This is a genomic window from Streptomyces sp. NPDC088746, assembly GCF_044751065.1.
Classification (GTDB): Bacteria; Actinomycetota; Actinomycetes; order Streptomycetales; family Streptomycetaceae; genus Streptomyces.
The window spans coordinates 114535-342108 of sequence record NZ_JBIVLA010000003.1 but is presented as its reverse complement, the minus strand read 5'-3'; the positions used below and the strand labels follow the sequence as shown (position 1 = coordinate 342108).

Below are 227574 nucleotides of genomic sequence, written 5' to 3'. Positions count from 1 at the left end.
TCGGCGGGCACGGTGGCCTCCCTCTGCGACGGGTACGCCGTCCCCCACCGCCCGTCCTCCCGCGCAGCCCGCACCTCGGCGAGCCCGGGCTCCCGCATCCGGCCTGCCGCCGTCAGCGCCTCCACCTTCCGTACGTTGACGAGGGACCAGGTGCTGCGCGGCCGGCGGGGCGAGATCCTCTGCAGGTAGTACACCTCGTCCAGGGATCTCCGCTGCCCGTCGATCCATCCGGAGCAGAGCGCGGCGTCCACCACCTCGGACGCAGTGACGGACGTGATGCCGGAGCTCTTCTTCGCGATCTTCAGCCAGAGCTCCGTCCGCTCCCCGTGGTGCTCCTCCAGCCAGGCCTCCAGGAGCTCGACCCGTTCGAAGAAGAGCGCTTCCGCGCCCGCTTCCCAGGTGGCATCCGCCTTCCCGTCCTCGGCCACGGCGTTCTCCGTCCCTTCCCGCGATCGCGATGAGGTCATGGGAACGACGTTAGAGCCCCTACAGGACAGTTCCCGTCCTGTAGGGGCGCGCCGGAAACTCCTGTCATCCGTGAGGCGGCGGGCCCGTGCTCCCCCGGACCACCAGATGGGTCGGGACCAGGGTGGTGCCCCGCTCCGTCGTCTCGTTGCGGATCTGCCGCAGGACGCCGTCCACGCACCGCCGGCCGATCTCGGCGAAGTCCTGGTGGACGGTGGTCAGCGGCGGGAGGAAGGAGGCGGAGTCGGCGATGTCGTCGAAGCCGACGACGCTGACGTCCTCGGGCACGCGTCTGCCCCGTTCCTGGAGGGCCCGCAGGACGCCCAGCGCCATCTGGTCGTTGGCGGCGAAGACCGCGGTGCAGGACGGGTCCGCCGCGAGCGCGAGGCCCGCCTCGTACCCCGAGGCCGCCGACCAGTCGCCGTCCACCGGAGGCGGCACGGGGCGTCCCGCCTCCTCCAGGGTCTGCCGCCAGGCCTGGGCGCGTCGCTGCGCGGCGAACGACTCGGGCGGGCCGGCGACATGCGCCACGCTGTGGTGCCCGAGGTCGAGGAGGTGTCGCACGGCTGCCCTGGCGCCCCCGGACTGATCGGTGTCCACGACGCTGTAGCGGTCGCCCGCATCGGAGTCGGCCACCACCACATGGGTGTGCGGCGGCAGCGATATGGCGGCGTCCAGGAGGCGGACTTCCATGATCACGATGATGCCGTCCACGACCTGCTCGCCGAGCATGGTCACGGCGCCCCTGACTCCCGTGCTGGTGGGCGTCGCGACGGGCAGCAGCGTGATCGCGTAGCCCTCGTCCGCGGCGGAGGCCGAGATGGCCTCCAGCGTGCGGACGTTGCCCGTCGTGGCCAGGGTGAACAGGATGACGCCCAGAGTGCGGAACTTCCCGCTCTTCAGGGCGCGCGCGGCGCTGTTGGGGCGGTAGTTCAGCTCCTTCATGGCGTTCAGCACGCGTTCGCGGGTCTCCTCGGACACCACCGTGTGCCCGTTGGAGACGCGGGAGACCGTCTGGGAGGAGACTCCGGCCAGGCGCGCGACGTCGGCCATCGAGGCCTCCTTGCGGGGCGCCCTGTCCATGGCCTGTTCCTTTCCCTGCACTACGTCCGCCTCCGTCGTGGTCGTGTGAGCCTTTCGCCGTGTGGGCGCGCCGTTCAGGCCGCGGGGCCGTCCTCGGCCGCGCGTTGTGGGGGGTGTTCCGATCGGGGCCGGCCCTGTCTCTGCTGCGCGTGTGGCTCGTTGTCGCGTGCGGACCGAGGGCTCGGACCAACGGCATTTCTACCACTCCGGACGCCCGGCGCCGACACACGGGCACACGCGAGACAGCGGCTCGGGCCGCCGGACGGTCCCTCGGGCCCCAACTCGTGGGCGTAGCAGGGAAACCGAGTCTTGACCATGGGGTGAGAGACGTGTAGACATCACTTCACCGATAAATGTTTACGTAAACATCAGTACAGGCGTTCGCGTGGACATCGGCCTCCTCAAGCACAGCGCCTCCACGATGTCCGGTGTCTCCATCCGGCCGGGGCCATGCAACAACGCCGGACCAACAGGAGTACCCATGACGGCCGTTACGCCGATCACGACCGGACGCCGCCCACCGGCCGGAAGCTCCCGCAGCCGCCGTGGACGGGTCGGCTGGATCTTCGTAGGGCCCTTCATGGCCGTGTTCGCCCTGGTGTTCCTCGCCCCGATCGCCTACTCGCTGTATCTGAGCTTCTTCCGGGACCAGCTGGTGGGCGGCACGTCGTTCGTCGGCCTGGACAATTTCCGACGGGCCTTCGAGGACGAACAGTTCTGGGCAGCCGTGGGCCGGGTGACCCTCTTCCTCGCGGTGCAGGTGCCCGTCATGCTCGGCCTCGCCCTGCTCATAGCCCTGGCCCTCGACAGCGGCAGGATCTACGGCAAGAGCTTCTTCCGGATCGCGGTCTTCCTGCCGTACGCCGTACCCGCCGTCGTCGCCACGCTGATGTGGGGCTTCATCTACGGCACCCGCTTCGGGCTGGTGGGGAACATCAACGACGCCTTCGGCGTGGCGCTGCCCGACCCGCTCTCCCCCTCCCTGGTGCTGGCGAGCATCGGCAACATCGTCACCTGGGAGTTCATCGGCTACAACATGCTGATCTTCTACTCCGCGCTGCGCGTCGTCCCCAAGTCCCTCTACGAGGCCGCCGAGATCGACGGAGCGGGACAGTGGCGGATCATCACCGCGGTCAAGATCCCCGCGATCCGCGGTGCGCTGGTGATCGCGACGATCTTCTCGGTGATCGGCAGTTTCCAGCTGTTCAACGAGCCCAGCATCCTGCAGAACCTGGCGCCCAACGCGATCACCACCTACTTCACGCCCAACTTCTACACCTTCACGCTGTCCTTCTCCGGACGGCAGCAGAACTACGCGGCCACCGTCTCCCTCGTCATGGGAGTCGTCACGATGATCATCGCCTACGCGGTCCAGCTGCGCGGCATGCGAAAGGAGGCGTGAACGATGAGCGCCCCTTCCTTCACCGCCGAACAGACGCCCCGGCGGTCCACCCACCGTGCCCAGCCGCCGAACCGGGCCGCGCGCAGACGCCGTTCCGCCGGCCGGCCGCGCCGGAGCGTGCTGCTCACGGTGCTCATGGGCGTGACCGCGCTCTACGCCCTCATGCCGCTGGCCTGGCTCGTCGTCAACGCGACCAAGACGCAGAAGGGCCTCTTCGGCTCCTTCGGGCTCTGGTTCAGCGGCGACTTCGCCCTCTGGGACAACATCTCGCAGACCCTCACCTATGACGACGGCATCTTCGTCCGCTGGTTCCTCAACACCCTGCTGTACGTGGTGGTGGGCGCGGGCGGAGCCACCTTCCTCGCGGTCCTCGGCGGCTACGGCCTGGCCAAGTTCGACTTCGCGGGCAAGCGCGCCGTCTTCGCCACCGTCATCGGCGCGGTCGCCGTGCCCGCCACCGCGCTGGCCGTACCGACCTTCCTGATGTTCAGCAAGATGGGGCTCACCAACACACCGTGGGCCGTCATCATCCCGTCCCTGATCTCACCGTTCGGGCTCTACCTCATGTGGGTGTTCGCCGCCGAGGCCGTCCCCACCGAGCTCCTGGAAGCGGCCAGGATGGACGGTTCCGGCGAGCTGCGGACTTTCTTCCGCATCGCGCTCCCGCTGCTGGCCCCGGGCATCGTGACGGTCTTGCTGTTCACCATGGTGCAGACCTGGAACAACTACTTCCTGCCCCTGATCATGATCAAGAATCCGGACTGGTACCCGCTGACCCTGGGCCTGAACGCCTGGAACGAGCAGGCGTCCACCGCCGGCGGCCAGCCGGTCTTCAACCTGGTCATCACGGGTTCGCTGCTGACCATCGTGCCGCTGGTCATCGCCTTCCTGCTGCTCCAGCGCTACTGGCAGTCCGGCCTGGCCGCGGGCAGCGTCAAGGGGTGAACGGCACCCGGGCCCCGTCGGCCACCGAATCTCCGCGCTCCGGGACCGGTTCCCCCCGGCCCTCGACCGGCGCGGCGTCCCACCCCTCTCCAGCCCCGCACCCCCGTGCGGACGTTCCACGGTTCCTGCACCACCCTCACCACAACGGAGTGAAGCAATTATGAGAACCATGACCAGACGCGCGATGCGTGGCGTCGGCCTGCTGTGCGCGGCCGCGCTGAGTCTCACCGCGTGCGGGTCCTCCGACGGCGACTCCGCCTCGTCGGACAAGACCGTATCGGGAGGTGATCTCCGGGCTGCCCTCAAGAAGGGCGGTTCCCTCACGGTGTGGGCGTGGGAGCCGACGCTGAAGCAGGTGGTCAGCGACTTCCAGAAGGAGTACCCGAAGGTCAAGGTCAAGCTGGTCAACGCCGGTACGGGCAACGACCAGTACACCGCCCTGCAGAACGCCGTACAGGCAGGCTCCGGAGTGCCGGACATCGCGCAGGTCGAGTACTACGCGGTCGGACAGTTCGCCCTCTCGGAGTCCCTCGAGGACCTGAGCCGCTACGGCGCCGCGGACTTCAAGGACGACTACTCGCCGGGACCGTGGAACTCCGTCGCCGTCGACGAGGCCGTGTACGCCCTGCCCATGGACTCCGGCCCGATGGCGCTCTTCTACAACAAGAAGGTGCTGGACAAGCACCAGATCGCCGTCCCCACCACCTGGGACGAGTACCTCGAGGCGGCCCGCGCCCTGCACGCCGCGGACCCGAAGGCGTACATAACCAACGACACCGGCGACGCCGGGTTCACGACCAGCATGATCTGGCAGGCCGGCGGTACGCCGTTCAAGAACCGCGACACCGACGTGACGGTCGACCTCACCGCCGACAAGGGTGTCGTCGCCTACACCGAGGTCTGGCAGAAGCTCATCGACGAGAAGCTCCTGGCGCCCGTCACCAACTGGAGCGACGAGTGGTACAAGGGTCTGGCGGACGGCACCATCGCCACCCTCTCCACCGGCGCCTGGATGCCCGCCAACTTCGTCTCGGGCGTCGAGTCGGCCTCGGGTGACTGGCGCGCGGCCGCGCTCCCGCAGTGGAAGAAGGGCGAGGAGGTCAGCTCCGAGAACGGCGGCAGCGCCCTCGCGGTGATGAAGGCCGGCAAGAACAAGGACCTGGCGTACGCGTTCAACGAGTACGCCAACCACTCCGAGGGCGTCCAGGTCCGCCTCAAGGGCGGCGCCTTCCCCGCCACCACGGCAGACCTGTCCTCGCCGTCGTTCCTCGACACCTCCTTCCCCTACTTCGGCGGCCAGAAGGCGAACGAGATCTTCGCCCGGTCCGCCAGCCAGGTGCCCGAGGACTGGTCCTACCTGCCTTTCCAGGTGTACGCGAACTCCGTCTTCAACGACTCCGTCGGCAAGGCGTACGTCTCCGACACCACCCTGGCCGACGGTCTGAAGCAGTGGCAGAAGGCCGCCGTCACCTACGGCAACGATCAGGGCTTCAGCGTCAACAAGTGACCTCCGGCCGCTGAACCGGCACGGGGCGGTCGTCCTTCGACGGGCGGCCGCCCCGTGCCGTACCCGCACCTCGCATCCGAAAGGATCTTCATGACCCCCGCCTCCGAGCGCCACTGGCTGCGCCCGCCCTCCGACGACCGCCCCGCGCGCTTCGCCTACGGGGCCGACTACAACCCGGAGCAGTGGCCGCGCGAGGTGTGGAAGGAAGACGTCCGGCTGATGCGCGAGGCCGGGGTCACCGTCGTCTCCGTCGCCATCTTCTCCTGGGCCCGTCTCCAGCCGGCCGAGGACCGCTGGGACTTCGACTGGCTGGACGAGGTGCTCGACCTGCTGCACAGCAACGGCATCGACGTGGACCTCGCCACCGCCACCGCCTCGCCGCCGCCCTGGCTCACCACCCTGCACCCGGAGATCCTGCCGGTCACCCGCACGGGGGAGACCCTCTCCCAGGGCGCGCGGCAGCACTGGCGGCCCACCTCGCCCGTCTTCCGCGGATACGCCCTGCGGCTGGTGGAGGCCATGGCCACCCGTTACGCGGACCACCCCGCCGTGGTCGCCTGGCACATGTCCAACGAGCTCGGCTGCCACAACATCTACGACTACTCCGACGACGCCGCCCAGGCCTTCCGCGACTGGCTGCGCGCCCGGTACGTCACACTGGAGGAGCTCAACAGGGCCTGGGCCACCTCCTTCTGGTCGCAGCACTACGGGGACTGGGCACAGATCCAGCCGCCGCGACTGGCCGCCAGCCACGCCAACCCGACCCAGCAGCTCGACTTCAAGCGCTTCTCGTCGGACGCGCTGAAGGACTACCTCCGGGCCGAACGCGAGATCCTGCGCCGTATCACCCCCGGGATCCCCGCCACCACCAACTTCATGGTGATGAGCGGGACCCAGGGCATGAACTACCCCGACTGGGCGGCGGAGATCGACTTCGTCTCCAACGACCACTACGCCCACCCCGGTCCGCAGCGCCTGGACGAGCTCTCCTTCTCCGCAGCCCTCACACACTCCATCGCCGGGGGCAGGCCCTGGTTCCTGATGGAGCACTCGACGAGCGCGGTCAACTGGCAGCCCGTCAACGTCGCCAAGCGCCAGGGGGAACTCGCCCGCGACTCCCTCGTCCACGTCGCCCACGGGGCCGACGCCGTCTGCTTCTTCCAATGGCGCCAGTCCGCCGCCGGCGCCGAGAAGCACCACTCCGCGATGGTGCCCCACGCCGGCCCGGACAGTGAGCTGTTCCGCTCGGTGACCGCCCTCGGCCGGACGCTGGAGTCCCTCACACCGGTCACCGGCTCCGTGCGGGAACCGGCTCGCGCGGCCCTGGTCTACGACTGGGAATCCTGGTGGGCCGTCGAACGCGACTCCCAGCCGTCCTCCCTGGTGCGCTACCGGCAGGAGGCCCTCGACTGGTACTCGGCCTTCCTGGCCCTGGGCGTCCGCGTGGACGTGGTCACGACCGCGGCCGACCTCACCGGCTACGACTTCGTCGCGGCCCCCCTCCTGCACGTCGTCCCCCTGGAGCTCGCCGGGCGCCTGGACTCCTACGTGCGCGGCGGCGGCCACCTCGCCACCACCTACTACTCGGGTGTCGTCGACGAGAACGACCACGTCCACCTCGGCGGATACCCGGGCGCGCTGCGCGATCTGCTGGGCATCCGCATCGAGGAGTTCGGCCCGCTGCGGGAGGGCGAGGAGGTGCGGCTCGACAACGGCCTGACCGGCACGCTGTGGACCGACCGGATCGACCTGACCGACCCCGAGGTCACGGTGCGGGCGCGCTACGTGACCGGGGACCAGGCAGGACGCCCCGCCGTCACCCGGCGCGCCCTGGCGGACGGCGGTTCCGCCGCCTACGTCTCCACCCGGCTGGGCCCCCACGGGCTGCCCGCCGTGCTGGGACCCCTGCTCTCCGGCGCCGGAGTGCTCAGCGAGCTTCCCGCCGGCGTGCGGGGGCTGGTGGAGCCGACCGTGCGGACCGACGGCACCCACGCGTACTGGTTCCTCGTCAACCGTACGGACGAGCCCGTCGCGTTCGCCCCGGTGACGGGAGAGATCCTTGCCGGGCCCCCGCCGGCCGCCGGCGGACGCCTGGTCCTTCCGTCACGGGGGGTCGCGGTGGTCCGGGTGGCCGCCGGGACCACGCCGTTCACCGGGACCGCCGTCTGACGGAGAGTGCTCCGCGTGCCCCGGGGGACGGGTCCCCCAGGGCACGCGGGTACTCAGCCGGAGGCCGTGAACCGGTGGGTGCCCGACCCCACGGCGAAGACCGCACACCCGTCGTCCAGCCGCAGGAAGTCCGCCGGGCCCCGGCCCGCACTCCGTTCGTCACCGCCCGGCACCCACACCTCGGCCGTCGTGTTCGCCGGCAGTGCGACGCCGAGGACGAAGCCGTCCGCGTCCTTCTTCCAGCGTGTGGCGACCGGCCCGTACCGTGAGTCGAACCGCCCCTCTGCCCGTGTCACCCCGCCGCCCGGCCGCGGCCGCACGAGGACCTTCCGGAAGCCGGGGGCGCCCGGGGCGATGCCCGCGATGTTCGCGTACATCCACTCACCGACCGAGCCGTACGCGTAGTGGTTGAAGGAGTTCATCCCGGCGTCCTGGAAGGAACCGTCCGGCCGGATCGAGTCCCAGCGCTCCCACATCGTGGTGGCGCCCCGGTCGATCTGGTAGCCCCAGCTCGGGAACGTTCGCTGGAGCAGCAGCCGGTAGGCGACGTCCGTGTGGCCGGTGTCCGTGAGCACCGGGAGAAGCCGAGGGGTGCCGAGGAACCCTGTCGACAGATGCCAGCCCTTCGCCTCGATGAGCGCCACGAGACGGTCCGCCGCCGGCCCCCGGTCGTCCTCCGTCAGCAGGTCCATGGACAGCGCCAGCACATACGCCGTCTGCGTGTCACCCTTCACCCGGCCGCCGGCGGAGACGTACGCCGCGCGGAACGCGTCGCGCACCCGGCCGAAGAGCGTCCGGTACGGGCCGGGGTCCTTGCCCAGCGCCTCGGCCGTCCGCGCCACGAGATCGGCGCTGTGGGCGAAGTAGGCCGTGGCGATGACGTCCTTGGGCGTCTCGTCCTCGATGTTGAGCCAGTCGCCGAACCCGTCCGCAGGGCGCAGCAGCCCGGTGCTGTGCGCCTCCAGATACCCCAGCCAGTCGGTCATCGAGGACCAGGCCTGCTCCAGCACCCGTACGTCGCCGTACGCCTGGTACAGGGCCCACGGCACGGTCACCCCGGCGTCGCCCCAGCCCGCCGCGCCGTTGCCGACCCCCGGGAGGTCCGGGGCGACATGGGTGAAGGCCCCGTCGGAGGTCTGGGCGTCGCGCAGGTCGTGGAGCCACTTCGTGAGGAAGCGCGCCGACTCCATCGTGTACGCGGCGGTGGGCGCGAACACGTTGATGTCGCCGGTCCAGCCGAGCCGTTCGTCGCGGGCCGGGGTGTCCGTCGGGATGGACACGAAGTTCCCGCGCTGCCCCCAGGTGATGTTGCGGTGGAGCTGGTCGAGCATGGGGACGTCGGTGGTGAAGTCCATGGTGAACGGCGCCGAGGTGTGGATGACACGGCCCACGATCGCGTCGCGGCCCGGCGTGCCGGGATATCCCGTCACCTCGACGTAGCGGAATCCGTGGAAGGTGAAGCGGGGCTCGTAGGTCTCCCGGCCGCCTCCCTTGAGCGTGTACGTGTCCGTGGCGCGGGCGGTGCGCAGGTTGGCCGTGTAGATCGTGCCGTCCGGGTTCAGCACCTCGGCGTGCCGCAGCCGCACCGTGGTGCCGGCCGGTCCGGAGACCGTGAGGCGCGCGGTCCCCACCATGTTCTGGCCGAGGTCGAACACGAAGACACCGGGCGCCGGTTCGGTCACCTCACGGGTGGTCAGCTCACGCTCCACACGGCAGGGGCCGTCCACCTCGGCCACGAGCGCCGCGGTCACCCCGTCGACGGTGTCGGCGGCGAGCCAGCCGGCCGCGTCGAAGCCGGCGCGTGTCCATCCGGCGGTCTCCAGCCGGGCGTCGTAGTCCTCGCCCGCCATGAGGTCCGCCCCGGTGACCGGCCCCGCCGCGGTGAGCCAGTCACTCCCCGACACCACGCGCTCGGTCGACCCGTCGGTGTAGGTGACCTCCAGCTGGGCGAGCGCGGCGGGCCGTTCACCGTACTGATGCGGCCCGAACCAGGCGATGTTCCCCGCGTACCATCCGGCCGCGAGCGTGATCCCGAGCGCGTTGCCGCCCCGCGCCAGCAGACCGGTCACGTCGTACGTCTGGTACTGGACGCGCTTGTCGTAGTCCGTCCAGCCCGGGGCGAGCCGGTCCTCACCGACGCGCTCGCCGTTGAGGAACACCTCGTAGAGGCCGAGGGCGGTCGAGTACAGCCTGGCCCGCGCGACCCGCTTGCGGCCGAGCCTGAACTCCCTGCGCAGCTGGGTGGCGGGGGAGTACGCCACCTTCACCTCGCCCCAGGGGCCGGCGCCCCAGCGGGCGAGGGCCTTGGCGGCGGGCCAGACGGTGTCGTCGTAGCCGGGGGAGTGCCAGTCTCCCGACGGTTCCTCGTCGGTGGCCCGCCACGCCGCGTCGGTGACGGACGTGACCACACCGTCGGCCGTGGTCAGTTCCAGCACTCCGAGCAGCCCGGCAGGGCCGCTGACCGCGTTCGTCGCCGACACGGCGATCACCTGGACCCCGGGGGCGAGATGGTCCGACACATCGACGAGGACCGGACGTTTCCAGTTCTCGGCGGGGCCGTCGGCCTCCGTGTGCGCCACCTCCACGCCGTTCACCCGGGCGGTGAACCCGTCGTCGGCGCTCATGACCAGCCGGGCGCGGGTGACACCCTCCGGAACCTCCACCCGGCCGCGGAACCACCGTGTGGCGGCGGGTGCCTCCACGGCGGGATCGCCTTCCGGGAACCAGATCCAAGAGGCGCCGTCCAGAGCGGGCGTGCCGGTCAGCGCCTCGGGTGCGGCGATCCAGCCGGCCGACCAGTCGGAGGAGTCCAGCAGCCCGGTCTCCCACCAGGACGGCTCGCTCCACGCGGAGGCCCGGCCGTCCGCGTCCCAGATCCGCACGGACCAGAAGTAGCGCGTGCGGGACGCCGGCTCGGGGCCCGCGTACGGGACCAGCATGGACTGTGCGGACTCGACCCTGCCGCTGTCCCAGACGTCGGGCTTCCCCAGACGGTCGGGGGCGGTGGCCACGCGCACCTGGTAGGCGGTCTGGCTCCGGCCCGGGCTGTCCGACGCGACCGGCCAGCTCAGTCGTGGACGCGGGGTGTCCAGGCCCAGCGGATTGCGTACGTACTCGACGGTCGGCCCGGTGACGCGAGCCCGGCCGCTCGCGGCGGCCCGCGCGGGTCCTGACGCACCGGCGGGGGGTGCGGACACCGCGGCGAGCGCGGCGGTGGCGGCGGTGGTGCTGAGCAGTCGTCTTCTGCTGATCACAACGCGGCTCCGTAACGATGCGGTGATGAATCGTTTCAGTTCCGGTGAAGCTAGGGTTTTGACCGCTCACTGTCAAGAGTTCTTTCGCGATAATGCCATTTCTGGATTGATACTTGTATGCCTGCTGCCTGCGGCATTGACGCCCTCCTGGGCCGGGTCTATCTTCGCTCGCAAGGAGGAGTTGAAACCTTTCACGCGATGGGCCGAATGGGCCTGCCCCGGCGCCGATCGTTGCGCTGTCCGGCTGACGCGGCTCAGGCTCGCCGGAGATGTGGACGAAAGGTCAGGTGTTCGCACTTCGCGGACCTGACAGGTCCGCGATCCGCTCCTCCATCTCAAGGAGAACGCATGCGCCTGCGCGCCCGCTGGGCACCAGCCGCTCTACTGCTGATCGCCCCCCTGATCGGCACCACCACGGCCACGGCGGACACCGGCGAGGCTCTCGTGCCGGTGCAGAAGTCGGCCCGGGCCGTCCCCGGTCAGTACATCGTCACCGTCTCACCCGAGCAGAAGCCGGCCGCCATGGCCGAGCAGATCGGGGTCAGCACCCTCTTCACGTACAGCAAGGTCCTGCACGGGTTCGCGGCGTCCCTGACGCCCGCGCAGCTCGAGAAGGTGCGCGGCGCGACGGGCGTCCAGGCGGTCGAGGAGAACAGCGAGGCCTCCGTCTCGCCGCCCGCCTCCGAGGCGGCCGGGAAGCGGGCCGTCGCCGGGAGCTGGGGCCAGGACCGCGTCGATCAGCGGAACCTCCCGCTGGACGGCACGTACGACGTGGCCGGCACGGGTCAGGGTGTGACCGCGTACATCCTCGACACCGGCATCGAGTCCGCCCACGGCGAGTTCGGCGGCCGGGTGGGTGCCGGGTACGACGCGATCGGTGACGGCCGCAACGGCGAGGACTGCAACGGCCACGGCACGCACGTGGCCGGGACCGTGGCCGGTACGACGTACGGGGTCGTGCCCGCGGCCTCCCTCGTGCCGGTGCGGGTGCTCAACTGCGAAGGATCGGGCACCTGGGCCGGGATCATCGCCGGGCTCGACTGGATCGCCCAGAACGCCGAGCAGCCGGCCGTCGTGAACGCCTCCCTCGGCGGACCCGCGTCGTCGGCCGTCGACGACGCGTTCGACGCGCTAGCGGCGGAGGGCACCCTGCCGGTGGTCGCGGCGGGCAACGAGAACCAGGACGCCTGTGACGTCTCCCCGGCACGTGCCGACGGCGTGCTCGCCGTGGGAGCGAGCGACGACCAGGACCGGCAGGCGACCTTCAGTAACTGGGGTACCTGTGTATGGCTGTACGCCCCGGGCGTGGACATCGTGTCCGCGAAGCTCGGCGGCGGCTCCACGACCCTGAGCGGAACGTCCATGGCCAGCCCGCACGTCGCCGGTGCCGCCGCGCTCTACAAGGAGCAGCACCCCGACGCGGCGCCGCAGGAGGTCTCCGACTGGCTCGCCGCGGAGGCGACCCCTGACGTCCTGACCGGCCTCGGTGCCGGCTCGCCCGACCGGCTCCTCTACGTCGGCGGTCTCTGACCCCCGGCCGGCTCCACCGAGCGGGGTCCGCGTCCTGCGGGCCCCGCTTTTCCCTGTGCCGTGGAACAGGCACTTTCGGGCAGCTTGCAGTTTTACGCAAAAAGCTTACGCCGATGGGAGTGCGTCAGGAGGCAGGTGGCCCACGAGGTCGCCCTCTTGAATTGCCCCTCAGCGAACGGCCCTTGCGCGTCTCCCCGTATCGCCCCACCGTGCTCCGGTTTCTGCCGCAACCGTGGACGCTCTCGCATTTCTCTGCAACTCTCTGACCGCCAAGCGCAAAACTCAGCTCGGCGCGTGCAGAAACAGGTGCCGCAGAGCTGTGCCGACAGAGCCGCACTCCTCGGCGTGTCCCGCGCCGAGGCTGGAGATCGGGGACTTATGAGAGCCCAACGCTGGAGGTGGCGGACGCTTTCCGCCATGATCGCCACCAGTCTTCTGATGATCGGATGGCCGTCGCTCACCGCCGCGGCGGCCGACGGCCCCAACATCGCCGCGGGCCGCACCGCGGCGGCGAGCAGTGCCGGCGGCGAGTACGCCGCCAGGAACGTGACGGACGGCAACCAGGCGACGTACTGGGAAGGATCGGGCGGCGCACTGCCGCAGTGGGTGCAGACCGACCTCGGCTCGGCCGCCAGGGTCGACGAGGTGACCCTCAAACTCCCCGCGGGCTGGGAGAGCAGACAGCAGACCCTCTCGCTCCAGGGAAGCGCCGACGGCACCAGCTTCTCGACGCTGAAGAGCTCGGCGGCGTACACCTTCGGTCCCGGCACCTCCAACGCCGTGAAGATATCCTTCCCCGCCACCCAGACCCGGTTCGTGCGCGTGAACGTCACGGCCAACACCGGGTGGCAGAACGCGCAGCTCTCCGAGATGGAGGTCCGGGCCGCGGGGGAGTCCTCGGCGAACCTCGCCGCGGGCAGGACGCTCAGGGCGAGCAGCCACACCGAGACGTATGTGGCCTCCAACGGCAACGACGGCAACCGGGCCAGCTACTGGGAGAGCCGGAACAACGAGCTCCCGCAGTGGATCCAGGCCGACCTCGGGTCCTCGGTCCGGGTCGACCGGGTCGTGCTCCGGCTGCCCGACGGCTGGGAGCAGCGCTCCCAGACCCTGAAGATCCAGGGCAGCACCGACGGCACGGAGTTCGGCGACCTGACCGCGTCCAAGGCCTACACCTTCGACGCCGCGGGCGGGCAGTCGGCGACGATCTCCTTCGACGCGACCACGACCCGCTACGTGCGGGTGCTCGTCACCGCCAACTCCGTCCAGCCGGCCGCCCAGCTCTCCGAACTGGAGGTCTACGGCCCGGCCACCGGTGACACGCAGGCGCCCACCGCGCCCTCCGGCCTGGCCTTCACGGAGCCGTCGACCGGGCAGATCAAGCTGACCTGGACGGCCTCCTCGGACAACACCGGCGTCACGGGCTATGACGTCTACGCCGACAACACGCTGCTGACCGGAGTGGCGGGCGGCGTCACCACCTTCACCGACACCCGCCCGGCGGGCCAGACCGTCTCCTACTACGTCCGGGCCAGGGACGCGGCGGGTAACCAGTCGGGCAACAGCAACACCGTCACCCGCACCGGCGACTCCGGTGACACGCAGGCGCCCACCGCGCCGTCCGGCCTGGCCTTCACGGAGCCGTCGGCCGGGCAGATCAGGCTGACCTGGACGGCCTCCTCGGACAACAAGGGCGTCACGCGCTACGACGTCTACGCCGACAACGTGCTCCGTGAGAGCGTGGCCGGCGACGTCACCACGTACACCGACACCCAGTCCGCCGCCACGACCGTCAGCTACGTCGTGCGGGCCAAGGACGCCGCGGGCAACGTCTCCGCCGCCAGCAACACCGTGACGCGCAACGGATCCACGAGCGCCGCGTCCAACCTCGCCGTCTCCAAGCCGATCACCGCGTCCTCGGTGATCCACACGTTCGTCGCGGCCAACGCCAACGACAACTCCCTCAGCACGTACTGGGAGGGCGCGGGCGGCAGCTACCCCAACACGCTGACGGTCAAGCTGGGTGCCAACGCCGACACGGAGAGCGTCGTCGTCAAGCTCAACCCCGACAGCAGCTGGGGAGCGCGCACCCAGAACATCCAGGTACTGGGACGGGAGCAGGACGCCACCTCGTTCACGAGCCTGGCCGCCGCCAAGGACTACGCGTTCAGCCCGGCGACGGGCAACACGGTGACGATCCCGGTCACCGCCCGGGTGGCCGACGTCCAGCTGAAGTTCACCTCCAACACCGGATCCGGCGCAGGTCAGGTCGCCGAGTTCCAGGTGCTGGGTGCTCCGGCCCCCAACCCGGACCTCCAGGTCACGGCGGTCGCCGCCTCGCCCTCGGCCCCGGTGGAATCGGACCCCGTCACCCTGTCGGCCACCGTCCGCAACTCCGGTGCGGTCTCCTCTCCCGCCGGGAAGCTGGACTTCGAGCTCGGCGGATCCAAGGCCGCCACCGCCTCGGTGGGCGCTCTTGCCGCCGGCGCCTCCGCCCAGGTCACCGCGTCCATAGGGGCCCGCGACGCAGGCAGCTACACGCTCGGGGCGGTCGTCGACCCGGCCGGCGAGATCATCGAGCAGAACGAGACGAACAACCGCCTCACCAGCGGCACCCCACTGGTCGTGAAGCCGGTGTCCAGCTCCGACCTCGTGGCGAGCGCGGTCACGACCTCCCCGTCGGGTCCCTCGGCCGGTGACACGGTCACCTTCTCCGTCGCCGTGAAGAACCAGGGCTCCGTGGCGTCCGCGAGCGGCAGCCACGGGATCACCCTCAGCCTGACCGACTCCAAGGGGGCGACGGTCAAGACCCTCACCGGTGCGCACAACGGCGCCGTCGCCGCGGGTTCCACGACGGCACCGGTCTCCCTGGGCACCTGGACGGCCGCCAACGGCTCGTACACGGTGAAGGTGGTGCTCGCCGACGACGCCAACGAGCTGCCGGTGAAGCGCGCGAACAACACCAGCACCGAATCGCTCTTCGTCGGACGCGGCGCCAACATGCCGTACGACATGTACGAGGCGGAGGACGGTGTCACCGGCGGCGGGGCCAAGGTCGTCGGCCCCAACAGGACCGTCGGCGACATCGCGGGCGAGGCGTCGGGCCGCAAGGCCGTGACGCTCGACAGCACCGGGAACTACGTCGAGTTCACGACGCGGGCGACCACCAACACCCTGGTCACCCGGTTCTCCATCCCGGACTCCGCGGGCGGCGGCGGCATCGAGTCGAAGCTGAACGTCTACGTGGACGGCACCTTCCTCAAGGCGATCGACCTCACCTCGAAGTACGCCTGGCTGTACGGGAACGAGACCGGGCCGGGCAACGCCCCCGGCTCGGGCGCGCCCCGGCACATCTACGACGAGGCGAACGTCATGCTGGGGAAGACCGTCCCGGCGGGCAGCAGGATCCGGCTGCAGAAGGACGCGGCCAACACCAGCACGTACGCGATCGACTTCGTCAGCCTGGAGCAGGTCACGCAGAAGGCGAACCCTGATCCCGCCCGGTACGCCGTGCCCGCAGGCCTCACCCACCAGGACGTGCAGAACGCCCTGGACAAGGTCCGGATGGACACCACCGGAACCCTGGTGGGCGTCTACCTCCCGGCCGGTGACTACTCCACATCGAGCAAGTTCCAGGTCTACGGCAAGGCCGTGAAGGTGGCCGGAGCCGGGCCCTGGTTCACCCGGTTCCACGCCCCGTCCGCGCAGGACAACACCGACATCGGATTCCGTGCGGAGGCGAGTGCGAAGGGTTCGTCGTTCTCCGACTTCGCGTACTTCGGCAACTACACGTCCCGGATCGACGGGCCGGGCAAGGTGTTCGACTTCTCCAACGTCTCGGACATCGTGATCGACAACATCTGGAACGAGCACATGGTGTGCCTCTACTGGGGGGCCAACACCGACGGCGTCACCATCAAGAACTCCCGGATCCGCAACATGTTCGCCGACGGCATCAACATGACCAACGGTTCCACGGACAACCACGTCACGAACAACGAGGCGCGGGCCACCGGTGACGACAGCTTCGCACTGTTCTCGGCGATCGACGCGGGCGGCGCGGACATGAAGAACAACGTGTACGAGAACCTGACGTCGATCCTCACGTGGCGGGCGGCGGGAGTGGCCGTGTACGGCGGCTACGACAACACCTTCCGCAACATCCACATCGCCGACACCCTGGTGTACTCCGGGATCACCGTGAGTTCGCTGGACTTCGGCTACCCGATGAACGGGTTCGGGACCGGCCCCACGGCGATCGAGAACGTCTCGGTCGTGCGGGCCGGCGGTCACTTCTGGGGGACGCAGACCTTCCCCGGGATCTGGCTGTTCTCGGCCTCCAAGGTCTTCCAGGGCATCCGGATCTCGAACGTGGACATCGTCGACCCGACCTACAGCGGGATCATGTTCCAGACGAACTACGTGGGAGGCCAGCCGCAGTTCCCCATCAAGGACACCGTGCTCAGCGACATCACGATCTCGGGCGCGCGCAAGAGCGGTGACGCGTTCGACGCGAAGTCCGGCTTCGGTCTGTGGGCCAACGAGCTGCCGGAGGCGGGGCAGGGACCTGCCGTCGGTGAGGTCACCTTCAACGGGCTGAAGTTCAGCGGCAACGCCCAGGACGTGAAGAACACCACCTCCACCTTCAAGATCAACATCAATCCGTAAGGAGGTCGAAGCGGCCGGCCGGGCGCTTCCCGGGTTCCGGAAACGGCCCCCGGGAGGCGACCCGCAGCCGCGTAACGTCTTGCGGTCATAAGTCCGTCTCTTGCGGTCCACCGCCCGCCGATCGCCGCTGGACGGCCCCTGGTGGGTCGTCGTGCCGGTGGTCGGCCGAGCGGCGTGCCGCGCCCTGCCCGTCCGGGGTGAGGCGTACAGGAGTGCTCCATCGAGGCGCCGGGATGTTGTTGCCCGGCGCCTCATCACATGCGGAGCGCTGTCAAACATTTACGAAAACTGCGCGAGATATTGCGCTCACTTGTTGCCGGTGGTTGAGTATGCCGCGCCCCGGCAGACAAGTCGGCCGAGGCCTTCCGTGCTCATGCCCGAAGGGGACCACTGATGAGAAATGCTGGGTTTCGCCGTACCCGCCGTGCCTCCGCGGCCGCCGTCGTCACCGCGCTCGCCCTGACCGCCCTTGCCTCCTGCGGCACGAGCAGCAGCGGCGACGGGAACGACGACTCCGGCAGCGGTTCCTCCGATCCGGCCGCGCCGCTCGACCCGAAGGCCAAGGTGACGCTGTCGATCGACTGCATGCCGCCGGCCGCGAAGGCCGCGGAACTGCGCGAGTGGAACGAGGACGTCAAGACGTTCAACAAGAAGTACCCGAACGTCAGGATCAACGGAAAGTCGACGCCCGGCCAGTGCCTGGAGCCGCCGCGCTTCACGGCCATGCTCAAGGGCAAGTCGCAGCCCGACGTGTTCTACGCGTACTTCACCGACCTCCAGCAGGTGCTGGACAACGACGGCGCCGAGGACATCTCCGCGTACGTCAACGACACGTCCGTCCCGGCGCTCAAGGACATCCAGCCCCAGGTGCTCGACGTCGCCCGCAAGGACGGCAAGCTCTACGCGCTGCCGACCAGCAACTACACCATGGGCCTCATGATCAACAGGAAGCTGTTCACGCAGGCCGGGCTGGACCCCGACACCCCGCCGGCGACCTGGGACGAGGTCCGCGCCGCGAGCAAGAAGATCGCGGCACTGGGCGACGGCATCGCCGGATTCGGCGAGTACAGCGCCGGCAACAACGGCGGCTGGCACTTCACCGCCACGCAGTACGGCCTGGGCGGCGACGTCGTGGACGCGAGCGGCAAGAAGGCCGCGTTCAACGACGACAAGGGCAAGCAGGTCCTCCAGCAGCTGCACGACATGCGCTGGGAGGACGACAGCATGGGCAAGACCCAGCTTCTGAAGTGGGGCGATCTGCAGAAGCAGATAGCCACCGACAAGCTCGGCATGTTCCTCGCCGCGCCCGACGACATCACGTACATGGTGCAGCAGCTCGGCGCGGAGTACGAGAACTTCGGCATGGGCCCGATCCCCGGCGCCGAGGGCACGCTCTTCGGCGGGAACAACTACATGATCAAGAAGGGCAGTTCGCCCGACAAGATCAAGGCCGCCGTCGCCTGGCTGAACTTCCAGAACCTCACCCCGAAGAAGGGGCAGTTCGACTGGGGCCGCAGGAAGGCCGACAACCTGCCCGTCGGACTTCCGCAGCCCAACTTCTTCCTCGGCGAGAGCAAGACGACGGACGACGCCGAACGTGTCGCCAACGCCACGATGCCCGTCGAGAACTTCAAGGCCTTCATGGACAAGCCCGTCCAGGGCAAGGCCGAGCCGCCGAAGGCCCAGGAGATCTACAAGATCCTCGACAACGCGATGTCCGCGGTCCTGACCAACAAGGACGCCGACATCGACAAGCTGCTGGACACCGCCGAGCAGCAGGTCAACCAGGTCCTGGCCAACCAGTGACGGACGTGCGGGGGCCGGGCCGGGCGGGCCCGGCCCCGCATCCGCACCGTCCGTCTGCGAGCGAATGCACCGGCACCGAGGAGAGACCATGTCGGCCCCCACCCTGTCCACCGGGAAGGCGAGCGCGCCGCCCCCCGGGCACCACCACCGAGGCCCCTCCGGGCCGGACTCCGCCCGCGAGGAGTTCCTGCGCGCCCTGCGCCGCAACATCTCGGCGCACGGCTTCCTGATCGGAGCCGTCCTCTGCTTCTCCTTCTTCTCCTGGTATCCGATGGTCAGGGAATTCCTCCTGGCCTTCCAGAAGACCGAGGACGGCACGACGACCTGGGCCGGCTGGTCCAACCTCACCTACGTCTTCAACGACCCCGCGTTCTGGCAGGCATGGCGCAACACCCTGCTCTTCACCGTGCTGGCGCTCCTGCTGGGCTTCGCGGTCCCGTTCGTCGTCGCCGTCGTGCTCAACGAATTCCGGCACGCGCAGGGCTATCTGCGCCTGCTGGTCTACCTGCCCGTCATGCTGCCGCCGGTCGCCTCGGTGCTGCTCTTCAAGTACTTCTACGACCCCGGCTACGGACTCTTCAACCGCATCCTGGAGTTCCTCCGTCTGCCCGCCCAGCAATGGCTCCAGGACCCCGACACCGCCATGCTCTCCGTCGTCATCGCGTCGACCTGGATGAACATGGGCGGGGCCACGCTGATCTACCTCGCCGCGCTCCAGGGCATCCCGGGCGAGCTCTACGAGGCGGCCGAGCTCGACGGTGCGGGGCTGCTCCGCAAGATCTGGCACGTCACCATCCCGCAGACCCGGCTCATCCTCTCGCTCCTGCTGCTCATGCAGATCATCGCGACGATGCAGGTGTTCACCGAACCGTTCCTGCTCACCAACGGCGCCGGGCCCGAGGGCTCCACCACGACCGTCGTCTACCTCATCTACCAGTACGCCTTCAACTTCAACAACTACGGCGGCGCGGCGGCCCTCGGCCTCCTCCTGCTCGTCGTCCTCGCGGGCTTCTCCGCGGTGTACGTACGCCTCAGCCGCAGCAGCGAAGACTAGGACGGGAGCACGACGATGGCATCGAACACGCTTGTCTCCCGGCGCGGACCTGGCGGTCCCGGCAGCCGTAAGGCCCGTCGCCGGGACGCCGACCAGGGCCGCCAGCGGACCCTGATCTCACCGGCCCAGCTCGGCCGGCCCCGGGGGAAGGCGGTCTACTGGATCGTCTTCGCCCTGGTCGCGGCGGCCTTCACCCTCGCGTTCCTCGGCCCCCTGTACTGGATGGTCACCGGCGGCCTCAAGACCACCCAGGAAGTCGTCCAGAGCCCGCCCACCGCCTTCCCCTCCTCGGTCCACACGGAGAACTACTCCCAGGCGTGGAACGTGATGGACCTGGCCCGGCTGCTCTTCAACACGCTCTACTACGCCTTCGGGGCACTCGCCTTCCAGCTGGTCCTCGACGTGGCCGCCGCCTACTCGCTCTCCAAGCTGCGTCCGGTCTTCGGCAAGGTCATCCTCGGCATGATGCTCGCCACCCTGATGATCCCGGCGACCGTCCTGGTCGTGCCGCAGTACCTCACGGTCCTCGACGTACCGATCTTCGAGCGCAACCTTCTCAACTCGCCCTGGGCGATCTGGCTGCCGTCGGTCACCAACGCCTTCAACATCTTCCTGCTGAAGCGGTTCTTCGACTCCATACCCGGCGAACTCCTCGACGCGGCAGCCATCGACGGCGCCTCGCCCCTGCGCACCCTGCGCTCCATCATCCTGCCGATCTCCCGGCCGATCCTCGGCGTCGTCTCCATCTTCGCGGTCGTCGGAGTCTGGAAGGACTTCCTCTGGCCCATGCTCACCCTGCCCGACCCGGGAAAGCAGACCCTCAACGTCGGCATCTACTCGCTGTCCAACGGCGTGCCGCAGAACGTCCTCATCGCCGCGCTCACCATCGCGTCCGTCCCGACGCTGCTCATCTTCCTGCTCTTCCAGCGCAACATCATGAGCGGCCTCACCGCGGGCGGCCTGAAGGGCTGACGACGCCCTCCGCACCACCGCCTCCCACCAGCACTCCGCCGCCGGCCCTCCCATCGCACGCCCCGCGTACGGGCCGGGGGCGGAGTACCTCCTGCCCGAAAGGAACGCCACGTGGCAGCCAACCCTCCGACCGAGGCCACCGCACCGTGGTGGCGCGACGCCGCCATCTACCAGATCTACGTACGCAGCTTCGCCGACGGCGACGGAGACGGCACCGGCGATCTCGCGGGAGTACGGGCCAGGCTGCCCTACCTGGTCGAACTGGGCGTCGACGCGCTGTGGTTCACCCCCTGGTACCTCTCCCCGCTCGCCGACGGCGGCTACGACGTCGCCGACTACCGTGCCATCGACCCCGCCTTCGGCCATCTCGCCGAGGCGGAGAAGCTGATCGCCGAGGCCCGTGAGCTGGGCATCCGCACCATCATCGACATCGTCCCCAACCACGTCTCCGACCGGCACAGCTGGTTCCGGGCGGCACTGGCCGCCGCCCCCGGCAGCCCCGAGCGCGAGCTCTTCCACTTCCGGGAGGGGCGCGGCGCCCAGGGAGAGATCCCGCCCAACGACTGGGTCTCGGAGTTCGGCGGCACCCCCTGGACCAGGGTCGGCGACGGCCAGTGGTACCTGCACCTGTTCGCCCCGGGCCAGCCGGACCTCAACTGGGCGCACCCCGCGGTCCGACAGGAGCACGAGGACGTCCTGCGCTTCTGGTTCGACCGGGGCGTCGCCGGTGTGCGCATCGACTCGGCGGCCCTCCTCGCCAAGGACCCCGCCCTTCCCGACTTCGTCAAGGACACCGACCCCCACCCGTACGTCGACCGCGACGAACTCCACGACATCTACCGCTCATGGCGTGCCATCGCCGACGGGTACGACGGCATCTTCGTCGGCGAGGTCTGGCTCCCCGACTCCGAGCGCTTCGCCCGCTATCTGCGGCCCGACGAGCTGCACACCGCGTTCAACTTCAACTTCCTGGCCTGCCCCTGGGACGCCGGGCTGCTGCGCTCCGCGATCGACGACACGCTCGCCGAGCACGCCCCGGTGGGAGCTCCCGCCACCTGGGTGCTGTGCAACCACGACGTGACCCGCACGGTCACCCGCTACGGACGCGAGGCCACCGGCTTCGACTTCGCGGCGAAGGTCTTCGGCACCCCCACCGACCTGGAGCTCGGCACCCGCAGGGCACGCGCGGCCGCCCTCCTCTCCCTGGCGCTGCCGGGGGCCGTCTACCTCTACCAGGGCGAGGAGCTCGGACTGCCCGAGGCCGACATCCCGCGCGAGCGGATCCAGGACCCGATGCACCTGCGTTCCGGCGGCGTCGACCCGGGACGGGACGGCTGCCGCGTGCCCCTGCCGTGGTCCTCCGAGGAGCCGTACGCGGGCTTCGGGTCCGCGGCCGAACCCTGGCTGCCGCAGCCGGCGGGCTGGTCCTCGTACGCCGCCGAAGGGCAGAGCGAGGACCCCGGCTCCATGCTCACCCTCTACCGGGAGGCGCTGCGGCTGCGCCGCGCCGAACCGGGCTTCGCCGCCACCCCCGACGAGACGGCCGGCGGAAGACTGAACTGGCTGCCCTCGTCACCGGGCGTCCTCGCGTTCATGCGGACCCACGGCCTGATCTGCGTCGTCAACCTATCGGGGAGCCCCGTGCCCCTGCCCGACCACGACGAGATGCTGCTGACCAGCGGCCCTCCGGACCCCTCCGGCCTGCTGCCGGACGATACGGCGGCCTGGCTGCGCAGGACGCGATAGCGGAGGAGCGGGCGCTGCGGCACAGTGGTCGTATGGATGATCTCAACGCTCTCGCCGACGAGCACCTGGCCGCAGCCCGCGCCAACGCGCACGGGCGCAGCGCACATCTGCTGCTGCGCCAGGAACCTCTGCGGCAGACGGTGATCGCGCTCACCGAGGGGTCCGCCCTCGACGAGCACAACGCGCCTCCCGCCGCGTCGCTCCAGGTGCTGCGCGGCGCGGTCCGGCTCACCGCGGGATCCGGGGACGTGGACCTCGCGGCGGGCCGGCTGCACCCCGTCCCCCAGGAGCGGCACGGACTGCTGGCCCTGGAGGACGCGGTGGTGCTGCTCACCGCCGTCAACGACTGAGCCGCGCCCGGAGTACATCCCCGGGACCGAGGCATGAGAGAAAGGGAGCAGCCGGGCCGCCGTGAGACGGCCCGGCCATCCGCCTTTCCCACGTCCCCCGGAGTAACCGCGTGCCCAGCAGGACCGACGGCCCAGTCGCGGAACGAACCGCACCCCCGGCAGGGCGCACCGCGCGGAGGCACTGGCGCACCGCTCTGCGCCGGACCCCCGTATCGCTGTGGAACGACGACCTCTCCGACTGGGCGGCCGCCCTCACCTACTACGCCATCCTGGCGCTGCTCCCGGCCCTCCTCGTCACCGTCTCCGTCATCGGCCTGGCCAATCCCGGCGCCACCAACGCCCTGATCGCCGACATCACGGCCTTCGCGCCGGCCGAGTCCGGAGCGGCTCTGCGCCGGCCCCTGGAGGCGGCCACCCAGGAACGCACCGCCGTCTGGCTGCTCGTCGCCACCGGCAGCGTGAGCGCCGTGTGGTCCGCGTCCAGCTATCTGGCGGTCTTCCGCAGGGCGATGCACGCCATGCACCGGGTGAAGGACACCAGGCCGCCGCTGCGCCAGGCGCACATCATCGTGCTCTCGGCCATCGGGCTGCTCGTCCTGCTGATGGCCAGCGCCTTTGCCCTCGTGCTCACCGGGCCCCTGGCGCGCTGGCTCGGCCGCCGGGCGGGCCTGGCACAGGCCGGCGAGACGCTGTGGGCGGGGCTGAAGTGGCCCGTCCTGCTCTGTCTGGTCGCCTGCCTCATCCTGGTCCTCTTCAGTACCGGACCGCGCTCCGCCCGGAGTGTGCGGCTGGCGCTGCCCGGCGGGGTGCTCGCGGCCCTGCTGTGGCTGATCGCCTCTGCCGGCTTCGCGCTGTACGCGACCCACATCACCAGCTACAGCCGGCTGTACGGCTCGCTGGCGGGCCTGGTGGTCTTCCTGATCTGGATCTGGTTCACCAACCTGGCCCTCCTGACCGGCGCACAGTTCAACGTCGAACTCGCCCGCACGGACGGCCAGGAGCGTGAGGTGCCCTGATGCGCCGCCGGGCCTTGTGGGAGCGCTCCCAGAGGTGAAGGATGGGGCGATGACCGCGATCCCGTACGTACGCCCCTGTCGTCCCGCCGACCGGGAGGCCCTGGCCGACATCTGTGTCCGCACGGCCGACAACGGCGGGGACAGCACGCACCTCCACCCGGATCCGGGGCTGATGCCCGCACTGTTTGCCGAGCCCTACGCCCACCTGGAACCGGAGCTGACCTTCGTCCTGGACGACGGCTCCGGGCGCGCGGTCGGGTACGTCCTGGGGACGGCGGACACACGGTGGTTCGCCGATGCCTTCCGGCAGGTCTGGCTCCCCCTGGTGACGGAGCGCTTCCCCGAGCCGGAGGGCGAGCCCGAGACGCTCACCGACGCGATGACGGCCCTCCTGTACCGCCCGGAGCGCATGATCCTCCCGGAGCTGGCCGAACACCCCGCGCACCTGCACATCGACCTGCTGCCGCCCTGGCAGCGCAAGGGGTACGGCAGGGAGCTGATGGGCGCCTTCCTGGGAGCGCTGCACAGCAAGGGGGTCCTGGCCGTCCATCTGTCCATGCTCACGGCGAACACCCCTGCCAGGGCGTTCTACGACCGGCTCGGATTCCACGTGATCGACGTACCCGACCCCGGGCCGCTCACCTATCTGGGGCGCACCACGGAGGGTGTGGATCCGACGGGCTGGGCAGGTAGTGGGGGGCGAGCCCGGGAGAGGGCCCGGGCCGCCGGTTCGGAAGGGTGAGTCGTATGACGCAGCAGAGCGCGTGGAGTTTCGCGGACGACCGGGGCCGGCTGGTGGTGGCGGACAAACGGCCGTCCCGGGTGCTCGCGTACGTCCAGGCGGGAGCGACGCTGTGGGACCACGGGATACGCCCGGAGGGGATCTTCGGCTCCGGTCACGACGGGACGGAGCCCGACCGGGCGAAGACCGGCACGCTCCCGCTGGACTCCGTGGACTACCGGGGCGCGGGTGACGACCTGGACGTCGACACGCTGTTACGCGGCAGGCCCGACCTGGTCGTCGCCGTCAGCTACGGTCACGGCCAGCTCTACGGACTGGACGCGGACACCGCCAAGCACCTGGAGGAGCGCGTCCCGGTCGTCGTGATCGACGTGGGGCAGGCGCGCACCCTGGAGCGGGTCGCCGAGCGGTTCGCCGAACTCGCGCGCTCGCTCGGAGGTGCCTCCGGCCCCGACGCCGCGGACGAACTGCACGCCGCCCGCGAGCGGTTGCGCGCGGCCGCCCGTAACCCCGCCGGCCCCAGGGTGGTGGCTCTCTCGCCCGCGGGTCCGGAGCAGGCGTACGTCGCCCGCCCCCAGATGTGGCCCGAACTGCGGGTGCTGTCCGAGCTCGGGGTCGGCCTGGTGTCCCCGCCGGCGGGAGCCGGGGTCAACTGGGCCACCGTCGACTGGGCGGAGGCCGCGGCCCTGGAGCCCGCCGTCGTCCTGACGGACATCCGGTCCAACGCGGTACCGCTCGACGAGATCACCGCCCCCGCCTGGGAAGCCGCCGGGCGCGGCGCGCGGACCGTGCCGTGGAACCCCGAACCGCTGTGCAGTCCACAGGCTCACGCGCGCTTCCTCGAACTCGTCGCGGAGGCGGTGGAGGGCGCGTCAGGAGACTGAGCGCGTTTTCCCAAAAAAACTCTGCAAAAACTATTTGGGAAAAGCCGGACGCGCCCTAGGCTGCCGCCATGGACAGCGACGCGACGCACCGTGTGCTCGATCCCGAGCGGGACCCGGCGGCCCTCAAGGCCCTCACCCACCCCCTGCGGCTGAGGCTGCTGGGCCTCCTGCGGCTGCACGGTCCCGCCACCGCGAGCGAGCTGGCGGTCAGCACGGGGGAGTCGTCCGCCTCGACCAGCTACCACCTGCGGGTGCTCGCCAAGTACGCCTTCGTCGCGGAGGCGGAGCACCGCGACGGCCGTGAGCGCCGCTGGCGGGCCGTGCACTCCGTCACCTCGGCGGACAACGCGGCCATGCTGGCGACGCCCGCGGGCCGGGCGATGCTGGTGCTGGGACGGCGCCGCCAGCTCGAGCACCTGCAGCAGTCCATCGAGCGGCACGAGGCGGACATCGACGCGGGCCGCCTCGGCGAGGAATGGCACGACCCCTCGGGGATCGACGACCTGATGCCGCGACTGACGCCGGAGTCCCTGCGCGAACTCCGCGACGCGATGGGGGAGAAGCTCGCCGAGCTGACCGCACGCGACGAGCACGACCCCCGCGCGCGGCAGGTCGTGCTGCTCACCGCCGGACTCCCGCTGGCTCCGGACGGGCCGGCCGCACCCGCCGCCGACGCCGCGTCCGACGGCGGTGCCGCGTCCGACGGCGGTGCCGCGCCCGACGGCGGTGCCGCGTCCGACGGCGGTGCCGCACCCGCCGCCGACGCCGCGCCCGACGGCGGAAGAGCCCGGTGACCTCGCCGCCCGGGGGCGGGAAGGCCCCTGCCGCCCTACCCGACGAACGCACGGCGCGCCGGAGGTTCGTCGCCGTGTCCTTCCTCTTCTGGCTCCCCGCAGGCCTCGTCATGGCGCCGATGGTGCTGCTCTTCACCGAGCGCGGTCTGGCACTCACCGCCGTCGCCGCCGCATTCGCCGCACACTCCTTGACCGCCGCCGCTCTGGAGCTCCCCACGGGCGGCCTCTCCGACGTCATCGGCCGCCGCGCCGTCCTGGCCGGCGCGGGTCTGCTCAACGCCTGCGCCCTCACCCTCATGGGCCTCGGAACCACACCCTGGGTGATCGCCCTCGGCACGGCCCTCATGGGCGCGGGCCGCGCCCTGTCCAGCGGGCCCGCCGAAGCCTGGTACGTCGACACCGTTCACGCCCGTTCCGGCCCCGACGCCGATCTCCGTACGGGGCTGGCGCGCGGCAGCGCCGCCTCGTCCGGCGCCGTCGCGCTCGGCGTCCTCCTCGGAGGGGCGCTGCCCTGGCTGCTCGGCCTCGGCCCGGACCCGGGGGCCCGGCTGCGGGCGCTCACCTCGGACCTGGTCCTGCCGCTCTCCGTACCCGTGCTCCTCGGTGTGGCCGTCGACATCGTCTTCGTCGGCTACGTCCTGACCGCCCTCACGGAGCCGCCCCGCCCCACGGCCACCCTGCGCGGCGTCCTGCGGGGCGTTCCCGGTGCCGTCGCCGCGGGGCTCAGGCTCGGCGCCGGGGACGCGCTGGTCCGGCGCATCCTGATGACCACGGGCGCCGTGGGGACGGCTCTGGCCGCCCTCGAACTGCTCACCCCGGGCCGCGCCGCCGCGTCGACCGGGGCCCCGGAGTCCGGCGCGGTCCTCTTCGCCGGCCTGGCCGCCGCCGGATTCGCGTGCTCGGCGCTCGGAAGCCAGCTGGCGCCGCTCGTCGCCCGGCTCGCGGGAGACGCGGAACGCGCGGTCCTGGCGAGCCTCGGTGCGAGCGTGGCCGGTCTGCTGGCGCTCGGCGCCACCGTGTCCGCCACCGGGGCGCCCGCGCTGACCATGGCCGTCGTCGGCTACGGACTGGTCTATCTGGGCCTGGGCGCCGCGGGGCCCACCGAGAACGACCTCCTGCACCGCCGCGTCGACACCTCCGGCCGGGCGACGGCCCTCTCCGTGCAGTCGCTGGCCCAGCAACTCGTGGGGGCGGCCGCCGGCCTGGTCATCGGCGCACTGCCCGCGGGGCCGCTGCCCTGGCTGCTCGGTGCCGTGGTGCTGCTGGCCGGAGCCCTGCTGTGGACCCGGCGCACCGCCTCCGCTCCGAAGGCCGCCCCCGCCCCCGAGCGGCACGGGGGCTGATCCGCTGCTCCGTACGGACGTCCCGGATCGCGCCCGCCGCCGCCCTTCGGGACGCTGGCCCGAAGCCGGGACGCGAGATCCCCGTACCTCCAGGAGCAGAGATGCAGCAGGACAAGCACCCGTCGTACCGTCCCGTGGTCTTCCGTGACCGTTCCGCCGGGTACGCCTTTCTCACCCGGTCCACCGCGTCGAGCGAGCAGACGATCGACTGGGACGACGGCAACAGCTACCCGGTCATCGACGTGGAGATCTCCGCCGAGAGCCACCCGTTCTTCACCGGTAAGGCGAGGGTGGTCGACACCGAGGGACAGGTCGCCAAGTTCGAGCGGCGCTACGGCGACGAGGGGCGTGACGACGCCTCCTGAGCCCCGGGTCACCACGGTTCCCCGCGCCCGGGCAGAATCGGCGGCGGTTCGCCCCCTCACCACGACCGCCCGCGTTCTCCAGGAGACCCGCCCCCATGCCCGACAGCCCCGACCTGCTGGTCATCGGCGAATGCGTCGCCGACATCGTCCGGCTGCCGGGCGCGCCCGACCGGACCCACCCCGGCGGCAGCCCCGCGAACGTCGCGTACGGTCTGGCCAGGCTGGGCCGGGGCACCACCCTGATCACCCAGCTGGGCCCGGACCCCGACGGGCGGCTGATCGAGGAGCACCTGGCTTCGGCCGGGGTACGGGTCCTCGACGACGGCAGCGGTGCGCCCACTCCCGCCGCCACGGTGGAGCTCGACGAGGCGGGCCGGGCCACGTACACCTTCGAGATCAGCTGGACGCTGGGCCCGGTCACGTGGTCCGGGGAGCCGCCCCGGCACGTGCACACCGGGTCCCTCGCCACCGCCCTGGACCCGGGCGCGGACACCGTCCTGGACCTCGTCGGGTCACTCCGCGCGGCGGCGACCGTCAGTTACGACCCCAACGTCCGGCCCGGACTGATGGGGGACCACGCCCGTGCGGTACACCGCGCCGAGCACTGGGTCGCGCTCAGCGACATCGTCAAGGCCAGCGACGAGGACCTGCGATGGCTGTACCCGGACGAGGCGCCGGAGACGGCCGCCGAGCGGTGGCTGCGCTCCGGGCCCGCGGTCGTCCTGCTCACCCGGGGCGCAGGAGGAGCGACGGCCTTCGTGCCCGGCGCGACCGTGAGCGCCGGCGCGCCACCCGTCAGGGTCGCGGACACGGTGGGCGCGGGCGACGCCTTCATGTCCGCCACGCTGCACGCCCTGGCCTCGCACGGACTGCTCGGAGGACAGGCCCGCGCACGGCTGCGCTCGCCGGACGCCGCCGTCCTGGGGGACGTCCTGCGTCACGCCGTGGCGGCGGCCGCCGTGACCGTCGGACGGGCCGGTGCCCTGCCTCCCGACGAGGAGGAGCTGGCAGCGGCTCTGACCAGCGTGCCGGTCCCGGAGCCGTAAGCGTCCAGGGGTGTCCTCGCCCGCACCACGGTCGTTGATTTCGTTATGACCGTGACCCTTACCGACACCGCCCCACCGTCCACCACCGAACTGCTGACCGGCGTCGTCCTCGGCCCGGAATACCGCCGCGAGCACGGATTCTGGCAGCGGCTGATCAGCACAGAACCGTTCCGCCGCCCCGCCGGTGGAACGCCCGAAGAGCGACTGGACCTCGCCTACGACCGGTTGCGGATCCTCAACCTCTCCCTCGACAGCGGAGCACGCCTCGCCGCCGACCCCCGCGCGCTGGCCGCCCTGCACGCCTGGCTCGGCCCGGTGGACCCCGCGCTGACCACCGTGGCGGGCATCCACTACAACCTCTTCCTCGGCAGCCTCCTCGACCACGGCTGCGCCGGCCGCCGCGACCTGTCGGACTATCTGTCGATGCGGCGCATCGGCACCTTCCTCTGTACGGAAGTGGCACACGGCAACAACGCCGCGGCCATGGAGACCACCGCCACCTACGACCGTGAGCGGGACGGCTTCGTCCTGCACACCCCGAACCCGGGTGCGCAGAAGTTCATGCCCAACACCAGCCCGGCGGGCGGAGCGAAGTCCGGCCTGGTCGCCGCCCGCCTGGTGGCCGACGGCTCCGACCACGGGGTACGGCTCTTCCTGGTGCCGCTCACCGACGACGCGCAGGCGCTGCCCGGTGTCCGGGTGCGGCGGCTCCCGGCCCGGATGGGCAGCCCGGTGGACCACTGCCTGACCTCGTTCGACCGGCTCTTCGTGGCACGGGACGCCCTGCTGGGGCCGGCCGAGGAGGGCGACGCGCCGGGGGAGTTCAGAACGGGACCGGGGGACAGGCGGCGGCGCTTCCTCACCTCGATCGGGCGGGTCACCCCCGGCCGGATCTCCATGAGCGCCTGCGCGGCGGGCTCGGCCCGCGCGACGTTGGCGGTCGCCGTACGCTACGGCGGCCACCGGATGATCTCCGGCTCCCGGGGCGCCCCACCGGTGCCGGTGAACGCCCACCGGACGCACCACGGTCCGCTCGCCTCGGCCATGGCCATGGTCTTCGCCATGAGTCTGCTGTACCGCAGGGCGCAGGAACGCTGGGAAGCCTGTACGGACGAGCGCGCCCGGACGGACGCGGTACGACTGGTCGATGTCGCCAAGGCGTGGATCACCTGGCGGGCCCGCGACGTCATCGTCGAGAGCCGTGAACGCTGCGGCGCGCAGGCGCTGCTGGAGAACAACGGCATGACCGAACTCGTCACGGGCGTGGAGGGGGCCATCACCGCGGAGGGCGACAACATCGCCCTGTACGCCAAGGCGGCGGCCGACATGCTCCTCGCCGCCGAGCCCGGCGGTGACGCCGCCCGGGACCGGGCCCCGCACCCCGGGGACCTCTCCGACCCGTACTTCCTGGGCCGGCTCCTCACCTCGGTCCAGGACATCTGGTTCGCCCGGGCCAGGACCCGCGCGCTGCGGGCGCCCGAAGCCGACACCCTCGGCCGGTGGAACGCGGCCTCCGGCCCCGCCCTGCGCGGGGTCGAGGCCTACGCGTACCGGCAGGCCGCCGAGGCCTACGCGGAGGCCCGCGCGACGCTGCCCGACGGGGCGGCCAGGGACCGGCTCGGGGAGCTGGAGCGGCTGTTCGCCCTAGAATGGGTGTCACGCAACAGCGGTGACCTGCTGGCCGCCGGCCTCCTGAGCGCCTCTCAGGTGGACGCCCTGCCGGAGGCCGTGGAGGAGCTCCTCACGGCCGTCGCCGCGCACGCCCCGGAGCTGGCCGACTCCTTCGCGCTGCCGGAGGCACTCCTCGCCGACTGGCCGATCGCCGGACCCGGCTACGCGGACGCGTACGACGACCCCGGGGGCCCGTGGAACACGCGCCCGGCGGGCGCCCGATGAGCGCCGGAAGCAAGGGGCGGGCTGCCTGTTGCCGCCTGGGCGAGCACCTGGAGATCCTGGGACTGCGCGCCGTCCTGCTCGCCTACTGGGGCACCACGTCCGTGCTCGCCCGCCGCGGCGGGAAGCCGCAGGACGACGGCGGCGAATCGGTTCGCCCCAAGGGCTGACCCGCCCGACGGCCGGCCGGTACGGAGGGGGAGAAGCCCCCGCCGTACCGGCGACGGCCCCCGAGGCCGCCGGCGCGCCGCGTGATAGCTTGCAGACGCCAGTCACACTCCACGTGGAGTCAGGGAATCCGGTGAGAATCCGGAGCTGACGCGCAGCGGTGAGGGGGACGGGCGGGGCCACAGCCACTGGGAAACCCTCGGGTGCACCGGGAAGGCGCCTCGTCCGGACGAACCCGAGTCCGAAGACCTGCTGGCAACCGCTTCCGCACCGGGAGCGGAACTCCGTACGGGCTCCGCGCATGAGCCCAGAGAATGCCGAGGACTCCGTGCCGCCCATAGCCAGCACCGCACGCCGAACAGCCCTGCTCATCGCGGGACTTGTCGTCCTTCTGACCGCCTGCGGGGGAGGCGGAAGCACCCCTGACGGCGCAGCACGGGACGCCGCCGGCGACGGCTTCCCCGTGACCCTGAAGAACTGCGGCCGTACGGTGAGAGTCGACTCGCCACCGCGTCACGCCGTCTCCCTCAACCAGGGATCGACGGAGATCCTGCTCTCCCTGGGCCTCGCCGACAGGCTGGCCGCCACCGCGACCTGGACGGACCCGGTGATGAAGGGCCTGGAGAAGGACGAATCCACGGTGAAGCGCCTCGCCGAGAACCAGCCCTCCTCCGAGAAGGTCCTCGCCGAGGAACCCGACTTCGTCAGCGCCTCGTTCGAGTCCACCCTCGGCAAGGGCGGGGTGGCGTCCCGCGACCAGTTCGAGGAGCTCGGCGTACCGACGTACCTCGCACCCTCCGACTGCGCGGGCAAGGACAACACCGGAAGCAGCGACGGCTCCCGCTCCGAGCCCCTGACCATGGACCGCGTCTACGGCGAAGTACGCGACCTGGCCAAGGTGTTCGGCGTCCCGCAACGGGGCGAGAAGCTGGTGAAGAGCCTCCGCGGCCGCGTCGACAGGGCGACCGCGGACATCGACGCGTCCGGCACCACGATGCTCTACTGGTTCGCCAACTCCGAGGCCCCGTACCTGGCCGGGTGCTGCGGCGCCCCCGGCATCATCACCGAGGAGCTCGGCGCGAAGAACGTCTTCGACGACACGCACGAGGAATGGCCCCAGATCAACTGGGAGACCGTCGCCGACCGGAACCCCGACGTACTGGTCATCGGGGACCTGACCCGGAAGTCGCAGACGGCCGAGAGCGCGGCGAAGAAGATCGAGTTCCTGGAGTCCAACCCCGCCACGAAGAACATGGACGCCGTCCGGCACAAACGGTACGTCCTGCTGAGCGGCCAGGCGATGAATCCGACCATCCGGACCGTGGAGGGCGTGGAGCGCGTCGCGGCCGGTCTGCGCTCGTTCGGGCTCGCGGGGTGACGGAGACCGAACGCGCCCCGGAGGTACGGGCGGAGCAGCCGCCCGCGGTCCGGACGGCCCCCGGAGCCCTGATCCTGCGCGACGGTGTCCTGTGGAGCGCCGGGGTCGCCCTGCTCCTCCTCTCCGTCGCGGTCGCCGTCACGATCGGACCCGCCCGTATCTCCGTCCCGGACGTCTGGTCCGCGGTGGCCTCGCACCTCGGCCTGGGAGACGGGCGGCTGACCCCGATCCGGGACGGCATCATCTGGAACCTGCGCATGCCCCGCACCCTGCTCGCCGCGGTGTGCGGGGCCGGACTCGCGGTGTGCGGCACCGTGATGCAGTCGCTGCTGCGCAACCCGCTCGCTGACCCCTTCGTCCTCGGCGTCTCCTCCGGGGCGTCCACCGGGGCGGTGGTGGTCGTCGTCCTGGGTGTCGGCGGCGGAGCCGTGTCGGTCTCCGGCGGTGCGTTCGCCGGGGCGCTGTGCTCGTTCGCCCTCGTCCTGCTGCTCAGCCACACCCTCGGCGGATCCACCGACCGGGTCGTCCTCTCCGGGGTCGCGGCCATGCAGCTCTTCTCCGCGCTCACGTCCTTCGTCGTGATGACCGCCGCCGACGCCGAGCAGACCCGGGGCGTGCTCTTCTGGCTGCTCGGCTCGCTGAGCGGGGTGGGCTGGAGCGATGTGTGGATGTGCTCGGCCGTGCTGGCCGTGACGCTGCTGATCTGCCTCGGCCACGCCCGTACGCTCGACGCCTTCGCCTTCGGCCAGGACGCCGCGGCCGCCCTCGGGGTGCACGTGGGGCGCACCCGGATCGTGCTGCTCTGCACCACCGCGCTCCTGACGGCGGCGCTGGTCAGTTCGGCGGGAGCCATCGGTTTCGTCGGCCTCGTCCTGCCGCACGCCGCCCGGGCGTTGACGGGTTCGGGGCACCGGCGGCTGCTGCCGGTGACCGCTCTCGCCGGAGCCGTGTTCCTGGTCTGGGTCGACACCCTGGCCAGGACCGTCCTCGACCCGCAGGAGGTCCCGGTCGGCGTGGTCACCTCACTCATCGGGGTGCCCGTCTTCGTCCTCATCCTCCACCGCACCCGGAGGAGCGCGTGAACCGGACAGCGGTCCCCGGTGACGGTTTGCGGGCCGACCGGGTCAGCAGGGAGGCCGGCGGGCGGATCGTCCTCGACGGAGTGAGCATCGCGCCGCCGCCCGGCACCACCGTCGGACTCCTGGGGCCCAACGGCTCCGGCAAGACCACGCTGCTGCGGGTGATGGCGGGCGTCATCGCCCCCGGCGCGGGCGTCGTCACCCTCGACGGCCGCACGCTCGCCGAGACCGGCAGGCGAGGCGTGGCCCGCCGCGTGGCCGTCGTCGACCAGCACGCGGTCACCCAGGTCGACCTGAGCGTGCTGGACGTCGTACGCCTCGGCCGCATCCCGCACCGGCGGGCCTGGTCCGCGCCCGGACCCGAGGACGATGCCGCCGTACGCGAGGCCCTGGCGCGCACCGGGCTCGCCGACCGTGCCGCACAGTCCTGGCACACCCTGTCGGGTGGTGAGCGGCAGCGGGTGCAGATCGCCCGCGCCCTCGCCCAGCAGCCGCGTGAACTCCTGCTGGACGAGCCCACCAACCACCTGGACATCCAGCACCAGCTGGAACTGCTCTCCCTGGTCGCCGCGCTGCCCGTCACCGCGGTGGTCGCGCTGCACGACCTCAATCTGGCCGCCATGTTCTGCGACCGGGTCACGGTCATGAAGGAAGGCCGGGTGGTCGCCGGCGGAACGCCCTCGGAGGTGATCACCGAGGAACTCATCGCCGACGTCTACCGGGTACGAGCGGTGGTCACGCCGGAAGGGCCCGACGGGCGCCCCTCCGTGCGTTTTCTGCCGGGAGAAGCCGTCCGCCGGCAACAGCGCGACGAGAGGGCGGGCCCGTGAACCACCCGGGTCCGCCCCTCGCTGCTGTCGCGCGGCCTTTCGCCGCTGTGTGAGGGGTCAGCGACGACGTCCCTGGCCGAACTCGCCGCCCATGTCCTTGCCGCTGCCCATGTCGTCCTTGCCGTCCGCGTAGTCGATCTTCTCCTTGCGGAGCTCGGCGGAGACTTCCTTCTGCTCGGTGACCTTGCTGGTTTCGAGACGGACCCGTTCCACGGGGACAGCCTCCTTGCGGACGGTGGCTCGTTCGGCGTGCAGGGTGACTTCGACGTCCTGTTCGCCGAGGTCGTTCGTGCCCTTCACACCTGTGACCTTCTCGCCCGGCTGCAGAGGCTCGCGCACCACGCGCACCTCCTCGTGGGACACCGGCACCGTCCGCGTGACGTTCTCGGTCACGACGTACTTGTGCAGGCGTGCCTTTCCGCTCTCGTACTCCTCCGTGCCGACCTGGAGCTGCTCCTCGGACCGGACCATCTCCTCACGGCCGCCGGCACCCGCGGCGGACCGCTCGGCTCCGGCTCCGGCGAGCGGGCGGGACGTGGAGGAGGTCTCCGTGTCGCGGTGCCTGCCCATGCCGGCGGTGGTGCCGGTGGCCTTCGCCTGGCCGCCGGAGGTCGTGCGGGCGGTGCCGGCCGCACCGGCTGCCCCGGCCGCACCCGCGGCACCCATGGTTCCCGTTCCGGTCCCGGTCGTCGTGCGCGCGTCGCCGCCCGCTCCGGCGCGTCCGGTGGCCTTCCTGGTCAACCCGTAGTGCCGGTAGAGCTCCTCCTCCTCCGAAACGGAGAGGTGCGCGTCCGCGTCCACCCGGGGGGCGTCCTTGACGCGGTCCTTCGGATGCGAGACGTGCAGGTCGGAGCCAACCCGGCGAGCTCCGGCAAGCGGAACGAAGCTCTCCTTCATGCCGAACATGCCGGTCTTGACCGTGATCCAGTCGGGCTTGCCGGTGTCGTCGTCGACGTACACCCGCCCGACTGTGCCGACCTTCTCTCCGTCGCTGTCGTAGACGGTCAGACCGTCGAGTTCTCCGGAATCCGTGAAACCGTCAGCGGCTCCCATGGCCGATTCCTCCTCGCCCGGGCGCGTCCTGCGGTATGGGTCCAGCAGGGGAGGCGCGTCCGGCTTCCATCGCGCCTCACCCGGTTGGACGGTGCAACTTCCCGGCCCGGTCGGCCAGCGGCCCAGGACACCGGGGAGGGGCGGTGGCCCCGTTCCACGCGGCTATCGGCCCCGCCACGGGCGTTACGCCATTCGAGTGAGCCCACTCTCCCGGGTGCACCGGCTGCGCGGTCCTGGCCCGCCCGTATGATCGACGCCGTTGCCGACGGTCGGCAGGCCTGTCACGGGGGTGCGTCATCGGATCCGCAGTCATCCGTCCGCCTCGGCAGCGGGGCGAGCTGCTGGCCCGGCAGGAGGACGGCCTCGGGCTGCACCATCTGGTCTGGCGGCTGGGGCCCGGGTGGCGGGTGTGCAGCAGCGCCGTGCTCGGCGGCGGGATCGGCCCGCGGGCCTGGATCCTGAACGCCCAGGTGCCCGGCGGGTACCCCCGGCTCGACCCCGACCGGCACCTCGCCGAGATCGCAGCGGCCGAGGCGCTCGACGGGCCGGGCGCGGGACTCATGACCGCCGCCGACGTCACCGCGCACACCGTCGCCGACGACGGCGGAGTGACCGCGACCGTCACCAGCGGCCTCGGCGTACGGGGATGGGCCGCGGCCCCGGCCGAGGGCACCGACGGCCCGAGGCCGCCGGGAACCGTCAACATCGTCGTCACCCTTCCCGTGGCACTCTCCGACGCCGCCCTGGTCAACGCGGTGGCCACTGCCACCGAGGCGAAGGTCCAGGCGCTCGTGGAGGCCGGACTCGACTGCTCCGGGACCCCGACCGACGCGGTGTGCGTCGCCGCGCCGGACCCGGGAGGGCGGCCCGGTGAGCCGTTCGCCGGACCGCGTTCGCGCTGGGGCGCGCGACTCGCCAGAGCCGTGCACCGCGCCGCCCTGGAGAGCGCCCTGCGGCAGTCTTGAGACCCACCGGTCCCGAGAACCAGCCCGCACCGACGAAGGGAACCTCCCCATGACCACCGCATCCCCCGCCGACGCCGCCCCCGGCACGCCGACCGTCGCGGTCCTCGGCACCGGGATCATGGGAGCCGGGATGGCCGGCAGCCTGCTCAGGCAGCAGCTACCCGTCAGGGTCTGGAACCGCACCCGGTCCAGGGCCGAACCGCTGGCCGTCCACGGCGCCACCGTGACGGACACGCCCGAGGAAGCGGTACGCGGAGCCGACGTCGTCCTCACCGCCCTGAACGACGGCCGGGCCGTGGCGGAGACCCTCACCGCCGCCACGCCCGGTCTGCGTCCGGGGCAGGTCTGGCTGCAGAGCGCCACCGTGGGCCTCGACGCCACGACCGACCTCGCCCACCGGGCCGCCGGGCTGGGGCTGGTCTATCTGGACGCCCCGGTCTCCGGCACGAAGCAGCCCGCGGAGCAGGGCACGCTCACCGTGTTCGTCTCGGGCCCCTCGACCGCCCGCGCCACCGCACTGCCCGTCCTGGAGGCCATCGGCCGGCGCACCGTGTGGGTCGGTGAGGAACCGGGGGCCGCCACGCGGCTCAAGCTCGTCGCCAACACCTGGGTGATCAACATGGTCAACAGCGTGGCGGAGTGCCTCAACCTCGCGGAGGGACTCGGGCTCGACCCGCAGCTCTTCCTGGACGCCATGAAGGGCGGCCCGCTGGACACGCCGTATCTCCAGAGCAAGTCCGCGGCGGTGCTCTCCGGCGAGCTCAGCCCGAGCTTCGCGCTCTCGACCGCGCTCAAGGACTCCCGGCTGATCCTCGACGCGGCCGAGGCCTCCGGAGTGACGCTCGACCTGGTCGCCGCCTCCGCCGAGCGGTTCACCCGGGCGGAGGCGGCCGGACACGGCGGCCAGGACATGATCGCCACGTACTACGCGGGCCGGTCCTGACGATCCCCGTCGGTCAGACCACGGTCACCGGGTGCCTCACCACCGCGTCGAAGAGATAGCCCTGCGTGTTGGGGGCCGTCGTCTCCGGCTGGGTGCGTCCCGTCCGGTCCGTGGCCCGCGCGAGCAGCGCTCCCGGGCCGGGCGCCGTCGGAACCCAGTCGGCGGTCCAGCGGACCCAGCTCCCGGCCCGGGGCTCGTCGCGCAGCCGTGCGCGGTGCCACCGGACGCCACCGTCGGTGCTGACCTCGACCGAGCGCACCGGTGCGCCGCCCGACCAGGACCGGCCCGTGAGCAGATGCCTGCGGTGCGCGGCGAACGTCGCGCCGGGCGCGACCTCGAACGCGCTCTTGAGCGTCTGCCGGGCCAGCGGCGCGCTGCCCCCGGGCGGGTACCCCGGGCCGAAGAGCCTGTACAGGCCCGTGTTCCACGGGCTCAGCAGCGGCTCCGCGCTCACCTCGATGTCGCCCACCCACTTGATGTTCGCTATGCCCACCCACGAGGGGACGATCAGCCGGACCGGTGCGCCGTGGTCGGGCGGCAGCGGCTCGCCGTTCATCTCGTACGCGAGGAGGACGTCGTCCAGGGCCTTCGCCACCGGGAGGGGCCTGCGTACCCGGCCCAGGTTCGTCCCGTCGCTGACGACCTCCGCGTCCAGGCCGCGCGGCAGCACGTCGACCGCGTTCCGGCCGATGCCCGCCCGGCGCAGCACATCGGCGAGCCGCGCCCCACGCCAGCGCGCCGTGCCGATCGCGCCCAGGGTCCATGCGGTGCCGCTGACCTGCTGTCCCTGCTGCGAGGTGAAGTAGCTCCTGCCGTTGCCCGCACACTCGACGAACGCGGTGCGGGAGACGGACGGCAGGGCGCGCAGGGCCTCGTACGAGAAGTCCACCGGACCGCCGGTCAGTCCGCTGCCCCAGACGGTCAGCTTCCAGTCCGCCGCGTCGATGACCGGGGTCGCGGTGTGGTTGCGGACGAAGAAGCGGTCGGCGGGGGTCAGCAGCCCGGTGTCACGCAGCGCCGCGAAGTTCGTCTCCGCATTGGTGCCGCGCACCGTGAACAGCTCGGGCGGCAAGGGTTTCACCACGCCCGCCGAGGACTGCGCCGCGTGCGCGGGGGACGCGGCGGCCGGGATCAGCGGGGCCGCGACCGAGGCCGCGGCGACCAGTTTCAGCAGGTCGCGGCGGTCGATCCCCGCGGATCTCGCACCGCCACGGGTCCATCGGCGGAGCCGGCTCCGGTCGTACGCGGCTTCGGACGGTACGGCACTCATGGGCGCTCCAGGGGAAGAGGTCAGGTCGGTCAGGGGCGGGAATCGGGATCGGGCCGCTTCAGCCGTCCGGGGGCAGCAACTCCCGTACGAGTGCGCCCACCTGGTCGGTCTCGACGAGGAACCCGTCGTGTCCGTGAGGTGATCCGAAGATCCGGAGCCGGCCCGCCCGGGGCAGTGCCCGCGCGACACCGCAACGGCCCGGCCCCACGTCGTGCGCGTTCATCGCCTCGGTGCCCCGCGTCGTGCGCCACGTCCGCCACGCTCCGGATGTCGAGGACGTCACCCCGCGGATTGCCGAGCGTCTCCGCGAACAGTGCCTCGGTGGCCGGCCGGATCGCCGCACGCAACGCCTCGATGTCGGCGGGGTCCTCCACGAACGGCACCCCGATGCCGAAGCGGGGGAGCGTGTGCCGGAACACGTTGTACGTACCGCCGTAGAGGGAGGCGGAGGAGACGATGTGGTCGCCGGCGCCCGCCGGTGTCAGGAGCGCGGGCGTCTCGGCCGCCTGGCCCGAGGCGAGCGCGACGGCGGCGATCCGGCCCCGGTCGTCGGATCGGGGACCGCGCCGGAGTGGATCTGCTTCGTCTCGGAGGACCAGGCGGCACCGGCTTCCTGCCGGTCGTGATCCTCGGAGGTGTGTCCCGCGGTGACGGAGTCGACGGGCTGGCTCATGTCATACCTCGCACGGTCGGTCGGGATGTCCGCGCGAGCACGGTGGCGACGCGGCGGCGTACAGGGACCGTAGAGGCCGCCCGCGCCGGGACGGAAGCCGGTCGTGCAGGTGGCCACGAAGCTGCAACGCCGCCGCAACAGACACGCCGGGCCGGCCCCGTCACGGACGGGGCCGGACCGGCGTCGGCCGTGGGTCAGTCCTGTGTGAACATCCCGTTGCGCAGCTTGCCGAGCATGCGGCTGAGCAGCCGGGAGACATGCATCTGCGAGATGCCGAGCTCCTCGCCGATCTGAGCCTGTGTCATCTCCTGGCCGAACCGCATGTCGATGATGCGGCGCTCACGCGCGTCGAGATCGCCCAGCAGCGGGGCGAGCGTCTGGAGATTCTCCACCGTCTCCATCGCGGGGTCGGGCTCGCCCAGGACATCCGCCATGGTGCGCCCGCCCGACGCGCGGCCCACCGGTTCCGCGGCGTCGGCCGGCAGGTCGATCGACCCCGCCGTGTAGCCGTTGGCCGCGACGAGACCCTCGGTGACCTCCTCCTCGTCGAGGCCGAGGTACTCGGCGAGCTCCCCCACCGTGGGATCACGGTCGAGGCCCGTCGCGAGCGTCTCCTTCGCCTTCGCGAGCTCCACCCGCAACTCCTGCAGCCGCCGCGGCACATGCACGGACCAGGTGGTGTCCCGGAAGAAGCGCTTGATCTCACCGACGATGTAGGGCACGGCGAACGAGGTGAACTCGACCTCGCGGGAGAGGTCGAAGCGGTCGATCGCCTTGATCAGGCCGATGGTGCCGACCTGGACGATGTCCTCCATGTCGCCGCTGCCCCGGTTACGGAAGCGTCCGGCTGCGAACCGTACGAGGGAGAGGTTCATCTCGATGAGCGTGTTCCGGGCGTACTGGTACTCGGCGGTGCCCTCGTCCATCTCCCGGACGGCGTCGAAGAAGAGCTTCGACAGCTTCCGCGCGTCCCGGGGGGCGACCTTTCCTGCGTTCTCGATCCAGGGGAGCCCGTCCGGGGCACCTGCCTGTTCCGCGGCGGCGGTCTGTGCAGTGTGCAGGGTCATCCCGTCACGCTCCTCAGATTGCGGGCCCTGAGGTGTATGCGCCTGCCCTGTGGTCCGCAACTCATGCGGACCGAAGTCGATTTGAGCCAGAGCCATGCCTGGATTGGCCGAGAACGGCCGTGATCGTCCTCCGGGTCACGACGGCCGAGCTCCGTGCTCCGCGGGAGCACGCAGAACCGCCCCACCGGTACGGGGGAGCCCGGTGGGGCGGTCGTATCCAGAGTGCCACAGGCCGAGGTCCGTTGGGGCCGTATCCCGTGCAGTGGTGCGCGATTCGCCGGACCGGCAGCATGTTCGTACGCCCTGTCCCACGTGCCGGTCCGCCCGGCCCTCTTGCGGCACCACGGCGGCAGGACGCCCTGGTGAGCGCGTTGATCGCATGCGTGTGAACGGTCCGGCCGCCCGGGAATAGAAGCGGGCCCGGCGGCCTTCCATCCCTGTCCCCGGCCGCCGACACCGACGGAGTGAGAGAGTCCATGCCCGAGGCCACATCCCCGCTCACGAACCCGCCCACCTCACGGAGCGCGGACCCGTCCACGCCGCGTACGACGGACCCGTCCACCGTGAGGGTGCCCGGTCCCGGTGCGGAGGCCGAGGGGCCCCATCCGCTGGACAACCCCGCCCGCGCCTCGCTGACCGGACCGCACTCCCACTTCGCCGAGCGGCGCGGACGCATCCTGCGCTACCGCCCCGACGTCACCCCCTGGCTCGCTCTGCCGGACGCGCCCGACGCCCAGGACTGGGCCGACGTCGCCGCACTCGCGGGGCCCGGAGCGCCCGTCACTCTCACCGCCTTCCGTGAGCCCCCGCCCGCCGACTGGGAGATCGTCTTCCAGGCCGAGGGCGTCCAGCTGGTGGACGACTCGGTGGACGCCGCCCCCGACCCGGAGGCCGTGCTGCTCGGCCCCGCCGACGTGCCGGACATGCTGGACCTGGTCGAGCGCACCCGCCCCGGCCCGTTCCTGCCGCGCACCGTGGAGCTCGGCACCTATCTCGGGATCCGCCGCGCCGGGGTCCTCGTCGCGATGGCGGGGGAGCGGCTGCACCCACCCGGCTGGACCGAGATCAGTGGCGTCTGCACCGACAGCTCCGTACGGGGTCAGGGACTCGCGACGCGCCTCGTCAGGGCGGTCGCCCACGGCATCAGGGAGCGGGGCGAGACACCCTTCCTGCACGCCGCCGCGTCGAACACCTCCGCCATCCGGCTCTACGAATCCCTCGGCTTCACCCTGCGCCGCAGGACCGGCTTCCTCTCGGCCCTCGTCCCGGCGGAGGCGGAGCAGCACGCCGACGCCAGGACCCGGGGCCAGGGGACGGGTAGCTTGGAACACGTGGGGCGTTAGGGACGAAACAGGCGGGAGGCGTGCCGTGGTCATGGGACTCCGGCGCCCGTCGGCGGCGCGCAGCGTTCCGCTGCCCGGCGCCGATCCGGGAGAGACCGAGGCGGGCGCCTCCCGGATCGCGAACTGGGCGCTCGCTCTGTGGCTCCTCCTGCTGACCGTCGCGGTCGTCCTCCTCGACGCCCTCACCGGTAACGAGCTCCCTCTCATCCCGCTCATGGTGGTGCTGCCGGCGCTGGCGTCGGTCTTCTGCTCGGTGCGCCAGACCACGGCCGTGGCGGTATGGGTCACGCTGGTCGTCGTCGGGTCCCGGATCGCCTCGACCGGGGCTTTCTGGGACGTGGTCTTCCTCATCGGCTTCACCGCCCTCGCCAGCGCCCTGGGCGTCGTCGCCTGTGCCGCACGCATCCGGCACGCCACCGAGGTGGCGAGGCTGCGCTCGGCCGCCGTCGCGCTCCAGCGCCAGATCCTGCGCCCGCTCCCCGTCGTCACGCGCCAGCTCTGTGCCCACGGTCTCTACGAGCCGATCGAGGAGGACCGCTTCGTCGGCGGCGACATCTACGAGGTCGTGCAGTCGCCCTACGGGACCCGCGTGATCATCGGCGATGTGCAGGGCAAGGGGCTGCCCGCGATCGGGACGGGATTCGCCGCCCTCGGGGCGTTCAGGGAGGCGGCCGTCAGGGAGCCCGAGCTCACCGCGGTGGCCGACGCCGTCGAGGACGCCGTCGTCCGGCACAACGCCTTCTCCGCCGAGACCGGCGAGGACGAACGCTTCGTCACCGCCCTGCTGCTCGGGTTCGGCGGTGGTGAGCGGGTGCGGGCCGTCAACTGCGGCCATCTGCCGCCCCGGCTGCTGTGCGACGGGAGGGTGTCGGCGGTCGCCCTGCACCGGACGTCCGTGCCGCTGGGGATGGCGGACCTCAGCGCCGACGGGCGCGCGGCCGAGTGGATCGGGTTTCCGCCGGACGCGGCCCTGCTGGTCTTCACCGACGGGGTGACGGAAGCGCGCGACGAGTCGGGCACCTTCTACCCGCTCGACGAGCGGCTCCGCCTGTGGGCGGGGCGTGAGCCGGATCAGGTCCTCGAAGCCCTCCAGGCCGACCTGGAGGGCTTCTCCGGCGGTGTACGCCGCGACGACGTGGCCGTGCTGGTGCTGAGCAGGCCGCCGGACGGCGGGTGTGCGGCCGTGTCCCCCCAGGACCCCGCGAGGACCGGTCCCACCGAGTAGCGCCGGCGCGAAGCAGCCGGCCTCGTCGCCAAGGCCCCGTGAACCGCACGCCGCCGGGGCCCACCGCGCCCCGCCCCGTCGCGATCCGCCTCAGTGCGGCGTGTGTCCGCTCCGGGCTCCGGCCCGGCATCCGGCGCCGCCGATGTAGTACGCGTTGAGGTAGTTCGGACCGGCACCGGGCAGCTGCGTGGGGCCGGGTCCGACGCAGAGATGGAAGTCGTTCCCGCTTCCGCCCCCTCTGACGTCGACATGGACCAGCACGGTCGTCTCGCCACAGTGGTTGTACGCGGCGAACTGCGACTCGCGGACGCTGTACCGGAAGAATCCGCACTGCGCGGCGGAGACGGGGCCGGCCTGCCGCACCTCCGGACCGCGTGCGGATTCGGGGAAGGCCGGAGCCGCGGACGCCACGGTCGCGGCTGCGACGAGCGCGCTCGCCGTCAGCGCGAGGACCGCGCGAGGGGAACGGGACAGGGAGAGCTTCACGGGATTTCCTTACGGTGAGCCATATGACGACGGACGACCGGCTGATCGACTGTGCCTGGCGCCATGCCGCCCACCGCGCGTCGCTCACCGGCAGGAACATCTTAACGCTGTGTACATGAGGCATTGCGGAATGTCACTCGAAGGGATGGGGGCCACGGAGTGCCGACCGCGGTGAGCGTGCCGGGCGGCGTCCCACCCCTCATCCCCCCTGACGACACGTCATGTTCACCATAGGGACTCATGGGGTTCTGTACGTGTAGCGTTCACTCATCCGATGGCGGGCCGTCAGGAATTCCGTGGATGTTTTCGGCCATGGACATCCCCCGTTTCGGAATCCCCGAGAAGCTCGCCGACCGCATGAGCATGGCCGAGCAGCACGCGTACCTGCGCACCCGTCTCACTCGGCGCGGTGTTCTCCGTACGAGCGTGGCGACCGCGGCCGTGGCGGGCACCGGTCTGGCCTCGGGCCTCACCTCCCCGCCCGCGTACGCCTCCGCTCCGGACGTGATCACGTCGCGGGCCCGGTCGACGCAGGTGGACGGTTCGCTGGTGGCCCCCTTCGGCCGCCACCTCGCCTACGGGGCCGACGCGAAGACGCAGATGACGGTTTCCTGGCAGGTTCCCTTCGCCGTGAAGCGGCCGTACATCCGGATCGGCCTCAAGCCGTGGGCGCTCAGCCGCAAGATCGACGCGGAGACACGGCACCTGACGACGCCTCTGCTGAACGACGGCAAGATCGCGGCCGCCGAGCAGTTCTACGTGCACGCGGCCCTGGAGCGGCTGAAGCCCGGCACGACGTACTACTACGGCGTCGGCCACGACGGGTTCGACCCGGCCGACACCCGTAACCTCGGCTCGCTCGGCACCCTCACCACCGCGCCAGCGCGCGCCGAGTCCTTCACCTTCACGGCCTTCGGCGACCAGGGCGTCAGCTACCACGCGCTCGGCAACGACCAGCTGATCCTTGGCCAGAACCCGTCCTTCCACCTGCACGCGGGCGACATCTGCTATGCCGACCCGTCCGGCTCGGGGCAGGCCACCGACTCCTACGACGCCCGCACCTGGGACCAGTTCCTGGCCCAGACCGAGACGGTGTCCAAGACCGTGCCGTGGATGGTGACCACGGGGAACCACGACATGGAGGCCTGGTACTCGCCCGACGGTTACGGCGGCCAGAACGCCCGCTGGACGCTGCCGGACAACGGTCCCGATCCGGTCGGCCAGCCCGGCGCCTACTCCTTCACGCACGGCAACGTGGGAGTGATCGCGCTCGACGCCAACGACGTCTCGTACGAGATCCCGGCCAACTTCGGTATCAGCGACGGCAAGCAGACGCGCTGGCTGGACCGGCGTCTGGGAGAGCTGCGGGCGCGGGACGACATCGACTTCGTCGTGGTGTTCTTCCACCACTGCGCGTTCTCCACGACCAACGCCCACGCCTCGGACGGCGGGGTGCGCGACGCCTGGGTGCCGCTCTTCGAGAAGCACCAGGTGGACCTGGTCATCAACGGCCACAACCATGTCTACGAGCGCACCGACGCGATCCTCGGGAACACGGTCCGGCGCGCGGTCCCGATCGGGGAGCGCACAGACCCGACGCGGGACGGCATCGTGTACGTCACAGCCGGCGGTGCGGGCAAGGCGCTGTACGACTTCCCGGCACCGGACAGCTACGAGGGCCACGTCTCGGACCTCGAGAGCGTGAACACCTACCACGTGGTCAAGGGCGGCGGAAGGGCGACCGAGACCGTGGAGTGGTCCCGGGTGCGCTACACCGGCTTCTCGTTCCTCGCGGTGGAGGTGGAGGCCGGCAGGCACCCCCGGATGAAGGTCACGGCGCTCGCCGAGTCGGGCGAGCGCGTGGACCACTTCGAGATCAGCCGCGGCTGACCTGCGGGGAACGGGTGGGCCGGGCGTGCGTCGGGCGGGACACAGGGGGTACGCGAGGGTGCGAGACCGGCCCGCCCGTACCAGCATGGGCACATACCGACGGGAGCGATGACATGACCGACCGCAGGCCCCAGGGAACCGCCTACACAGGGGCGACGGGCTGCCCGCCGCCGGTGCCCGCCGACATGCCCGACCAGCAGGCGCAGGAGGGCGAGGACGCCCTCGACGTGATCCTCCCTCCGGGTGCGGAACGCCCCGAGACGGAGAAGGAAGCCGGTTCCGACGCCGACGGGCCGGACCCCGACGAGGCCGGCTCCGGCCGCAGCGGCGCCCGCAACGCCGGCGTCCACCCGGAACACCCCACCCCGGACGAGTCGACGGGATGACCCCGCCCGGCCCCCGGTGGACCGCGACCGCGTTCCGAGTCCACCTGGGGCCGCCTCGGCATGGTTAGAATGGGTGCCATGGGTTCGTACTACTTCTTTCTCTGATTCCCGGCCAGGACGCCGCCGCGCGACGCTGACCGTCGCCGCGTGACTTACCCGGTCACGCCGTCGGCCGCAGTCCTCTCCGCTGTCCGACACCCCGTCCCGCATGCGCGCTTCCGTCCGTGACGTCGATGTGCGCGCTGCCGAGGACCTGTCATTTCAGGGAAAGCACCCATGCCTCTTCAGCACCCCCGCGCCCAACTGGCCATGACCGACGTATCGAAGGCGTACGGCGACCGGACCGTCCTCGACCTCGTGTCTCTCACCGTCCGGCCCGGGGAGAAGGCCGGCGTCATCGGCGAGAACGGTTCCGGGAAGTCCACGCTGCTGCGCCTGATGGCCGGAGCCGAGACCCCGGACAGCGGCGACATCACCGTCAGCTTCCCCGGCGGCACCGGGTATCTCGCCCAGATCCTCACCCTCGACCCCCGCAGCACGGTCCAGGACGCCGTCGACACGGCCCTCGCCGGCCTCCGGGCCCTCGAGCGGCTGATCCGGACGGCGGAGGAGCAGATGTCCGAAGGGAACCCCACCGACGCGCAGCTCGCCGCGTACGGGGATCTGCTGACGGCGTACGAGGAGCGCGGCGGATACCAGGCGGACGCCAGGACGGACGCCGCGCTGCACGGCCTCGGGCTGGGCCACCTGTCCCGGGGCCGCGCGCTCGGGACGCTGTCCGGCGGTGAGCAGTCCCGGCTGGCCCTGGCCTGCGTGCTGGCCGCGGCACCGGAACTCCTGCTCCTCGACGAGCCCACCAACCACCTCGACGCGGCCGCCGTCGCCTGGCTGGAGGACCACCTCCGCGCCCACCGGGGCACCGTGGTCGCCGTCACCCACGACCGGGCGTTCCTCGAGCGGATCACCACCGTCATCCTGGAGGTCGACCGCGACCGGCGGAGCGTCTCCCGGTACGGCGACGGATGGGACGGCTACCGCAGGGCGAAGGCTGCCGCGCGCCGCCGTTGGGCCCAGGAGCACCAGGAGTGGCTGGCCGAACTGGCCCGCACCGAGGAACTCGTGAGCGCGGCCGGCCGGCGCCTCGCCGGGACGGGCAAGGACCCCGGGCAGGGCTTCGGCAAGCACCGCAGGTCGCACGAGGCGAAACTGTCGGGCCAGGTCAGGTCCGCCAGGACCCGCCTCGAAGCGCTGCGCCGCTCACCCGTCCCGGCGCCACCACGGCCGCTGCGCTTCACCGCCGACCTCGCTCTCGCCGGTGGGGACGGCTCCCCGGCGGCCGGGGGCGGCGACGCGCCCCCCCTGGCCGAGCTGGAGGCGGTCCGCGTCGGCGATCGGCTGGACCTGCCCTCGTTGCGTATCGAGCCGGGCCGGCGGCTCCTGGTCACCGGGCCCAACGGCGCGGGGAAGACCACACTTCTGCGCGTCCTGGCCGGTGACCTCGCACCGGACGCCGGAGCGGTCCGACGCCGGGGCAGGACCGGCTACCTCCCGCAGGAACTCCCCACGCGGCCGACCCGGCGCACCCTGCTCGCCACCTTCGCCGCCGGCCGGCCGGGGTTCCCCGACGAGTACGAGGACGAACTCCTGGCCCTCGGCCTCTTCCGTCCGGAAGACCTGACCGTGCCCGTGGCGGCCCTCTCCATCGGCCAGCAGCGCAGGCTCGCCCTGGCACGGCTGGTGACCCGCCCGGCGGACCTGCTGATCCTGGACGAGCCGACGAACCACCTCGCGCTCGATCTGGTCGAGGAGCTGGAGGCCGCGCTCGACCGCTACGCGGGCGCGGTCGTGGTCGTCTCGCACGACCGGAGCTTCCGCGGGCGCTTCACCGGCGAACGCCTGGAACTCCGGTCGGGCCGCGCGGTGACGGACCCAGGAATCCACGCCTCGGAGGGGGCGAGCTGCTCGCGTACGTAGGTACGCAGACGCTCGACGGACACCGCCTGCCCGCCACCGCGCATCGTGATCCGCACTGGTGGGCGGCGTTCGCCCGGCAGACCAGGCCGTGAGGTGCAGGGGGTGTCAGGATGTTCGTATGGACGTGCGGAAGAGAAACCGGGTACGGGTGACAGGCCGGGAGAGCGGCCCGGTGGTGATGCTCGCCCATGGTTTCGGCTGCGATCAGAATCTCTGGCGTCTCGTCGCGCCCGCACTGGAGAAGCGCTTCCAGGTGGTTCTCTTCGATCATGTGGGGGCGGGGCGCTCCGATGCGTCGGCCTGGAGCCCCGAGCGGTACTCCACCCTGGACGGTTATGCGCAGGATGTCATCGAGATCTGCCAGGAGCTCGGCCTCGGGCCGGTGACCTTCGTCGGGCATTCGGTCAGTTCCATGATCGGTGTGCTCGCCGCCGTGCAGGAGCCCGGGCTCTTCGAGAAACTGGTCCTCCTCACCCCCTCGCCGTCGTACATCGACGACGGCGACTACCGGGGCGGATTCAGCGAGCAGGACATCGACGAGCTGCTCGAGTCACTGGACAGCAACTACCTGGGCTGGTCCGCGACCATGGCACCGGTGATCATGGGAAACCCGGAGCGCCCCGAACTGGGGGAGGAGCTGACCAACAGCTTCTGCCGAACGGATCCCGAGATCGCCCGTGTCTTCGCGAGAGCCACCTTCCTGTCCGACAACCGGGCGGATCTCCCCGAGGTGACCGTTCCGACACTCATCGCCGAGAGCGCGCGCGACACGATCGCCCCGCGTGAGGTGGGCGCCTTCGTCCACGCGCAGATCCCCGGCAGTGAGCTGGTCACTCTGGACTCGACGGGCCACTGCCCCCAGCTGAGCGCCCCCGAGGAGACCGCCGAGGCGATCATCGCCTTCGTGCAGGGGTCGTGACCGTGCACCCGGGCGGCGACGGGACCGACGGACCGTGGCCGGCGGAGGACCGTGACCAGGCCTTGCCGGCGTTCTCCGCTCTGCTGGAGGACAGCGTGGAGGACCTGTACGAGAACGCGCCGTGCGGCTACCTCTCCACACTGATGGACGGGCGGATCGCCAAGGTCAACGGAACGCTGCTGAAATGGCTCGGCCACCGCCGCGAGGACCTGGTCGGCCACAAATTCTTCTCCGACCTGCTGACCATCGGCGGCAGGCTGTACCACGAGACGCACTTCTCACCGCTGCTGCGGATGCAGGGCGAGGTCAACGGCGTCGCCCTGGAACTCAAGGCCGCGGACGGCACTCGGCTGCCCGTCCTGGCCACCTCCACCGTCAAGCGGGACGGAGACGGCGAACCACTGCTGATCCGCACCACCCTCCTGGACGCCCGGGACAGGCGTACCTACGAGCGTGAGCTCCTGCGGGCCCGGCAGGAGGCCGAGCACGACCGCGAACGCCTGCAACGTCTCGCCACCACCCTGCAGCGCACCCTGATCCCGCCGGCCATCGAACCGGTCCCAGGCATGGAAGCGGCCGCGCATTACCACTTCGCATCCCCCGACGAGGTGGGCGGGGACTTCTACGATCTGTTCCCGCTCGCCGCCGGAGGCTGGGGGTTCTTCATGGGGGACGTGCGCGGCAAGGGCGCGGACGCGGCCGTGGTGACGTCGTTGGCGCGGTACACCCTTCGAGCCGCGGCTGTCTCCGATCCCGAACCGGCCAGGGTCCTGGCCAACCTCAACACCGCGCTCAACCACCAGGTCCAGGAGGACGAACCACTCTTCTGCACCGTGATCTTCGGCCTGCTCACACCCGAGGAGAACGACACCGGATTCCATGTCGTCCTGGCCGGCGGTGGCCACCCTCCAGCCGTGCTGCTCCGGGCCGACGGCAGCGCCGACTACCTGCCCACCCCGGGTGGCCAGCTCGTCGGAGTCGTACCGGACGCGCAGTTCACCACCGCCACCCTGGACCTGCGCCCCGGTGACACCCTGCTGCTCTACACCGACGGTCTGACAGAGGCCCGTACCCGGCACCCGGGTGAGCGCTACGGCGACGAAGCACTCCTGGACTTCGCACGGTCCCTCGCACCCACCTCGGCTCCCGGTGCCGTCGAGGCGCTCACCGGACTGCTGGACTCGTTCGGCGCGGGACTCGACGACGACACCGCGCTCCTGGCGATGAGCGTGCCCCCGGGCGAGCGGTGAGCCGGCCGGCGCGATGCACTCACGAAATCGCCCGCATCCCGGCGTCAGCGATCAGGTCGGGAAGCCCGGCCACCCGGCACCGGGCGCGAACCGTCAGCCGGCCGCGTTGAGGAGGTCGAGGGCGCTCTGCTGGCAGCCGTGGCCCGTGGTGCCGGAACCGCCGGCCCAGTGCGGCCCGTACTGGTCGAGGGGGTTGCGGTCACGGGCGTGGGCGGTGTTCGCCCAGCCCGTCAGGGTCCCGGTGTACGGGTGGTCGCCGAGCTGGGTGTTGAGCCGGCCCAGTCCGCGGACGTAGGCACCCTTGAAGCTGGCGCCGTCATCGGTGCAGGCATCGCTCTCGCTCGGTTCGCGCGGGACCCCGTCGGTCTGCAGCCGTACGGTCGAGGCGTCGGCCAGGGTACGGGCGGTGGTCAGCAGGGCGGAGTCGCCGGTGGCCCGGTACAGCTCGGTCAGACCACCGAGTATCACGCCCTGGTTGTACGTCCACGTCGGCTGGCCGTTGTTGGCGCACGCGTCGCCGAGACCGTCGTTGATCATGTTGCCGCTGTTGATCATGCCGCTGTTCCGGAACCACGACCACTCGGTCTTCGCCCGGTCCAGATACGTGGTGTCGCCGGGGATGCGGTTGTGCAGGGCGGCGGTGAGCTGGAGGAACAGCTCGTTGGTGATCGCGTTCTTGTAGTTGCCGCCGGTGTTCCACCGCACTCCGCCGCCGCAGGTGCCGTTCCAGTTGGCCCACATGTGGTCGGCGTCGGCACGGGCGGTGTCGAGGTAGCGGCTGTCACCGGTCAGGTCGTACGCGGCGACCCAGGCCAGGCCCCACCAGCCGGTGTCGTCCAGGTACTCGTTCCTGAACTGCCCGCCCTGTGCGCCGATGTTCTTGTCGTACGTCTGGGCGATGGCGTACGTGTAGCTGCCCATGCCGGTGATCCGGGCATTGTCGATGATCGCCGTCAGCGCGTTGGCGCCGGTCCACCAGCCGTTGCCGCCGAACAGCTTGGTGGTGCGGTCGTACGACATCATCAGCGCGGTGGCCGCCGCGGTCCGCCGGTCGCCGGCGTTCCAGGTGGTACGCGCCCACGGTGTGCATGCGAGGGCACTGGATGCCTGCCCGCAGGCCCGCAGGGCTCCGACGCCCTGGGTGTTCCAGTCGTCCACGTTGTACATCTGGGTCCGCCAGCCGCTCCGGCCGGACGGGACCGTCGTGTTGCCGAGCCGGCTGCCGTCGGCCCAGGTGCGGCCGCCGTCGAAGCTGCGGTCGAGCCAGACCTCGTCGCCCGCGGCGCCGTTGTCGATGGACGCCCACCCCATGGCGTCGGTGTCGTCGAAGTGCAGCACGACCGAGCGGCCCGAGAGTGCGGCTGTCACCGGCTGCCGGTCCTGAGGGCTCAGGCCCGGATCCCGGGCGTCGCAGTACTTGTTGCACAGAGCAGCGGGAGCGGCCGAGGCGGGCGCCGGTGCGGCCAACCCGATGGATAACGTTGTCATGACGAGGAGGAAGACGCCGAGGGCAGTTCTGCTGAGGTTCATCGAGGCTCCCGAGCCGATCGGACGTGGGGGACTGGCGGCGCGACGAGACGGGCGCGCGCCAGGGAGTCGGGTCGGCGCGTGTCCCGAAGCTAGCCACAGCCTGTCTTCCCGTCAATGGACCGGATGTCGGTGCGGCGTCGCGTCCGCACGGACTTTCCTGGACTTGCCGGTCCATTTTCGGCTCCCTAACGTGCTGAGTGTTTCCACCCGGGCGACGAGCCCACACAGGAAGGTGTCACCCATGCGTGCGATCCGCATCGAGGAGCACGGCGGCCCCGACGTCATGCGCTGGACCGAACTGCCCGACCCGGCCCCCGGAGCCGGCGAAGTACTGGTGCGCCTGGGCGCGGCCGGTGTGAACTACATGGACGTCGGCGCCCGAGCCGAAGGCGGGCCGGGCTGGGCGGCCCCGGCCGTCCTCGGCGTCGAGGGGATGGGGTACGTCGCGGCGCTCGGCGAGGGGGTGCGGGACTTCGCCGTCGGTGACCGGGTGGCCTGGTTCTACCATCCGGGCAGCTACGCCGAGTCGCTTGCCGTCCCGGTGCACTCGCTGGTCAAGGTGCCGGACGGCATCGACGACGAGACGGCCGCAGCCGTGATGATGCAGGGCTTGACCGCCAGCCACCTGAGCACCGAGACCTATCCGGTCGGCCCGGGTGACACGGCCGTGGTGCACGCGGCGGCGGGCGGTGTCGGCCGGCTGCTCACCCAGATGATCAAGGCGCGCGGCGGGAACGTCATCGGGCTGGTCTCCCGCGAGGACAAGGCTCCCATCGCGAAGGAAGCGGGCGCCGACCATGTGCTGGTCCACAGCGGCGGAAACTTCGAGGAGCGGGTCCGGGACATGACCGGCGGCCGCGGGGCCGACGTCGTCTACGACGGCGGTGGTGCGGACACCTTCCGTTCCTCCCAGCTCGCCCTACGCCCGCACGGCGTGCACGCCTATTACGGTCCCTTCATGGGTGTACCGACCCTGAGGCCCACCGATCTGCCCAACAGCATCCTGCTGACCTACCCCGTCGTACACCACCACGTCGCCACGCGTGACGCCCTGGTGCGGCGTACCGGCGAGGTGTTCGACCTGCTCATGGACGGGCGGCTCACCCCGCTGGTCACCGGCCGCTACCCGCTCGCCGACGCGGCCCGCGCCCACGCCGACCTCGAATCGCGCCGCACCACGGGCAAACTGCTGCTGCTGCCCTGACCGCCCACCGGCCCCTGAACGGGCCACCGACGAACCCGCACCGGGAGGACCCGTGCCGCTGACCCGCAAGGGCGCCGCCACCAGGCAGCGCATCGTCGAGGGCGCCGCCGAGCAGATCCGTGAACAGGGGGTGTTCGCGGTGAGGCTGGAGGACGTCATGGCCCGCACCGCGACCAGCAAGAGCCAGCTCTTCCACTACTTCCCCGGCGGAAAGGACGACCTGCTCCTGGCCGTGGCCCGGCACGAGGCGGACCGGGTGATCGAGGACCAGCAGCCGGAGCTCGGCTCCCTCACGTCCTGGGACGCCTGGTTCCGGTGGCGCGAGAAGGTCCTCGCGCGCTACCGCACCCAGGGCAGCGACTGCCCCCTGCACACCGCTCTCGCCCAGATCGGCGGGGCCACGGAGGCCACCGGGGCCGTGGCCGGCGAACTGCTCGACCGGTGGCAGCGGCAGCTCGCCGCGGGCATTCGCCATCTGCAGGCCGAGGGCGGGACCGCCCCTGGCCTGGACGCCGACCGGGAGGCGGCGGCCCTGCTGGCCGGCATCCAGGGCGGCGTGCTGATCCTCATGATCACGGGTGCCTCCACCCACCTGGAGGCCGCCCTCGACGCGGGCATCGCACGCCTGCGCGGTCCGGGCGGTCAGCGGGACCGCTGACCGCCCGGACCTCCAGCGCACCAGAACCCTAGGTATCGCCCCCGCGGGCGCGGCCCTCGCGTACGTGGGCGCGCAACCGTTCCACGAAGACCCGCTGTCCCGCCACCAGCCGTTCGAGGGCGTCGTCCGGTGCGCACCAGGCGAATCTGTCCATCTCGGGGAACTCCCGCAGCACACCGGACCCCCTCGGCCACTCCATGGTGAACGTGCCCGGGGCCGCCTCGTCAGGGTCCAGCTCGGCCTCCACGGCCCATACGGTCACGGTCTTGCCGCCGGACTGGCGTGTCTCTCCCAGAGGCACCCAGGCGCCGTCGGGGAGGGGCAGTCCGAGTTCCTCCTCGAACTCCCGGCGCGCGGCGGCGGCGGGCTCCTCACCGGCTTCGTACTCGCCCTTGGGAATGGACCAGGCCGCCGACTCGCGACGGGCCCAGTACGGTCCGCCCATATGGCCGATCAGGACCTCGGCGTCCGGCCGTCCGTCGTCACCCGCGACGATCCGGAAGAGCAGAAGTCCCGCGCTGCGCTTGACTGTCGACATGTCGTCAAGTGTGCGGGGCGGTGGGGCGGAAGGCCACCGGCCCAGGACCCGAAGGGGAGCGGCGCGGAGCCTCCCGGGGTCACCCCTTCGCCGCGTCCTGTTCCTCCTGATGTCCCCGTTGTCCTCTGGTGCGTCCCACCGAGCGCCGTCATGCTGTCCGCCGACAGCGCTTTCCACGCGTAATCCGCTCCGCACCAGGAGGATTTGTGGGCCTTGGCACCTTCCGCAGCGCCCTGCGGCCGTTCGTGCTGCTGGCGACCGTGGCGGCGACGGCGCTCGGGGCCGTCGCACCCGCGGCGGCCGACTCCACCCCGGACCCCCGCCCGCACACCACCGCCGAGATCCTCAGACCCGTCGCGCCACCGCCGGCGAGCGCCCCGTCCGGCGGGGCGAGATCCGTCGTGGACGGCGACGGCATCGAGACCGCCCGGGCCTCGCGCCCCGTCGCCCCCGGCGTACGTCTGAGCTCTTACGACCGCCTCGAGTCCGACAAGTGGCTGCGGGTCGACTCCCTCTCCGTGGACCTGGGCGGCGGCGGAGTGCGCGCCGACTACCTCTCCTCGGGCAAGGTCGCGGACCGGAGTACGGTCTCCGAGCTCGCGGCCGGGCACGATCCGGGACCGGGCCGCCGTACCGTCGCCGCGATCAACGCGGACTTCTTCGACATCAACCAGACCGGAGCGCCCCAGGGCCCCGGGGTCAAGGACGGCCGGACGGTCCACTCCCCGGCCCCGGGCGTCAACCGCGCGGTGGGCATCGGGCCGCAGAACGCGGGCCGGATCCTGGAGCTGTACTTCGACGGCACGCTGACCCTCCCCTCGGGAGCGCACCCGCTCGCCGCGTACAACGCCGCGAACGTACCGGCCCAGGGCGTGGGTGCCTACACCTCCGCCTGGGGCAGCGCCGACCGCGCGCTGACCGTCGACGACGCGCGGCCCGTCGCCGAAGTGGCCGTGCGCGACGGCAAGGTCGTCTCCGTGTCGGACACCCCGGGATCGGGACCCGTGCCCGAGGACACGGTGGTCCTCGTCGGCCGGGAGGCCGGGGCCGCCCTGCTGACCGCGCTGGAACCCGGTGACCCGGCCGGCATCGCCTACCGGGTACGCACCGACGGCGGAGCCGTGCCGCGCACCGCCGTGGGCGGCCGGGAACTGCTCGTCGTCGACGGGGCGGCGCAGAATCACGACGGCGAGGGCAACAACACCGCGGCGCCCCGCACCGCTGTCGGGTTCTCCGAGGACGGCCGGACCATGCAGGTCGTCACCGTCGACGGCCGGCAGACCGACAGCGGCGGTGTGACCCTCACCGAGCTGGGCGAGATGATGCGCAGGGCAGGCTCGTACAGCGCTCTGAACCTCGACGGCGGAGGTTCCTCGACGCTCGTCGCCCGCGAGCCGGGCAGCGACGCGCTCCAGGTGGAGAACAGCCCGTCCGACGGCAGTGAGCGCACCGTCCCCAACGGCCTCGCCCTGACCGCCCCCGACGGCAGCGGGCGGCTCGAAGGATTCTGGGTCGAGACCCGTACGCCGGCCGGCGCCGCCCCCGGCGACGACCCGGTCGCCGGGGGCCACCCCGAGCGGGTCTTCCCCGGCCTGACCCGCCGGCTCACCGCGGCCGGATACGACGAGACGTACGGACCCGCGGCGGGCGCACCGCGCTGGCGTGCCGTCGACGGGGCGGTCGGCAGCGTCGACGCCCGGGGCACGTTCACCGCACGCCGAGGCGGCACGACCGACATCCGGGCGGAACGGGCGGGCGCCCACGGCGTCACCCGGCTCACCGTCCTCGACCGGCTGGCCCGGATCCGTTCCACCACCGAGCGGGTCGGCCTGGCGGACAAGGAGGCCACCGGTTTCTTCGGCATCGTAGGACTCGACGCCCACGGCACCAGCGCACCCGTCGAGCCGGGAGACATCACCCTCGACTACGACCACACGCTGTTCGCCGTCGACGACGACGGCCGGGGGTCCTTCACCGTGCGGTCACTGACCGGCTCCGGAGCGGGACAGATCAAGGCCACCGTGGCGGGCGTCAGCACGGTCCTCGCGGTGAGCGTCGGTCTCACGGAGCAGACGGTGTCGGACTTCGAGGACGCCGGATCCTGGAAGTTCAGCCAGGCCCGCGCGGAGGGCTCGCTCGCAGCGACGCCGGACGGGCACACCGGCACCGGCCTCCGGCTCACCTACGACTTCACCCGCTCGACGGCGACACGCGCCGCCTACGCCGCCCCGCCGCAGCCGGTGGCCGTGCCGGGCCAGCCGCAGGCGTACACGCTCTGGATCAAGGGAGACGGCAACGGCGCCTGGCCGACCCTGCACCTCAAGGACGCCGCAGGCTCCGACCAGCTGCTGCGGGGGCCGTACGTCACCTGGACCGGCTGGCGGCAGGTCACCTTCGACGTGCCGGCCGGCGCCGCGATGCCGCTGTCCGTGTCCCGCTTCTACCTCGCGGAGACCGCCGCGGCCAAGCAGTACACCGGCGAGATCGTCATCGACGACCTGACCGCCCAGGTGCCGCCCACCGTCGAGCTGCCCGAACAGCCGCGGACGGCGGACCCGTTGATCGACCCCGCGGCCGTCACCGAAGCCCGGGACTGGCAGTTCGCGGTGATGTCGGACGCCCAGTTCGTCGCGCGTGAACCGGACAGCGCCATCGTCCAGCAGGCCCGTCGCACCCTGCGCGAGATCAAGGCGGCGCGGCCCGACTTCCTGGTCGTCAACGGCGACCTCGTCGACGAGGGGTTGCCCGCCGACCTCGCCTTCGCACGCCAGGTCCTCGACGAGGAGCTCGGCGACTCGCTGCCCTGGTACTACGTACCGGGCAACCACGAGGTGATGGGCGGGAAGATCGACAACTTCATCGCGCAGTTCGGCCCGGCCCGGCGGACGTTCGACCACCAGGGGACCCGGTTCCTCACGCTCGACACGTCGAGTCTCAGCCTGCGCGGCGGTGGCTTCGCCCAGATCAAGGAGGTGCGCGCCCAGCTGGACGCGGCGGCGAAGGACCCGTCCGTGGGCTCCGTGATGCTGATCGAGCACGTGCCCCCGCGTGACCCGACCGTGCAGAAGGGAAGCCAGTTGAGCGACCGCAAGGAAGCCGCCCTCGTCGAACGGTGGCTCGCGGACTTCCGGCGTACGACCGGCAAGGGGGCGGCCCTCATCGGCAGCCACGTCGGGGTCTTCCACGCCTCGCACGTGGACGGGGTCCCGTACCTGGTCAACGGGAACTCCGGCAAGTCGCCGGCAGGCCCCGCGGACGAGGGCGGCTTCACCGGCTGGTCCCTGATCGGCGCCGACCGCGTCACGCCCGGCGAACAGTCGGCGGCGCGCCACCGGCCGTGGCGGGGCGGGCCCGACTGGCTCTCGGCGCAGACGCGCGCGCACGTGGACGCCCTGACCCTGGACGCCCCCTCCGTACTCGTCGCGGGGGAGCGGACGAAGGTGGGCGCGCACGTCACCCAGGGCGCGCGGACCGTGCCCGTGGCCTTCCCGCTCAGCGCCGACTGGACCGGTTCGCCGAACGTCCTCGTCGGGGACGCGGATGACGCCCGCCGACGCCACATCGCGACGCTGGACCCCGCCACGGTCACGCTCACCGCCCTCCGGCCGGGTGCCGTCACGCTCGCCGTGACCGTCAACGGCGTCACCCGGCAGGTACAGATCCGGATCGCGGCCGGGGCGGTGGCGCCCGCCGCCTGACGCTCGCGTCCCGCACGGTGACCTGAGCGCGGTTGCCGGACCTGCGCCGGCGCTCCTCCCCAGGGGGGCGCCGGCGCAGGTCTCCTCATGCCTTCCGGTAGCCGTACGCGTCCGTGGCCGCCGCCTCCACGGTGTCGAGGTCGCCCCCCGCCGACGCCGTCACCAGCGCAGCGACCGCGCCCTCCACGAACGGCGCGTCCACCAGCCGTGCTCCGTCGGGCAGTTCGTCGCCCTCCGCCAGCATCGACTTCACGGTGAGGACCGCGCTCCCGAGGTCCACGAGCAGCGCGACCCCGGCACCCCTGTCGACCGTCCTCGCCGCCTCGGCGATCAGCTCAGAACTCGTCCCGAGGCCTCCGGCCGAGGTGCCCCCGGCCGCCGCCACCGGTGCCGTCGCGCCACCGGCCGCGAGCCCCTTGGCCAGCTCGACGACAGCCTCCGCCACCGGTCCGCTGTGCGAGACGAGGACGATCCCGACCTGCTGCGCGTCACTCATGCGCCGCCCCCCGCGCTCGGTCTCGCGGCCTGGACGAGCGCCCCGACGAGCAGCGCCGCCGAGGCTGCTCCCGGATCCTGGTGCCCGATGCTGCGCTCGCCCAGATAGCTGGCCCTGCCCTTGCGCGCCCGGAGCGGCACGGTCGCCAGAGCGCCGGCCAGCGCCGCGTCGCGGGCCTCCTCGAACGAGGAGCCCAGCACCTCGACGGCCGGGAGCAGCGCGTCGAGCATCGTCTTGTCGCCCGCCTGCGCCCCGCCGAGCTGGGCCACCGCGGCCACGCCCGCCCCGAGGGCCTCCGCCAGCTGATCCGGAGTCACCTCCGTCGCGTCGCCCAGCGTCTTCCCCGTACGGCGCAGGAGAGTTCCGTACAGCGGCCCCGACGCCCCGCCGACCGTGGAGATCAGATGACGGCCGGCCAGCGTCAGCACCGCCCCGGGCGCCGCGGGGTCCTCCTTGTCGAGGACGTCGCCCACCGCCGCGAAACCGCGCCGCATGTTGCTCCCGTGATCGGCGTCCCCGATCGCGGCGTCGAGCTCGGTCAGCCGGTCCGACTCACGGTCGACGGCAGCCGCGGTGGCGGCCATCCAGCGACGGAAGAAATCGGTGTCGAGCACAAGATCTCCTGTTCCTCACACACGGTGGAAAAGTCCGTTCACCGGCCCCAGCGGAGCGCGGGCGTCTGTACCGGTGCGTCCCAGAGCCGCACCATCTCCTCGTCCACCTGGCAGAGCGTCACCGAACAGCCTGCCATGTCGAGCGACGTCACGTAGTTGCCCACCAGCGTACGAGCCACCGCCACGCCCCGCTCCGACAGCACCCGCTGCACCTCGGCATTGAACCCGTACAGCTCCAGCAGCGGTGTCGCGCCCATCCCGTTGACCAGCACCAGTACGGGGCCGCTGGGCCGCAGGTCCTCCAGCACGGCGTGGACCGCGACGTCGGCGATCTCCCCGGAGGTCATCATCGGGCGGCGTTCCCTGCCGGGCTCGCCGTGGATGCCGATCCCCAACTCCAGTTCGCCCGGAGGGAGATCGAAGGTCGGGGTGCCCTTCGCCGGGGTGGTGACGGAGCTGAGCGCCACGCCGAAGCTCCGCGAGGACTCGTTCACCCGCCGGGCCATGGACTCCACCCGCTCCAGCGGCGCACCCTCGTCGGCGAGGGCGCCGGCGAGCTTCTCGACGAACAGCGTCGCGCCCGTGCCCCGCCGCCCCGCGGTGAAGGTGCTGTCGGACACCGCCACGTCGTCGTCGACGAGGACCCGGGCCACCTGGACGCCCTCGTCCTCGGCGAGCTCGGCGGCCATGTCGAAGTTCAGCACGTCCCCCGTGTAGTTCTTCACGACGAACAGCACGCCCGCACCGCTGTCGACCGCGGCCGCCGCCCGCACCATCTGGTCGGGCACCGGCGAGGTGAAGACCTCCCCGGGACACGCGGCCGACAGCATCCCGGGCCCGACGAACCCCGCGTGCAGCGGCTCGTGCCCGGACCCGCCGCCGGACACGAGCCCCACCTTCCCCGCCACCGGGGCGTCGCGCCGGACCACGAGACGGTTCTCCGGGTCCACGACGAGTTCCGGATGGGCGGCGGCCATTCCGCGGAGTCCGTCCGCGACGACGGTCTCCGGCACGTTGATGAGCATGCGCAACGGTTCCTCCTGGGGAGAGCAACGGCAGGCCGGTGATACCGGCCGGCCGCCGGCGTGAATCCGGTCCACCGGTCAGGTGCGTACGCCCCCCCAGTATCGAAGAGACCCGTGTGATCGGGAAGCGACGCGTCGGGGGCGTACCACCGAGTCGTCCGCGGCTGTCCGCGCGTCGCCCCCGTCACCCAGGGTCTTACGGTCCGGTGACGCGGGCGTGCCGCACCGCCCTTCCCGTCTCCGGGCGGCCTAGCGTGGCGGCCATGCGTGTACTGGTCACCGGCGGAGCCGGGTTCATCGGGTCCTACATCGTCCGGACTCTCGCCTCCGGCGGGCACGAGCCGGTGATCTTCGACGCCCTGCTGCCCTCCGCGCACGGACCGGCCGCGTCCGGGACCCCCGCGGCCGGACACCCGGTGCCGCCGGGTGTCCGCACGGTCGTCGCGGACGTACGGGACCGGGACGCCGTGGCCGGAGCGCTGTCCGGGGTCGATGCCGTCTGCCACCAGGCGGCGATGGTCGGCCTCGGCAAGGACTTCGCGGACGCCCCGGAGTACGTCGGGTGCAACGACCTCGGCACCGCCGTGCTGCTCGCCGAGATGGCGGTGGCCGGGGTCCGGGACCTGGTGCTCGCCGGCTCGATGGTGGTCTACGGGGAAGGGCGTTACGACTGCCCCCGGCACGGCTCCGTCAGGCCGGGTCCCAGGGCCGTCGCCGACCTCGACGCAGGACGGTTCGAGCCGCGCTGTCCGGCCTGCGGCGCGGAGCTGGTGCCCGGTCCGGTCACCGAAGAGGCGGCCGGCGACCCCCGTAACGTCTACGCGGCGACCAAACTCGCGCAGGAACACCTCGCCGCCGCCTGGGCCCGCGCGACGGGCGGGCGGGCCGTCGCACTGCGCTACCACAACGTGTACGGCCCCGGGATGCCGAGGGACACCCCGTACGCCGGTGTCGCGTCGTTCTTCCGTTCGGCCCTGGCCCGGGGCGAGGCGCCCCGGGTGTTCGAGGACGGCGGGCAGCGGCGCGACTTCGTGCACGTACGGGACGTCGCGGCGGCCAACGCCGTGGCGCTCGCGGCGCTGGGGGAGCGCGCGGCGGGCACCTTCGACGCCTACAACACGGGAAGCGGCACACCGCACACCATCGGCGAGATGGCCCGCGCGCTGTCCGCGGCCCACGGCGGTCCCGCCCCCGTCGTCACCGGCGAGTACCGGCTCGGGGACGTCCGCCATGTGACCGCGGATTCTCGCCGCCTCCGCGACGAGCTCGGCTGGAAACCGGAGACGGAGTTCGACGAGGGAATGCGGGAATTCGCCACGGCGCCTCTGCGGGAGCAAGGGGGCCGGTGACGCCTGGCCGGGGACGGATCAGCCCGATGCGGCCGGGAGGGTGACCTCGAAGCAGCAGCCACCGGCCACGTTCCGTACGTCCGCGCGGCCGGAGTGCGCCTCGACGATCCCGCGGACGATGGCGAGTCCGAGGCCCGCCCCCGCAGGCGGCGTACGGGCCGGGCTTCCCCTCCACCCCGTATCGAACACGCGCGCAAGGTCCTCCTCGGGGATCCCGCCGCACCCGTCGGTCACCGAGAGCACGAGACCGTCGGGTGTGCGCTGCGCGGCCACCGCCACCGTTCCGTCGGCGGGGGTGCGGCGGATCGCGTTGATCAGGAGGTTGCCCAGGACCCGGCTCATCTCCTTGCTGTCCACCTCCACGGGCACGGCGTCCACCCGGTCGCCGACGAGCCGGACCCCGTGTTCACGGGCCAGCGGGTGGGCCCCGGCGAGCGCGTCGCCGATCAGGTCGTGGGCGGACACCCGGGTGGGAGTCAGCGTGAGCGATCCCGCGTGGATCCGGGAGAGTTCGAAGAGATCGCCGACCATGTCGTTCATGCGCTCCACCTCCCTGCGTATCTGCCGCAGATAGCGGCCGGAGTCCGGGGCCATGCCGTCCTCCAGGGCCTCGGACATGGCGCGCAGCCCGGTCAGCGGGGTCCGGAGATCGTGCGAGATCCAGGCGACGAGCTCCCGGCGCGATCTTTCCAGGGCGCGCTCGCGCTTCCGGGAGCTCTCGAGCTTCGAGCTCGTCGCCGCCAGTTCACGGGTGAGCGCGGCGAGTTCCGCGGTGGCCTGCCCCTCCGGGGCCGCGAACGTACCCCCTTCGCCGAAGTCGCGGGCGGCCAGCGTGAGGTCCCGGCTCCTGGCGGCGACCCAGCGGCCCAGCAGCATCGCCGTCGCGAGGGACACGGCGGCCGCCATGGCGACGACGGTCGTCACCACCGTCAGGTCGTGCGGGGAGAGGAACATCGCCCAGGCCACGGTCAGGGTCCCGGCGAGCATCGCCGTCACGGCCACGGCGGCGACGACGGTCAGGGAGACCGCCAGGGTGCGGTGCCGGAGCAGCCTCAGGGCCAGGGCGCCCAGCAGCCCTGCCGCGGCGGCTCCGAGAAAGGCGAGCAGGGCGATCAGCAGGAGGTCGGTCATGTGCTCAGTCCCCGGGAGCGTCGTCGTCCGGCAGATCCATGCGGTAACCGACGCCCCACACCGTCTGGATCAGAGTGGGGCGGGCGGGGTCGCTCTCGACCTTGCCGCGCAGCCGGCGCACATGGACCGTCACCGTCGACAGGTCGCCGAAGTCCCAGCCCCAGACCTCCCGCATCAGCTCCTCACGGGCGAATGCCTGCCCGGGGTGGCTCAGGAAGAACGCGAGCAGATCGAACTCCCGGAGCGTGAGAGCGAGATCCCTCCCGTCACGGGTCGCACGACGGGAGAGCGGCTCCAGGCAGAGACCGGCACCGCCGAGCCGGGCGGGCGAGGACGTCTCAGCCCGCCGCCCCCGGCGAAGCACCGCGTCCACCCGCAGTACGAGTTCGCGCGGGCTGAAGGGCTTGGTCACGTAGTCGTCCGCGCCGGTCTCCAGACCGAGGATCCTGTCGTCCTCGTCCCCCCTCGCGGTGAGCATGATGACGGGCACGGGCCCCCGCGCGCGCATACGGCGGCACACCTCGAAGCCGTCCATGCCGGGCAGCATCAGGTCGAGCACCACCAGATCGGGCCGCAGAGCCGCGAAGTGTTCCAGTGCCGCCGGGCCGTCGTCCGCCCGCCCGACGTCGTAGCCCGCGCGTTCCAGATACCCCGCGGCGACCTCCGCGACCGTCGGATCGTCGTCCACGACGAGAACCCGGCCGTGCGACACGCCGTATCCGCGGCCGTTCGACGAACCGGCGCGGCGGTCCGGAGGGGAGGAGGTGTTCTGCATGGTGCCCACTGTGGCATCGCCGGCCGTTCCTCCGGAGGGCCCCCGGCCGCCACACGGTCGACGTCCATGTTTCGTAAGAACCTGAAGCCCGAAATGCCGGATTCGGCTCCGTAGGGTGATCGGCGTGACCGACTCTGCACCGGCGGATCCCGCCGACCCCATCCGCGCCGACATCGTCCTGCCCTGCCTCGACGAGGCCGAGGCACTGCCCCGGGTACTGGCCCGAGTCCCCGAAGGGTGGCGGGCCATCGTCGTCGACAACGGGTCCACCGACGGATCGGCGGCCGTCGCCCGCTCGCTCGGCGCCACCGTCGTGCACGAACCGCGCCGCGGCTTCGGCTCCGCCTGCCACGCCGGGTTGCTCGCCGCCGAGGCGGAGTACGTCTGCTTCTGCGACTGCGACGGCTCGCTCGACCCGGCCCTGCTCCCCGGCTTCGTCCGGCGGATCGCCGAAGGGGAGAGCGACCTCCTCCTCGGCCGGCGCCGACCCACCGCCCGCGGCGCCTGGCCCGTGCATGCCAGGCTCGGCAACATGGCCCTGTCGGGCATGCTCCGTCGCCGCACCGGCCTCCGGCTGCACGACCTCGGGCCGATGCGGGCGGTACGCCGGGAGGCGCTGCTGGCGCTCGACCTGACGGACCGTCGCAGCGGCTATCCGCTGCAGATGGTGGTGCGCGCCTCGGACGCCGGACTGCGCGTCGCCGAGACGGATGTGCCGTATCTGCCGAGGACAGGGAAGTCCAAGGTCACCGGCACCTGGCGGGGCACCTGGCACGCGGTGCGGGACATGCGTGCGGTGCTGCGGCAGCCTCAGCCGCCGGCCCTGCGGAGCGTCGGGGCGGAGGCAGCCCGATGAGCGCACGGATGCCACCTGCCGGGGCGACGACGCTGCTGGTCATCGCCAAGGAGCCGGTACCCGGCCGGGTCAAGACGCGGCTCACGCCGCCGTTCAGCCCCGGCGAGGCCGCGGAACTCGCCGCCGCGGCGCTCGAAGACACCCTGCGGACCGGACTCACCCTGCCCGCCCTGCGACGGGTCCTGGTCCTCGAAGGGCGCCCCGGCCCCTGGATGCCACCGGGCTACGACGTGCTCCCGCAGAGCGCGGGCGCCCTGGACGAGCGCATCGCGGCGGCGTTCGGCACCTGTACCGGGCCGGCCCTCCTCATCGGAATGGACACCCCGCAGATCGCGCCCTGCCTGCTGGCGCCCGCGCTCTCCCCAGGCGCCTGGGACGGCTGCGACGCCTGGTTCGGACCGGCCGAGGACGGTGGCTTCTGGGCTCTGGGCCTGGCAGCGCCCGACCCCGGCCTCGTACGGGGCGTGCCGATGTCCCGCCCCGATACGGGCGCGATCCAGCGGGCGCGCCTGACCGGCGCGGGCCTCACCGTGCGGGACCTGCCGCCGCTGCGCGACGTGGACACCGCCGAGGACGCGCTGCGCGTCGCCGCCGCCGCGCCGCACGGCCTGTTCGCCTCGGCCCTCTCCCGCCTCGGCCGGGCGGTGATCCGATGAGCACGGTGCTGCCGCCGGCAGGCCCGGCGGCCGCCCCCTGGGCGGCCGATCCGTACGCGCGAGCGCTGACCCGGGGCCGTGGCCCGCTCTTCCTCCGGCGGAAGGACGGGTGGCTCCTGCCGCTGGACATCGAACGCTGGTGCGCGGACGCCGACGCCGCCGACCTGTCGGCGCTCGGCCGCAGCGAGGGGCCGGTGATCGACATCGGGTGCGGACCCGGCCGCATGGTGGCAGCGCTGGCCGCGCGCGGACACCGCGCGCTGGGCATCGATGTGAGCGAGGCCGCCATCGGACGCACCCAGCGGATCGGAGGACCGGCGCTCCGCCGCAGCGTGTTCGAGCCGCTGCCCGGCGAAGGCCGCTGGGGTACGGCTCTGCTCATCGACGGCAACATCGGGATCGGCGGCGACCCCCGGGCCCTGCTCCGCCGGGTCGCCGCCGTGCTGGCGCCGGGCGGACTGCTCATCACGGAGGCCGCACCCCACGACGTGGACGAGCAGGTGCAGGTACGCATCGACGACGGCCGGGGGCGCGCCGGCGCGGCGCCCCACTTCCCCTGGGCCCGTGCCGGGGTGTCCGCGCTGCTCGCATACGCCCGGGCGGAGGAGTGGGAGCCCGTCGATCAGTGGGAGGCCGACGGCCGTCCGTTCCTCGCCCTGCGCCGCGCCCGGACGGCCCGTACGACCAGCCGGAGCGCCGACACGGCGAACAGCGCGGCCGTGATCAGCAGCCAGTTCCCCAGGAACCTGTCGGGGGACATCCCGCTCGCGGGCTCGTAGCGCTCCGCCTGACGTGTGATCAGAGGGAACCACATCAGCAGGAGCAGCCCTGACAGGAGCAGCGGTACGCGTACGGAGTGCACCGGCGACGGCCGGCCGGTGAGGGGGATCCGCAGGGCCCGGTCCGCCGCCGAGTACAGCGGCACCAGCACCAGGTCGTGCACCAGCGCGGCGCCCACGAACCACACCAGGATCATGAGCGTGTCCCCGTCGAGCAGCCGCACCCCCGCGTAACCCGCGAGGGCGAAGGACGAGCCCATCAGCAGCAGGTGCAGCGGCCCTTCCCCGTACCAGCGGCGCAGAATCCGCATCACAGCTCTCCGAACGTCAGTCGGCTCACCCATTTGGTGTTCATCACGCCGGGGGCGGCCGGCACGATGACGCGCGCCGGATAGCCGTGATCCGGTGACAGGGGCTCACCGTTGACGCCCAGCGCCAGCAGCGAGCGCGGGTCGCGCACCTGGTTGTCCCTGAGCGCCACCCTCCGGAACGGCCCGCTTCGCTGGAGGGACTCCACCAGCACCCCGGGCGGGCCGTCCGGGAAGCCGGCGAGTGCGGCCAGATCGCGCAGAGTGACCCCGCGCCACCACTGATCGGACGTCGACCAGCCCTCCACACAGGCGATGGGCAGCGCCGCGCTGCGCTGTTCCATGGACAGGAGATCCGCCCGGGACAGCCGGATCTCCCCGGCCGGTCCGACGACGGTGAGCCGCCAGCGTCCCCCCGTGTCGGCCGGAGCGATGCCCACCGTCGCGGCCGTCTTGTTGATCTGGAAGCCGTTGGGCCCCGGGCCGGGTTCCGCGCCCCCGCGAGGGGTCAGCAGGGCGGTCCGCCGCAGCCCGCCGTCGAAGCTCCGGCCGGCGGAGGTCACCAGGAGGAGCAGCGACCCCGCTCCCACGACGGCGAGGGCGCCGCGCCGGGAGACGGTCGGCGGCGCGGGGCGCGGCGAGGCGAGCTCATCGCTCTCCGCCGTGGCGAGACCGTGGCGCAGGACCCGCAGCGCCCGGGGGAGCTTCAGGCACGTATGGGTGAGGAACGCGGCGAAGAAGACCCACGCCCCGTAGAAGTGCAGGGGATAGAACGACCCGGGGAACAGGTACTCCAACTGGATGTTGAGCAGTCCCGTGACGAATTCGAAGAGCGCCCCGCCCACGAGCAGCAGCAGCGACAGGCGCTCCAGGGCATGCCCGGCCGACCGCGCCGGCGGCAGTGCGAAGAGCTTCGGGATCACCGACCACAGCTTGGCCAGGAGCACGGGCACGAGAACGATTCCGAGGGTGACGTGGATCCCCTGGGTCAGCCGGTACAGCCAGTGAGGACCGGTGGGCCAGTCGAACAGGTAGAAGCCCAGCCACCCCTTGGCCGGTGTCTTGTCGTTCACGGCCGCGAGATCCGGGTTGTACGCCGCGTACGACAGAAGGCCCGTGACGAACAGCAGGGTGATGCCGGCGAGGAGCACCACGCCGAGCACGGCCGTGAACCGGACCCCGCGTACCGGGCTGCGCCAGAAGGCCGGCTCCGTGGGCGGAGGGAGGCCGGGGGAGGGGAGGAGTGCACCGGTTCGCCGGCGTCTGTCGCGCATGTGCCGACGTTATGCCGGAGAGGACGCTCCCAGGAGCGTACGACTCCTGACGAAAGTCTGACGTCGGTGCTGCGGGGCGGATCACCCGCCGCGGGATCTGACGGTTGTGTGACGCGGCGGCGTCGCACCGTCCGCCGCACCAACCTGATGCGTAGCGTGCCCGCGTGACGACCGAGGAACGCAGCGACCGCATCCGGCCCGCCGAACCCGCAGTGCCCACCCCCGCCACCGGACCCGCCGGCCGCCGGCGGGACCTCACGGCCGCCGCGGCGGGAGTCCTGCTGGTGGCCGTGGCCATAGCGGTCGGATGGGTGATCCAGGAGGGCGACGGCAGCCTGCAGGTCCACTGGCCGCCGCTCCTGGCCTCCTGGGATCCGCACGTCGGCCCCGGTACACCGGCCGCCGTGGCGGTGGCGGTGGCGGCCGTCGCCTACGGGCCACGGCTTGCGGTCCGGCTCCCCTGGCGTCGGCTGCTGCTCACCTGCTGGGCCACATCGGTGGCCTGGATCCTCTCGCTCGCCCTCATCGAGGGCTGGTACCGGGGGATCGCGCGCAGACTGACCACCAAGCACGAGTACCTGCGAGTGATCGACCGCTTCGACGACATCGGCGCCGCCCTGCGCGGTTTCACCGACCACATCGTGATCGGCCCCCCGGGCAACTGGCCCGCCCACGTCGCCGGCCATCCCCCGGGCGCCACCCTCACCTTCGTCGGCCTGGACCGCGCGGGACTCGGGGGCGGCGCCTGGGCGGGCATGTGGTGCATCGTGCTCGGCGGCTCAGCCGCTGTGGCCGTCATGGTCGCGCTGCGCGCCCTGACGGATGAACACCTCGCCCGGCGCGCGGCTCCGTTCCTCGTCCTCGCCCCCTTCGCCGTCTGGACCGGCACCTCGGCGGACGGCTACTTCGCCGCGGTCGCGGCGTGGTCCGTGGCACTGCTGGCCCTCGCCGCGACCCGCACGACCCGGCACCCGGCAGCCGCCGCGCTGGGCTCCGGACTGCTGTTCGGACTGACCTGCTACCTCAGTTACGGTCTGACGCTCATCGCGGTCCTGCCGGCGGCCGTCCTCGTGCTGACCCGGACGGCACGCCCGCTCGGCCCTCTCGCGCTCGGCGCACTGGTCGTACCCGTGGCCTTCACCCTGGCGGGCTTCAACTGGTGGGAGGCCTACCACCTCCTCGTCGAGCGCTACTACCAGGGCGCCGGCGGGACCCGCCCCTACTCCTACTGGGTCTGGGCGAACCTCGCCTGCACCACGCTCGCCGCGGGACTCGCCACGGTCGCCGGTCTGCGCCGCGCGGCAGGGGCCGCCCCCGCCGCCGTACGCGGACTGCGTCCGGGCACCACGACGGCCGCCCAGCGACTGGCACTCCTCACCTCGGCCGCGCTCCTGGCCGTCGCCGCCGCGGACCTGTCCGGGATGAGCAAGGCGGAGACGGAACGCATCTGGCAGCCGTTCGTCGTGTGGCTGATGCCTGCCGCCGCTCTGCTTCCGGACACCGGCAGACGCGGCTGGCTGGCCGCCCAGGCGGCCGTCGCCCTGACCGTCAACCACCTTCTGTGGACCGGGTGGTGAGCGACGCCGGCGGCAGGCACCACCCGCGCCGACCTCAATCGCGCACGCAGAGCTCCCGGTCACTCAGCCACTGGCCGAACCAGTCGCTCAGCGGGAGGGTGAAGCACCAGCCGGAGTCGTTCGTGTCCGGCGTGGGCGTCGTCGGCGTCGGCTTGTCGGGCTTGGGCGTCTCCGGCGTCCCGCTCGGGTCCGGCGCGGGAGCCGAGGGCCCGGTCGCGTCCGGCAGTCCGCTCAGCATCTCGCGGAACACCCGGGAGGACTCGGGGTTGTCGGCACACTGCCACACCCCGTGCGGGCAGTAGTCGGTGATCGTCTGGTAGACCGGCTTGTGCCGCTCCATCCACTCCAGCATGCGGCGCATGTACTCGGGGTTGTCGCCGTTGCGGAAGAGTCCCCACTCCGGGAACGAGATCGGTTTGCCGTGCTCGGCCGCGAAGTCGACCTGCTTCTGCAGACCGTACGGCTCGTTCACCTGCTCGTCGAAGGTCCGCGCCGGAGGCTGGTCGTAGGAGTCCATGCCGATGATGTCCACGACGTCGTCGCCCGGATAGCACTCCGTCCAGGGCACGGCGTCCCGCCCCCTGCTCGGAGCGAAGTCGAAGCGGAACTCCTGGCCGGACACGGACCGCATCGTCGTGACGATGCGGTTCCAGTACGCCTTCCACGCGACGGGATCCGGACCGCACCGGTGGGTGTACGTCGTCCCGTTCATCTCCCAGCCGAGGACGATCACCGTGTCCGGGACGCCCAGCAGGACCAGGCGCTCGGCCAGCCGCCGGAAGTGCTCGTCGAACTGCCCCTCGGCGCCGGCCCGCAGCAGACCGCGGACCTCCTGGTCGGAGACGTGCTCCTCGTTCCGCTCCAGCATCGGCGTGTTGAGCACGAACATCCGGTCCTCGGCCGCTTTCCGCCAGGCCGCCCACGAGGCGAGGAAGCCGGGGCGGCCCGCGATGTTCTCCCACAGGTCGCCCGGCAGATAGCTGTGCCCGACGCGCAGCTCCGTACCGCCGAGCCAGCGGGACAGCTCTCCCATCCGCTCCACGCCCTTCGGCCCGTAGTCCAGATAGGCGCCGATCGCGGTCGTCGTCACCGGCTCCGGCGCCTGCTGCGCCGTGCCCTTGCCGGCCTGGATGTCCGCGGTCTCACGGTCGGCGAGGACCGCGCCACCGACGAGGAGGCAGAGCGCGGTCGCCCCGACGCCGAATGTGATGAGACGGCGCTGTACGGCCACGGCTTCTCCTTGGGTTACGTCCTGTCCCCGACCCTGTCGACCCTAAGGAGAAAGATTCAACAATGGGCTGCGGGGCCGCCCGTGAATAGCCCATTCGCGACACGCGCAGGTTCAGAGCGGACCATTCGGGTGACACCTTTCGAAGGTGAAAGGAAGGGAGCCGACGCGATTGTCGAAATTCGAATGGACCAGGCCCGGTCCGCCCGAAGTCCGGACCCCTCCCAGGCGAGTGAGCATTTCGCGGAAGAGCGCCTTCATCTCCAGTTTCGCCAGATGGGCCCCCAGGCAGTGGTGGGGGCCTCCGCCGCCGTATCCGAGGTGCGGATTGGGCGACCGGGTGATGTCGAAGGCTCCGGGGTCGTCGAAGACGGACGCGTCGCGGTTGGCGGACGCGTAGAGGAGTACGACCTTCTCCCCGGGCAGAAAGGTGTGACCGCCGAGCGTGCATTCGGCCGCCACCGTCCGGCGGAACTGGATGATCGGCGTCGAGTGGCGGACGATCTCGTCCACCGCGCCGTCGGCGTAGCGGTCGAAGTCGGACTCCAGGAGGGCCCGCTGCTCCGGATGCGTCGTGAGCAGGACCAGACCGTGGGCGATCGCGTTGCGGGTGGTCTCCACCCCCGCCACGAGCAGCAGCGAGAAGAACGCGCCGAGCTGACGCGAGGACAGGGCCTGTCCGCCGACATCCGCGCGGACGAGCGCCGAGATCACGTCGTCCTCCGGGACACGGCGCCGCTCACGGGCGATGCCCGCCATCTCCAGCTGCATGCGGGCCAGGGAGCGCAGGCCGCGCCCCGGGACACGGAGCCGCGCACGGCCACGCCTCTGTACACCGACGTACTCCGACGCGTGGTCGATCCGCGCCGCGATGCGGGCCCGGTGGCGCGTGGGGATGCCCATGAGGTCGCAGATCACCTCGAAGGGCATACGCGAAGGCGCCGAGCGCATGAAATCGCCCGGTCCTTCCGTGATCACCTCGTCCACCAGCCGCCGGGCGACGGCGCCGATGTTCGCCTCGGCGGCCGCGAGCAGCCTCGGTGTGAAGGCGCGGGAGATGGTCCTGCGCAGCCCCGCGTGCTCGGCGCCGTCCATGTTGACCATGGAGTTGCCGAACACCGCCTTGGCCCAGGGCGCCGGCTCCGGAGTGGTGACACCGGGGGCGCTGGCGAAGACCTGCGGCTGCCGGCTCGCCGCCCTCACGTCCGCGTGCTTCACCAGCGCGTAGAACGGCGTACGCGACCCCGTACGAGGGGTGAAGCGGACCGGCGCGTCGAGTTCCCTCAGCCGGGCGAACTCCGAGAGCCGCTCGGACCGTGGCAGTCGCCAGAACGCCGGATCCGCCAGATCGGCACCGGCCGTCCCTCGTACGCGGACCGTGGGCACCTGTGTCGGCGCGTTCATTCACAACCTCCGGGAGTTCGGACGGCCATGCTGACCCGGAGGACGGCGCCGCGCGGCCGACACGGCCGTACCGCACCGCGGAATTCCCACGGTCGCGTGATGCCCTGTGGACGAGAACCGTTCACGCTCCGTCTCGTTGCCCACTCGGGCGGGACACCTCGCAGGAGCGGACGAGAGGGAGGCAGACCCACCATGAACCCGACCGACGCCACCGGCGGGCAGCCGCCCGGCGCCCCCCGGCCGGCCCGCCGGGCGGTACTGCGCACCGCCTTCACCGCGGCCGTGATCGCGGGCACCGGCGGCGCGCTCGCCCCGGTGATCCTCGAGGAACCGGAGCCCGGAAGCCCTGCCCAGGAGCGCGGAGCCGTGGGGCCCGAGCGCTTCTCCGAGCTGTACAAGGGCCGCGAGATCCGGGGCGCGGCCACGGCCACGGTGCCGGCCGGCGCGCAGCCGTACGCCGTCGAGGCCGGAGCCGTCGCGGCGGCGTCCGGCACCGAGGTCAGCGTCGACGGGAGGGTGCTGCACGTGATGCGGCGCGCCGACGGGAGCTATCTGAGCGCCGTCAACCACTACGAGTCGTTCCCCACACTCCTCGAGACGGCCCGCGCGGCGGTGGACGAACTCGGCACCGCCCAGTTGGCGGCAGCCTCCCCGCACACCATCTGAGCCCCTAAGGACGAGCACGCGTGTACAGCCGCAAGAACCAGCGCGATCTCACGCGCACCGAGAAGAAGCGCCTGGTCGACGCGATCCTGGAACTCAAGCGATCGGGCCGGTACGACGACTTCGTCAGCATGCACCGGGAGTTCTACGTCACCGACTCGGAGAGCAGGCCCCGGCCCGCCCACATGACCCCGTCCTTCTTCCCCTGGCACCGCAGATACCTCCTGGAGTTCGAGAAGGCGCTGCGGGCCGTCGATTCCCGCGTGTCGGTCCCGTACTGGGACTGGACGCGGGACAACACGGCGAAGGCGTCCCTCTGGGCGGAGGACTTCCTCGGCGGCAACGGCAGGCCGGGCGACCGGCAGGTCATGACCGGACCGTTCGCCTACCGGCAGGGGAACTGGCGGATCCGCGCCGGAGTGACCGACGACCCCTTCCTGCGGCGCAACTTCGGCCGGCCCTCGGCGCCCGTCACACTGCCCCGGCCCGCGGACGTGGAGCGCGCGCTGCGCGATCCGGTGTACGACGCCGCGCCCTGGAACAGCGTCAGCACCACCGGTTTCCGCAACAGGATCGAGGGATGGGGCATCAGGGGCGGCCGCGGCGTGGCCAACCACAACCAGGTGCACCGCTGGATCGGCGGGTCGATGGCGGGCGCCGCGTCACCCGACGACCCCGTCTTCTGGTTGCACCACGCCTTCATCGACCTGCTGTGGACCCGCTGGCAGAAGGCGCATCCGCGCTCCCGCTACCTGCCGGCCCGCGCGCTCCCCGCCGAAGACCCGCAGCGGGACCGGATCTTCGCGTACGACCGGCCCATGCCCCCGTGGGACGTGACGCCCTCACAGCTCATGGACCACACCCGGCTCTACCGGTACGTCTGAGCGCCGCCTGCCGAAAGCGGCCGGGCCCTCCCCCTCCGCGTCGCGCGCGGAAGGGGAGGGCCCGGACGGTGCGTGGGGGAGATCAGTGGCCGTAGCCGTACTCGCCGTTGTCCTCGTGGCTGTCCGACACGTTGGCGCAGGTGTTGCCGAACGCCGGGTTCAGCAGAGCGATCACGTTCACCGTGTTGCCGCACACGTTGACCGGGATGTGAACCGGCACCTGGACGGCGTTGCCCGAAAGGACACCGGGGGAGTGGGCCGCGACGGCCTCCGCCCCGGAGTCGGCGGTAGCCATGCCGGCACCGCCGGCGATCAGGGCACCGGTACCTGCCATGACGGCGGCCACCTTCGAGATACGCGACATCAGTTCTCCTTGAGGGGTTCGAAGCCGGCCGCCGAGCGTGCGGCCGGTATGCCCTGACAACGCGAAACTCGACAGACGGTAACGGATCGTCGCAAAACTCATCATCACGGCTCAACTCAGGCCGAGGAACGCGGCCCCGGCCGCCGGCAGCTCGCCGATCCGCCCGCGCCAGTCCCGCGCTGCGGGAAGGCGGGTTCTCACCGTCTCCGCCGCCCGGTCCCGGACGTTCACCTGCGTCTCGCGCAGCCGCAGCAGCGGCTCCAGCGCCGGACGGGCCAGCATCAGGCGCCGGTTGACGACCGGCGCGGGACCCCAGTGGTTCTTGTACTGCTCCGACCCGCGCAGCAGGCTCAGCACGCCGCGGTCCAGGTCCCCGGCCTCCCGGGCGATCTCACGCAGCAGCATCGTGGAGACATCCACCTTCGTCTCCCTGAGCCGGGGATCGGCCCCGTAGAGGTAACCCCCCGTCAGCCGGGCCGACCTGAAGGACAGATCGGCGGCCACCACCTCCCCGTCGAGCAGGAACTCCCTCACCGAGGCCTCGCCGTCGCGCACCATCCGGCGGGTGGAGCGCACCAGATGCGCGCAGAAACGGGGCCGGAGATGCTCAGGGTTGACCCCCCTGCCGAGCCACTGGAGCTCGTGCAGCCGCAACAGGGTGCCGACAGCGCCCGCCACCCGGTGTACGGGCGCGGTGCGGCACTCGATGCCGAGCGCGTCGATCCTGCGGAGCTTGGCCCGCGTCCGCTGGGCGCGGGAACCGGTCATCCGCCCGATGAGGGCGTCGATGGGCTCGGCGGGCAACTCCATGCAGGTCGAGTCCGTGCGGCTGCTCCGAGCACCGGACCACGCCTCGAACAGCAGGTGCGCCGAGGCGTCGGGCCGCACCTCCCGCAGGTCCACGACCGTGTGCGCGGCGGCCCGGTGGAGCCCGCGCTCCAGCGCGGTGACCGCTGCCGGGGTGTCCTCGCCGTCCACCAGGATGTCGAAGAAGTCGGAGATCGCGCCGCCCATCGGCACCAGCAGAGGCATCGGGCGGTGCACGAGCATCAGCGGCGCCGCCCCGATCAGCCGGCCTCCCCGGCGCGCGAGGAGGACCCGGAGACGGCCGGGGACCCCGTAGGAGAGCCACCACGAGTGGAGCCACGCATGGCTCTGGAACGGCGTCGCGCTGGGGCACCGGCGGTGCAGCGCGTCCCACTCCGCGGCGAGGTCCGCGAAGTCCGGCAGGTCCCTGCAGAGGGTGACGGTGAGCCGCCCGCGTCGGTCGGTGTTCATCGCACGAGCTCCCTCTCGCCGGTGGTGCCGCCCTGGGCGGGGCCCGGCACCTGGGCCGTGGCGCCCCGGCGTCCGGTGCGGGGGCGGACGAGCAGGACCAGGCCGCCGGCCAGCCCTCCCGCGCTGGCGCCCACGGCCGTGCCGAGCGGCACGGACGGGGACACGGGGTCCACGGGAGGCACGGCGTGAGAGAACTTGACCAGCTTCACCCCGGTGTCCTTCGCGACGTGCCCGCTGCTGACGACCACCGCCTCCGTCACCGCGTTGGCGATGTCCGCGGCACGGTCCCGGTCGGCCGACGTGCCGGTGACCGAGATCATGGGCGAGTCGGGAGAGGTCTCGGACCGTACGTGTGTACGCAGTTCGCGCACGGGCTCTCCGGCGGCGCCCTTGGCGTAGGAGAGGGTGGCGTCACTGGTGGCCAGGCGGCCGTACGACTGCGCGTAACCCAGCGCGGCGGCCGGATCGATGTCCTTTCCGGCGGTGACCATGGCGTAGCTCGTGGCCGCGTACTCGGGCGTGGCGAGAAGACCGTACGAGAATCCGCAGGCGGCTCCGAGCAGGACACCGGCGGGCAGCGGCAACCACCACCCGGTCCGTACGAGTGCGGGGCGGAGCCTGCGGAACCGTCCGGGGACGGCCGGCTGCTGCTCGGGCGAGTCGGTCATGATTGTGCTCTCTCGGTCGGGGGAACTGCGGTGATGTCGACGGCCTGTGCGTAGACGTCCATGAGGCGCCGGCTGCTGAGCCTGATGTCGTAGTGGTCCACGGCGGGGGGCGGCGGCAGCCTCCGGGCGCCGCTCTCCATGCGGTGCCGGAGCGCGGCCGTCAGCTCGTCCGTGGGATCGTCCTCTCCGGCGCCGGATCCGATGCGGGTGGCGCCCGGCGCCCGGCCCGCCGGGAGGTCCTCGATGGCGGGGCAGGCCGCGTACACGACCGGCAGCCCGGCGGCCAGGGCCTCGACGACGGCGAGACCGAAGGACTCCTCGCGGGACGCCGAGACGAACGTGTCGACGGCACTGAGCACCGCGGGGATGCCGGGGGCGGCCCCCGAGGTGCCGCACTCGCCGAGGAACCTGACGCGGCCGGCCACCCCGAGCCGGGCGGCGAGAGCGCGCAGCGCCCCGGCCTCCGGCCCGTCGCCGGCCAGGACCAGCCAGGCACCGGGGAGGGCGGCGACGGCACGGATCAGCAGGTCGAAGCGTTTGCCGGGAACCAGCCTGCCGACGCCCCCCACCACGAACGCCGCGTCGGGAAGGCCGAGGAGGGCCCGGGTGGCGTCCCGTTGAGCGCTGTCGAAGCGGAAGGCCGCCACGTCGACGCCGTTGGGGACGGTATGGATCCGGGCGGCCGGCACCCCCCAGTCGCGCAGCCTGCCCGCGACGGTGTCGGAGACCGCGACCGTCGCCGCCCCGAGCCGCTCGGTGCGCAGGTAGAGCTCCCTGGTCGGGCGGGTGAGCGGCCGCCCCTCGATCTCCGCGCGGCCGAGCGAGTGCTCCGTCGACACCACGGTGGTCCCGGCGAGGCGCGCCGCGATCCGTCCGTAGACACAGGCCCGGTAGAGGTGCGTGTGCACGAGGTCGTACGAGCCGCGGCGGATGAGACGGGCCAGCCGGGGTACGGCGCCGAGGTCCCTGTTGCTCCTCATCCCCAGGTCCCGGACACGGACTCCGTCGGCGCGGAGCCCTTCCGCGACCGCTCCCGGATTGGTGAGCGTCACGACGTCGCAGCGCACCGGCAGATGGCGCAGCAGCAGCCGCAGCTGCTGCTCGGCCCCGCCGACGCCGAGGCCGGTGATGACATGCAGCGCCCTCACCGGCCGTCACCCGGCCGCCCGGCGCCGGGGGAGCGGCGCCGCAGCCGGTGCCGTACCTCCTTGGCCAGCAGACGGGCGCCCCGGTCGGCGTGGCTGACATGCGTACGGGGAAGGGCGAACGGCCCCGACAGGGTGCCGGGCACGAGGGCGCATCCGTACGCGTATCCCGCCTCCCGCACGGACTCGGCCACCCGGCGGTCGGCCGTGCCGTACGGATAGCAGAACCCGGACGGCGCCTGCCCGGTGACGCGGCGCAGCGCCTCGCGGCTGCCGTGCGTCTCCTCGCGCAGTTCCTCGTCCGAAAGCGCCGTCAGATCCCGGTGGAGCATCCCGTGCGAGCCGACCTCCATACCCGCCGCGGCGACGGTTCGGACGTCCTCCTCGGTGAGCAGCGGCCTGCGCGGGCCGAGCGGATCCCAGACGTTGGAGCCGCCGGGCCGTCCGGGCAGGACGAACACGGTCGCGGTGCAGCCGTGGGCGCGCAGCACCGGGAGCGCCTCGTCGAGGAAGTCGGCGTACCCGTCGTCGAAGGTGAGCCCGACCAGCCCCTGCTTCCCGGCGGCCCGCGCGCGCAGCAGCGCCGCGATCCCGACGCCGGTCAGCCCCCGGCGCCGCAGCCAGGTGAGCTGCTCGTCCAGACGGCCGGCGGAGACGGTGATGCCGTACGGATCCTCCGTGGGGTCGCTCACCGAGTGGTAGGTCAGGATCCACGGCCGGGACCTGGGAGGGAGCGTCCGGGCAGGGGGCGCCGAGGTGTCAGCGGTCATGAGGGAACCTCTGTCGGATGAGTGCCAGCAGATGAACGGCTTCCGGGGCCCGGAGCAGCAGCCCGGTGAGAAGGAACGCCATGGGTACGAGCAGACAGCCGGCCGCCAGACCCGGCACCGGTCCCGGCACCAGGTCCGCGGCCAGCCGGCCCGTGGCCGCCGCGACCGCCGCCGCGGCCACGGGCCGGGTGAGGGAGAGGGCGACGGCCCCGGGCCGTACGGCCACCGCCCGCGAGCCCAGCCCCAGCAGCATCAGCAGGGCGGCCGTGCTGATGCCGACGGCATTGGCGGCGGCGATGCCGTCGACACCGAAGGGGCCGGTCAGCAGCACCCCGGAAACAGCGGTGACCAGAAGCCCCGCGGCCATCGCGCCGAGCGGGTACCAGGTCGGCCGGCCGGCCGAGAAGAACGGCCGGCACAGGGCGCCGACCAGCGTGTGACCGAGCAGGCCCAACGCGTAGACCCGCATGACACCGGCCGTGGCGGCGGTGTCCGCCGCGTCGAAGGCGCCGCGCTGGAAGAGGACTTCGACGATACGGGGCGCACAGCCGAGCACCATCGCCGTGCCCAGCAGCACCACGGTCCCGGCCAGGGCCAGATCACGTTCGACCCGCTGCCGGGCACCCTCCCGGTCCCCGGCCGCCATGGCCCGCGCGACGACGGGGAAGGTCACCGTGCAGATCATCATGGACAGCACCATCGGCAGCTGCGCGACCTTCTGCGCGTAGTTCAGATGCGAGATGGCCCCCTCCGGCAGCGACGACGCGAGGAACCGCTCGACGAAGACCTGCGACTGACGGCTCACCACGAACAGGACGACCGGCGCCAGGACGGTCGCCCCGAGCAGGGCGGAACCGGAACCACGCTCGCGGAGCGCACGCTTCCCGCGCCGCGCGGGAATCAGCCGCAGGAACGTGGGCAGCAGGGTCAGGATCATCAGCAGGCTGCCGGCGGCGACCCCCGCGGCGGCGGCGCGCACCCCCCAGACGGAGTGCAGCGCCAGCGTCATGCCGATGATGCCGACGTTGTACGCGATGTAGACACCGGCCGGCGCCAGGAACCTGCCGTGCGCCCGCAGCGCCGCGCTGAAGTACCCCGTGACGCCGAAGGTGAGGACCGTGACGGCCGTCAGCCGTGTGCAGTCCACCGCCAGCCGGGGATCGTCCAGCCCGGGAGCCAGGACCGCGACGGCCCAGGGCGCCCCCCAGACCAGCAGCCCTGCCGCGCAGGCCAGTGCGGCGAACAGCCGGGGGAGGGTGCCGGCCACCAGGACGCGGACCGGGTCCTGGTCGTGGCCGCCGGCCGCACGCCGGGTCAGGGCCAGGCTGAACGCCGGCACGAGCAGCAGCGCCATGCCGTCCTCGATCAGCAGCGTGGCCGCCATCTCCGGGACGGTCCAGGCGATCAGGAAGGCGTCGCTGGCGTGGCCGGCGCCGAACAGCCGCGCGAGTGCCTGGTCGCGGAAGAGCCCCAGCAGCGCGGCGATCACGGTGAGTCCCGCGGCGCCGCCCGCTGCCCGCGCGAGGAAGCGCCCGGGCCGTACCGGAGCGTCGGGCGCCGGCGGTCCGGTGACCGTCGCCTCCGTGGCGGTCCCGCTCACGCGCCGGTCGTCCTCTCCGGCCCGGCCAGCGCCCACCACGCGGCGAGGCCGAGCACGACCCCGGTCAGGACGGTCGAGGGGCCCCCGATGTCCGCGTACAGGAAGTCGACCGTCTGCCAGGTCATCAGCCCGACGGCCGCGAGACCGCAGTCGACGGCCGCGGCCCCCCGGGCCCGTGCGAGCACCAGCCTGCGCACCCCGACGGCCAGGAGCGCCGCCCAGGAGCCCACCAGTGCGGTGAAGCCGATGAGCCCCTGCTCGCCGAGTACCAGCAGGTACATGTTGTGGGGGGAGAGCAGCGGCTGCCTGCGGAACTCCTGACCGGCCCCCGCCGTGTCACTGCCGGCCGAGAGCCCGATCGAGGCGTGCCCGTCACGGTGGGCCGGGAAGCCCTTCAGACCGACGCCGGTCGCGGGCCGCTCGCGCCACATCCCCGCGGCGGCGGCCCACATGGCGTAGCGGTCGTTGACCGACCGGTCGGGGGCGCTGGTCACCTCGGTGATGCTGGTGAGCCGCTGCGAGATCATCTCGGACCCCACGCCGAAACCACCCACCAGGACGACCCCGGCAGCGCCCAGCACCGCCAGCGCGCGGACCGCCTGCCGGAGCCCGGTCAGCACGATCACGGCGAGTGCCCCGGCGGCCGTCGCGATCCACGCCCCCCGGCTGAAGGACAGCGTGAGCGGGACGAGCAGCAGCGCGGCGGTCACGGGAGCCCACGGCCTCAGCCGGCGAGGAGTGCCGGCCGGGGTGCGGAGCGCGTACGCGGCTGCCGCCACCAGGCCGTAGCCGACGACCGTGGCCATCCCCATCACATCGCTGGGACCGAACGTGCCGACAGCGCGGATGTCCTCCCCCATGTAGGAGGCGCCGGTGCCGGTGACGTACTGGTGTACCCCCGTCGCACCCTGGACCACCGCCAGCAGGACGAGCGCGCCCGCGACTGCCCGGAACCCCGCGGCGTCCCTGACCAGCAGGAGGACGGCGGCCGGTACGAGGACGAAGATCTGCAGGTACCGCACGAACCCCGGCAGGGCCGCCACCGGGTCCGTGGCGGTGACCGTGGCCAGGGCGAGGCCGACGGCCGGGAGCCCCAGCACGACCGCCGCGGCCGGCGAGAGCGGACGCCGCCGCAGGAACAGCAGACGGCCCGCGCAGACGAGGACGGCCACCCCCGAGAGGAGATCGGCCGCGGGTACGCCCCCCACCGTCCAGGGTGACGTCTCGTCGGCCGGGACGGCCACGAGCAGGACGGTCGCGATCAGCGGCAGCAACGGCCAACGGCCGCGCCACCCGTGAGGGGGCGCCTTCTCCTGGGCGGCGGCCGGTACGACGGGCGGCGAGGCCACGGTGAGGGTCACGGTTCAGCTGCCTCCGAGCCGGAACACCGAGCCGGCCGTACGCGCCAGTACGCACATGTCCTGCCAGAGCGACCATGTCTCGATGTACCGGTTGTCGAAGCGCGCCCGGTCCTCGATCGAGGTGTCGCCTCGCAGGCCGTGCACCTGGGCCAGTCCCGTGATGCCGACGGGCATCCGGTGCCGGGACCGGTAGCCGGGATGCGCGAGGCTGAACTGCTGGACGAAGTAGGGGCGTTCAGGGCGCGGCCCGACCAGGCTCATGTCGCCGCGTACGACGTTCCACAGCTGCGGCAGCTCATCGAGCGACGTCCTGCGCAGCAACTTGCCGACGCGACTCATGCGCCGGTCCGACGAGACGTTCCAGCGGGTGGCCGACTCGTGCGCGTCGGCCGGGCGCAGTGTGCGGAACTTCAGCAGGACGAACGGCCGCCCGTATCCGCCGATCCGTTCCTGGCGGAAGATGACGCCCGGGCCGTCGCCCAGGCGCACGGCCAGAGCGCAGGCGGCCATCACCGGGGACGCCGCGACCAGCGCCACCAAGGCCAGGACCGCGTCCATGGCCCGTTTCACCCGGTGCGCCACCGGACGGTGCGCTCCGGCATGCAGCGAGTGGGCCGCGAAACCCCACACATGGTCCGGCCGGGGCGCGGTCCGGTACCGGGCGACCGGCGCCTGATCGGTGATCAGCCACACCCGGCAGCCGTGCCGCGCGAACAGGGCGAAGAGCTCCGCCCCGTCGGGCGCGGCGTCGGGCGGGACCGTGAAGACGGCGTGCCGCACGGAGTTCTGCACGACCGCCCGGCCGGCGTCCTGCACCGACGTCAGGACGGGCAGCGGAGCCCCGCCCGCGGGCGCGTCCGCCCTCTCGTCCACGTCCGGGCCGGATCCCGCCACCCGGCCGACCGGCCGCATCCCGTACCGCGTGTGCTCCTGCAGCACGGCGACGACCCGGTCGGCGAACGGACCGTCTCCCACCACCAGGGTGGACCGCGGATTACGTGCGGCCGACCACAGCCGGGACCGGTGGACCATGGCGCGTGCTCCGCAGCTCACCAGGGTCTGGAGGCCGGCCGCGCAGGCGAGCGCCGTCCACCCGGCGGCGAGGCGCGGGTCGTACACGGACACCGCCTCGGCGACGACGTACCACTGCACCACGGCCAGCCCCGCCAGCGCGGGCAGTTCGGCCAGAGCCGAGGGGGAGAGGCCGGTGCGGTAGAGACCCCGGTACGCGTTGAGGAGCAGCTGCACGCCCGCCTGCAGCAGGGCGGCGGCCGGCGGCCAGGGCCCGGGGGCGATCAGGGCCACGGCCAGGCCGAGGGCGAGCAGGTCGGAGGCCACGAGCGCCGCCGGAGCCCGGCCTCGTCGGCGGCCTGCCGCGGTCCGTGGGGCGAAAGCGTCCTCCCTGCCACTGCGTGGCGGACGGATCGCGGTAGCGGCGCGCCGTTCGGCGGTTGCCTGGGCGGCTCGGGGGACAGGTGCACTCTCCGTCGTCATCGCTCGGTGCGCTTCCTCGTCGTGGGGCGGGACTGGCCGACAAGTTCCTCGTAGAGGCGCAGGACCGCTCCGGCGGTCTTCGTCACGTCGAAGACCTCCCGGGTGCGGATCTGCGCGGTGCGGCCCAGCCGCGTCCGCAGCACCGGGTCGCCCAGCAGCGTGGTGAGCGCTGCCGCGAGAGCCGCGGGGTCCTCGGGCGGCACCAGGCAGTGCGGCAGGTGTCCGGGCGGCAGGCTCTCCCTGGCCCCGTCGACGTCGGTCAGAAGGACCGGCGTGCCGCAGGCCATCGCTTCGAGGGGGGCCAGCGCCATCCCCTCCCAGCGCGAAGGGAGGACCAGCAGGTCCGCCGCGTGGATCCAGGGCCGTACGTCCGCGCTCTCCCCGGCGAACAGAACGCCGGGGGGCGCGGTGCGGCGCAGCTCGTCCCCGTACGGCCCGTCGCCGACCAGGACCAGCCGCGCGCCGCCCGTCGCGGCGGTGCGCCATGCCCGCAGCAGCACGTCCTGGCCCTTCTGCCGGCTCAGGCGTCCGACGCACACGACCAGCGGTACCTCGGCGGGGGTTCCTTCGAGCAGCGCGAGCGATCCGCGCGCCGACGCGGCGGCGTCCCCGCAGACGGGCCGGAAGCGGCCGAGATCGATGCCGTTGTGGATGACCGACCAGCGCGCCGTGATGCCCGCGCGCTGCCCGGACGCGCGTTCGGACTCGCTGACGCAGAGGATGCGGTCGCTCCACCGCGCCCCGAACCGCTCCCACGCCGCTGCCACACCGGCGGCCCGGCCTTCCAGGGCCTCGAACGACCAGGCGTGCGGCTGGAAGACCGTCGGTACCCGGCCGCGCACGGCCAGCCGCCCGGCGAGTCCCGCCTTGGCGCTGTGGGCATGGACCACGTCGGGAGCGCACGCACGGATCAGCCGGCCCGCCGTGAGGACCTCCCGGCCGAGCCGGGGGCCGGGGGCGCGCTCCGCCGGCCAGGCGCACACCCGCGCCCCGGCGATGGACGCGCCGGCCGCCAGGGCGCCGTCCGGCGGGCAGGCCACGACGGGCCGCAGTCCTGCCCGTACCTGTGCCGCGACGAGGTCGGTCACGACCCGTGCGACTCCTCCCTCCACCGGCTGGACCAGGTGAAGGACTGTCAGTCGTCTTTCCTCGGTGCAACTCTTCTGCAGCACGCACGGCTCTCTTTCACATGCCCCCGAAGAGCCGGTTCGGGTAAACACCGGCGGCAAGGAATATGGCGGCGGGAGATCAAGTGGGTGAAACCGAACTGCACTGTGGCAGACCATGCGTGCGAAAACACGCATGACTCGCGCTCGTGTCCGGATGGATTACCCCCGGAAAATCCTCCGACCGCCTGCTCCTCGGTTCTGCGGCGTGTCAGACGACGATGACCGACTTTGTTCACCGCTGTGCCGCATGATGGCCGTGCCGTGCGCCTCCGCTCGTATCCCGAGGGAGTATCCCGACGGCGTATCCCCAGGGTTCCGGATGCGCCAGGTATTAATGCGCCGCAATTCCCGTCCCGTTGGCGCAGGAATTCCTGCGGCCCGCGTTCCGTTTGTCCGTAGTGGCATTCTCCGGCCTCCGCCGCGTCCCGGCGCCCTTTCCGTGCGAACCGGCCAACCATGGCGAAACGGCCACCGGATCCGCCGTGCGCCAGGTGTACTGCCGGTCAGGCCGCCTACCCGGCTGTGCGGCCGAGGAGGCAGTATCGGGTACAACTCGTGATGATCGTCCGCCGGTGGCGGTCCGCGAACGGCCGATGAGGACAGAGGAGAATCGATGGTTCACGAACGGGCCGGTCAGCCGGCGCAGCCCGGAGACCTGGTGGACGTGGCGCGGCTGGTGACGGCCTATTACACGGTCCACCCGGACCCGGGTGAGCCCGGCCAGCGTGTGGCCTTCGGGACGTCGGGGCACCGGGGATCGGCACTCGCGGCCGCGTTCAACGAGGACCACATCGCCGCCACCACCCAGGCCATCTGCGACTACCGGGAGCGGCAGGGCACGGACGGGCCGGTGTTCCTCGGGGCCGACACCCACGCGCTCTCGGAACCGGCCAGGATCACGGCCGTCGAGGTGCTGGCCGCCAACGGCGTCACCGTCCTGATCGACAGCGACGACGGCTACACCCCCACCCCAGCCGTCTCGCACGCGATCCTCACGTACAACCGGGACCGGAGGAGCGGCCTCGCGGACGGCATCGTCGTCACGCCCTCGCACAACCCGCCCGCCGACGGCGGCTTCAAGTACAACCCGCCGCACGGCGGGCCGGCCGGTTCCGACGCCACCTCCTGGATCCAGGACCGGGCCAACGCCCTGATCGAAGGAGGGCTGAAGGAGGTCCGCCGGATCCCCTACGCCAGGGCGCTCGCCGCCGACACCACCGGGCGTCACGACTTCCTGACCGGTTACGTCGACGATCTCCCGGCCGTCCTCGACCTGGACGCCGTACGCGACGCCGGCATCCGGATCGGCGCCGACCCCCTGGGCGGAGCCTCGGTCGCGTACTGGGGACGGATCGCCGAGCGCCACCGGCTCGACCTCACGGTGGTCAACCCGCTCGCGGACCCCACCTGGCGTTTCATGACGCTCGACTGGGACGGCAAGATCCGCATGGACTGCTCGTCGCCGTACGCCATGGCCTCGCTGATCGAGCAGCGCGACGCGTACACCATCGCCACCGGTAACGACGCGGACGCCGACCGGCACGGCATCGTCACGCCGGACGGCGGACTGATGAATCCGAACCACTACCTGGCCGTGGCCATCCGCTACCTCTACTCCCACCGGGAGAACTGGCCGGCCGGCACCGGCATCGGCAAGACCCTGGTCTCCTCCTCCATGATCGACCGGGTCGCCTCGGACCTGGGACGGCAACTGGTGGAGGTCCCCGTGGGCTTCAAGTGGTTCGTCGACGGGCTGTTCGGCGGCACCCTGGGATTCGGCGGCGAGGAGTCGGCCGGAGCGTCCTTCCTGCGCCGCGACGGCCGGGTGTGGACGACGGACAAGGACGGCATCCTGCTCGCCCTGCTCGCCTCGGAGATCACGGCCGTCACGGGCTCGACCCCCTCCCAGCACTACGGCGAACTCACCGCCCGGTTCGGCGATCCGGCCTACGCCCGGATCGACGCCCCCGCGACCCGTGAGCAGAAGGCGGTGCTGGCCAGGCTCTCCCCGGAACAGGTCTCCGCGGACACGCTGGCCGGCGAGCCGATCACCGCCGTGCTCACCGAGGCGCCCGGCAACGGCGCGGCCGTCGGCGGGCTCAAGGTCTGCACCGACAGCGCGTGGTTCGCGGCACGCCCGTCCGGCACCGAGGACGTCTACAAGGTGTACGCGGAGAGCTTCCAGGGCGCCGGGCACCTGGCCCGGGTCCAGGACGAGGCACGGGCCCTGGTCTCCGACGCACTGGGTGCCACGGGCTGAGCGGCCGGGCGGGCGCGCCCGGCGCGCCCGCCTCCGCCTTGAGCGCCGGCAATTGTGCGGTTACGCGTCCGGGACGGTCTGCTGGACCTGGCGGAGGAAGGCGGCGTTGTCGGGGGTCCTGCGGATCTTGTCCAGCAGCGCTTCGAGCATGGCCTGGGCGTCCCGCGACCGCAGGGCGCGCCTCAGCCCCCGTACGGCGGCCAGCTCGCCCGAGGGCAGCAGGAGTTCCTCGCGACGGGTGCCCGACGGCGTGATGTCGACCGCCGGGAAGACCCGCCGGTCCGCGGACGCACGGTCGAGGCGGAGCTCCATGTTGCCGGTGCCCTTGAGCTCCTCGAAGAAGTAGTCGTCGGCGCGGGAGCCGGTGTCCACCAGCACGGTCGCCAGGATGGTGAGCGAACCGCCTTCCTCGGCGAGCCGGGCCGCGCCGAACAGCTTCTTGGGACCCATGAGCGCCGACGCGTCCACGCCGCCGCTCAGTGTGCGGCCTCCGGCCCCGGCGTTGTTGTTGTGGGCGCGGCACAGCCTGGTGAGGGAGTCGAGGAGGATCACGACGTCGCGGCCCTGTTCGACCAGCCGCTTGGCGCGTTCCACGGCGAGGTCCGCGAGCGCGATGTGCTCCTTGGCGGGCCGGTCGAAGGTGGAGGCGTACACCTCTCCGCGCACGGAACGGCGCATGTCCGTGACCTCTTCGGGGCGTTCGTCCAGGAGGACCACCATCAGGTGGCACTCGGGATGATTGACGGCCACCGAAGCGGCGATCTGCTGCAGGAGAACGGTCTTGCCGGTCTTCGGAGGCGCGACGATCAGGCCGCGCTGCCCCTTGCCGACGGGGGAGACGAGATCGATGATCCGGGGGGCGGGGCCCCCGTCCGGCCTCTCCAGGCGCAGGCGCTCCCGGGGGTGGAGCGGGGTGAGGTCGTGGAAGTGCGGACGGCCCCGGAGTTCGTGCGCCGCACGGCCGTTGACGGAGTCGACGCCGGACAGGGCGCGAGGGCGCTCGCACGTCCCGTCGACGACATCGCCCTTGCGCAGGCCGTACCGCCGGATCAGTGCGGGCGAGACCTGGACGTCGCGGGGTGAGGGATGGCCGCCGTCGGTGCGCAGGACGCCGTGTCCGTTGTTCGTGGTGTCGAGGACACCGACGGTGCGGACGGGCTGATCCTGCCGGACCACGGGGCGTTCGAGTGTGCTGGTCATGGTGGGTCCTTTCGCGGACATGGCGAATGAGAGGTCCGGCGAAGGCAAGGCGGCGGAATCACGCCTCGTACGACGGGCATGAGAAGCCCGGACCGGACAGAAGAGATGGTGCGAGAAGCTGGATCACCGGTCGTAGAAGGACTGGCGCAACAGCGGGGGAGAAGCACCGGCGCCCGATGCGGGCTTTCACGTGTGCTGAAGGCAACGTACCACGCGAGGTCGGGGAGGGGAAGGCCCCGCGCCCCCGGGGCGTGACGGCCGGACTCGGCGGCCTGTCCGCCGGGCCGGGACCGGGGGGCTCCCCGGGGTCAGTCGCCCGGGGGAGGCGGGGGCGTCGTGCTCCGCTCCGCGAGGTGGGCGTCCATGGTGGAGTTCAGGTCGGTCACGAAGGACTCGAACCGTGCCAGGAGTTCCGGCGGATAGTGCGACATCGTGGTGTCGAGGCGAAGTGCGAGCGGGCCGAAGAACTCGTCCGCCCGTTCCTGGATGTGCGGGCCGCTGCGCAGGGTGACGACGCGGCGGTCCGAGTGTTCGCGGGTGCGGGTGAGGTGCCCCGCCGCTTCCAGGCGGTTCAGGAGTGCGGTGGTGGCGCCCGTGGACAGGGAGATGCGCTCACTCAGCCGTGCCGGTGACAGCGGCGTGCCGCGCTCCTCGGCGGCGGCGATCTCCAGCACCGCGGTCGCGTCGGTGGAGTGCAGGCCCAGCCAGGCGGCGAAGCGCCGGCTGAGCTCGGCGTAGTGGCTGCCGTAGATCCTCAGCCCCTCCATCAGCCGCTCACGCCGCGCCGCGACACCGTCGCGCGTCACGTCCTCCATGGAAGGCCCGCCACCTCTCTCTCCTGCCGCGCGATCCGCGTCGTCGGCGCGCTTTGACAACCTACCGCCACCACTTTACCTTCATCGTGGAATTACTTCACCATGGAGGTATCAAGCATGCGTGCCCCGTCCCCCGCCCTCGACGAGACCACCGAGCCCTACCGATGGCGGTGGCTGATCCTTGTGGTGATGCTGGTCGCGGAGGTCATGGATCTCCTGGACGCCTCGATCGTGAACGTCGCCGGACCGGCACTGGAGGAGTCCCTCGGCGCCGGCCCCGTAGGCCTTCAGTGGGTGATCGGCGGGTACGCCCTCACCTTGGGGGCCGGGCTCGTGCTCGGTGGCCGGCTCGGGGACCGCTACGGGCGGCGCAGCATGTTCCTGATCGGCCTGACCGCGTTCACCGCCACCTCGCTGCTGTGCGCGCTGGCGCCGAACATCGAATCACTGATCGTCTTCCGGCTGCTGCAGGGCGCCGCCGGGGCGATGCTCCTGCCGCAGGGCCTCGGCCTGCTGCGGGAGAACTTCTCCGGCTCCGAACTCACCAAGGTCTTCGGGATCTTCGGCCCCGTCCTCGGGCTCGGCGGCATCATCGGCCCGGTCCTCGGCGGCTTCCTCGTCGAGGGCGACTTCTTCGGCCTGGGCTGGCGGTCGGTGTTCCTGGTCAACCTGCCCATCGGCATCGCCGCCCTGCTCACGGCCGCGAAGTGCGTGCCGAAGAAGGCCGGCGACCGCACGGTGGGCGTCGACATGACCGGTGCCGCGCTGGTCGTGTCGTCCTGCGCGCTCCTCGTCCTGCCGCTGAACCAGGGACAGGAGGACGGATGGCCGCTGTGGACATGGCTGTGCATGGCCGCTTCGGCCCTCGGACTCGTCCTGTTCGCGGTACACCAGCGCCGCACGGCAGCGGCGGGCCGTGAGCCCCTGGTCACCCCCGGCCTGCTGCGCAAGCCCGCCTTCACCGTCGGGCTCGGCGGCATCGCCCTGTTCTTCGCCGGGCTCGTCGGCACGCAACTCGTGCTGACCCTCTATCTCCAGATCGGCCGGCACTTCACCGCCGGTGACGCGGGACTCGGCAACCTGCCGCTCGCGGTCGGCACGGCGATCGGCGGGGCGGTCAGCGGCGCGGTCCTCGCCGACAGGATCGGCCGCAAGGTCCTCCAGATCGGCCCGCTCGTCCAGCTCGCCGGTGCGGCACTGCTCTGGTTCGAGCTGGACGGCCTCACCACGGCCTCGTTCTCCGTTTGGGACATCGCCCCGGGCGTCACCGTCTCAGGAATCGGCGCGGGCATGGTCATCGCCGCCCTGTTCAGCTTCGTACTCGCCGCCGTCGACGACAAGGAGATCGGCTCAGCCTCCGGAGTCCTGTCCGCAGTCCAGTCCATCGGCGGCTCCGTCGGCGTCGCCATCTTCGGCTCCTTGTTCTTCACCCAGGCCGGGCGCGGCGATTTCACCGGCGGATTCCACCGCGCCCTCATCGTCCAGGCATGCCTCCTGGCCGCCTTCCTCGCCATCACCTTCCTGCTGCCCGAGCAGGGGCGTCCGGACGAGGAGCAGCACGGCATCGACGACGCCCCCGCCGGCACACGGCACGCCGCCGTGTGAACCCGGGCCGGGCCTCAGTCCTCCCCGCGGAACGCCCGCAGGATCTGCCCGGCCGCCAGCGTCGCCGTCAACTCGCCCCCGCGGACGCGCTGTTCCAGCTCCGGGGCGAGCGTACGCACCGCCGGATGGCTGCGCAGGCTGTCCAGCAGTTCGTCACGGACCATCGCCCAGGTCCAGTCCACCTGCTGCTCACGGCGCTTGGCCGACAGCCGCCCGGTGGACTCCAGGAGCGTACGGTGCTGCTCCAGCCGCTCCCACAGCGCGTCCAGACCGGTCGACTCCCTGGCGCTGCACGTCAGCACCGGGGGAGTCCAGGCCGCGTCCACGGGGTGCATCAGCCGTAGCGCACCCGCCAGTTCACGTGCCGCGGAGCGGGCGTCGCGTTCGTGCGGGCCGTCGGCCTTGTTGACCGCGATGGCGTCGGCCAGCTCCAGGACACCCTTCTTGATGCCCTGCAGCTGGTCGCCCGTACGCGCCAGGGTGAGCAGCAGGAACGTGTCGACCATGTTGGCCACCGCCGTCTCCGACTGCCCTACGCCGACGGTCTCCACCAGCACCACGTCGTAGCCGGCGGCCTCCATCACCACGATGGACTCGCGGGTCGCCTTGGCCACCCCGCCGAGGGTTCCCGCGGTGGGGGAGGGGCGTACGAACGCCCGCGCGTCCACCGCCAGCCGCTCCATCCGGGTCTTGTCACCCAGGATGGAACCGCCCGTACGGCTGGACGACGGGTCCACGGCCAGCACGGCGACCCTGTGGCCGAGCCCCGTCAGCATGGTGCCGAGCGCGTCGATGAACGTGGACTTCCCCACGCCCGGCACCCCGCTGATCCCGATGCGCCTGGCCCGCCCCGAATGCGGCAGCAGCTCGCTCAGCAGCTGTTGCGCCGCCGTCCGGTGGTCGGGGCGGGTGGACTCGACCAGGGTGATCGCGCGTGCCACGAACGCGCGCTTCCCGGCGACCACACCCTTGGCGTACGCGCCGGTGTCGATGTCTCGTGCCATCCGTCAGCGGCTCACAGCTCGTGGCCGAGCGCGGCGCCGAGCCGCGTGACCAGATCGTGGGCGGCGTCCGGGATCACGGTGCCGGGCGGGAACACCGCGGCGGCGCCCGCCTCGTGCAGCGCCTCGATGTCCTGCGGCGGGATCACCCCGCCCACCACGATCATGATGTCCTCCCGGCCCTCGGCGGCCAGCTCCTCCCGCAGCGCGGGCACGAGCGTGAGGTGACCGGCGGCGAGCGACGAGACGCCCACGACGTGCACGTCCGCCTCGACCGCCTGCCGGGCGACCTCACCGGGCGTCTGGAACAGCGGGCCGACATCGACGTCGAAGCCCAGGTCGGCGAAGGCCGTCGCGATCACCTTCTGGCCGCGGTCGTGACCGTCCTGGCCCATCTTGGCGACGAGGATGCGCGGACGCCGACCCTCCGCCTCCTCGAAGGCGTCGACCAGTGTGCGCGTGCGGTCCACGGACGGGGACTCTCCTGCCTCTTTGCGGTACACCCCGGAGATCGTACGGATCTGGCCCGCGTGCCTGCCGTACACCTTCTCCAGCGCGTCGGAGATCTCGCCGACCGTGGCCATGGCCCGGGCCGCGTCGACGGCCAGCGCCAGCAGATTGCCTTCGAGCCCCGGCCCCGGGTCCCGCTCCGCCGCGGCTGTCAGGGCGCGCAGTGCGTCCTGGCAGGCCGTCTCGTCGCGCTCCTCGCGCAGCCGGCGCAGCTTCTCGATCTGTTGGGTGCGCACCGAGGAGTTGTCGACCTTGAGCACATCGATCTTCTCGTCGGTCTCCACCCGGTACTTGTTCACGCCGATGACGGGCTGGCGCCCGGCATCGATCCGGGCCTGCGTCCGCGCCGCCGCCTCCTCGATGCGGAGCTTGGGGATGCCCGCGTCGATGGCCTTGGCCATGCCGCCGGCCGCCTCGACCTCCTCGATGTGCTTCCAGGCCCGCGCCGCGAGGTCGTGGGTCAGCTTCTCCACGTAGGCGCTGCCGCCCCACGGGTCGATGACCCGGCAGGTGCCGGACTCCTGCTGGAGCAGGAGCTGGGTGTTGCGGGCGATCCGCGCCGAGAAGTCCGTCGGGAGCGCGAGCGCCTCGTCGAGCGCGTTGGTGTGCAGCGACTGCGTGTGCCCCTGGGTGGCGGCCATCGCCTCGACGCAGGTGCGCGTCACGTTGTTGAAGACGTCCTGCGCGGTCAGGGACCAGCCGGAGGTCTGCGAATGGGTGCGCAGCGAGAGGGACTTGGGGTTCTCAGGCCCGAACTCCCCGACCAGCCTCGCCCAGAGCAGCCGTGCCGCCCGCAGCTTCGCGATCTCCATGAAGAAGTTCATGCCGATCGCCCAGAAGAAGGAGAGGCGCGGTGCGAACGCGTCCACGTCCAGGCCCGCCGCCTGTCCGGCCCGCAGATACTCCACCCCGTCGGCCAGGGTGTACGCCAGCTCCAGGTCGGCCGTCGCTCCCGCCTCCTGGATGTGGTAGCCGGAGATGGAGATGGAGTTGTAGCGGGGCATCTTCTGCGAGGTGAACGCGAAGATGTCGGAGATGATCCGCATGGAGGGGCCGGGCGGGTAGATGTAGGTGTTGCGGACCATGAACTCCTTGAGGATGTCGTTCTGGATGGTCCCGGCCAGCTTCTCGGGGGCGACCCCCTGCTCCTCCGCGGCGACGATGTAGAGCGCGAGCACGGGCAGCACGGCGCCGTTCATCGTCATCGACACCGACATCCGGTCCAGCGGGATCCCGTCGAAGAGCTGGCGCATGTCGTAGATCGAGTCGATCGCCACGCCCGCCATGCCGACGTCACCCGTCACCCTGGGGTGGTCGCTGTCGTAGCCGCGGTGGGTGGGCAGGTCGAACGCGATGGACAGGCCCTTCTGTCCGGCCGCGAGGTTCCGCCGGTAGAAGGCGTTGGACTCCTCGGCCGTGGAGAATCCGGCGTACTGACGGATGGTCCAGGGCTGGTTGACGTACATCGTCGGGTACGGGCCGCGCACGTACGGCGCGATACCCGGATAGGTCCCGAGGAAGTCGAGCCCCTCCAGGTCCCGCCCGGTGTACAGCGGCTTGACCTCGATGCCCTCCGGGGTCTCCCAGAGCAGCTCGTCCTCGGACCGGTCGGCCGACTCCTTCACCGCGGCCTGCCACTGGTCCTCGGAGACCTGGGCGGGGGGTCCGCCGGTCAGCGCCACGTCGGAGAAGTCCGGCACGGGTGTCCCGGGGGTCGTGGTCTCGGGGGTCTGCATCACGCCACTCCCATTCGGTCGAGTTCGGAGGAGAGGACGGAGACCACGTCGCAGCCGGCGAACACATGCACGTCCGCGCCGGTGTACTCGCCGGGCCGCCCCGCGAGGAAGATCTGTTCGGCGCCCGCGGCCCTGAGGGCCGCGGCGACGGCCTCGCCCTGTTCGGCGTAGAGCGTGTCGGCCGAGCACAGGCAGGCGATCGTCGCCCCACTGGCCGCGAAGGCCTCGGCAGCCGTCGACGCGTCCACCGAAGCCGGCTCGTGGACGGGCTGGATGCCGCCCGACAGGAAGAGGTTCGCGGCGAAGGAGGCCCGAGCGGTGTGCACGGAGGCGGGTCCGAGCGCGGCGAGGAACACCTTCGGCCGGCTGCCCGTGGCCGCGAGGTGAGCGTCCGACCTGGCCCGCAGCGCCTCGAACGCCTCGTCGCGCCTGACCACGGGCAGCCCGCCCGCCGACGGCGCGGCGGGCACGGGCTCACGCTCCACGGTCCGTTCGTCGAGGGACGGGAATTCGCTGACCCCGGTCACCGGTTCCTTGCGCCGGGCCAGATCCCTGCTCCGGGCCGCCCAGGTGGCCGCGAGCCGCTCCCGCACCATGCCGGACCGGAGGGCGGCGGCCTGGCCGCCGGCCCGCTCGACCTCCTGGAAGAACGCCCAGGCGGCAGCGGCGAGTTCGTCGGTCAGCCGCTCGACGTACCAGGAACCGCCCGCCGGGTCCGTGACCCGGGCCAGATGCGACTCCTCCATCAGGATCGTCGAGGTGTTGCGGGCGATCCGCCGGGCGAAAGCGTCCGGCAGCCCCAGTGCGTGATCGAACGGCAGTACGGTGACGGATTCGGCTCCGCCGACGCCCGCGCCCAGACAGGCCAGCGTCGTCCGCAGCATGTTCACCCACGGATCACGGCGCGTCATCATCACCGACGAGGTCACGACGTGCTGCCGCTGCGCCCCGGCTTCCGGGTTCCCGCAGACCTCGGCGACCCGGGCCCACAGCCTGCGGGCGGCGCGCAGCTTCGCGATCGTCAGGAACTGGTCCGCCGTGGCGGCGTACCGGAACTCCAGCTGCGCGCACGCCTCCTCCACGGAGAGCCCCGACGACGTCAGCGCGCGGAGGTAGGCGACACCGGTGGCCAGCGAGAGCCCCAGCTCCTCGGCGGCCGAGCTGCCCGCCTCGTGGTACGGCAGCGCGTCCACGGCCAGGGAACGCAGCCCCGGATACTCGCGGGAGCACAGCCGCGCCCAGTGGACGGCGTCGCTCAGCTCAGGCTCCGTGCCCGTGCGCGCGGCCTGTCCGAGCGGATCCACCCCGAGGCTGCCCCGTGCCGTCTCCTTCGCGATGCCCCGGGCCTCGTAGAGCCCGAGCAACTCACGGACGGCGGGCCCGGGATCGGCGCCCGCGTCGAGTACGACGGGAGCCAGATCGAGATGGACACCGTCGAGCGCGCGGGCGAGGCCGGACACCGGTACCCCACCGGGCCCGCCGACGGCCAGCCAGAGCGACGTGACGCCGTTCTCCAGATCGCCGAGCAGGGCCTCGTTGAGGCGCACCGGATCGGCCAGGGCGTGGCGCTGGCGCACGTCCCAGCCGTCCGTGGTGTTCCCCGTCGGCCTGCTGCCCCGGGTGAAGGGCGCGAAGCCGGGCAGACCGGGGTCCGCCGAAACGTCGATGGAGGTGTACAGGGGGCGGACTGTGAGCCCGTCCCCGAGCGCGGTGGACAGCGCTTCCTCGGCGGCCGAGCCCTTGACTTCCTTGCCCGACTTGCGCAGTACGCCTTCGACAAGGCTCTGCCACTGGTCGTGGGAAGGGTCGGGGAACTCGGCGGCCCGGGAAAGCCCGTCAGCAGGCAGGACCGTCATGCTCAGATGCTAGGTCAGCACTCCGATGAGCAGCAGGGCCACTTACTGTGACCTTGCACTCTCCGAAATGTGCCGGATCCGCTGGGTGGTGCTGCCTTGTCCGGCGGATCTTGAAACAAGGCGGGGCCCGCGCCGGCACCCGGGCCGGCGCGGGCCCCGCCGGTCAGGCCTTGACGTAGGCGGCGAGGTGCTCGCCGGTGAGGGTCGAGCGGTCGGCCACCAGGTCGGCCGGTGTCCCCTCGAAGACGATCCGGCCCCCGTCGTGGCCCGCGCCCGGCCCGAGGTCGATGATCCAGTCCGCGTGCGCCATGACCGCCTGATGGTGCTCGACGACGATGACCGACTTGCCGGAGTCGACGAGCCGGTCGAGGAGACCGAGCAACTGCTGGACGTCGGCGAGGTGCAGACCCGCCGTCGGCTCGTCCAGGACGTAGACCCCGCCCTTCTCGGCCATGTGGGTGGCGAGCTTGAGCCGCTGCCGTTCGCCGCCGGAGAGCGTGGTGAGCGGCTGGCCGAGGGTCAGGTAGCCGAGCCCCACGTCGGCGAGCCGGCCGAGGATCCGGTGCGCGGCCGGCGTGCTCGCCTCGCCGGTGCCGAAGAACTCCTCGGCCTCGGCCACCGACATCGCGAGCACCTCGCTGATGTCCCGGCCGCCGAAGTGGTATTCGAGGACCGACGCGTCGAACCTCTTGCCCTCGCAGTCCTCGCAGACCGTCGTGGTGCCGGCCATCATCCCCAGGTCGGTGTAGATGACGCCCGCGCCGTTGCACGTGGGGCAGGCACCCTCGGAGTTGGCGCTGAACAGCGCCGGCTTCACGTCGTTGGCCTTGGCGAACGCCTTGCGGATGGGGTCGAGAAGTCCGGTGTACGTGGCCGGGTTGCTGCGCCGCGAGCCCTTGATCGGGCTCTGGTCGACCGACACCACGTTCTCGCCGGCCGGGATCGAGCCGTGCACCAGCGAACTCTTGCCGGAACCGGCGACCCCGGTGAGGACGGTCAGCACCCCGAGCGGGATGTCGACGTCGACGTTCCGCAGGTTGTGCAGCGAAGCCCCGCGGATCTCGAGCGCCCCGGTGGGCTTGCGCACCGAATCCTTGACGGCGGCCCGGTCGTCGAAGTGGCGGCCCGTGACGGTGGAACTCTTCCGCAGGCCCTCGACGCTTCCCTCGAAGCAGACGGCGCCACCCTCCGTACCGGCGCCGGGGCCGAGGTCGACCACATGGTCGGCGATCGCGATCGTCTCCGGCTTGTGCTCCACGACGAGCACCGTGTTGCCCTTGTCCCGCAGGCGCAGCAGCAGGTCGTTCATCCGCTGGATGTCATGGGGGTGCAGGCCGATGGTGGGCTCGTCGAAGACGTAGGTGACGTCCGTGAGCGAGGAGCCGAGGTGACGGATCATCTTGACGCGCTGCGACTCACCCCCCGAGAGCGTGCCCGCCGGACGGTCGAGCGAGAGGTAGCCGAGACCGATCTGCACGAAGGAGTCGAGGGTGTGCCGCAGTGCGGCGAGCAGAGGTGCGACCGACGGTTCGTCGAGGCTGCTCACCCAGGTGGCCAGATCGCTGATCTGCATCGCGCAGGCGTCGGCGATGCTGATCCGCCCGATCTTCGACGACCGGGCGCCCTCGCTGAGCCGGGTGCCGTCGCACTCGGGGCAGGTGGTGAAGGTGACCGCGCGCTCCACGAACGCCCGGATGTGCGGCTGCAGCGCCTCCTTGTCCTTGGACAGGAACGACTTCTGGATCTTGGGGATCAGCCCCTCGTAGGTGAGGTTGACGCCGTTGACCTTGACCTTGACCGGCTCCCCGTAGAGGAAGGCCCGCAGTTCCTTCTTGGTGTACTCGCGGATGGGCTTGTCCGGGTCGACGAAGCCCGACTGTGCGTAGACCTGCACGGTCCACTGGCTGTCCGACTTCCAGCCGGGGATGGTGAACGCGCCCTCGGCGAGTGACTTGGAGTCGTCGTAGAGCTGGGTGAGGTCGATGTCGGAGACCGAGCCACGGCCCTCGCAGCGCGTACACATGCCACCCGTGCGGTGGAAGGCCGCCTTCACGGTCCTGGTCTTGGCCGCGCCGCGTTCGACGGTGATCCCGCCGCTCGCCCGGACCGACGCGGTGTTGAAGGAGTACGCGCTGGGCGGGCCGATGTGCGGCTTGCCGAGCCGGCTGAAGAGGATGCGCAGCATCGCGTTGGCGTCGGTGGCGGTGCCGACCGTGGAACGCGGGTCGGCTCCCATCCGCTGCTGGTCGACGATGATCGCCGTGGTGAGCCCTTCCAGCACGTCGACCTCGGGGCGCGCCAGCGTCGGCATGAAGCCCTGGAGGAAGGCGCTGTAGGTCTCGTTGATCATGCGCTGCGACTCGGCGGCGATCGTGCTGAACACCAGCGAACTCTTGCCCGAGCCGGAGACGCCGGTGAACACCGTCAGCCGGCGCTTCGGGATCTCGACGCTGACGTCCTTGAGGTTGTTCACACGCGCGCCGTGCACACGGATCAGATCGTGGTTGTCGGCAACATGCGGCGCGGGCGACCGGCCGTCCGTCCTCGTGGCCATGCTTGTCGTTTCTCCATCTGTCACGCGGGCCGCCTGCGCGGTCGCCGTCGGCGTCACCGGCGCGTCGCGGCAACGGTCGTTGTCTATCAGAGGACGGTCCCGCCCCGGGGCGGAATCAGCCGCGAGGCTGGTTGAAGCGCAGCATGTTGCCCGACGGGTCGCGGAAGGCGCAGTCACGGACGCCGTACGGCTGGTCGACCGGCTCCTGGAGCACCTCGCCGCCCGCCGCGCGGATGCGCTCGAAGGTGGCGTCGCAGTCGTCGGTGCTGAAGATGACACCGCGCAGCAGGCCCTTGGCCAGCAGTTCCGCCATGATCGCCCTGTCGGCGGGGGAGGCGTTCGGGTCCGCGAGCGGCGGCTCGAGGACGATCTCCACACCGGGCTGGGACGGCGCGCCGACGGTCACCCAGCGCATCCCCTCGAAGCCGACGTCGTTGCGTACCTCCAGGCCGAGGACATCCCGGTAGAAGGCCAGCGCCTTGTCGTGGTCGTCGACGGCGATGAAGCACGTCGAAAGGTTGATTTCCATGCGAACAACGCTACGGGCGGCGAAAGGCTTCTGCTTCTCCGTTCCTGACCGGTCTGGTGTGGATCTTGGCGACACAGGCCGGCACGGCGGCGCCCGCCTCGTGAGGGCGCGCCCGGTAGGCGCTGGGGCTCTCGCCGACCAGCTCGGTGAACCGCGAGCTGAACGACCCCAGCGAGGTGCCGCCGACCGCGAAGCAGACCTCCGTCACCGTGAGGTCGCCCCGCCGCAGCAGGGCCTTCGCGCGCTCGATCCGGCGCGTCATCAAGTAGCTGTACGGGGTCTCCCCGAACGCGGCCCGGAAGCTGCGGGAGAAATGGCCCGGCGACATGAGGGCGACGCGGGCGAGCGCGGTGACGTCGAGCGGCTCCGCGTAGTCGCGGTCCATCCGGTCACGGGCCCGGCGCAGCCGGACGAGGTCTTCCAAGGTCACAGCACCACCATCCCACGGGCGCGGAGCGCGGAGGGTGGCACGCGTACCACCCATGTCCGCTGTGCCATCTATTTTCACAGTGCGTAACGGATTGCCCGAAGTTAAGCTGCTGTCGATCCAGAACCGCAGGGGAAGGACGCACCATGGCCGTGGGACCCGTGGAGTACCTCGTCGTCACCTTTCCCGGCGGCCGTTTCGCCGACGCGATCGCGCCCGTACTGGCCGACGCCGTCGCGTCCGAGGCGGTGCGCATCCTCGACCTGGCCTTCGCCCGCAGAGCCGCGGGCGGCGCCCTCGAGTACGTCGAGCTGCGGGAGATGGACCCCCAGGGGCTTGTGCCCTTCGAACCGCCGGGCGACCGGGATGCCGGGCTGCCACGGATCACAGACCTCGATGCGCTCGAACGTCTGCCCGAGGAGAGCTCTGCCGCGCTGATCGTGTGGGAGGACCTCTGGTCGGTGCCCCTCACCCGGGCGGTCCAGGAGGCGGGTGGCCTTCTCCTGGCGCACGAGCGCGTTCCGGCGGACGGCGGGGACGATGTCATCACGCTGCTCGAGAGGCTCGCCGACCTGAAGCAGCGGGGCGTTCTCACGGACGCGGAATTCGCGGCGCAGAAGACGAGGATCCTCGCCGACTGATGCCCCTCCGCCGGTGTCCCGGTACCTCACGTTCCCTTTGTCGATATTCGCACGCCGTGCGACGTTGATTCCGACCTGCAGTCTGTCGGGAAAGAGGCAGTTCATCGTGCAGACCGCCCGGGCCGTCCCCGCCTCCACCGTTGTCAACCTGCGCGATCTGGGCGGCATCGCCCTGGGGCGCCACCGCCGCCTGCGCCAGGGCATCCTGCTGCGCTCGGGCCAGCTGAGCGACTTCGACGCGGAGCACGACATGGCGGTGGCCGCGCTCGGCATCCGCACCGTGGTCGACCTGCGTACCGCCGACGAGCGCCGATGGGCGCCGGACCGGCTGCCGACGGGCGCGCGGCTCTTCGTCGCCGACGTCCTCGGCGACAACCCGGGCGTGACACCGGCACGGCTCAAGGTGCTGCTCGGTGACCCGGACGGAGCAGCCAGTCTGCTCGGCGGCGGGAAGGCGGAGGAACTGTTCGCCCAGACCTACCGGGTGATGGTCCTCTCCCCGGGGGCGGCGGCGGCCTACCGCGCCTTCCTGGACACGGTCGCGGATCCGCGCGCGAGACCGCTGCTCTTCCACTGCGCGACGGGGAAGGACAGGACGGGCTGGGCCACCGCGCTGCTGCTGATGATGGCGGGCGCCTCCCGTGACGTCGTACGTGCGGAGTTCCTCGCGGTGAACCGCGCGGTGCGCGCCGCCTTCGGGCCCGCGGTGCGGCGCTTCCTCGACGAGGGAGGGGACCCGGACATCGCGTCCGCCGTCATCGAGGCCCGGCCCCGCTATCTCGAGGCGGCCCTGGACGCGATGAACGAACGCTGGGGCGGACTCGACGGCTATCTGGGCAAGGCGCTGCGCCTCCCCCCGGCGGTGGCCGAGCGGCTGCGCGCCGACCTGGCCGTCCCGGCCTGACCGGGCCGACCCGGCCCGGCGGGCCGCCCCGGGCACGGGCCGGCCCGGTGCCACGTCGGGGGACGTGCACCGGGCCGGTGTGCGGCGGCCGTGCCGCTCAGATCTTCAGCAGCTGTTCGCTGAGGTCGCGGTAGCGCTGCAGCGCTATGCGCAGCTCCTCCGTCTGGGCGTCGGTGTCCTGCTCCTGCCAGCTCGCGCGCAGGACGCGCCTGCGTTCCGCGAGGGCTTCGGTCAGGCCCGAGACGATCTGGTCGAAGGTGCTGTCCGCCTCCTCGACCGCCCGGCGGGGGCTCTCGACGAAATCGGTGACCGCCTGCTGCATGCGGAGGGCCAGCCTGTCCTGGTGGTCCCGGGGGACCAGCGGTTCGGTGCCGGTGGCCGCGTGGTGGCCGGTCCGCCCGGCCCGTGGCACGGCTGGGGCCTTCCGCGGGGCGGGCGGAACGCTGAGATCGCCGGTTCCTCCGCCCCTCGGCTCACGCTCCATGCTCTCTCCGGTCGTGAGCCCGGCCGCTGTTCCTGTGTCCGGGGCCGTGCCCCGTGCGGACCCGGGCGCCCTCCCGGGCGCGGTTCCCGGGGCGCCCACGGGCGGGGGCTCCGTGGCGGGGACGGGCTCTGTCGTGTGCTCGGTACGGTTGGTCATGCTGCTGCACTGCCTTTCGCCTCGTGCCGGTCCGTCCGGGCCGGTTCGTCCGGTGCGTCCGCGAGAAGTACGTCGAACAGGTCCCGGGACTCGATCAGGGCCTTCCTCATCTCCTCCGTGCCGCCCTGGCCGCGTACGGCTGTGTGCACCCTGCGGTAGCCGTCGACCTGCTCGGCGTGGTGGACGGAGAGTGCGGCTGTCTGCTCCTCGAAGCTGTCGCCGTCCGGAAAACCCCGGTCGTGCGCCAGCTGTGCCAGGAGCGCGTCGGCTTCGACGACCGCTTCCCTGGGGGAGTCGATGAACTGTTCCTGTACCTCTGCCCAGCGGCGGGCGTACGCCTCACGGGCTTCCGGGCGCAGGGGCCGCTCGGACAGGGAGCCGTGCAGCCGCACCCGCTCGGAGAGCTCGTGCTCGGCCGCTGCGGTGTCGCCGTCGTGACGGGCGACCGTACGGTCGTACTCGGGTCCGAAGCGGCGGCGCAGCCCACGCCCGCCGGTCCTGCGGCCACGGACGAGGAAGAAGGCGAGCGCGGCCAGGAGGACGACGGCAACGATGATCACCACGGTCGTCATGGCTGACACTCCCGTCGGTTCGCGGTCGGTGCGTCGTGCTGTTTCACTCTCGTCAACCCCTTCCGGTTCGGGCCCGGTCCGGTGTGCCGACCGGGCTGTGCGCAACAGGCGTGTACCCCCTGGACGCCGTTCATGCGGGGATGCTCCCCGGTATCCTGGAACGCGCGTGCCCGGCCGAACGCGGTTCGGTCCGGTACGAGTTGCGAGAGGGGCGTGAGGTGACCGAGCGCAAACCAGCGGGGGTCGACTTCGAGACCTGGGTCGCCCGGCAGATCCGCGAGGCCGAGGAGCGGGGCGCGTTCACCGGCCTGCCGGGTGCCGGCAAGCCGATTCCCGGTCTGGAGCGGCCGTACGACCCGATGTGGTGGATCAAGGCGAAGATGGAGCGCGAGGGGCTGTCGGCGCTCCCGCCCTCCCTGACACTGCGGAAGGCGGCCGAGGACGCCCGGCAGGAGGCGTCGCAGGCACGGTCGGAGGCCGAGGTCCGGCGCATCCTGACCGAGATGAACGAGCGGATCCGCGAGGCGCTCGCCAGGCCGCCGGAGGGGCCGCCGCTGAACCTCGAACCGTTCGACATCGACTCGATCGTGGCCGAGTGGCGCTGCGGACGCGGCATGCGCTGACCCTCATGTGTGCTCCGGGCCCGGGAGTGCGTAATACTCACCCCATGAGACCGAGTGTTACGGACCGGCGCGGCGGGGTCCACGTCAGACGAGCCGTCGCACGGGACGCCAAGCGGCTCACCCGTCTCGTCACCACGTCACGCGCCTACGAGGGCCCGTACGCGCCCATGGTCGCGGGGTACAAGGTCGGCCCCGACTACATCGAGGCGCACGTCGTCCATGTGGCCGTGGACGAGGACGGCCGCGTGCTCGGCTTCTACGCCTTGGTCCTTTCCCCTCCGGAGCTCGACCTGATGTTCGTCGCCGACGATGCCCAGGGGCGGGGTATCGGGCGGCTCCTCGTCGGCCACCTGTGCGACGAGGCGCGCCGTGCGGGTATCGCCGCCGTACGCGTGGTCGCGCACCCGCCGGCGGAGGGCTTCTACCGCAGCGTCGGCGCCGAACGCACCGGAACCGTCGCGGCCCGCCCTCCCGCGGTGATGTGGGACCGGCCCGAGTTGACGCTGATGACCGACGGGGGCGGCCCCTGAGCCGAACGGCCCGGCCCCTGGAGCCTCAGGGGCCGGGCCGTTCACGCGAGCCGGGGGCGGAGCCGGTTACGACCAGCCGCCGTACGGGCGGGTGATGATCTCCATCCCGTGACCACTCGGATCGGGGAAGTACACCCCTCGCCCACCGTCGTTGCGATTGATCTCGCCGGGGTGCTTCTTGTGGGGGTCGGCGTAGTAGGTGATCCCCTGCGCCTCGATGCGCTCGAAGGCCGTGTCGAACTCCGCCTCAGAGATGAGGAACGCGTAGTGCTGCACCGTGAGCGATTCGGCGGGAACGGTCGCGAAGTCCAGCGTGACGCCGTTCGCGAGAACGACCGGGATGAAGGGTCCCCACTCCGTTCCGACGGTGAGACCCAGGATGTGCGCCAGGAACTCGGCGGACTCGCGGTTGTCCCGGCTGTGAACGATGGTGTGATTCAGCTCGACTGACACTGTGGAATGCCTCCAACAGGCATCTCACGGGCTACCTCCACGCCTCACCCAGCCGGTGACCGACGCGCGATGCCGTACGACGATCCTAAGCGAGTAGTCACGCTGCGTCGAGGTTTGGCCCTCGGCCTGCGGCCGTTACCCCCCCGCCGCCGCTGTGGTGCATTTCCCGGTGGATGCCACCATGGAGAGCACCGGCCGGCGCGCCACCCACCTGACCGGCCGCCGGGCAACGTGGGTGAGCCAGGATTCACGGCCGCTTCGCGGGGCACGAGTACCACCTCTACGAGGTGGGGGAGGCATCCATGGGACAGAGGCCGGTGGGCAGCGGCGGGAGCGGTACGAACCCCCGCAGCGGACGCCAGGAGACCGAGGAGGAGCGGGCGGACCGGCGGTGGGGCGACCTGCTCCAGGAACTCCGGGTCGCGCAGACCGGGGTCCAGATCCTGTTCGGCTTCCTGCTCGCGGTGGTCTTCCAGCCCCGCTTCGCCGATCTCTCCACCGTCGACCGGAACATCTACGTCGTGACCGTCATGCTGGGGTCCGCGACCGCGGCCGCGCTGATAGGGCCCGTGTCGTACCACCGGCTGCTCACCGGTCGCCGGATGAAGCCCCAGACGGTCACCTGGGCCTCACGCCTCACGAAGCTGGGCCTCGGCCTGCTCTTCTGCACGATGTGCAGCACGCTGCTGCTCATCCTGAGGGTGGCGCTGCACAACGCGGCGGCCCTGTGGCTGGTCGGCGGGATGGCCCTGTGGTTCCTGGTCTGCTGGTTCGTGTTCCCGCTCTGGGCCATCGCCCGGGACAACGGCCGGCGGGCCGCCGGCGGGGGAGAGGCCCCGGACGCCGGGGATCCGGACCCGCGTCCCTGACCCCGGTCAGTCCTCGTCCACGCCCGCCGGGCCCCGTACGTCCGTCACGGTGAAGAGCCCGCCGTCCGGGTCCCTCAGCGTCGCCTCGTCGCCGAACCGCACCTTGCGCCGCTCCATGAGAGTCCCCCCGTTCCGCTCCGCAGCCCGGACGGTCGCGCCCACGTCGGGGACCGGGAACTGCACCTGCCAGTGCGGACGCACCTGCGGGTCGGGAGCGGCCTCCACGGCCCCGGAGCTGATCCGGGCCAGCGGGCGGCCGTTGCAGCGTACGAGCACCTCTTCCTTGACGTACGCCACCTCGCAGCCGCCGGGCTCCCCGCTCTCCCAGCCGAGGACCTCGCCGTAGAAGATCGCGGCGTCGAAGGCGTCCCTGGTGCGCAGCCGCAGCCAGGCGTGTGCCCGGTTCCCGGACGGTGCGAGGGTGGCCGCGCGGCCGGTCCACTCCCAGACGCCGAAGGACGCTCCGTCCCGGTCGGCGGCCAGGACCGCCCGCCCCTGCCCGACCGTCAGCGGGCCCACGGCCACGGTGCCGCTGCGCTCGCGGATACGGTCCGAGACGACGTCGGCGTCCCGGACCGAGAAGTAGGGCATCCAGGCCACGCCCACCTGATAGGCGGACGCGACCGCGCCGATACCGGCCACCGGCACACCGTCGGAGCGCGCCATCAGGAAGTCCCTGCCCAGCGGTCCGGGACGGAAGGTCCAGCCGAGAACGGCGCCGTAGAAGCGCCGCGCGTCCTCGAGGTCACGGGTCACCAGATGGACCCAGCAGGGGGCGCTCGCACCGCTCAGCACCGCCGGTTCCGGCGCGCCCCGCGGATCGCTAGGAGTCATGGTCCACTGCCTTATCGGTTCTGCGGCATGACTTCTTCGGTGCCGCGCGGCCAGGACCAGCCTCATCCGCCTCGGCGACTCCCGCAACACGCGGCGGCCGCGGTCACACCCCGCCCCGGGGCGGCGCGTTCGTGATGTCGAGGAAGACGTGCTCCGCCTCCGGCCATGCCCGGGCTATCGACCGCTTGATGCGCACGGCGACCCGCTCGACCTCCTCGCTGTCGATTCCGGGCGCAAGGTCGATCCTTGCCGCCACCAGCACCGAGTCGAGACCGAGGCCCATGGTGAACAGGGCCGCGACGTTGTCGATCTCGGACTGGGACGCGAGGAGCTCCTCCACGCCCCGGCGCAGTCCGAGATCGGCGGACTCCCCGATCAGCCGGTCGCGCGCGTCCTTGCCGAGCCGGAAGGCGACGTAGACCAGCAGCAGGCCGATCCCCAGGGAGGCCGACGCCTCCCACACGACGTCTCCCGTGACCAGGTGCAGCACCATTCCCGCCATGGCCAGCACCACACCCAGTACCGCCGTGCTGTCCTCGGCGATCACCGTCCTCAGCGCGGGGTCCCGGGCGGCGCCCTTCTCCCCGCGGAGCTGGAGCAGGGCACGGACCAGGGAGCCGCCTTCCGCGAGGAAGGCGACCCCGAGGACGACCAGGCCGACGGTGTATCCCTCGGGTGACTCCTGCTCGTCCCGGCCCAGTGCCTCGAAGCCCTGGAAGAACGAGAAACAGCCCCCCACGACGAAGATTCCGACGGCCGCGAGCAGCGACCAGAAGTAGCGCTCCTTGCCGTACCCGAAGGGGTGATGTGCGTCCGGAGGACGGCGGCTGCGCCGCAGCGCGGCCAGCAGGAAGACCTCGTTCACGCTGTCCGCCACGGAGTGGGCGGCCTCGGACAGGAGGGCGGGGGATCCCGACAGGAATCCACCCACCCCCTTGGCCGCGGCGATGACGAGGTTGGCCGCGAGCGCGACCAGGACGGTGATCCGGGTTTTGCGGTCGGACTTCGACCGGTTCGTCTTTCCCCCCATTCGTCTGCGCCGCCGTCAGTCGCGCGGGCGCTCGGGGTCGGGGGTGGTGTCCGGGGGGCTGTCGGGCGGGATCACCTCGTTGCCGTGGTGGCCGAGCTCGTACGGCGACATGGCCCGGCCGTTCTCGGGGAAGTGGTCCGAACCGTGCCGGCCGCTCTCCTGGATCTCCGTCCGGTGATCCGGGCGCGGCGGCTGCTCGTCCGGGCGCGGCGGCCGTGACTCCTTGTCCCGGCGCCGCATCCCGAACCAGAAGCCTCCGATCAGCAGAAGCACCACCAGCAGACCGATGATGCCGATGATCACGCCTACCGCACCCGGCCCCTCGCCGTCGCTGGTGCTGGCGAGCGATTCCCATGCTCCATTCGTTACGTCCATGCATGGCGCATACCCCGGGGAGTCGATCACAGACAGCCATTGACATGAATTCATGTTTTATGGCGATGTCACGGTAAATGAGTTTCATATGGTTCAGATCGGCTACACGATGATGACCGAGCAGGCAGGCCCCCGCGCCCTCGTCAGGGACGTGGTCGCGGCGGAGGAGGCGGGGTTCGACTTCTCCGTCACCTCCGACCACTACTTCCCCTGGTTGGGTTCCCAGGGACACGCGCCCTATGCCTGGTCGGTCCTGGGAGCCGCCGCGCAGGCCACCTCCCGGATCCCGCTGATGACGTACGTGACCTGCCCGACCACCCGCTACCACCCCGCGGTGGTCGCGCAGAAGGCGGCTACGCTCCAGCTCCTCGCCGAGGGCCGCTTCCGTCTCGGTCTCGGTTCCGGGGAGAGCCTCAACGAACACGTCGTGGGCGCGGGATGGCCCTCCGCCCATGTGCGGCTGGAAATGCTCGAAGAGGCCGTGCGGATCATCAGCGCCCTCTTCGACGGGGGCTACGTCAACCACCACGGCGCCCACTTCGACGTGGAGAACGCCAGGCTCTGGGACCTGCCGGACAAGCGTGTCCCCATCGGCATCGCCGTCTCCGGGGAGAGGTCCTGCGAACTCGCGGGAACCCTGGGCGACCTGGTCATCGCGACCGAACCCAAGGGCGAACTCCTGAGCGCGTTCGACCGGCACGGCGGGGCCGGCAAGCCGCGCGTGGGACAGGTGCCCGTCTGCTACGACACCGACCGGGACGCGGCCGTCGCCCGCGCCCACGACCAGTTCCGCTGGTCGCTCGGCGGCTGGAAGGTCAACTCGGAGCTGCCCGGCCCCTCCGCCTTCGAGCAGGCGACCCAGTTCGTCCGTGAGGACGACATCGCCGCGGCGATCCCGTGCGGCTCGGACGTCGAGGCGTTCGTCGAGGCCGTACGCCCCTACAGCGAGGCGGGCTTCACCGAGGTCGCTCTCGTCCAGATCGGCGGGGCCCACCAGCAGCCCTTCATCGACTGGGCCCGGAGCACGCTCCTGCCGGCGCTCCGCGAACTGTAGGCGGCGGGCCGGTACGGCGCGGGCGGGCGGCCACGTTTCCCCGCCGCACACCGGGTACGAGATCTTCGCGGGCCTGCCCGCCGGAACACCGCTCGTGTCGCCGACACGGAGCCGTGGGGTGAGCCTGGAGTCAGTCCCCGGACCGCTGGAGGAAACGCGATGGGAGCAGGCAACCCGCTCGGCCGCCGGGCCGTGTTCCGGCCGCTGACCGGCGGTGATCCTCTGGGCAGAGAACGGGCGGTGGTGTCGCGGGAGACGGAAGTGGCCGGGTCCCGCGCGGCCACGGCGGGCGCCGGGCGAGCCGCACCGGCCAAGCTCTCCGGCTCTGACACCGTAACCGCCCCGTCGCCGCAGGTGCGGGCCTCGCGCTGCTCGCGGGCCCGGCCCCACACCTTCAGAGTCTCCTCGGCGGGGGTCGCCCCCGCCGAGGACTCCGTGCACACGGCCGGCCCCCGGCGTGAGGCCACCGAGCAGCGCTCCCAGCACTCCCAGTGAAAGGAACCCAGGGTGAACAGCACGCAGGAACAGACACAGGAACACCAGGAGAGCGGCGATGTCGTGGTCGCGGTGACCGGCTGCCCGAAGGAGGACGCGCGCACCGTGTTCGACGTGCTGCGCCGTTCCTTCGTCTCCGACCGTCCGGCGGGCGACGCCCCGGAGGACGAGTCGGACACGCGCCCCACCGTATGGACGGCGACCGTCGACGTCACCGAGACGAAGGCCGACCCCGGACCCGCGCGGCTCTCCGAGCCCGTGACGGTCGAGGCGCAGGGCGGCTACTGGGCGGTCGACCGGCTCCGCAAGCAGCTGGCGGACGCGTTCACCGTCCGGCTCGTAGGAACAGCGGCGGGCGACCAGGAGCAGGAGATCCGCCTGCGGCTGGAGAGCCACCGACCCGCGTGACGCCCGCACGAACCGAACCCGGAAGGTAACGCGTACATGAATGACACCCCGGGGACCGTCGACGCGGATGCGGCCCAGGTGCCGACACCCGACGACTGTTCCACCTTCACCCTGCACGTCAACGGCACGGCACGGACCCTGACGCTCGATCACCGCACCACCCTGCTGGACACCCTGAGGGAGCACCTCGGACTCATGGGCGCGAAGAAGGGCTGCGACCACGGCCAGTGCGGAGCCTGCACCGTGCTCGTCGACGGCCGGCGCGCCAACAGCTGTCTCCTGCTGGCCGTCGCCCAGGAGGACACCCGGATCACCACCGTCGAAGGGCTGGCCGAGGGCGACCGGCTGCATCCCCTGCAGGCGGCCTTCCTGGAGAGGGACGCGCTCCAGTGCGGCTACTGCACCCCGGGGCAGATCTGCTCGGCGGCCGGCATGCTCCGGGAGGCCGAGGAAGGCTTCCCCTCCCACGCCACCCCGCGGCCGGCGCTCGCCGCCGGGGGGCCGGCCCCGCTCGACGCGGACGAGATCCGCGAGCGGATGAGTGGCAACCTCTGCCGGTGCGGCGCCTACCCCCACATCGTCGAGGCGATCCAGGACGTGGCCCCGTGAAACCCTTCGGCTACCTGCGCCCCGCCACCGTGACCGAAGCCGTCCGGGCGGGCGCCGGACACCCCGGCGCACGGTTCCTGGGCGGCGGAACCAACCTCGTCGACCTGATGAAACTCGGCGTGGAGTCACCGGGGCTGCTCGTCGACGTCAGCCGGCTGCCGCTGGACCGGGTGACGCGGACGGACGACGGCGGTCTCCGGATCGGCGCGACCGTGCGCAACAGCGACCTCGCCGCCCACCCCGACGTACGGAGCGGCTATCCCGCCCTGTCGCAGGCCCTGCTGGCCGGTGCGTCCGGGCAGCTCCGCAACACCGCCACCACCGGCGGGAACCTGCTCCAGCGCACCCGGTGCCCGTACTTCCAGGACGTCACCAAGCCCTGCAACAAACGGGCCCCCGGCTCCGGGTGCCCGGCCCGGGAGGGAGTACATCGCGATCTCGCGGTGCTGGGTCACTCGCCGGACTGCGTCGCCACCAACCCCTCGGACATGGCGGTGGCCCTCGCCGCCCTCGATGCCGCCGTCCTGCTGCACGGGCCCGAGGGGGAGCGGACCGTGCCCGTGACCGACTTCCACCGGCTGCCCGGCGACAACCCGGACCAGGACACGGTGATCCGCCCGGGCGAGCTGATCACCGAAGTGGTGCTGCCGCCGCCTCCCGCCGGCGCGGTCTCCCTGTACCGCAAGGCCCGGGACCGCGCCTCGTACGCCTTCGCCCTGGCCTCCGTCGCGGCCGTGCTGAGTGTGCGCGACGGCCGTGTCGACCGTGCCTCGCTCGCCTTCGGCGGGCTCGCGCACCGGCCGTGGCGTGCCCGGGTGGCCGAGGACGTGCTGCGCGGGGCCCCCGCGAACGAGGACACCTTCACGCGTGCGGTGGACGCCGAGCTCGCGGCGGCCAGACCCCTGCGCGACAACGGCTTCAAGGTGGACCTGGCCCGCCGGCTGGCCGTCGGCTCCCTGGCCGAACTCACCACCGAGGCCGCGGCCGGCTGACCGCCGTCGCCCTGCACACCCCCACGAACCGAGGACTTCCGTCATGAGCGACTCCCCCCGGGCGCTGGGCGCGCCCGTAGTCCGCCGCGAGGGCCGGGACAAGGTCACCGGCACCGCCCTCTACGCCGCGGAGCACACCACTCCGGGCTGTCTGTACGGCTGGATCGTCCCCGCCGCCGTCGCGAGCGGGCGCGTCACCGCGATCCGTACCGCCGACGCGCTCGCGGTGCCGGGGGTGCACACCGTCCTGACCCACGACAACGCGCCGCGGCTGAAGGAGCCCGACGACCCGATCCTCGCCGTGCTCCAGGACGACCGGGTGCCGCACCGGGGCTGGCCCGTCGCCCTCGTCCTGGCGGAGAGCCTGGAATCCGCGCGGGCCGGCGCGGAGGCCGTGCACGTCGAATACGCCTCCACCGGGCACGATGTCGTCCTCACCGGGGACCACCCGGGCCTCTACACCCCGGAGGAGGCGAACGGCGGCTACCCGGCTCTTCGTGAACGCGGCGACGCCATGCGCGCGTTCGGCGACGCACCCGTGCGGATCGACGCCACCTACACACTGCGGGGGCTGCACAACCACCCCATGGAGCCGCACGCCTCCACCGCGCGGTGGTCCGACGGACATCTGACCGTCCACGACTCCAGCCAGGGAGCGACCGCCGTCCGCGAAAGCCTCGCAACGGCCCTCGGGCTCGACCCGGAGCACATCACCGTCATCTCCGAACACGTCGGTGGCGGCTTCGGGTCCAAGGGCACCCCACGCCCCCAGGTCGTCCTCGCCGCGATGGCCGCGCGGCACACCGGTCTCCCGGTCCAGCTCGCCCTGCCCCGGAGGTACATGCCCGCGATCGTCGGGCACCGCGCACCCACCCTGCAGCGGGTCCGGCTGGGCGCCGACCGCGACGGCGTCCTCTCCAGCGTCTCCCACGAGATCGTCACGCACACCTCGCGGATCAAGGAGTTCGTCGAGCAGGCCGCCGTACCCGCCCGCATCATGTACGCCTCGCCCCACAGCCGTACGGAGCACCGGGTGGCGGCACTCGACGTGCCCAGCCCGTCCTGGATGCGCGCACCGGGGGAGGCCTCGGGGATGTACGCCCTGGAGTCGGCCATGGACGAACTGGCGAACGCCCTCGGCCTCGACCCCGTCGAACTCAGGCTGCGCAACGAACCGCAGACCGAGCCCGACAGCGGGCGCCCGTTCAGCAGCCGCAACCTCGCCGCCTGTCTACGCGAGGGCGCCCGGCGCTTCGGCTGGCACGACCGGGACCCGCAGCCCGCCACCCGTGAGGACGGACCCTGGCTGCTCGGCACGGGGGTCGCCTCCGCGACGTACCCCGTACTCGTGTCGAAGGCGGCAGCCTCGGCGCAGGCCGCTCCCGACGGCTCCTACCGCATCGGGGTCAACGCCACCGACATCGGCACCGGCGCCCGCACCGTCCTGGCGCAGATCGCCGCGTCGGTCCTGGGCACACCCCAGGAGAACGTGACGATCGACATCGGCAACAGCGATCTGCCCGACGCACCCCTCGCGGGCGGCTCCTCGGGCACGGCCTCCTGGGGCTCCGCGGTGCACAAGGCGGCCACCGCCCTGGTACGCCGGCTCGAAGGGCACACCGGGCCGCTCCCGCCGGAGGGCGTCACCGTCACCGCCGACACCGGTGAGGAGACGGCGCGGGAATCCCCGTACGCACGGCACGCCTTCGGCGCCCACTTCGCCGAGGTGGCGGTCGACTCCCTCACCGGCGAGGTCCGGGTGCGCAGACTGCTCGGCGTGTTCGCCGCCGGACGCATCCTCAACTCCCGTACGGCACGCTCCCAGTTCATCGGCGGAATGGTCATGGGCCTGGGCATGGCCCTCACCGAGGGCAGCACCATGGACCCCGTCTTCGGGGACTTCACCGAGAGCGACCTGGCCTCGTACCACGTGCCGTCCTGCGCCGACGTCCCCGACATCCAGGCGCACTGGATCGAGGAGGAGGACCCGCACCTCAACCCCATGGGCAGCAAGGGCATCGGCGAGATCGGCATCGTCGGAACCGCGGCCGCGATCGGGAACGCCGTGCGCCACGCCACCGGAGCCCGGGTGCGCGAACTCCCCCTCACCCCGGACAAACTGCTGCCCTACCTGCCGTGACACCCGGCGCCCGGCCCCCTCGGTTGCGCAACCGGCCCCCTCGGGTCACCCTGAGGAGTGACCCAGAAGTGATTACTGCTCACGCTTCGTGTTCGGGGGTCGTTGGTTCAAACGGGGTGAAGCACGTGAGCCTCGCGGTGAGGAGCCTCGACGATGACCGTTCCACTCGACCGGCACTATCTGGTCGAACTGCAGGTGTCGGCAGAGCGCATTTCCCAGCTGCGGCGCATAGTCGCCGCACACCTTCGTCACTGGAGTCTCGACCTGCACGTCCGGCCGGTGTGCCGGGCCGCGGAGGAGCTCCTGACGAACGTCCAGCGACACGTCGGCGACGACAACCACTGCGTCGTCGAGCTCCGCTGGAGCGGCCGGCATCTGACGGTGTCCGTGGCCGACAACGATTCCCGGATGCCCCGGCTGCTCGACGGCGGTGGCGGCGGCCTCAGCCGCGTCATGGCCCTCAGTGACAGCTGGGGCACCTGCCGGACCACCGACGGCAAGGTCGTGTGGTTCACGCGCTACGCCGAGACGCCGTGCACCACCGGCCTGCTGCCGCGTACGCCGCTCCCCGGCGGTCGTACGTTCCTCGGCGGCCCGGTGGAAGAAGGCGGCCCGGTGGCCGGGAGCCGCCCGGCGGTCGAAAGCGGCCCGGTGGCCGAACTCGTGTGACGGACAGCCCGGTGCCGGCCCGGCCGGCGTGGACGGTGTGCCCGCGGCACGCATGATCCGCGCCGGCCGGGTACGTGTGCGTGAGGGGCCGCGTTGCGCGCTGCGGCGTGGGGCGGCACGGTCGAAGAACAACGCAAGGAGGCACTGCCATGCCCATCGCGACGGTCAATCCCGCGAACGGCGAGACGCTCAGGACATTCGACGCGCTGGACGAGGGGGAGACCGAGCGCAGGCTCGCCGCCGCGCACCGCGCGTTCCGCAGCTACCGCCGCACGGACTTCGCCGAGCGCGCCCGCCTGCTGAACCGGGCCGCCGATCTCCTCGACGAGGACCAGCGGGACATCGCCCGCACCATGACCACCGAGATGGGCAAGCCGGTCAAGGCCGCCCGTGCCGAGGCCGCCAAGTGCGCCAAGGCGATGCGCTGGTACGCGGCCAACGCCGAGCGCCTGCTCGCCGACGAGCACCCCGACGACACCGACGTCAAGGACTCCGGCGCCTCCCGCGCCCGCGTGCACTACCGGCCTCTGGGCGTCGTGCTCGCCGTGATGCCGTGGAACTTCCCGCTCTGGCAGGTCATGCGCTTCGCGGCGCCGGCCCTCATGGCGGGCAACACCGGCCTCCTCAAGCACGCCTCGAACGTGCCGCAGACCGCCCTCTACATCGAGGACCTGTTCACCAGGGCCGGGTTCCCCGCCGGCTGCTTCCAGACGCTCCTCATCGGCTCGGGCGCCGTCGAGGCCGTCCTGCGCGACCCCCGGGTCGCCGCGGCGACACTCACCGGCAGCGAACCCGCGGGCCGCGCGGTCGCCTCCGTCGCCGGCGACGAGGTGAAGAAGACCGTGCTGGAACTCGGCGGCAGCGACCCCTACGTCGTCCTGCCGTCGGCGGACGTCGAGAAGGCCGCGGAGACCGCGGTGACCGCCCGCGTCCAGAACAACGGCCAGTCGTGCATCGCCGCCAAGCGCTTCATCGTCCACGCGGACGTCTACGACGCGTTCACCGAGCGGTTCACCGCGGGGATGCGCGCGCTGACCGTCGGCGACCCGCTGGAGGAGTCCACCGACGTGGGACCGCTCTCCAGCGAACAGGGCCGCACGGACCTGGAGGAGCTCGTCGAGGACGCCCTCGGCAAGGGCGCCACCGCGCTGTGCGGCGGCGGCCGGCCCGACGGGCTGGACCGCGGCTGGTTCTACGAGCCCACCGTGCTCTCCGGGATCACCCCGGACATGCGCATCCACCGCGAGGAGACCTTCGGGCCGGTCGCGACGCTCTACCGGGTGGCCGGCCTCGACGAGGCCGTGGACCTCGCCAACGACACACCCTTCGGGCTCAGCTCCAACGTCTGGACGCGTGACCAGGGGGAGATGGACCGCTGCGTGCGCGACCTGGAGGCCGGCGGGGTGTTTTTCAACGGCATGACGGCCTCCCACCCCGCGCTGCCGTTCGGCGGGGTGAAGCGCTCCGGCTACGGACGGGAGCTGGCGGGACACGGCATCCGCGAGTTCTGCAACGCCACCACCGTCTGGTACGGCCCCGACACGGACGCCCGCTAGTCCTGCCCCAGGGAGACGCCTGATGACCGAAGCCCGAACACAGGCCGGGGCAACCACCCTGTCCGACACCGAGACCGCCGCACTCGACGCGCACTGGCGCGCCGCCAACTATCTCGCCGTCGGCCAGATCTACCTGATGTCCAACCCCCTCCTCGAGGAGCCACTGGCTCCCGAGCACATCAAACCGAGGCTCCTCGGCCACTGGGGCACCTCGCCCGGGCTGAACCTGGTCCACACCCACCTCAACAGGATCGTCAAGGCACGGAACCGGCAGACCCTCTGCGTCTGGGGGCCGGGCCACGGCGGCCCCGCCGTCCTCGCCAACTCCTGGCTGGAGGGCAGCTATTCGGAGACGTACCCCGATGTCAGCCGCGACCGCGGCGGAATGGGGGCTCTCTTCAAGCAGTTCTCCTTCCCCGGCGGTGTGCCCAGCCACGTCGCTCCGGAGACCCCGGGTTCCATCCATGAGGGCGGTGAGCTGGGATACGCGCTCACCCATGCCTACGGAGCGGCCTTCGACCACCCGGAACTGCTCGTCGCCTGCGTCGTCGGGGACGGAGAGGCGGAGACGGGTCCGCTGGCCGCGTCCTGGCACTCGAACAAGTTCCTCGATCCCGTCCACGACGGTGCCGTCCTGCCGATCCTCCATCTCAACGGATACAAGATCGCGAACCCGACGGTGCTCGCCCGGCTGCCCGAGGACGAACTCGACGCGCTCCTGCGCGGATACGGCCACGACCCCCTCTACGTCGAAGGCGACGAGCCCGCCGCGGTCCACCGCGCGCTTGCCGCCGCCATGGACCTCGCCGTGGACCGCATCGAGGAGTACCAGCGAGCGGCCCGCGCCGAGGGCGTCTCCGTGCGGCCCCGCTGGCCGATGATCGTGCTGCGCACCCCCAAGGGCTGGACAGGGCCCGAGGAGGTGGACGGTCTGCCCGTCGAGAACACCTGGCGCGCTCACCAGGTCCCGCTGCCCGGGGTCCGGGACAACCCCGACCACCTGCGCCAGCTGGAGGAGTGGATGCGCTCCTACCGGCCCGAGGAGCTCTTCGACTCCGAGGGCCGCCCCACCGCCCAGGTCCTGGACTGCGTCCCCGAGGGCCCCGCCCGGCTCGGCTCGACGCCGTACGCCAACGGCGGGCTGCTCCTGCGCGATCTGCCGCTCCCTCCGCTCGAGGACCACGCGGTGCGGGTCGACAAGCCGGGGGCCGTGATGCACGAGCCGACCCGGGTCCTGGGCGGGCTCCTCGAAGACGTCATGGCGGCCACCGCCGACCGCAGGAACTTCCGTGTGGTGGGCCCCGACGAGACCGAGTCCAACCGCCTGGGCGCGCTCTACGAAGCCACCGGCAAGGCATGGCAGGCGGAGATCCTCCCGACCGACCAGCATCTGGCCCGCGACGGCCGGGTGATGGAAGTGCTCTCGGAACACCTCTGCCAGGGCTGGCTGGAGGGATACCTCCTCACCGGGCGGCACGGCCTGTTCTCCTCGTACGAGGCCTTCGCCCATATCGTCGACTCGATGGTCAACCAGCACATCAAGTGGCTGCGCACCTCGCGCCGGCTGCACTGGCGCGCGCCCATCGCCTCGCTGAACTACCTGCTCACCTCGCACGTCTGGCGTCAGGACCACAACGGCTTCTCGCACCAGGACCCGGGGTTCGTCGACCACATCCTCAACAAGAGTCCCGAGGTCGTCCGGGTCTATCTGCCGCCGGACGCCAACACGCTGCTGTCCACCGCCGACCACGTGCTGCGCAGCCGCGACTACGTCAATGTGATCGTCGCCGGCAAGCAGCCCGGCTTCGACTGGCTGACCCTCGACGAGGCCCGCGCGCACTGTGCCCGGGGAGCCGGGGTGTGGGAATGGGCCGGCACCGAGGACGGCAGCCGGGAGCCCGACGTCGTGCTGGCCTGCGCCGGGGACGTGCCCACGCTGGAGACGATGGCCGCGGCCGGGCTGCTGCGGCGTCACCTCCCCGAGCTCGCCGTGCGTGTGGTGAACGTCGTCGACATGACGCGGCTGCTGCCTCACGAGGAGCACCCGCACGGGATGCCGGACGCGGAGTACGACTCCCTCTTCACCCGGGACAAGCCCGTGATCTTCGCCTACCACGGCTATCCCTGGCTGGTGCACCGGCTCGCGTACCGGCGGGCGGGCCACGCCCATCTGCATGTCCGGGGTTACAAGGAGGAGGGGACCACCACCACGCCGTTCGACATGGTGGTCCGCAACGACCTGGACCGCTACCGGCTGGTCATGGACGTGGTCGACCGGGTGCCCGGCCTGGGGGTCCGAGCCGTCGCCGTCCGGCAGGCGATGGCGGACGTACGCACCCGCCACCACGACTGGATCCGGGAGCACGGAACGGACCTGCCCGAGGTGGCCGACTGGACCTGGGAGGGCTGAACGCGGGGGCGGTGCGCCCCGGCGACGCACTCCGGCCGGCCCGCTTCCTCGCGGGCCGGCCGGAGTGCGTGAGGCGGAGGCTCAGTTCACGGTCGTGCGGACGACCGGCGAGACGGCGCCGCCGCCGACGATCCGGAGGGCGTTCTGGCCCGTGATGCCCAGCTGCACGCGGAGGGTGTACTCGCCGCTGGGGGCGGTCCTCATCGTGGCGGGCAGGGACACCCAGCGCTTGCCCTGCTTCTGCTGAAGGGTGACCGGGGTGCCGGCGCCGACGTTCCGGGCGGAGCCGTGGATGCGGAACTCCTCCCATGCCGCCACGGTGCGGGCGGTCGCGTGGGCGGAGAGGGCCGGACGCGTCGCCAGGTCCTGCGCGCGCTCCCCGGACGGCGGGGCGGGGACCCCGGACGACGCCGCGGCCCCGCCCACCGCGCCGGCCAGTACCACCGCTGTCAGCAGGGCCGCCGCCGACGCGCGCCTGAATCGGTCCATGAATGGCTCTCCTTCGTGCACGACGTGATCAGTGGGATCAACGCGTCGAGATCGACTTCGGAGCGCCAAACCTAGACAAAATTCACATAATCCTCACGCAGGAACACGCGCTCAGAAGCGCAGAGCTGCCGCGATCCGGCCGTGGCCGGCGAGGGAGTCATCGGCCACGAAGACCACTTCGCCGCCGTTGTCCAGAACCGTCTCGATGAGCTCGTCCACGATGTCCTCGCGGATCCCGCCGTCCCCCGGCGCCACGTCCGCCGGGTCCACGGGCCGCAGATGGTTGTCGTCGACCCGGACCGTCTGATGGAAATGCTCCTCGACCGCGACGAGGGCCACGCGACTCTCCCCGGCGGCCGTCCATACCTCGTCCAGCCCGCTGGTGAAGGACTTGGCGCCCCGGGCGGTGTCGAGCCTCTCCCGGACGGCGGCGTCCGTCTGCTCACGCCAGTCGTCCAGTGCCGCCCTCAGCTCCTTGGCGAGCTCGGGTGCGGTCGTTTCCGCCGTCGTCCCCTTCGGGACCTTGCAGGCGGCCGACCTCGCGCACTCCCCGACGTCCTCGAACAGCGAGAGCGCCTGCGGCAGCCCGACCAGGAACAGTGGCCGGGGGTCCGCGGCCTGTGCGGCGCGCAGCTTGCCGTCAACGGTGCGGAAGAAGCTACGGGTGTCCTCGCTGGAGTAGATGCTCGGAGCGCCACCGCTCCTGGCCTGGCGCTCCGGGTCGAAGTTCTCGTGCGGTGGGCTCAGCGGGAATCCGTGCCGGTCCTCCGCACGCAGCGCCTCGTCCGTCCCCGACCAGAGTGCCGCGTGTTCGGCGGAGATGGTGAGCACCCGGAAGAGGTGCGCCCCCGCCTTCGCCGCGACCAGGTTGCGGGTGAGGTAGCTGTCGCTCAGGACCACTCGTTCGGGTGCGGTGCGCGGCAGCTGCCAGATCTGGTACTCGTCGGCGTCGGCGAGGACGACGAGGGAGTCGAGGGCGCGGCGCTGGTCCACCTCGGCCACCGCGCGGTCGAGTTGCGACTTCACCGCTGCCCGGGCCTCGGTGGTCACCCGGGGGTCGGCGTCCAGCCGGTTCCCGGCCTCGGTCACGAGGTTCCGCAGCCGTACGGCGTCCTGGGCGTTGTCCGGCGCGCGCCGGTGGGTCGGCATCGTCAGCGACAGAGCCGGATAGGGCCTGGTCGCGCGAAGTTCCTGCAACAGGCCGGGCGTCAGGGCGTCCGTATCCATCGTTCCCTCCCGGAGGGTTCGGGGTCCGCGGTGCTGGAGCCGCCCCTCGGTACGGAGCGGTCGCCCAACGAGTCAATTCATACCTTTTGATCCTAATATGGGCGAATTATTCCCTGTGTTTTCGGAGGTAGATGCAATGTCCACCCTCACGGTGTGGAAATTCCGGACGGCCGAAGCCGCGGAGAACGTGGAGACCGCTCTGAAGTCCCTCCAGAAGGAGGGCCTGGTCAAGATCCTGGACGCCGCGGTCGTGACCTGGCCGGCCGAGCGTTCCAAGCCGAAGACCAAGCAGTTGATCAACCTCGTCGGCGCGGGTGCGCTGAGCGGCACCTTCTGGGGAATGCTCTTCGGGCTCATCTTCCTGATGCCTCTGCTGGGCGCGGCCGTCGGAGCCGCCGCCGGTGCGCTCGGCGGAAGACTCGCGGACGTGGGCATCGACGACGAGTTCATCGCGGAGGTCAAGCAGAAGGTGACGCCCGGGACCTCGGCGCTCTTCCTGCTCACCATGGACGAGGTGCCCAGCCGCATCAGCGAGTCGCTGCCCGGCGGCGGCGCCGAGCTGCTGCACAGCAACCTCGACGCGGAGCGTGAGGCCAAGCTCCGCGAGATCTTCGGCGACGACGCGGAATGATGACGGAGGGGCCGCTCCTCGCGCGGCCCGCCGGAGGCCCGGGGCGGCGTCCGGCGGGCCCCCGGTGAGCGCTTCCGAGGCCGTCACGGACGCACTGCGCGAGCTCCACGGACGTTTCGCCGGCGTACGCGACGGGCGGCGCGCCACCTACATCCCGGAGTTGGCCGGGTCCGACCCCGACGACTTCGGGCTCGCCCTCGTCAGCATGGACGGGCACTCCTACAGTGCGGGTGCGGCGGACACCCCCTTCACCCTGCAGTCGGTCTCCAAACCCTTCGTCTACGCCCTCGCGCTCGCCTCCCTCGGCCTCGACGAGGTGGGCCGCTGGGTGGGCGCAGAACCGAGCGGCGAGGCGTTCAACGCCATCAGCCTGGAACCCGGCACCGGCAGGCCGGCCAACGCGATGGTCAACGCCGGCGCCATCGTCACCACCGCCCTCGTCCCCGACAGCCGCGAGGCGCCCGCCTTCCAGCGCATCCTGACCTGTCTGAGCCGGTTCGCCGGGCGGAGGCTGGATGTGGACGAGGACGTGTACGCCTCCGAGGCCGCGACCGGGGACCGCAACCGGGCTCTCGCCTACCTCATCCGCAGCACGGGGACCCTGCCCGTCGACCCGGTGGCCGCGGCGGACACCTACTTCCGGCAGTGCGCGGTGCGGGCCACCGCCCTCGACCTCGCCGTGATGGCCGCCACCCTGGCGCACGGCGGGGTCAATCCGGTCACCGGGGAGAGGGTTGTCTCCCCGGAGGTCGCGGCGCAGGTCCTGGCGGTCATGGCCACCTGCGGGATGTACGACGGCTCCGGCGACTGGCTGCTGAGGGTCGGGCTGCCCGCCAAGAGCGGTGTGTCCGGCGGGCTGATCGCCGCCGGCCCGGCCCGCTTCGGCCTGGCCGCCTACAGCCCGCTGCTCGACGGCGCGGGCACGTCGGTGCGCGGCCGGGCGGCGCTCGGCGAACTCTCGGAACGCCTCGGGCTCCACCTCATGAGGAACCCGGCGCTGCCCGGTTCCACCGTCACGCTGGTCACCACCGCCGATGTGCTGCCCTCGGCGCCCTCCGGCAGGCGGGAGCGGGCGCTGCACGAGCGCGTGGGTGTCGTCGCCGCACAGGGTGCGCTCGACTTCACCGCCGCCGAGCGCGTGCTGTACGCGCTGGACGAGTCGGGCCCGGAGCAGGCCGGGGCGGTGGTGCTCGACCTGCGGGAGGTGACCGGCGCCGACTCCCTCGCCCTCGCGCTGCTGCACTCCGGCCTGTCCCGGCTCGCCCGGGAGGGGCGGCGCGCGGCCGTCGTCGACCCGGGCGACCGGCTGGGCCCGCCGGATCTGGTCCGGGAGCGGACCGGCCAGGACCTGCCGCGCTTCGCCTCCCGGGAGGAGGCCGTCGAGCACGGTGCGCAGGCCATGGCCGGACCGGGCTGAGCCGGGGGGTGGGGGCGGAGCCTCACATCGGCCCGACGACCGTCTTCCGCTTGTGCGCGTAGACCACCGATGTCCGTACGTCGGCGAGTTCCGGACGCTTCGTCAGCTTGTCCAGGACCACGGCGTGCAGATGGTCGGTGTCCCGGACGGCGACGTGCACCAGGAAGTCGTCGTTCCCGGTGAGGACGAAGAGCGAGATCACCTCGGGCATCCGTTCCAGGAAGGCCTGGAAGGCCTCGATCACCGCTCGCGTCGGCGGGCGGACCCGTACGGCGATGACCGCCTCCAGTCCCCGGCCGATCGCCGCGAGGTCGGCCTCGGCGTGAAACCCCGTCAGGATCCCGCGCTCCCGCAGCGACCGGATCCGCTCCAGGCAGGTGGAGGGCGCGATGCCGAGCGCTTGGGCCATGTCCCGGTTGGTGCGCCGACCGTCCTCCTGAAGCATCCGTACCAACGCCGAATCTAGTTCGTCCACGATCGCCTCGCTCTGTCGATTTCCGAAGATGATTCGGATTCTACGCGGGGTCACTGGTGATCTTGTTAGCCTCCTCCGTGATCGGCCGACGTTGGTTCGGATCTCGGTGTCCGGTGAGGGAGAGAGGCGACTTCAGGTGCATGAGGGAGGGCCCGGTGTGCGGGCGGTGGTCGCGGTCGTGGCTGCCGCGTTGTTCTGGAGCAGTTCGTACGCGGTGACGAAGCAACTGCTGGACGATGTCGGGCCGCTCAGCATCGGCGCGATCAGATTCACCCTGGCGGCCTTGCTGCTGGGCGTCATGGTGCGGCTGCGCCGGCGTCGTCCGGGCCGGCCGGACGCGCGGCAGCGATGGCAGCTCCATCTGAGCGGATTCCTCGGAATCACCGTGTACTTCATCCTGGAGAACGTGGGCGTCGATCTGTCCACGGCGTCCGACGCGTCGCTGATCGTGGCGACCTATCCGCTGATGACGATGCTGCTGGAACTGGTCGTCCTCCGTGCCCGGATGCCGCTGCCGCGCCTTGGGGGCGTGCTCCTGGCCGCCATCGGCGCCTTCCTCGTCGTACGCAACGGTGCCCAGGTGGGCGGGAGTTCACGGTGGGCGGGAGACATCCTGCTGCTGCTGGGCGGGCTGGCCTGGGCCGGCTACAACGTGCTCGGCAAGCGTGCGAGTGCGGGCCGGGACGCCCTGAGCGTCACGTACTACCAGACCCTGGCCGGTGCGGGCGGCTTCCTGGCCGCCTCCCTGCTGGAGGCGGGTGAGTGGCGCGTGCCGGATCTCACCGCCGCGGCGCTGCTCGTCCATCTGGCCGTGGCGTGCTCGGTCGGGGGCTTCCTGCTCTACAACTACGGCCTGCGCAGGATGGCGTCGAGCGTCGCCGTGAACATCCTCAATCTGGTCCCGGTCTTCGGCGTGATCGGCGCCGTCCTGATCAACGGGGAGTCGGTCCGGCCGGCTCAGGCGGTGGGCGGCGCCGTCATCATCGCCGGAGTGGCGCTGGGCATGATCGAGCGGGGGCGGGGCCCCGCGGCGGAGCCGGACGGGCCCGGACCCGCCGTGCCGGCGGCCCCGGGCGTGGCCGGCGGAGCCCGCTAGGGTCTTTCGTTTGGATCAGGCTGGATCAGGGAGCGGGGTCTGGTGCCGTGCATCGCAAGGCGGAGGAGGGAGTCAACGCGGAGCGATTGGGGCCTCCCCGGCTCGAGCGAAGCCGAGAGCTTGGGGAACGACTGACGACAACGCCGCGAGGTGCGGTGCCAGGGCGCGCGAGCCCAGCATGATCCAAACGAGAGGCCCTAGCCCCCTGCCGCCTCCTACCAGATGGCCTCGACCCACTCGGGGTGGTCGATGAACGGGTTCCGGTTGTGCTGGAACCGGTCGAATATGACCTCGTTGCGGTTCTGCTCGAAGCTGTCCGGCGGGTCCTCCTGGCTCCACTGCTTCAGCACGGAGAGCCGCCCGATGTTCGGGGCCGACCCGTTGCTCACGCTGTCGTTCGGCTCCAGGTCGGCGAAGGAGTCGTCGCCCTCGTACCGCACCGCCATGTAGAGGATCATCCGGGCGACATCGCCCTTGACCGCGTCGCGCGGCTCGAAGGAGTCGCCGTCGGTGTAGTTGCCGGGCGCCCCGGAGACGGCGCTGCCGCCGTTGTCGAAGTCCTTGTTGCCGCGGGTGGAGTTGACCTGGACGTCCTCGGGGCGCAGGTGGTGGATGTCGGTGCCGGGGCCGGTCGCGGTGCCGAAGTCGCCGTGGGACTTGGCCCAGACGTGCTCCCGGTTCCAGTCTCCGGTGTCGCCCCCGTTCTCGCTCTTGGACTGGGAGCGGCCCGTGTAGAGGAGGATCACGTTGGAGGAGTTGGCGGGGTCCTCGTCGGTCGCCTTGAGCGCGTCCCAGACCTGGCTGTAGGAGAGTGTCGTCTGCTCGCTGATGATCGAGTGCAGCGAGCTCTTGAGCGCGGTGCCCGTCTTGCCGAGAGCGTCCTGGTAGTAGGTGTCGTCGAGTGTGGCGGCCGGGGAAGACGATCCGGCGGTCGTGGGGGTCGCGGCGGGTGCGGTGGCCGCGACGCCTGTGAGAACGGCGATCGACGCGGCTGTGGCGAGTAGTGGACGCGCGTAGAAACGGCGACGACTGGACATGTGGGGTGTCCTCTCCGGGGTGACGGAACGGTGTCGTGAGGGCCGGACGTTGACTGCTCGGTCGGGAGCCTTCCACACGCACGGTGCCGGTCGTGTGAACGTTGCGTATTCATCATGCGCAGGTCAAGTGACACCTTTTCCGGCCGTGCGGGGGCATCGGATGCGGGGATGTCGCCCCGGCGCGAGAATTGCCGCAAGGACGAGGAGGCGGTATGAGCGAAGAGTCCGAATCCGTATCCGTATCCGTGCCGGAAGTGCGGGGGGTGACCCCTGACCGTCTGCTGCACACCGGAGGCGGCGATCAGCCCACCGCGGAGGATCTGGTGCTCGCCTCCGGGCGGGATCTGACCCCCGAGAGCCTGGAGTGGGCACGGCGAAGGCTGTCCGAGGAGGGCCGCTCCGCCATGGACAAGCGGCTCCCCTAGGACCTCCCCCAGGACCTGTGGGGCCACCACTGTGGCGGGGAGCGTGCGGAGTGCTCCCCGCCACTCGGTTAGCCTGAACGCAATATGAACCGTTTGACGACGTCACAGGGCGAATTCGATCTCGCCCGCTTTCCCGAGAACCCGCGCGACCCGTTCCGTGCGTGGGACGCCGCCGACGAGTACCTGCTGCGGCGGCTGGAGGGAGCGGAGGGGAGCGAACCGGTCCGCCCGGCCGGCACCGTGGCCGTCGTCGGCGACCGCTGGGGCGCTCTCGCCACCGTGCTGGCCGAGCACAGCCCCGTACAGATCACCGACTCGTACCTCGCCCGGCGGGCCACCCAGGCCAATCTGGCGCGCAACGGCGCCGCTCCGGACTCGGTGCGCATGCTGTCGGTCCGCGACACCCCGCCGGACCGCGTCGACCTGCTGCTCGTGCGGGTCCCCAAGAGCCTCGCGCTCCTGGAGGACCAGCTCCACAGGCTCGCGCCCGCCGTGCACGCGGGGACCGTAGTCATCGGCACCGGCATGGTGAAGGAGATCCACACCTCCACCCTCAAGCTGTTCGAGCGGATCATCGGCCCCACACGCACCTCCCTCGCGGTGAAGAAGGCGCGCCTCATCTTCTGCACCCCGGACCCGTCCCTGCCCAGGACCCCCAGCCCCTGGCCCCACCGCTACGACCTGCCCGACGACGTCGGCGTCGTCTCCGGCCGTACGGTCACCAACCACGCCGGGATCTTCTGCGCCGAACGCCTGGACATCGGCACCCGCTTCTTCCTGAAGCACCTCCCGCAGCGGACGGGGCCCGACCGCGTCGTCGACCTCGGCTGCGGGAACGGCGTCCTGGGCACGTCGGCGGCGCTCGCCAACCCCGACGCCACCGTCACCTTCGTGGACGAGTCGTACCAGGCCGTCGCCTCCGCCGAGGCGACCTTCCACGACAACGTGGGAGCGGACGCCAAGGCCGAGTTCGTGGTCGGCGACGGGATGGCGGACATGCCCCCGGCAAGCGCGGACCTGGTCCTCTGCAACCCGCCGTTCCACTCGCACCAGGCGGTCACCGACGCCACGGCCCGGAACATGTTCCACGGAGCGCGAGCCGCGCTGCGCCAGGGCGGGGAGCTGTGGGTCGTCGGCAACCGGCACCTCGCCTACCACACCCAGCTTCGCCGGATCTTCGGCAACTGCGTCACCTTCGCGGGCGACCCGAAGTTCGTGGTCCTGCGGGCCGTCAAGCGCTGACCCGCGTCCGGGGAGGTCGTCCCGGCCCAGCCAGGACGGCACCTCGGGCACCTGCACGTCCCAGGAGGGCGGCGGTCCGGCTCCCGGCTCCACCACCAGCCCCACCGGGGCACAGCCCCACCCCTCCCCGGAACGTACGCACGTGCGGTATGCATGTAGCAGCGCCGGGGCGGCATCCCACGAGTCACGATCTTCCCGGCACGACGACCCGGCCCCGGGGCCCGGTTCCGCCGCCGAACGGGAAGGCACGAGCCGATGAACGACCGAGACCCGGGACTGTTCGGTCCCGGCTCCGTCACGTGGCAGATGCACGGGGACCCCATGATGTGGGTGGCCGGCGTCCGCGCCCTCTGCGTGACCCGCCGGTACCCGCCCTGCTGGTCCCGGCGCGCGCCCTGCTCCGGCGACGCGTGGCCGCCCTCGCCCACGACTCCCTGCCCGCGTACGCCCATGAGCTGTACGGCCGGGCCGCACCGCCCCCGGCGGCGGTCGACCGCCGCCTGCGCACCACGGGAACCGTCCTGCGCTCCGTCCCCGCCCGCCTCCGCCGGCGACTGCCGCCCGGCCACATTGTGAAGGCGATGGCCCGACTCGGCCCGGGAAGCCGACCCGCCCCGTACAAACTCCGCAGACGGGGAGCCATACTGGACGGGCCGGGGAGGGCGCAGCAGCGATAGCGGGCAGCGAAGCAAACGGGGGCGACAACAGGCGATGGCGGACACCAGGCTGATCCAGAGCCGGTACCGGCTGCTCGATCTGATCGGGCGCGGAGGCATGGGCGAGGTGTGGCGCGCGCGCGACGAGTCGCTGGGCCGGCAGGTGGCCGTCAAGTGCCTGAAACCGATGGGACCGCAGCACGACCAGGCCTTCACCCGCATACTGCGCGAGCGCTTCCGCCGGGAGGCGCGGGTGGCCGCGGCACTCCAGCACCGCGGAGTCACCGTCGTCCACGACTTCGGTGAGTCGGACGGCGTCCTCTACCTCGTCATGGAGCTCCTGGAGGGCCGCAACCTCAGCCAGCTCCTGGAGGACAACAAGCAGCACCCGCTGCCGGTGGCCGACGTCGTGGACATCGCCGACCAGGTCGCCGACGCACTCGGCTACACCCACCAGCAGGGCATCGTGCACCGCGACCTCAAACCCGCGAACATCATGCGGCTCGACGACGGTGCGGTGAAGATCTGCGACTTCGGCATCGCCAGGCTCGGCCACGACATCGGCTTCACCTCGCGTCTCACCGGTACGGGCATCGCGATGGGCACCCCGCACTACATGTCGCCCGAGCAGATCAGCGGCGGGGAGGTCGACCACCGCAGCGATCTCTACTCGCTGGGCTGTGTGCTGTACGAAATCGCCACGGGCGTACCGCCGTTCGACATGGACGACGCCTGGGCCGTGCTCGTCGGGCACCGCGACACCGCTCCCGAGCCGCCGCGCACCCACCGGGCCGAACTCCCGAAATTCTTCGACAAGGTCGTCCTCGACCTGCTGGCCAAGACGCCCGGGGGACGACCGGCCGACGCCCGCGACCTGCGGCAGCGCATCGCACTCGGGCGCACCGGTGAGCAGCCGGAGACAGGACAGGTGAGGCTCGCCCCTCCCGTCCCGGTCCAGCACCCCGGTGGCAGCGCGCCCCGGCTGCCCTCCTGGACGCGCGACATGACCACCGGTCACAAGGCGACCGGCGCGGCGTACACGGGCACGGCCGCCATCGACCACGCAGCCGCGCTGACCGGGGCATGGACCACCGGGGCCGCTCATGCTCCCGTCGGGGGACCACCGTCCGGGGGCCGCCCCACCCCGCCGCCCGGGCTGCTCGCCACCCTGGCCGACCGGCACAGCGCGGGACTCGACCTGGCGCGGCTGGGGCACTGGGAGGAGGCCGGCGAGGTACACCGGGCGGTCGCCGGCGAACGCGAACAGGCTCTCGGTCCCGACCACCCCGACACCCTCGCCAGCAGGTACGAGGTCGGATTCACCCTCAGCCGCACCGGACGGGCCGCCGACGCGCTGCGGGAGTTCGCCCGGGTCGCCGACGGCCGCGAACGCACCCTTGGCCCCGACCACCCCGAGACCCTCGCGGCCCGGCAGGAGACGGCGTACGTCCTCGGCCAGCTCGGCCGCCACTTCGAGGCCCACCAGGTCTACGCCTCGGTGCTCGCCTCGCGGGAGCGCTCCATGGGGCCGGAGCACCCCGACACGCTGCGCTGCCGCCACAACCTCGCCTTCAACCTCAGCAGGCTCGGCCGCCTGGAGGACTCGTACCGCATGGCCCGCGAGGTCGCGGCGGCCCGTGGCCGTCTGCTCGGCGCGACGCACCCGGACACCCTGGTCACGCTGTACGAGGTGGCGTACACACTCGGCCGCCTGGACCGCTGGACCGAGGCCCTGCAGACCTACCGCGACGTGGCGCAGGGCCGCGCCGCCGCGCTCGGCCCCGACCACCCCGACACCCTGTCCGCGCGTTACGAGGTGGGCATCAGCCTCGGCAGGCTGGGCCGCAGCGCCGAGGCGCTGGAGCTCTACCGCGCCCTGGTCGACGACCGGACCCGGGCCGGCGGCCCGAACGACCCCGAGACGCTGCGCGCCCGGCACGGACTCGGCGTCAACCTGGGGCGGATGGCGCGCTGGGAGGAGGCGCTCGACGAGTCACGCGAGGTCTGCGCGATCCGGGAACGCACCCTGGGCCCCGACCACCCCGACACCCTGGTCAGCCGTCGCGAGGTGGCCGTGGGGCTGGGCTGGCTCGGCCGCTGGGCCGAGGCGCTCACCGACTACCGCACGGTCGCCGAGATCCGCGACCGTGTGCTGGGCGCCGGCCACCCCGACACCCTCGCCGCTCGCAACGACGAGGCGCACTGCCTGGAACAGCTCGGCCGCAGCACGGAGGCGGTGGACCTCTACCGGCGGGTCGCCGACCTCCGCAGGCAGCGCGGGATGCCGCCGCACTGAACGCGGGACCGGGCGGTGGGGCCCACGGGCCGTCAGGCCAGGCCGCCCCGTACGCGGTAGAGGTCCCGCAGCAGCGCGATCTCCGCTCCGTGGTGCAGCAGCTCCTGGTTGACCCACCACACGGTGTCCAGGAAGGGGTCCTCCGGATCGCTGCCGTACGGATAGGTGCTGTACCCGACCGTGTCGAGGGCCGCGTCGTCGGCGCCGAGCAAGGCCGCACGCCACGCGTCCGCCGACGCGCCGAAATCCGCGAGGGCCCCCGCCGCGTCGCCCACCACGCGGTAGTCCTCCCGGGTGAGGCTGTGGCTCCCCGCCGTGTGATCGGCCCGCAGCGTCAGCAGCTCGCTGAGATGGCTCAGCCGCCACGCGAGGGTCGTGAAGGGCGGTGGCGAAGGATGTGGGAAGGGCGCCGTGTCGCGTCCCCACTCGCCCGCACCGGTCAGGACCGTCGCGCCCCGCCCGGGACCCGCGCTCCGGAGGCGGACCGACCAGCAGTCCGGCACCGGCTCCCACCGGTACTCCTCGTCGGTCAGCGCGGGCACCTCCACGTCCGTGCCGTTGCCGCTGTCCACGAACGGACCCGAGAGCCGTCCGGTGAGCCGTTCGCGCGACTGGTCGAACTGCGCAAGCAACGGGATCAGACGGGCGGGTGCGTTCATGGATTCTCCTGTGCCGGGCGCGGGAAGACGGGTGCGGGCAGCACCCTGCCACAGAGCGCGCCGGGCCCCCACGGGTTTTCGCCGCCCACCCCCGCCCCGCCACGAACCGTGACCCCTGTCCAGAGGCGATCATCCCGTGTTACGAAGGGGCATGCCCGCAGACGAGACGTCCTCACCCGGCACCCCCGCGCACTCCGCCTACGACGCGGTGATCGTCGGCGGCGGCCACAACGGCCTGGTCGCCGCGGCCTATCTCGCCCGCGCCGGGCAGTCCGTACTCGTCCTGGAGCGTCTCGGCAGCACCGGGGGAGCAGCCGTGTCGACCCGCCCCTTCGAAGGGATCGACGCCCGGCTCTCCCGCTACTCCTACCTCGTCTCGCTCCTCCCGCAGAAGATCGTCCGCGAGCTCGGCCTCGACTTCGCCGTGCGGAAGCGGACCGTCTCCTCGTACACCCCGACGGTGCGCGGCGGCCGGCCCACCGGCCTGCTCGTCGGCGGTGACGGCACACGGGAGTCCTTCGCCGCGCTCACCGGCGACGACCGGGAGTACGAGGCCTGGCAGCGCTTCTACGGGATGACGGGCCGCGTCGCCGAGCGGGTGTTCCCCACGCTCACCGAGCCCCTGCCGGCCCGCGAGGACCTGAGGGCACGTGTGGACGACGCGGATGCCTGGCGCATGCTGTTCGAGGAGCCCATCGGCGTCGCCGTCGAGGAGAACTTCGCCGACGACCTCGTCCGCGGAGTCGTGCTCACCGACGCGCTGATCGGGACCTTCGCCGGTGCCCACGACCCGTCCCTGCTCCAGAACCGCTGCTTCCTCTACCACGTGATCGGCAATTCCACGGGGGACTGGGACGTCCCGGTCGGCGGTATGGGCGCGCTCACCGACGCCCTGGCCGGTGCGGCGCGAGCGGCGGGAGCCGAGATCCGTGTGCTGCACGAGGCGACCCGTATCGAGACCGACGGCACCCGCGCCGAGGTCACCGTCCGCTCACCCGCCGGGGAACATGTCGTCGACGCGCGCCGGGTCCTGGTCAACGCGTCGCCGCAGGCGCTGGCCGAGCTCCTCGGCGAGCAGCCGCCCGCCCCCGCCGAGGGCGCCCAGCTCAAGGTGAACATGCTGCTCACCCGGCTGCCGAGGCTGCGTGACCACTCGGTCGACCCGCACCGGGCGTTCGCCGGTACGTTCCACATCGCCGAAGGGTACGAGCAGCTGGCCACCGCCCACCGCGAGGCCGCTGCCGGACGTCCGCCCGGCGCCCCGCCCTCCGAGATCTACTGCCACTCGCTGACCGACCCCTCGATCCTCGGCCCCGGCCTCGCGGCCCGTGGCTACCAGACCCTCACCCTGTTCGGCCTGCACACCCCCGCCCGGCTGTTCGCGGCGAACAACAGGGCGACACGGGAAGCCCTGCTCGGGGCCACCCTGGCCGAACTCGACGCCCATCTCGAGGAGCCCGTCACCGAGTGCCTGGCCCTCGACGCCGAGGGCCGGCCGTGCATCGAGGCGAAGACACCCCTCGACCTGGAGCGCGACCTGAGGCTGCCCGGCGGCCACATCTTCCACCGGGACCTCTCCTTCCCGTACGCCACCGGGGAAACGGGCCGCTGGGGCGTGGAGACCGCCCACCCCAACGTCCTGCTGTGCGGGGCGGGCGCCGTGCGCGGCGGCGGGGTCAGCGGGGTGCCCGGCCACAACGCCGCCATGGCGGCGCTGGGCCGGTGACCGGAGCCCCCTACTGACCGAACACCCCGCGCAGCGCCCCGAGCTTGCGCGGCAGGTCGTACTCGGCGCCGCCCTCGTGACCGTTGTACGGGAACACCTCCAGCTCGGCGGGGCCCGCGTACGCGTGGTACGCCGCGAACACCGTCGACGACGGGCAGATCCGGTCCATCAGGCCCACCGAGAACCACGCCGGGGCCGTGGCCCGCGCCGCGAAGTTGACCCCGTCGAAGTAGGAGAGGGTCTCCATCGCCTCCTCGATCCGGAAGCGGTGCCCGGACAGCCAGCGCGCGATCTCCGCGTACGGCCCCGAGTCCGTGATCTGCGAGCCGCGCCGGAAGTGGCAGAGGAACGGCACATCCGCCACGGCCGCCGCCACGTCGTCACGCAGCCCCGCGACGGCGAGCGCCAGTCCGCCTCCCTGGCTGCCGCCGAGCACCGCGACCCGCGAGGGGTCCACGGCCTCGTGGGCCTTCGCCGCGTCGACCGCGCGCACGGCGTCGGTGATGAGGCGCCGGTAGTAGTGCCGGGACGGGTCCTCGATGCCACGGGTGAGGAAGCCGGGGGAGGAGGACCCATGGCCGTCCGGGCCGAGGTCCGGGGTGTCCGCGGTGTTCTTTCCGCCGCCGCCCTGGCCCCGGTTGTCCATCACCAGATGGGCGTAGCCGAGCGCGCTCCAGGTCAGCCAGGAGTACGGGATGCCCCGGCCGCCGTTGTACCCGATGTACTGCACCACGGCCGGCAGCGGACCCGAGCGGACGCGGGGCAGCATCAGCCAGGCCTTCACCGGCTGCCCGCCCCAGCCGGTGAACGTCACGTCGTACACGTCCACCGTCGCGAACCCGGCGTCGTACGGGACGAACGCGGCGTCCAGGCCGTGACGTGCGCTCTCGTCGAGCGTCTTCTCCCAGAAGGCGTCGAAGTCGGCGGGCTCCTCGGGCTCCGGCCGGTACTCGCGCAGCTTCTCCAGGGGCATGTCGAACAGCAAGGGTCTAGCTCCTCTTCAGGGTGAGGTTCAGGGTCGCGCCGTGCAGCCCGGCCGTCTCCGCGGTGATCCGCAGCCCCCGGCCCGTGGCGCCGGTGCGGACACGGGGATCCGCGTCGGTGACCGTGAGGCCGGGCAGGGCGAGATCGAGCACCACGGAGGGACGCAGCTGCGTCGGATCGGAGAGGGCGACCGTGACCGTCCTCCCGTCCGGGCGCACCAGCACCGAGGCGGGGCCGTCGCTGGTCAGCTCCTGCGCCGTGCCCGCGGTCCAGAAGTTGGCGGCGAGCAGCCCGTCGGCCGGGCGGCGTACGGCGTGCACCGCCGTGGAGCGGGAAACCAGCCGCACCGGAGGCGCCGCCGACCACTGCCGGGTGCGGGCCGCGGAGGCCGCCGGGGCCTGGAGCCAGAAGTAGCCGGCACCGGCGGGGGCCGCGCCGTGGTCCTGCCACAGCGTCAGATAGGGCCGGGTGACCGGGGTGTCCGTGCCGTACTTGAGGTTGATCTCCCGCCAGACCGCCGTGCGCTCCTCACGCAGACCGCGCAGGTCGGCACGCTCGGGGAAGATGTAGCCCCCGGTCCCTTCGAGGTGCAGCCACCGGACCGCGTCGAGCCGCGCCGACCAGTCCGTCCCGGCGGGGGCCGGGCGGCCGTCGACGAGGAGGGCCGCGCCCGGATCACGCAGCTTGCGGTTCTCGACGACCGTCTCCACCGTTCCCGTGTCCGCGTCGATGCCGGAACCGACGCACGCGATCACGTCGTCCAGGCAGAACCAGCTCTTCAGGCCGCGCAGCGTGCTTCCGTACGCCCGCAGCTCCATGCCGTACGCGCCGAGCGTCGTGCCCGGCAGGGCGGTGCCGCCCGCCCAGTCGGCGTCGCTCGTCGTGCGCTGACCCGCGGCGTCCGCCGGCCGGCCGGCGACCACCGTGGTGCCCGGCAGCCGGGTGGCGTCGACGGTGGGCCAGTAGTCCTCGCTGTAGTGGCCGAGGTCGTCGGTGTACAGCAGCACCATGCCGTCGGAGAGGTGCCAGCCGTGCAGGTTCTCGTTCTGGATCGACTCGTAGTTGTAGATGCGGCTCGAGTACGCCGAGATGCCCAGGGCGAACGAGGGCCGGTGGTGCGCCGCCTTGTCCATCCGGGGGTGCTGCTTGTGCGTGACCAGGGGCCCGCGCGCCGGGACGGGCGAACCGATGATCCGCAGCGCGGCGACGAGGGACGCCGGATCGGTGACCGCGAGGAAGTCCCGGTAGGTGTCCTCGGCGATCCACTGCTTGACCAGCGACGTGAAGTCCTCGCCCGTCCCGCCGGGGAAGCCCGGGATCAGCCGCAGCACCGCCTCGATGACCGTCTGCGCCGAGGCGTGGCCCTGCTTGCTGGGCCGGGCGATCTCGCGCCCGCACACCGACGCCATCACATCGCCCCGTGCCAGCAGCGGGTCGAAGCCGTCGAGGACCCAGCCCCGGACGTTGTCGAGTTCGGGGTCGGTGACCGTCCACTCCGTGCCGGCGAGCAGATTCAGCAGCCGGGAGAGGCTGTTGAGCAGCTCCTTTCCGTAACCGCCGTTGTACGGGTGCTTGTAGTGCTGCAGGAACGAGCCGTCCGCGTAGAAGCCCTCCCCCGTGCCCGCCGTGCCGTCCGTACGGTCGTTGAAGGCCAGGACGCTGTTGGCCCCTGAACCCTCGACGTCCGAAAGAGCGTCACGCACCCGGGCCAGGGCGTCCCCGTCGTCACGCAGCACCGCGTTGACGGCGACCACGGTGGAGACCCACACCCGGTTGGCCCCGGTGGCGGTCTGCCGGTCGGCACGCCACAGATTGGGATCGGGGGTGTAGTGCCGCACCGCCGTGGTGATCCGCTCCAGCCGCTCCGCACCGAGTTCGTCGTACAGCAGCACGGACGCGTCGTTCAGCGCGAGGGCCGAGCCGATCTCCCAGTCCCAGTCGTTGTCGAAGCGGGTGTGCCCGGGACCGTAACGGTTCGTCAGCATCCAGTCGACGCCAGCGAGCAGCAGGTCACGCAGAGAGGTGTCACCGTGCTGCGGGGTGCCGGGGACGGCCCACGCGGTCGCGATCGTGGCGAGGCGCTTGAACGAGGTCGTGACGTGGTTGGAGAGTGTCGTGCTGGTCAGATCCTCGAACAGCCCGTCGGTACGGGACGGATCGAGGCCCTTGGCCGCGGTGGTGGCCGCCTTGCCGGTCCGGGCCACGGCCGCCGCGATCCGCTCGTCGCCGAGGTCTAGGCCGGCGCCCCCGGTCAGCAGGGTGTGCCATCGGGCGCGCAGCGCGCCGGCCTCCCCGGCGGCGGCGTGAGCGGCCCCGGGGGTAAGGGTGAGGGGCAGGGTGACGGCCGCGCCGAGCGCCGCCGCCCCGGCCAGGACGGTTCGGCGTGTCGTGCCGGTGCCTGGGTGCATGGTTCGGGTCCTCACAACAGGTGTCGGCGGTCGACGGCCCCGGCGAGCGCGGCGTGACCGGATGGATTGGGGTGCAGGCCGTCACCGCTGTCGAAGGCCGGCCGCAGGCGTGACGGACGTGCGGGGTCGCGCAGGGCCGTGTCGAAGTCGGCGACCGCGTCGAACAGACGGCCGGTGCGCACGGCGCGGTTGATCCGCTGCCGCACCTCGTCGAGCTGCGGCGTCCAGCGGATCCAGCCCTCGAACGGGGTGATGGTCGAGCCGACGATCCTCAGCCCCGCGCTCCGGGCCCGCAGCACCAGCTGGCGGTAACCGGCCAGGACGAGCGAGGGGTCCGTCCGGGCGGGCGGCTGCTGGAGGTCGTTGACGCCGAGCTGGACGAGCACGGTGCGCAGGCCGGGCAGCGAGAGGACGTCCCGGTCGAAGCGCGCCTGGCCTCCCGGCCCGAACCGGGCGTCGTCCAGCAGCAGTCTGTTGCCGCTGATGCCGAGGTTCGCGACGGCCGATCCGGGAAGCCGCCGGGCCAGCTGGTCCGGCCAGCGCAGATCGGCGTCGTCGGGTGTGCCGACACCCTCCGCCACCGAGTCGCCGAGCACCGCGACGACGGGTCCGTGGGCCCCGGTCACCTCGACGCCCGTCAGAAGGAACACCGAGGTGGTGCGCACCCCGTCGACGCTGTGCGAGGCGTGCGTGTTGCGGTGGAAGGACAACGGCCCGGTGGGTCCCGGGAGCCGGGTCTCCACCGTCAGCGCCGACCCGTCCGGGGCGCTCGGTCCGTCGACCGGATCGCTGGTCAGGGACGCTCCCGCGGCCAGCCACGCCTGTCTCCGCCCGCCGAACGTCACCGCACGCCCGCCGGCGGTCACGGGGCCGACCAGGACCGGCACGGCTCCGAAGGGGTGCGCGTACCGCAGGCGTACCCGGCCGCCGGCCGAGAGGCGCACGGTCGCTGTGCATACGCCCTCGGTCAGTCCGGCCGACGCCACCGTGTCCGTCGCGGTCGGCGCGGTCTGTGCCGTGGCCCAGGAGGTGGCCCAGGCCGCTCCTGGCCCGCCCCGCTGCGAAGCCCTGGCCGCCGGCGCCGCGGCCGCGACGGCGGCCACTCCGGCGGCGGCCGTCAGCACCCCGCGTCTCGCGGGCCCCCGGACGGTCACTGCGGGCACGCCCCGGCCGGGTCGTACTCGGCGGCGTAGGTGCCGACCGCGTCGCCACCGGTGTTGCCGCTCATGGTGTTGGTGCACACCGGGCCCTGCGGGGTACGCATGAACTTGATGCCACCGCCCGCGTTGCCGGTGATGGTGTTGCCGTACACGCTCGTGTCGATGCCGTCGGTCGCGGTGTCACCGCCGAGGCGGACGCCGGCGCCCGCGTTGTCGTGCACGGTGTTGTAGCGGAAGATGTTGCCGCTGCCGCGCGCGTCGAGACCGCCGGAACTGGAGTCCTTCTGGCCGCTGCAGTCGTTGTACTCGACGTAGTTGGCGGTCGAGTTCTCCTTCACGTCCACGCACTCGTTGCCCCGGGTGACGATGGTGTTGTGGTGGATGCGGTTGTTCCTGCTGACGTCGGCCGCCGCGTCCGGGGCGCCGTTGGCGCCCTGCTGCTCGGGCGCCGTACCGAGGTAGATCCCCTCGCCGTTCTTGCCGCCCCCTCCGAACTTGAAGTCGGCGACCCCGCAGTCGGTGATGGTGTTGTCGTCCACCTCCGCGCCCGTCACCAGATAGCGCAGCCGCAGGCATTCGTCCGCCGCGTTCCTCAGTGTCATCCCGGTGACGCGCAGGGCGCCCACCCCGTTCCCCGGGGTCGTGCTCATGACGTAGACGAGCTTGAGGCGGTAGCCCGCGACGTCGTCGGCCGCGCCGTGCAGTCCGTCGACGGTGAAGCCGCTCAGTGTCGTCGAGTCGTGCCGCACCTGAATGATCCTGCTGTCGCCCGCGCCCTTCACCACCGCGTTCGACGGCCCCGTGAGGGTGACACCGGGGCGGGTGGTGACAACGTCCTGCCGGTACGTGCCGGCCGCGAGATGCACCACCGCGCCGGTGGGTGCCAGATCGAGAGCCTTCTGGATCGTGGCGAGCGGCGCCGCCGCCGACGTACCGGAGGCCGAGTCGTCCCCGGACGGCGAGACGTAGTACGCGGTGACCGCCTCGGCGGCCGGGGAGGGCGGGGCGAGAAGGAGCGGGCTGCCGGCGGCGAGCGCGGCGACGAGGGCGGAACGCAGTAAACGGCTCATGAGGTGTGCCTCCTGGGATCGGCGAAGGACAGAGCGAGCAGTACGGGGACACTGGGGCCCAGCAGCAGCGGCCCCAGCGGTACGACGAGGGAGAGCAGCACGGCGGAGACCACCGCGCCGAGCAGGGCGGTACCCCGGGCCGGGGAACCGAAGCCGAGCGCGAGCGCGCCGGCCGACCAGGCGCGGACCGTGCCCTCGCGGGACCGGCCGGCCTCGGCCGCCAGGGCGATGTGGTGGATCACGAGGGCGGCGGCGATGCCCACCTGGGCGGCGAGCACGACGAACGTCCAGGGCTCGGAACGCCCCAGCAGGTACACGATGTTCGCCGTGAGGACGACCGCCGCCGCCGTGGAGAGGAGCCCGTGCCGCCACAGCGCCCGCCAGTAGCGGGGGAACGCCGCGACGGTGTTCGCGAAGACGCGGCTGTCCCCTTCCGCCCGCCAGAGTTGAAGGGCGTGAGCCATCGCGGCCAGGGCGGGCAGCCAGGTCACGACGCCCAGGGACAGTGCGGAGCACGCCGCTCCGGCCGCGGCCGGAAAGGCGATGAACTCCAGCCGGCGCAGCAGCGCCGTCCCACCGGACGGGAGAATTGCCTGCATGGTCAGCCGGCCTTTCCTGTGTAGGGCTCCGCCACATCGAGGAGCACGCGCCCGTCCAGCTCCAGCCGCGTGCACCGCACGACGTACGGCGCGGCGCCCTCGCGGATCAGCACGGCGGCGCCCTCGGCGCTCACTCGCGCGGTACGGATGCGCAGGGCGACGGGGGACAGCAGGACGGTCTCCCCGGACTCCGCGAACGAGACACCGCGCCCGTCCAGGCATGCGACTTCTTCGCCGGCCGGTGCACCCTCGGGCGAGACGGCCGTGAGGAAGAGGCCGTCCGACGACCGCGGGGCCGTCGAACGCAGTGTGTGGAGCGTCCGGGTGAGACGCAGCTCCGGCGTACTGGACGTCGGGTTGGCCTCGACCTCGGTGACCTCGCAGGTGACCGAGGCGTCGTGAGGCGCGAACTGCCGTACGAGGGCGGTGGCCGCGCCCGACCTGATCAGCCGGCTGCCGTCAGGCCGCGGCTCCGTCGGGCGGTCGGTCTGGAGCAGGAACGTCCACTCACGCTCCTGTTCGGCCTCGGCCAGGTCCAGCAGGACGAGCCGCCCCGACGGTGTGAACACCAGGGTCCGGTCCAGGCGCCGCACGCCCAGCCCGGGGTCGTACATCGCGGCGATCTCCGCGGTGGCGTGCGCCCAGCCGCCTTCGGCGTCCGCCAGCACATCGCGCTGGCGGGCCTGCCGTTCGTGGGGGATGCCCTCGTAGACGTGGTAGCGGTCCTCGTCCGCGTAGCCCTGGCCGTCCACCAGCAGGAGGTTGTGGTGCGCGGCCCGCTTGCGGTTGCTGTATCCCTCGTCGACGGCGAGGAACTCCCCCTGCGAGACCAGCACGAACGATCCGGAATCGGGGTGGTGGTGCCCCTGGTTCAGGGTCTCCCACCCCCGTTCCGCCCGGTGCTTCGCCGAGGTCTCCCACGCCGTGTGACCGCCCCCGGGACTCGCCTTGAACGACACCAGCGTGGCGTCGTCGTCCCAGCTCGTACGGGCCGCGAGCAGCCCGAGGTCCGGGAAGAACGCGTGGGTCTCCGTCGGCCGGGCCGGCCGCACGGACGGGTCGTACCAGAGGTACTCCAGATAGGCCTCCGGCAGGATCCCCGGCCGCACCCCGCTCTCCGAGGCCTCCTTCCACAGCAGTTCGCCCGAGGCGAGATCGCCCATCCACTGGGCCTCCGCGATCCCGTACTGCGCCGCGAGCCGGTAGTACAGCCCGGCGCTGTGGCCGCTGCGCCGGTCGTGGCAGTCGCCGTGGTCGACGTTGAAGGCGAAACCCGGCGCGGTCTGGTGGAGCCGGTAGCGGAACGTCGAGGAGAGGAAGCCGCCGCGCCCCCACCAGTCGATGCCCTCGACCTCCTGGAGCAGGTCCAGATGGATCGCCAGGAACGGCACACCGTAACGCCAGTAGACGACGCCTTCCGCGTGCGATCCGTCCGGCGGCATCAGGTCCAGGACCGTGCCCAGGTTGTCCTTGGCGCGCTCGGTCCACTCCTCCTTGCCCAGCACGTAACCGGCCGTCGCCAGACCCGCGTGACAGATCCAGTTGTGGTTCTGCCAGTACGACGACGACCACCAGCGGCCCTCGCTCGCCACCGCGAACTCGTACATTCGGCGGCCCTGGAGCAGCAGCTTGTACCGGAGCAGGGCCCGCACCTCGTCCGGCAGCTCGTCACCGATCCACCGGTAGGCGAGCGAGAGATGGTGCAGCAGCCAGCCCGCGTCCAGATCGTGGTCCGGCATATGGGCCCGGCCCCAGTGCGGCAGCCGGACCGCGGCCTCGATCCAGCGCCGGCTCTCGTCCAGATGCGCGCGGTCACCGGTGGTGCGGTACGCGAGCGCGGGGTTGGAGGCGGCGGGACCCAGCCAGGTGATGCTGGCCAGGGGGTGCGTACGGGGCGGGGTCAGGCCGCGGTGCCGGGCGGCCTCCTCCCGGAGCCGGAGCTCCTGGGCGGGGCGCGGGCCGGGCGGAGGGACGGCGGAGAGCAGCACGGATCAGCTCCCCGTTCCGAAACGCTCGGCCGAACCGTCCGCCAGCTCCACCGTCAGCTCCTCGCCGTCGAGTCGCACGCCCGTCACCGCGGGGCCGGCGGACGCCGCCTGGTACACCGAGGCGAACGTGATCCGCTCCGCCTCGCCGGTGAAGTCGACCCAGGTGCGCGTGCGCTGCGGATCGTCGGCCGGACCGGGGCCGGGCCGCGAGAACGGGCGGACCTCGGCCCCCGGGGTGTGCGTGTGCCAGCCGTGCAGGGTCTCGTCGCCGTACCAGGTGGTGCGCACAGGCCCCGTCACCTGCTGCTGTACGTCGAGAGCGGTCCCCGGACGCAGCTGCCCGGTGACGCGCCGCGCCTCCCGGCCCGTCACGGTGAGCAGATCCACCAGACAGCAGCCGGCCGCCACCACCCGGCGCACCGCGCGCACCCCTTCGTACGCCGTGGTGACCTCGGCGGTCACCGAGCGGGCGTCCGATGCCAGGAGCGCGCCGGCGCACTCCGCCTGCTCGGCGCCGTCGACCCGGAACGCCGGATGCGCCTCGGTCGACGCGTACAGGTCCCGGAACTCGGCGTGGGCGTACGGCACCTGGCCGGGGTCGGGCTGCCACGGGGTCGTGTCGCCGTACAGATAGAGCGACAGTTTGTCGCGGTGCCCGTGCGAGCCCCCGTGCGGCCCGAAGTCCAGCAGGGCGTGGATGCCCGCCGCGCGCACCACGCCGTAACCGGCCGACGGGAAGACGGTGACCGTGTCCGGCGCCGGGCGGCGGGGGAGGGGCGGTCCCGCGAACCAGCCGCCCAGCTCCCGGTCCAGCCCGTCGTCATGGGCGCCGAGCTCCGCCCGGGCCCGCGCCGCCACCCCTTCCAGCGCGTCGGACGGGACCAGCTGCTGCGCCAGAGCCACCAGTTCGAGCCACTCCAGAGCGAGCGGAGGGCGCAGATAGGGGCCGTCGTGCAGCGCCGGCAGGATACCGCCGTCCGTCGCGATCACCGCCAGGACGTCGGTCATCCCGGCAAGCACCCCCACCACGTCGGACGGGATCGCCGCCGGGTCGGTGGAGCGCAGTGCGAGCAGAGCGGCCCGCAGCACGAAGCCGTGGTAGTAGGTGCTGCCCTCCCACTCCCAGCCGTCGTCGGCGACGGCCACCCGCAGGTGCGCGTACAGCCCGTGCTCGCCCTCCAGCCACTGCTTCGCGCCGTCCCACGCCAGGCCGCGCGCCGCCGATGCGGCGCGGCTCGCGGAGGCACCGGCCGCGTTCAGCCACGCGGTGTAGTTGGACGCCAGCTGGTCCCGGCCCGTCAGCACACCGCGGGCCTCCAGCGCCGCCCGCTCCAGCTCCTCCAGGAGCGGCAGGACCGCCACCAGATCCTCCGTGCCGTGTTCGGCCACCGTGATCACGGCGTGCCCGATGTTCACCGCCCATATGGCGTCGGTCAGCGCCTGGTGGAAGAGCCGGCCGCGCAGCATCCAGCCCTGCGCCTCACCGTGCTGCTCCGTGGCGAGGGACGCGTGGAGCTCGGCGTACTCGACGAGCCGGGCCACCGCCTCCGCGCGCTCGCCCCGGTGGGCCAGCACCCGGAGGTGCCGGGCCCACGCCTGGTGCGACAGGACCACCCACGCGCCGCGCACCGCCGCCGTGTCCACCCGGCAGCCGTGCGCACACCGCGCGCCGCCCTCGGGAAACGTCCCGGCGAGAACGTCACCGTGATCGAGCTCCACGCCGTGCGCGGGGCAGACGTACGCGTGCCACCAGCCGCCCCGCTCCCGGGGGATCCGCCTCAACGCGGCCATACGCCACCGTCGATGTCCACCGTGGTGGCGGTGAGGAAGCCCGAGGCGGGCGACGCCAGATGGACGACCGCGTGGGCTACGTCCTCCGGGGTGCCGGCCCGGCCGACCGGGATGCCCGCCTCCATGGCCTCCTGGGCCGGGGCGGCGGTGAAGGTGTCGTGGAACGCGGTGCCCTTGATGAAGCCGGGGGCGACCGTGTTGACCGTGACGCCCGTTCCGGCGAGCTCCTTCGCGAGGCCCTTGGTGAAGCCCCGGACGCCGGCCTTGGCGGCGGCGTACGCCACCGAGCCGGGCCCGCCGCCGTTGTGCGCGGCCAGCGACGACATCGTGATGACGCGTCCCGCGGACGACTGCGTCAGATGCGGCAGCGCGGCCCGCACCGTGCGGAAGGCCGACGTGAGATTGGTGGAGATGACCCGCTCGAAGTGGTCGTCGGACATCTCCGCGATCTTCTCGCGGCCGATGAGATGGCCCGCGTTGCAGACGAGGACGTCCAGCCCGCCGAGGAACCCGGTGGCCTCCTCGACCAGCAGGTCCACCTCGGCGGTCACCGTCACGTCGGCCCGGAACGCCTTGGCCCTGCGGCCCAGCGCCTCGATCGCGGCGACGGTCCTCGACGCCTCCTCCGCGGACGAGTGGTAGTGGACGGCGACATCGGCGCCGGCCTCGGCCAGGGCGACCGCGATGGCGCGGCCGATGCCGTGCCCCGCCCCCGTGACGAGAGCGCGGGAGCCGTTGAGATCAGCAGACATGGGTGAAGCCCTTTCGGTGGCCGGCCCGCAGCGGGCCGGAACCGGTCACTTGAGACCGGCGGTTGCGAAGCCCTGCACGAAGTAGCGCTGGCCGATGAGGAAGAGGACGACCATGGGCAGGGTGGCGAGCGTGGTGCCCGCCATCAGGAAGTGCCACTGGGTGCCGTTCTCCGTCTTGAAGACGGAGAGCCCCACCTGGATGACCCGCAGGCTGTCCGTGTGGGTCACCAGCAGCGGCCAGAGGAAGTTGTTCCACGACGATTCGAAGGTCAGCAGCGCCACGGTGATGAAGGCGGGCTTGACCTGAGGCGACATGATCCGGGCGTAGATCCGGAACTCGCCCAGTCCGTCGAGCCGGGCCGCCTCCTCCAGCTCCACCGGCAGGTCCAGGTAGAACTGCCGGAAGAGGAAGACGGCGAACGGGGTGACCGCACCCGGGATGATGAGCGCCCACCAGCTGTCCAGCCAGCCGCTGCCGCCCTGGCCGAGGATGTCGTTCCCGCCGGCCAGCGGCATGAAGCGGACGATCAGGAACTCAGGCAGCACCTTGGTGTACGTGGGGATCATGAGGGCCGCGACGAAGAGATAGAAGATCATCTCGCTGCCGCGGAACCTGATGCGCGCCAGCGCGTACCCCGCCATCGACGCCACCAGTACGTTGAGCACGGTGTGGCTGATCGCGATGACGAAACTGTTCCGGGCGTACGTGGCGAACGGCGCCGCCTTCAACGCCTCGGCGTAGTTCCCGAACTCCCAGTGCTGCGGCAGCAGTCCGGCGTCCTGCGACGCGATCTCCACCGGGGTCTTGAGCGAGGTGAGCACCATCCAGGCGAACGGCACCACCATCAGCAGGGAGACGACGGAGAGCGTCGCGTAGAGCGCGATCCGGCCGAGGGGAACGGCCCGCCTCCGCAGCGCGGGAGCCGGTTTCACCAGCTCAGTTGTGGCCACGACTGCCTCCCATGATCCGCTTGTTGACCAGGGTGAAGCCCATCAGCAGCACGAAGAGCACCAGTGACTGCGCGCTGGCGTAACCGACGCGGAACTCCCGGAAGGCGGACTTGTAGATCTCGTACGTCATCATCGTGGTGCTGTTGGCGGGGCCGCCGTCGGTCAGGATGTAGATCTGGTCGAAGGACTGGAACGCGCTGATCATCGAGGTGATGAGCACGAAGAACGTCGCCGGCTTGAGCAGCGGCAGGGTGATCGAGAAGAACTGCCGCACCCTGGACGCCCCGTCCACGGACGCCGCCTCGTACAGCTCCCTCGGCAGGGACTGGAGTGCGGCGAGGTAGATGAGCATCTTCATGCCGATGCCCTGCCAGATGCCGACAAGGATCACCGACGGCAGTGCCCAGGTGGTCGAGGACAGCCAGGCCGGGCCCTCGATGCCGAGGAAGGACAGCAGTGCGTTGAGCAGACCGTTGCCCGGGTTGTAGATCCACAGCCAGACCAGCGCGATCGCGACGGTGGCGGTGACCTGGGGCAGGAACACGGCGGTGCGGAAGATACCGCGCGCCTTGAGCCCCGTGTGCAGGGCGAGGGCCACCAGCAGGCCCAGCGCCATCCCGAACGGCACGGTGAAGAAGGTGTACAGAAGGGTGTTGACGATGGACTTACGGAAGACCGCGTCGTCCAGCATGTCCCGGAAATTGGCCAGGCCCACGAACTCCGGCGCCGTCAGCACGTCGTACTTCGTGAAGGCCAGGCACACCGAGACCACGACCGGAAGACCGATCCACAGCGAGGCGTGCAGCAGCGCGGGCGCCACCATGAGCATGCCCGCCCTGCGGCGACGGCGTCCCGGGCCGGTGGGGACCCGGCCGGTCCGCCGCGGCGCCGAGGTCCCAGGTGGGGAAGGCGGCCGCGCCGGCCTGGCCTTCACTACGGTTGTCGCTCCCATGGTGACGGGTCCTCACATCCGGCCGATGGCGGCCTCGGCGAGACGGCCGAGCTCCGCGATGGCGTCCTTCGCGGACTGATCGCCGACGATCGCGGGCTCCAGCGTCGGCTTGATCTTTTCCCGGATCTCCATCCAGGCCGCGGTACCGCCCTCGGAGAAGGCGTGCTGGAGGTTCTTCAGGGAGAGATCGACGAATTGGTTCTCCTTGACGTATCCGGTGTCGTCGAGGTCACGCAGGCCGGGCACCGAACCGCGCTGCTCGGCAGCCCCGAGGATCGACTCGGGCGTGCCGAGGTACTCGACGAGTGCGCGGGCCGCCGCCGGATGCCTGGAGCGCGCGGCCTGGGTGACGAGGGTGCCGCCCTGGAGCATCGCGGGCCGACGGTTGGCGAGCACGAACGAGCCGAGCCTGTCGTCCTCGATGAGATCGGGGTTCTGGTCCTTCACCTGGACCCACAGGGCGCTGGTCGTCATCATCATCGACGCCTTGCCGGTCTGGACGTTGGACGGTGCGCCGGCGTCCGTCTTCTTCGCGTAGTCGGCCGAACCGTCCTGGATCAGGTCCTTGAAGAACTGGAGAGCCTCGACCCCGCGCGCCCCGTTGAACAGGACCTTCTTGCCGTCGGAGCTGAAGAGCTGACCGCCGTTGGCGAAGAGGAACGTCTCCCAGCACTGGCGCAGGTCGATGGAGAACGGGTCGAAGCCGACATGGCCGTCCCGGGTCAGCTGCTTCGCGACCGCGCGGAGTTCGGCCCAGTTCTCCGGCGTCCTCTTCACCCCGGCCTCGGCGAAGTGGTCCTTGCGGTACACGACGATGCGGGTGTCGAGGACGACGGGCAGGGCGTAGAGCTTCCCGTCGTAACGCGAGGGCTCCAGCACGCGCTTCTCGTAGTCGTGCGCGGAGGCGAGCGCCTCCGGCAGCTCGGCGATCGCCTTCTTCGAGGCGAACGGAGGGATCCAGCCGACGCCCATCATCAGCACGTCGGGCAGCAGCCCGCCGGCGAGCCCGGTGGTGATCTTCTCGTTGAGCTGCGCGTACGTCGTGTAGTCGACGTTCACCTTGACGTCCGGATACTTCTTCCGGAACCCGCCGAGGATCTTCTTCTCCAGCAGCGTCTTTCCGTCGGCGCCTTCGTAGATCGGCGTGAGCAGCGTGATCTCGCCCTCGGCCGGGCCGTCGGCCGAACCGGCGGACGACGCGCCGCCGCCACAGCCCGCGAGAGCGGCAGCAGCGGTGCCCGCGCCGATCGCGGCGAGCACGGACCGTCTGTTGAGTTCCATGGGGCACCCCTTTTGAGGTGGAGCGGTGGATCGATCCAGCTCTGACATCCCAGACATAGCTGGGAAGCGCTGGTAAATCGATGCAGTGATGCTAGGAACGCCTTGAGAGCGGCGTCAACAGCTGATGCACAATAATTTTCAGGGGTGTTAACGGGTGTACCGGTAGAGCGCGTTCAGTAAATCGGTACACTAGGATCGGCAGTGCGTTCCGAACCGGAGGTGGCATGAGCGGGGTAACGATCCATCAGGTCGCCGAGGCCGCAGGGGTCTCGGCGAGCACGGTCTCCAACGTCCTCAACGGGCGGACCGACCGTATGCAGGCGGCCACCCTGGCTCGCGTGGAGCAGGCGATCGAGCAGCTCAACTACCGTCCCAACCGGGCCGCCCGCATGCTCCGCACCGGCCGCATCAAGGTCATCGGCCTGATCGTGCCGTCCGTCGCCAACCCCTTCTGGGGGGCGCTGGCCAGGGAGCTGGAGGCCATCGCGCTGGCCGAGGGCTACCACGTGCTGCTCTGCAACAGCGAGCGCGATCCCGCCCGCGAGCTGAAGTACGGCGAGGAGCTGCTCGCCGACGGGGTGAGCGGTGTGGTGCTCTGCTCCTCGCTGCCCTCGCTCGACCATATGACGCCGCTGCTGAGCAGGGGGCTCAAGATGGTGGCCTTCGACCGGACGGCGCAGGCGGGGGACCCGTCGTCACTGGCCAGCATCAGCGTGGACAACGCGATGGGGGCCGAGCTCGCCACCCGTCATCTGATCGAACTGGGCCACCGGAAACTGGCCTTCGTCTCGGGTTCCGTCCACAGCGTGAACCGGCGCGAGCGGCTGCGGGGCTTCCGGGCGGCCCTGGAGGCGGGCGGTCTCGATCCGGCCGGGGCGATCGTCTGGCCCGGGGCGGACACCACCGAGTTCGGTGACAAGGACGCGGCCGAACTCGGCCGGAACGCGGCCAGGGAACTCCTCTCCCGGCCGGACCCGCCCACCGGCTTCGTCGCGATCAACGACATGTGCGCGATCGGTATCTGCCGTGGAGCAAAGGACGCCGGACGCGGCGCGGGGCGGGACGTCTCGGTGGTCGGATTCGACGACATCCTGCTCGCCGACCTCTTCGAGCCGCCGCTCACCACGGTCCGTCAGCCGCTTCCGGAGATGGCCGCCGAGACGTTCCAGCAGTTGCGGGCCCGGATCGACTCGGCCCCCGCGGCCGGGCGGTCCCTGCTGATCAGACCCCGGCTGGTGGTGCGCGAATCGACGGCACCGGCACCGGTGCCGGCCGGATCCACCGACCCGCCGGCTGCCGTCCCTTCCCCGTCCACAGCCTCGCCGGCACTCGCCGCCACGGGGGCCGCCGGCCGGGCTGCCGGCTGACCGGACGACAACGCCCCACCCCGCCCGGTCGGCCGACCGGGCGGGGCGTTGTGGGGGACCGGCGGCGAGTGCGGGTGCGTCGCACCCCGTCCCGTCCGGCCGGAAGAGCGCGGAGGGGGTACGGGCCTCGCCGCGCCCGGTTCCGGCCGGGGCCCTTTTGGTGACGAGGAGGTGGTCCGGGTTGGTCAGGAAGCGGTGCACGCTCCGACGACCGGTGCCGATGTGTTGCCGTTCGTCGTGACGGTGAACCCGAAGCTCGTCGACGCGCCTGCCGCCAGCGTCCCGTTCCAGGCGGGCTTGACCGTCATCACGTCGCCCGACGTGGTGGCCGTGCCGTTCCAGACGGCGGAGACCTTCTGGGGTGAGGGCACGGTCACCGGAACGGTCCAGGCGCTGATGCCCGACCCGCCCGCCTTGACCGTCACCTGGCCGTTGTAGCCGCCGTTCCACGTAGAGGTCTGGGTGTACGTCGCGGTGCAGGCGCCGGTGCCGCCGCCGCCCCCGCCCCCGGCGGAACCGCCGAGCGCGGCGAGCACCGCGTCGTAGGCAGGCTTCTTGTTGTAGTCACCGTCGAAGAGCAGCGGGGTGCCGCTGCTGCGCCACGAGTACTTGTCCGTGACGCCCCAGACCGTCATGCCCGTGCACCGCGTGACGGCCAGGCAGGCGTTCACCACCTTGGTGTAGTTCGCGGCCTGCGACGATCCGGAGCCCTCGATGTCCAGCTCGGTGATCTGCACGTCGACACCGAGGTCGGCGAAGCGCTGCAGGTTGGCCTGGAAGTCGGAGGGGACGGGCGAGTTGCTGTTGAAGTGCGACTGGAAGCCCACGCAGTCGATCGGGACCCCGCGCTGCTTGAAGTCCTTCACCATGGCGTAGACCGCGTTGCTCTTCGCGTTCTGACCATCGGTGTTGTAGTCGTTGTAGCAGAGCTTGGCGTCGGCATCGACCGTACGGGCGGTACGGAACGCCTCCTCGATGAAGCCGTTGCCGAGCTTGTCCTGGAACGGCGAGCTGCGCCGGGCCCCGCTGCTGCCGTCCTGGTAGGCCTCGTTCACCACGTCCCACGAGTGGATCTTGCCCTTGTAGTGGGTCATCACCTGGGTGATGTGGTTGTTCATGGCGGAGCGGAGATCCGTGGCGCCCAGCCCGCTCACCCAGCCCGGCAGCTGCGAATGCCACACGAGGGTGTGGCCCCTGACCTTCATCCCCTTGCTCTGCGCATGACTGACGATCTGGTCGGCCGCCGAGAAGTTGAACGAGTTGCGGGAGCTCTCCACGGCGTCCCACTTCATCTCGTTCTCGGGCGTCACCGAGTCGAACTGGGCGTCCAGCGTCGACGCGTACGCCGCCTCGCCGAGGTGGTTGGCCGCCACCGCCGTGCCGAAGTAGCGGCCCTTCGCCGCAGCGGCGTCACCGAGAGCTCCGACGGCATGGGCGTTGCCGGCGAGCGCGACGACACCGGCTGCGGCGAGGACGCCCGCCGTGACGAGGGACAGGGCCCGTCCGGCACGGGCCGACAGGTGCGAGCGGGCGGGGGCGCCGCCTGGGGGGATCTGGGCCATCACGTTTCCAGCCTCTTCTTCCGGTTGCCGGGCGGGTCGAACTGGACGCCCGGACAGGGGGATTCGGACCGTTCGAGGTGCTGTCGAGCCATCGGCGTACACACCGGGAGGGAGTTCCGTCGACGGGAGGACAAGCTGCGGAACAAGGGGAGCGAGGGAGAGTATGCGCCCCGTGAGGAGACGCGTCAACGCTGTATTTCCGAAATATTTCCGAGTGAACTCCCGCTCATCTGAGGGTAGTTGTCCATTCCGCCTGCATGTACGGGGAATCCGAGAGGCTGTGCGGGGCCAGATTCGAAGGGGTTCCGGCAATCGAGCTCGGGCAGGCCGAAATGTGTTCATCCCGTTTGGCGAAACTTTCGGACCGCTTCATGGCGGGGTAGGCGCTCCGGATCCGGCCGGGGCATGGGGAAGCGCGGGCCTCCGGGGGAGGCCCGCGCTCGGGCTCGCGCCGGTGTGGAACTTCCCGGCGGGGGGTGAGCACCGGCGGAAGCCGCTGGTCACCCCGCGTCGCAGAATGTCCCGTCATGATGCCGCCGGTATCGCGATCGGGCGACGTGCTCTCGGACACCCGGTTCGGCGTCGGACGGCACCGCCCCCACACGACCAGCGTGATCGTGCAGGGCATCGCACCGCCCAGGCCTCACCAGGTGTCCGAGGGCGTGAGGGGACCCGCCCGCCCGCAACGGACCACGCCCCTGGAGACGTGTCACGAACGGGACGCGAAAGCGGCAACCCAGCCCATCCAACACTGTTCGGGGCGCGCCCAGAACACATCAGTGGGTCCAGGACTCACTGATGCACACTGGATAGGAACGGTGTCCATGGACTGGGTTCCGTTCATGCCGGTCATCCAACCAGGCGGGCCAGGCTCAGTCGGAGGAAACGGTCCATCCCTCGGCCTCGATGCGTCCGGCGTCGCGAGGGCTGTTCCCGTCGAAGAGCGTACGGCCGCCGTCCTCCACCCGGACGTCGTCCACGTAGGCACCGCGCCCGACGTACAACTGGTCGGTGACGTAGCGCCAGCGCAGCCGGACCTCGGTGCCCCGCCATGCTTCGAGCCCCGCCTCCAGCCGGTGCCAGACGCGCCCCGACCAGCCGGAGGCCGATCCGTCCGGGTGGGACCGCGGTTCCCCCGGCCGGTCGTCGTGCGTCGGTACGGTGGTGAAGGGGACGGGCCGCCATGTGGTCCCGGAGTCCGACGACGCCTCCAGGCGGAGCACGTCCGAAGCCGGCTCGGTGTCCCACCACAACGCGCAGCTCAGCGCCGGGCGGGAGGAGGCCGGGCGCACCGTGGGCAGGGTGAGAGTCGCGGTGGCGGCGCTCGCCGTACCGGAGAACCAGGCGGTACGGCCCCGGGCCGGACGGACGGGCACCGCCCGCGCCATCCGGTTGGCCGCGGCAACCCGCGGGGCGCTGCCGGAACGCCATGTGCGTACCGGGTGGACGGAGTTGCCCAGGACGATCAGGAACGAGTCCGTCGTCGGATCGAGGACCAGACTCGTGCCGGTGAATCCGGTGTGGCCCGCCGTGCGCGGGGTGGCCATCGCGCCCATGTACCAGTGCTGGTAGAGCTCGAAGCCCAGGCCGTGCTCATCGCCGGGGAACGCGGTGTTGAAGTCGGTGAACAGCAGCTCCACGGACTCCTCGGACAGGATCCGGGAGGTGCCGTAGCTTCCGCCGTTGAGCAGTGTGCGGGCCAGCACGGCCAGATCCCAGGCGCAGGAGAAGACGCCCGCGTGGCCGGCGACCCCGCCCAGGCTGTAGGCGTTCTCGTCATGGACCTCGCCCCAGACCAGCCCGCGCTCCAGCCCCGACCAGGGCAGCCGGGCGTCTTCGGTGGCCGCGATCTTCGGCTTCCAGGAGGCGGGCGGATTGTAGCGGGTGCGGTGCATCCCGAGCGGAGCGGTGATCTCGTCGCGGAGCAGGGTGTCCTGAGTGCGTCCGGTGATCTTCTCCAGGATCAGCTGCAGCGAGATCAGATTGAGGTCGGAGTAGAGATACGCCGTGCCGGGAGCCGAGGCCGGCACCTCGTCCCAGAGCAGGCGCAGCTTCCCCTCACGGGTCGGCTCCTTGTAGAGCGGGATCCAGGACCGGAAGCCCGAGGTGTGCGTCAGCAGCTGACGGACCGTGATGTCCTGCTTGCCGCCGCCGGCGAAATCGGGGAGGTAGGACGCGACGGCCGCCTCGAGCTCCAGCGCGCCTCGCTCGATCTGCTGCACGGCGAGGATCGAGGTGAACAGCTTGGACACCGAGGCCAGGTCGAAGACCGTGTCCTCGGCCATCGCGATCTGCCGGCCGGGCGGGAACTCCACCCCGGTGTCCGTCTTCTCGTCGTACGCCGCATAGCGCACCGCGTGGCCGATCGGCCGGTGAAGGGCCACGGTGCCGCCCCGGCCCGCGAGCAGGACCGCACCCGCGTACCAGGGATGTGCCGGGGAGTCGGTGAGGTACTTCTCCGCATCGGCGACGAGCAGGTCGAGCTGGTCCGGCAGCAGCCCGGCCCGTGCGGCCGACCCGCGGCGCAGTGTCGGCCGGCCCCGCCCTGATCCCATACCCGTCCCGGTCTCCGATGCTCCGCCGCCCAGAGGCCCCGTACCCCGCTCGGCACCGGCCGCCGCTTCCGCCGCCCCCGCGAAGGGGATCGGGGCGAGAGCGAACGCCCCGCCCAGCGCCAGTATCCCGCCGCCCAGCCTCCGGCGGCTCATTCCCCGTCCCGACACGTCTCCGGCCATCCGGAACCCCTTCCCCTCACGTCGAAAGCACTCGCGCGAAAGTAACTTTCGAAATCTCGTACGGTGATGAAACTTCCTGCCGAAGCAGAGATTACTGTCACCACTGCCACCCGAGGGGCCCCTCGCGGAACAAAGAATCTGACATAGCGTCAGGAGATGGAGGGGGTCCACGCCGACACGGGCGTTCCGGGCTCTTGACCCTCGACGGCCGGCCACCCAGGATCACGCCATGACAGGTGTACGCAGCAGCACAGTGGACGGCGTCCTGACCCGCAGCGCACGGCGCACCCCGGAACGCACCGCCGTGCGGTACGCCGAGCGGTCCTGGACCTACGCGGCCCTGGACGAGGCGGTCGGTACGGCGGCCGCAGTGCTGACCACCGCGCACGGACTCCGCCCCGGCGACCGGGTGGCCTCCTACGCCCACAACTCGGACGTGTACCTGATCGCCTATCTGGCCTGCGCCCGTGCCGGGCTGGTCCATGTGCCGGTCAATCAGAACCTCACCGGCGAGGACCTGGCGTACGTCCTGCGCCAGTCCGGCAGCGCACTCGTCCTCACCGACCCCGGACTGGCCCCGCGCGTCCCGGCGGGCCACGACGTACGGCCGCTGCGCGACGCCCCGGGCTCCCTCTTCCGCGAGCTGGACACCCCCCGCGCCTTCACCCCCGCACGCGAACCCGGCGCAGACGACCTGGTGCAGCTGCTCTACACCTCCGGCACGACCGCCCAGCCCAAGGGCGCGATGATGACGCACGGCGCACTGGTCCACGAGTACGTCAGTGCCATCGCCGCCCTGGACCTGCGCGCCACGGACCGGCCGGTGCACTCACTGCCCCTCTACCACTCCGCGCAGATGCATGTGTTCCTGCTGCCGTATCTCGCCGTGGGTGCCGAGAACACCATCCTCGACGCCCCCGACATCGGCCGGATCTTCGATCTGGTCGAAGCCGGTCAGGCGGACAGTTTCTTCGCGCCGCCGACCGTCTGGATCGGACTCGCCAACCACCCGGAGTTCGCCACCCGCGAGCTCGGAGCGCTCCGCAAGGCGTACTACGGCGCATCGATCATGCCGGTGCCCGTCCTGGAGCGCCTGCGGGAGCAACTGCCGGAGCTTGCGTTCTACAACTGCTTCGGACAGAGCGAGATCGGCCCCCTCGCCACCGTCCTCGGACCCGACGAGCACGAAGGGCGGATGGACTCCTGCGGGCGACCCGTGCTCTTCGTCGAGGCGAAGGTGCTCGACGAGGACGGCAAGGAGGTGCCCGACGGCACGGCGGGTGAGGTGGTCTACCGCTCCCCTCAGCTCTGCCAGGGCTACTGGGACAAGCCGGAGGAGAGCGCAGAGGCCTTCCGCGACGGCTGGTTCCACTCCGGTGACCTCGCCGTGCGCGACCCGGAAGGCTACTTCACGGTCGTCGACCGGGTGAAGGACGTCATCAACTCGGGAGGCGTGCTCGTCGCCTCCCGGCAGGTGGAGGATGCCCTCTACACCCACCCCGCAGTGGCCGAGGCCGCCGTGGTGGGGCTGCCCGACCCGCGCTGGATCGAGGCCGTCACCGCGATCGTGGTGCTCCGGGGCGAGGCCTCCGAATCGGAACTGATCGAGCACACCCGCTCGGCACTCGCCCACTTCAAAGCACCGAAGAGGGTCCTCTTCGTCGGTGAACTCCCACGCAACGCCAGCGGCAAGATCCTGAAGAGGGAGCTGCGGGACCGTTTCTCCGAGAAGGACGCCGCGGTGGCTCCGCCGCCGGCGGGTACGACGGAGGACCGGCTTCCCTCGTAGGCTGAGACCTTCATGAGGAACAGGAGAGTGGCGTGGCCGGGACCACGGTGGACGAGGTGATGGCCGAGCTCGCCGAGCTCGAGGACTCGAAGACACGCGAGGTGAACGAGAGGCACGGCGACGATCACGGTGTGAACCTCGGCAAGCTGCGCGCGCTCGCGAAGCGCCTGAAGACGCAGCAGGACCTCGCATGCCGGCTCTGGGAGACCGATGACACCGCGGCGAAGCTGCTGGCGCTCCTGATCTGCCGCCCGAAGGCGTTCGGGCGTGACGAGCTGGACGCCATGCTGCGCCAGGCGCGCACACCCAAGGTGCACGACTGGCTCGTGAACTACGTGGTGAAGAAGAGCCCGTACGCCGAAGAGCTGCGCCTGGCCTGGTCCGCCGATCCGGACCCGGTGGTCGCCGGTGCCGGGTGGGCGCTGACCACCGAACGTGTGGCGAAGAAGCCCGAGGGGCTCGACCTCGCGGGACTGCTCGACGTCATCGAGGCGCGGATGCAAGGCGCCCCGCCCCGCCTGCAGTGGGCGATGAACCACTGCCTGGCCCAGATCGGGATCGAACACGCCGGTCACCGTGCCCGTGCGCTGGACATCGGTGAGCGCCTGGAGGTGCTCAAGGACTACCCGACCTCCCCGGGCTGCACGTCTCCGTACGCACCCGTCTGGATCACCGAGATGGTGAGCCGTCGGCAGGGCGGGTCCGCGGCCTGACCCGCGGCAGCGGCCCCTTCCCGGGGAGCCGCGGAGCCATCGGCCGAGCGCGCCTTAGCCCGTTCGCCGTCCGGGTGTGACCCCCTTTCAGATCTCCTCCCTGCTTCGGTGACCTGGGGAAACGGTCGTCCGTCCGCCGAGCCGGGAGCCTGGCCGGGTGACGTGTGCGGCAGGACCTCCTGTTGCGCGGGTGACGGGCTGTCGGTTGCCTCGTAAGCGGAACACAGCAGAGGCGCCGTGCAGACCGGCCGGACCCTGCTCCCGTTGGAGGATCCACATGCGCAACACACGCATCGGCGCGGGTATCTGTCTGGCCGTCGGTTCTCTCGCACTCGCGGCCCCGGCCGCCGGAGCGGCGGCCGGCCCCTCAGGCGAACAGACCCTTCGCATCAGCCCGGCGAAAGCCTCACCGGGTTCAGAGGTCACCGTCGTCACCAGAGCCTGCGGCAAGGAAACCTACGGCAAGGGCACGTCGGAGGCGGGAGGGGCCTTCCACCTCTTCAAGGGTGACCGGGCGGGGACGCTGGTCGGCGTGTTCGACATTCCGGCGGGGACCCGGCCGGGCACCGACACCGTCACCGTGAAGTGCCCGCCCCGGACCAGGATCACGGACACCTACCAGATCGCCGACCGCGCACCCACCGGTGGTGTCGACGCCGGCTTCGGAGCGCCCACCGACCAGAACACGCAGCTCGCCGCCGGCAGTGTGCTGCTCGCCGCGGCGGCGGCCGGGGGAGTGGTCAGGATGCGCCGCCGGACCGCCGCGGCGCGCTCCTGACCGCACGGCTCACGTCCGCGGGCCGGAAAGGCGTACGCTCCCGGCCCGCGGCGCCCCACCCACCCGCTGCGAAGCAGAGGCACGCGATGGAATCCGGGAGTACCGGCAACACGACAGCGCCGTCGTTCCCAGCGCTGAAGCACCTCGTCTGGGCCCTGGTGGCGGGTACGGCCCTGGTGATCAGCGGCATGCGCGACGACCGCCCGCCCCAGCCACCGACGGCCGGGACAGCCGCTCCCGCCGACCCGCCGTCCGCCACGTCGGCCCCTTCCACCACCCTCCCCACGAGGCCCGCGCAGGCCCTCGCCTACCTGGCCCCGGAACGGCCCGTGCCCCGGCCGCCCTCCTACCTGCGCCGCACCGCCATGGCACCGGTGCCTCCGGCCCCGCCGCCCGCCCGCCCGGGCCCCCTGGCCCCCATGCCGGTGAGCCCGCCGGATCAGGCCCCCGCCCGTCCGGCCTCCACGAGCCCGGCGGCCGGCGGCGCCACCGCCCCGCCTCCCTCCGTGCAGCCGCTCCCGCCCGCGACTCCGCTCCGGCTTCGGATTTCTGCCCTCAAGGTGGACGCGCCCATGATGAAGCTGGCGCTGAACACGGCGGGAGCGCTGGAGCCTCCGCCCGACAACAACCCCGTCCTCGCCGGCTGGTACGCGGGCGGGACGGTGCCCGGCGCCGTGGGCACCGCCGTCGCGGCCGGGCATGTGGACACCCGCCTCGGGCCCGGCGTCTTCCACAAGCTGGGATCCGTGCGCAAGGGCGCGACCATCGAGATCGTCCGGGCGGACCGGCGCACGGCCGTGTTCACGGTCTACGCCGTCGCCGTCTACAACAAGACGAACTTCCCGGACGAGAAGGTCTACGGCCCCTCCGCCCAACCCGAACTACGGGTGATCACCTGCGGGGGCGCCTTCAACAAGAAGACGGGCTACGAGGACAACGTCGTGGTCTTCGCCTCCATGACCGCCTCGCGCTGAGTGCCCCGGGCCGCACCGCGCTCCCGGCGGCCTGGTCCAACCGGCCGGCTGCGCACAGCCGCCCCCGGCCGGCCCCGCCGCCCGGACCGCCCCAGCGTGCCCCTCAGCGGGCCTCCCTCAGGTCGACGATCCGCCTTATCTTGCCGACCGACCGCTCCAGCGTCTCCGGATCGACGATCTCGACCCCGACGCTCACGCCGACCCCGTCCTTCACCGCCGCCGCTATGGACCGGGCGGCGTCCTCGCGCTCGGCCGCCGAGGCGCCGGCCCGCGCCTCCGCCCGTACGGTCAGCGCGTCCATCCGCCCCTGCCGGGTCAGTCGCAGCTGGAAGTGCGGAGCCACTCCCGGAGTCCGCAGCACGATCTCCTCGATCTGCGTGGGGAAGAGATTCACGCCGCGCAGGATCACCATGTCGTCACTACGGCCGGTGACCTTCTCCATCCTGCGGAAGACACGGGCCGTCCCCGGCAGCAGCCGCGTCAGGTCGCGGGTGCGGTAGCGGATCACCGGCATGGCCTCCTTGGTGAGCGAGGTGAAGACCAGCTCGCCCTCCTCCCCGTCCGGCAGGACCTCACCGGTGAACGGGTCGACGACCTCCGGATAGAAGTGGTCCTCCCAGATGTGCAGACCGTCCTTGGTCTCGACGCACTCCTGAGCCACCCCGGGGCCCATCACCTCCGACAGCCCGTATATGTCGACGGCGTCGATGGCGAACCGCTCCTCGATCTCGCCGCGCATCTGTTCGGTCCACGGCTCGGCGCCGAAGATGCCCACCTTCAGCGATGTCGCCCTGGGATCGACTCCCTGGCGCTCGAACTCGTCCAGCAGGGTCAGCATGTACGAGGGCGTGATCATGATGATCTCCGGACGGAAATCCTGGATCAGCTGCACCTGGCGCGCCGTCATGCCTCCGGACGCCGGAATGACGGTGCAGCCGAGGCGCTCCGCCCCGTAATGCGCGCCCAGACCGCCGGTGAACAGGCCGTATCCGTAGGCCACGTGGGCCTTGTGGCCCGGCCGGCCGCCCGCTGCCCTGATCGACCGGGCGACCACGTCCGCCCAGGTGTCCAGGTCGCGCTCGGTGTACCCGACCACCGTGGGCCGGCCGGTCGTGCCGCTGGACGCGTGGATCCGCCGGACCCGGTCCTCGGGAACGGCGAACATCCCGAACGGGTAGTTGTCGCGGAGGTCGGCCTTGACGGTGAACGGGAAGCGGGAGAGATCGGCGAGCGTGCGGCAGTCCTCGGGGCGCAGCCCCGCCTTGTCGAACGCCGCGCGGTAGAAGGCGACGTTCTCGTAGGCGTGCCGCAGCGTGGCCCGGAGCCGCTCCAGCTGCAGGGACTCGAGCGCGTCGCGGCCGAGCCGCTCGCCGGCGTCAAGCAGCGCGGTCATACGGATCATCCCCTCGCCGACCGGCGACCGACCATTCGGTCGCCTCCTGGGAGCAGTAATTCAGGAGGTGGGGGGTTCTGGCAAGGGGTGCGGGCCGCCTGTGGACAACTGCTGGTCAGAAGCCCAGCTCGGTGAGCCCGGGGTGGTCGTCCGGCCGCCGTCCGGGCGTCCAGCGGAACCGGCGCCCGGACTCCTCGATCGGGACGTCGTTGATCGACGCGTGGCGCACCCGCATGAGTCCGTCGCTGTCGAATTCCCAGTTCTCGTTGCCGAAGGACCGGTACCAGCGGCCTCCGTCGTCGTGCCACTCGTAGGCGAAACGCACGGCGATCCGGCCGCCGTCGTGCGCCCACAGTTCCTTGACGAGGCGGTAGTCCAGCTCCCGGTCCCACTTCCGTGTCAGAAAGCCGATGATCTCCTGCCGCCCGGTCACCCACTCGGCGCGATTGCGCCAGCGGGAGTCCGGTGTGTAGGCGAGTGCCACCTTCTCCGGGTCCCGGGTGTTCCAGGCGTCCTCGGCGCGGCGGACCTTTGCGACCGCGGACTCCCGCGTGAACGGCGGAACGAGCGGCTGTGCGTCCATGAGACTCCTCCGGAGGATGGAGAACGCGCGTTCTCCACATGGTGCCGTACTGTAGGAGAACGCACGTTCTCCCGCAAGGTCGCCGAGGGGGCGGACAGCGCACGCGGGGCACCGCGTGCGCGCACAGAAGGCGACGAGAGGGAATCAGGGTGGATCCCGCACAAGCCAGGTCCGCGGCGCTGGAAGCCGCCGAGGACCTCTTCTACGCCCGCGGCATCCAAGTGGTCTCCATGGACGAGATCCGCGCCGCCTCGGGTGTCTCGCTCAAGCGCCTGTACGCGCTCTTCCCCTCCAAGTCCGCGCTGGTCCGTGCCTGCCTCGATGCCAGGGACACCCGGTGGCGCGCTCAGCTCGCCGCATACGTGGACAGTCGCCCGGGCCCGCCGCGGGACCGGGTCCTCGCGGTCTTCGACTGGCTGCACCTGTGGTTCTCCGAGCCCGGCTTCCGCGGCTGTGCCTTCACCAACAGCTTCGGTGAGATCGGCGCGACGGACGCCTCCGTCGCCGACGTCGCGCGCCTCCACAAGGAAGCCTTCCGTGCCTACGTCACCGGCCTGGTCGTGGCCGCGGGAGAGCCGGAGGACTCCGCCGTCGCCTACGTGCTGCTCGCCGAAGGCGCGATGGTCACCGCGGCCGTCGCCGGGACGCCCGAGCCCGCCCACCAGGCCCGGAGGGCGGCCGTGCGGCTCCTGGCGGATGCCGCCGTCACCTGATTCGCTCTGGGCGTACGCACCCGCAACGGGACGCCCGCACCTGTTTGGATGACTGCCATGCCGATCTTCAGCACGTACGACGGAACCGGACTGGCCTACCACCTGGTGGGCGAGGGTGAACCGCTGATCTGCCTGCCGGGTGGCCCCATGCGGGCGGCCCGCTATTTCGGCGACCTCGGCGGCCTGTCCCGGGTGCGGCAGCTGGTGCTGCTGGATCTGCGGGGCACCGGGGAATCCGCCGTCCCGGACGACCCCTCGACCTACCGGATCGACCGTCTCGTCGAGGACGTCGAGGCGCTCCGCGCGCATCTCGGCCTCGAACGGGCCGATGTGCTGGGCCACTCCGCCTCCGGTGAGCTCGCCGCGCTCTACGCCGCGAAGTACCCCCGGCGACTGCGCTCCCTCACGCTCGTCACGCCCGGGACGGGCACCCTGGGCCTTCCCGCCACCGACCAGGACCGGCGCGACGCAGCGGCGCTGCGCGCCCACGAGCCGTGGTACGCCGAGGCCAGGGCCGCGCTGGACGAGATCCAGGCCGGACGCGCCACGCCCGAGGCATGGGCGGGGATCCGGCCGTTCATGTACGGGCGCTGGGACGCCGCCGCCCAGGCCCATGCCGCCGAATCCCCCGCGCAGCGGAACGCCCTGGCCGGGTCGCTCTACTACCCGGAGGGCGGCCTCGAGACCGACGCCGCGGTCGCCGCACTCCGCGAGCTGCCGGTGCCCGTGCTCGTCCTCGCGGGGGAGTACGACGGAGGCCCCAGTCCCGACCGCGCGGCGGAACTCGCCGCGCTCTTCCCCCACTCGGAGTTCGTCGTCCAGCGGGGCGCCGGCCACTTCCCGTGGATGGACGACCCCGGCGCCTTCGTCCGCACCGTCACGGCCTTCCTGGACCCCGACGTCAGCAGTGTGCAGGCGGGCGGGATCCGGCTCGCGTACCGCACCTGGGGCGACCCCTCGGCCCCGCCCGTCGTCCTCGCCCACGGGAGGGGCGGGAGCAGCCTGGACTGGACGGGCATCGCCGAACGACTCGCGGCACGCCACCGGGTGTACGCACTCGACTTCCGGGGCCACGGCCTCAGCGACTGGCCGGGCCGCTACTCCTTCGAATTCTTCCGTGACGACCTGCACGCCTTCCTGGAGGCCCGCAACCTCGCCGGCGCCACGGTGATCGGGCACTCGATGGGCGGAGCGGCTGCCCTGCTGCTGGCCGAGCGGTACCCGGACCTGGTCGGGGCCCTGGTCGTCGAGGACGCCCCGCCCCTGCTCCCACTCGACCCGCCCCGTGCGCCGGCCGAACGGCCGCCGGGTGAGCTCGGCTTCGACTGGCAGGTCGTCCCGTCCATCGACGCCCAGCTCAACGCCCCTGACCCGGCCGCACGGGAGTGCCTGGGCGAGATCACCGCCCCGGCCCTCGTCGTCGGAGGATCCCGCAGCCATGTGGACCAGGAGCAACTGGCCTGGATGGCAGAGCAGATACCCGGAGGACGGTTCGCCTCCGTCGACGCCGGCCACCTCGTGCACGCCGACGATCCAGAGGCGTTCCTCGAGGCCCTCAGGTCCTTCGGTATCGGCTGACGGGCCCCACGGGGACCCGCCGGCCGCACCTCCCGCCGCGTCAGCCGCGGTGGAGCAGAGTCACCATGACCTCGTACAGCGTCGCCTCCGGGTCCGCCGCAGCGCCGTGCGAACGCCAGGCCACGAAGCCGTCGGGCCGCACCAGAACAGCGCCTTCGGCGGACGTTCCATGGGCGGCGGCCCAGTCGGCCCCCTCCTCGGGCGCCAGGTCGGCGCCCGGGGAGGCGCCGATCCCGAAGGCCTCCAGCGGGACCGACAGGCGCTTGGCCACCTGCTCCGCCGCCGTACGCCAGTCCGGACAGCCGGCGTCGCACAGCAGCACGAACGACTTCTCGTACAGATCCAGCGTCGACACGCGCCCGCCGTCCCGCCCGAGCCACATGTGCGGTGCCCTGGTGCCGGGTTCACCCGTCAGGCCCATGCCTTCGGGCACCACCGGAAGGTTGGGGTCGACGTCCAGGACCGCGCCGCGCACATAGCGGTAGCCGAGTGCGACCGTGAGCATGCCGCCCTTGCGGCCGCCGCCACCCGGGCCGGGTGATCCGGCGTACCCCGGGTGGCTGTGCTCTCCCGAACGTGCCGACGCGCGCGCACTCGTGGCCTTGGCCACGGGCAGCCTCTCCGCCTCGTACGTCTGGAGAAGCCCCGGTCCCGCCGCCTCGTCGAGCACGGCAGCCAGTTTCCACGCCAGGTTGTGCGCGTCCTGGATACCGGTGTTGGAGCCGAACGCCCCGGTGGGGGACATCTCGTGCGCCGAGTCCCCGGCCAGGAAGACCCGGCCGGAACCGTACCGCTCGGCGACCCGCTCGGCGGCGTGCCACGGCGCCTTCCCCGTGATCTCGACGTCCAGGTCCGGCGCACCGACCGCCCTGCGGATGTGCTCCGCGCACCGCTCGTCGGTGAAGTCCTCCAGCTCCTCGCCCCGGTCGGGCTGCCACGGCGCGTGGAACACCCACTGCTCCTCGTTGTCCACGGGCAGCAGCGCCCCGTCCGCGTCCGGGGTGGTCAGGTAGCAGACGATGAAGCGCCGGTCGCCCACCACGGAGGCGAGCCGCCGCGAGCGGAACGTGATGCTCACGTTGTGGAAGAGGTCTCCGGGGCCCGTCCGGCCGATACCCAGCTGCTCCCGGATCGGACTGCGGGGTCCGTCGGCCGCGACGAGATAGTCGGCGCGGACCGTGGTGTGCTCCCCGGTCTCCCGGTTCTTGACCACGGCGGTGACCCCGTCCGCGTCCTGCTCGAAGCTGAGCAGCTCGGTGGAGAAGCGCAGCTCGCTGCCCTGTGCCCGGGCGTGGGACACCAGCACCGGCTCCAGGTCGTTCTGGCTGCACAGGCACCAGCCGCTCGGGCTGAACCTGGCGATCCCGCCGCCCGGGTCGATTTCCTTGAACAGCCACTCCTGGTCGTCGCCGGTGAGCGACCCGGCCTGAAGGATTCCGTGATTGTCCGCCAGCACGGACGCGGCGTCCCGGATCAGCTGCTCCGCCCCCGCGGTCCGGAACACCTCCATCGTCCGGACGTTGTTCCCCCGCCCTCGCGGGTGGGTCGAGGTGCTGCTGTGTTTCTCCACCAGCAGGTGGCGGACGCCGAGCCGGCTCAGGAAGAGGGAGGCGGACAGGCCCACCAGGGAGCCGCCCACGATGAGGACCGGTACGCGGAGGTCGACGTTCTCGTTCATCAGTTGCTCCAGCTCGGACGCGGGACGGATGCAGTGTCCATGCCCTCGCGGGATGCCTTCGGCCGGGCTTCGGCCGCCGCCTCACCTGAACGGTTCATAAATCTCGCGCCGCTCGTACCAGCGTTCCACGATCAGTCGCGGGAGCGATGCTCGCCATGCGGGGGCGGACTTCGTGCCGGCGGGCAGGGACCTGCGCCGCTTCCACCGAAACCGACGGATGACGAGAGGCCACGGGACGTGGCCGCCGCGCCGTCTCGAAGGAGAGCGAAAGATGACAACCCTCTCGGAACGGATATCTCAGTCCGCCTTCGACGGTTCGAGGCTCCGGGTCATACTGCTGCTGGACCTGCACGACGGCGCCCAGAACCAGTTCCTCGAGGCGTACGAGCACATGCGCAACCAGGTGGCCTCGATCCCCGGACACATCAGCGACCAGCTGTGCCAGTCCATCGAGAATCCCTCGCAGTGGCTCATCACCAGTGAGTGGGAGAGCGCGCCGCCTTTCCTCGCCTGGGTGAACAGCGAGGAGCACGTGGCCACGGTGCAGCCGCTGCACAGCTGTGTCCGCGACACACGCTCCCTTCGCTTCAGCGTTCTGCGGGAGACCGGGGTCGCCTTCGAGGGCACTCCCGAGCCTGCCAAGGGCCGCCTCCAGGCCGCGCCGCGACTGGGCGACGGCGTCGTACGTCACGCGCTCACCTTCACGGTGAAGCCGGGCACGGAGGAGATGGTCGCGAAGATCCTCGCCGACTACGACTCCCCGCAGTCCCGCGTCGACGAGAACACCCGGCTGCGCCGTACCTCGCTCTTCATGCACGGAAACCGTGTCGTGCGAGCGGTCGAGGTCGAGGGCGACCTCATGGCGGCTCTGCGCCACGTCTCCCGCCAGCCCGAGGTCAGGGCCGTCGAGGAGGCCATCAACCCCTACCTGGAGCAGGACCGCGACCTCAGCGACCCCGACTCCGCCCGGATGTTCTTCACCAGGGCCGCCCTCCCCACCGTCCACCACGTGACAGCGGGCCGGCACGCCCCCGAGGGCGTCCAGCGGCACTCGCTGTTCTACCAGGCCAAGGAAGGCTGCGGCATGGCACTGGCCCGGCTGCTCGCCGGCCAGGACGAGGAAGCGGCGAACGACGCGTCGAGCCCCATCGAGAGCAGCACCATCTTCCAGCGCGACGACATCGTGGTGCGGCTTCTCGAGGTGAGCGGTCCGCTCGACGCCCAGCCCTCGCAGGCACTCGGCATCGGCGGCCACCGCAAGGCGGCCATGCTCGGCCGGCTGCTCGACGGCGGTGCGAACGGCATGCCGACGACCGACCAGGAGGCCGCGCGCTTCCTCGCGCAGGCCGAGATGAACCTGATCACCGACCGTCGGGCCACCGAGTCCTGACGCGTCACCGGCAGCGGGGCCACCCCGCGCTGCCGTCACACCGCACAACGTGCCTGGAGGAGAACAGCCATGACCACGCACCGGCCTCGCATCGTGGACCTCAGCGAGACTCAGCCCAATCGCAGGCGCGGCGGCGACCTGCGCGCCATGCTCACGCCCACGGCGGTGGGCGCCACCAGCGGCTTCATGGGGCTGGCCATCGTCGCCCCGGGAGACCGGATCGGCGAGCACTACCACCCGTACTCCGAGGAATTCGTGTACGTCGTGGACGGGCTCCTCGAAGTGGACCTGGACGGCGAATCACACCCGATGCGCCCCGACCAGGGTCTGCTGATCCCGCCGCACGTCCGTCACCGCTTCCGCAACGTGGGTGACGTGGAGGCGCGCATGGTCTTCCACCTCGGCCCGCTCGCCCCCCGGCCCGAACTCGGGCACGTGGACACCGAGGTCACGGAGACCGCGGACCCCAGTGACGGCTACGCGCCGCCAGAACGAACGGGGGCGGCCTCATGACCCGGCGCGTGGCCGTCACCGGGGTCGGCGTCGTCGCACCCGGTGGCATCGGAGCACCGGCGTTCTGGGATCTGCTCGCCAACGGCCGTACCGCGACACGCGGGATCACCCTGTTCGACCCGGCGGAGTTCCGATCGCGCATCGCCGCCGAGTGCGACTTCGATCCCGTCGCCCACGGCCTGGACGCGGACCTGATCGCCCGCTCGGACCGGTACATCCAGTTCGCCCTGGTGGCGGCCCGGGAGGCACTGGGCGACGCCGGACTCGACCTCGAGAAGGAGGACCCCTGGCGCATCGGGGTCTCCCTCGGCACCGCGGTCGGCGGCACCACGCGCCTGGAGCACGACTACGTCGCGGTCAGCGGCAGCGGTGCGCGCTGGGACGTCGACCACCGGCCGGCGGGCGCCCACCTGGAGCGCGCGTTCGCGCCGAGCACCCTCGCCTCCGCGGTCGCGGAGGAGGTCGGCGCGCACGGACCCGTGCAGACGGTCTCGACCGGCTGCACCTCCGGCCTCGACGCGATCGGGTACGCCTTCCACTCCGTCGAGGAAGGCCGCGTGGACATCTGTGTCGCCGGAGCGTCCGACACACCGATCACCCCCATCACGGTGGCGTGCTTCGACGCGATCAAGGCGACCTCGGCGAACAACGACGACCCGGAGCACGCCTCCAGGCCGTTCGACGCCCGCAGGGACGGCTTCGTCATGGGCGAGGGCGGCGCCGTCCTCATCCTCGAGGAACTGGAGCACGCCCGCGCCCGCGGCGCGACCGTCTACTGCGAGATATCGGGCTACGCCACATTCGGCAACGCCTACCACATGACCGGGCTGACCACCGAGGGTCTGGAGATGGCCGAGGCCATCAACACCGCCCTCGCGCATGCCCGGCTCGACGGATCGCAGGTCGACTACGTCAACGCGCACGGCTCGGGCACCAAGCAGAACGACCGGCACGAGACGGCAGCGGTGAAGCGGGCCCTGGGCGCGCACGCGTACAAGGTCCCGATGAGCTCCATCAAGTCGATGGTCGGCCACTCCCTCGGCGCCATCGGCGCGATCGAGATCGCCGCGTGCGTCCTGGCCCTCAAGCACCAGACGGTGCCGCCGACGGCCAACTACGAGACCGCGGACCCCGAGTGCGATCTCGATTACGTACCCCGCACCGCGCGGCCCCTCAAGCTGCGCAGCGTGCTCTCGGTCGGCAGTGGCTTCGGCGGATTCCAGTCCGCCGTCGCCATGACCAGATCAGGCGGGAGGACCCCATGAACGCCCCGGCAACCCCGGTACGCCGCAGTTCCGTCATCACGGGGATCGGTGTCGTCGCCCCCAACGGCACCGGCGCCGGCGCTTTCTGGAAGCAGACCCAGGAAGGGGTCAGCGTCCTCGACACGGTGTCCCGCGAGGGCTGCGAGAACCTCCCGCTGCGCGTCGCGGGCGAGGTCAGGGATTTTGACCCGGTCGCCTTCATCGAGGAGCGCTTCCTCGTCCAGACCGACCGCTTCACGCACTATGCGATGGCCGCCGCCGATCTCGCGTTGGACGACGCACGGCTCGGACGCGCGGACTACGAGGGCGCGCCGTTCAAGGTGGGCGTGGTCACCGCCGCCGGTTCCGGCGGAGGTGAGTTCGGCCAGCGCGAGCTGCAACGGCTGTGGGGCGAGGGCTCCCGCTTCGTCGGCCCGTACCAGTCCATCGCCTGGTTCTACGCGGCCAGCACCGGACAGATCTCGATCCGCGGCGGCTTCAAGGGGCCGTGCGCCGTCGTCGCCAGCGACGAGGCCGGCGGCCTGGACGCGCTCATGCACGCCGCGCGGTCCATCCGGCGGGGTACGGACGCCGTCGTGGTCGGCGCGGCCGAGGCACCCCTCGCGCCGTACTCGGTGGTCTGCCAGCTCGGCTACGAGGACCTCAGCCTCTGCGAAGACCCCACCCGCGCCTACCGGCCGTTCACCTCGGACGCCTGTGGATTCGTGCCCGCCGAGGGCGGCGCCATGCTGGTGGTCGAGGAGGAGACGACGGCCCGCGAACGCGGTGCGAAGGTCCGGGCAGAACTGGCCGGCCACGCCGCGACCTTCACCGGCGCGGCCCGCTGGGAGGAGTCACGGGCGGGACTGGCCCGGGCGATCGAAGGCGCGCTCCGCGAGGCGGGCTGCGCGCCGGAGGAGATCGACGTCGTGTTCGCCGACGCCCTCGGCGTGCCCGCGGCGGACCGGGCCGAGGCCCTCGCCATCGCCGATGCCCTGGGAGCGCACGGACGCCGGGTCCCGGTGACCGCGCCCAAGACCGGCACCGGCCGCGCCTACTGCGGCGCACCCGTGCTCGACACCTCCGCCGCGGTACTCGCCATGGAACACGGCATGGTTCCGCCGACGCCCAACGTCTTCGACGTGTGCCACGACCTGGACGTGGTCACCGGGCGCGCGCGTCCCGCCGAACTGCGCACCGCGCTCGTCCTGAGCCGCGGGCTGATGGGCTCGAACTCGGCCCTGGTGCTGCGCCGCCCCACCGACATCTCGCTCTGAGAAGGAGTAGCCCCTCATGACCGCTCAGCTGACGTACGAAGAACTGGCCGCGCTGATGAAGAGCGGCGCCGGCCTGACGGTCGACCCGTCGGAGATGGAGAGCCGTCCCGGCTCCGCCTTCGACGCGTACGGCCTGGACTCGCTCGGCCTGCTCGGCATCGTGGCCGCGCTGGAGAACCGGTACGGCCACCCGCTGCCGGTCGACGCCGACCGGTGCAAGACGCCCGGCGAGTTCCTCGACCTCGTGAACAACACCCTCGTGACAGGAGCCTGACATGACTGGACACACCGAGAACGAGATCACCATCGCCGCCCCCCTGGACCTCGTCTGGGACATGACGAACGATCTCGAGAACTGGCCGCAGCTGTTCAGCGAGTACGCGTCCGTCGAGGTGATGAAGCGGGAGGGCCAGAAGACGACCTTCCGCCTCACCATGCACCCCGACGACAACGGCAAGGTCTGGAGCTGGGTCTCCGAGCGCACCACGGACCGCCAGGGACGCAACGTACGCGCCCGGCGCGTCGAGACCGGGCCGTTCCAGCACATGGACATCCGGTGGGAGTACTCGGAGGTCCCGGGCGGCACCCGCATGCACTGGCGCCAGGACTTCGCGATGCGCCCCGACGCACCGGTCGACGACGCGTGGATGACCGACAACATCAACCGCAACTCGCGCGTCCAGCTGGAGCTCATCCGCGACAAGATCGAGCAGCGCGACCGCGAGCGCCGCTCCGCCTCGGTCCCCGCCAACTGATGCCCCGAAAGGCAGCCAGATGCACCACGCACTGATCGTCGCCCGCATGGCGCCGGAGTCCGCGCCGGACATCGCGAAGCTGTTCGCGGACTCGGACAACACCGAGCTGCCGCACCTCGTCGGCGTCAACAGGCGCACCCTGTTCCAGTTCGGCGACGTGTATCTCCACCTGATCGAATCCGAACGGCCCCCGGGCCCGGAGATCGCCAAGGTGACGGAGCACCCGGAGTTCAAGGCCATCAGCGACCGGCTGACCGCCTTCGTGAGCCCGTACGACCCGGAGACGTGGCGCGGTCCGAAGGACGCGATGGCGCAGCAGTTCTACCGGTGGCAGAGCGACGGCTCCGCCTGACACGCAGGTGATCGCCCCGGGTCCGGCACTCAGGTGCCGGACCCGGGGCGATCTGCGCGTGTGCCCCGCGCTACGGCACGACGCACTCGAACGCGTGCAGGTACGCGTTGACCGGGTGGACCTCGCCGACGCGCAGGCCGGCGTCGGACATCCGGCCGACCAGGCTCTCCCGGGTGTGCTTGGCACCCCCGACGTTGAGCAGGAGCAGCAGGTCCATGGCCGTGGTGAACCTCATCGACGGGGTGTCGTCCACGAGATTCTCGATGATCACCACGCGGGCGCCGGGGCGGGCCGCGGCGACCACGTTCCGCAGGGTCCTGCGGGTGCTCTCGTCATCCCATTCGAGGATGTTCTTGATGATGTACAGGTCCACCTCGAACGGGATGTCCTCGCGGCAGTCGCCGGGCACGATCCGTACACGGTCCGCGAGGCTGCCGCCGTCCCGCAGCCTGGCGTCCGCGCGGGCCACGACACCCGGCAGGTCCAGGAGCGTTCCCTGGACCGAGGGGTGCTTCTCCAGCAGACTCGCGAGAACGTGTCCCTGGCCGCCGCCGATGTCGGCGACCGAGGACACCCCGGTGAGGTCCAGGAGGTCGGCGACATCCTGCGCCGACTGCACGCTGGAGGTGGTCATCGCCCGGTTGAACACCTGGGCGGACTCGCCCGCGTCCTGGTGGAGGTATTCGAAGAAGCCCTTGCCGAACGTCTCGGGGAAGACGCTCGTGCCGGAGCGCACCGCGTCGTCGAGGCGCGGCCAGACCTCCCAGGTCCAGGGTTCGGTGCACCACAGGGAGATGTAGCGCAGGCTGTTCGGGTCGTCCTCGCGCAGCAGCCGGGACATCTCGGAGTGGACGAACTTCCCGTCCGCCGTCTCCTCGAAGATCCCGTAGCAGCACAGTGCGCGCAGCAGCCGGCGCAGAGGGACCGGCTCGGCGTCCACGACCAGGGCGAGCTCGGCCGCCGAAGCCGGTGCCTCGCCCAGCGCGTCGGCCACGCGCAGCCTCGCCGCCGCGCGCACGGCCGCGGCGCAGGCGGCCCCGAACGCGAGCTCCCGCAGCCGCATGGACGGCGGCGGGTTCTGGGTGGCCGAGACCGGGGGCGCGGTGGCAGGGGGCGCGACCGGGGTGGTGTCGGGGGTGGGACTCACGGTGGTCATACCGTCTCGTTCCTCCTTGTGCGGCGGTGGGCCGTCATCCGGCACACATCCCGGCCGGGACGGACGTCCCGCACGTGTTGCTGACGAAGGTGTTGCCGGTACCCGAGGTGTCGCGGTTGGCGAGGTCGGCCGGCTTGTTGCCCTGCACGAGGTTGCGGCTGATGGTGTTGTCGGTGTTGAGCGCACCCACGAAGCTCTTGAACAGCAGAATGCCGCCGGAGAGCGGGGTCGAGCCGACGTTGTCGCGGATGACGTTGGAACGTACGGTCGTGGCCTCGCTGCCGGTGAGGACGATGCCGGATCCCTGGATCGCGGACAGACGCGGCGTGGCCGGACAGAACTTGTTGTTCTTGACGATCCGGTTGCCGCTGATGGTCATCGCACCCGCCGCGGGCTTGGACTCGTCGCCCACGACGAAGACCCCGCTGCAGTTGCCCGTCAGAGTGTTGCCGTCGATCACGAGGTTCCTCACCCGGCGGGCGGTGACGCCGATCCGGTTCCCGCTCACGGAGTTGTCGACGACCAGGGTCCCGCCGGTGTCGGTCGCTCCGCCCTCCTCGCTGACCGAGTTGGCTACGAAGATGCCCGCGTCGCCGTTGCCGGTGGCGGTGTTGTGCCGGAAGTCACCGCGGGTGGACCGCTCCTGGGCGATGCCCCAGGTGCCGTTGCTGCCGGCCGCCACCCTGCGGACGGAGAGCCTGTCGGTCCAGGACGCCCAGATGCCGCTCTTGTCGAAGCCGGAGACGGTCAGTGAACGGATGCGGACATCGTCGACCGTGCGGCTCTTCGTCCCGATGACGCAGATGCCGTTCCCGCCCGTGGCGCAGGCGTTGGCGGCCTTGGCCTTCTTGGCGGTCTTTGCTCCCTTCGCGGCCGGCGGAGCGAGCACCGTCCGCTCACCGGTGCCGCGCAGGGTCAGGCCGGGCGTGGTGATCAGGACGCTCTCACGGTAGGTGCCGGCCAGGACGACGACGGTGTCTCCGGGCCGGGCCGCGTCCACCGCGCTCTGGATCGATTCGCCCGGGTGCACCACGAGGTCACTGTGCCCGGACGCGGCGGAGGGCACGGCCGCGAGACCCAGGGCCGTGGCAGTGGAGACGGTGATACCCGCCAGGCATTTCATGTGTCTTCTGCTCATGAGCCGAAGCTATGGGCCATCAACCGCCCGTGCCACGCAAGGTGAGCGTATGGATACATGGCGTGCCTGAATGGCTTACTGCGTCCGCGCCCGGGCATCCGCGGCCGTACCGTGGCTCCATGACGGGCGAGCGCGATCTTCGAACACTGCTGCGGGGCATGCGACCGGAGCTCAGGCCCGGCCGCTACGTCTACACGACCCTTCCCGGTGGCGAGGTGCCCCCCGGCGTCACCCCGGTGGTCACCGTCTCCGAGCAGGAAGGGCTGACGCTCGTCGTCCCCGAGGCACAGGCCGAGGAGTCAGGGCTCGACCACCACTTCGTCGCCGCGTGGATCACTCTCCGTGTGCGTTCCGCACTGGACGCCGTCGGACTGACCGCCGCGGTCTCCCTGGCCCTCACCGACGAGGGAATCAGCTGCAACGTCGTCGCCGGATTCCACCACGACCACCTGTTCGTGCCGTACGCGCGTGCGGCCGACGCGGTCCGGGCGCTCGAAGCGCTGTCCGCGGAGTCCGCGTAGGAGTGCCCGGCTCCGCAACGTGAGCCGGGACACGTAACATGGCCCCATGTCCTTCCTCCGCCGCCGTAGCGCCGCCACACCCGCGGGCCCGGACTTCGACGTCCTGGCCATGGACCCGGGGGACTGGCCCGGCAACCTCGGCGCCGGTCTGCTCCCCGCTCCCGACGGGAGCTGTCAGGGCGTGTTCCTGCGGTACGACCTGTTCGGCGGACGCGGCCCCGCGATGATCATCGGTAATCTGCCGGAGGGCTCACCGGCCCGCGAGACCGAGGAGGGCCAGGTCCCCTTCGAGGTCGCCCAGCTGCTCCTCGCTCTCGAGAACGACGAGCCGGTCGAGGTCACCGGCACCGAGGACATGCCCGTCATGCAGGGTGACAGCCTGCTGATCGTGCGTCGCATCAAGCTCTCCGAGAGCCGGATCTCCTGCGTCCAGTTCGACCGCAGCGACGGCGTGCTCGTCACCATCGCCAGCTGGGACCGACCGATCACCGACGATCTGTACGCCCTGCTGAAGCCACTTCCCGCGGAGCTGTTCCAGCAGGGCTGAAACGTCCCTGCGTCAGCAGTCGTGTGACCCGCGCCGCCGATGTCCCGAACCCCGTGGGGCCACTGATGTGCCACGGGGTCCCGGTGCCCCGGCGCAGATCCTCCTCGCGGTAGCGCCGGCAGTCCCGGTGCCAGATCAGGATCCCCGCCATCCAGTGCTGGAGCTCCAGCACATAGCCGGCCAGGACCTCCCTCGCCTCCGCGTCCAGGTCGAAGTCGTCGTAGAGAACCGGCAGTTCCTGCTCGGCGACATGCTGGAACTGGCGCATCCGCGAGTTCATCAGGTCGTGCACGATCGCGACACCCGTCGGATAGTCCACCCCGAAGAAGTTCTGGACGACCAGGACGCCGTTGTGCACCTCGCCCTCGTACTCGATCTCCTTCTGGTACGAGAACAGGTCGTTCAGCAGGCACGCGTAGTCCGCCGCCGCGTTCTCCAGGGAACGCATCGGGCCACTGCGGTAGACGGCGTCCGGCACCTTCCTGCCGTGGCCCAGCCGGCACAGGCTCATCGTGAGGTCCGAGCCGAACGTCGCCCGGCGCATCTCCATGTAGTCCACCGGATCGGGAATCCGGTTCTGCGCCTGGTTCGCCAGCTCCCAGAGCCAGCTCGCCGTCATCGACTCCACGGCCTCCCGGAAGGTGCGGCGCGCGCCCTCGTCCATCGGCCCCGCCGTCCGCTGCCAGAGGTCCCCCAGGCCGCGCTCCAGCGCGTTGACCGGCTCGGGCACGGACGACCCGTCCAGCGGCATGAACAGCGACAGCCGCTCGTTGGCCAGCCGCGCGCCCGCCAGGTCACGCGTCCGGCCGTGCACCACGGGGAACCAGTCGTCGCCGTACGTCCCCCAGGTCAGCCAGCCCGAGGACAGGTCGAGCTCGTCCGGGGTGGCGTCCGGATGCAGCCCCGCGGCGCAGAGGGGCAGATCGGTCGCGACGAGCCGCTCCTCGTCCCAGATGTGCGAACCCGGCACACCCGGCTGGGCCTCCAGCAGCCCCATCCGGCGCGACCAGTCCACGATCCGTACGCGCGCCCCGTCCAGGTGCGGACTCAGCGTCGTGCCGAACGGCATGTCGAAGTCGGGCAGCAGCGACGGACCGACGCGCTGGTATGGCACATGGGTATGGCTGCGCAGCCGGAGCGATTCGGACCGGGGGGTGAGGCGCAGCGAGGCCGCGGCCATGCCGAAACCGGGGACACTCTCACCCGCGCCGCCGCCGTTCATGTAGCGGCTCGAGCGCATGTGCCACTCATGGCCGCCGGACTGCCAGTCCTGAAGCCCCTTGACGTACGCCAGCACAGCGGCCGTCCCGTCGGGGGTGAGACCCTTCTCCGCGCAGAGCGGCCCGAGTTCGGTGAGGGCGGTGTTCTCGAACTGCTGCAGTCGCGACGTGAGCAGATCGTTGACCGCCTCGGCCGCCTCCTGGGTCGAGCAGCCGAGGAACCTCTCCAGGACCAGGACACCGTTGCTGTTCTCGCCCTCGTCCTCGACCTCGCGCTGGTACGAGAACAGGTCGTTGCGCAGATGCACCCCGTCGGAGAAGGCGTCCCTCAGCACGCGCAGCGGGCGCGAACCCGCCACCGCGTCGGGAACCTCCGCGTTCGCGGCGTACTCCACCAGCCCGGCCGACCACGGTGCCCCGCCGACCTTGCGGCGCATCTCGATGTACTCGACGGGGTTGGCGATCCGTCCCTCGTTGATGTTCGAGAGCTCCCACAGGGACTCGTTGAGCAGGTTCTCCGTCGCCTCGGCGAAGCGGGCCCGCCAGGCGTCGGACATGGCCGGTACGGTCCTCGCCCAGAGATCGGCCAGCCCCGCCTCCACCGGATTGTCCGGCTCCGGTGTCGCCGCGCCCCGCTCCATCGGCATGAAGGCGGGCAGCCGGTCCAGATACCGCTTCCCGCCCTCACGGTCCGGAGTGCGTTTGAACAGTTCGAGGAAGTGGTCGTCGAAGAAGAAGACCCACACATACCAGTCGGTGACCAGGGACAAGGCCTCGGCCGAGCAGTCCGGGTGGGTGTACGCGCAGAGCAGCGCGTAGTCGTGGGATTCGAGGTCCTTCTCCTCCCAGATACCGGAGCCCTCCAGCATCCCCATTCCGCGCGCCCACTCCCGGGTATGGGTCCGGGCAGCCTCCAGATGAGGGTTGAGACGCGCCGGGTACGGCACGTAGAAATCCGGCAGTGAGAAGGGCTGTGCCATGTGCGTCCGGCCTTTCCGAGAACTCCGCGCGGTCCACATGGACCGGTCCTGTCGGCGCCAGCACTACCCCTCGGCCATACGGGGCACGCACAGCGCGAAATAGTCACACAAACCCATGACCGGCGGCACACTGCACTCTTGACTCACCAACACCTCCCGCCACAGAGTGTGCGCCGACCGATGAACGCGGGGAGCATCCCCCCGGGAACCGCTTTGCCACCGGGCCAAGAAGGGTTGTCATGACGTCGAAGCAGAGGATCAGACTCGCGCTCGCACTGACCACGGCAGGGGCGCTGAGCGCGGCGCTCCTCTCTCCGGCCGCGGCAGGAGCGGACACCGTACGACCTGACTGTCCGCGCGGGCTCGCCTGCGACTGGGTCCCCGCGGCCTACCAGCAGACCGGTGACCCGGCGGACAAGGAGACCTACGGCAACTACGACACGGCGAACCGGCCCGACAGCAACGCCATCCGGTTCATCGTCCTGCACGACACCGAGGTCGACTACGACACCACCCTGAAGATCTTCCAGAACCCGGCCAACCAGACCTCCGCCCACTACGTCGTGCGCTCTGCCGACGGTCATGTCACACAGATGGTGAAGAACAAGGACGTCGCCTGGCAGGCTGGCAACTGGTACCTCAACTCCCACTCCATCGGCATCGAGCAGGAGGGCGTCGCGGCCGAGGGCGCCAAGTGGTACACCCCCGAGATGTACCGTTCGACCGCACGGCTCGTCCGTCACCTGGCGGCGGAGTACGGCATCCCGCTCGACCGGCAGCACATCCTCGGCCACGACGGCGTGCCTCCCACCAGCGCTGCGGGCACCCGGAACATGCACTGGGACCCGGGCCCCTACTGGGACTGGAACCGTTTCATGGCGTTGCTCGGAAAGCCCACCGTACCGACCGCCCCCAGGAGCAGTGAACTGGTCACCGTCAGCGCGGACTTCACCAAGAACCAGCAGGAGTTCCGCGACTGCGAGAAGAGCGTCGACCTGCCCCGTCAGGGCAGCAGCGCCGTCCCACTGCACACCGAACCCTCCGCGGACTCCCCGCTCTTCTCCGACCCGGGGCTGCACCCGGACGGCTCGCCCGGGACGAACTGCGCGGCGGACTGGGGCAGCAAGATCAGCGCCACCCAGCAGGCCGTCGTAGCCGGCAAGACGCCCGGCTGGACGGCGATCTGGTGGTACGGCGAGAAGGCGTGGTTCCGCACCCCGGCCGGGACCCGGACCGTCACCCCCACATCAGGCCGCGTCGTACGGCCGAAGGCCGGCAAGGAGGAAGTGCCGGTGTACGGCGTCGCCTATCCGGAGAAAGCGGAGTACCCCACGGACTTCCCCAAGCCGACCGTGGGCAGCCCGCTCGTCTACACCATCAAGGCGGGGCAGGCCTTCCCCGGAGGGGGCGAGGCACCCACCGGCTACTACTACGCGCCGACGATCGACGCCTCGAAGCCGTACGACCACACGTACTTCCGCGGAGGCCAGAAGTACGTGACGGTCCAGATCGGCCACCGGATCGGCTTCGTGAAGGCATCCGACGTCGATGTGGTGCGAGCCGGATCGTGAGCGGCTGCTGAGGCAGCGAACGGCGCGCTGCGGGTCCCGTGTGTCGGCACCGGTCCCGCAGCGCGCATCCCCCGTCCGTCAGGCCGGTGTACCCGGCGTGGTCAGCGTGTTCCCACAGCGGCGCGCACGGCCCGCCGGGCCATCGCGCAGTCGTCGTGCAGCCTGCGCAGCAGGAGCCTCTGCTCCTCGCCGGAGGTCAGCAGGCCCTGCCGCGCCTGGCCGCCACCGGCCGGCGCCCCTTCGCGCATGGCCCGCTGGACAGCCGTCTCGTACGTACGGATCTCCCGGGTCAGCACGATCATGAGGTTCACCAGGAAGGCGTCACGGGCGGCGGCTCCGGCCGCCTGTGCCAGCTGGCTGATCTGGCGCCGCGAGGCCGGTGCGTCACCGAGCACGGCCCAGAGCGTCGCCAGGTCGTATCCCGGCAGATACCAGCCTGCGTGCTCCCAGTCGACCAGCACGGGGCCGGTGGGCGGCAGCAGGATGTTCGAGAGCAGGGCGTCGCCGTGACAGAACTGGCCCATGCCCTGTCTGCCGCCCGCGTGGGCCAGACCGTGAAGCAGCTTCTGCAGGTCACCCAGATCACGATCGGTGAAGAGCCCCAGCTCGTGATAGCGGGCGATGCGTGAGGCGTAGTCCAGCGGAGCGTCGAACAGCCCGGCCGGCGGCCTCCAGGCATTGATCCGGCTGACGGCTCCGAGTACGGCCCGCAGATCCGCACGCGGCGGCGCCTCCGCGGGGTGCCTCGTCAGCGCCGCGACCCGTCCGGGCATCCGCTCGATCACCAGGGTGCAGTTCTCCGGATCGGCTGCGATGAGCCGCGGGGCCCTGACCGGCGGGCGGTGCCTGACGAAGGCGCGGTATGCCGCTATTTCGTGCCGGAACCGCTCCGTCCACGCGGGGGAGTGATCGAGTAAACACTTGGCCACCGCGGTCGCGCGGCCGGTGGTGCCCACGATGAGGACCGAGCGCCCGCTGCGGCGCAGCACCTGCACGGGATTGAACTCCGGGCAGATGCGGTGCACGGAGGCGATGGCCATCCGCAGCTGCGCACCCTGGGCACCGGACAGGTCCAGTCTTCCGCTGAGCGGTTGGGAGCCCGGCCCCGCCGTCCGCCGGGTCCGACCCGTGCCGGACGCCGGTGACGCGGCGCGGGGGTCGAGATACGGCCCGCCGCCCGCTCCCGAGGGACGGAGCGGCCGGGGCGGGGCGGACACGGAGGACGATGCTGTGTACATGGGCGACAGATCCCTTCGTGCGCCGACAAGTTACGTGCGCCGCCCCGGCCGGCGGCCGTTCGGCACCCTGGGGAGTACCTAGGGCTGCCGGGCGGGGTGGCGCTTTCCTACCTGACACCGGCCCGCGGGTGGCACAACATCTAGCGACCCCTGGCGAACCCTGGCGAATATTCGCCCGGCATCCGCCGGGGGGTAGGGTCAAGTCAGCCGAGAACCTGGGGGCTTGACGTGACCGGAGAACCCAACACCCGTCTTTCCGACCTGTTCGGCCTGGCCGGCTGGTCCAAGGGCGAACTCGCGAGAATGGTGAACAGGCAGGCGGCGGCCATGGGCCACCTCCAACTCGCCACCGACACCTCGCGGGTGCGGCGCTGGATCGACATGGGGGAGTCCCCCCGCGATCCCGTGCCGGAGGTGCTGGCAGCTCTGTTCACCGAGCGGCTCGGCCGTGTCGTGACCATCGAGGACCTCGGGTTCGGCCGGCGCGGGCGTGTGGGGAAGCGGCGAAAAGCCGGGACGGAAGACAATCCCGACGGTTTGCCGTGGGCGCCCGAACGGACGGCAGCGGTCCTCACCGAATTCACGGGAATGGACCTCATGCTCAACCGACGCGGCTTGGTGGGCGCGGGCGCCGCGCTCGCCGCCGGCTCAGCTCTCACCAGCGCCATGTACGACTGGCTGCATACAGATCCCGCTCCGGCGGCCCGGGCCTCCCGGCTCAACGACCCTCTGTACGCCGACAACGCCGGCTTCGACCTGTACGAGGCCGCGCCCATCGGGTCCGAGGAGATCGAGGCGCTCGAGCGCTCGGTCGAGGTGTTCCGGGCCTGGGACGCCTCCAGAGGTGGCGGGCTCCAGCGCAAGGCCGTCGTGGGCCAGCTCAACGAAGTGGGCGGCATGCTCGCCTACAAACACCCCGAGCATCTGCAGCGCCGTCTCTGGGGCGTCGCCGCCAACCTCGCGGTCCTCGCCGGCTGGATGTCCCACGACGTCGGCCTCGAACCCACCGCCCAGAAGTACTTCGTGATCGCCGCCCACGCGGCGCGCGAGGGCGGCGACCGTCCCCGCGCGGGCGAGGCGCTCTCGCGTGCCGCCCGCCAGATGGTCCATCTGGGCAGGCCCGACGACGCCCTGGACCTGATGAAGCTCGCCAAGTCCGGTTCCGGGGAGGAGACCCTGCCGCGTACACGGGCCATGCTGCACACCATCGAGGCCTGGGCACAGGCGTCGATGGGGCGCGGGCAGGCGATGCGGCGCACCCTCGGCGAGGCGGAGGAGCTCTTCGTCTCGGACAAGGGCGATGTGCCGCCGCCGAGCTGGATGCAGATGTTCGACGAGGCGGACATGCACGGGATGCAGGCACTCGCTTTCCGTACGCTGGCCGAGCACGACCCGGGGGCGGCCTCCACCGCCCAGCGCCACGCCAAGCAGGCACTCGATCTGCGGATGAACGGCCGCCAGCGGTCCAAGATCTTCGACTACATCTCACTCGCCTCGGCGTGCTTCATCGCCGACGACCCCGAGCAGGCCGATCGCTACGCACGGCTGGCCCTGGTGTCGATGGGGGAGACGTCCTCGCACCGGACCTGGGACCGGCTGCGCGAGATGTACCGGCTCACCGGCCAGTTCGCGGGTTACGCCAAGATCGAGGACCTGCGCGAGGAGATCGAGCTCGCCCTGCCCTCGAGCGGAGCCGGGAAGAAGGCCAAGGGCTCCCAGATCTGATCCGGGCAGCCGTCGATGAGCGCACCGGACCTTCCGCAGGCCGGACGGGGCTCGCTCATGCCTCGACGCGGGCCACCAACACGCAGGCGTCGTCGAGCCGTTCGGCAGATCCGAGCTCCTCGACCACGGCTCGTACGCAGTCCTGTGCGGTGCGGGCCTGCGCGAACCGAGGCGCCAGCCCCAGAAGCATGTCCGGGCCGGCGCTCCGGTCGGTCAGCCCGCCGGTGTGCAGTACGAGCACATCGTCCGGGAGCAGGTCCACCTCGTCCTGCTCGTAGCTGACTCCGGATGCCGCCCCGAGGAGCACTCCGTCAGGCGCCGGCAGAGGACGCCCCACTCCGTCGCGGAACAGCAGCGGCGCGGGGTGCCCTGCCTGTGCCCAGACGAGCGTGCCGGTCGCCGGGTCGAAGCGGCAGCACACGGCGCTGCCCAGGGCGGGCTGCGCCGAGCACTCGATCAGCTGGTTGAGGTGGCCCATGACCGGTCCGGGGCCGATGCCCGCCACGGCCATGCCGCGCAGCCCGCCGAGCAGCATCGCCATGGCCGAGGTGGCCGGGATCCCGTGGCCGGTGAGGTCGCCGACGGTGAGCAGGGTCCTGCCGTCCGGGAGCGGCAGCGCGTCGTACCAGTCGCCGCCGATGAGGTCGCTCGACCCCGAGGGCAGGTAGTGCGCGGCGATGTCCAGGCCGCTTGCGCCCCGACCGGATATCGGCAGCGAGCCGCGCCACGGCGGAAGCACGGCCTCCTGGAGTTCCACCGCCATCCGGTGTTCGGCCCGGGCCAGCTGTTCCTGCCGCCGCAGTGTGTCCCGTGTCCGGCCCACGATGTGCTGGCTGCGCCGCAACTTGCTGACATCGCGCAGGACCGCCCACATGGAGGCCGTGCAGCCGTCCGCGTCGAGAACGGGTTCGCCCATCATGTGCAGCGTGCGCATTCCACCGCCGGGCAGCAGGATCCGGAACTCGCCGTCTATCGGCCGCCCGTCCACCAGGCAGTCGGTCACCATCGACGTCAGGAGAGGCTGGTCCTCCGCCAGCAGCACCGACGGCAGCTCGTCCAGCGACAGCCCTCCTGCCCCCGGGTCCCTGCCGAAGATCTGGTACAGCTCGGCGGACCAGCTGACCTCGTCCGTGAGCAGGTTCCACTCGGCGCTGCCCACCCTGCTGAGGAGCGAACCGGTCGGCGGTCCGGCCGGCGCGGAGGGGGGCTCTCCCGCGGGCTCCGCGGCCGTGACACCGGGGATGCCGTCCCTCAGCTGTCCCAGATGCTCGCCGAGGTCGTCGAGCTGATGGACGGCCAGGTCGCAGAGCGCCCGCTGCCAGCGCTGCTGGGGATCGTCGTCGTCGATCACGGAGGTGTCGCGCCGGACCGCGTCCATGTCGCCGCGCAGCATCCGGGCCCGGTTGATGAGGGCATCGACGGTGTCCCGCTCGGGCGGCTGTGGGGCGGAGCGGTCCGCAAACAGATGGGACGGCATCTGGTACTCCGATACAGGCGGTACGGCCGGTTCGTGGGGGTGGACCGAAGACGACTGTTGCACAGGGCGCGGGGCCCCGTAAGGGGTTTGGCAACACTCGATACGTTCTTGCTTCCGGCATATGCCATCGGCTGGGTGGAGCGAGGGTCCGCCGAACACCCTTGCCCCTGGCGGGGAGTTGACGCAAGTCGCCGGGCGTGAGCCGCTCGGCGTACGCCCGCGCGTGCGACCCGCGCGGCTCGCACCGGCCGGGATCTGGGCATACGCGGAGTCGCGCGAGCCGAGGATCAACGGCTCGTGCCGCCGGTGCCGGCGCGGGGTCGCTGGAAGGTTCGAGAGCCTGGTCGGATGTATGTCGGCCGTACGTTCGAGATCCAGGTGTGGGGGGCTCGGCGGCCCGCTGTCCGGGGGCGTCCGGCGGGGGAATGGTGGCGCACGCGTTCGTGTTGTGTGAACCAGAAACGAAAACGACACTCATTCCCACCCCGGGGAGTGAGGTCGGAAACCCTGTCTGGAGGCCTCATGGCGCGCAGTGAGAACAGGCCCGTCGTCCTGCTCCGGTCCACGGCCGGAACCGGCCACACCTATGTGACGCGGAAGAGCAGGCGCAACGACCCCGACCGGCTCGAACTGCGGAAGTTCGACCCTGCTGCCGGGCGTCATGTCACGTTCCGTGAGGCCCGCTGACGATCGGCTGCGGCACCTTCCGGTAGCCGTGGGCCCGCGGCCTGCGAGGTCGTGGTGTGGATCACACGGCGGGGGCGGATTCACGGGAACACCGGGTGGTGGTTTATCGTTCATCTATGCGTCGGGGTGAGCGGCCGAAAACCGCCGGACGGCAGTCCGCCCTCACCTCCGCACACAAGCCGCCCCGGCTGGATTCCCCCGATCCGGCCGGGGCTTCTCCTTGGGCCGCCCCATCTGCGAGCCGCGCGATGCAAGCCGCCGGGGCTCTCCGGTCCCGCTCGGAGGCCCCACCCACACGGGCCCGTGTTCACATGGTCTGCGTGAGATCCGCCGCGTAGTGCTCGATGGCAGGCCGGTACCGCTGCACACCCGGGCTGTCGCTCGTCGACGCCAGCAGCCGCAGCAGGAGCTGCATGGCCTCGTGGTGCTCGCCGGTGTTGAACAGGGCCATGGACAGAAAGGCCCTCAGTGCCCCGTCCTCCGGGAATTCCGACACACCGCGCCGGAGCGTCTCGACGGCCTGACCGAACCTGCCCAGGACGCGATAGGTGCTGCCCAGACCTAGCAGCGCACCCCGGCGTTCGTCTTCGGTGAGGCCGTCGCCCTGCAGACTCCGCTCGTAGTACGGGACGGCCTCCGCCTCCAGGCCGAGGACATCGTGGACCCAGGCGGTCTGATAGGCGACGTCCGCCGCGTCGGGGAACGAGGCCGTGAGGGAGAGGAGGCGTTCCCTGGCCTGTTCGGGATGGCCTTCTTCCCGCAGCCGAACGGCTTCCGCCAGCAGTTCGTCCTTCTTCTGTGCGCTCATGCGCACATGGTCGCACCCACCCGGGGTGTGGCCGACGGGGTTGGGGGCATCCGTTCCGCCATGACAGCAGAGGCGGATCGTAGTGCACGACGCAGAGGCGTGGGGAATCTACTGCTGCGCGCGGCGGTGCTGGCGGCGGCGTTCGTGGCCCTTGTCGCGTTCTCCGTGGTCCTGGCGAAGGTGACGCTCACACCGTCGCCCGCCTCGGAGGGCATCGTGACGTCCAATCTGAAGCCGGGGCGCTCCCTGCGGCAGTACGCGGAGGACTACACGTTTCTCGCAGCGTGCAAACAGGCGGGCGGAAACCTGCTGCTGGGCGCTCCGTTCGGCGTGCTGCTGCCGATTCTGGTGCCGCGTCGGCTCCGGATGATCCGGATGACCGTGCTCACCGTGCTGGTCATGGCGGTCGTCGAGCTCGCGCAGGGCGCGCTCGTGGCGGGGCGGGCCTTCGACATCGACGACGTGATCCTCAACACGGCCGGCGCGCTGCTGGGATACGCGCTCGTGGGGCGACGCATCAGCCACCGCTACCACGCGCTCGCGGACGAGCCGGCCGTGGTGGACGACGGGAAGCCCGGACCGCGCACACCGGGCGGCACGGGGCCGGCCGCCAGGAGCGGGGCGAAGCCTGGCGCGGCGTCGAAGAACGACAGCAGGACGAAGTCTGGTGCCAAGGTCAAGGCCAAGGCCAAGCCCGGCGCCCCTTCGACGTCCGGGACCAAGGCGAAGGCCGTGGGCGGCCCCCCGTGCGGTTCCGGCGCACGGCGGAGCGCGTCCGCGCCGGTGGCTCGCGGACGCGCTCTGCTCGACAGGTGGCGCGGTCGGCGGGAGGGCCCGGGCGGGGGAGCGCCCGGAGCCCGCCGGCGCGGAGCCTAGAGCGCCGGGTAGGCGTTCTTCATGAGCTCCTGGAACTGGGCGGAGAACCACTTGCCGGAGACCGGCGCGTCGGGCAGCGCCCCGGACGGGTTGTTGCCGTTGCGGACGTTACCCGTGTAGGTCGGGTCGCACATCCGGTCGAAGCCCTTGCCCTCGTCGTTCGGGATCTCCTTGCTGGAGCCGTCCGACTCCCCCGGGGGCTTCATCCAGACGTACGCGTCGATGCCCGCGGCGGGCGCCGCCTGCGGCCGTTCGCCGAGACCGGCTCCGGACTGGTTGCACCAGTTCCCCAGGTGGATGCGACGGTCGTACCGGCCGCCGTCCACATAGGTGTCGACGCTGGTGCTCGCGCCCGGTCCGGTCGGCCGGTCCGCGCCGCCCCAGCCGTTGCGTGAGGTGTCGATCAGCATGCCGATGCCGGAGTTGAAGCCGACCGAGACCAGTTCGTTTCGGAAGGCCTGGGCGAAGGACTGCTCGTCCGTGTAGCGGTTCCAGTCGACCCACTTCGACTGACGTACGGACGTGCCGTTGACGGAGTCGTCGATGGAGAAGTTCTCCTCCGTCGTCGCACCGTAGTTGGCCGTGTTGGTGATGAAGCCGTGCACGTCGTTGACGGTCGCGCCCTCGGTCGTCGCCGCCTCCTTGAAGAGGTCGGCGGACGGGCCGAAGTTGTCGTCCCAGCCGATCCAGCCGTGGTGCCCCGCGTCGATGTAGTTGTAGACGTTCGGCGCGTCACCGAGCTTGTTGAGCGCGTAGCCGACGCCCTTCTGGTAGTTGCCGTTGGCCTTCATCACGTCGCAGGCCGGGGTGGCGGTGGCCCGGCTGCCGGTGTTGGTGACGAGGTTGGGCAGCGAGTCGATCTCGACGGTGGTGACGATGCGCAGGCCCGCGTACTTCGCGTCGCCGAGGATGGCCGCGATCGGGTCGATGTACTCGGTCTTGTAGCGGCCGATCTCGGTCGGGCCGAGCTCACCGTTGGAAGCGAGGGCCGCGCAGTCACGTCCGGGCAGGTTGTAGATCACGAGCTGGACGACGAGTTCGCCGGAGCCCTTCTGGGTGAGAGCCTCGTCCAGGTGGTCACGCAGGCCCATTCCGCCGTTGGCGCCCTCGATGGCGGCGATGCGGTCGAGCCAGACACCCGTCGGCTGGTCGGAGATCCGGCTTCCGCCCGGCTCGGCGGCGGCGTTGGCCGACCACTCCGGGTTGACGTAGACCTTGGCGCCCTCGTAGGGGTTGTTGACCCGGTCGGTGGGGTCGGTGGGCGGGTCGGTCGGGTCCGGCGGGTCGGTCGGACCTGTGGTGCCTCCGTCACAGGTGACGCCGTTCAGTTTGAACGTCGCGGGCACGGCGCTGTTGCCGCTCGCCGTCGCGTTGAAGCCGAAGGTGGCGGAAGCCCCGGTGGCCAGTGCGGCGTTGTAGCCGGCGTCCTTCGCGGTGACGGCGGTGCCGCTCTGCGAGACGGTGGCGTTCCAGCCCTGGCTGACCTTCTCACCGCCGGCGAACGACCACTGCAGCTGCCAGCCGGCCACGGCGTCGCCCAGGTTCTTGACGGTCACCGAGGCGGTGAGGCCCCCGTTCCACTGATTCTGGATCTTGTAATCGACGGAGCAGCCTGCCGTCGCCGCGGCGGAGGTTCCGAAGGGTGCCACCGCGGCGGCGGATCCTGCGGCTGCGGCGACGAGTGCTCCTGCGGCTATGAGCGCCGTTCGGGATCGGCGCAGGGTGGTGCGGCTCGTGCGGCTCATACGAATTCCGTTTCCTCAGCTGTCGAGGGCGCGCAGGTGATCACGCAGCCCGATTCCGTACGGGATGGGGGTACCGTCGTAGTCGCTGATCAAGGACGGGACCTGAAGCGGTGCCAGGTGGTGCCAGGTCCGTCCGGGAGGAGAGGTTCTGGTCGGCGAACCCTGCGCGACCCGGCCCGACGAGCCGGTGGAGGCAGTGTTCCGGCCGAACTCGCCTACGGCGAGGGGGACGTCGGCCGACCGGTGCGAGCTGGGGCCAGGAAGCCCGTTGCGGAGCCCGCACCGTTCGCGTGAGTCGCGTTCAGGCCGTTGCCGGCCGTGATGCCCGGTCCCCGGAAACCGCCGGCCCGATGCTGCGCGGTGCTGTTCTCCACCGTGCGTACGAGGGCGGATCCGGAAGCCGTGGCCGTGGCCGGGAGGGCGCTTCCGGCCACGCCGAGCACTGCTCCGGGGAGCAGCCTGAACAGGTGCGACACGTGCGGGGGGTGAAGCATGAGCGACTCCTTGCAGATCGGGCGTGCCCCCTACGGCACGTCGACTGGTGGAACCGCTCCCACTGGTGTGGCTTGACGTTAGAGCGTCAAGTGGTGTCGGTCAACACACCCGTTCTCATCTCTTGGTATCGAAATAATTCGACTCTTCAAGTCTCTTGACTCTCTTTTTCCTCGTCCCCATGCTGGGAGCGCTCCCACTGGTTCAAGGCTTGTGCTCAGCCCCGCACACCCCCCATGTCGCCGAGCCGCGAGGAGGTACTGCGCATGCCAACGGGACGCGCACGAAGAACCTGGTTACCCGGAAGACCACGCAGAACCGGAGCCGGAAACCGACGGTTGTGGACAGCATTGGTGGCCGCGCTGGCCCTCCCTGTGGGGATGACCGCCGCAGCCGGCACGCCGGCCCAGGCCGCCGCCGTCCAATGCAGCGTCGACTACAAGACCAATGACTGGGGTTCGGGCTTCAGTACCGAAATCACCGTCACCAACAGGAGCTCCACCGCGCTCGACGGCTGGACCCTGAGCTACGACTACGCAGGCAGCCAGAAGCTCACCAACGGCTGGAACGGCACCTGGTCCCAGTCCGGCAAAACGGTCACCGTCAAGAACGCGAGCTGGAACGGCACGATAGCCGCCGGGGGCGCCGCCACGACCGGCGCGCAGTTCAGCTACACCGGCACCAACACCGCGCCGTCCACCTTCTCCGTCAACGGCACGGCATGTGTCGGGGCCCATCAGCCGCCGATCGCGGTCCTCACCAGCCCGGCGGCCGGCGCCGTCTTCTCCGCCGGAGACACTGTCCCCCTGGCCGCGACGGCCGCGGCCGCCGACGGCGCGGGGATCAGCAAGGTCGAGTTCTACGACAACACCACGCTGCTCGGCACGGACACGACCTCCCCCTACACGTACAACGCCGAAGGGCTCTCCGCCGGCGGCCACTCCGTGTACGCCAGGGCGTACGACAGCCTCGGCGCCTCCGCGGAATCGACCCCGGCCGGCATCACCGTCGCAGCGGGCCCGGCCGTCGTCGCCACGCCCGCCCAACTGGGCGTACAGCAGGGGAAGTCGGGGACCTTCGAGGTCTCGCTGTCCACCGCCCCCGCCTCGTCCGTCACCGCCACCGTGGCGCGGAGCGCCGGCAACACCGGTCTGAGTGTCACCGGTGGCGCGAGCCTCACCTTCACCCCGTCGAACTGGTCCACGCCTCAGAAGGTGACCGTCTCGGCCGATGGATCCGGCACGGGAGCCGCGACCTTCACCGTGACGGCCCCCGGCCACGCCAAGTCCGAGGTCACCGTCACCCAGCTCGCGGAGGCGAAGGAGTACGACGCCCGCTTCCTCGACCTGTACGGAAAGATCACCGATCCCGCGAACGGCTACTTCTCCTCGGAGGGCATCCCCTACCACTCCGTCGAGACACTGATCGTGGAGGCTCCCGACCACGGACACGAGACGACGTCGGAGGCGTACAGCTATCTGATCTGGCTCCAGGCGATGTACGGGAAGCTCACCGGGGACTGGACGAAGTTCAACGGTGCGTGGGACACCATGGAGAAGTACATGATCCCCACGCACGCCGACCAGCCCACGAACTCCTTCTACAACGCGTCGAAGCCCGCCACCTACGCGCCCGAGCACGACACCCCGAACGAGTACCCGGCCGTCCTCGACGGATCGGCCGCCTCCGGCTCGGACCCGATCGCGGCCGAGCTGAAGAGCGCGTACGGCACCGACGACATCTACGGCATGCACTGGATCCAGGACGTCGACAACGTCTACGGCTACGGCAACTCGCCCGGTACGTGCTCGGCCGGTCCCACCGAGACCGGGCCGTCGTACATCAACACCTTCCAGCGGGGACCGCAGGAGTCGGTCTGGGAGACCGTCACCCACCCCACCTGCGACAACTTCACCTATGGTGGGGACAACGGCTACCTGGACCTGTTCACCGGGGACGCCTCCTACGCCAAGCAGTGGAAGTTCACCAACGCTCCGGACGCGGACGCCCGTGCCGTACAGGCCGCGTACTGGGCGGACACGTGGGCGAAGGAGCAGGGCAAGTCGGGTGAGGTCTCCGCGACCGTCGCCAAGGCGGCGAAGATGGGCGACTACCTCCGCTACTCCATGTTCGACAAGTACTTCAAGAAGGTCGGCAACTGCGTCGGCCCGACCACCTGCCCCGCCGGCAGCGGCAAGGACAGCGCGCACTACCTGATGTCCTGGTACTACGCCTGGGGCGGTGCCACCGACACCTCTGCGGGCTGGTCCTGGCGGATCGGATCCAGTCACGCACACGGCGGCTACCAGAACCCGATGGCTGCCTACGCGCTGAGCTCCGTCGCCGACCTCAAGCCCAAGTCGGCCACGGGCCAGCAGGACTGGGCCAAGAGCCTGGACCGTCAGATGGACTTCTACCAGTGGCTCCAGTCCGACGAGGGGGCGATCGCGGGCGGCGCGACCAACAGCTGGAAGGGCAGTTACGCCCAGCCGCCGGCCGGGACGCCGACCTTCCACGGCATGTTCTACGACGAGAAGCCCGTCTACCACGACCCGCCGTCCAACCAGTGGTTCGGCTTCCAGGCATGGTCGATGGAGCGCGTCGCCGAGTACTACCACGAGTCGGGTGACGCGCAGGCGAAGGCCGTACTCGACAAGTGGGTCGACTGGGCCCTGTCCGAGACGACCATCAACCCGGACGGCACCTATCTCATGCCCTCCACCCTCAAGTGGTCGGGCGCGCCCGACACCTGGAACGCGTCGAGCCCCGGCGCGAACTCCGGGCTCCACGTCACGGTCGCCGACTACACGAACGACGTCGGGGTGGCCGGTGCCTACGCCAGGACACTGACCTACTACGCCGCCAAGTCCGGTGACGCCGAGGCGAAGGCCACGGCCGAGGGCCTGCTCGACGGCATGTGGAGCCACTACCAGGACGACGCCGGGATCGCCGTTCCCGAGACCCGGGCCGACTACAACCGGTTCGACGACCCGGTCCACGTCCCGAACGGCTGGACGGGCGCGATGCCCAACGGGGACACCGTCGACAACGACTCGACGTTCCTCTCCATCCGGTCGTTCTACAAGGACGACCCGAACTGGCCCAAGGTGCAGGCCTATCTGGACGGCGGGACCGCACCGGTCTTCACCTACCACCGGTTCTGGGCGCAGACCGACGTCGCACTGGCTCTGGGGGCGTATGCCGACCTCCTGGAGTGAGTGACCGCAGTACCCGGGGATCCCGGCCGCCGGCGCAGCCGGGGGACGGGATCCCCGGCACGGGACCGACCGCCACGAGGACCGGCGGCAGCTGGGACCGTCTCGCTCCGGCCCGGGGTCACCCGGAGAAGGCGCCGGTGTAGTTCTCGGCGAACTCCGCGGCCGCGTGGCGGGAGTCCGCGATCCGGTGCAGCTGCGACAGCTGGAGACGGTTGTCGAACGGGCTCCCGTCCGGATGCGCGTGCAGCGTCGTCGTCATGAAGTACGAGAAGTGCTCGGCACGCCATACCCTGCGCAGACAGGTGTCCGAGTACGCGTCGAGCAGTTCGGAGGATCCCTCGCGCTCGAGGTGCTCGAACGCGCGGGCGAGCACGACGACGTCGGCGGCCGCGAGGTTCAGCCCCTTCGCGCCCGTGGGGGGCACGATGTGCGCGGCGTCCCCGGCGAGGAAGACACGACCGTGGCTCATCGGCTCTGTCACCTGGCTGCGCATCGGCAGCACCGACCTGGCCGTGATGGGTCCGCGCTCCAGCTTCCTGCTGCCCGCCGAGGCCAGCCGGACGTCGAGCTCGTCCCAGATCCGCTCGTCGGGCCAGGCGGCCGGGTCCTCGCCCCCCGGGACCTGGAGGTAGAGCCTGCTCACCTCCGGTGAGCGCATGCTGGCCAGCGCGAAGCCACGTGAGGAGTGCGCGTAGATCAACTCGTCGTACACCGGGGGCGCGTCCGCCAGAATGCCCAGCCACGCGTACGGATACGTCCGTTCGTACGACGTCAGCACGCCCTGTGGGACCGACCGCCGGGTCACGCCGTGGAAGCCGTCGCACCCGACGACGTAGTCGCACTCCAGAGTCCGCACACGGCCGTCGTGCCGGTAGTGGATCACCGGCCGGGCCGTGTCCACCCCCTCCACCGAGAGGGCCTCCGCCTCGAACAGCAACGGCGCTCCGTCGGCCAGCTGGAGCGCGATCAGGTCCTTGACGACCTCGGTCTGCGCGTACACCCACACCCGGCTGCCACCCGTCAACGACGGGAAGTCCACCCGGTGCGAGCGCCCGTCGAAGCGCAGCTCGACCCCGTCGTGCGCGATGCCCTCCCGGTCCAGACGCTCGCCCGCACCGCTCGCTCGCAGCGCGTCGACGGTGCTCTGCTCCAGGATCCCGGCGCGCTGGCGGTGCTCGGCGTACGCGCGGTCCCGGCTCTCCAGGACGACGCAGTCGATGCCGTTCCCGTTCAGCAGCCGGGCCAGGAGCAGGCCGGCGGGGCCCGCCCCGACGATCCCGACACGGGTGCGGCGGGGGAGGGGTATGGCGGTGTCCACAGGGAGGGTCCTTTCGCGTGGGTGCAGAGCGTCGGTGTCGTCGGGCGGAGCCGGTGACGACGACATCGTCATGAAGAATCCTCCTGCCGTGACGGGACCAGCCTGGCCCGTTTCCGGGGATCCCGGAAATCGATTCTCTGGATGAGGTGAATCCGTGCGACGAATACCGGTCCACGCACGGATCGGAGGGCCGCCCGGTCAGGGCCTCGCGCGAACCTGCCCGTGGGAGGCATGATCATGCGATGACTTGGACAGCTCCTGAAGCTACGCGCACCATCGGTCCGCTCACAGGCGGCGAGCGCGAGACACTGACCGCCTTCCTCGCGTTCTACCGCAGCACACTGCTGCAGAAATGCTCCGGCCTGACGGGCAGCCAGCTCGCCGAGCAGACGGTCGAGCCGTCCAACCTCACCCTGCTCGGCCTCGTCCGGCACATGGCCAAGGTGGAACGCATATGGTTCCGCGAGGGCCTCGCGGGGCTGGCTCTTCCCTCGATGTACGACACCGAGAAGGGCAAGGACGCCGACTTCGAGGACCTCTCGCCGGACCGTGCCCCCGACGACTACGCCCGTCTCGTCGAGGAGATGCGCCTCGCCGACGAGGCGGCGGCGGACGCGCCGCTCGACACCACCTTCACCCGGCGCGGCTCGGTCTACTCCCTGCGCACGGTGTACGTGCACATGATCGCCGAGTACGCGCGCCACATCGGCCACGCCGACCTGCTGAGGGAACGGCTGGACGGCACCACGGGGGCCTGAGGCCGCCCGGGACCCCGCCGCCCGTACAGGATCTGGCGTAATCGGCCGCCCGGGCGGACTGAAATTGCCGGACGGGGTCACACGGAAGGAATGACGTCCACTGACGTAAGGACAGACAGCGCCGGAGACCCCGCCCACAGTGGCACGCCGCGCCGCCGCGCCCGCACACGAGGATGCCTGCCGTTCGCGGGTGTGTGCGCCGTGGCGCTGGTCCTGCTGTTCCTGGGTTCCCGGCTCAGCCTGCTGCCGGGGTTCGGCAGTCTCTTCGGCGAGGAGACCACCGACCGCTCCGGTCCCGCGGTGCTCAAGTCGATCCAGGACATGAGCGCGTACGAGGCGGCCTCAGGCAACTTCCAGGTCGTCGTCGACCTGGAGAAGGACGCGAAGTTCCTGCCCGACGCCATCCGGGGCACCCGGACGCTGTACGTCGGCGCGGGCACCGTCGGAGCGTCCGTCGACCTCGGCAAGGTCGGGGCCGACGGGGTGACTGTCAACGAGGACCGCACCACGGCCGAACTCGTCCTGCCCCACGCGGTGCTGGGCAAGCCCGCCCTGGACCCGGACCGCTCCTACGCCGTGTCCAAGCAGCGCGGACTCCTCGACCGGCTCGGCGACCTCTTCTCCGACAACCCCGGCAGCGAGCAGGCGGTCAACAAGCTGGCCGCGCGGCACATCGGGGAGGCGGCCGAGGAGAGCGGCCTCACGAAGCGGGCCGAGAAGAACACCACCTCGATGCTCCAGGGACTGCTCGGTTCGCTCGGATTCGAGAAGGTCACCGTCCGCTTCGCCGACCCGCGCGGCTGACCTCCTCGCCGTCCCGGCCGCCCCGCCCGCACCGGTGGGGCGGCCCTGCGCCACACTCGCCTGAACGAACGGTCGCCTCATCGACCGTCAGGAGCCGGGGAGTGATGACCATGACCGCCGAAACCACGGAACGCTTCAGGGCAGCCGTCGAGAAGGGGGACCACGCGGCACTCGAAGAGCTGTTCACCGAGGACGTACGCCTCTTCAGCCCGGTGAAATTCACGCCCTTCGAGGGCAGGCCGATGGTGCTCGGGCTCTTCGGCGTTCTCCTGCGCACGTTCGAGGACTTCCGCTACGTCGGGCACTTCGAGGGCGAGGCCTCCACCAGCGCGGAGGGCGACCAGGAGTCGGCGGAGATCCTGCTGTTCAGGGCGAAGGTGGACGGCAAGGAGATCCACGGGATCGACCTCCTCCAGTTCGGTGAGGACGGCCGGATCAACGAGTTCACCGTGATGGTCCGCCCGATGTCCGCGGTCCAGGCGCTGGGCGCGGCCGTCCTGCAGGGGCTCGCCGCCGACGGTCTCGTGCCGGACGGGGCGGCCGGCTGAGGAGACGGTGCCCGGCCGGATCCCACGGCCGGGCACCGAACGGCATGGCGCAACGCCGGTGCGGAGTCGTTCGGTTACCCTACGTGAGCTCGACGAGCATTCATCGTCATCCGAGGGGACCCCGAATGAACCGTATCCGCACCGCACTTGCCGCAGTCGGCATCGCCGCCGGCCTGGTGGCCGCTCCCGCCGCCCACGCCGCCCCGCACGAGAACCGCACCGCGGCAGTCGCCCACGATCCCTGCACCGGCGAGTTCCTCGGGGACGCGCGGCTGGGACCCCAGTGGCTCCCCTCCACCAAGCAGGCACCCGTCGGCCCCCTGCTCAAGGGGTACAAGCGCACGGGGGGCCTGTCTCCCTCCGCCTTCCTGAACAAGTACTGGGAGGGGCCGGCGGACACGGGCGGCTGGAAGTATCCGCCCAACGACGGCTTCGCCGAAGTCAACGGTGAGGTCGACAAGGAGCCCGCCAAGCTGCGCACCGGCCAGCGCCTGGACCGCTTCGGATCGGAGTACGGCGCCTACCTCGCACCGGCCGGAGACGCCTACAAGGAGCGCGCCCTGCCTCCGCAGAACCTCAACACCCGTGACGCCGCGGCCCCGTGTGACTACCGCGTCTACAAGGTGGCCAAGCCGTTCTGGGTCTGGCAGGGCAGCATCGCACCGTGGTTCGAGCAGCCCGGCGGAGGCCAGCAGATCAAGCTCGACGCCGTCTTCCTCGACCCGGGCGCGGGTCAGCGCCTCAATGTGAAGTGGCTGCTGGACCACGCCTACCTCACCCCCGTCGGCGCGTAGTACCCACCGTGAAACGCCAGGAACTGCGCGCCGCCCTCCACGCCGCGGGCGTGGACGACGGCTACTACCGGATCGAGGGCGTTCACGAACCGGCCCCCACACCCCCGGACTTCCTGTTCCTGAGGAAGGCGCCCGACGGGGTGTGGGAGACCGGCGCGTACGAGCGCGGCACCTACGAGGTGATCGCCCGGCACCCGGACGAGGCGGCCGCCTGCGCGCACCTCCTGCGTCTGCTTGTTCGACAGGGGAGCGGCGGACCGGCAGGGCGCCCCCGAACGTGACGGCCGCGTGTCGAAGTCGGGGCCCCGTCCGTCGAGCGGCCATGGTGGTCGTATGAACAGTGCAGGCATTCTCGCCGATGCGTTCGAACGCATCCATGAAGCGGTGCACGCCGCAGTCGAGGGCCTCCCGCCCGAGGACCTCAACGCCAGGCTCGACGACGACGCGAACTCCATCGCCTGGCTCGTGTGGCACCTGACCCGCGTCCAGGACGACCACGTCGCAGACGCGGCGGGCACCGAGCAGGTCTGGTTCGCGAAGGGCTGGGCGTCCCGCTTCGAACTGCCCCTGGAGGAGGGCTCGACCGGCTACGGCCACAGCAGCGCGCAGGTGGGCTCCGTGACGGTGGCGTCGGGCGACCTCCTCCTCGGCTACTTCGACGCCGTGAACGAGCAGACTCTCGGCTTCGTCCGGGGACTCGACGGCCGGGCCCTGGACCGCGTCGTGGACGACGCCTGGTCGCCGCCGGTGACCCTCGGCGTGCGGCTGATCAGCGTCATCGCCGACGATCTGCAGCACGCCGGGCAGGCCGCGTTCGTCCGTGGTGCGCTGGAACGCCGTCAGTAGGACGCGGCACCGGTGCGCGCGTAGTGCCCCGGACTCGTGCCGACCACACGCTTGAAGTGCCGGGAGAAGTGGGCCTGGTCGTAGAAGCCGACCGAGGCCGCGACCTCCGGCGGGCGCATCCCACCGAGCAGCAGGCGGCGGGCCAGATCGACGCGACGCCCCGTCAGGTACTGGTGAGGCGCCATGCCGAACTCCCTGCTGAAGGCACGGACCAGGTGGGTGTGGTGGGCATGCAGACGCTCCGCGGCCGCGCGGAGCGTCAGCCCTTCCACGAAGTGCTGGTCGAGCAGATCCCGGAGGGCGTACGCGATCCGGCTGTCGGGCACCTGTGGGGCGACGGGCTCGTCGCGCAGGTGCCCCGCGAGACGTTCGGAGACCAGTGCGAGCCGGCTCTGGGCCTCCAGCTCGTCCCCGGGGCGCTCGAGCGTCCGGTGCAGCTGATCGACACGGAGGCGCAGCCGTGGATCCCGCAGCACGGGCCGGTCGACCGCGCGCCCGACGAGATCCGGGTCGATCTGTGCGGTGTTCAGGTACAGGACACGCTTGCGGAACCCTCCAGGGGTCGCCGCGTCGCCGTTGTGCGGCACGTGCGGAGGCAGCAGCGTCACCACGGAGCTGGGCGCTCCGTGTTCATGGCGGTCCAGGTCGTAGCGGACCATTCCCTCGTCGACGATGAGCAGCGTCCACGCGTCGTGCGTGTGCATGGGATAGGCGTGGTCGGCGAAGTGCGCGTGGAAGACCTCGTCGATCCCCTCGACGCGCGGACGCCACGCGGTGATCTCCGGACGTGCACCCATGTACGAAGCGTACAAGAGCGTGCCGGAACCCCGGCGACGTGCAAACTTCGTACAAGACGCCCGCCTGCGAAGCTCGGCAGACTCCTGGCATGACCGACGAAAACGCCCCCGTACGCTTCGACACCAAGATCGCCGTGCTGCTCCGCGACGACCTCGAGACCTGGCAGCGCCTCAACGTCACCGCCTTCCTGGTGAGCGGCCTCGGCACACAGGTACCCGAGGTGATCGGCGAACCGTACGCCGACGCCGACGACACCTCCTACCTGCCCATGTTCCGGCAGCCCGTTCTCGTGTTCGCCGGGTCCAAGGAGCTCCTGACGACCGCGCACACCAAGGCGGTCAGCAGGGGTGTGACCCTTGCCGTGTTCACTTCCGATCTCTTCGCGACCGGCCATGACGAGGCCAACAGGGCAGCCGTCCGGGCGGTGCGCAGGGATGCGATGGACCTGGTGGGTCTGGCCGTGTACGGCCCGCGCAACGCCGTCGACAAGATCCTCAAGGGTGCCTCCATGCACCCCTGACCGGCGCCCGGGCGTCACCGGTCGGATACTCACGGACACACCCGTGCGGGTGATGGTTCCTGGTGCCATACTCAAGGCAAGTCCGCTTGACAGGCTTGTCATTGTCCCGAAAGGCGACGCGTCATGAACTGGGCATCGTGGACCACCCTCGGTGTCTTCGCGGGAACCGGCGGAGTGCGCACCGAAGAGGTGGGTGTCGTGAGCGGTGATCTGACCGTACACACGACGTGGACCGAGAAGCAGGCCGAGGTCGCTGTCCAGTACAGCGGGGCCTCGGACTGGTTCACACTGGCCGGCAGTCCGGTGCCCTGCCCGTCCGAGGAAGCGAGCAGGGCCCTCCACCAGAGCGTCGTAGAGGCGGTACGCGCCGGCGGCGGAGCCACGGTTCCGGCTCCGCACACGGTGTAGTGACCGCGCCGCCGGCGTGGCAGGTGATTCAGTCTCCCGCGAAGCGCACCACATACCGCCGCTGCCAAGGCGTCTCCACAGCCTTGGGGTGATAGTTCCGTCGGACGAAGGCGACGGCTTCCTCCGCCGGGACCCCGTCCAGTACGGCCAGGCAGGCCAGGGCCGTACCGGTCCGTCCGCGGCCGCCCGCGCAGGCGACCTCGACCCGCTCACCCGGCGCCCTGTTCCACGCCTCCTTCAGCACGGCGCGCGCCGCGCTCCTGTCGGAGGGCAGACGGAAATCGGGCCAGCGCAGCCACCGCGACTCCCAGGCCACCGGGGGCGGAGGGCCACCCAGCAGATGGACGGCGAAGGCAGGTTCCGGTCCCGCGGGGAGCGGACGTCTCAGACCGCGGCCACGGACCAGTCGGCCCGAGGGCAGGCGCATCACGCCCTCGCCGGCCGGGTCCCAGCTTTCCGTCATGCGCTGTCCTTGCTGTCGGGGTCCTAGCTGTCGAGGTCCTGGGACAGCAGGCTAGCCAGCTCCTCGACCGCGTCCGGGGCACTTTCGCCCACGGCTGACAGCACGAGCTCATCGCCGTGCTGCGCGGCCAGGGCGAGCACCGAGAGCATGCTCCGGGCGTCGACCGGGGCGCCGCCCTCGCGTGCGACGGTGACGGGGACCGGCTGCCGCATGGCGGCCTGGACGAAGAGCGAGGCGGGACGGGCGTGCAGGCCGCTGCGGGATCCGACGGAGACGGTGCGCTGGTACACGGGTTCACTCCAGGGGTGAAGAGGGTGTGCGGGGAGGACAGGGATCAGGCGGCCACGGCGACATCGGACCCGTCGTCGGCCGTGGTGGTGGCCTCAGGGCTCCGCCGCACGCCCTTGAGGGTGACGACCAGAGCGGTGGACACCGCGGTGCCGGCGGCGATCGCCAACAGGTAGAGGAACGGCTCGCCGATGAGCGGCACGACGAAGACACCGCCGTGCGGGGCCCGGAGCGTACAGCCGAACGCCATGGACAGCGCGCCCGTGACAGCTCCGCCGGCCATCACGGAGGGGATCACCCGCAGGGGGTCCGCGGCGGCGAACGGGATCGCGCCCTCGGTGATGAACGAGGCGCCCAGCACCCACGCCGCCCTGCCGTTCTCCCGCTCGGTCCGGGTGAACAGCCCGCGGCGTACGGTCGTCGCGAGGGCCATCGCCAGCGGAGGCACCATGCCGGCCGCCATCACCGCGGCCATGACCTTGAGACTGCCCGGTGTCGGATCGGCCAGTCCGCCGACCGCGAAGGCGTACGCGACCTTGTTCAGCGGGCCGCCCATGTCGAAGCACATCATCAGGCCGAGGACGACGCCGAGGATCACCGCGTTGGAACCGGACAGCCCGTTCAGCCAGTCGGTGAGGGCGTTCTGGAGGGAGGCGATCGGCTTGCCGACCACGATGAACATCAGGAAGCCGACCGCGATCGACGCGAGCAGGGGGATCACCAGCACCGGCATGATGCCGCGCAGCGTGGGATGCACCTTCACCCGCTGGATCGCCATCACCGCCGCACCGGCCAGCAGCCCCGCGACCAGTCCGCCGAGGAAGCCCGCGTCGATGGTGAGCGCGATGGCGCCACCGACGAATCCGGGGACGAGCGCGGGCCGGTCCGCCATCCCGTAGGCGATGTACCCCGCCAGCACCGGGACCAGGAAGCCGAAGGCCGCGGTGCCGATCTGGTTGAGCAGGGCGGCCCAGCTGGCTGCCTCGCCCCAGACGAAATGGTCGGCCACCGACTTCGCGCTCGCGATCTCGTAGCCGCCGATCGCGAACGAGAGGGCGATGAGAAGCCCCCCGGCGGCGACGAACGGCACCATGTAACTGACGCCGGACATCAGATAGGTGCGGAGCCGGACACCGAAGTGACCGGACGCCTCCGCTGAACCGCCCGTGCCGGACCCCGGCTCGTCGGGACCTTCGGCGACCCCGCTGATCTCTCCGCGCTCGGCCTTGCGCCGGGCCTCGGCGATGAGTTCGGCAGGCCGGTTGATCCCGGCCTTCACCCCGGCGTCGACCACCGGCTTGCCGCCGAACCTGGCCTTTTCCCGTACGTCGACGTCGTGCGCCCAGATGACCGCGTCGGCGGCGGCGATCACCGCCGGATCCAGCCGCTCGAAACCGGCGGATCCCTGTGTCTCGACGTCCAGGACGACACCCTGGGCGCGCGCGGCGGCCTCCAGCGACTCGGCGGCCATGTACGTGTGCGCGATTCCGGTCGGACAGGACGTGACGGCGACGATGCGGAACGGTTCGGCCGTCTCCTTCTCCGCCTCGGTGTCCTCCGGTGCCGGCACCGCCGCCGGGACCTCTTCGCCGCGGATCAGGGCCGCCGCGGCGGCGGGATCACCCTCCGCCCGCAGGGCGCCGGTGAAGCCGGGGTCCATGAGCCGGCGTGCCAGGCCCGACAGGATGGTGAGGTGGTCGTCGTCCGCACCCGCGGGCGCGGCTATCAGGAAGACGAGATCCGCGGGGCCGTCCGCGGCACCGAAGTCGATGCCCCCGGCGCTGCGGCCGAAGGCCAGCGTCGGCTCGGTGACGTGCTCGCTCCGGCAGTGCGGAATGCCGATGCCTCCGTCCAGGCCGGTCGGCATCTGAGCCTCGCGCGCCGCCACGTCGGCGAGAAAGCCGTCGAGGTCCGTGACGCGGCCGGCCTCGACCATCCGTCCGGCCAGTGAACGGGCGGCCGCGCTCTTCGTCTCGGCGGAAAGATCGAGATCGACCAGTTCCGCGGTGATGAGCTCACTCATCGCGGGGCTCCTTGCTCGTGGGCCGCCCGGGGACGGGGCGGGGGACGGGGGCTTCGTACGAACGGACAGGGACGAGGGCGGTCATGCGGCCTGCTCCGTGAGAGGCAGGTCCATGGGGATGTCCGCGGTGGTGACCACCGCGGACGGATCGAGGTCGGCGGGCGTCGGCATGGCGCTCCCGGGCAGTTGCACGGCGGCGGCGCCGTGCGCCACCGCGGCCGACAGCGCCGCCCGGCCTGTTCCGCCGGCGGACAGGAACCCCGCGAGCGAGGCGTCCCCCGCACCGACGTCGCTCCGGACGGCATCCACCCGCGCCACGGCGAAGTGCGCTCCCGAGGGCTCCACCAGCAGCTGCCCGACGGCGCCCAGGCTGGCGAGCACCGAACGTGCGCCGAGCTCGCACAGCTCCTGCGCCGCCTTGAGCGCGTCACCGACCGTCGCGAGCGGACGGCCCACGGCCTCGGCCAGCTCCTGAGCGTTCGGCTTGATCACGTCCGGCCGCTCACTCAACGCGGCGACGAGCGCGGCGCCGGAGGTGTCGAGCGCGATCCGGACCCCGGCCCGGTGGCTGCGGGCGACCAGTTCGGCATACCACCGGGGTGGCAGTCCACGCGGCAGACTTCCGCAGCAGGCGATCCAGTCCGCACCCGCCGACCGGGCCCGGACCGTCTCCAGCAGGCGTTCGGCCTCGACGGGGGCGAGCTCGGGACCCGCCGCGTTCACCTTGGTGAGCGTGCCGTCGGGTTCGACGAGGGTGATGTTGATACGGGTGCTGCCGGCGATGGGCACCCCCGCGGACTCGATGCCGTGCTCGCCGAGCAGCCGGGCCAGCAGCGCTCCCTCGGGGCCGCCCAGCGGTGCGACAGCCACCGTACGGTGCCCGGCGGCGGCGACCGCGCGGGAGACGTTGACGCCCTTGCCGCCCGGATCGACACGGTCCGCGGTGGCCCGGAGGACGGCGCCACGGGTGAGCCCGGGGAGTTCGTACGTGCGGTCTAGGCTCGGGTTGGGGGTGACGGTCAGGATCATGCGCGTACCACTTCCGTGCCCCGGCTCTCGATGGCCCGGGCGTCCTCGGGGCTCAGCCCCGTATCGGTGATCAGCAGGTCGACGTGGGAGAGGTCGCCGAAGCGCGCGAAGTGCTGCTGCCCGGACTTGCCGGAGTCGGCGAGGAGCACCACCCTGCGGGCCGCCGCGATCACGGCACGCTTCACGGCGGCCTCGGCCAGATCCGGAGTGGTCAGGCCGCCGTCGGGCGAGAAACCGTTCGTGGCGAGGAAGACGACATCGGCGTTGATCTCGGCGTACGCGCTCAGTGCCCAGGCGTCGACGGCCGCGCGGGTGCGGTGCCGCACCCTGCCGCCGACCAGGTGCAGCGCGATTCCCGGATGGTCGGAGAGACGAGCGGCCACCGGCAGGGCATGGGTGACCACGGTGAGGCACGAGTCGAGGGGGACGGCGCCGGCCAGCCTGACGGTCGTGGTCCCGGCGTCGATGATGATGTTGCCCTCGACCGGGAGTTCGCCCAGGGCGGCGGCGGCGATGCGGTCCTTCTCGTCGGCCGCCACGGTGTCGCGCTCGGCGAGATCCGGCTCGAAGCCGAGCCGCCCGGCCGGAATCGCACCGCCGTGCACCCGGCGGAGGAGCCCCGCCCGGTCGAGCGCTTTGAGGTCACGCCGAATCGTCTCCGCCGTCACCTGGAACTCCTCGGCCAGGGACAGCACATCGACGCGCCCGCTCTCGCCGGCGATGCGGAGAATCTCTTGCTGCCGCTCCGGTGCGTACATGTGGTTACGTTTCCGTTTCATGCCCGAGTCTGTTGGTTCACCGGCAGACTACGGTCGCACCTCAGGAAAGTAAACACATTCGGGCGAAGAGTGGGCATGAACGGACTCGGAAATGGCTGTGCGGCGGCCGGGACTCCTCAGTCGGTGCCGTGGGTGGCGGTCCGCGGGCTCAGTGGCCGGGCCAGCAGTGGCGCCCCGAGGACCTGATGGCCGCCGCTCGCCTGCATGCGCACCTCACCGCGCTCGCTGATCTCGGCACGCACGATGCCGGTCTCGTCCGCGTAGACCGGGTAACCACCCGCGCCGGAGCGGTCCGTGAGATGGACGACCACCACGTCGTCCTCGGCTCCGCCCGCCTGGAATATGAGCTCGTAACTCTCCGGGTAATCCATGACCCACCTACCTCCCGACCGGGCCCGGCAGCAGCCGCTCGCCCGTCATCTCCATTGTTTCCCACCGGAGCTCACGGCGCTCCGGGAGCACGACCGGGTGACCTTCCGTGACTGCGGATGCGGAATGGGTGAGGCGGGGCGACCATCATCTGCAAGGGACCGGACGCGTGCTGTCAGCTTCGCACGGCCGCCCGTGACGCCAGGCGGTACCGCCGGCGCGATCGGACTTCGTCGGCGCGGGGCCCACGGGCTCCCGGCCGCCCTGTGGAGAGGAACTGCCGTGCTGATGGCCAATCCCGCAACGCTGCGGAATCTCGTCAAGCGCTACGAGACACTGCGAAGCTCCCACGCACGGCTGGGCACTTCCGAGAGCAGTCGTCGGCTCGAAGACGTCTCCTACACCCTCTGCGTCACCACCGGAACCAGGACCGTGCCCGACGCCCTGGCTGCCGCGGCGGCCCAGTTGCGCGCCGTCCCGTCGGCGGGATCGCTGGGTCCGGCGAAGGGGGCTGCCGAGGTGCAGCTGACCGCCTGACCACGCACAGGGCCCACCAGGGATGACGCCGGTTCTTCCGAACCGGCGTCATTCGCTTGTGGACGGTCCCCGGGCGCGCAACCGTACGACACGCCGAATGGGCGGACGGTGTGGTCGAACGGGTGATACCCGCCGGTCGGACAACATGACTGTCGGCGGCGGCGGCTAGGCATGCAAGCATGAGATTTGAGCCCCGTCGAAACAAGACCGTTTCCCCGCGTACCCGCCGACTCCGCGTGACCGGAGGCGCCCTGTGCGCGGCCGCTCTTGCCGCCACTCTCGTGACCGGTTGCGGTCAGGACAGCGGTGACAAGACCGCCGCGGAGACCTCGGAGGCTGCGAAGGTCCTTCCGAACCAGACGACCAGCCCTTCGGGCAGCCCCTCCGAGACGGCGCAGCTGACCGCGGAGCAGACCGAGCGCAAGGAACTGCTGTCAACCGTCAAGGTCACCGCCGACAAGGCCGTCACGACGGCCCTCGGCGAGGTGTCCGGTGGCAAGCTGACCGATCTGGACCTCGAGGGCCTCGACGACGAGGACGACGACGACGCGACCGGCAGCCCCAGCCCGAGCGGCAGCCCGACCGGCAGTGCCAGTCCGAGTCCCGAGGCCAGTGGCAGCCCGAGCGGGACCGGAAGTCCCAGCCCGAGCGGCAGCTCCACCACCCCGAAGTGGGTCGCGGAGGTTGTGGAGAAGGACGGCACCGCACACAACGTGATCATCGACGCGGTGTCCGGCAAGGTCGTCGACTTCGCACCGGATGCCGATCAGAGTGCTGCGGACAAGCAGGAGCTGGCTGCCCAGATCGCCAAGGCGACGCAGACGCCCCAGCAGGCCGCGAAGGTCGCCATGAGCAGGCAGAAGGGCTGGGTCACCTCGATGGCCCTCGACGAGAACGACAGCCAGGTCCTGGTCTGGAAGGTCGACGTGGTCTCCAAGGGATACAACAAGACCACCTTCGACGTGGACGCGGTGAAGGGCACGATCACGGACGAGCAGATCGACGAGGACTGATCACAGGACGAACGGGCTCATCGGTGGCGGACCGCAAGGCGGTGCGCCACCGATGTGCGTTCCCGGAGCCTTCGCGCTCGCGGCGGGCGCACACCCCCCGGGTCCCAGGCCTCAGGGTGCGATCCCCACGTTCCCGAGCCGGCTCCACCTCTTCTCCTGAGCCCTCGTCATCGCGGGCCAGTGCGTGGCGCCCGCACGAGGGTTCACCCGCGAGGCATAGGAGGCGGGACGATGGTCCGGCCGGAAGAAGCACCCGGTCCCGTAATCGGTGTCGAAGGCGGGGCAGGTGGACGCGACGGACGACGGCGTCGGCTTACGGCCCGTCCGTACCCACCCGGACAGCGCCGAGACCGCGGCGGCGTACTCCGATGTGCTGAGACCGCTGTGCTCGCGCTCCTGGGTGAAGGTCTGCACGAGATGACGGTCGCGGTGAGCTCCCTCCAGACTGGCGCGGTACGCCGCCTCGTGCTCGGCGAAGGCGGTGGGGTCGTCGATGGCGTGCATGGTCAGCACCGGGACGGACACCGCCCCGGTCACATCACTGTCGTACGACAGGTCGCGCCGTGCGGAGGCATCGGCGGAGAACCGCTCGACGCCGGCGTTCAGTGCCGTGTCGTCGTGCGAGCCGCTGTAGCGCACGTGCTGGTTGCTGAAAGGGCTGCGCAGACCTAGTCGGCGGACGATGTCGCGGAAGGTGAAGGTCGCGAAGGAGAGGTGCGATTCGAGGGTGCGTTCGGGGATCTTCGTGACCGCGAGGATGTCGTCCAGGTTCCGCTGCTGGAGGGGCGTCCGGTCCGCGGGCTGCGAGGCGTAGCCCGTGCACTCCTGGAGCCTTGCTCGCAGCCCCGCCCCGGTCATGGCCGAATCCTCGCGGAGCCCCATCCACAGAAGATACGACGGCTCGGACGGGCGTGGGTGGTTCCGGCAGTAGTACTGGTAGACGACGCGGAGGTCCACCCGGTAGTCGTAGCCGCGGGAGCCGCCCGCGAGGACACCGTTCGTGAGCAGCGCGCCGTCGTAGGGCGAGCCGGCGCCGCCGTACATCTCGATGGTCTTCGCGGCCACGTTCCCGCCCCAGGACTGCCCGTGGATCAGCGTGGTGCCCGGACGCCCGAACCTCTCCGTGAAGAGCCGACGCAGATTCTCCGTGTCCGCGGCCGCCATCCTCGTCCCGTATCCGCCGCGACGGTAGGCCGAACCCGCCCAGGCGTAGCCCTGGTCGACCATGACCGACCAGCGCTCCAGATCATCGCCGCTGCGCTGCGGGTCCGACTCCTCGCCCAGGTCGGGCCCCCCGTGGGCATGCATGACCAGCGTTCCGTTCCACGCGTGGGGGATGGCGACGGTGTAGTGGGCGCCGTGGGAGTCCTGCCCGGCGTAGCACGTGGCCTTCGCCGCCAGACCCGCCGGGCAGGCGACCGTGCCGGGCGCCGCGACCGCGGGCCGGGCCGGGCCGATGACGCCCGCGGCGAGAATCCCCGCGAGGCAGCCTGCCGTCACCGTGGACAGCCTCCTGCGTGAACGCGGCTTCATGGGAAAGGCGAACACGGTACTGCCTCCTGGCTTCTCGCTCCGGTGGGTGCCGGCCGATGCTAGCCACGCCCGGGGCATCCGCCAGGGGTTCCGTGATTGCGTTCATATCGTTTACCGGGCGCGTACTTCAGTACGAACAGTGACCTCGGCCCCTCGTGCGCGTTGTGCAGGGCGTGCCCACTTCTTTCTCCAGCCCGCCCGCCGCTCCGACCGCGCCGGTGGCGAAGCCGAAGCCCTTCCTGCTGACGCCCCGCCAGGGAGAAGCCGCCCGTGCGCTCATGGCCTATGTGGGCTCGCTGCCACTGAAGGGAGCCGATGCGCAGCTTCTCGCGGTCGTCGTCTCCATCCGGGCAGTCCGGCGAGGGATCGGCAACCTCACCGGGCAGGACCTGCGTGCGCTGCGGCTCGCCGACCCGGAGGGTGCCGTGACCTCGTTCGCCGCACTGGGCTGGCAGGGCCAGGAGGCCCTGCTCGGCGAGGACATGGTCACCCCCGTGGCCGTCACCGTGCCGGACCTGGCCGACGGGCCGGATCCCCGGCTGCCCTTCGGCAAGGTGATGCGATCCAGGGTGTCGGGCTGGACGGCCCGGACCATGGCCTCCAAGCCGGTCAAGAAGAGCTCGACCGCCGCGCGACTGGCCGCGCTGTTCCTGGCCGCCTACGGTCCGGCCGACGGGCACGGCACGCTGCCCGCTCACCTGCCCGACGACTGCCGGGCCGCCCTGCCCGAACTGCTCGCCAAGGGGTTCCTGTGCAAGCTGGACGGTGAGCGGTATCTGCTTTCCGAAGCGGTCCGTCACCTGTCGGGAACGCGTCCGCCGTCCGACACCCCGCCCAGGACCCGCGACGAGCCGGAGGCGGAGCGGCTGAGCTGGGACGCGTGGAAGGACCGGGCGAGCGTGGCCCTGCGGCGGCACGTCGAAGCCGTTGAGCGCTGCCCCGAGTGCTCCCTGACCACGGCCAGGGTCTCGGAGGCCTTCATGCGCACGGCGGTTCCCTCCCAGTTCGAGGAGAAGGTACGCGCGGCCTACGCCGCCTGGGAGGCCAAGTACCCCGACCAGGGACCCGCCGCCGCCGGATTCGCCGCCGCCTTCCGCGCCGCGCACGGTCATGGACCCTCCGTCAAACAGCTCTGCACGGCGATGGGCTGGGGGAAGATGTCACGGGAGCTTCGCATTTACGTCATCCGCCGGCTGATCGCCGACGGTTGGCTGATGAACACCGATCCGGTGCCGTGGACCCTGCGCCCGGGCAAGGCCGCCCTGGCCCGCACCTCAGGGGCGACGGCGGCCTCGGGTGAACGCACGCGCTGAGCGTTGCCCTTCGACGCACGACCCGGTGAACCCCCAGGGTTCAACATGTTTGTGATGGGCATGTCAGGCGTAGCGCGCGTGCCCCCACATTCACGCGCCGACCGGGAGGACGCAGTGAGAAGCAGCGCACCGATCCGCAAGGCAGTACTCGTCCTGGCCAGTGCCGTCGCTCTGGTCATCACCTCCGCGAGCAGCGCGCTCGCCGCCCCGCCGACCGCGCTGGCGGCGAACGCGGACGCGATGGAGCAGGCGTTCCAGCCGGCGTACGACTACGACACCGACGGCTGCTACCCCACACCGGCGATCGGACCCGACGGGACGATCGCCCCCGGCCTCAACACCACCGGGGCGGTCAACGGCAGTTGCCGCGACGCCGTGGACCTGGACAACACCAACGGCTACGCACGCTCCAAGTGCAACAACGGGTGGTGCGCCGTCATGTACGGGCTCTACTTCGAGAAGGACCAGGCGGTGGCCGGAAGCGGGCTCGGCGGGCACCGGCACGACTGGGAGCACGTCGTGGTGTGGGTCCAGAACAACGAGGCCCGTTACGTGTCCACCTCTGCCCACGGCGACTTCGACATCTACGCCAATGACCGGATCAGGTGGGACGGAACCCACCCCAAGATCGTCTATCACAAGGACGGCGTGAGCACCCACTGCTTCCGCCCCGCGAATTCCGGCGACGAGCCACCGGAGAACCACTACGGCGAGTGGCGGTTCCCCGCTCTCGTCGGCTGGAACGGCTACCCGGCCGGCCTGCGGGACAAGCTGGTCCAGGCGGACTTCGGGAGCGCGGTCTTCGGCCTCAAGGACGGGAATTTCGCCGCCCATCTGCAGAAGGCCCTCCCGGCAGGCGTCCCCTTCGACCCCAACGCCTGACGTACGAGGAGCGGGCGACGTCGCGAGCCCGCCCCGGTGCGGGGCGGGTGGCGGCGCGGCTCACACGGGCGAAGTGTCAGCGGGCCGACAGCTCGGAGGGCGCCTCCTGGATCACCCATCCGTTGCCGTCCGGATCGGCGAAGGACATGAAGGAGTTCCAGGTGCCCCCCTTGCCCTCCTCCCAGCCCGTCGCGCCGACGTGCCGGATGGGGGAGACGTCCACGCCCCGGCCCACCAACTCCTCGCGTGCCGCCTCGATGTCCGTCACGCAGACCTGGAGACCGTGCAGCGTGCCCGGAGCCATCACCTTCTCTCCGGGGAAGGCGGGCATTCCCTTGAGCATGGCGATCGAGCACCGCGACCCCGGTGGCGTCATCTGGATGATGCGCATACCGGGGGCGACCTCGTCGTCCAGATCCAGCGTGAAGCCCGCCTTCTCCGAGTAGAACGCTTTCGCCCGGTCCATGTCGGTGACGGGGATCGGGACGACCTCGAGTGTCCAGTTCATGGAGCCTCCTCAGCAGAGCCGGTGCGCCTGGAGGTCCACCGTCCCCCACGAGGGAGCCGCATCGCACGCCGAAACGCCAGCACGGCCTGTACTTCGACCATTTACTCCGCCGGAGCCCGGGCCTCGGCGCGGGGACACCCGGAGTGACCCCGGCCCGGGCCCTGGACGCCCGGGACGACTCGGACGACTCGGACGACCTGGACGACCTGGACGACCTGGACGAGAGACCCTAGGTCGCAGCCTGGGAGCTGTCCCGGAAGCCGCCCCACCCGTGCCAGCGGTCGATCTCGATCCAGGCGTTGACCCGGGCACGCTCACGGTCCGCGTACGGCTGGCCGAGGTACTGCCGGGACAGCCGGTCGATGCCGGCCAGCCCCTCGTCGTCGCTCATTTCGACGACGCGCCCGATCAGGGTCACATGGCTGTACCAGTCGGAGTCGTCGAGCACCGTCAGGGTGACACGGGGATCCCGGCGGACGTGCTCCAGGCGCTTGCGCCCCTCATCCATGTTGACCAGCACCCGGCCGTCATCCCAGAGGTACCAGGTGGCCGTGGACACCGGCTGGCCGTCCGCGCGAAGGGTGGCGATCACAGCCGGGTTGGGCTTGCGGAGCATCGCCACCGCGGCCTCGGGGAGCGGAGGTTTCGACATGTTCTCTCCTCTGTCTCGTGCTGTGCCCTCCCCGTGACGGTGAACCACACCGGATGATTCGGAGGGCGCCCTCCACGCTGCCACACGACGCGAGCGGCCGCCGGTACCGCCTCCACCTGCGCGCCCGCGCCGGGAACCCGCGCAGTTCCCGGGCTGCGGCCCCGCGACCGCCCCATGTGAGCGGCGCTTCGCGGTCGCGTGGCAGCGGTACGGGACGAACTCCGACCAAGTCCCGGCTGCGCCGATACGTCGGTGAGGCGGGCAACCGTCCCCTCCTGCTCGACCACACGGCCCCCGCTGACGGCCAAGGAGTCCAACGAGGGGGATTGTCGGTGGTGGCTGTGATGCTGTAGCCATGGACGAACTGATGAGGCGCCGCGTCTACGGCGCCGACCACGACGACCCCGACCCGGGGCCGCGGCCCGGGCACGTCTACGTGGAGCTGGTGGGCGGCCCGCTGGACGGCCTGCTCCTGGACGTGACCGGCTGGCCCGAGGAGCGTCTCGCCGTCGGGGCCGCGCTGGGCACCGAGCTCGGGAAGTTCGGTGCGGGAGGACGTGCCGTGTACGGGCCCGTGACCGGCGACCCGAGGCGCTGGGCCTGGGAGGCGGACAGCCCGTGAGCCGTCCGCCTCCCCGCGCACGTGCGTCACCGCGGCGCCGGGTCTCCTCCCGTGCGCAGCGCGGCGATGAACCACGTGAAGACCGGTGCCAGGCTGGGCGGGACAGGCCACCCGTTGACGGTGGCGAGGAGCTGCCAGTGGCGCTCCGCACGCGGGTCGGAGCCCGCTTCCAGCCGCGTGATGAGCCAGTGGCGCAGCTCGGTGTCGTCGGCACGTGCGAAGGTCTCGGCGTAGAGAGCGGTGAGGGAATCGAGAACCGGCGCCGCCCCGGCGGAGGCCGGCTCGATTCCCGCCGCGAGGGCCTTGCCGACCTCCTCGCGCACCGACTCGGTCAGCCCGTGGTGCAGCCCCGTGGTGTCCCCTTCGTGTCCAGTTCGTCATGGGACCACCGTGGTCGGGTCACGGGCGGCTGCCCATGCGGCAGGCAGGCGTGCGAGGGTGGGGCAAGCCCCTCGGACATCCTGCGGAACACGCCCGGGCCGGGGCGGCCGTGGGACCTGGTCCCGGCTCGCCCCTGCGCACTGCGGTGACGAGGGCGACCATGCCTGGCGCGATGCTCACCGAACCCCCCTGCGAGGATCACACGTATCCCCAGCGAGGAGGGGGAGTCGAGTGCGGTGAACGCCGCAAGCTGCTGCGGGAGATTCGCTGATCAGGGCCTTGGGCCGGCATCGGCCGGCGTGGCCCTCCATGCGCCCTCAGCCGGTCGCTGTTCCCTGAAGCTGTTCCCGGTAGGCGCGTGCCGTGGAGATGAGCCCGTCGAGCGCGTCCCGGGTGGCCGCCAGGTCGGCGATGTGCCGGGTGAGCCTGTCTCGTTCGAGCGCCATACGCTCGAGCGCTGCGTCGGAGTTGTCCTGGCTCGGCGCGTCGACGCAGGGGAGCAGCTCGGCGACGGTGCGGCTGGAAAGGCCTGCCGCGTACATCCGCTGGATGAATCCGACCCGCTCGGGCTGGTCGTCCGTGTAGTGCCGTTGCCCGCTGCTGCTGCGGACGCTGGTGAGCAGTCCTTGCTCCTCGTAGTAGCGCAGGGACCGGACGCTCGCTCCGGTCCGTGATGCGAGTTCCCCGATCCGCATGAGACCCCCTTGGCCTGTGGTGTGCGTGGTGTGCGTCACAGGTCTTGCCTCTGACATTGATGTGAGGTTTTAGCGTAATCGATGTGCCCGGCAGCCGGGTGCGGAGTATCGACGCAGGGGAGTTCTCGACATGACCGGCCTCTTCCACAGCTACCAGCTCGGTGATCTGACGCTGCCCAACCGGATGGTGATGGCCCCGATGTCGCGGGTCCGGGCTGCCGCGGGCGGGCTCGCGACCTCCTCCATGGCCGTCTATTACGCCCAGCGGGCGACGGCCGGACTCATCGTGAGCGAGGGGGTGCAACCGAGCCTGATCGGTCAGTCCAATCCCGGCACACCGGGACTGCACACCGACGAGCAGGTGGCCGCATGGCGCCCGGTGACGTCCGCGGTGCATGCGAACGGCGGCCGTATCTTCGCGCAGATCATGCACGGCGGCCGGGTGTCGCACCCGGACACCACCGGTATGCAGCCGGTCGGGCCCTCCGCGGTCCCCGCCGTGGGTGACGTGTTCACCCCCACGGGCCTCCAGCCCGCCCCGCTGCCGCGTGAACTGGAGACCGCCGAGGTGGGGGAGCACGCCCTGGCGTACGCGAGTGCCGCCCGCCGTGCGATCGACGCGGGCTTCGACGGGGTGGAACTGCACGGCGCCAACGGCTACTTGATCTCCCAGTTCCTCTCGTCGAACGCCAACCTGCGTACGGATTCCTACGGCGGTTCGGTGGCCAATCGGATCAGGTTCGCCGTCGAGGCGGTCTCCGCGACGGTGCAGGCGGTCGGAGGCGCGAGGACCGGCATACGCCTGTCCCCGGGCGGCGGCTTCTGGGGCGTCGAGGAGACCGACGCCCTTGAGCTCAACAGGGCGCTGCTTGCCGAGCTGGCGCGGCTGGACCTCGCGTACGTACATCTCGAGGCCACGGCAGGCGAAGAAGTGCTGCTGGACCTGAGGCGCGCATGGCCGGGGACCCTGATCATGAATCCTGTGTTCCCGATGGGGCCCAAGCAGACCGGCAGGGCCGAAGCGGACCACTGGCTCGAGCTCGGGGCGGATCTGATCGGCTTCGGCCGCGCGTTCATCGCCAACCCCGACCTCGTGGAGCGGCTGCGTTCCCGGCTGCCGATCGCCCCGGTCGACGAGGCCACGTACTACCAGGGCGGCGACGCCGGTTACCTGACCTATCCGGCCTACCAGTACACGGCTTGATGCGGCTGGCGGGGTGATGGTTTCGACGTGCACCGCTGTGTTCGTTCCGGGGAGGCCGGTGGGCCCTCAGGAGACGGCCTGGGCCAGACACCAGAGGGCGATTACTCCGCCTCGGCGGAGCACTCGCAGAGCCGGCCGAAGTCGTGGACCGAGGACGGCGATCCCAGCCCCGCCGGCCACTCTCCCCGGACCAGCGGGCCCGGTCCTCGGCCTACTTCGACTCGACCCGTCCGAACGCGCGGGGACCGGTCGTCAGCGCGTCACACGCCGCCTGCCACGCCGGGTCCCCGGCGTAGAGCTGGGTGCGGAGGTAGGCACAGGTGAGTCGCTGGACCGCGGACACCCGCTCCGGGTTCTCGTCCGTCGTCTCGGCGACGTCATATCCGGAGACCCCGCCGAGCCCGTGCTCTGCGTCGAACAGGGTGAGCAGTGCCTTGGAGCCCGAGGAGAGGACGTACGCATCCGTGTGCCATTCCGGGCCCCGGACGGTCAGATGCGGCGAAGCGTCCTTCTCGCCGGCGACCACGAGCGTGGGTGTCGTCATCGTGGAGAAGTCCGTGGTCGAGGCGAAGGGGAGATTCTCGGCCGCGTAATCGGTGAGGGCGTCCCCACCCCTGCCGGGTGCCGCCAGCAGTACGCCCGCCTTGATCCGGGGATCGGCCAGAGCCACTTCCGCTCCGTCGTCGGGATCGGTGACCCCCGCTCCCAGCAGCACACTCGCGGTGTGGCCGCCCATCGAGTGGCCGGCTATGGCGACCCTGGTCCGGTCCAGTCGTCCGAGGAGCTGCGGGACGGCGGCCTCGATCACGTCGAGCTGGTCGAGAACGCTGCGCATGTCCTCGGCCCGCGAACGCCAGTACAGGGGCGCACCGGGGGTGCGGGGATCGAGGTTCAGCGTCCTCGAGCTCAGATGCGTCGGCTGGATCACCACGAACCCGTGTGCCGCCCAGAAGTTCACGAGGGGGGCGTAACCGTTCAGTGAGGAGAGGTGGTTCGAGGGGCCCTGCCCGTGCGAGAGGAGGATGACCGGCAGGTCGCTCCCTGTCATGGGCGCGGAGACCCGCACCTCCAGGTCCACGGCTCGTCCCGGAGCCGGCAACACCACCGGGCTGACCGACAGGACGGGGGCGGGGGAGTCGAAGGCGTCCGCCGCGTGGGTCGATTCACTCATGCGCATGTCCATTCGAAATCGATGCAATGGCCTCCACCGCAGGTCCGGTCCGCCGGGCGTGGGCGGGCAGAGGTGTCCGGCCTCAGCGACGCTAAACCGGACCGTTGTTCCGATTAGAATATGGAGCAGCGTTCCGTTTTGTCAACGGCTGTCAGAGGAGAGCGCGGGTGCGCCGCGGGTCAGCCGTAGAGCCGCGCGACCCGCAGCGGACTCCGGTCGGAGTGCACGGCCGACGGCTGCCGCGAATCCCAGGCCACATGTCCTTCGACGAGGGTGGGGAGGTCGCGCCCTGCTCGTCGATGCCACGGAAGCGCGGTGCGCCGGGCCATGCGGGTGCCACGGGCTTAAGCGGGACGCTGACGAAACCTGTACGTGCCGACGCGGGGCGGCGCCCGGCGGCGCCGACACGCACGACGGGAACGACCGATCCGCCGGGCAGGGGCGTCTCGGCCCGGCCTCGTGCACGATCTCCACCTCAGGTGCTCGACGGAAACGCGGCCTCCGGGCGGCCTGATCCACGCATGCGGGGGCACACGCGTTCCAACAACAGAAGGAGCAACGTCATGCTGGGTATAGCCGCGGCAGTACTGTTCTTCATCGCCTTTCTGATCAACGCCGCCGACATAGCGACGAACGACATCTTCGCCTCGACGAATGTCATGCTCATCGGCCTCCTCCTGCTGGCCCTGCACGTCGCAGGCATCGGCAACGGGCGGCGTACCGGCCGGCGGTGACCGTGTCCCCGGCGTGCCCTGCCCGTTCGGGGCGGCGCACGCGGGGGACCGGGCGCCGGGGACAATGGCCCCATGCGCATCCGCCCCGTGAACGTCGAGGAGCTTCCGCTCCTCCAGGACATCGAGCGAGCCGCCGGACAGTGCTTCCGTGACGTCGGCATGCCCGAGATCGCCGAGGACGAGCCGCTCCCAATCGGTGAACTGGGGCGCTACCTGAGGGACGGGACGGCCTGGGTCGCCGTCGATCCGGCGGACGCTCCAGTGGCCTACCTCATCGCCGAACCCGTGGACGGGAACCTCCACGTCGAGCAGGTGTCGGTCCACCCGGATCACGCACGTCGCGCTGTCGGCCGCGGGTTGCTGGACCATCTCGCCCGTCACGCCGCGGCCTGCGGCACGCCTGCCCTCACCCTCACCACATTCGCCGATGTCCCCTGGAACGCGCCCTATTACGCGCGCTGCGGCTTCGAACTGCTCGACGACAGCGAGATCGCCCCCGGCCTGCGGGAAATCCGCCGGCAGGAAGCCGCTCATGGACTGGACCGATGGCCAAGGGTCTGCATGCGCAGAGACCTGTGACCCCGTGCGCCTGGGGCCCCATGAGAACCGTCCCCCTACAACTCGTCGCCGAACGCCTCCGCCAGCTCACGCCATTCGGCCCGCGGCAGGCCGCTGCCGCCCTCGTCGGCGGTGAGGACCTGGAGCGCCACGTGGTCGGCGCCCGCGGCGAGGTACTCCAGGGTCCGGGTCTTCACGCGCTCGGCGTCACCCAGGGCGAAGAGCGCGTCCAGGAGACGGACGCTGCCGCCGCCGTCGAAGTCGCTCTCGGTGAACCCCAGGCGAAGCAGGTTGTCCGTGTAGTTGGGCAACTGGAGGTACATCCCCAGCATGCCGCGTGCGGTGGTGCGGGCCCGGTCGGTGTCGGTGTCGAGGACCACCGAGAGTTCCGGAGCGAGCAACGCGTCGGGGCCGAGCGCCGTACGCGCCTCCGCGGTGTGCTCCGCGGTGACGAGATAGGGGTGCGCTCCCAGCGCCCGGTCGGTGGCGAGCTTCAGCATCTTCGGGCCGAGCGCGGCGAGCACTCGGCGTCCCGGGCCCACCGGTGGGTTCGCGGCGTCGAGCCCGTCGAGATAGGCGACCATCTCGCTGTACGGCTTCTTGTACTGCGGCACCATCGGGCCGTGACTGACGCCCAGGCCGAGCACGAACCGTCCGCGCGCGCTCGCGTCGATCTCGGCGATCCGCGCCGCCACCTCCTCGGCGGAGTGATCCCAGATGCTCAGGATGCCGGTGGCCACGGTGATCGTGCGGGTGGCGGCGACGACAGCCGCGGCGTCGTCGACCGATGGACTGCCCCCGATCCAGAGAGTGCCGTACTTCAGCTCTTCCAGCTCGGCGGCCGCGTCCGCGATCGCGTTCCTGCCCGCGTCGTCCGTGCGTGACGCGTGCAGCGCACTGCTCCAGATGCCGACCCGTCCGAATGTCTCACGCGTCTCAGAAGTCATGGTGATGTCAACAGCTACCCGAACCCGCTATTCCCGGCGGCATGGGATTCACTCGAACGGGGGCAGGGGGTGGCGTCTCGGGAGGCGCAGGGCTTCCTCGGGAGCGACCGTTACGCGTACGTTCATCATGTCCTCGCTGTGGGGCCTCGTGCGGGCCGAACCCCCAGGATTGGCTTTGCGGCGTCCAGTTCGACGCAACAGACGAGGCATACATGTCCCTGAGGCACGCCGTCGCCGGCCTGGCCCTTCTGCCCGCGCTCGCTGTCCCGGCGACCGCGCACGCGGCCACGGCTCCCCACAAGCACCAACCGGTCAGCAGGGCCGCCTTCGACCTCCAGGCCCACCGCGGAGGCCTCGGACTGACCACGGAGGCGTCCCTGGAGGGCTTCGCCAAAGCGATACGCATGGGCGTCAGCACTCTGGAGCTGGACACCCAGGTCACCAAGGACCGGAAGGTGGTGGTGACTCACGACCGTCAGGTCAGCGCCCAGAAGTGCGAGGACACCGGCCCGCTCACTCCAGGCGACCCGATGTACCCGTACGTCGGCAAGTACATCAAGGACCTGACGCTCGCACAGATCAAGAGCATGGACTGCGGCTTCCGGCAGCTGCCCGGTTTCCCTCAGCAGGAACAGATCAAGGGCCACCGCATGGTCGAACTGAAGGATGTCCTCGGCCTGGTGAAGAGCTACGGCGCCAAGCGGATCAGGCTGAACATCGAGACGAAGGTGGAGGCCGGGGCGCCGGAGCAGACCGCTCCGCGCAAGCTGTTCGTGCGCCGCGTCCACGAGGAGATCCGCCGGTCGGGCATCGGCAAGCAGGTGTCCGTCCAGTCCTTCGACTGGGGGGCGCTCAAGGAGATGCACGAGCTCGCGCCCGCCTACCCTCTGGTGGCGCTGACGAACTACGACTTCCTCGAAGTGGGGAAGCCAGGCGCTTCCCCCTGGCTCGGCGGCATCGACGCCGATGACTACGACGGTGACTTCGTGAGGGCAGCGGCCTCCGTCCCCGGGGTGACCGCGCTGTCCCCGAACTACGGATTCCCGCAGAACGGGACGGTCGCTGACCCCGGCTTCCGGTTCTACCCCGACAGGAAGATGATCCAGGACGCGCACCGGCGCGGACTGAAGGTCATCCCCTGGACCTGTGACGACCCGGCCACCGTCGAGGCGCTCATGGACATGGGCATCGACGGAATCATCACTGACTACCCCGACCGCGTACGGGACATCATGGCCGCTCGTGGCATGTCTCTGCCCACGGGGTACCCGGCGCCGCGTCACTGACGAAGACGGACCGGAGACGGACCCGCTATGTGCCCCGCCGGCTGCTCGTGTGCCCGTTCCGCAGCACTCCTGCGAGGAGGAGCGCGAGCAGCCCGGCGAGTGGCACCACCAGCAGGCCCACCCGGAGACTGGTGGCGTCGGTGACCAGCCCGACGACCGGGGGCGAGGCCAGGAAGCCCAGGCGCATGAGCCAGGAGACGATGGCCAGCCCCGAGCCGGGCTTGAGGCCAGGCAGTTCGTCGGCTTCGTGCATGGCCGCGGGCACGAGTGTCGCCACGCCGAATCCGGCGGCGGCGAAACCCAGGATCGTGCCGGGTACCGAGGGCACCGCCAGCGCGAGACCCATCCCGGCTGTCGTGATCAGGCCGCCTGCCCGTGCCACGGTGCGCTGGCCGAACCGGTCGACGAGCCGGTCGCCGATGATGCGGCCGATGAACTGGGCTCCCACCAGGGCGATGTAGCCGAAGGCCGCCAGAGTGACCGACGCGTGCAGCGATCCGGACAGGTAGAGCGTCGCCCAGGAACTGCCCGCGTCCTCGACGAGGGTCCCGGCCGTCGCGATGAGGACGAGGGCGGCCAGCACGTAGACGGTGCGCCTCCGGGCCGTGGCCTCATGGCCCGCAGCGCGGTCCACGCGGCCGTCCGCCTCGGGAGCGGTGGCGGGCTCGCTCTCGGGGCCGGACAAGCAGAACCGCAGAGCGACGCACGCCGCGACCGCGAACACCACGGCGGAGACCGTCAGGTGCTGGCCCCTCGAGAGACCGAGCGCGATCGCGGCGGCGGCCATGGACCCCCCGGCGACGGCGCCGATCGACCAGATCGCGTGGAAGGAGTTGATGATGGAGCGTCCGTAGCGGCGCTGCACCCGCAGCCCATGGGCGTTCTGCGCGACATCGGTGACAGCGTCCATCGCGCCGGCCAGGAACAGTGCTCCCGCGAGGAGTGCGACCGAGTCGGCCAGGCCCGCGGCGAGAATGCCCGCACCGGTCAGCAGGGTGCCCAGCACCGCCGCCCGCGCCGAACCGAGTCTGCGGATGGCGGCGCCCGCCGCCAGACCGGCGGCGATGGCCCCCGCCGGGAAGGCTGCGACGGCCAGCCCGTACACGGCGTTGCTCATGTCCAGATCGGCTTTGATCTGCGGATATCTCGGCAGCAGGTTGGCGAAGAGGGCCCCGTTGGTGAAGAACAGCACGGCAACGGCTACCCGGGCCTGCCGCTCGGCCAGGGCAGGCCGGCTCGGCGCGTCAACAGTCATACGGAGACCATATAGTCCGAGCGTACGAACGTACACTTCCCAGCGTGCGTAGTGCACGCTTCTTCTGGCTCGCGCCGGACGTGCTTTTTTTCGGATCAGGCCGGACGTAACGGGGCGAGGCCAATGTCCCCCGCGGCGACGGCCTGGACTCGGGGCGGGGACGAGGCAGCCGGGAGGCGGAGTGATACGCGCCTCCCCGGCCGCCGCTTCGTCGGCAACGCCGCAGGTGTGCGTGCCGGACCCCGCGGGCCCGGCATGTTCCGAGCTGGAGCGGCCGGACCACCGGACAGGCGGTCGACGGCCTGGGGCCGGGCCGGGACGCGTGGGTCCTCAGCCCTTGAGCCGCGGCTACTCGGCCGCGGAACCGGCGCCGCCGACGTTCGCGGCGGAGACGGGGCTGTAGTAGACGGAGCGACCCTGCTTGGAGCGCTCCAGGAGTCCGTGCGCGACCCCTTGCTCAAGGGTGTTGCGGACCACGGTGACCTGGGTCGTCCGCTGAGGGTGGGCCTCACTCAGGGCGGCTGCCACCTCGGCGGCGGACCTCGGCTCCCTCTGATCCGCGAGATAACCCGTGACCAGCTCGCGCCACGTCGGCTCCCCGGCGTTCTTGGGCGCCGCGGTCCGGTCGGGGGTGGACGTCTGCTTCTCGGCCCGAGTCTTCGAGCCGCTGCCGCTCTTCTTGGCCGCGGTCCTGCCCTTGGCGCGCCGCGCGGCCGGGACGGCGGCCGCCGGCTTGTCGGCCTTGGCCTTCGCCTTGCTCGCAGCGGGCTTCCCGGTGCCGCCGAGGACCTCTTGCATCTTGACCAGGATGCGCTCACCCTCCTCCAACTGGATGAGCTCGTCCTGCAGTCGGGTCAGCTCGGTGCGCGTCCGGTCCTGCTCACTTCGGTTCGCCGCGAGATCGTCGGTGATCCGCTGTGCGTAGTCTGCGCTGATGCCGGATGTAGGAGTGTTTTCGGACATGCAGTCCTCGTCTTTCGCTGTGTGTCTCACATACCTAGACGGCTGATGCTACCGACACCGACGCGGGCAACCCCTCGGCGGATACCGAATTACCACGGATACGGGCCTCGTCCATGTGCTCGAACGCGGGGAGCCGGAGCGTACGGCCCCCGGTGAACGGACTTTCCGTACCGCCGTGGCTGCACGAGGTTGGCCCGAAGTTGTGCCTGGAGGAATGCGATCACCAGGTACCGGGCCTGGATCGTTCGTGGCTTCCCGACGTGACCAATCCGGTGACACACATCCGCAGTTCACGCCCAAATCGCTCCGTAGGAGTGAGCGAAGCCCACCGGACGCGCACATCGCGCCGTTGCTCTCTGGTGGGGGCCGGTTTCGCCATGTAGCGTCAGTGTCAGATGTCGTGGTTCGCCGTACCTGCCCGCGCTTCGGTGCGGGCGCTTCGCTGTATCGGTACGGACTCACGGCGCCTCCGGGACCGCGAGGTGCGGATCCGGATATCAAAGGGAAGGCACCAGCATGGCCAGCGGAACCGTCAAGTGGTTCAACGCCGAAAAGGGTTTCGGCTTCATCCAGCAGGACGGCGGCGGGCCGGACGTCTTCGCTCACTACTCCGCCATCAACGCGACCGGCTTCCGTGAGCTCCAGGAAGGCCAGGCCGTCACCTTCGACGTCACCCAGGGCCAAAAGGGCCCGCAGGCGGAGAACATCACGACTGCCTGACGGCGCAGGTCGGGATCGCCCAGGCCCTCGGGGAGCACGACCCGGGGGCCTGGCGTTTCGCACACGCCCAACTCGCCGGCACCCGCCACGCTCATCGAGGAGTCAGCACGTGGAGTCAGACGACGGTGCGGGGAGCGGCGATCACCAGGCACAGGTGATCGTGGTGGGCGCGGGGCCCGCGGGTTCGGCGGCGGCGCTCCACCTGGCGCGGGCCGGGGTCGACGTACTGCTCCTCGAGAAGGGCAGGTTCCCCCGGGACAAGGTGTGCGGGGACGGTCTCACCCCCCGAGGTGTGCAGCAACTTGTGCGCATGGGCGTCGACATCGACGCTCCCGGCTGGATGCGGACCAAAGGCATGCGGTGGGTCTGCGGAGGGCGCCAGGCACACATCGACTGGCCTCGCTCCGGCAGCCACCCGGACTTCGGCCTCACCCGCTCCCGGCACGACTTCGACGACATCCTGGCCCGGCAGGCCGTGGCCGCCGGAGCGCGACTGTGCCTGGAGACCAAGGCGACGGGCCCCTTGACCGACCGTGCCGGCCGCATCATCGGCGTGAGTGCGGTCGCGGGAGCCGACAAGCAGCCGAGGAACTACCACGCCCCCGTGGTGATCGCGGCCGACGGCGCCTCCGCCCGGACCGCTCTCGCCATGGGCCTGGAGCGCGACCCGAACAGGCCGATGGCGACCGCCGCCCGCCGGTACTACCGCAGCGAGGCCCGCACCCATGACCCCTACCTGGAGCTCTGGGCCGACTTCCTCTGTTCCCGTACCGGCCGTGACCTGCCGGGTTACGGATGGATCTTCCCGCTCGGCGACGGCCGTGTGAACGTCGGCCTGGGTGCGCTGCCGCACCGCGGTCACGGATCCGTGGATCTGCGGGCCACCATGGACCGGTGGCTGACCCGGGTGCCCCAGCACTGGGATCTGCGGGAGGAGAACGCCGACTCGCCACTGCGCAGCGCCGCGCTGCCCATGGGGTTCAACCGCCGACCTCAGTACCGTCGCGGTCTGCTCCTGGTCGGCGACAGCGCGGGCATGGTCAGTCCATGGAGCGGTGAGGGCATCGTCCAGGCCATGGAGGCGGGCGAGGTCGCGGCCGAGACAGTCGCTCTCGCCCTGCACCGTCCGGTCGGCCCCGGGCGTGAGCAGGCTCTGCACCAGTACGCGAGTGAGGTGAACCGCCGCTGGGGGCGCTACTACCGGCTCGGTAACACCGTCGCAGAGCTGGTGCTCTCCCGCTACGGGTACCGGCCGCTCCTCAGCCGCCGTGTCATGGCCTCGCCCGCTCTGGTGCACACCCTCGCCCGGCTTCTGACGCACGGAAGCGACGCGCCTTCCGACGACCTGATCGACACACTCGTCCGCGGCATCGTACGGATGGTCCCGGCGCCCGGCCGGCGCGCGCGGGGGCTGGGCGCGCCGCGTTCCCGGTGACCGCGGCACATCAGGGGTATCCGCAAGGGACGTAGAACGAGCGCGCACCCGTGAGGAGCCGTCATGACCACATTCGTCATCACCGTGCCGGGCACATTCGTCACAGACATCACGGAATCCCGCCGTGCGTCCCTGGAGCGCAAACTGGGCGCCCAGCACACGGACGTGAGCGAGAAGGAAGGCCTCGACCTGCTCAGCCTCGGCGATGACGCGACCTTCTCCATCCGGCTGGAAGTCGACGCGCCCGACAGGTACGAGGCGGAAATGGACGCGGTGCGCCTCGTGTCGGCCGCCCTGCGGGAGACGGGCTTCGCCGAAGAGGACGCACCGCTGGGACCGCCGGCCGTCACCGGGATCGACAGCGACCTCTGATCACCCGTCACGGCGCGGAGCGGGCGCTGTTCATGAGGTCGTCGACGGCCATGTCCCGGACGGCGAAGGGACGCAAAACCGTACGATCGACCCATGCGAGCGACCGCGTCCCCATGGCGCACATTGACCGCCGGTGCCGTCATGGCCGTCCTCTGGACCGGCTCGGCCTCAGCCGCCGTTCCCGCCCCCACGGCCGGCCGCGGTTCGTACGGCGAGCTCCACTCACTCGCCGACCTGTCGGCCCAGCGCCTCGGCACGGCCGAACTGGTAGCCGCGGCCAAGTGGGGGACGGGCGGCCCCGTCGACGATCCCGCCCGCGAGCAGCGGGTCCTCGACGCGGCGGCGCGCCAGGCACGCGAAGTACGAGCAGATCCGGTGGCGACCGTGCAGATCTTCCGGGACCAGATCGAAGCGAACAAGCAGGTGCAGCGAGCTCTGCACAGCCGCTGGAACGCGAACCCGGCGGACGCGCCGGGAGAGACCCCGGACCTGTCCGAGGTGCGTGAGAAGATCAACCGCCTGAACCTTGCCCTGGTCCGTGGGATCGCCGTATCGGCAGGACCACGGGCGGCTCCTTCCTGCCGCGCCACCCTGACCGCCGCCACGGTGCGGGTCCGGCACGACCGGCGCCTCGAACGCGTCCGGTCGACGGCTCTGGCCCTGGCTCTGCGTTCAGTCTGCGCCGGGGCGTCGGCCGGGGCCTCGTAGCACCCAGGCGCCCCGGTCCTTCGCGTCCGCCGGCAAGCCCGCCCACAGGCAACCGCGTCCGACTCCGGACGGGCCGACGCGACATGGGCCTTCTACGGAGCGGGCTTCCGTTCGTCGGCTCTGAGGCCGCGAAGTGCCCGAAGTCCGTACAGAGCCAACGGCAGTTTGCCGATCACCCACTCGCCGGGGCGGTAGTCATCCGCGCGCACGAGCTTCGCGGCGAGATCAGGGCGCTGCCGCCACAAGTAGGCGCGGGCCTTGAGCGCGTGAGCCGGCTGAGAGACGATCTTGATGCGGTCGACGTCCTCGAGCAGCGGGATCACGTTCGTGATGTTCTCCCATGTCGTCCAGCTTCGGTCTTCGAGCAGGACTGTGCCGTCGAAGTCGAGCACCGCTGCCGCGTAGTCAGCCATCAACCGGGCCTCCGTGGCGCCACCGCTGGTCGCGCCACCGCTGAAGATCACGCGAGTGCCGATCCCGGGGTCGGCCGCGATGGAGCGGATCCCAGCACGGACTCGCCAGCGGTTGATGAAGTTCGCCGTCGCCCGGCGGTTCCGGTAACCCAGCACGACCACGGCTTCGGTAGTGCCAGTGCTGTTCCCCACGAGGGCCCGGGACCAGCGCCAGTTCACCCACTCGCCCCAGGCCACGGCTGCCGCCCCCGCTACCGCCAGCCCCGTTCTTCGTCGCATACCACGACCCTAGGACACACCGGTCACCACACAGGGAAGACACCAGCCACGCCATGAGTGACGCGCTCTCGAGCGGATCATGGACTGGTGCGCCGCGGCGGAAGGAGGCGGCGGAGGCCCCGACGGAGGACCACTCGGCCGCCGGACACCGACCGGTGACGGGGTGGGGCCCGGAGGCGGGGGAGGAGGCGGCTCCAACGCCGGCGGCGGTGGTCCACCCGCGCGCGCGGCCGGGCGACGCTCAACTCGTTGCGGCGCCGCGCGAGCGGGGAATCGTCGCGCTCATGGACGAGTCGGATGCCTCGGCCGTCGGTCATAACGATCGTCGCACGCCCGGCCGGGCAGGTCCCGGCGGTCGACCGGGGTCAGGCCTGCCCGGTGTCGAAGTGGCTGATCCTCCCGCCGGCCAGGGTGAATCGCCAGGCCGTTCGCATGGTGCCCCAGGTGTCATTGGTGAAGTCGGCCACCAGTGTGCGCCCGTTGTCCTTGACCGACTCGACCTTCATCCGGCCGTTGCTGCTGAACATCTCCTTGTCGGTCCAGTCCGCGATGTCACGTTCGCTGCCGTCGTCACTCATCGTCGCATCGTCGGTGAGTACCGCGAAGAGAGCTTCGCGGTCACCGGCGTTCACCGCGTCGATGAACTTCGCCACCGCGGGATCCAGCTCATTGCTCATCATGTCTCCGTTGCTGTACGACGCCGCCCTGCGGGCTCGGCCGAGCCCGGGGGTTCAACGAGGCGGGCGGCCGTGAGTTCCGCCGCCGGCGTGTCACGGTGCCGGCGGCGGCGTGGTGCGGTGGGTGAGGACCGTCGCGCGGAACGAGGCGACCACGGGTCGCAGGTCGGTTCGGTGCCAGGCCGCCCACAGGTACACGGATGCCTGGTGCCACGGCAGTTCACGGACTTCGACGCCTTCGGTGGTGCCATGGATCATGCTCTTCTGGATGAGCGCGAGTCCCAGGCCGGAGGCGACGAGTCCCAGGGCGGTCAGGGGGTCCGGTGCGTCCAGGCGGATGTCGGGTGTGAAGCCCGATGCCACGCAGGCGGCCACGAAGGCGTCCCGGGCGGCGGGCTCGTGGGACGTACTGACGGCGACCCAGGGCAGGCCGTCCAGGTCGTGTGCCGTGATGTCCCGCCGATCTGCGAGAGCGTGGTTCGCCGGCAGGGCCAGGAGCAGCGGGTCCTCGAGCAGCGGGGCGGCCAGCAGGTCGGGATCGTCCTCCGCGGGGGGTTGCTGCACCAGCGCGATGTCCAGGCTGCGCTGCCGCAGACCTACGAACTGTTCCTCCGGCGTCAGGCTGTAGAGGGCGACGTGGATGCCCGGGCGCTCCTGCTGCAGGGTGCGCAGCGCTGCGGGGAGCACGCCGGTGTGCATGGCGTCGGAGACGTACCCGATGCAGAGGCCCCCTTCCTCGCCGCGTCCCAGACGGCGGCCGAGGTTCTCCAGCCGGTCGGCGTGCCGTAGCAGTGCGCGCGCCTCGGTGAGGAAGACGCGTCCGTCGGCGGTCAGGCGGATGCGCTGCTGTGTGCGCTCGAAGAGGGTCAGGCCCAGGTTCTTCTCCAGCTGGGCGATCTGCCGGCTGAGGGGTGATTGCGAGATGTGCAGGTGCTCGGCGGCGCGGCCGACGTGTTCCGCCTCGGCCACGGCGATGAAATAGCGAAGTTGTCGCAGGTCAAGCATATAAGACCTCGGGGGACTCAACTCAGTCCAAGCGAGTCTTGGACAGTCTCAAGTATCGATCGTAGCCTCGAAGACGTCCAACCGGTGGACCTCGCATTCCGGACGAATCGATGTCACCCCCCGCCACCCCTCCCCGTAAGGAATCACCTCATGGCTGTCTCGCCCCTTCTGCCCGGACCGCTCGGCTTCGGCACCGCCCCGCTGGGCAACATGTTCCGCGCCATCCCCGACGCGGAGGCCGCCGCCACCGTCGAAGCCGCCTGGGACCACGGCATCCGCTACTTCGATACCGCTCCGTTCTACGGTGCGGGCCTCGCCGAGATCCGGCTGGGCGAGGTGCTGGCCGCCCACCCGCGCGAGGCATACGTCCTCAGCACCAAGGTGGGCCGCGTCGTCCTGGACGAGCCGGAGGACCCCGCCACCCGTGAACTCGGCGAGAAGGGAGGCCTGTTCGAGCACGGCCGGCCCAACAAGATGGTCAACGACTACACGGCGGACGCCACGATGCGTTCCATCGAGGACAGTCTCGACCGGCTGAAGACCGACCGCCTCGACATCGTCTGGGTGCACGACATCGCGCAGGACTTCTACGGTGACGCATGGCTCGCCCAGTACGAGACCGCCCGCACGGGCGCCTTCCGCACGCTGGAGAAGCTGCGCGCCGAGGGCGTCATCAAGGCCTGGGGTCTGGGCGTGAACCGGGTGGAGCCGCTCGAGCTCACCCTCGATCTCGACGAGCCCACCCCGGACGCCTTCCTCCTGGCCGGCCGCTACACCCTTCTGGATCACGGCCGGGCTCTGCAGCGTCTGCTGCCCGCGGCTGCCGAGCGGAACGTCGACATCATCGTCGGCGGTCCTTACAGCTCGGGGATCCTGGCCGGCGGGACGCACTTCGAGTACAAGGAGGCGCCCGCCGGGATCATCAGCAGGGTGGAGCGCATCAAGGCCCTCGCGCAGCGGTACGGCGTCGGTGTCAAGGCTGCTGCCCTGCAGTTCTCCCTGGCCCACCCGGCCACCGCCGCCGCTGTTCCCGGCGCCACCAGGCCCAGCCGTATCGCTGAGGACGTCGCCGCACTGGAGGAGCGGATCCCCGCGGGGTTCTGGACGGCGCTGCGCGAGGAGCAGTTGATCGCTCCCGACGCACCCGTACCCACCGTCTGACCTCCGGCCTCCGCACGCCGACCTACCGCTCAAGGAGAAACTCTCATGGCCACGACCACAGCATCGATTCACATTCCCGTGTCGCCCGACCGTGTCTGGCAGCTCATCGGCGGATTCGACACCCTGCCCGACTGGCTGCCGTACATCCCGAAGAGCGAGCTCGGCGAAGGCGGCAGGATCCGTAGCCTCACGAACGAGGAGGGAGGCCTGATCGTCGAGCGTCTCGAGGCCTTCGACGAAAAGGGCCGCACCTACAGCTACTCGATACTCCAGGCGCCGTTCCCGGTGACCGGTTACCTCTCGACCATCACGGTGCACGAGGACCTCGACTCCGGCTTCTCCCGTGTCGAGTGGAGCGGCACGTTCACACCGGTCGGTATCGGCGACGACGAGGCGGTCGCCCTGTTCCACGGCATCTACTCGGACGGACTCGCAGCGCTCCGGAGGACTCTCGCCGCCTGACCTCTGCCTGCGGCCACTCGGTGTCACCTCTCCAGGACATTGGCCACCTCGTTCGCCATCTTCCGGTACCCGGCGTCGTTGGGGTGCAGGGCGTCCTTGTAGGCGTAGGCGGCGTCGAGGCGGTCCGGGTCCGAGGGGGCGGCGAGCGCCCGGTCGAAATCGACGTACGCGTCGAACTCGCCCGAGTGCCGGATCCAGTCGTTGACCTCGTTGCTGACCCGCGCCGCGTGCGGGCCCCAGTGGTCCGAGCCCTTGAACGGCAGCAGGGTCGCCCCGACGACGTCGAGTCCCCTGTCGTGCGCGGCGTCGATCAGGGTGCGGTAGGCGCTGATGAGCTGGCGGGACGACACCACGGGGGCGGGCTTGTAGGTGGCGGGCGGATTCGGCCCCTTGGCGGCTTCGCTGAAGCCGATGTCGTTGACCCCTTCGAGGATGACGACCGTGGAGATGCCCGGCTGGTCCAGGACGTCACGCCTGAAGCGGGCGGTGGAGCGCTCACCGAACCAGGCGGAGTCGTTGAGCACCAGGTTGCCGCCGATGCCCTGGTTGACGACGGGCCGCCCCGTCAGCTCGGCGAGGGCGTCGGAGTAGCGCCGGTCGGTGTTGGGCGTGGAGCCGAAGCCGTCGGTGATGGAGTCACCGAACACCGCGACGCCGCCCCCGTCGCCCGCACCTCGGGCGTACTTCCGGGCTGCTCCTGAGGGGAGCGCGTTCGCCGCGCCGCCCACCTCGATACCGGAGAGGTAGTACCAGGACTGGGTCGTACCGGTGTACGCGGTGCCCGTCGTGTCGGCCCGGTGGTCCCCTTCGGCCCGGTAGGTGTCGGCCCAGCCCTGGGAGTGGAAGGTGGCAGGGCCCGTGGTCCCCGCGAAATAGAGAGTGACGGTCACCGACTCCAGGCTCTTCAGGTCCAGTTCGGCCGCGTCGCTACGGAGCTCCCCGCGCGCCGGTATCCACGTCGAACGGTCGCCGTTGAAGGTGAGGTGGCGGACGGACCCCTTCTCGACCCCCGCGCCCCGGGTGGTGCGTGCGATCACCGCCCCCGTGATGTGCAGGGGCGAGGTCCCGTAGGCGTTGGAGAGCCGGATCCTGGCCAGGCTGCCGCCCTTGGTGACACGGACGATCTGGCGTACGGACTGATGGGAGAAGCCCTCCTGGGACCAGTTGGGCGTGAAGCCGGTGCTGGGCAGCTGGGGGGAAGCGCCCCAGGCGGCGGCCCAGGCGACGGGCGCCGCCTCGGCCGGGGCGGCCAGGATGCCGAAGGTGAGGGCTCCGGCGAAGAGGGGTGCGGCGACACGGCGTACGTATGCGGTGCTCATGACGGCTCCTAATGGGAAACGGGTTCCGTTAAGTTCAGGGGAACCGTAGCAGATTGTCGAGGCTAATGGAGCCGCAGACCCGTTTGCTGGTCTCGCTGTCGTCCGCCCTGTGTCGACCGACGACTGCGGCCCTGTCATGAAGGGTTGGCCGTGATCCGCCACGCGGAGACTCTTTTTAGAAGGCGGTTCCAGCATTGGTCGGCTGCGTAACTCGGCATGGGCGGGCCGGAGTTACGGACGGACATGCTCAGGCGGGCGGGGCCCGCAGTCCAATCGGCCGGAACCTGACCGTGCGCCGGACATACGGCCACCTACCCGGCCAGACCCGAACAGGCGCTGATCTACCGGATGTCCGGGACCGTGACTCCCTGCACAGTGATCCCGCCTTTGCGGCGAAGGCATCCGTCCCGGTTCGCCTCGATGTCCGGTCGCTTCAGCAACCCGGTGTTCCCCGGCGAGCCACTGACCGTCTCCGTAGGGGAGGACGGAGAGACCTCACGGGTCCGCACCACCAGGGCGGACGGGCCCGTCCTGCTCGACCGCGGACGGGTCACAGTCCGCGCGGCGCCCGGCTCCGTGCGCCAAGGGTCAGACGCGTTGCGGGTTGGCGACCGCGGTGGTCATGCAGTAACCGATCGGGCCCGCCGAGTCGTGCAGCGTGCAATGCCCGACGGCCACGCCCTCCTCGCTCGTGTGGGCGCCGGACTCCAGCCCTATGACGTCACTCAGCGGCAGCCGGCTCAGGCACAGGGTGTAGTCGGCGTTGATGTACTGGAGACCCGCGTCGCCCGCATGGACGAGCGGACTCGCGGTGTCCGCGGCTAGTGCAGCCCGTACGAACGGCGACAGCGGCTCGCCCGCCACGAGTTCGCGCGCCTCCCGAAGCCATGCCCGGCGCTTGACGTCGCCGCGCCAGCCGCCCTTCGCCGACTCGTTGTGCTCGTCGAACATCCAGGCCGTCCACGCCCCGTCGCGTGGGGTGAAGAGCTGTTCGGGGGGCGGAGCGTCCCAGGGCGGCGTCGCGGGGACCCGCCCGGGCGGCTGCTCGCTGCGGCGCAGCAGGACGGCGCTCGCGCGCGCGACGACACCGTTCGCACCATGGACGGTCGCGTCGGCGACCCGGATCCGGCGTCCATCGCGCACACGCTGTGTCTCGACCTGTACGGGCGCCATCGGCGCGTTGCGGAACAGGTCGACGGTCAGCCGGGTGAAGTGCAGCCCCTCCGCGGCGTGTTCCGCCTCCAGCGCCCTGGCGGCGAGGCCCCCGAGCAGCCGCCCGTGCATCATGCCCGGCGTCCACCAGCCGCGCGCGTGGGTGGCGGGCACCAACTCGCCACCCACACCCGTGAAGAACGCCTCCTCCTGCTCCGTCCCTGCCACGCGTGCTTCCCCTCTGTCGCCCTGACCGGGTCAGGTGTCGATGCTCGTGGAGCCGAGCCGGCGGATCAGGACGATCGCGGCTTCGGTGATCTTGTTGGCCTGGCGCTTCGACGAACTGGTGGCGATCTCGCGTCCCGCCTCGCCGATGATCGTGGTCAGCACGGCGACCGTGAGCCGCTCGACCGAATCGATGCCGGCGCCGAGCAGCACCCCGTTCTGCCGGACCCACTCCCGGCTGCGCGTGCGTCTGACCAGTTCGAAGCCCGGCGGAGCGTCGCCGTCCATGAACAGCCGGGCCAGGTCGCGGCGTTCCCAGGAGCCCTCCAGGAAGGCGCGGGCCCCGGCGATGAAGAGCTCCAGCGCGTCCTCGTCCCGGCCCTCGGCCTTGGCCCGCGCCGCGGCGACCGCGGTCACCGCGTTCTGTTCATGGGCGGCCTGGTGCTCCTCCCAGAGGGCGAGGAAGAGTTCGGTCTTGCCTCCGAAGTGGTGGTACAGACTGCCCACGCTGGAGCCGGCACGCTCCACCACCGACGCGACGCTCGCCTCGGCGAAGCCCTGTTCGCAGAACACCTCCCGGGCGGCGTTCAGCAGCACACGCCGCGTCTCCGCCGTGCGGCTCCACTGCCAGGCGTTTCCTCCGGACGCGGCGCTTCCCGCCTTTCGCGCCATGACGACCCTCCTCGCGTGCGGTCGACGGCCGTCGACACGGTCACCGTACCGAATCCAATCTTAGAATTGGGCACACCGCCGTGACGGTGACGTTTCCCCGGCGCATCCGTTCAATGCCACCGCATGCCGTCTGAGCTCCGTACATCCGCACCCTCTTGGTGGTGACGGGTGTCTTGACACGCCGCTCGGGCCGGGCACAGTCTGAACTGGTTCCTAGAGTTCGATTCTAAAAAGGCGCAGCTGTTCGTCTCGTGCGCCCGAACGGGAAAGGACACCTCTCGATGGTCGATTTCTCACTCAGTATCGAGGAACGTCAGATCCGGGACACCGTGCGCACCTTCATCTCCAAAGAAGTGATGCCACTGGAACAGGACGTACTGCGCAACGAACGAGCGGGCGCCCCGGCGATCACCCTCGATGTGCTCGACGAGCTCCGGGCCAAGGCCCGCAAGGCCGGCTTCTGGGGGATGAACACGCCCGAGGAGTACGGCGGGATGAACCTGGGCGCCGTCATGTCCGCGATCCTCGCGATGGAGGCCGGAAGGACGTTCGTCCCGTTCAGCTTCGGCGGATCGGCGGACAACATCCTCTACAGCGCGAACGACGAACAGAAGCAGCGCTATCTCGTCCCGACCATCGAGGGCGAGCGCCGCTCCTGCTTCGCCATCACCGAGCCGGGAGCCGGCTCGGACGCACGCAACATCCGCACCCGCGCCGTCCGTGACGGCGGCGACTGGGTGATCAACGGCGAGAAGACGTTCATCACCGGCGGCAACGAGGCCGACTTCGTGATGGTGTTCGCCGTCACCGACCCGGACGCGGGCGCGGACGGCGGGGTCACGTGCTTCCTCGTCGACCGGGACATGGGCTGGAAGTCCGAGCCGATCCCGACGATGGGCCAGTGGGGCCCTGCGGCACTGGTGTTCGACGACGTGCGCGTGCCCGCCGAGAACGTACTCGGCGAGGTGGGCCAGGTATTCCATCTCGCGCTGCGCTGGATCGGCCAGGGGCGCTACATGATCCCGGCCCGGGCGATCGGTTCCGCCGAGCGCATGCTGCAGATGGCCGTGGACTACGCCAAGGTCCGGTACTCGATGGGGCACCCGATCGGCGACTACCAGGCGATCCAATGGCAGATAGCCGACTCGCAGGTCGAGATCGAATCCACCAAGTGGCTGACTCTGTACGCCGCCTGGCGGGTCCAGCAGGGCATGGACGCCCGGCACGCCTCCTCCATCGCCAAGCTCAACGGAGCACTGATGGCCAATCAGGTGGTGGACCGCGTCCTGCAGATCCACGGCGGCATGGGCTACACCAAGGAACTGCCGATCGAACGCTGGTACCGCGAGCTGCGGCTCCTGCGGATCTTCGAGGGGACCGACGAGATCCAGCGCCGCACCATCGCGCGCAACCTTCTGAAGGGCCACGTGCGACTGGGCGGGATCGGCGAATGACCGGAGGCAGGCGCGCCGCGATCGTCGGTGTGGCCGAGTCGGAGGTGGGCAGGACCTCGCACCTGACCGTGCTCTCCCAGCAGGCCAGGGCGAGCAAGGCGGCCCTGACCGAGGCCGGGCTCCGTCCCGAGGACGTGAACGCGCTCTTCGTGGCAGGGGACTGGTCATGGACGCCGGCGCCGACCCTGGCCGAATACCTGGGACTGCGACCGGAGTACCTGGACGGCACCAACATCGGGGGGTCGTCGTTCGAGGCGCACCTCGGTCATGCGACCGCGGCCATCGAGGCCGGACTGATCGACGTCGCCCTGATCACCTACGGCAGTACCCAGCGCAACAACCGCTCCCGCACCGCCCCCAGGCCGCCCGAGCAGTTCTACCGGCCCTTCGGGCTGCCGCAACCGGTCGCCGCCCGTGACACCGACCGAGCAGTTCGACCGGCCCTTCGGGCTGCCGCAACCGGTCGGCGCCTACGCGCTCGCCGCCCACCGCTACTTCCACCAGTACGGCGCCACGGGCGAACACCTGGCCGAGATCGTGGTCAGCGCCCGGCAGTGGGGAGCGCTCAATCCGGACGCCTGGCACCGCGACCCGATCACGGTCGACGACGTGCTCGGCTCCCCGATGATCAGCGATCCGCTGCACCTGCTGGCCTGCTGCCTGGTCACCGACGGCGGCGGCGCGGTGGTGGTGGCCGCGGAGGACCGCTGGCCCGACGTCGCCACCCACCCGGTCGAGGTGCTCGGGCACGGCGAGACGACCACGCACAGCTCCATCGCCCAGATGCCCGACCTGACCGTCACCGGAGCCGCGCACTCCGGCCCGGCCGCGATGAAGACGGCCGGCGTCACCCACGACGATCTCGACCTGCTGGAGATCTAAGGCATGCCGATGAACACGAACGGCGGCGGACTGTCCTACGCCCACCCCGGCATGTACGGCATCTTCCTGCTCATCGAGGCGACCCGGCAGCTGCGGCACGACTTCGCCTCCGACCCGCCGCGACAGGACGACGGGGCACAGCTGGCCCTGGTGCACGGCACCGGCGGGGCCCTCTCGTCCACGTCCACCGTTGTACTCGGAAGGAGTTGATCACCGTGGAGGACCCTGTGCCGGATGCGGAGACGCAGCCGTTCTGGGACGGCATCGCAGCCGGTGAACTGCGTCTCCAGCGCTGCGGGGACTGCGACCGCGCCGTGTTCTATCCCCGGGCCCTGTGGCCGCACTGCTTCGGCGAACGGCTGGACTGGGTCACCTCCCCGGGGACGGGCACCGTCTACTCGTACACCGTCGCGCACCGTACCTTCAGCCCGTCCCCCGGCGATCCGCCGTACACCGTCGCCCTCATCGACCTCGACGAGGGCGCTCCGGTGCGGATCGGGGACCGGGTCGAGCTGGAAATCACCCGGCTGGGCGGCGAGGAGTCCCCCGCGCTGCCGTGCTTCCGAGTGAAGGAGAGCGCATGAGCTCGGCCACGACACAGATCCGCACCGAGGCGATGCACGCCCTCTTCGCGCCCCGCTCCATCGCGCTGGTGGGTGCGACGGACAAATCCGGGTGGTCGCTGTCCACGTTCGAGAACCTGCGCACCAACGGCTTCCGCGGCCCGGTCCACCTCGTCAATCCCCGTACGGAGGTGGTGCACGGGCGGCGCGCCCACCGCAGCCTCACGGACATCGGTGAAGCGGTCGACATGGCCTACGTCATGGTTCCGACACCCGCGGTGCTGCCGGTACTGCGAGAGGGCGCGAGTCTGGGGATACGCAGCTACGTCGTGCTCACCGCGGGCTTCGGCGAGACCGGACCGGAGGGCAGACGTCTCGAGGAGGAGATCCTCGCCTTCGCACGCGAGAACCAGCTGACCGTGCTCGGCCCCAACGGCAACGGATACATCAACGCCACCGAGGGAACCACCCCGTACGGCCTGCCGATCCCGCCACCGCTGATCAGCGGCCCCGTGGGCGTGGTGCTGCAGAGCGGGGCACTGGCCAGCTCCATCCTCGCCTTCGCCCAGGCCCGCAACGTCGGCCTCAGCCTGCTCACCTCGATGGGCAACGAGACGATAGTCTCGGTCACCGACGTCATCGATTATCTCGTGGACGACCCCGGCACCCGGGTGATCGCGCTGTTCCTGGAGTCCGTACGCCGCCCCGAGGAATTCGTCCGCGTCGCCCGCCGCGCCGCCCGGGCCGGCAAACCGATCGTGGCACTCAAGATCGGATCCAGTGCACTCGCCTCGCACACCGCCCAAGCCCACACCGGAGCCCTCGTCGGGGACGACGCGGTCGTCGACGCGGCGTTCCGGAAACTGGGGGTGGTACGCGTCCGCTCCCTGGAGGACCTGATCATCACGGCAGGGCTGCTGGCCCACACCGGTCCGGTACGGGGACCACGGATCGCCGTGGTGACCCCTTCCGGCGGGGCCTGCGAGGTCATAGCCGACCGTGCCGAGCAGGAAGGACTGGAACTGCCCCCGTTCGCCCCGGAGACGGTGGCACGGCTGAAGGAGATCCTGCCGGACTTCGCCACCGTCCAGAATCCGCTGGACGTCACCGGCTATGTGGTCGTGGACCGCACGCTCCTCAGCCGGGCCCTGGAGGTGGTGGCCGACGATCCGGGCGTCGACGCGGTCATGCTCCTCACCGACCTGCCGCGGCTGCCACCCGCCGACCCGGACCTGACGCTCCAGCACTTCGCCGCGACCGCGCAGCGCATCCGCGACGCGCGACGGCCGGTGATCGTCGCGGGCAACGTGCTCACCGACATCACGGAGGTGGGCCGTCAGGTCCAGCGGGAGACGGGGTTCCCGTATGTGGTGGGCGGGATCGAGCACGCCATGACCGCGATCGGCGCGGCCGTCCGCTGGTCCCGCGCCCTGGGCGGGACCGACGAGGCCGCTCCGGCCGGCAAGGGTGTGCCACCCGTCGTACGGGGTGAGACCACAGGGCTCTGGACGGAGCACCGGGCGTCCCGGCTGCTCACGGACAACGGTGTCCCGGTCGTCCCCTCCGCCCTTGCCGCCACCGAGGACGAGGCGGTCGAGGCGGCTGCCGCATTCGGGTACCCGGTGGTGCTGAAAGCCGCCGCCGAGGGCCTCGGGCACAAGAGCGACATCGGCGGGGTGCGGCTCGGACTGAACGGACCGGAGGCCGTGCGAGCCGCTCACGGTGAAGTGTGCGCCGCCCTGCGCGACCGCGGACTGACCAGCGCCGGCACGCTCGTGCAGCCGCAGCGCAGAGGCGGAGTGGAACTGCTCGTCGGTGTGGTCCGCGATCCGGCCTGGGGACTGACCATGGCCGTCGCTCTCGGCGGGATCTGGGTCGAGGTACTGCGCGACTCGGTGCTGCGGCTGCTGCCGGTGGACGCCGCCGGCATCCGCCGGGCCCTGGGCGAACTCCGTGGCGCCCGGCTGCTCGAAGGGGCACGCGGGACGGAGCCCGCAGACCTCGACAAGGTCGCCGACGTGGTCGCCCGGATCGGGCAGCTCGCCGGAAGCCTCGGCCCGCGGCTGGAATCGCTGGAGGTCAACCCGCTCCTCGTCCGGGGGAGCGAGGTCGAGGCACTGGACGCACTGATCACCTGGAACTGAACCACCCTCGCGGCGCCACCCGAAGGCCGCCGCGCAGCCCTGCCGGGAGGGCACCGGTGACGAGTGACATGGTGAGCGCCGTACTCCCAGCCCGCAGGCGACCGGCGCGGCCGGGTCCGGAAAGTTCCCGGACCCGGCCCGACCCGGAAGGCCGGCGGCGTCGTCAGTCCCGCTCGGTGGAGCCGGATCGCGGCTGCGCGGTCATCAGCAGAGTGCTGGGCCGCACGGTTGCCCGGGCCACGGGCCGGACCGCCCGGCCAGGCGGGAGATCGAACCGCACTCGCCTGATGATCGTCGCGATGGCTGTGACCAGCTCGGTGAGGGCGAACCGGTCTCCGATGCACTTGTGCTTGCCGGCACCGAAGGGGAGGAACGCCCCCGGCGTGAAAGCCTCGGCCTGCGCTTCATCCAGCCAGCGGTCCGGATCGAAGGTGAGCGGGTCGGGGAAAAGCGCGGGGTCGCGGTGCAAGGCGTGCTGGCAGTAAGCGAGTTCGGTGCCGGCGGGCACGGACCACGGTCCCAGCTGTGTCCGGGTGACGGTGCGACGGGTGACGAGCCATCCGGTGTGGTGCAACCGCAGCGTCTCCTGGATGACGCGGCCGAGGTAGGGCAGCCGGGGGAGATCCTCGAACGCGATGGGCCGGCCGTCGAGAACCGTGTCGAGCTCGTCCAGAACCCTTCGTTCGACATCGGCGTCCCGGGCGATCTCGTAGAGCGCCCAGGCCAGAACCGAGGCGGTGGTCTCGGTGCCCGCCACGGCCAGAGTGAGGATCTCCGAGCTGATCTGGTGCCCGGTCAGCGGGAGGCCGGTCTCCTCGTCCGTGGTGCGGAGCAGCAGGGACAGCATGTCACCGGTTTCCTGCCCCGATTCCTGGAGTTCGGCCACGGCGCGGTCGATGGTGGCCCGAACCGCGTCCCGGGCTGCCGTGAACCGGCGGTTGAAGGGCAGGGGGAGTTTCTCCACCCAGTCGGGCAGCATGACGCGCGCCCCGACACCGTTCATGACCACCGAGAGGTCCTTGCGCAACTGACGGAAGGTCGCGTCGTCCAGGCTGTCGGCGAAGACGGTCTTGGCGAGCATCTCGAGGGAGAGCTCGACCA

At 71.2% G+C, this 227574-nt stretch carries 204 protein-coding genes, 4 pseudogenes and 1 riboswitch (2 of these 209 cut by a window edge); of the genes and pseudogenes, 114 read left to right on the top strand and 94 right to left on the bottom strand.

Annotation, left to right across the window (positions count from 1 at the left end; genetic code table 11):
- On the bottom strand, positions 1-467 hold the 5' portion of the coding sequence (locus tag ACIP63_RS16025) for a YdeI family protein (protein ID WP_401515891.1). It extends 175 nt beyond the left edge of the window; the window shows 467 of its 642 coding nt (coding positions 1-467); it begins with the start codon at positions 465-467; the stop codon falls past the left edge of the window.
- Positions 468-531: 64 nt separating this feature from the next.
- Positions 532-1548, bottom strand: coding sequence for a LacI family DNA-binding transcriptional regulator (locus ACIP63_RS16020; protein ID WP_401515888.1), 1017 nt, complete (start codon positions 1546-1548; stop codon positions 532-534).
- 481 nt (positions 1549-2029) lie between these two features.
- Between ACIP63_RS16020 and ACIP63_RS16015 the strand changes: the two genes are divergently transcribed.
- From ACIP63_RS16015 to ACIP63_RS16000, 4 genes are all read left to right on the top strand, one after another.
- Positions 2030-2950, top strand: a complete 921-nt coding sequence (locus ACIP63_RS16015) for a carbohydrate ABC transporter permease (protein ID WP_401515885.1) — start codon at positions 2030-2032, stop codon at positions 2948-2950.
- A gap of 3 nt (positions 2951-2953) precedes the next feature.
- The gene (locus tag ACIP63_RS16010) at positions 2954-3895 is read left to right on the top strand and encodes a carbohydrate ABC transporter permease (RefSeq protein WP_401515882.1); all 942 of its coding nucleotides are present in this window, start codon (positions 2954-2956) and stop codon (positions 3893-3895) included.
- A gap of 160 nt (positions 3896-4055) precedes the next feature.
- Positions 4056-5402, top strand: a complete 1347-nt coding sequence (locus ACIP63_RS16005; protein WP_401515879.1) for an ABC transporter substrate-binding protein — start codon at positions 4056-4058, stop codon at positions 5400-5402.
- A gap of 90 nt (positions 5403-5492) precedes the next feature.
- Positions 5493-7571, top strand: coding sequence for a beta-galactosidase (locus ACIP63_RS16000; protein ID WP_401515876.1), 2079 nt, complete (start codon positions 5493-5495; stop codon positions 7569-7571).
- A 53-nt stretch (positions 7572-7624) separates the two neighbouring features.
- On the opposite strand, the gene ACIP63_RS15995 is transcribed toward ACIP63_RS16000, so the two are convergent.
- Entirely contained in the window at positions 7625-10825 is a 3201-nt protein-coding gene (locus ACIP63_RS15995; RefSeq protein ID WP_401515873.1) for an alpha-L-rhamnosidase, read from the bottom strand.
- Positions 10826-11173: 348 nt separating this feature from the next.
- On the opposite strand from ACIP63_RS15995, the gene ACIP63_RS15990 reads away from it, so the two are divergent.
- The 19 genes from ACIP63_RS15990 to ACIP63_RS15900 all read left to right on the top strand — a co-directional run bounded on the left by ACIP63_RS15990 (position 11174) and on the right by ACIP63_RS15900 (position 34489).
- The gene (locus ACIP63_RS15990; protein ID WP_401515870.1) at positions 11174-12355 is read left to right on the top strand and encodes a S8 family serine peptidase; all 1182 of its coding nucleotides are present in this window, start codon (positions 11174-11176) and stop codon (positions 12353-12355) included.
- Between the two features lie 378 nt (positions 12356-12733).
- The gene (locus tag ACIP63_RS15985) at positions 12734-17023 is read left to right on the top strand and encodes a discoidin domain-containing protein (RefSeq protein WP_401515867.1); all 4290 of its coding nucleotides are present in this window, start codon (positions 12734-12736) and stop codon (positions 17021-17023) included.
- A gap of 393 nt (positions 17024-17416) precedes the next feature.
- Positions 17417-18829 carry an extracellular solute-binding protein gene (locus tag ACIP63_RS15980; RefSeq protein WP_401515864.1) on the top strand — a complete coding sequence of 471 codons (1413 nt, stop codon included), beginning with the start codon at positions 17417-17419 and terminating at the stop codon, positions 18827-18829.
- An 88-nt stretch (positions 18830-18917) separates the two neighbouring features.
- Positions 18918-19883 (top strand): carbohydrate ABC transporter permease, encoded by a 966-nt coding sequence (locus tag ACIP63_RS15975; RefSeq protein ID WP_401515862.1) that lies wholly within the window; start codon positions 18918-18920, stop codon positions 19881-19883.
- A gap of 15 nt (positions 19884-19898) precedes the next feature.
- The gene (locus tag ACIP63_RS15970) at positions 19899-20855 is read left to right on the top strand and encodes a carbohydrate ABC transporter permease (protein ID WP_401515860.1); all 957 of its coding nucleotides are present in this window, start codon (positions 19899-19901) and stop codon (positions 20853-20855) included.
- Between the two features lie 111 nt (positions 20856-20966).
- Positions 20967-22601: a glycoside hydrolase family 13 protein gene (locus ACIP63_RS15965; RefSeq protein ID WP_401515857.1), complete on the top strand. Its 1635-nt coding sequence runs from the start codon at positions 20967-20969 to the stop codon at positions 22599-22601.
- Positions 22602-22633: 32 nt separating this feature from the next.
- Positions 22634-22951 carry a cupin gene (locus tag ACIP63_RS15960; RefSeq protein WP_401515854.1) on the top strand — a complete coding sequence of 106 codons (318 nt, stop codon included), beginning with the start codon at positions 22634-22636 and terminating at the stop codon, positions 22949-22951.
- A gap of 110 nt (positions 22952-23061) precedes the next feature.
- Positions 23062-23967 (top strand): YihY/virulence factor BrkB family protein, encoded by a 906-nt coding sequence (locus ACIP63_RS15955; protein ID WP_401515852.1) that lies wholly within the window; start codon positions 23062-23064, stop codon positions 23965-23967.
- Between the two features lie 49 nt (positions 23968-24016).
- Positions 24017-24709, top strand: a complete 693-nt coding sequence (locus ACIP63_RS15950; protein ID WP_401515849.1) for a GNAT family N-acetyltransferase — start codon at positions 24017-24019, stop codon at positions 24707-24709.
- Between the two features lie 5 nt (positions 24710-24714).
- Entirely contained in the window at positions 24715-25593 is an 879-nt protein-coding gene (locus ACIP63_RS15945; protein ID WP_401515847.1) for an ABC transporter substrate-binding protein, read from the top strand.
- Between the two features lie 68 nt (positions 25594-25661).
- Positions 25662-26387, top strand: a complete 726-nt coding sequence (locus ACIP63_RS15940; RefSeq protein ID WP_401515844.1) for a helix-turn-helix domain-containing protein — start codon at positions 25662-25664, stop codon at positions 26385-26387.
- Positions 26388-26461: 74 nt separating this feature from the next.
- Complete coding sequence (locus ACIP63_RS15935) at positions 26462-27730, top strand: MFS transporter (RefSeq protein WP_401515841.1); 1269 nt, start codon at positions 26462-26464, stop codon at positions 27728-27730.
- Between the two features lie 101 nt (positions 27731-27831).
- Entirely contained in the window at positions 27832-28095 is a 264-nt protein-coding gene (locus tag ACIP63_RS15930) for a type B 50S ribosomal protein L31 (protein WP_401515838.1), read from the top strand.
- A 95-nt stretch (positions 28096-28190) separates the two neighbouring features.
- Complete coding sequence (locus tag ACIP63_RS15925; protein ID WP_401515835.1) at positions 28191-29141, top strand: carbohydrate kinase; 951 nt, start codon at positions 28191-28193, stop codon at positions 29139-29141.
- A 45-nt stretch (positions 29142-29186) separates the two neighbouring features.
- A complete protein-coding gene (locus tag ACIP63_RS15920; RefSeq protein WP_401515834.1) occupies positions 29187-31037 on the top strand; it encodes an acyl-CoA dehydrogenase in 1851 nt (616 codons plus the stop codon).
- On the top strand, positions 31034-31204 hold the full coding sequence (locus ACIP63_RS15915; RefSeq protein ID WP_401515831.1) for a hypothetical protein: 171 nt from the start codon (positions 31034-31036) through the stop codon (positions 31202-31204). The genes ACIP63_RS15920 and ACIP63_RS15915 overlap by 4 nt, the downstream gene beginning before the upstream one ends.
- An 82-nt stretch (positions 31205-31286) precedes the next feature.
- Positions 31287-31474, top strand: a riboswitch (cobalamin riboswitch).
- Between the two features lie 29 nt (positions 31475-31503).
- Entirely contained in the window at positions 31504-32580 is a 1077-nt protein-coding gene (locus ACIP63_RS15910) for an ABC transporter substrate-binding protein (RefSeq protein ID WP_401515828.1), read from the top strand.
- Positions 32577-33662, top strand: a complete 1086-nt coding sequence (locus tag ACIP63_RS15905; RefSeq protein ID WP_401515825.1) for a FecCD family ABC transporter permease — start codon at positions 32577-32579, stop codon at positions 33660-33662. Before ACIP63_RS15910 ends, ACIP63_RS15905 begins: the two co-directional genes overlap by 4 nt.
- Positions 33659-34489, top strand: a complete 831-nt coding sequence (locus ACIP63_RS15900) for an ABC transporter ATP-binding protein (RefSeq protein WP_401515822.1) — start codon at positions 33659-33661, stop codon at positions 34487-34489. Before ACIP63_RS15905 ends, ACIP63_RS15900 begins: the two co-directional genes overlap by 4 nt.
- A gap of 57 nt (positions 34490-34546) precedes the next feature.
- Here the strand turns inward: ACIP63_RS15900 and ACIP63_RS15895 are convergent, their stop codons facing one another.
- The gene (locus ACIP63_RS15895; RefSeq protein WP_401515819.1) at positions 34547-35542 is read right to left on the bottom strand and encodes a PRC and DUF2382 domain-containing protein; all 996 of its coding nucleotides are present in this window, start codon (positions 35540-35542) and stop codon (positions 34547-34549) included.
- A gap of 338 nt (positions 35543-35880) precedes the next feature.
- Here ACIP63_RS15895 and ACIP63_RS15890 point away from each other — a divergent pair, with 338 nt between their 5' ends.
- Both ACIP63_RS15890 and ACIP63_RS15885 read left to right on the top strand, forming a co-directional pair.
- Entirely contained in the window at positions 35881-36507 is a 627-nt protein-coding gene (locus tag ACIP63_RS15890) for an adenosylcobinamide amidohydrolase (RefSeq protein WP_401516912.1), read from the top strand.
- 49 nt (positions 36508-36556) lie between these two features.
- Positions 36557-37450, top strand: a complete 894-nt coding sequence (locus ACIP63_RS15885) for an NAD(P)-dependent oxidoreductase (RefSeq protein WP_401515817.1) — start codon at positions 36557-36559, stop codon at positions 37448-37450.
- Positions 37451-37463: 13 nt separating this feature from the next.
- Here the strand turns inward: ACIP63_RS15885 and ACIP63_RS15880 are convergent, their stop codons facing one another.
- From ACIP63_RS15880 to ACIP63_RS15865, 4 genes and pseudogenes are all read right to left on the bottom strand, one after another.
- Complete coding sequence (locus tag ACIP63_RS15880) at positions 37464-38720, bottom strand: sulfite oxidase (RefSeq protein ID WP_401515814.1); 1257 nt, start codon at positions 38718-38720, stop codon at positions 37464-37466.
- Between the two features lie 58 nt (positions 38721-38778).
- Positions 38779-38910: pseudogene (locus ACIP63_RS15875) on the bottom strand (homoserine O-acetyltransferase); the annotation flags it as partial.
- A 43-nt stretch (positions 38911-38953) separates the two neighbouring features.
- Positions 38954-39393 (bottom strand): annotated as a pseudogene (locus tag ACIP63_RS15870) (PLP-dependent transferase); the annotation flags it as partial.
- Positions 39394-39587: 194 nt separating this feature from the next.
- Positions 39588-40460, bottom strand: a complete 873-nt coding sequence (locus ACIP63_RS15865) for an RNA polymerase sigma factor SigF (protein ID WP_401515812.1) — start codon at positions 40458-40460, stop codon at positions 39588-39590.
- 476 nt (positions 40461-40936) lie between these two features.
- On the opposite strand from ACIP63_RS15865, the gene ACIP63_RS15860 reads away from it, so the two are divergent.
- Together ACIP63_RS15860 and ACIP63_RS15855 are read left to right on the top strand one after the other, a co-directional pair.
- Positions 40937-41803: a GNAT family N-acetyltransferase gene (locus ACIP63_RS15860; protein WP_401515809.1), complete on the top strand. Its 867-nt coding sequence runs from the start codon at positions 40937-40939 to the stop codon at positions 41801-41803.
- Between the two features lie 25 nt (positions 41804-41828).
- Positions 41829-43028 carry a PP2C family protein-serine/threonine phosphatase gene (locus ACIP63_RS15855; protein ID WP_401515807.1) on the top strand — a complete coding sequence of 400 codons (1200 nt, stop codon included), beginning with the start codon at positions 41829-41831 and terminating at the stop codon, positions 43026-43028.
- Positions 43029-43118: 90 nt separating this feature from the next.
- On the opposite strand, the gene ACIP63_RS15850 is transcribed toward ACIP63_RS15855, so the two are convergent.
- On the bottom strand, positions 43119-43514 hold the full coding sequence (locus ACIP63_RS15850; RefSeq protein WP_401515804.1) for a DUF6355 family natural product biosynthesis protein: 396 nt from the start codon (positions 43512-43514) through the stop codon (positions 43119-43121).
- Between the two features lie 312 nt (positions 43515-43826).
- Between ACIP63_RS15850 and ACIP63_RS15845 the strand changes: the two genes are divergently transcribed.
- The 5 genes from ACIP63_RS15845 to ACIP63_RS15825 all read left to right on the top strand — a co-directional run bounded on the left by ACIP63_RS15845 (position 43827) and on the right by ACIP63_RS15825 (position 49933).
- Entirely contained in the window at positions 43827-45404 is a 1578-nt protein-coding gene (locus ACIP63_RS15845) for a purple acid phosphatase family protein (protein ID WP_401515801.1), read from the top strand.
- 113 nt (positions 45405-45517) lie between these two features.
- Positions 45518-45790: a hypothetical protein gene (locus tag ACIP63_RS15840; protein WP_401515797.1), complete on the top strand. Its 273-nt coding sequence runs from the start codon at positions 45518-45520 to the stop codon at positions 45788-45790.
- A gap of 276 nt (positions 45791-46066) precedes the next feature.
- Positions 46067-47764: a ribosomal protection-like ABC-F family protein gene (gene abc-f, locus ACIP63_RS15835; protein WP_401515795.1), complete on the top strand. Its 1698-nt coding sequence runs from the start codon at positions 46067-46069 to the stop codon at positions 47762-47764.
- 118 nt (positions 47765-47882) lie between these two features.
- The gene (locus ACIP63_RS15830; protein ID WP_401515793.1) at positions 47883-48683 is read left to right on the top strand and encodes an alpha/beta fold hydrolase; all 801 of its coding nucleotides are present in this window, start codon (positions 47883-47885) and stop codon (positions 48681-48683) included.
- On the top strand, positions 48680-49933 hold the full coding sequence (locus ACIP63_RS15825; RefSeq protein ID WP_401515792.1) for a PP2C family protein-serine/threonine phosphatase: 1254 nt from the start codon (positions 48680-48682) through the stop codon (positions 49931-49933). The genes ACIP63_RS15830 and ACIP63_RS15825 overlap by 4 nt, the downstream gene beginning before the upstream one ends.
- Positions 49934-50026: 93 nt before the next feature.
- Here the strand turns inward: ACIP63_RS15825 and ACIP63_RS15820 are convergent, their stop codons facing one another.
- Positions 50027-51421 (bottom strand): glycoside hydrolase family 76 protein, encoded by a 1395-nt coding sequence (locus ACIP63_RS15820; RefSeq protein WP_401516910.1) that lies wholly within the window; start codon positions 51419-51421, stop codon positions 50027-50029.
- Between the two features lie 283 nt (positions 51422-51704).
- On the opposite strand from ACIP63_RS15820, the gene ACIP63_RS15815 reads away from it, so the two are divergent.
- A complete protein-coding gene (locus ACIP63_RS15815) occupies positions 51705-52667 on the top strand; it encodes a quinone oxidoreductase family protein (RefSeq protein WP_401515789.1) in 963 nt (320 codons plus the stop codon).
- A 52-nt stretch (positions 52668-52719) separates the two neighbouring features.
- Positions 52720-53325, top strand: a complete 606-nt coding sequence (locus ACIP63_RS15810) for a TetR/AcrR family transcriptional regulator (RefSeq protein ID WP_401515786.1) — start codon at positions 52720-52722, stop codon at positions 53323-53325.
- A 28-nt stretch (positions 53326-53353) separates the two neighbouring features.
- On the opposite strand, the gene ACIP63_RS15805 is transcribed toward ACIP63_RS15810, so the two are convergent.
- On the bottom strand, positions 53354-53863 hold the full coding sequence (locus ACIP63_RS15805) for an NUDIX domain-containing protein (RefSeq protein WP_401515783.1): 510 nt from the start codon (positions 53861-53863) through the stop codon (positions 53354-53356).
- A gap of 206 nt (positions 53864-54069) precedes the next feature.
- On the opposite strand from ACIP63_RS15805, the gene ACIP63_RS15800 reads away from it, so the two are divergent.
- Positions 54070-57561 (top strand): phosphodiester glycosidase family protein, encoded by a 3492-nt coding sequence (locus ACIP63_RS15800; RefSeq protein ID WP_401515780.1) that lies wholly within the window; start codon positions 54070-54072, stop codon positions 57559-57561.
- An 85-nt stretch (positions 57562-57646) separates the two neighbouring features.
- On the opposite strand, the gene ACIP63_RS15795 is transcribed toward ACIP63_RS15800, so the two are convergent.
- Genes ACIP63_RS15795 through dhaK form a run of 3 tightly spaced genes read right to left on the bottom strand, consistent with a single transcriptional unit; the run spans position 57647 to position 59702 of the window.
- On the bottom strand, positions 57647-58057 hold the full coding sequence (locus ACIP63_RS15795; protein ID WP_401515777.1) for a PTS-dependent dihydroxyacetone kinase phosphotransferase subunit DhaM: 411 nt from the start codon (positions 58055-58057) through the stop codon (positions 57647-57649).
- A complete protein-coding gene (dhaL, locus tag ACIP63_RS15790; protein WP_401515776.1) occupies positions 58054-58671 on the bottom strand; it encodes a dihydroxyacetone kinase subunit DhaL in 618 nt (205 codons plus the stop codon). The genes ACIP63_RS15795 and dhaL overlap by 4 nt, the downstream gene beginning before the upstream one ends.
- Positions 58672-58709: 38 nt before the next feature.
- Positions 58710-59702: a dihydroxyacetone kinase subunit DhaK gene (dhaK, locus tag ACIP63_RS15785; protein ID WP_401515773.1), complete on the bottom strand. Its 993-nt coding sequence runs from the start codon at positions 59700-59702 to the stop codon at positions 58710-58712.
- A gap of 257 nt (positions 59703-59959) precedes the next feature.
- Here dhaK and ACIP63_RS15780 point away from each other — a divergent pair, with 257 nt between their 5' ends.
- On the top strand, positions 59960-61045 hold the full coding sequence (locus ACIP63_RS15780) for an NAD-dependent epimerase/dehydratase family protein (protein ID WP_401515771.1): 1086 nt from the start codon (positions 59960-59962) through the stop codon (positions 61043-61045).
- 18 nt (positions 61046-61063) lie between these two features.
- Here ACIP63_RS15780 and ACIP63_RS15775 read toward each other — a convergent pair whose 3' ends face one another.
- Positions 61064-62176: a sensor histidine kinase gene (locus ACIP63_RS15775; RefSeq protein ID WP_401515768.1), complete on the bottom strand. Its 1113-nt coding sequence runs from the start codon at positions 62174-62176 to the stop codon at positions 61064-61066.
- Between the two features lie 4 nt (positions 62177-62180).
- Positions 62181-62951: a response regulator transcription factor gene (locus ACIP63_RS15770; protein WP_401515765.1), complete on the bottom strand. Its 771-nt coding sequence runs from the start codon at positions 62949-62951 to the stop codon at positions 62181-62183.
- Between the two features lie 124 nt (positions 62952-63075).
- Between ACIP63_RS15770 and ACIP63_RS15765 the strand changes: the two genes are divergently transcribed.
- Genes ACIP63_RS15765 through ACIP63_RS15755 form a run of 3 tightly spaced genes read left to right on the top strand, consistent with a single transcriptional unit; the run spans position 63076 to position 65242 of the window.
- Entirely contained in the window at positions 63076-63807 is a 732-nt protein-coding gene (locus tag ACIP63_RS15765; RefSeq protein ID WP_401515763.1) for a glycosyltransferase family 2 protein, read from the top strand.
- Positions 63804-64463 carry a DUF2064 domain-containing protein gene (locus tag ACIP63_RS15760; RefSeq protein ID WP_401515760.1) on the top strand — a complete coding sequence of 220 codons (660 nt, stop codon included), beginning with the start codon at positions 63804-63806 and terminating at the stop codon, positions 64461-64463. Before ACIP63_RS15765 ends, ACIP63_RS15760 begins: the two co-directional genes overlap by 4 nt.
- Positions 64460-65242 (top strand): class I SAM-dependent methyltransferase, encoded by a 783-nt coding sequence (locus ACIP63_RS15755; protein ID WP_401515757.1) that lies wholly within the window; start codon positions 64460-64462, stop codon positions 65240-65242. The genes ACIP63_RS15760 and ACIP63_RS15755 overlap by 4 nt, the downstream gene beginning before the upstream one ends.
- Before the next feature lie 310 nt (positions 65243-65552).
- On the opposite strand, the gene ACIP63_RS15750 is transcribed toward ACIP63_RS15755, so the two are convergent.
- Positions 65553-66824: a molybdopterin-dependent oxidoreductase gene (locus ACIP63_RS15750; RefSeq protein WP_401515754.1), complete on the bottom strand. Its 1272-nt coding sequence runs from the start codon at positions 66822-66824 to the stop codon at positions 65553-65555.
- 164 nt (positions 66825-66988) lie between these two features.
- Here ACIP63_RS15750 and ACIP63_RS15745 point away from each other — a divergent pair, with 164 nt between their 5' ends.
- The gene (locus tag ACIP63_RS15745) at positions 66989-68401 is read left to right on the top strand and encodes a hypothetical protein (RefSeq protein ID WP_401515751.1); all 1413 of its coding nucleotides are present in this window, start codon (positions 66989-66991) and stop codon (positions 68399-68401) included.
- Between the two features lie 34 nt (positions 68402-68435).
- Here the strand turns inward: ACIP63_RS15745 and ACIP63_RS15740 are convergent, their stop codons facing one another.
- Positions 68436-69632, bottom strand: a complete 1197-nt coding sequence (locus ACIP63_RS15740; RefSeq protein ID WP_401515748.1) for a glycoside hydrolase family 26 protein — start codon at positions 69630-69632, stop codon at positions 68436-68438.
- 111 nt (positions 69633-69743) lie between these two features.
- Positions 69744-71033, bottom strand: coding sequence for a cytochrome P450 (locus tag ACIP63_RS15735; protein ID WP_401515746.1), 1290 nt, complete (start codon positions 71031-71033; stop codon positions 69744-69746).
- Between the two features lie 192 nt (positions 71034-71225).
- On the opposite strand from ACIP63_RS15735, the gene ACIP63_RS15730 reads away from it, so the two are divergent.
- Positions 71226-71699, top strand: a complete 474-nt coding sequence (locus tag ACIP63_RS15730) for a tyrosinase family oxidase copper chaperone (protein ID WP_401515743.1) — start codon at positions 71226-71228, stop codon at positions 71697-71699.
- A gap of 20 nt (positions 71700-71719) precedes the next feature.
- On the top strand, positions 71720-72580 hold the full coding sequence (locus ACIP63_RS15725; RefSeq protein ID WP_401515740.1) for a tyrosinase family protein: 861 nt from the start codon (positions 71720-71722) through the stop codon (positions 72578-72580).
- 82 nt (positions 72581-72662) lie between these two features.
- Here ACIP63_RS15725 and ACIP63_RS15720 read toward each other — a convergent pair whose 3' ends face one another.
- The 9 genes from ACIP63_RS15720 to ACIP63_RS15680 all read right to left on the bottom strand — a co-directional run bounded on the left by ACIP63_RS15720 (position 72663) and on the right by ACIP63_RS15680 (position 82432).
- Positions 72663-72944: a chaplin gene (locus ACIP63_RS15720; RefSeq protein ID WP_401515737.1), complete on the bottom strand. Its 282-nt coding sequence runs from the start codon at positions 72942-72944 to the stop codon at positions 72663-72665.
- Positions 72945-73055: 111 nt separating this feature from the next.
- On the bottom strand, positions 73056-74222 hold the full coding sequence (locus ACIP63_RS15715) for a GNAT family N-acetyltransferase (protein ID WP_401515734.1): 1167 nt from the start codon (positions 74220-74222) through the stop codon (positions 73056-73058).
- Positions 74219-74890, bottom strand: a complete 672-nt coding sequence (locus ACIP63_RS15710) for a YveK family protein (protein WP_401515732.1) — start codon at positions 74888-74890, stop codon at positions 74219-74221. Before ACIP63_RS15710 ends, ACIP63_RS15715 begins: the two co-directional genes overlap by 4 nt.
- Positions 74887-76038 carry a glycosyltransferase gene (locus ACIP63_RS15705; RefSeq protein ID WP_401515730.1) on the bottom strand — a complete coding sequence of 384 codons (1152 nt, stop codon included), beginning with the start codon at positions 76036-76038 and terminating at the stop codon, positions 74887-74889. The genes ACIP63_RS15710 and ACIP63_RS15705 overlap by 4 nt, the downstream gene beginning before the upstream one ends.
- A complete protein-coding gene (locus tag ACIP63_RS15700) occupies positions 76035-76805 on the bottom strand; it encodes a polysaccharide deacetylase family protein (protein ID WP_401515727.1) in 771 nt (256 codons plus the stop codon). The genes ACIP63_RS15705 and ACIP63_RS15700 overlap by 4 nt, the downstream gene beginning before the upstream one ends.
- The gene (locus ACIP63_RS15695) at positions 76795-78405 is read right to left on the bottom strand and encodes a lipid II flippase MurJ (protein ID WP_401515725.1); all 1611 of its coding nucleotides are present in this window, start codon (positions 78403-78405) and stop codon (positions 76795-76797) included. The genes ACIP63_RS15700 and ACIP63_RS15695 overlap by 11 nt, the downstream gene beginning before the upstream one ends.
- On the bottom strand, positions 78402-79766 hold the full coding sequence (locus ACIP63_RS15690; RefSeq protein WP_401515721.1) for an O-antigen ligase family protein: 1365 nt from the start codon (positions 79764-79766) through the stop codon (positions 78402-78404). The genes ACIP63_RS15695 and ACIP63_RS15690 overlap by 4 nt, the downstream gene beginning before the upstream one ends.
- A 3-nt stretch (positions 79767-79769) precedes the next feature.
- Positions 79770-81260 carry a sugar transferase gene (locus ACIP63_RS15685; RefSeq protein WP_401515718.1) on the bottom strand — a complete coding sequence of 497 codons (1491 nt, stop codon included), beginning with the start codon at positions 81258-81260 and terminating at the stop codon, positions 79770-79772.
- Positions 81257-82432, bottom strand: coding sequence for a glycosyltransferase family 4 protein (locus tag ACIP63_RS15680; RefSeq protein ID WP_401515715.1), 1176 nt, complete (start codon positions 82430-82432; stop codon positions 81257-81259). Before ACIP63_RS15680 ends, ACIP63_RS15685 begins: the two co-directional genes overlap by 4 nt.
- A 610-nt stretch (positions 82433-83042) precedes the next feature.
- Here ACIP63_RS15680 and pgm point away from each other — a divergent pair.
- Positions 83043-84689, top strand: a complete 1647-nt coding sequence (pgm, locus tag ACIP63_RS15675) for a phosphoglucomutase (alpha-D-glucose-1,6-bisphosphate-dependent) (RefSeq protein ID WP_401515712.1) — start codon at positions 83043-83045, stop codon at positions 84687-84689.
- 60 nt (positions 84690-84749) lie between these two features.
- On the opposite strand, the gene rho is transcribed toward pgm, so the two are convergent.
- A complete protein-coding gene (gene rho / locus ACIP63_RS15670) occupies positions 84750-85910 on the bottom strand; it encodes a transcription termination factor Rho (RefSeq protein WP_401515710.1) in 1161 nt (386 codons plus the stop codon).
- Positions 85911-86197: 287 nt separating this feature from the next.
- Positions 86198-86704 (bottom strand): MarR family winged helix-turn-helix transcriptional regulator, encoded by a 507-nt coding sequence (locus ACIP63_RS15665; protein ID WP_401515707.1) that lies wholly within the window; start codon positions 86702-86704, stop codon positions 86198-86200.
- Positions 86705-86821: 117 nt separating this feature from the next.
- Here ACIP63_RS15665 and ACIP63_RS15660 point away from each other — a divergent pair, with 117 nt between their 5' ends.
- Positions 86822-88309, top strand: coding sequence for an MFS transporter (locus ACIP63_RS15660; protein WP_401515704.1), 1488 nt, complete (start codon positions 86822-86824; stop codon positions 88307-88309).
- Between the two features lie 14 nt (positions 88310-88323).
- Here ACIP63_RS15660 and meaB read toward each other — a convergent pair whose 3' ends face one another.
- The 6 genes from meaB to ACIP63_RS15630 all read right to left on the bottom strand — a co-directional run bounded on the left by meaB (position 88324) and on the right by ACIP63_RS15630 (position 96925).
- Entirely contained in the window at positions 88324-89313 is a 990-nt protein-coding gene (gene meaB / locus ACIP63_RS15655; RefSeq protein WP_401515701.1) for a methylmalonyl Co-A mutase-associated GTPase MeaB, read from the bottom strand.
- 11 nt (positions 89314-89324) lie between these two features.
- Positions 89325-91556, bottom strand: a complete 2232-nt coding sequence (gene scpA, locus ACIP63_RS15650) for a methylmalonyl-CoA mutase (RefSeq protein ID WP_401515699.1) — start codon at positions 91554-91556, stop codon at positions 89325-89327.
- Positions 91556-93412 carry a methylmalonyl-CoA mutase small subunit gene (gene mutA / locus ACIP63_RS15645; protein WP_401515696.1) on the bottom strand — a complete coding sequence of 619 codons (1857 nt, stop codon included), beginning with the start codon at positions 93410-93412 and terminating at the stop codon, positions 91556-91558. The genes scpA and mutA overlap by 1 nt, the downstream gene beginning before the upstream one ends.
- A 163-nt stretch (positions 93413-93575) precedes the next feature.
- On the bottom strand, positions 93576-95966 hold the full coding sequence (locus ACIP63_RS15640) for an ATP-binding cassette domain-containing protein (RefSeq protein ID WP_401515693.1): 2391 nt from the start codon (positions 95964-95966) through the stop codon (positions 93576-93578).
- A 115-nt stretch (positions 95967-96081) separates the two neighbouring features.
- Positions 96082-96495 carry a VOC family protein gene (locus ACIP63_RS15635; protein ID WP_401515690.1) on the bottom strand — a complete coding sequence of 138 codons (414 nt, stop codon included), beginning with the start codon at positions 96493-96495 and terminating at the stop codon, positions 96082-96084.
- 10 nt (positions 96496-96505) lie between these two features.
- On the bottom strand, positions 96506-96925 hold the full coding sequence (locus ACIP63_RS15630) for a helix-turn-helix transcriptional regulator (RefSeq protein ID WP_401515687.1): 420 nt from the start codon (positions 96923-96925) through the stop codon (positions 96506-96508).
- A gap of 143 nt (positions 96926-97068) precedes the next feature.
- On the opposite strand from ACIP63_RS15630, the gene ACIP63_RS15625 reads away from it, so the two are divergent.
- Together ACIP63_RS15625 and ACIP63_RS15620 are read left to right on the top strand one after the other, a co-directional pair.
- Positions 97069-97563, top strand: a complete 495-nt coding sequence (locus ACIP63_RS15625; protein WP_401515685.1) for a DUF6325 family protein — start codon at positions 97069-97071, stop codon at positions 97561-97563.
- A 106-nt stretch (positions 97564-97669) separates the two neighbouring features.
- Positions 97670-98467, top strand: a complete 798-nt coding sequence (locus ACIP63_RS15620; RefSeq protein ID WP_401515683.1) for a tyrosine-protein phosphatase — start codon at positions 97670-97672, stop codon at positions 98465-98467.
- Between the two features lie 97 nt (positions 98468-98564).
- On the opposite strand, the gene ACIP63_RS15615 is transcribed toward ACIP63_RS15620, so the two are convergent.
- Positions 98565-98879, bottom strand: coding sequence for a hypothetical protein (locus tag ACIP63_RS15615; protein WP_401515680.1), 315 nt, complete (start codon positions 98877-98879; stop codon positions 98565-98567).
- A gap of 224 nt (positions 98880-99103) precedes the next feature.
- Positions 99104-99679, bottom strand: a complete 576-nt coding sequence (locus ACIP63_RS15610) for a hypothetical protein (protein ID WP_401515679.1) — start codon at positions 99677-99679, stop codon at positions 99104-99106.
- Between the two features lie 218 nt (positions 99680-99897).
- Here ACIP63_RS15610 and ACIP63_RS15605 point away from each other — a divergent pair, with 218 nt between their 5' ends.
- On the top strand, positions 99898-100302 hold the full coding sequence (locus ACIP63_RS15605; protein WP_401515676.1) for a DUF1992 domain-containing protein: 405 nt from the start codon (positions 99898-99900) through the stop codon (positions 100300-100302).
- Between the two features lie 44 nt (positions 100303-100346).
- The gene (locus ACIP63_RS15600; protein ID WP_401515673.1) at positions 100347-100832 is read left to right on the top strand and encodes a GNAT family N-acetyltransferase; all 486 of its coding nucleotides are present in this window, start codon (positions 100347-100349) and stop codon (positions 100830-100832) included.
- A gap of 66 nt (positions 100833-100898) precedes the next feature.
- On the opposite strand, the gene ACIP63_RS15595 is transcribed toward ACIP63_RS15600, so the two are convergent.
- On the bottom strand, positions 100899-101285 hold the full coding sequence (locus tag ACIP63_RS15595; RefSeq protein WP_401515670.1) for a VOC family protein: 387 nt from the start codon (positions 101283-101285) through the stop codon (positions 100899-100901).
- A gap of 302 nt (positions 101286-101587) precedes the next feature.
- On the opposite strand from ACIP63_RS15595, the gene ACIP63_RS15590 reads away from it, so the two are divergent.
- A complete protein-coding gene (locus ACIP63_RS15590; protein ID WP_401515667.1) occupies positions 101588-102154 on the top strand; it encodes a DUF6328 family protein in 567 nt (188 codons plus the stop codon).
- 6 nt (positions 102155-102160) lie between these two features.
- On the opposite strand, the gene ACIP63_RS15585 is transcribed toward ACIP63_RS15590, so the two are convergent.
- The 3 genes from ACIP63_RS15585 to ACIP63_RS15575 form a co-directional block, all read right to left on the bottom strand.
- Complete coding sequence (locus ACIP63_RS15585; RefSeq protein ID WP_401515665.1) at positions 102161-102988, bottom strand: VOC family protein; 828 nt, start codon at positions 102986-102988, stop codon at positions 102161-102163.
- Positions 102989-103091: 103 nt separating this feature from the next.
- On the bottom strand, positions 103092-104018 hold the full coding sequence (locus ACIP63_RS15580) for a cation diffusion facilitator family transporter (protein ID WP_401515662.1): 927 nt from the start codon (positions 104016-104018) through the stop codon (positions 103092-103094).
- Between the two features lie 15 nt (positions 104019-104033).
- Positions 104034-104393 (bottom strand): DUF6479 family protein, encoded by a 360-nt coding sequence (locus ACIP63_RS15575; RefSeq protein ID WP_401515660.1) that lies wholly within the window; start codon positions 104391-104393, stop codon positions 104034-104036.
- An 88-nt stretch (positions 104394-104481) separates the two neighbouring features.
- Here ACIP63_RS15575 and ACIP63_RS15570 point away from each other — a divergent pair, with 88 nt between their 5' ends.
- The 9 genes from ACIP63_RS15570 to ACIP63_RS15530 all read left to right on the top strand — a co-directional run bounded on the left by ACIP63_RS15570 (position 104482) and on the right by ACIP63_RS15530 (position 114726).
- Positions 104482-105447 (top strand): LLM class F420-dependent oxidoreductase, encoded by a 966-nt coding sequence (locus ACIP63_RS15570; RefSeq protein ID WP_401515658.1) that lies wholly within the window; start codon positions 104482-104484, stop codon positions 105445-105447.
- 159 nt (positions 105448-105606) lie between these two features.
- Positions 105607-105942, top strand: a complete 336-nt coding sequence (locus tag ACIP63_RS15565) for a hypothetical protein (protein WP_401515656.1) — start codon at positions 105607-105609, stop codon at positions 105940-105942.
- Positions 105943-105954: 12 nt separating this feature from the next.
- Positions 105955-106350 (top strand): hypothetical protein, encoded by a 396-nt coding sequence (locus tag ACIP63_RS15560; RefSeq protein WP_401515654.1) that lies wholly within the window; start codon positions 105955-105957, stop codon positions 106348-106350.
- A gap of 36 nt (positions 106351-106386) precedes the next feature.
- Positions 106387-106959 (top strand): 2Fe-2S iron-sulfur cluster-binding protein, encoded by a 573-nt coding sequence (locus tag ACIP63_RS15555; protein WP_401515651.1) that lies wholly within the window; start codon positions 106387-106389, stop codon positions 106957-106959.
- Positions 106956-107951, top strand: coding sequence for an FAD binding domain-containing protein (locus ACIP63_RS15550; protein WP_401515649.1), 996 nt, complete (start codon positions 106956-106958; stop codon positions 107949-107951). Before ACIP63_RS15555 ends, ACIP63_RS15550 begins: the two co-directional genes overlap by 4 nt.
- Before the next feature lie 43 nt (positions 107952-107994).
- On the top strand, positions 107995-110091 hold the full coding sequence (locus tag ACIP63_RS15545; RefSeq protein ID WP_401515646.1) for a xanthine dehydrogenase family protein molybdopterin-binding subunit: 2097 nt from the start codon (positions 107995-107997) through the stop codon (positions 110089-110091).
- A 153-nt stretch (positions 110092-110244) separates the two neighbouring features.
- Positions 110245-110760: an ATP-binding protein gene (locus tag ACIP63_RS15540; protein ID WP_401515644.1), complete on the top strand. Its 516-nt coding sequence runs from the start codon at positions 110245-110247 to the stop codon at positions 110758-110760.
- A gap of 149 nt (positions 110761-110909) precedes the next feature.
- Positions 110910-112316 (top strand): NADP-dependent succinic semialdehyde dehydrogenase, encoded by a 1407-nt coding sequence (locus ACIP63_RS15535; protein ID WP_401515642.1) that lies wholly within the window; start codon positions 110910-110912, stop codon positions 112314-112316.
- A 22-nt stretch (positions 112317-112338) separates the two neighbouring features.
- Positions 112339-114726, top strand: coding sequence for a phosphoketolase (locus ACIP63_RS15530; protein ID WP_401515639.1), 2388 nt, complete (start codon positions 112339-112341; stop codon positions 114724-114726).
- A gap of 81 nt (positions 114727-114807) precedes the next feature.
- On the opposite strand, the gene ACIP63_RS15525 is transcribed toward ACIP63_RS15530, so the two are convergent.
- Both ACIP63_RS15525 and ACIP63_RS15520 read right to left on the bottom strand, forming a co-directional pair.
- Positions 114808-115215, bottom strand: coding sequence for a hypothetical protein (locus ACIP63_RS15525; RefSeq protein WP_401515636.1), 408 nt, complete (start codon positions 115213-115215; stop codon positions 114808-114810).
- 111 nt (positions 115216-115326) lie between these two features.
- Positions 115327-116442 (bottom strand): chemotaxis protein, encoded by a 1116-nt coding sequence (locus ACIP63_RS15520; protein ID WP_401515633.1) that lies wholly within the window; start codon positions 116440-116442, stop codon positions 115327-115329.
- A 136-nt stretch (positions 116443-116578) separates the two neighbouring features.
- Between ACIP63_RS15520 and ACIP63_RS15515 the strand changes: the two genes are divergently transcribed.
- Complete coding sequence (locus ACIP63_RS15515; RefSeq protein WP_393754448.1) at positions 116579-117073, top strand: DUF1269 domain-containing protein; 495 nt, start codon at positions 116579-116581, stop codon at positions 117071-117073.
- A 64-nt stretch (positions 117074-117137) separates the two neighbouring features.
- Positions 117138-118490: a glutaminase A gene (glsA, locus tag ACIP63_RS15510; RefSeq protein ID WP_401515630.1), complete on the top strand. Its 1353-nt coding sequence runs from the start codon at positions 117138-117140 to the stop codon at positions 118488-118490.
- A gap of 22 nt (positions 118491-118512) precedes the next feature.
- Here glsA and ACIP63_RS15505 read toward each other — a convergent pair whose 3' ends face one another.
- Entirely contained in the window at positions 118513-118965 is a 453-nt protein-coding gene (locus ACIP63_RS15505; RefSeq protein WP_356707269.1) for an Lrp/AsnC family transcriptional regulator, read from the bottom strand.
- 136 nt (positions 118966-119101) lie between these two features.
- Here ACIP63_RS15505 and ACIP63_RS15500 point away from each other — a divergent pair, with 136 nt between their 5' ends.
- The gene (locus tag ACIP63_RS15500) at positions 119102-120061 is read left to right on the top strand and encodes a DMT family transporter (protein WP_401515626.1); all 960 of its coding nucleotides are present in this window, start codon (positions 119102-119104) and stop codon (positions 120059-120061) included.
- 215 nt (positions 120062-120276) lie between these two features.
- Here the strand turns inward: ACIP63_RS15500 and ACIP63_RS15495 are convergent, their stop codons facing one another.
- Positions 120277-121098 (bottom strand): endonuclease I family protein, encoded by an 822-nt coding sequence (locus ACIP63_RS15495; RefSeq protein WP_401515623.1) that lies wholly within the window; start codon positions 121096-121098, stop codon positions 120277-120279.
- A 212-nt stretch (positions 121099-121310) separates the two neighbouring features.
- Between ACIP63_RS15495 and ACIP63_RS15490 the strand changes: the two genes are divergently transcribed.
- The 4 genes and pseudogenes from ACIP63_RS15490 to ACIP63_RS15475 all read left to right on the top strand — a co-directional run bounded on the left by ACIP63_RS15490 (position 121311) and on the right by ACIP63_RS15475 (position 125717).
- A complete protein-coding gene (locus tag ACIP63_RS15490; RefSeq protein ID WP_401515621.1) occupies positions 121311-121523 on the top strand; it encodes a hypothetical protein in 213 nt (70 codons plus the stop codon).
- Positions 121524-121607: 84 nt separating this feature from the next.
- Complete coding sequence (locus ACIP63_RS15485) at positions 121608-122765, top strand: methyltransferase (protein ID WP_401515618.1); 1158 nt, start codon at positions 121608-121610, stop codon at positions 122763-122765.
- Positions 122766-123115: 350 nt separating this feature from the next.
- Positions 123116-123442: pseudogene (locus ACIP63_RS15480) on the top strand (DUF2236 domain-containing protein); the annotation flags it as partial.
- Positions 123443-123476: 34 nt separating this feature from the next.
- Entirely contained in the window at positions 123477-125717 is a 2241-nt protein-coding gene (locus tag ACIP63_RS15475; protein WP_401515616.1) for a tetratricopeptide repeat protein, read from the top strand.
- A 32-nt stretch (positions 125718-125749) separates the two neighbouring features.
- On the opposite strand, the gene ACIP63_RS15470 is transcribed toward ACIP63_RS15475, so the two are convergent.
- Positions 125750-126376 (bottom strand): DinB family protein, encoded by a 627-nt coding sequence (locus tag ACIP63_RS15470; protein ID WP_401515613.1) that lies wholly within the window; start codon positions 126374-126376, stop codon positions 125750-125752.
- Between the two features lie 151 nt (positions 126377-126527).
- Between ACIP63_RS15470 and ACIP63_RS15465 the strand changes: the two genes are divergently transcribed.
- A complete protein-coding gene (locus ACIP63_RS15465) occupies positions 126528-128102 on the top strand; it encodes a phytoene desaturase family protein (RefSeq protein ID WP_401515610.1) in 1575 nt (524 codons plus the stop codon).
- Positions 128103-128112: 10 nt separating this feature from the next.
- Here the strand turns inward: ACIP63_RS15465 and ACIP63_RS15460 are convergent, their stop codons facing one another.
- The 11 genes from ACIP63_RS15460 to ACIP63_RS15410 form a co-directional block, all read right to left on the bottom strand.
- A complete protein-coding gene (locus ACIP63_RS15460) occupies positions 128113-129087 on the bottom strand; it encodes an acetylxylan esterase (RefSeq protein ID WP_401515608.1) in 975 nt (324 codons plus the stop codon).
- 4 nt (positions 129088-129091) lie between these two features.
- Positions 129092-131494 carry a polysaccharide lyase 8 family protein gene (locus ACIP63_RS15455; protein ID WP_401515605.1) on the bottom strand — a complete coding sequence of 801 codons (2403 nt, stop codon included), beginning with the start codon at positions 131492-131494 and terminating at the stop codon, positions 129092-129094.
- Between the two features lie 11 nt (positions 131495-131505).
- The gene (locus ACIP63_RS15450; RefSeq protein ID WP_401515603.1) at positions 131506-132657 is read right to left on the bottom strand and encodes an SGNH/GDSL hydrolase family protein; all 1152 of its coding nucleotides are present in this window, start codon (positions 132655-132657) and stop codon (positions 131506-131508) included.
- Positions 132645-133724 (bottom strand): DUF1565 domain-containing protein, encoded by a 1080-nt coding sequence (locus tag ACIP63_RS15445; protein ID WP_401515601.1) that lies wholly within the window; start codon positions 133722-133724, stop codon positions 132645-132647. The genes ACIP63_RS15450 and ACIP63_RS15445 overlap by 13 nt, the downstream gene beginning before the upstream one ends.
- The gene (locus ACIP63_RS15440) at positions 133721-134323 is read right to left on the bottom strand and encodes a hypothetical protein (protein WP_401515599.1); all 603 of its coding nucleotides are present in this window, start codon (positions 134321-134323) and stop codon (positions 133721-133723) included. The genes ACIP63_RS15445 and ACIP63_RS15440 overlap by 4 nt, the downstream gene beginning before the upstream one ends.
- 2 nt (positions 134324-134325) lie before the next feature.
- The gene (locus ACIP63_RS15435; RefSeq protein WP_401515597.1) at positions 134326-136311 is read right to left on the bottom strand and encodes a hypothetical protein; all 1986 of its coding nucleotides are present in this window, start codon (positions 136309-136311) and stop codon (positions 134326-134328) included.
- Between the two features lie 3 nt (positions 136312-136314).
- On the bottom strand, positions 136315-138102 hold the full coding sequence (locus ACIP63_RS15430) for a heparinase II/III family protein (RefSeq protein ID WP_401515594.1): 1788 nt from the start codon (positions 138100-138102) through the stop codon (positions 136315-136317).
- Positions 138090-138854: an SDR family NAD(P)-dependent oxidoreductase gene (locus ACIP63_RS15425; protein WP_401515592.1), complete on the bottom strand. Its 765-nt coding sequence runs from the start codon at positions 138852-138854 to the stop codon at positions 138090-138092. The genes ACIP63_RS15430 and ACIP63_RS15425 overlap by 13 nt, the downstream gene beginning before the upstream one ends.
- A 45-nt stretch (positions 138855-138899) precedes the next feature.
- The gene (locus tag ACIP63_RS15420) at positions 138900-139805 is read right to left on the bottom strand and encodes a carbohydrate ABC transporter permease (protein ID WP_401515590.1); all 906 of its coding nucleotides are present in this window, start codon (positions 139803-139805) and stop codon (positions 138900-138902) included.
- Positions 139792-140628 (bottom strand): carbohydrate ABC transporter permease, encoded by an 837-nt coding sequence (locus ACIP63_RS15415; protein ID WP_401515588.1) that lies wholly within the window; start codon positions 140626-140628, stop codon positions 139792-139794. The genes ACIP63_RS15420 and ACIP63_RS15415 overlap by 14 nt, the downstream gene beginning before the upstream one ends.
- A 141-nt stretch (positions 140629-140769) precedes the next feature.
- Positions 140770-142038, bottom strand: a complete 1269-nt coding sequence (locus ACIP63_RS15410) for an ABC transporter substrate-binding protein (protein ID WP_401515587.1) — start codon at positions 142036-142038, stop codon at positions 140770-140772.
- Between the two features lie 224 nt (positions 142039-142262).
- On the opposite strand from ACIP63_RS15410, the gene ACIP63_RS15405 reads away from it, so the two are divergent.
- The gene (locus ACIP63_RS15405; RefSeq protein ID WP_401515584.1) at positions 142263-143405 is read left to right on the top strand and encodes a LacI family DNA-binding transcriptional regulator; all 1143 of its coding nucleotides are present in this window, start codon (positions 142263-142265) and stop codon (positions 143403-143405) included.
- 185 nt (positions 143406-143590) lie between these two features.
- On the opposite strand, the gene ACIP63_RS15400 is transcribed toward ACIP63_RS15405, so the two are convergent.
- Complete coding sequence (locus tag ACIP63_RS15400) at positions 143591-144967, bottom strand: endo-1,4-beta-xylanase (protein WP_401515581.1); 1377 nt, start codon at positions 144965-144967, stop codon at positions 143591-143593.
- A gap of 872 nt (positions 144968-145839) precedes the next feature.
- Positions 145840-147702 carry a serine hydrolase gene (locus ACIP63_RS15395; RefSeq protein WP_401515578.1) on the bottom strand — a complete coding sequence of 621 codons (1863 nt, stop codon included), beginning with the start codon at positions 147700-147702 and terminating at the stop codon, positions 145840-145842.
- 229 nt (positions 147703-147931) lie between these two features.
- On the opposite strand from ACIP63_RS15395, the gene ACIP63_RS15390 reads away from it, so the two are divergent.
- From ACIP63_RS15390 to ACIP63_RS15375, 4 genes are all read left to right on the top strand, one after another.
- The gene (locus ACIP63_RS15390) at positions 147932-149491 is read left to right on the top strand and encodes an acyl-CoA synthetase (RefSeq protein WP_401515575.1); all 1560 of its coding nucleotides are present in this window, start codon (positions 147932-147934) and stop codon (positions 149489-149491) included.
- Between the two features lie 59 nt (positions 149492-149550).
- Entirely contained in the window at positions 149551-150204 is a 654-nt protein-coding gene (locus ACIP63_RS15385; RefSeq protein ID WP_401516908.1) for a DNA alkylation repair protein, read from the top strand.
- Positions 150205-150481: 277 nt separating this feature from the next.
- Positions 150482-150982, top strand: coding sequence for a sortase (locus tag ACIP63_RS15380; protein ID WP_401515573.1), 501 nt, complete (start codon positions 150482-150484; stop codon positions 150980-150982).
- 86 nt (positions 150983-151068) lie between these two features.
- Positions 151069-151956, top strand: coding sequence for a class F sortase (locus ACIP63_RS15375; RefSeq protein ID WP_401515571.1), 888 nt, complete (start codon positions 151069-151071; stop codon positions 151954-151956).
- Positions 151957-152059: 103 nt separating this feature from the next.
- On the opposite strand, the gene paaK is transcribed toward ACIP63_RS15375, so the two are convergent.
- Both paaK and ACIP63_RS15365 read right to left on the bottom strand, forming a co-directional pair.
- Complete coding sequence (paaK, locus tag ACIP63_RS15370; protein ID WP_401515568.1) at positions 152060-153349, bottom strand: phenylacetate--CoA ligase PaaK; 1290 nt, start codon at positions 153347-153349, stop codon at positions 152060-152062.
- Positions 153350-153464: 115 nt separating this feature from the next.
- Positions 153465-153932, bottom strand: coding sequence for a DUF1348 family protein (locus ACIP63_RS15365; protein WP_401515565.1), 468 nt, complete (start codon positions 153930-153932; stop codon positions 153465-153467).
- Positions 153933-154081: 149 nt separating this feature from the next.
- Here ACIP63_RS15365 and ACIP63_RS15360 point away from each other — a divergent pair, with 149 nt between their 5' ends.
- Together ACIP63_RS15360 and ACIP63_RS15355 are read left to right on the top strand one after the other, a co-directional pair.
- Positions 154082-154645 carry a TetR/AcrR family transcriptional regulator gene (locus ACIP63_RS15360; protein WP_401515562.1) on the top strand — a complete coding sequence of 188 codons (564 nt, stop codon included), beginning with the start codon at positions 154082-154084 and terminating at the stop codon, positions 154643-154645.
- 57 nt (positions 154646-154702) lie between these two features.
- Positions 154703-156223: an alpha/beta fold hydrolase gene (locus tag ACIP63_RS15355; protein ID WP_401515560.1), complete on the top strand. Its 1521-nt coding sequence runs from the start codon at positions 154703-154705 to the stop codon at positions 156221-156223.
- Positions 156224-156263: 40 nt separating this feature from the next.
- Here the strand turns inward: ACIP63_RS15355 and ACIP63_RS15350 are convergent, their stop codons facing one another.
- The gene (locus ACIP63_RS15350; RefSeq protein ID WP_401515557.1) at positions 156264-157901 is read right to left on the bottom strand and encodes an FAD-dependent oxidoreductase; all 1638 of its coding nucleotides are present in this window, start codon (positions 157899-157901) and stop codon (positions 156264-156266) included.
- Between the two features lie 271 nt (positions 157902-158172).
- Here ACIP63_RS15350 and ACIP63_RS15345 point away from each other — a divergent pair, with 271 nt between their 5' ends.
- From ACIP63_RS15345 to ACIP63_RS15315, 7 genes are all read left to right on the top strand, one after another.
- A complete protein-coding gene (locus ACIP63_RS15345; protein ID WP_401515555.1) occupies positions 158173-159291 on the top strand; it encodes a TcmI family type II polyketide cyclase in 1119 nt (372 codons plus the stop codon).
- Between the two features lie 69 nt (positions 159292-159360).
- Complete coding sequence (locus ACIP63_RS15340) at positions 159361-159804, top strand: cupin domain-containing protein (protein WP_362930971.1); 444 nt, start codon at positions 159361-159363, stop codon at positions 159802-159804.
- On the top strand, positions 159801-161069 hold the full coding sequence (locus ACIP63_RS15335) for a beta-ketoacyl-[acyl-carrier-protein] synthase family protein (RefSeq protein WP_401515552.1): 1269 nt from the start codon (positions 159801-159803) through the stop codon (positions 161067-161069). The genes ACIP63_RS15340 and ACIP63_RS15335 overlap by 4 nt, the downstream gene beginning before the upstream one ends.
- On the top strand, positions 161066-162325 hold the full coding sequence (locus ACIP63_RS15330; RefSeq protein ID WP_401515549.1) for a ketosynthase chain-length factor: 1260 nt from the start codon (positions 161066-161068) through the stop codon (positions 162323-162325). The genes ACIP63_RS15335 and ACIP63_RS15330 overlap by 4 nt, the downstream gene beginning before the upstream one ends.
- Positions 162326-162341: 16 nt before the next feature.
- Positions 162342-162599: an acyl carrier protein gene (locus tag ACIP63_RS15325; RefSeq protein ID WP_401515548.1), complete on the top strand. Its 258-nt coding sequence runs from the start codon at positions 162342-162344 to the stop codon at positions 162597-162599.
- A gap of 1 nt (position 162600) precedes the next feature.
- On the top strand, positions 162601-163080 hold the full coding sequence (locus ACIP63_RS15320; protein ID WP_401515545.1) for an SRPBCC family protein: 480 nt from the start codon (positions 162601-162603) through the stop codon (positions 163078-163080).
- 19 nt (positions 163081-163099) lie between these two features.
- Positions 163100-163432 (top strand): TcmI family type II polyketide cyclase, encoded by a 333-nt coding sequence (locus tag ACIP63_RS15315; protein ID WP_401515542.1) that lies wholly within the window; start codon positions 163100-163102, stop codon positions 163430-163432.
- Between the two features lie 70 nt (positions 163433-163502).
- On the opposite strand, the gene ACIP63_RS15310 is transcribed toward ACIP63_RS15315, so the two are convergent.
- Both ACIP63_RS15310 and ACIP63_RS15305 read right to left on the bottom strand, forming a co-directional pair.
- Entirely contained in the window at positions 163503-164588 is a 1086-nt protein-coding gene (locus ACIP63_RS15310) for a methyltransferase (protein ID WP_401515541.1), read from the bottom strand.
- A 34-nt stretch (positions 164589-164622) separates the two neighbouring features.
- The gene (locus ACIP63_RS15305) at positions 164623-165726 is read right to left on the bottom strand and encodes a nitrous oxide reductase family maturation protein NosD (RefSeq protein WP_401515538.1); all 1104 of its coding nucleotides are present in this window, start codon (positions 165724-165726) and stop codon (positions 164623-164625) included.
- Positions 165727-165845: 119 nt separating this feature from the next.
- On the opposite strand from ACIP63_RS15305, the gene ACIP63_RS15300 reads away from it, so the two are divergent.
- The gene (locus tag ACIP63_RS15300; protein ID WP_401515535.1) at positions 165846-166247 is read left to right on the top strand and encodes an ACT domain-containing protein; all 402 of its coding nucleotides are present in this window, start codon (positions 165846-165848) and stop codon (positions 166245-166247) included.
- A gap of 46 nt (positions 166248-166293) precedes the next feature.
- Positions 166294-166794, top strand: a complete 501-nt coding sequence (locus ACIP63_RS15295; protein ID WP_351274723.1) for a hypothetical protein — start codon at positions 166294-166296, stop codon at positions 166792-166794.
- Here ACIP63_RS15295 and ACIP63_RS15290 read toward each other — a convergent pair.
- Complete coding sequence (locus ACIP63_RS15290; RefSeq protein WP_401515532.1) at positions 166733-168994, bottom strand: germacradienol/geosmin synthase; 2262 nt, start codon at positions 168992-168994, stop codon at positions 166733-166735. The two genes, ACIP63_RS15295 and ACIP63_RS15290, sit on opposite strands and share 62 nt — an antisense overlap.
- 239 nt (positions 168995-169233) lie before the next feature.
- Between ACIP63_RS15290 and ACIP63_RS15285 the strand changes: the two genes are divergently transcribed.
- Positions 169234-170565 (top strand): N-acetylmuramoyl-L-alanine amidase, encoded by a 1332-nt coding sequence (locus ACIP63_RS15285; protein ID WP_401515529.1) that lies wholly within the window; start codon positions 169234-169236, stop codon positions 170563-170565.
- 101 nt (positions 170566-170666) lie between these two features.
- Here the strand turns inward: ACIP63_RS15285 and ACIP63_RS15280 are convergent, their stop codons facing one another.
- Complete coding sequence (locus ACIP63_RS15280; protein WP_393754351.1) at positions 170667-171803, bottom strand: aminoglycoside phosphotransferase family protein; 1137 nt, start codon at positions 171801-171803, stop codon at positions 170667-170669.
- Positions 171804-172031: 228 nt separating this feature from the next.
- On the opposite strand from ACIP63_RS15280, the gene ACIP63_RS15275 reads away from it, so the two are divergent.
- The gene (locus tag ACIP63_RS15275; protein ID WP_401515527.1) at positions 172032-173528 is read left to right on the top strand and encodes a hypothetical protein; all 1497 of its coding nucleotides are present in this window, start codon (positions 172032-172034) and stop codon (positions 173526-173528) included.
- Between the two features lie 55 nt (positions 173529-173583).
- On the opposite strand, the gene ACIP63_RS15270 is transcribed toward ACIP63_RS15275, so the two are convergent.
- Positions 173584-175005, bottom strand: a complete 1422-nt coding sequence (locus ACIP63_RS15270) for a PP2C family protein-serine/threonine phosphatase (protein ID WP_401515525.1) — start codon at positions 175003-175005, stop codon at positions 173584-173586.
- A 522-nt stretch (positions 175006-175527) separates the two neighbouring features.
- Between ACIP63_RS15270 and rpmG the strand changes: the two genes are divergently transcribed.
- On the top strand, positions 175528-175692 hold the full coding sequence (rpmG, locus tag ACIP63_RS15265) for a 50S ribosomal protein L33 (protein ID WP_401515523.1): 165 nt from the start codon (positions 175528-175530) through the stop codon (positions 175690-175692).
- Between the two features lie 307 nt (positions 175693-175999).
- Here the strand turns inward: rpmG and ACIP63_RS15260 are convergent, their stop codons facing one another.
- Positions 176000-176500 carry a tetratricopeptide repeat protein gene (locus ACIP63_RS15260; protein ID WP_401515520.1) on the bottom strand — a complete coding sequence of 167 codons (501 nt, stop codon included), beginning with the start codon at positions 176498-176500 and terminating at the stop codon, positions 176000-176002.
- Positions 176501-176560: 60 nt separating this feature from the next.
- On the opposite strand from ACIP63_RS15260, the gene ACIP63_RS15255 reads away from it, so the two are divergent.
- Positions 176561-177376, top strand: coding sequence for a VanZ family protein (locus ACIP63_RS15255; protein WP_401515518.1), 816 nt, complete (start codon positions 176561-176563; stop codon positions 177374-177376).
- Here the strand turns inward: ACIP63_RS15255 and ACIP63_RS15250 are convergent.
- Positions 177373-179121: a glycoside hydrolase family 6 protein gene (locus ACIP63_RS15250; protein WP_401515515.1), complete on the bottom strand. Its 1749-nt coding sequence runs from the start codon at positions 179119-179121 to the stop codon at positions 177373-177375. The genes ACIP63_RS15255 and ACIP63_RS15250 overlap by 4 nt on opposite strands.
- An 872-nt stretch (positions 179122-179993) precedes the next feature.
- On the opposite strand from ACIP63_RS15250, the gene ACIP63_RS15245 reads away from it, so the two are divergent.
- A complete protein-coding gene (locus ACIP63_RS15245; protein WP_401515513.1) occupies positions 179994-182831 on the top strand; it encodes a glycoside hydrolase family 48 protein in 2838 nt (945 codons plus the stop codon).
- A 118-nt stretch (positions 182832-182949) separates the two neighbouring features.
- On the opposite strand, the gene ACIP63_RS15240 is transcribed toward ACIP63_RS15245, so the two are convergent.
- The gene (locus ACIP63_RS15240; RefSeq protein WP_401515511.1) at positions 182950-184221 is read right to left on the bottom strand and encodes a 4-hydroxybenzoate 3-monooxygenase; all 1272 of its coding nucleotides are present in this window, start codon (positions 184219-184221) and stop codon (positions 182950-182952) included.
- 170 nt (positions 184222-184391) lie between these two features.
- Between ACIP63_RS15240 and ACIP63_RS15235 the strand changes: the two genes are divergently transcribed.
- The 6 genes from ACIP63_RS15235 to ACIP63_RS15210 all read left to right on the top strand — a co-directional run bounded on the left by ACIP63_RS15235 (position 184392) and on the right by ACIP63_RS15210 (position 187899).
- The gene (locus tag ACIP63_RS15235; RefSeq protein WP_401515508.1) at positions 184392-184907 is read left to right on the top strand and encodes a DinB family protein; all 516 of its coding nucleotides are present in this window, start codon (positions 184392-184394) and stop codon (positions 184905-184907) included.
- Positions 184908-184997: 90 nt separating this feature from the next.
- On the top strand, positions 184998-185711 hold the full coding sequence (locus tag ACIP63_RS15230; protein WP_401515506.1) for a DUF4230 domain-containing protein: 714 nt from the start codon (positions 184998-185000) through the stop codon (positions 185709-185711).
- Between the two features lie 110 nt (positions 185712-185821).
- Positions 185822-186259 carry a nuclear transport factor 2 family protein gene (locus ACIP63_RS15225; RefSeq protein ID WP_401515503.1) on the top strand — a complete coding sequence of 146 codons (438 nt, stop codon included), beginning with the start codon at positions 185822-185824 and terminating at the stop codon, positions 186257-186259.
- Positions 186260-186384: 125 nt separating this feature from the next.
- The gene (locus ACIP63_RS15220; RefSeq protein WP_401515501.1) at positions 186385-187053 is read left to right on the top strand and encodes a TNT domain-containing protein; all 669 of its coding nucleotides are present in this window, start codon (positions 186385-186387) and stop codon (positions 187051-187053) included.
- Positions 187054-187061: 8 nt separating this feature from the next.
- Positions 187062-187334 carry a hypothetical protein gene (locus ACIP63_RS15215; protein ID WP_401515499.1) on the top strand — a complete coding sequence of 91 codons (273 nt, stop codon included), beginning with the start codon at positions 187062-187064 and terminating at the stop codon, positions 187332-187334.
- Between the two features lie 52 nt (positions 187335-187386).
- The gene (locus tag ACIP63_RS15210; protein ID WP_401515497.1) at positions 187387-187899 is read left to right on the top strand and encodes a DUF664 domain-containing protein; all 513 of its coding nucleotides are present in this window, start codon (positions 187387-187389) and stop codon (positions 187897-187899) included.
- Here ACIP63_RS15210 and ACIP63_RS15205 read toward each other — a convergent pair.
- Positions 187893-188696, bottom strand: a complete 804-nt coding sequence (locus ACIP63_RS15205; RefSeq protein ID WP_401515494.1) for an AraC family transcriptional regulator — start codon at positions 188694-188696, stop codon at positions 187893-187895. The two genes, ACIP63_RS15210 and ACIP63_RS15205, sit on opposite strands and share 7 nt — an antisense overlap.
- An 89-nt stretch (positions 188697-188785) precedes the next feature.
- On the opposite strand from ACIP63_RS15205, the gene ACIP63_RS15200 reads away from it, so the two are divergent.
- On the top strand, positions 188786-189217 hold the full coding sequence (locus tag ACIP63_RS15200; RefSeq protein WP_393754319.1) for a DUF2000 family protein: 432 nt from the start codon (positions 188786-188788) through the stop codon (positions 189215-189217).
- 123 nt (positions 189218-189340) lie between these two features.
- Positions 189341-189625, top strand: coding sequence for a hypothetical protein (locus tag ACIP63_RS15195; RefSeq protein ID WP_104791202.1), 285 nt, complete (start codon positions 189341-189343; stop codon positions 189623-189625).
- 28 nt (positions 189626-189653) lie between these two features.
- On the opposite strand, the gene ACIP63_RS15190 is transcribed toward ACIP63_RS15195, so the two are convergent.
- From ACIP63_RS15190 to ACIP63_RS15165, 6 genes are all read right to left on the bottom strand, one after another.
- Positions 189654-190088 (bottom strand): protein-tyrosine phosphatase family protein, encoded by a 435-nt coding sequence (locus ACIP63_RS15190; RefSeq protein WP_401515489.1) that lies wholly within the window; start codon positions 190086-190088, stop codon positions 189654-189656.
- Between the two features lie 23 nt (positions 190089-190111).
- The gene (locus tag ACIP63_RS15185) at positions 190112-190378 is read right to left on the bottom strand and encodes an HPr family phosphocarrier protein (protein ID WP_401515486.1); all 267 of its coding nucleotides are present in this window, start codon (positions 190376-190378) and stop codon (positions 190112-190114) included.
- A gap of 44 nt (positions 190379-190422) precedes the next feature.
- On the bottom strand, positions 190423-192399 hold the full coding sequence (locus tag ACIP63_RS15180; protein WP_401515483.1) for a fructose-specific PTS transporter subunit EIIC: 1977 nt from the start codon (positions 192397-192399) through the stop codon (positions 190423-190425).
- 81 nt (positions 192400-192480) lie between these two features.
- Positions 192481-193428 (bottom strand): 1-phosphofructokinase, encoded by a 948-nt coding sequence (gene pfkB, locus ACIP63_RS15175; RefSeq protein WP_401515481.1) that lies wholly within the window; start codon positions 193426-193428, stop codon positions 192481-192483.
- A complete protein-coding gene (locus tag ACIP63_RS15170; protein WP_401516906.1) occupies positions 193425-194186 on the bottom strand; it encodes a DeoR/GlpR family DNA-binding transcription regulator in 762 nt (253 codons plus the stop codon). Before ACIP63_RS15170 ends, pfkB begins: the two co-directional genes overlap by 4 nt.
- A 137-nt stretch (positions 194187-194323) precedes the next feature.
- A complete protein-coding gene (locus ACIP63_RS15165; protein ID WP_362930901.1) occupies positions 194324-194578 on the bottom strand; it encodes a DUF6296 family protein in 255 nt (84 codons plus the stop codon).
- A 280-nt stretch (positions 194579-194858) separates the two neighbouring features.
- Here ACIP63_RS15165 and ACIP63_RS15160 point away from each other — a divergent pair, with 280 nt between their 5' ends.
- Positions 194859-195113 carry a DUF5133 domain-containing protein gene (locus ACIP63_RS15160; protein ID WP_401515478.1) on the top strand — a complete coding sequence of 85 codons (255 nt, stop codon included), beginning with the start codon at positions 194859-194861 and terminating at the stop codon, positions 195111-195113.
- A gap of 179 nt (positions 195114-195292) precedes the next feature.
- Complete coding sequence (locus tag ACIP63_RS15155) at positions 195293-196126, top strand: PepSY domain-containing protein (protein ID WP_401515476.1); 834 nt, start codon at positions 195293-195295, stop codon at positions 196124-196126.
- A gap of 111 nt (positions 196127-196237) precedes the next feature.
- On the opposite strand, the gene ACIP63_RS15150 is transcribed toward ACIP63_RS15155, so the two are convergent.
- Positions 196238-197659, bottom strand: coding sequence for a hypothetical protein (locus tag ACIP63_RS15150; protein ID WP_401515474.1), 1422 nt, complete (start codon positions 197657-197659; stop codon positions 196238-196240).
- A gap of 173 nt (positions 197660-197832) precedes the next feature.
- Here ACIP63_RS15150 and ACIP63_RS15145 point away from each other — a divergent pair, with 173 nt between their 5' ends.
- Positions 197833-198972 carry a hypothetical protein gene (locus ACIP63_RS15145; RefSeq protein ID WP_401515472.1) on the top strand — a complete coding sequence of 380 codons (1140 nt, stop codon included), beginning with the start codon at positions 197833-197835 and terminating at the stop codon, positions 198970-198972.
- 114 nt (positions 198973-199086) lie between these two features.
- Positions 199087-199854 carry an NPP1 family protein gene (locus ACIP63_RS15140; protein ID WP_401515470.1) on the top strand — a complete coding sequence of 256 codons (768 nt, stop codon included), beginning with the start codon at positions 199087-199089 and terminating at the stop codon, positions 199852-199854.
- 76 nt (positions 199855-199930) lie between these two features.
- On the opposite strand, the gene ACIP63_RS15135 is transcribed toward ACIP63_RS15140, so the two are convergent.
- Positions 199931-200362 (bottom strand): VOC family protein, encoded by a 432-nt coding sequence (locus tag ACIP63_RS15135; protein ID WP_401515467.1) that lies wholly within the window; start codon positions 200360-200362, stop codon positions 199931-199933.
- Positions 200363-200591: 229 nt separating this feature from the next.
- Positions 200592-201014: a PPOX class F420-dependent oxidoreductase gene (locus ACIP63_RS15130; RefSeq protein WP_401515465.1), complete on the bottom strand. Its 423-nt coding sequence runs from the start codon at positions 201012-201014 to the stop codon at positions 200592-200594.
- A gap of 355 nt (positions 201015-201369) precedes the next feature.
- Between ACIP63_RS15130 and ACIP63_RS15125 the strand changes: the two genes are divergently transcribed.
- A complete protein-coding gene (locus tag ACIP63_RS15125; RefSeq protein WP_104791214.1) occupies positions 201370-201636 on the top strand; it encodes a hypothetical protein in 267 nt (88 codons plus the stop codon).
- 26 nt (positions 201637-201662) lie between these two features.
- Here ACIP63_RS15125 and ACIP63_RS15120 read toward each other — a convergent pair whose 3' ends face one another.
- Positions 201663-201959, bottom strand: coding sequence for a hypothetical protein (locus ACIP63_RS15120; protein WP_401515463.1), 297 nt, complete (start codon positions 201957-201959; stop codon positions 201663-201665).
- Positions 201960-202334: 375 nt separating this feature from the next.
- Entirely contained in the window at positions 202335-202712 is a 378-nt protein-coding gene (locus ACIP63_RS15115) for a MerR family transcriptional regulator (RefSeq protein ID WP_401515461.1), read from the bottom strand.
- Positions 202713-202842: 130 nt separating this feature from the next.
- Between ACIP63_RS15115 and ACIP63_RS15110 the strand changes: the two genes are divergently transcribed.
- On the top strand, positions 202843-203916 hold the full coding sequence (locus tag ACIP63_RS15110) for an alkene reductase (protein WP_401515459.1): 1074 nt from the start codon (positions 202843-202845) through the stop codon (positions 203914-203916).
- A 211-nt stretch (positions 203917-204127) separates the two neighbouring features.
- On the opposite strand, the gene ACIP63_RS15105 is transcribed toward ACIP63_RS15110, so the two are convergent.
- The gene (locus ACIP63_RS15105; RefSeq protein ID WP_401515457.1) at positions 204128-205087 is read right to left on the bottom strand and encodes an alpha/beta hydrolase family protein; all 960 of its coding nucleotides are present in this window, start codon (positions 205085-205087) and stop codon (positions 204128-204130) included.
- 563 nt (positions 205088-205650) lie between these two features.
- Between ACIP63_RS15105 and ACIP63_RS15100 the strand changes: the two genes are divergently transcribed.
- Both ACIP63_RS15100 and ACIP63_RS15095 read left to right on the top strand, forming a co-directional pair.
- Positions 205651-205821 (top strand): hypothetical protein, encoded by a 171-nt coding sequence (locus tag ACIP63_RS15100; protein ID WP_401515455.1) that lies wholly within the window; start codon positions 205651-205653, stop codon positions 205819-205821.
- Between the two features lie 72 nt (positions 205822-205893).
- The gene (locus tag ACIP63_RS15095) at positions 205894-206400 is read left to right on the top strand and encodes a GNAT family N-acetyltransferase (RefSeq protein WP_401515452.1); all 507 of its coding nucleotides are present in this window, start codon (positions 205894-205896) and stop codon (positions 206398-206400) included.
- A gap of 35 nt (positions 206401-206435) precedes the next feature.
- Here ACIP63_RS15095 and ACIP63_RS15090 read toward each other — a convergent pair whose 3' ends face one another.
- A complete protein-coding gene (locus ACIP63_RS15090; RefSeq protein ID WP_401515450.1) occupies positions 206436-207326 on the bottom strand; it encodes an LLM class F420-dependent oxidoreductase in 891 nt (296 codons plus the stop codon).
- Between the two features lie 212 nt (positions 207327-207538).
- On the opposite strand from ACIP63_RS15090, the gene ACIP63_RS15085 reads away from it, so the two are divergent.
- Positions 207539-208612: a glycerophosphodiester phosphodiesterase family protein gene (locus ACIP63_RS15085; RefSeq protein ID WP_401515447.1), complete on the top strand. Its 1074-nt coding sequence runs from the start codon at positions 207539-207541 to the stop codon at positions 208610-208612.
- A gap of 25 nt (positions 208613-208637) precedes the next feature.
- On the opposite strand, the gene ACIP63_RS15080 is transcribed toward ACIP63_RS15085, so the two are convergent.
- Together ACIP63_RS15080 and ACIP63_RS15075 are read right to left on the bottom strand one after the other, a co-directional pair.
- On the bottom strand, positions 208638-209867 hold the full coding sequence (locus ACIP63_RS15080; protein ID WP_401515444.1) for an MFS transporter: 1230 nt from the start codon (positions 209865-209867) through the stop codon (positions 208638-208640).
- 348 nt (positions 209868-210215) lie between these two features.
- Positions 210216-210830: a hypothetical protein gene (locus ACIP63_RS15075; RefSeq protein ID WP_401515441.1), complete on the bottom strand. Its 615-nt coding sequence runs from the start codon at positions 210828-210830 to the stop codon at positions 210216-210218.
- 516 nt (positions 210831-211346) lie between these two features.
- Here ACIP63_RS15075 and ACIP63_RS15070 point away from each other — a divergent pair.
- The 4 genes from ACIP63_RS15070 to ACIP63_RS15055 all read left to right on the top strand — a co-directional run bounded on the left by ACIP63_RS15070 (position 211347) and on the right by ACIP63_RS15055 (position 214065).
- A complete protein-coding gene (locus tag ACIP63_RS15070) occupies positions 211347-211550 on the top strand; it encodes a cold-shock protein (RefSeq protein ID WP_014158060.1) in 204 nt (67 codons plus the stop codon).
- A gap of 109 nt (positions 211551-211659) precedes the next feature.
- Complete coding sequence (locus tag ACIP63_RS15065) at positions 211660-212985, top strand: geranylgeranyl reductase family protein (protein ID WP_401515439.1); 1326 nt, start codon at positions 211660-211662, stop codon at positions 212983-212985.
- Positions 212986-213048: 63 nt separating this feature from the next.
- Positions 213049-213357, top strand: coding sequence for a hypothetical protein (locus tag ACIP63_RS15060; protein WP_401515437.1), 309 nt, complete (start codon positions 213049-213051; stop codon positions 213355-213357).
- Between the two features lie 93 nt (positions 213358-213450).
- Positions 213451-214065 carry a chorismate mutase gene (locus ACIP63_RS15055; protein WP_401515434.1) on the top strand — a complete coding sequence of 205 codons (615 nt, stop codon included), beginning with the start codon at positions 213451-213453 and terminating at the stop codon, positions 214063-214065.
- A gap of 92 nt (positions 214066-214157) precedes the next feature.
- Here the strand turns inward: ACIP63_RS15055 and ACIP63_RS15050 are convergent, their stop codons facing one another.
- The 3 genes from ACIP63_RS15050 to ACIP63_RS15040 form a co-directional block, all read right to left on the bottom strand.
- Positions 214158-214757: a YdcF family protein gene (locus tag ACIP63_RS15050; RefSeq protein WP_401515432.1), complete on the bottom strand. Its 600-nt coding sequence runs from the start codon at positions 214755-214757 to the stop codon at positions 214158-214160.
- Positions 214758-215122: 365 nt separating this feature from the next.
- Entirely contained in the window at positions 215123-215437 is a 315-nt protein-coding gene (locus tag ACIP63_RS15045; protein WP_401515429.1) for a nuclear transport factor 2 family protein, read from the bottom strand.
- A 90-nt stretch (positions 215438-215527) separates the two neighbouring features.
- Positions 215528-216439 (bottom strand): LysR substrate-binding domain-containing protein, encoded by a 912-nt coding sequence (locus ACIP63_RS15040; protein ID WP_401515426.1) that lies wholly within the window; start codon positions 216437-216439, stop codon positions 215528-215530.
- A 150-nt stretch (positions 216440-216589) separates the two neighbouring features.
- On the opposite strand from ACIP63_RS15040, the gene ACIP63_RS15035 reads away from it, so the two are divergent.
- Together ACIP63_RS15035 and ACIP63_RS15030 are read left to right on the top strand one after the other, a co-directional pair.
- Positions 216590-217600, top strand: a complete 1011-nt coding sequence (locus ACIP63_RS15035; protein WP_401515424.1) for an aldo/keto reductase — start codon at positions 216590-216592, stop codon at positions 217598-217600.
- 45 nt (positions 217601-217645) lie between these two features.
- Positions 217646-218062 carry an SRPBCC family protein gene (locus ACIP63_RS15030; RefSeq protein WP_401515421.1) on the top strand — a complete coding sequence of 139 codons (417 nt, stop codon included), beginning with the start codon at positions 217646-217648 and terminating at the stop codon, positions 218060-218062.
- 23 nt (positions 218063-218085) lie between these two features.
- Here the strand turns inward: ACIP63_RS15030 and ACIP63_RS15025 are convergent, their stop codons facing one another.
- From ACIP63_RS15025 to ACIP63_RS15015, 3 genes are all read right to left on the bottom strand, one after another.
- Positions 218086-219381, bottom strand: a complete 1296-nt coding sequence (locus ACIP63_RS15025) for an SGNH/GDSL hydrolase family protein (protein WP_401515418.1) — start codon at positions 219379-219381, stop codon at positions 218086-218088.
- A 588-nt stretch (positions 219382-219969) separates the two neighbouring features.
- Entirely contained in the window at positions 219970-220761 is a 792-nt protein-coding gene (locus ACIP63_RS15020; protein WP_401515415.1) for a thioesterase family protein, read from the bottom strand.
- Between the two features lie 30 nt (positions 220762-220791).
- On the bottom strand, positions 220792-221430 hold the full coding sequence (locus ACIP63_RS15015; RefSeq protein ID WP_401515412.1) for a TetR/AcrR family transcriptional regulator: 639 nt from the start codon (positions 221428-221430) through the stop codon (positions 220792-220794).
- A 281-nt stretch (positions 221431-221711) separates the two neighbouring features.
- On the opposite strand from ACIP63_RS15015, the gene ACIP63_RS15010 reads away from it, so the two are divergent.
- The 4 genes and pseudogenes from ACIP63_RS15010 (at position 221712) to ACIP63_RS14995 (ending at position 226473) form a co-directional block, all read left to right on the top strand.
- Complete coding sequence (locus ACIP63_RS15010; RefSeq protein WP_401515410.1) at positions 221712-222884, top strand: acyl-CoA dehydrogenase family protein; 1173 nt, start codon at positions 221712-221714, stop codon at positions 222882-222884.
- A 624-nt stretch (positions 222885-223508) separates the two neighbouring features.
- Positions 223509-223976: pseudogene (locus ACIP63_RS15005) on the top strand (thiolase C-terminal domain-containing protein).
- 5 nt (positions 223977-223981) lie between these two features.
- Entirely contained in the window at positions 223982-224350 is a 369-nt protein-coding gene (locus ACIP63_RS15000) for a Zn-ribbon domain-containing OB-fold protein (protein ID WP_401515407.1), read from the top strand.
- Entirely contained in the window at positions 224347-226473 is a 2127-nt protein-coding gene (locus ACIP63_RS14995) for an acetate--CoA ligase family protein (protein WP_401515404.1), read from the top strand. The genes ACIP63_RS15000 and ACIP63_RS14995 overlap by 4 nt, the downstream gene beginning before the upstream one ends.
- Positions 226474-226636: 163 nt before the next feature.
- On the opposite strand, the gene ACIP63_RS14990 is transcribed toward ACIP63_RS14995, so the two are convergent.
- Positions 226637-227574 carry the 3' portion of a cytochrome P450 gene (locus tag ACIP63_RS14990; protein WP_401515402.1) on the bottom strand. 433 nt of this gene lie beyond the right edge of the window, so only the last 938 of its 1371 coding nucleotides appear in the window; its start codon lies off the right edge, out of view; its stop codon occupies positions 226637-226639.

Excerpts from the sequence above, each read along its gene's own strand:
- ACIP63_RS16020 (WP_401515888.1), bottom strand. The coding sequence starts at position 1,548 with ATGGACAGGGCGCCCCGCAAGGAGGCCTCGATGGCCGACGTCGCGCGC.
- ACIP63_RS16015 (WP_401515885.1), top strand. The coding sequence starts at position 2,030 with ATGACGGCCGTTACGCCGATCACGACCGGACGCCGCCCACCGGCCGGA.
- ACIP63_RS16010 (WP_401515882.1), top strand. The coding sequence starts at position 2,954 with ATGAGCGCCCCTTCCTTCACCGCCGAACAGACGCCCCGGCGGTCCACC.
- ACIP63_RS16005 (WP_401515879.1), top strand. The coding sequence starts at position 4,056 with ATGAGAACCATGACCAGACGCGCGATGCGTGGCGTCGGCCTGCTGTGC.
- ACIP63_RS16000 (WP_401515876.1), top strand. The coding sequence starts at position 5,493 with ATGACCCCCGCCTCCGAGCGCCACTGGCTGCGCCCGCCCTCCGACGAC.
- ACIP63_RS15990 (WP_401515870.1), top strand. The coding sequence starts at position 11,174 with ATGCGCCTGCGCGCCCGCTGGGCACCAGCCGCTCTACTGCTGATCGCC.
- ACIP63_RS15985 (WP_401515867.1), top strand. The coding sequence starts at position 12,734 with ATGAGAGCCCAACGCTGGAGGTGGCGGACGCTTTCCGCCATGATCGCC.
- ACIP63_RS15980 (WP_401515864.1), top strand. The coding sequence starts at position 17,417 with ATGAGAAATGCTGGGTTTCGCCGTACCCGCCGTGCCTCCGCGGCCGCC.
- ACIP63_RS15975 (WP_401515862.1), top strand. The coding sequence starts at position 18,918 with ATGTCGGCCCCCACCCTGTCCACCGGGAAGGCGAGCGCGCCGCCCCCC.
- ACIP63_RS15970 (WP_401515860.1), top strand. The coding sequence starts at position 19,899 with ATGGCATCGAACACGCTTGTCTCCCGGCGCGGACCTGGCGGTCCCGGC.
- ACIP63_RS15960 (WP_401515854.1), top strand. The coding sequence starts at position 22,634 with ATGGATGATCTCAACGCTCTCGCCGACGAGCACCTGGCCGCAGCCCGC.
- ACIP63_RS15950 (WP_401515849.1), top strand. The coding sequence starts at position 24,017 with ATGACCGCGATCCCGTACGTACGCCCCTGTCGTCCCGCCGACCGGGAG.
- ACIP63_RS15945 (WP_401515847.1), top strand. The coding sequence starts at position 24,715 with ATGACGCAGCAGAGCGCGTGGAGTTTCGCGGACGACCGGGGCCGGCTG.
- ACIP63_RS15940 (WP_401515844.1), top strand. The coding sequence starts at position 25,662 with ATGGACAGCGACGCGACGCACCGTGTGCTCGATCCCGAGCGGGACCCG.
- ACIP63_RS15930 (WP_401515838.1), top strand. The coding sequence starts at position 27,832 with ATGCAGCAGGACAAGCACCCGTCGTACCGTCCCGTGGTCTTCCGTGAC.
- ACIP63_RS15925 (WP_401515835.1), top strand. The coding sequence starts at position 28,191 with ATGCCCGACAGCCCCGACCTGCTGGTCATCGGCGAATGCGTCGCCGAC.
- ACIP63_RS15920 (WP_401515834.1), top strand. The coding sequence starts at position 29,187 with ATGACCGTGACCCTTACCGACACCGCCCCACCGTCCACCACCGAACTG.
- ACIP63_RS15915 (WP_401515831.1), top strand. The coding sequence starts at position 31,034 with ATGAGCGCCGGAAGCAAGGGGCGGGCTGCCTGTTGCCGCCTGGGCGAG.
- ACIP63_RS15910 (WP_401515828.1), top strand. The coding sequence starts at position 31,504 with ATGAGCCCAGAGAATGCCGAGGACTCCGTGCCGCCCATAGCCAGCACC.
- ACIP63_RS15895 (WP_401515819.1), bottom strand. The coding sequence starts at position 35,542 with ATGGGAGCCGCTGACGGTTTCACGGATTCCGGAGAACTCGACGGTCTG.
- ACIP63_RS15885 (WP_401515817.1), top strand. The coding sequence starts at position 36,557 with ATGACCACCGCATCCCCCGCCGACGCCGCCCCCGGCACGCCGACCGTC.
- ACIP63_RS15880 (WP_401515814.1), bottom strand. The coding sequence starts at position 38,720 with ATGAGTGCCGTACCGTCCGAAGCCGCGTACGACCGGAGCCGGCTCCGC.
- ACIP63_RS15865 (WP_401515812.1), bottom strand. The coding sequence starts at position 40,460 with ATGACCCTGCACACTGCACAGACCGCCGCCGCGGAACAGGCAGGTGCC.
- ACIP63_RS15860 (WP_401515809.1), top strand. The coding sequence starts at position 40,937 with ATGCCCGAGGCCACATCCCCGCTCACGAACCCGCCCACCTCACGGAGC.
- ACIP63_RS15845 (WP_401515801.1), top strand. The coding sequence starts at position 43,827 with ATGGACATCCCCCGTTTCGGAATCCCCGAGAAGCTCGCCGACCGCATG.
- ACIP63_RS15840 (WP_401515797.1), top strand. The coding sequence starts at position 45,518 with ATGACCGACCGCAGGCCCCAGGGAACCGCCTACACAGGGGCGACGGGC.
- abc-f (WP_401515795.1), top strand. The coding sequence starts at position 46,067 with ATGCCTCTTCAGCACCCCCGCGCCCAACTGGCCATGACCGACGTATCG.
- ACIP63_RS15830 (WP_401515793.1), top strand. The coding sequence starts at position 47,883 with ATGGACGTGCGGAAGAGAAACCGGGTACGGGTGACAGGCCGGGAGAGC.
- ACIP63_RS15820 (WP_401516910.1), bottom strand. The coding sequence starts at position 51,421 with ATGACAACGTTATCCATCGGGTTGGCCGCACCGGCGCCCGCCTCGGCC.
- ACIP63_RS15815 (WP_401515789.1), top strand. The coding sequence starts at position 51,705 with ATGCGTGCGATCCGCATCGAGGAGCACGGCGGCCCCGACGTCATGCGC.
- ACIP63_RS15805 (WP_401515783.1), bottom strand. The coding sequence starts at position 53,863 with ATGTCGACAGTCAAGCGCAGCGCGGGACTTCTGCTCTTCCGGATCGTC.
- ACIP63_RS15795 (WP_401515777.1), bottom strand. The coding sequence starts at position 58,057 with ATGAGTGACGCGCAGCAGGTCGGGATCGTCCTCGTCTCGCACAGCGGA.
- ACIP63_RS15780 (WP_401515771.1), top strand. The coding sequence starts at position 59,960 with ATGCGTGTACTGGTCACCGGCGGAGCCGGGTTCATCGGGTCCTACATC.
- ACIP63_RS15775 (WP_401515768.1), bottom strand. The coding sequence starts at position 62,176 with ATGACCGACCTCCTGCTGATCGCCCTGCTCGCCTTTCTCGGAGCCGCC.
- ACIP63_RS15770 (WP_401515765.1), bottom strand. The coding sequence starts at position 62,951 with ATGCAGAACACCTCCTCCCCTCCGGACCGCCGCGCCGGTTCGTCGAAC.
- ACIP63_RS15760 (WP_401515760.1), top strand. The coding sequence starts at position 63,804 with ATGAGCGCACGGATGCCACCTGCCGGGGCGACGACGCTGCTGGTCATC.
- ACIP63_RS15755 (WP_401515757.1), top strand. The coding sequence starts at position 64,460 with ATGAGCACGGTGCTGCCGCCGGCAGGCCCGGCGGCCGCCCCCTGGGCG.
- ACIP63_RS15750 (WP_401515754.1), bottom strand. The coding sequence starts at position 66,824 with ATGCGCGACAGACGCCGGCGAACCGGTGCACTCCTCCCCTCCCCCGGC.
- ACIP63_RS15735 (WP_401515746.1), bottom strand. The coding sequence starts at position 71,033 with ATGAACGCGCCGACACAGGTGCCCACGGTCCGCGTACGAGGGACGGCC.
- ACIP63_RS15730 (WP_401515743.1), top strand. The coding sequence starts at position 71,226 with ATGAACCCGACCGACGCCACCGGCGGGCAGCCGCCCGGCGCCCCCCGG.
- ACIP63_RS15720 (WP_401515737.1), bottom strand. The coding sequence starts at position 72,944 with ATGTCGCGTATCTCGAAGGTGGCCGCCGTCATGGCAGGTACCGGTGCC.
- ACIP63_RS15715 (WP_401515734.1), bottom strand. The coding sequence starts at position 74,222 with ATGAACACCGACCGACGCGGGCGGCTCACCGTCACCCTCTGCAGGGAC.
- ACIP63_RS15710 (WP_401515732.1), bottom strand. The coding sequence starts at position 74,890 with ATGACCGACTCGCCCGAGCAGCAGCCGGCCGTCCCCGGACGGTTCCGC.
- ACIP63_RS15700 (WP_401515727.1), bottom strand. The coding sequence starts at position 76,805 with ATGACCGCTGACACCTCGGCGCCCCCTGCCCGGACGCTCCCTCCCAGG.
- ACIP63_RS15685 (WP_401515718.1), bottom strand. The coding sequence starts at position 81,260 with ATGACGACGGAGAGTGCACCTGTCCCCCGAGCCGCCCAGGCAACCGCC.
- pgm (WP_401515712.1), top strand. The coding sequence starts at position 83,043 with ATGGTTCACGAACGGGCCGGTCAGCCGGCGCAGCCCGGAGACCTGGTG.
- rho (WP_401515710.1), bottom strand. The coding sequence starts at position 85,910 with ATGTCCGCGAAAGGACCCACCATGACCAGCACACTCGAACGCCCCGTG.
- ACIP63_RS15665 (WP_401515707.1), bottom strand. The coding sequence starts at position 86,704 with ATGGAGGACGTGACGCGCGACGGTGTCGCGGCGCGGCGTGAGCGGCTG.
- ACIP63_RS15660 (WP_401515704.1), top strand. The coding sequence starts at position 86,822 with ATGCGTGCCCCGTCCCCCGCCCTCGACGAGACCACCGAGCCCTACCGA.
- meaB (WP_401515701.1), bottom strand. The coding sequence starts at position 89,313 with ATGGCACGAGACATCGACACCGGCGCGTACGCCAAGGGTGTGGTCGCC.
- scpA (WP_401515699.1), bottom strand. The coding sequence starts at position 91,556 with ATGCAGACCCCCGAGACCACGACCCCCGGGACACCCGTGCCGGACTTC.
- mutA (WP_401515696.1), bottom strand. The coding sequence starts at position 93,412 with ATGACGGTCCTGCCTGCTGACGGGCTTTCCCGGGCCGCCGAGTTCCCC.
- ACIP63_RS15640 (WP_401515693.1), bottom strand. The coding sequence starts at position 95,966 with ATGGCCACGAGGACGGACGGCCGGTCGCCCGCGCCGCATGTTGCCGAC.
- ACIP63_RS15635 (WP_401515690.1), bottom strand. The coding sequence starts at position 96,495 with ATGGAAATCAACCTTTCGACGTGCTTCATCGCCGTCGACGACCACGAC.
- ACIP63_RS15625 (WP_401515685.1), top strand. The coding sequence starts at position 97,069 with ATGGCCGTGGGACCCGTGGAGTACCTCGTCGTCACCTTTCCCGGCGGC.
- ACIP63_RS15610 (WP_401515679.1), bottom strand. The coding sequence starts at position 99,679 with ATGACGACCGTGGTGATCATCGTTGCCGTCGTCCTCCTGGCCGCGCTC.
- ACIP63_RS15600 (WP_401515673.1), top strand. The coding sequence starts at position 100,347 with ATGAGACCGAGTGTTACGGACCGGCGCGGCGGGGTCCACGTCAGACGA.
- ACIP63_RS15590 (WP_401515667.1), top strand. The coding sequence starts at position 101,588 with ATGGGACAGAGGCCGGTGGGCAGCGGCGGGAGCGGTACGAACCCCCGC.
- ACIP63_RS15585 (WP_401515665.1), bottom strand. The coding sequence starts at position 102,988 with ATGACTCCTAGCGATCCGCGGGGCGCGCCGGAACCGGCGGTGCTGAGC.
- ACIP63_RS15580 (WP_401515662.1), bottom strand. The coding sequence starts at position 104,018 with ATGGGGGGAAAGACGAACCGGTCGAAGTCCGACCGCAAAACCCGGATC.
- ACIP63_RS15575 (WP_401515660.1), bottom strand. The coding sequence starts at position 104,393 with ATGGACGTAACGAATGGAGCATGGGAATCGCTCGCCAGCACCAGCGAC.
- ACIP63_RS15570 (WP_401515658.1), top strand. The coding sequence starts at position 104,482 with ATGGTTCAGATCGGCTACACGATGATGACCGAGCAGGCAGGCCCCCGC.
- ACIP63_RS15565 (WP_401515656.1), top strand. The coding sequence starts at position 105,607 with ATGGGAGCAGGCAACCCGCTCGGCCGCCGGGCCGTGTTCCGGCCGCTG.
- ACIP63_RS15555 (WP_401515651.1), top strand. The coding sequence starts at position 106,387 with ATGAATGACACCCCGGGGACCGTCGACGCGGATGCGGCCCAGGTGCCG.
- ACIP63_RS15545 (WP_401515646.1), top strand. The coding sequence starts at position 107,995 with ATGAGCGACTCCCCCCGGGCGCTGGGCGCGCCCGTAGTCCGCCGCGAG.
- ACIP63_RS15540 (WP_401515644.1), top strand. The coding sequence starts at position 110,245 with ATGACCGTTCCACTCGACCGGCACTATCTGGTCGAACTGCAGGTGTCG.
- ACIP63_RS15535 (WP_401515642.1), top strand. The coding sequence starts at position 110,910 with ATGCCCATCGCGACGGTCAATCCCGCGAACGGCGAGACGCTCAGGACA.
- ACIP63_RS15530 (WP_401515639.1), top strand. The coding sequence starts at position 112,339 with ATGACCGAAGCCCGAACACAGGCCGGGGCAACCACCCTGTCCGACACC.
- ACIP63_RS15525 (WP_401515636.1), bottom strand. The coding sequence starts at position 115,215 with ATGGACCGATTCAGGCGCGCGTCGGCGGCGGCCCTGCTGACAGCGGTG.
- ACIP63_RS15520 (WP_401515633.1), bottom strand. The coding sequence starts at position 116,442 with ATGGATACGGACGCCCTGACGCCCGGCCTGTTGCAGGAACTTCGCGCG.
- ACIP63_RS15515 (WP_393754448.1), top strand. The coding sequence starts at position 116,579 with ATGTCCACCCTCACGGTGTGGAAATTCCGGACGGCCGAAGCCGCGGAG.
- ACIP63_RS15495 (WP_401515623.1), bottom strand. The coding sequence starts at position 121,098 with ATGTCCAGTCGTCGCCGTTTCTACGCGCGTCCACTACTCGCCACAGCC.
- ACIP63_RS15490 (WP_401515621.1), top strand. The coding sequence starts at position 121,311 with ATGAGCGAAGAGTCCGAATCCGTATCCGTATCCGTGCCGGAAGTGCGG.
- ACIP63_RS15485 (WP_401515618.1), top strand. The coding sequence starts at position 121,608 with ATGAACCGTTTGACGACGTCACAGGGCGAATTCGATCTCGCCCGCTTT.
- ACIP63_RS15475 (WP_401515616.1), top strand. The coding sequence starts at position 123,477 with ATGGCGGACACCAGGCTGATCCAGAGCCGGTACCGGCTGCTCGATCTG.
- ACIP63_RS15470 (WP_401515613.1), bottom strand. The coding sequence starts at position 126,376 with ATGAACGCACCCGCCCGTCTGATCCCGTTGCTTGCGCAGTTCGACCAG.
- ACIP63_RS15465 (WP_401515610.1), top strand. The coding sequence starts at position 126,528 with ATGCCCGCAGACGAGACGTCCTCACCCGGCACCCCCGCGCACTCCGCC.
- ACIP63_RS15455 (WP_401515605.1), bottom strand. The coding sequence starts at position 131,494 with ATGCACCCAGGCACCGGCACGACACGCCGAACCGTCCTGGCCGGGGCG.
- ACIP63_RS15445 (WP_401515601.1), bottom strand. The coding sequence starts at position 133,724 with ATGAGCCGTTTACTGCGTTCCGCCCTCGTCGCCGCGCTCGCCGCCGGC.
- ACIP63_RS15440 (WP_401515599.1), bottom strand. The coding sequence starts at position 134,323 with ATGCAGGCAATTCTCCCGTCCGGTGGGACGGCGCTGCTGCGCCGGCTG.
- ACIP63_RS15430 (WP_401515594.1), bottom strand. The coding sequence starts at position 138,102 with ATGGCCGCGTTGAGGCGGATCCCCCGGGAGCGGGGCGGCTGGTGGCAC.
- ACIP63_RS15425 (WP_401515592.1), bottom strand. The coding sequence starts at position 138,854 with ATGTCTGCTGATCTCAACGGCTCCCGCGCTCTCGTCACGGGGGCGGGG.
- ACIP63_RS15415 (WP_401515588.1), bottom strand. The coding sequence starts at position 140,628 with ATGGTGGCGCCCGCGCTGCTGCACGCCTCGCTGTGGATCGGTCTTCCG.
- ACIP63_RS15410 (WP_401515587.1), bottom strand. The coding sequence starts at position 142,038 with ATGGAACTCAACAGACGGTCCGTGCTCGCCGCGATCGGCGCGGGCACC.
- ACIP63_RS15405 (WP_401515584.1), top strand. The coding sequence starts at position 142,263 with ATGAGCGGGGTAACGATCCATCAGGTCGCCGAGGCCGCAGGGGTCTCG.
- ACIP63_RS15400 (WP_401515581.1), bottom strand. The coding sequence starts at position 144,967 with ATGGCCCAGATCCCCCCAGGCGGCGCCCCCGCCCGCTCGCACCTGTCG.
- ACIP63_RS15395 (WP_401515578.1), bottom strand. The coding sequence starts at position 147,702 with ATGGCCGGAGACGTGTCGGGACGGGGAATGAGCCGCCGGAGGCTGGGC.
- ACIP63_RS15390 (WP_401515575.1), top strand. The coding sequence starts at position 147,932 with ATGACAGGTGTACGCAGCAGCACAGTGGACGGCGTCCTGACCCGCAGC.
- ACIP63_RS15385 (WP_401516908.1), top strand. The coding sequence starts at position 149,551 with ATGGCCGAGCTCGCCGAGCTCGAGGACTCGAAGACACGCGAGGTGAAC.
- ACIP63_RS15380 (WP_401515573.1), top strand. The coding sequence starts at position 150,482 with ATGCGCAACACACGCATCGGCGCGGGTATCTGTCTGGCCGTCGGTTCT.
- ACIP63_RS15375 (WP_401515571.1), top strand. The coding sequence starts at position 151,069 with ATGGAATCCGGGAGTACCGGCAACACGACAGCGCCGTCGTTCCCAGCG.
- paaK (WP_401515568.1), bottom strand. The coding sequence starts at position 153,349 with ATGACCGCGCTGCTTGACGCCGGCGAGCGGCTCGGCCGCGACGCGCTC.
- ACIP63_RS15365 (WP_401515565.1), bottom strand. The coding sequence starts at position 153,932 with ATGGACGCACAGCCGCTCGTTCCGCCGTTCACGCGGGAGTCCGCGGTC.
- ACIP63_RS15355 (WP_401515560.1), top strand. The coding sequence starts at position 154,703 with ATGCCGATCTTCAGCACGTACGACGGAACCGGACTGGCCTACCACCTG.
- ACIP63_RS15350 (WP_401515557.1), bottom strand. The coding sequence starts at position 157,901 with ATGAACGAGAACGTCGACCTCCGCGTACCGGTCCTCATCGTGGGCGGC.
- ACIP63_RS15345 (WP_401515555.1), top strand. The coding sequence starts at position 158,173 with ATGACAACCCTCTCGGAACGGATATCTCAGTCCGCCTTCGACGGTTCG.
- ACIP63_RS15340 (WP_362930971.1), top strand. The coding sequence starts at position 159,361 with ATGACCACGCACCGGCCTCGCATCGTGGACCTCAGCGAGACTCAGCCC.
- ACIP63_RS15335 (WP_401515552.1), top strand. The coding sequence starts at position 159,801 with ATGACCCGGCGCGTGGCCGTCACCGGGGTCGGCGTCGTCGCACCCGGT.
- ACIP63_RS15330 (WP_401515549.1), top strand. The coding sequence starts at position 161,066 with ATGAACGCCCCGGCAACCCCGGTACGCCGCAGTTCCGTCATCACGGGG.
- ACIP63_RS15325 (WP_401515548.1), top strand. The coding sequence starts at position 162,342 with ATGACCGCTCAGCTGACGTACGAAGAACTGGCCGCGCTGATGAAGAGC.
- ACIP63_RS15320 (WP_401515545.1), top strand. The coding sequence starts at position 162,601 with ATGACTGGACACACCGAGAACGAGATCACCATCGCCGCCCCCCTGGAC.
- ACIP63_RS15315 (WP_401515542.1), top strand. The coding sequence starts at position 163,100 with ATGCACCACGCACTGATCGTCGCCCGCATGGCGCCGGAGTCCGCGCCG.
- ACIP63_RS15310 (WP_401515541.1), bottom strand. The coding sequence starts at position 164,588 with ATGACCACCGTGAGTCCCACCCCCGACACCACCCCGGTCGCGCCCCCT.
- ACIP63_RS15305 (WP_401515538.1), bottom strand. The coding sequence starts at position 165,726 with ATGAGCAGAAGACACATGAAATGCCTGGCGGGTATCACCGTCTCCACT.
- ACIP63_RS15300 (WP_401515535.1), top strand. The coding sequence starts at position 165,846 with ATGACGGGCGAGCGCGATCTTCGAACACTGCTGCGGGGCATGCGACCG.
- ACIP63_RS15295 (WP_351274723.1), top strand. The coding sequence starts at position 166,294 with ATGTCCTTCCTCCGCCGCCGTAGCGCCGCCACACCCGCGGGCCCGGAC.
- ACIP63_RS15290 (WP_401515532.1), bottom strand. The coding sequence starts at position 168,994 with ATGGCACAGCCCTTCTCACTGCCGGATTTCTACGTGCCGTACCCGGCG.
- ACIP63_RS15285 (WP_401515529.1), top strand. The coding sequence starts at position 169,234 with ATGACGTCGAAGCAGAGGATCAGACTCGCGCTCGCACTGACCACGGCA.
- ACIP63_RS15280 (WP_393754351.1), bottom strand. The coding sequence starts at position 171,803 with ATGTACACAGCATCGTCCTCCGTGTCCGCCCCGCCCCGGCCGCTCCGT.
- ACIP63_RS15270 (WP_401515525.1), bottom strand. The coding sequence starts at position 175,005 with ATGCCGTCCCATCTGTTTGCGGACCGCTCCGCCCCACAGCCGCCCGAG.
- rpmG (WP_401515523.1), top strand. The coding sequence starts at position 175,528 with ATGGCGCGCAGTGAGAACAGGCCCGTCGTCCTGCTCCGGTCCACGGCC.
- ACIP63_RS15260 (WP_401515520.1), bottom strand. The coding sequence starts at position 176,500 with ATGAGCGCACAGAAGAAGGACGAACTGCTGGCGGAAGCCGTTCGGCTG.
- ACIP63_RS15255 (WP_401515518.1), top strand. The coding sequence starts at position 176,561 with ATGACAGCAGAGGCGGATCGTAGTGCACGACGCAGAGGCGTGGGGAAT.
- ACIP63_RS15250 (WP_401515515.1), bottom strand. The coding sequence starts at position 179,121 with ATGAGCCGCACGAGCCGCACCACCCTGCGCCGATCCCGAACGGCGCTC.
- ACIP63_RS15245 (WP_401515513.1), top strand. The coding sequence starts at position 179,994 with ATGACCGCCGCAGCCGGCACGCCGGCCCAGGCCGCCGCCGTCCAATGC.
- ACIP63_RS15240 (WP_401515511.1), bottom strand. The coding sequence starts at position 184,221 with ATGACGATGTCGTCGTCACCGGCTCCGCCCGACGACACCGACGCTCTG.
- ACIP63_RS15235 (WP_401515508.1), top strand. The coding sequence starts at position 184,392 with ATGACTTGGACAGCTCCTGAAGCTACGCGCACCATCGGTCCGCTCACA.
- ACIP63_RS15230 (WP_401515506.1), top strand. The coding sequence starts at position 184,998 with ATGACGTCCACTGACGTAAGGACAGACAGCGCCGGAGACCCCGCCCAC.
- ACIP63_RS15225 (WP_401515503.1), top strand. The coding sequence starts at position 185,822 with ATGACCGCCGAAACCACGGAACGCTTCAGGGCAGCCGTCGAGAAGGGG.
- ACIP63_RS15220 (WP_401515501.1), top strand. The coding sequence starts at position 186,385 with ATGAACCGTATCCGCACCGCACTTGCCGCAGTCGGCATCGCCGCCGGC.
- ACIP63_RS15210 (WP_401515497.1), top strand. The coding sequence starts at position 187,387 with ATGAACAGTGCAGGCATTCTCGCCGATGCGTTCGAACGCATCCATGAA.
- ACIP63_RS15205 (WP_401515494.1), bottom strand. The coding sequence starts at position 188,696 with ATGGGTGCACGTCCGGAGATCACCGCGTGGCGTCCGCGCGTCGAGGGG.
- ACIP63_RS15200 (WP_393754319.1), top strand. The coding sequence starts at position 188,786 with ATGACCGACGAAAACGCCCCCGTACGCTTCGACACCAAGATCGCCGTG.
- ACIP63_RS15195 (WP_104791202.1), top strand. The coding sequence starts at position 189,341 with ATGAACTGGGCATCGTGGACCACCCTCGGTGTCTTCGCGGGAACCGGC.
- ACIP63_RS15190 (WP_401515489.1), bottom strand. The coding sequence starts at position 190,088 with ATGACGGAAAGCTGGGACCCGGCCGGCGAGGGCGTGATGCGCCTGCCC.
- ACIP63_RS15180 (WP_401515483.1), bottom strand. The coding sequence starts at position 192,399 with ATGAGTGAGCTCATCACCGCGGAACTGGTCGATCTCGATCTTTCCGCC.
- pfkB (WP_401515481.1), bottom strand. The coding sequence starts at position 193,428 with ATGATCCTGACCGTCACCCCCAACCCGAGCCTAGACCGCACGTACGAA.
- ACIP63_RS15170 (WP_401516906.1), bottom strand. The coding sequence starts at position 194,186 with ATGTACGCACCGGAGCGGCAGCAAGAGATTCTCCGCATCGCCGGCGAG.
- ACIP63_RS15165 (WP_362930901.1), bottom strand. The coding sequence starts at position 194,578 with ATGGATTACCCGGAGAGTTACGAGCTCATATTCCAGGCGGGCGGAGCC.
- ACIP63_RS15155 (WP_401515476.1), top strand. The coding sequence starts at position 195,293 with ATGAGATTTGAGCCCCGTCGAAACAAGACCGTTTCCCCGCGTACCCGC.
- ACIP63_RS15150 (WP_401515474.1), bottom strand. The coding sequence starts at position 197,659 with ATGAAGCCGCGTTCACGCAGGAGGCTGTCCACGGTGACGGCAGGCTGC.
- ACIP63_RS15135 (WP_401515467.1), bottom strand. The coding sequence starts at position 200,362 with ATGAACTGGACACTCGAGGTCGTCCCGATCCCCGTCACCGACATGGAC.
- ACIP63_RS15130 (WP_401515465.1), bottom strand. The coding sequence starts at position 201,014 with ATGTCGAAACCTCCGCTCCCCGAGGCCGCGGTGGCGATGCTCCGCAAG.
- ACIP63_RS15125 (WP_104791214.1), top strand. The coding sequence starts at position 201,370 with ATGGACGAACTGATGAGGCGCCGCGTCTACGGCGCCGACCACGACGAC.
- ACIP63_RS15115 (WP_401515461.1), bottom strand. The coding sequence starts at position 202,712 with ATGCGGATCGGGGAACTCGCATCACGGACCGGAGCGAGCGTCCGGTCC.
- ACIP63_RS15110 (WP_401515459.1), top strand. The coding sequence starts at position 202,843 with ATGACCGGCCTCTTCCACAGCTACCAGCTCGGTGATCTGACGCTGCCC.
- ACIP63_RS15105 (WP_401515457.1), bottom strand. The coding sequence starts at position 205,087 with ATGAGTGAATCGACCCACGCGGCGGACGCCTTCGACTCCCCCGCCCCC.
- ACIP63_RS15100 (WP_401515455.1), top strand. The coding sequence starts at position 205,651 with ATGCTGGGTATAGCCGCGGCAGTACTGTTCTTCATCGCCTTTCTGATC.
- ACIP63_RS15095 (WP_401515452.1), top strand. The coding sequence starts at position 205,894 with ATGCGCATCCGCCCCGTGAACGTCGAGGAGCTTCCGCTCCTCCAGGAC.
- ACIP63_RS15090 (WP_401515450.1), bottom strand. The coding sequence starts at position 207,326 with ATGACTTCTGAGACGCGTGAGACATTCGGACGGGTCGGCATCTGGAGC.
- ACIP63_RS15085 (WP_401515447.1), top strand. The coding sequence starts at position 207,539 with ATGTCCCTGAGGCACGCCGTCGCCGGCCTGGCCCTTCTGCCCGCGCTC.
- ACIP63_RS15080 (WP_401515444.1), bottom strand. The coding sequence starts at position 209,867 with ATGACTGTTGACGCGCCGAGCCGGCCTGCCCTGGCCGAGCGGCAGGCC.
- ACIP63_RS15075 (WP_401515441.1), bottom strand. The coding sequence starts at position 210,830 with ATGTCCGAAAACACTCCTACATCCGGCATCAGCGCAGACTACGCACAG.
- ACIP63_RS15070 (WP_014158060.1), top strand. The coding sequence starts at position 211,347 with ATGGCCAGCGGAACCGTCAAGTGGTTCAACGCCGAAAAGGGTTTCGGC.
- ACIP63_RS15060 (WP_401515437.1), top strand. The coding sequence starts at position 213,049 with ATGACCACATTCGTCATCACCGTGCCGGGCACATTCGTCACAGACATC.
- ACIP63_RS15055 (WP_401515434.1), top strand. The coding sequence starts at position 213,451 with ATGCGAGCGACCGCGTCCCCATGGCGCACATTGACCGCCGGTGCCGTC.
- ACIP63_RS15050 (WP_401515432.1), bottom strand. The coding sequence starts at position 214,757 with ATGCGACGAAGAACGGGGCTGGCGGTAGCGGGGGCGGCAGCCGTGGCC.
- ACIP63_RS15045 (WP_401515429.1), bottom strand. The coding sequence starts at position 215,437 with ATGATGAGCAATGAGCTGGATCCCGCGGTGGCGAAGTTCATCGACGCG.
- ACIP63_RS15040 (WP_401515426.1), bottom strand. The coding sequence starts at position 216,439 with ATGCTTGACCTGCGACAACTTCGCTATTTCATCGCCGTGGCCGAGGCG.
- ACIP63_RS15035 (WP_401515424.1), top strand. The coding sequence starts at position 216,590 with ATGGCTGTCTCGCCCCTTCTGCCCGGACCGCTCGGCTTCGGCACCGCC.
- ACIP63_RS15030 (WP_401515421.1), top strand. The coding sequence starts at position 217,646 with ATGGCCACGACCACAGCATCGATTCACATTCCCGTGTCGCCCGACCGT.
- ACIP63_RS15025 (WP_401515418.1), bottom strand. The coding sequence starts at position 219,381 with ATGAGCACCGCATACGTACGCCGTGTCGCCGCACCCCTCTTCGCCGGA.
- ACIP63_RS15015 (WP_401515412.1), bottom strand. The coding sequence starts at position 221,430 with ATGGCGCGAAAGGCGGGAAGCGCCGCGTCCGGAGGAAACGCCTGGCAG.
- ACIP63_RS15010 (WP_401515410.1), top strand. The coding sequence starts at position 221,712 with ATGGTCGATTTCTCACTCAGTATCGAGGAACGTCAGATCCGGGACACC.
- ACIP63_RS14995 (WP_401515404.1), top strand. The coding sequence starts at position 224,347 with ATGAGCTCGGCCACGACACAGATCCGCACCGAGGCGATGCACGCCCTC.